189 protein-coding genes and 2 tRNA genes (1 of these 191 cut by a window edge) are annotated in these 220,145 nt (G+C 67.8%); 125 read left to right on the forward strand and 66 right to left on the reverse strand.

Annotated elements, in window-relative coordinates:
* From SBI67_RS20960 to SBI67_RS20975, 4 genes are all read left to right on the forward strand, one after another.
* Positions 1 to 1,185: the 3' portion of an ABC transporter ATP-binding protein gene (locus SBI67_RS20960; protein WP_318982596.1), read on the forward strand. It extends 537 nt beyond the left edge of the window; 1,185 of the gene's 1,722 nt are visible here — the last part of the coding sequence; its start codon lies off the left edge, out of view; the stop codon is at positions 1,183 to 1,185.
* Between the two features lie 29 nt (positions 1,186 to 1,214).
* Positions 1,215 to 3,023 (forward strand): ABC transporter ATP-binding protein, encoded by a 1,809-nt coding sequence (locus SBI67_RS20965; protein WP_318982597.1) that lies wholly within the window; start codon positions 1,215 to 1,217, stop codon positions 3,021 to 3,023.
* Positions 3,024 to 3,253: 230 nt separating this feature from the next.
* The gene (locus tag SBI67_RS20970) at positions 3,254 to 25,876 is read left to right on the forward strand and encodes a non-ribosomal peptide synthase/polyketide synthase (RefSeq protein WP_489685567.1); all 22,623 of its coding nucleotides are present in this window, start codon (positions 3,254 to 3,256) and stop codon (positions 25,874 to 25,876) included.
* A 349-nt stretch (positions 25,877 to 26,225) separates the two neighbouring features.
* The gene (locus tag SBI67_RS20975) at positions 26,226 to 28,289 is read left to right on the forward strand and encodes an acyltransferase family protein (RefSeq protein WP_318982404.1); all 2,064 of its coding nucleotides are present in this window, start codon (positions 26,226 to 26,228) and stop codon (positions 28,287 to 28,289) included.
* A 41-nt stretch (positions 28,290 to 28,330) separates the two neighbouring features.
* Here the strand turns inward: SBI67_RS20975 and SBI67_RS20980 are convergent, their stop codons facing one another.
* On the reverse strand, positions 28,331 to 29,347 hold the full coding sequence (locus SBI67_RS20980; RefSeq protein WP_318982599.1) for a sensor domain-containing diguanylate cyclase: 1,017 nt from the start codon (positions 29,345 to 29,347) through the stop codon (positions 28,331 to 28,333).
* A 178-nt stretch (positions 29,348 to 29,525) separates the two neighbouring features.
* Here SBI67_RS20980 and SBI67_RS20985 point away from each other — a divergent pair, with 178 nt between their 5' ends.
* Positions 29,526 to 30,308 carry an SDR family oxidoreductase gene (locus tag SBI67_RS20985; RefSeq protein WP_318982405.1) on the forward strand — a complete coding sequence of 261 codons (783 nt, stop codon included), beginning with the start codon at positions 29,526 to 29,528 and terminating at the stop codon, positions 30,306 to 30,308.
* A 3-nt stretch (positions 30,309 to 30,311) separates the two neighbouring features.
* Positions 30,312 to 31,118, forward strand: a complete 807-nt coding sequence (locus tag SBI67_RS20990; protein WP_318982406.1) for a hydroxypyruvate isomerase family protein — start codon at positions 30,312 to 30,314, stop codon at positions 31,116 to 31,118.
* 72 nt (positions 31,119 to 31,190) lie between these two features.
* Here the strand turns inward: SBI67_RS20990 and SBI67_RS20995 are convergent, their stop codons facing one another.
* Entirely contained in the window at positions 31,191 to 31,340 is a 150-nt protein-coding gene (locus SBI67_RS20995; protein WP_165576373.1) for a hypothetical protein, read from the reverse strand.
* Positions 31,341 to 31,524: 184 nt separating this feature from the next.
* Complete coding sequence (gene poxB / locus SBI67_RS21000) at positions 31,525 to 33,255, reverse strand: ubiquinone-dependent pyruvate dehydrogenase (RefSeq protein ID WP_318982407.1); 1,731 nt, start codon at positions 33,253 to 33,255, stop codon at positions 31,525 to 31,527.
* 153 nt (positions 33,256 to 33,408) lie between these two features.
* Here poxB and SBI67_RS21005 point away from each other — a divergent pair, with 153 nt between their 5' ends.
* Positions 33,409 to 33,672 (forward strand): hypothetical protein, encoded by a 264-nt coding sequence (locus SBI67_RS21005; RefSeq protein WP_318982408.1) that lies wholly within the window; start codon positions 33,409 to 33,411, stop codon positions 33,670 to 33,672.
* Positions 33,673 to 33,696: 24 nt separating this feature from the next.
* Positions 33,697 to 34,464 (forward strand): DUF2127 domain-containing protein, encoded by a 768-nt coding sequence (locus SBI67_RS21010; RefSeq protein WP_318982409.1) that lies wholly within the window; start codon positions 33,697 to 33,699, stop codon positions 34,462 to 34,464.
* Here SBI67_RS21010 and SBI67_RS21015 read toward each other — a convergent pair.
* From SBI67_RS21015 to SBI67_RS21025, 3 genes are read right to left on the reverse strand one after another with little or no spacing between them, the layout of a single operon-like run.
* Positions 34,461 to 35,921, reverse strand: coding sequence for an AMP-binding protein (locus SBI67_RS21015; RefSeq protein ID WP_318982410.1), 1,461 nt, complete (start codon positions 35,919 to 35,921; stop codon positions 34,461 to 34,463). The genes SBI67_RS21010 and SBI67_RS21015 overlap by 4 nt on opposite strands.
* A 44-nt stretch (positions 35,922 to 35,965) precedes the next feature.
* Positions 35,966 to 37,132 (reverse strand): acyl-CoA dehydrogenase family protein, encoded by a 1,167-nt coding sequence (locus tag SBI67_RS21020; protein ID WP_318982411.1) that lies wholly within the window; start codon positions 37,130 to 37,132, stop codon positions 35,966 to 35,968.
* The gene (locus SBI67_RS21025; protein WP_318982600.1) at positions 37,133 to 38,365 is read right to left on the reverse strand and encodes an acyl-CoA dehydrogenase family protein; all 1,233 of its coding nucleotides are present in this window, start codon (positions 38,363 to 38,365) and stop codon (positions 37,133 to 37,135) included.
* 350 nt (positions 38,366 to 38,715) lie between these two features.
* Between SBI67_RS21025 and SBI67_RS21030 the strand changes: the two genes are divergently transcribed.
* Entirely contained in the window at positions 38,716 to 39,468 is a 753-nt protein-coding gene (locus tag SBI67_RS21030) for an FAD-binding protein (protein WP_318982412.1), read from the forward strand.
* On the opposite strand, the gene SBI67_RS21035 is transcribed toward SBI67_RS21030, so the two are convergent.
* From SBI67_RS21035 to SBI67_RS21045, 3 genes are read right to left on the reverse strand one after another with little or no spacing between them, the layout of a single operon-like run.
* Positions 39,465 to 41,309 carry a bifunctional diguanylate cyclase/phosphodiesterase gene (locus tag SBI67_RS21035; RefSeq protein ID WP_318982413.1) on the reverse strand — a complete coding sequence of 615 codons (1,845 nt, stop codon included), beginning with the start codon at positions 41,307 to 41,309 and terminating at the stop codon, positions 39,465 to 39,467. The two genes, SBI67_RS21030 and SBI67_RS21035, sit on opposite strands and share 4 nt — an antisense overlap.
* A gap of 26 nt (positions 41,310 to 41,335) precedes the next feature.
* Positions 41,336 to 43,459 carry an Rv1355c family protein gene (locus SBI67_RS21040; RefSeq protein ID WP_318982414.1) on the reverse strand — a complete coding sequence of 708 codons (2,124 nt, stop codon included), beginning with the start codon at positions 43,457 to 43,459 and terminating at the stop codon, positions 41,336 to 41,338.
* A complete protein-coding gene (locus SBI67_RS21045) occupies positions 43,456 to 44,199 on the reverse strand; it encodes a hypothetical protein (RefSeq protein WP_318982415.1) in 744 nt (247 codons plus the stop codon). Before SBI67_RS21045 ends, SBI67_RS21040 begins: the two co-directional genes overlap by 4 nt.
* Before the next feature lie 408 nt (positions 44,200 to 44,607).
* On the opposite strand from SBI67_RS21045, the gene SBI67_RS21050 reads away from it, so the two are divergent.
* Complete coding sequence (locus tag SBI67_RS21050; protein WP_318982416.1) at positions 44,608 to 45,063, forward strand: MaoC family dehydratase; 456 nt, start codon at positions 44,608 to 44,610, stop codon at positions 45,061 to 45,063.
* Here SBI67_RS21050 and SBI67_RS21055 read toward each other — a convergent pair.
* Positions 45,051 to 46,226: an acyl-CoA dehydrogenase family protein gene (locus tag SBI67_RS21055; protein WP_318982417.1), complete on the reverse strand. Its 1,176-nt coding sequence runs from the start codon at positions 46,224 to 46,226 to the stop codon at positions 45,051 to 45,053. The genes SBI67_RS21050 and SBI67_RS21055 overlap by 13 nt on opposite strands.
* 103 nt (positions 46,227 to 46,329) lie before the next feature.
* Here SBI67_RS21055 and fabG point away from each other — a divergent pair, with 103 nt between their 5' ends.
* The 4 genes from fabG to SBI67_RS21075 are packed head-to-tail and all read left to right on the forward strand — an operon-like array spanning position 46,330 to position 50,186.
* Positions 46,330 to 47,070 carry a 3-oxoacyl-ACP reductase FabG gene (gene fabG, locus SBI67_RS21060; protein WP_318982418.1) on the forward strand — a complete coding sequence of 247 codons (741 nt, stop codon included), beginning with the start codon at positions 46,330 to 46,332 and terminating at the stop codon, positions 47,068 to 47,070.
* A complete protein-coding gene (locus SBI67_RS21065) occupies positions 47,070 to 48,296 on the forward strand; it encodes an acetyl-CoA C-acetyltransferase (RefSeq protein ID WP_318982419.1) in 1,227 nt (408 codons plus the stop codon). The genes fabG and SBI67_RS21065 overlap by 1 nt, the downstream gene beginning before the upstream one ends.
* Complete coding sequence (locus SBI67_RS21070; RefSeq protein WP_318982420.1) at positions 48,293 to 49,486, forward strand: acyl-CoA dehydrogenase family protein; 1,194 nt, start codon at positions 48,293 to 48,295, stop codon at positions 49,484 to 49,486. The genes SBI67_RS21065 and SBI67_RS21070 overlap by 4 nt, the downstream gene beginning before the upstream one ends.
* Positions 49,470 to 50,186: a GntR family transcriptional regulator gene (locus SBI67_RS21075; protein ID WP_318982421.1), complete on the forward strand. Its 717-nt coding sequence runs from the start codon at positions 49,470 to 49,472 to the stop codon at positions 50,184 to 50,186. The genes SBI67_RS21070 and SBI67_RS21075 overlap by 17 nt, the downstream gene beginning before the upstream one ends.
* 78 nt (positions 50,187 to 50,264) lie before the next feature.
* On the opposite strand, the gene SBI67_RS21080 is transcribed toward SBI67_RS21075, so the two are convergent.
* From SBI67_RS21080 to SBI67_RS21095, 4 genes are all read right to left on the reverse strand, one after another.
* On the reverse strand, positions 50,265 to 50,696 hold the full coding sequence (locus SBI67_RS21080) for a VOC family protein (protein WP_318982422.1): 432 nt from the start codon (positions 50,694 to 50,696) through the stop codon (positions 50,265 to 50,267).
* Between the two features lie 48 nt (positions 50,697 to 50,744).
* Positions 50,745 to 51,047 carry a PLD nuclease N-terminal domain-containing protein gene (locus SBI67_RS21085; protein WP_318982423.1) on the reverse strand — a complete coding sequence of 101 codons (303 nt, stop codon included), beginning with the start codon at positions 51,045 to 51,047 and terminating at the stop codon, positions 50,745 to 50,747.
* Positions 51,048 to 51,146: 99 nt separating this feature from the next.
* Positions 51,147 to 52,352: an HNH endonuclease signature motif containing protein gene (locus tag SBI67_RS21090; protein WP_318982424.1), complete on the reverse strand. Its 1,206-nt coding sequence runs from the start codon at positions 52,350 to 52,352 to the stop codon at positions 51,147 to 51,149.
* Positions 52,353 to 52,415: 63 nt separating this feature from the next.
* Entirely contained in the window at positions 52,416 to 53,408 is a 993-nt protein-coding gene (locus SBI67_RS21095; protein ID WP_318982425.1) for a serine hydrolase domain-containing protein, read from the reverse strand.
* Positions 53,409 to 53,434: 26 nt separating this feature from the next.
* Between SBI67_RS21095 and SBI67_RS21100 the strand changes: the two genes are divergently transcribed.
* Positions 53,435 to 54,475, forward strand: coding sequence for a TIGR03857 family LLM class F420-dependent oxidoreductase (locus SBI67_RS21100; RefSeq protein ID WP_318982426.1), 1,041 nt, complete (start codon positions 53,435 to 53,437; stop codon positions 54,473 to 54,475).
* 7 nt (positions 54,476 to 54,482) lie between these two features.
* On the opposite strand, the gene SBI67_RS21105 is transcribed toward SBI67_RS21100, so the two are convergent.
* The 3 genes from SBI67_RS21105 to SBI67_RS21115 are packed head-to-tail and all read right to left on the reverse strand — an operon-like array spanning position 54,483 to position 58,480.
* On the reverse strand, positions 54,483 to 54,674 hold the full coding sequence (locus SBI67_RS21105; RefSeq protein WP_318982427.1) for a CstA-like transporter-associated (seleno)protein: 192 nt from the start codon (positions 54,672 to 54,674) through the stop codon (positions 54,483 to 54,485).
* On the reverse strand, positions 54,620 to 56,902 hold the full coding sequence (locus SBI67_RS21110) for a carbon starvation CstA family protein (RefSeq protein ID WP_318982428.1): 2,283 nt from the start codon (positions 56,900 to 56,902) through the stop codon (positions 54,620 to 54,622). Before SBI67_RS21110 ends, SBI67_RS21105 begins: the two co-directional genes overlap by 55 nt.
* A 54-nt stretch (positions 56,903 to 56,956) precedes the next feature.
* Positions 56,957 to 58,480: an ATP-dependent DNA ligase gene (locus SBI67_RS21115; protein WP_318982429.1), complete on the reverse strand. Its 1,524-nt coding sequence runs from the start codon at positions 58,478 to 58,480 to the stop codon at positions 56,957 to 56,959.
* 82 nt (positions 58,481 to 58,562) lie between these two features.
* Here SBI67_RS21115 and SBI67_RS21120 point away from each other — a divergent pair, with 82 nt between their 5' ends.
* Entirely contained in the window at positions 58,563 to 59,015 is a 453-nt protein-coding gene (locus SBI67_RS21120) for a pyridoxamine 5'-phosphate oxidase family protein (protein WP_318982430.1), read from the forward strand.
* On the opposite strand, the gene SBI67_RS21125 is transcribed toward SBI67_RS21120, so the two are convergent.
* A complete protein-coding gene (locus tag SBI67_RS21125; RefSeq protein WP_318982431.1) occupies positions 58,998 to 59,372 on the reverse strand; it encodes a GatB/YqeY domain-containing protein in 375 nt (124 codons plus the stop codon). The genes SBI67_RS21120 and SBI67_RS21125 overlap by 18 nt on opposite strands.
* A 42-nt stretch (positions 59,373 to 59,414) precedes the next feature.
* Positions 59,415 to 60,962 (reverse strand): molybdopterin-dependent oxidoreductase, encoded by a 1,548-nt coding sequence (locus SBI67_RS21130; protein ID WP_318982432.1) that lies wholly within the window; start codon positions 60,960 to 60,962, stop codon positions 59,415 to 59,417.
* Positions 60,963 to 61,016: 54 nt separating this feature from the next.
* On the opposite strand from SBI67_RS21130, the gene SBI67_RS21135 reads away from it, so the two are divergent.
* A complete protein-coding gene (locus tag SBI67_RS21135; RefSeq protein ID WP_318982433.1) occupies positions 61,017 to 61,328 on the forward strand; it encodes a hypothetical protein in 312 nt (103 codons plus the stop codon).
* 13 nt (positions 61,329 to 61,341) lie between these two features.
* Here SBI67_RS21135 and SBI67_RS21140 read toward each other — a convergent pair whose 3' ends face one another.
* Positions 61,342 to 62,088, reverse strand: coding sequence for a sulfite exporter TauE/SafE family protein (locus tag SBI67_RS21140; protein WP_318982434.1), 747 nt, complete (start codon positions 62,086 to 62,088; stop codon positions 61,342 to 61,344).
* A 91-nt stretch (positions 62,089 to 62,179) separates the two neighbouring features.
* A complete protein-coding gene (locus SBI67_RS21145; RefSeq protein WP_318982435.1) occupies positions 62,180 to 63,715 on the reverse strand; it encodes an amino acid permease in 1,536 nt (511 codons plus the stop codon).
* A gap of 133 nt (positions 63,716 to 63,848) precedes the next feature.
* Between SBI67_RS21145 and SBI67_RS21150 the strand changes: the two genes are divergently transcribed.
* From SBI67_RS21150 to SBI67_RS21160, 3 genes are all read left to right on the forward strand, one after another.
* A complete protein-coding gene (locus SBI67_RS21150; protein WP_318982601.1) occupies positions 63,849 to 64,865 on the forward strand; it encodes a putative nucleotidyltransferase substrate binding domain-containing protein in 1,017 nt (338 codons plus the stop codon).
* Positions 64,866 to 64,879: 14 nt separating this feature from the next.
* Positions 64,880 to 65,659: a Fic/DOC family protein gene (locus SBI67_RS21155; RefSeq protein ID WP_318982436.1), complete on the forward strand. Its 780-nt coding sequence runs from the start codon at positions 64,880 to 64,882 to the stop codon at positions 65,657 to 65,659.
* A 162-nt stretch (positions 65,660 to 65,821) separates the two neighbouring features.
* Positions 65,822 to 66,235 (forward strand): homocitrate synthase, encoded by a 414-nt coding sequence (locus SBI67_RS21160; RefSeq protein WP_318982437.1) that lies wholly within the window; start codon positions 65,822 to 65,824, stop codon positions 66,233 to 66,235.
* A gap of 9 nt (positions 66,236 to 66,244) precedes the next feature.
* Here SBI67_RS21160 and SBI67_RS21165 read toward each other — a convergent pair whose 3' ends face one another.
* A complete protein-coding gene (locus tag SBI67_RS21165; RefSeq protein WP_318982438.1) occupies positions 66,245 to 67,738 on the reverse strand; it encodes a cytochrome P450 in 1,494 nt (497 codons plus the stop codon).
* Between the two features lie 130 nt (positions 67,739 to 67,868).
* Between SBI67_RS21165 and SBI67_RS21170 the strand changes: the two genes are divergently transcribed.
* Together SBI67_RS21170 and SBI67_RS21175 are read left to right on the forward strand one after the other, a co-directional pair.
* The gene (locus SBI67_RS21170; protein ID WP_318982439.1) at positions 67,869 to 68,513 is read left to right on the forward strand and encodes a TetR/AcrR family transcriptional regulator; all 645 of its coding nucleotides are present in this window, start codon (positions 67,869 to 67,871) and stop codon (positions 68,511 to 68,513) included.
* 26 nt (positions 68,514 to 68,539) lie between these two features.
* A complete protein-coding gene (locus tag SBI67_RS21175) occupies positions 68,540 to 69,397 on the forward strand; it encodes an SDR family oxidoreductase (protein ID WP_318982440.1) in 858 nt (285 codons plus the stop codon).
* On the opposite strand, the gene SBI67_RS21180 is transcribed toward SBI67_RS21175, so the two are convergent.
* The 3 genes from SBI67_RS21180 to SBI67_RS21190 are packed head-to-tail and all read right to left on the reverse strand — an operon-like array spanning position 69,394 to position 72,181.
* Entirely contained in the window at positions 69,394 to 70,548 is a 1,155-nt protein-coding gene (locus tag SBI67_RS21180; RefSeq protein ID WP_318982441.1) for an AAA family ATPase, read from the reverse strand. The genes SBI67_RS21175 and SBI67_RS21180 overlap by 4 nt on opposite strands.
* Positions 70,542 to 71,573 (reverse strand): DNA polymerase IV, encoded by a 1,032-nt coding sequence (locus SBI67_RS21185; protein WP_318982442.1) that lies wholly within the window; start codon positions 71,571 to 71,573, stop codon positions 70,542 to 70,544. The genes SBI67_RS21180 and SBI67_RS21185 overlap by 7 nt, the downstream gene beginning before the upstream one ends.
* Positions 71,570 to 72,181, reverse strand: coding sequence for a TetR/AcrR family transcriptional regulator (locus SBI67_RS21190; RefSeq protein ID WP_318982443.1), 612 nt, complete (start codon positions 72,179 to 72,181; stop codon positions 71,570 to 71,572). The genes SBI67_RS21185 and SBI67_RS21190 overlap by 4 nt, the downstream gene beginning before the upstream one ends.
* A gap of 92 nt (positions 72,182 to 72,273) precedes the next feature.
* Here SBI67_RS21190 and SBI67_RS21195 point away from each other — a divergent pair, with 92 nt between their 5' ends.
* From SBI67_RS21195 to SBI67_RS21230, 9 genes are all read left to right on the forward strand, one after another.
* Positions 72,274 to 72,813, forward strand: coding sequence for an NADPH-dependent FMN reductase (locus SBI67_RS21195; protein ID WP_318982444.1), 540 nt, complete (start codon positions 72,274 to 72,276; stop codon positions 72,811 to 72,813).
* A gap of 103 nt (positions 72,814 to 72,916) precedes the next feature.
* Entirely contained in the window at positions 72,917 to 74,155 is a 1,239-nt protein-coding gene (locus tag SBI67_RS21200) for a nucleotide disphospho-sugar-binding domain-containing protein (protein WP_318982445.1), read from the forward strand.
* 3 nt (positions 74,156 to 74,158) lie between these two features.
* Positions 74,159 to 77,314 (forward strand): AAA family ATPase, encoded by a 3,156-nt coding sequence (locus SBI67_RS21205; RefSeq protein ID WP_318982446.1) that lies wholly within the window; start codon positions 74,159 to 74,161, stop codon positions 77,312 to 77,314.
* A 372-nt stretch (positions 77,315 to 77,686) separates the two neighbouring features.
* Positions 77,687 to 77,935, forward strand: a complete 249-nt coding sequence (gene nrdH / locus SBI67_RS21210; protein ID WP_266046992.1) for a glutaredoxin-like protein NrdH — start codon at positions 77,687 to 77,689, stop codon at positions 77,933 to 77,935.
* Positions 77,936 to 77,966: 31 nt separating this feature from the next.
* Positions 77,967 to 78,410 carry a class Ib ribonucleoside-diphosphate reductase assembly flavoprotein NrdI gene (nrdI, locus tag SBI67_RS21215; protein WP_318982447.1) on the forward strand — a complete coding sequence of 148 codons (444 nt, stop codon included), beginning with the start codon at positions 77,967 to 77,969 and terminating at the stop codon, positions 78,408 to 78,410.
* A complete protein-coding gene (gene nrdE / locus SBI67_RS21220; protein WP_318982448.1) occupies positions 78,377 to 80,545 on the forward strand; it encodes a class 1b ribonucleoside-diphosphate reductase subunit alpha in 2,169 nt (722 codons plus the stop codon). The genes nrdI and nrdE overlap by 34 nt, the downstream gene beginning before the upstream one ends.
* Before the next feature lie 30 nt (positions 80,546 to 80,575).
* A complete protein-coding gene (locus SBI67_RS21225) occupies positions 80,576 to 81,382 on the forward strand; it encodes an adenylate/guanylate cyclase domain-containing protein (RefSeq protein ID WP_318982449.1) in 807 nt (268 codons plus the stop codon).
* Positions 81,383 to 81,394: 12 nt separating this feature from the next.
* Entirely contained in the window at positions 81,395 to 82,009 is a 615-nt protein-coding gene (locus tag SBI67_RS29250) for a type II CBASS E2 protein (protein ID WP_489685568.1), read from the forward strand.
* Positions 81,981 to 82,739: a Pycsar system effector family protein gene (locus SBI67_RS21230; RefSeq protein ID WP_318982450.1), complete on the forward strand. Its 759-nt coding sequence runs from the start codon at positions 81,981 to 81,983 to the stop codon at positions 82,737 to 82,739. Before SBI67_RS29250 ends, SBI67_RS21230 begins: the two co-directional genes overlap by 29 nt.
* Positions 82,740 to 82,944: 205 nt before the next feature.
* On the opposite strand, the gene SBI67_RS21235 is transcribed toward SBI67_RS21230, so the two are convergent.
* On the reverse strand, positions 82,945 to 83,325 hold the full coding sequence (locus SBI67_RS21235; RefSeq protein WP_318982451.1) for a DUF5997 family protein: 381 nt from the start codon (positions 83,323 to 83,325) through the stop codon (positions 82,945 to 82,947).
* 28 nt (positions 83,326 to 83,353) lie between these two features.
* On the opposite strand from SBI67_RS21235, the gene SBI67_RS21240 reads away from it, so the two are divergent.
* The 3 genes from SBI67_RS21240 to SBI67_RS21250 all read left to right on the forward strand — a co-directional run bounded on the left by SBI67_RS21240 (position 83,354) and on the right by SBI67_RS21250 (position 85,982).
* Positions 83,354 to 84,061 carry a LysR family transcriptional regulator substrate-binding protein gene (locus SBI67_RS21240; RefSeq protein ID WP_318982452.1) on the forward strand — a complete coding sequence of 236 codons (708 nt, stop codon included), beginning with the start codon at positions 83,354 to 83,356 and terminating at the stop codon, positions 84,059 to 84,061.
* Positions 84,062 to 84,205: 144 nt separating this feature from the next.
* Positions 84,206 to 85,093, forward strand: a complete 888-nt coding sequence (locus SBI67_RS21245; protein WP_318982453.1) for a phytanoyl-CoA dioxygenase family protein — start codon at positions 84,206 to 84,208, stop codon at positions 85,091 to 85,093.
* A 61-nt stretch (positions 85,094 to 85,154) separates the two neighbouring features.
* On the forward strand, positions 85,155 to 85,982 hold the full coding sequence (locus tag SBI67_RS21250; RefSeq protein ID WP_318982454.1) for a GNAT family N-acetyltransferase: 828 nt from the start codon (positions 85,155 to 85,157) through the stop codon (positions 85,980 to 85,982).
* Here SBI67_RS21250 and SBI67_RS21255 read toward each other — a convergent pair.
* Positions 85,979 to 87,163 (reverse strand): geranylgeranyl reductase family protein, encoded by a 1,185-nt coding sequence (locus SBI67_RS21255; RefSeq protein WP_318982455.1) that lies wholly within the window; start codon positions 87,161 to 87,163, stop codon positions 85,979 to 85,981. The two genes, SBI67_RS21250 and SBI67_RS21255, sit on opposite strands and share 4 nt — an antisense overlap.
* Before the next feature lie 127 nt (positions 87,164 to 87,290).
* On the opposite strand from SBI67_RS21255, the gene SBI67_RS21260 reads away from it, so the two are divergent.
* The 3 genes from SBI67_RS21260 (at position 87,291) to nrdF (ending at position 90,677) form a co-directional block, all read left to right on the forward strand.
* A complete protein-coding gene (locus tag SBI67_RS21260) occupies positions 87,291 to 88,046 on the forward strand; it encodes a TetR/AcrR family transcriptional regulator (RefSeq protein ID WP_266047001.1) in 756 nt (251 codons plus the stop codon).
* A gap of 80 nt (positions 88,047 to 88,126) precedes the next feature.
* Complete coding sequence (locus SBI67_RS21265) at positions 88,127 to 89,599, forward strand: flavin-containing monooxygenase (protein ID WP_318982456.1); 1,473 nt, start codon at positions 88,127 to 88,129, stop codon at positions 89,597 to 89,599.
* Between the two features lie 103 nt (positions 89,600 to 89,702).
* Positions 89,703 to 90,677 carry a class 1b ribonucleoside-diphosphate reductase subunit beta gene (gene nrdF / locus SBI67_RS21270; RefSeq protein WP_318982457.1) on the forward strand — a complete coding sequence of 325 codons (975 nt, stop codon included), beginning with the start codon at positions 89,703 to 89,705 and terminating at the stop codon, positions 90,675 to 90,677.
* 15 nt (positions 90,678 to 90,692) lie between these two features.
* Here the strand turns inward: nrdF and SBI67_RS21275 are convergent, their stop codons facing one another.
* The 4 genes from SBI67_RS21275 to SBI67_RS21290 form a co-directional block, all read right to left on the reverse strand.
* On the reverse strand, positions 90,693 to 90,989 hold the full coding sequence (locus SBI67_RS21275) for a hypothetical protein (protein ID WP_318982458.1): 297 nt from the start codon (positions 90,987 to 90,989) through the stop codon (positions 90,693 to 90,695).
* Positions 90,990 to 91,070: 81 nt separating this feature from the next.
* Positions 91,071 to 91,703 carry an SOUL family heme-binding protein gene (locus tag SBI67_RS21280; RefSeq protein ID WP_318982459.1) on the reverse strand — a complete coding sequence of 211 codons (633 nt, stop codon included), beginning with the start codon at positions 91,701 to 91,703 and terminating at the stop codon, positions 91,071 to 91,073.
* Between the two features lie 80 nt (positions 91,704 to 91,783).
* Positions 91,784 to 92,848, reverse strand: a complete 1,065-nt coding sequence (locus SBI67_RS21285; protein WP_318982460.1) for a DNA topoisomerase IB — start codon at positions 92,846 to 92,848, stop codon at positions 91,784 to 91,786.
* Positions 92,849 to 93,419: 571 nt separating this feature from the next.
* Positions 93,420 to 94,910: a GAF domain-containing sensor histidine kinase gene (locus SBI67_RS21290; RefSeq protein WP_318982461.1), complete on the reverse strand. Its 1,491-nt coding sequence runs from the start codon at positions 94,908 to 94,910 to the stop codon at positions 93,420 to 93,422.
* Positions 94,911 to 95,013: 103 nt separating this feature from the next.
* Here SBI67_RS21290 and SBI67_RS21295 point away from each other — a divergent pair, with 103 nt between their 5' ends.
* A complete protein-coding gene (locus SBI67_RS21295) occupies positions 95,014 to 95,352 on the forward strand; it encodes a response regulator (protein ID WP_318982602.1) in 339 nt (112 codons plus the stop codon).
* 2 nt (positions 95,353 to 95,354) lie between these two features.
* Here the strand turns inward: SBI67_RS21295 and SBI67_RS21300 are convergent, their stop codons facing one another.
* Entirely contained in the window at positions 95,355 to 96,005 is a 651-nt protein-coding gene (locus SBI67_RS21300; RefSeq protein WP_413232539.1) for a response regulator, read from the reverse strand.
* Between the two features lie 217 nt (positions 96,006 to 96,222).
* Here SBI67_RS21300 and SBI67_RS21305 point away from each other — a divergent pair, with 217 nt between their 5' ends.
* The 5 genes from SBI67_RS21305 (at position 96,223) to SBI67_RS21325 (ending at position 101,432) form a co-directional block, all read left to right on the forward strand.
* A complete protein-coding gene (locus SBI67_RS21305; RefSeq protein WP_318982463.1) occupies positions 96,223 to 97,272 on the forward strand; it encodes a cupin domain-containing protein in 1,050 nt (349 codons plus the stop codon).
* Positions 97,273 to 97,318: 46 nt separating this feature from the next.
* Positions 97,319 to 99,538 carry a xanthine dehydrogenase family protein molybdopterin-binding subunit gene (locus SBI67_RS21310; RefSeq protein WP_318982464.1) on the forward strand — a complete coding sequence of 740 codons (2,220 nt, stop codon included), beginning with the start codon at positions 97,319 to 97,321 and terminating at the stop codon, positions 99,536 to 99,538.
* Entirely contained in the window at positions 99,535 to 100,053 is a 519-nt protein-coding gene (locus tag SBI67_RS21315) for a (2Fe-2S)-binding protein (protein WP_318982465.1), read from the forward strand. Before SBI67_RS21310 ends, SBI67_RS21315 begins: the two co-directional genes overlap by 4 nt.
* Positions 100,050 to 101,039, forward strand: coding sequence for an FAD binding domain-containing protein (locus tag SBI67_RS21320; protein WP_318982466.1), 990 nt, complete (start codon positions 100,050 to 100,052; stop codon positions 101,037 to 101,039). Before SBI67_RS21315 ends, SBI67_RS21320 begins: the two co-directional genes overlap by 4 nt.
* 63 nt (positions 101,040 to 101,102) lie before the next feature.
* Positions 101,103 to 101,432, forward strand: coding sequence for a DUF3349 domain-containing protein (locus tag SBI67_RS21325; RefSeq protein WP_318982467.1), 330 nt, complete (start codon positions 101,103 to 101,105; stop codon positions 101,430 to 101,432).
* A 57-nt stretch (positions 101,433 to 101,489) separates the two neighbouring features.
* Here SBI67_RS21325 and SBI67_RS21330 read toward each other — a convergent pair whose 3' ends face one another.
* The 3 genes from SBI67_RS21330 to SBI67_RS21340 form a co-directional block, all read right to left on the reverse strand.
* The gene (locus SBI67_RS21330; protein ID WP_318982468.1) at positions 101,490 to 102,539 is read right to left on the reverse strand and encodes an NAD(P)-dependent alcohol dehydrogenase; all 1,050 of its coding nucleotides are present in this window, start codon (positions 102,537 to 102,539) and stop codon (positions 101,490 to 101,492) included.
* Positions 102,540 to 102,704: 165 nt separating this feature from the next.
* Complete coding sequence (locus SBI67_RS21335) at positions 102,705 to 102,977, reverse strand: YciI family protein (protein ID WP_318982469.1); 273 nt, start codon at positions 102,975 to 102,977, stop codon at positions 102,705 to 102,707.
* A 9-nt stretch (positions 102,978 to 102,986) separates the two neighbouring features.
* On the reverse strand, positions 102,987 to 103,694 hold the full coding sequence (locus SBI67_RS21340; RefSeq protein WP_318982470.1) for a TetR/AcrR family transcriptional regulator: 708 nt from the start codon (positions 103,692 to 103,694) through the stop codon (positions 102,987 to 102,989).
* Between the two features lie 187 nt (positions 103,695 to 103,881).
* Here SBI67_RS21340 and SBI67_RS21345 point away from each other — a divergent pair, with 187 nt between their 5' ends.
* The 11 genes from SBI67_RS21345 to SBI67_RS21395 are packed head-to-tail and all read left to right on the forward strand — an operon-like array spanning position 103,882 to position 115,404.
* Positions 103,882 to 105,840 carry a dipeptide ABC transporter ATP-binding protein gene (locus SBI67_RS21345; RefSeq protein ID WP_318982471.1) on the forward strand — a complete coding sequence of 653 codons (1,959 nt, stop codon included), beginning with the start codon at positions 103,882 to 103,884 and terminating at the stop codon, positions 105,838 to 105,840.
* The gene (locus SBI67_RS21350; RefSeq protein ID WP_318982472.1) at positions 105,840 to 106,718 is read left to right on the forward strand and encodes an ABC transporter permease; all 879 of its coding nucleotides are present in this window, start codon (positions 105,840 to 105,842) and stop codon (positions 106,716 to 106,718) included. Before SBI67_RS21345 ends, SBI67_RS21350 begins: the two co-directional genes overlap by 1 nt.
* Positions 106,719 to 106,720: 2 nt before the next feature.
* A complete protein-coding gene (locus SBI67_RS21355) occupies positions 106,721 to 107,725 on the forward strand; it encodes an ABC transporter permease (protein WP_318982473.1) in 1,005 nt (334 codons plus the stop codon).
* Positions 107,726 to 108,397, forward strand: a complete 672-nt coding sequence (locus tag SBI67_RS21360) for a cysteine hydrolase family protein (protein ID WP_318982474.1) — start codon at positions 107,726 to 107,728, stop codon at positions 108,395 to 108,397.
* Positions 108,394 to 109,974, forward strand: coding sequence for an ABC transporter substrate-binding protein (locus SBI67_RS21365; RefSeq protein ID WP_318982475.1), 1,581 nt, complete (start codon positions 108,394 to 108,396; stop codon positions 109,972 to 109,974). Before SBI67_RS21360 ends, SBI67_RS21365 begins: the two co-directional genes overlap by 4 nt.
* A complete protein-coding gene (locus SBI67_RS21370; RefSeq protein ID WP_318982476.1) occupies positions 109,974 to 110,810 on the forward strand; it encodes an N-acyl homoserine lactonase family protein in 837 nt (278 codons plus the stop codon). Before SBI67_RS21365 ends, SBI67_RS21370 begins: the two co-directional genes overlap by 1 nt.
* Positions 110,810 to 112,108 carry an allantoinase AllB gene (gene allB, locus SBI67_RS21375; protein WP_318982603.1) on the forward strand — a complete coding sequence of 433 codons (1,299 nt, stop codon included), beginning with the start codon at positions 110,810 to 110,812 and terminating at the stop codon, positions 112,106 to 112,108. Before SBI67_RS21370 ends, allB begins: the two co-directional genes overlap by 1 nt.
* Positions 112,105 to 112,851: an aspartate/glutamate racemase family protein gene (locus SBI67_RS21380; protein WP_318982477.1), complete on the forward strand. Its 747-nt coding sequence runs from the start codon at positions 112,105 to 112,107 to the stop codon at positions 112,849 to 112,851. The genes allB and SBI67_RS21380 overlap by 4 nt, the downstream gene beginning before the upstream one ends.
* The gene (alc, locus tag SBI67_RS21385; RefSeq protein ID WP_318982478.1) at positions 112,848 to 113,858 is read left to right on the forward strand and encodes an allantoicase; all 1,011 of its coding nucleotides are present in this window, start codon (positions 112,848 to 112,850) and stop codon (positions 113,856 to 113,858) included. Before SBI67_RS21380 ends, alc begins: the two co-directional genes overlap by 4 nt.
* On the forward strand, positions 113,855 to 114,376 hold the full coding sequence (locus tag SBI67_RS21390; RefSeq protein ID WP_318982479.1) for a hypothetical protein: 522 nt from the start codon (positions 113,855 to 113,857) through the stop codon (positions 114,374 to 114,376). The genes alc and SBI67_RS21390 overlap by 4 nt, the downstream gene beginning before the upstream one ends.
* The gene (locus SBI67_RS21395; RefSeq protein ID WP_318982480.1) at positions 114,373 to 115,404 is read left to right on the forward strand and encodes an isopenicillin N synthase family dioxygenase; all 1,032 of its coding nucleotides are present in this window, start codon (positions 114,373 to 114,375) and stop codon (positions 115,402 to 115,404) included. Before SBI67_RS21390 ends, SBI67_RS21395 begins: the two co-directional genes overlap by 4 nt.
* On the opposite strand, the gene SBI67_RS21400 is transcribed toward SBI67_RS21395, so the two are convergent.
* Positions 115,401 to 116,474, reverse strand: a complete 1,074-nt coding sequence (locus tag SBI67_RS21400) for an iron-siderophore ABC transporter substrate-binding protein (RefSeq protein WP_318982481.1) — start codon at positions 116,472 to 116,474, stop codon at positions 115,401 to 115,403. The two genes, SBI67_RS21395 and SBI67_RS21400, sit on opposite strands and share 4 nt — an antisense overlap.
* Before the next feature lie 136 nt (positions 116,475 to 116,610).
* On the opposite strand from SBI67_RS21400, the gene ctaD reads away from it, so the two are divergent.
* From ctaD to SBI67_RS21415, 3 genes are read left to right on the forward strand one after another with little or no spacing between them, the layout of a single operon-like run.
* A complete protein-coding gene (ctaD, locus tag SBI67_RS21405) occupies positions 116,611 to 118,356 on the forward strand; it encodes an aa3-type cytochrome oxidase subunit I (RefSeq protein ID WP_266047027.1) in 1,746 nt (581 codons plus the stop codon).
* Positions 118,357 to 118,361: 5 nt separating this feature from the next.
* Positions 118,362 to 119,600 (forward strand): phosphoserine phosphatase SerB, encoded by a 1,239-nt coding sequence (gene serB, locus SBI67_RS21410; RefSeq protein ID WP_413232545.1) that lies wholly within the window; start codon positions 118,362 to 118,364, stop codon positions 119,598 to 119,600.
* A 37-nt stretch (positions 119,601 to 119,637) separates the two neighbouring features.
* Entirely contained in the window at positions 119,638 to 119,949 is a 312-nt protein-coding gene (locus SBI67_RS21415; protein WP_266047029.1) for a hypothetical protein, read from the forward strand.
* Here SBI67_RS21415 and yczR read toward each other — a convergent pair.
* A complete protein-coding gene (gene yczR / locus SBI67_RS21420; protein WP_318982483.1) occupies positions 119,946 to 121,388 on the reverse strand; it encodes a MocR-like transcription factor YczR in 1,443 nt (480 codons plus the stop codon). The genes SBI67_RS21415 and yczR overlap by 4 nt on opposite strands.
* Positions 121,389 to 121,594: 206 nt before the next feature.
* Between yczR and yczE the strand changes: the two genes are divergently transcribed.
* The 7 genes from yczE to SBI67_RS21455 all read left to right on the forward strand — a co-directional run bounded on the left by yczE (position 121,595) and on the right by SBI67_RS21455 (position 127,530).
* Complete coding sequence (gene yczE / locus SBI67_RS21425) at positions 121,595 to 122,281, forward strand: membrane protein YczE (protein ID WP_318982484.1); 687 nt, start codon at positions 121,595 to 121,597, stop codon at positions 122,279 to 122,281.
* Positions 122,242 to 123,081: an ABC transporter ATP-binding protein gene (locus tag SBI67_RS21430; protein ID WP_318982485.1), complete on the forward strand. Its 840-nt coding sequence runs from the start codon at positions 122,242 to 122,244 to the stop codon at positions 123,079 to 123,081. The genes yczE and SBI67_RS21430 overlap by 40 nt, the downstream gene beginning before the upstream one ends.
* Positions 123,078 to 123,932 carry an NUDIX hydrolase gene (locus tag SBI67_RS21435; RefSeq protein WP_318982486.1) on the forward strand — a complete coding sequence of 285 codons (855 nt, stop codon included), beginning with the start codon at positions 123,078 to 123,080 and terminating at the stop codon, positions 123,930 to 123,932. The genes SBI67_RS21430 and SBI67_RS21435 overlap by 4 nt, the downstream gene beginning before the upstream one ends.
* Before the next feature lie 3 nt (positions 123,933 to 123,935).
* A complete protein-coding gene (locus tag SBI67_RS21440) occupies positions 123,936 to 124,628 on the forward strand; it encodes an enoyl-CoA hydratase (protein WP_318982487.1) in 693 nt (230 codons plus the stop codon).
* A 9-nt stretch (positions 124,629 to 124,637) separates the two neighbouring features.
* Positions 124,638 to 125,627: a class I SAM-dependent methyltransferase gene (locus tag SBI67_RS21445; RefSeq protein WP_318982488.1), complete on the forward strand. Its 990-nt coding sequence runs from the start codon at positions 124,638 to 124,640 to the stop codon at positions 125,625 to 125,627.
* Positions 125,585 to 126,781, forward strand: coding sequence for a THUMP-like domain-containing protein (locus SBI67_RS21450; RefSeq protein ID WP_413232546.1), 1,197 nt, complete (start codon positions 125,585 to 125,587; stop codon positions 126,779 to 126,781). Before SBI67_RS21445 ends, SBI67_RS21450 begins: the two co-directional genes overlap by 43 nt.
* 62 nt (positions 126,782 to 126,843) lie before the next feature.
* A complete protein-coding gene (locus SBI67_RS21455) occupies positions 126,844 to 127,530 on the forward strand; it encodes an esterase (RefSeq protein WP_318982489.1) in 687 nt (228 codons plus the stop codon).
* A 1-nt stretch (position 127,531) separates the two neighbouring features.
* Here the strand turns inward: SBI67_RS21455 and SBI67_RS21460 are convergent, their stop codons facing one another.
* Positions 127,532 to 128,857 carry a BamB-related PQQ repeat family beta-propellar protein gene (locus tag SBI67_RS21460; protein WP_318982490.1) on the reverse strand — a complete coding sequence of 442 codons (1,326 nt, stop codon included), beginning with the start codon at positions 128,855 to 128,857 and terminating at the stop codon, positions 127,532 to 127,534.
* Between the two features lie 47 nt (positions 128,858 to 128,904).
* Between SBI67_RS21460 and SBI67_RS21465 the strand changes: the two genes are divergently transcribed.
* Both SBI67_RS21465 and SBI67_RS21470 read left to right on the forward strand, forming a co-directional pair.
* Positions 128,905 to 129,642 (forward strand): acyltransferase, encoded by a 738-nt coding sequence (locus tag SBI67_RS21465; protein ID WP_036402745.1) that lies wholly within the window; start codon positions 128,905 to 128,907, stop codon positions 129,640 to 129,642.
* 177 nt (positions 129,643 to 129,819) lie between these two features.
* Positions 129,820 to 131,262, forward strand: coding sequence for an HNH endonuclease signature motif containing protein (locus SBI67_RS21470; protein WP_318982491.1), 1,443 nt, complete (start codon positions 129,820 to 129,822; stop codon positions 131,260 to 131,262).
* A gap of 2 nt (positions 131,263 to 131,264) precedes the next feature.
* Here the strand turns inward: SBI67_RS21470 and SBI67_RS21475 are convergent, their stop codons facing one another.
* Genes SBI67_RS21475 through SBI67_RS21485 form a run of 3 tightly spaced genes read right to left on the reverse strand, consistent with a single transcriptional unit; the run spans position 131,265 to position 134,849 of the window.
* Positions 131,265 to 132,506 carry a glycosyltransferase family 4 protein gene (locus SBI67_RS21475; protein WP_318982492.1) on the reverse strand — a complete coding sequence of 414 codons (1,242 nt, stop codon included), beginning with the start codon at positions 132,504 to 132,506 and terminating at the stop codon, positions 131,265 to 131,267.
* 25 nt (positions 132,507 to 132,531) lie between these two features.
* On the reverse strand, positions 132,532 to 134,073 hold the full coding sequence (locus tag SBI67_RS21480; RefSeq protein ID WP_318982493.1) for a 1,4-alpha-glucan branching protein domain-containing protein: 1,542 nt from the start codon (positions 134,071 to 134,073) through the stop codon (positions 132,532 to 132,534).
* Positions 134,070 to 134,849 (reverse strand): class I SAM-dependent methyltransferase, encoded by a 780-nt coding sequence (locus SBI67_RS21485; RefSeq protein ID WP_318982494.1) that lies wholly within the window; start codon positions 134,847 to 134,849, stop codon positions 134,070 to 134,072. Before SBI67_RS21485 ends, SBI67_RS21480 begins: the two co-directional genes overlap by 4 nt.
* A 195-nt stretch (positions 134,850 to 135,044) precedes the next feature.
* Between SBI67_RS21485 and SBI67_RS21490 the strand changes: the two genes are divergently transcribed.
* The 11 genes from SBI67_RS21490 to SBI67_RS21540 all read left to right on the forward strand — a co-directional run bounded on the left by SBI67_RS21490 (position 135,045) and on the right by SBI67_RS21540 (position 145,054).
* On the forward strand, positions 135,045 to 135,836 hold the full coding sequence (locus SBI67_RS21490; protein WP_024450491.1) for an electron transfer flavoprotein subunit beta/FixA family protein: 792 nt from the start codon (positions 135,045 to 135,047) through the stop codon (positions 135,834 to 135,836).
* 38 nt (positions 135,837 to 135,874) lie between these two features.
* Positions 135,875 to 136,831 (forward strand): electron transfer flavoprotein subunit alpha/FixB family protein, encoded by a 957-nt coding sequence (locus SBI67_RS21495; RefSeq protein WP_318982495.1) that lies wholly within the window; start codon positions 135,875 to 135,877, stop codon positions 136,829 to 136,831.
* A gap of 106 nt (positions 136,832 to 136,937) precedes the next feature.
* Positions 136,938 to 137,651, forward strand: coding sequence for an SDR family oxidoreductase (locus SBI67_RS21500; RefSeq protein WP_318982496.1), 714 nt, complete (start codon positions 136,938 to 136,940; stop codon positions 137,649 to 137,651).
* Positions 137,648 to 138,298, forward strand: a complete 651-nt coding sequence (locus tag SBI67_RS21505) for a nitroreductase (RefSeq protein WP_318982497.1) — start codon at positions 137,648 to 137,650, stop codon at positions 138,296 to 138,298. Before SBI67_RS21500 ends, SBI67_RS21505 begins: the two co-directional genes overlap by 4 nt.
* An 84-nt stretch (positions 138,299 to 138,382) precedes the next feature.
* A complete protein-coding gene (locus tag SBI67_RS21510) occupies positions 138,383 to 139,231 on the forward strand; it encodes a GNAT family N-acetyltransferase (protein WP_318982498.1) in 849 nt (282 codons plus the stop codon).
* Entirely contained in the window at positions 139,228 to 140,079 is an 852-nt protein-coding gene (locus SBI67_RS21515; RefSeq protein WP_318982499.1) for a lysophospholipid acyltransferase family protein, read from the forward strand. Before SBI67_RS21510 ends, SBI67_RS21515 begins: the two co-directional genes overlap by 4 nt.
* Before the next feature lie 47 nt (positions 140,080 to 140,126).
* Entirely contained in the window at positions 140,127 to 141,311 is a 1,185-nt protein-coding gene (locus tag SBI67_RS21520; protein ID WP_318982500.1) for a cysteine desulfurase family protein, read from the forward strand.
* Complete coding sequence (gene mnmA / locus SBI67_RS21525) at positions 141,311 to 142,378, forward strand: tRNA 2-thiouridine(34) synthase MnmA (RefSeq protein WP_318982501.1); 1,068 nt, start codon at positions 141,311 to 141,313, stop codon at positions 142,376 to 142,378. Before SBI67_RS21520 ends, mnmA begins: the two co-directional genes overlap by 1 nt.
* 25 nt (positions 142,379 to 142,403) lie before the next feature.
* Positions 142,404 to 143,417, forward strand: coding sequence for a uroporphyrinogen decarboxylase/cobalamine-independent methonine synthase family protein (locus SBI67_RS21530; protein ID WP_318982502.1), 1,014 nt, complete (start codon positions 142,404 to 142,406; stop codon positions 143,415 to 143,417).
* A 52-nt stretch (positions 143,418 to 143,469) separates the two neighbouring features.
* On the forward strand, positions 143,470 to 144,090 hold the full coding sequence (locus tag SBI67_RS21535) for a hypothetical protein (RefSeq protein ID WP_318982503.1): 621 nt from the start codon (positions 143,470 to 143,472) through the stop codon (positions 144,088 to 144,090).
* 58 nt (positions 144,091 to 144,148) lie between these two features.
* Positions 144,149 to 145,054 (forward strand): alpha/beta fold hydrolase, encoded by a 906-nt coding sequence (locus tag SBI67_RS21540; protein ID WP_318982504.1) that lies wholly within the window; start codon positions 144,149 to 144,151, stop codon positions 145,052 to 145,054.
* Position 145,055: 1 nt separating this feature from the next.
* Here the strand turns inward: SBI67_RS21540 and SBI67_RS21545 are convergent, their stop codons facing one another.
* Positions 145,056 to 145,454, reverse strand: a complete 399-nt coding sequence (locus SBI67_RS21545; protein WP_318982505.1) for an MmcQ/YjbR family DNA-binding protein — start codon at positions 145,452 to 145,454, stop codon at positions 145,056 to 145,058.
* 59 nt (positions 145,455 to 145,513) lie between these two features.
* Between SBI67_RS21545 and ligA the strand changes: the two genes are divergently transcribed.
* Both ligA and SBI67_RS21555 read left to right on the forward strand, forming a co-directional pair.
* Positions 145,514 to 147,571 carry an NAD-dependent DNA ligase LigA gene (ligA, locus tag SBI67_RS21550; RefSeq protein ID WP_318982506.1) on the forward strand — a complete coding sequence of 686 codons (2,058 nt, stop codon included), beginning with the start codon at positions 145,514 to 145,516 and terminating at the stop codon, positions 147,569 to 147,571.
* A gap of 54 nt (positions 147,572 to 147,625) precedes the next feature.
* Positions 147,626 to 147,880, forward strand: a complete 255-nt coding sequence (locus SBI67_RS21555; protein WP_266047060.1) for a metallothionein — start codon at positions 147,626 to 147,628, stop codon at positions 147,878 to 147,880.
* Between the two features lie 3 nt (positions 147,881 to 147,883).
* On the opposite strand, the gene SBI67_RS21560 is transcribed toward SBI67_RS21555, so the two are convergent.
* Positions 147,884 to 148,543 carry an ACT domain-containing protein gene (locus SBI67_RS21560; protein WP_318982507.1) on the reverse strand — a complete coding sequence of 220 codons (660 nt, stop codon included), beginning with the start codon at positions 148,541 to 148,543 and terminating at the stop codon, positions 147,884 to 147,886.
* A gap of 73 nt (positions 148,544 to 148,616) precedes the next feature.
* Here SBI67_RS21560 and gatC point away from each other — a divergent pair, with 73 nt between their 5' ends.
* From gatC to gatB, 4 genes are all read left to right on the forward strand, one after another.
* Positions 148,617 to 148,916 carry an Asp-tRNA(Asn)/Glu-tRNA(Gln) amidotransferase subunit GatC gene (gene gatC, locus SBI67_RS21565; protein ID WP_318982508.1) on the forward strand — a complete coding sequence of 100 codons (300 nt, stop codon included), beginning with the start codon at positions 148,617 to 148,619 and terminating at the stop codon, positions 148,914 to 148,916.
* Positions 148,913 to 150,397 carry an Asp-tRNA(Asn)/Glu-tRNA(Gln) amidotransferase subunit GatA gene (gene gatA / locus SBI67_RS21570; protein WP_318982509.1) on the forward strand — a complete coding sequence of 495 codons (1,485 nt, stop codon included), beginning with the start codon at positions 148,913 to 148,915 and terminating at the stop codon, positions 150,395 to 150,397. Before gatC ends, gatA begins: the two co-directional genes overlap by 4 nt.
* A 61-nt stretch (positions 150,398 to 150,458) precedes the next feature.
* Entirely contained in the window at positions 150,459 to 151,490 is a 1,032-nt protein-coding gene (locus SBI67_RS21575) for an ATP-dependent 6-phosphofructokinase (protein ID WP_266047064.1), read from the forward strand.
* A 43-nt stretch (positions 151,491 to 151,533) separates the two neighbouring features.
* On the forward strand, positions 151,534 to 153,036 hold the full coding sequence (gene gatB, locus SBI67_RS21580; protein WP_318982510.1) for an Asp-tRNA(Asn)/Glu-tRNA(Gln) amidotransferase subunit GatB: 1,503 nt from the start codon (positions 151,534 to 151,536) through the stop codon (positions 153,034 to 153,036).
* 12 nt (positions 153,037 to 153,048) lie between these two features.
* Here gatB and SBI67_RS21585 read toward each other — a convergent pair whose 3' ends face one another.
* Positions 153,049 to 154,179: a PQQ-dependent sugar dehydrogenase gene (locus SBI67_RS21585; protein WP_318982511.1), complete on the reverse strand. Its 1,131-nt coding sequence runs from the start codon at positions 154,177 to 154,179 to the stop codon at positions 153,049 to 153,051.
* Positions 154,180 to 154,339: 160 nt separating this feature from the next.
* On the opposite strand from SBI67_RS21585, the gene SBI67_RS21590 reads away from it, so the two are divergent.
* Positions 154,340 to 155,161, forward strand: coding sequence for a DoxX family protein (locus SBI67_RS21590; protein WP_318982512.1), 822 nt, complete (start codon positions 154,340 to 154,342; stop codon positions 155,159 to 155,161).
* Here the strand turns inward: SBI67_RS21590 and SBI67_RS21595 are convergent, their stop codons facing one another.
* On the reverse strand, positions 155,162 to 155,560 hold the full coding sequence (locus tag SBI67_RS21595; RefSeq protein ID WP_318982513.1) for a PH domain-containing protein: 399 nt from the start codon (positions 155,558 to 155,560) through the stop codon (positions 155,162 to 155,164).
* 275 nt (positions 155,561 to 155,835) lie between these two features.
* Between SBI67_RS21595 and SBI67_RS21600 the strand changes: the two genes are divergently transcribed.
* The 3 genes from SBI67_RS21600 to ilvC all read left to right on the forward strand — a co-directional run bounded on the left by SBI67_RS21600 (position 155,836) and on the right by ilvC (position 159,282).
* The gene (locus tag SBI67_RS21600; protein ID WP_318982514.1) at positions 155,836 to 157,692 is read left to right on the forward strand and encodes an acetolactate synthase large subunit; all 1,857 of its coding nucleotides are present in this window, start codon (positions 155,836 to 155,838) and stop codon (positions 157,690 to 157,692) included.
* On the forward strand, positions 157,689 to 158,195 hold the full coding sequence (ilvN, locus tag SBI67_RS21605; protein WP_318982515.1) for an acetolactate synthase small subunit: 507 nt from the start codon (positions 157,689 to 157,691) through the stop codon (positions 158,193 to 158,195). The genes SBI67_RS21600 and ilvN overlap by 4 nt, the downstream gene beginning before the upstream one ends.
* A gap of 73 nt (positions 158,196 to 158,268) precedes the next feature.
* Entirely contained in the window at positions 158,269 to 159,282 is a 1,014-nt protein-coding gene (gene ilvC / locus SBI67_RS21610; protein WP_318982516.1) for a ketol-acid reductoisomerase, read from the forward strand.
* A gap of 60 nt (positions 159,283 to 159,342) precedes the next feature.
* Here ilvC and SBI67_RS21615 read toward each other — a convergent pair whose 3' ends face one another.
* Genes SBI67_RS21615 through SBI67_RS21625 form a run of 3 tightly spaced genes read right to left on the reverse strand, consistent with a single transcriptional unit; the run spans position 159,343 to position 161,440 of the window.
* A complete protein-coding gene (locus SBI67_RS21615; protein WP_318982517.1) occupies positions 159,343 to 159,768 on the reverse strand; it encodes a hypothetical protein in 426 nt (141 codons plus the stop codon).
* Positions 159,765 to 159,980 (reverse strand): hypervirulence associated TUDOR domain-containing protein, encoded by a 216-nt coding sequence (locus SBI67_RS21620; protein ID WP_266047072.1) that lies wholly within the window; start codon positions 159,978 to 159,980, stop codon positions 159,765 to 159,767. The genes SBI67_RS21615 and SBI67_RS21620 overlap by 4 nt, the downstream gene beginning before the upstream one ends.
* 32 nt (positions 159,981 to 160,012) lie before the next feature.
* Entirely contained in the window at positions 160,013 to 161,440 is a 1,428-nt protein-coding gene (locus SBI67_RS21625; protein ID WP_318982518.1) for a phytoene desaturase family protein, read from the reverse strand.
* 61 nt (positions 161,441 to 161,501) lie between these two features.
* Between SBI67_RS21625 and serA the strand changes: the two genes are divergently transcribed.
* The 3 genes from serA to SBI67_RS21640 are packed head-to-tail and all read left to right on the forward strand — an operon-like array spanning position 161,502 to position 164,712.
* Positions 161,502 to 163,097, forward strand: coding sequence for a phosphoglycerate dehydrogenase (gene serA, locus SBI67_RS21630; RefSeq protein WP_318982519.1), 1,596 nt, complete (start codon positions 161,502 to 161,504; stop codon positions 163,095 to 163,097).
* Complete coding sequence (locus tag SBI67_RS21635; protein WP_318982520.1) at positions 163,094 to 164,122, forward strand: 3-isopropylmalate dehydrogenase; 1,029 nt, start codon at positions 163,094 to 163,096, stop codon at positions 164,120 to 164,122. The genes serA and SBI67_RS21635 overlap by 4 nt, the downstream gene beginning before the upstream one ends.
* A 5-nt stretch (positions 164,123 to 164,127) precedes the next feature.
* Positions 164,128 to 164,712 (forward strand): hypothetical protein, encoded by a 585-nt coding sequence (locus tag SBI67_RS21640; RefSeq protein ID WP_318982521.1) that lies wholly within the window; start codon positions 164,128 to 164,130, stop codon positions 164,710 to 164,712.
* Here SBI67_RS21640 and ahpD read toward each other — a convergent pair.
* On the reverse strand, positions 164,709 to 165,242 hold the full coding sequence (ahpD, locus tag SBI67_RS21645; protein ID WP_318982522.1) for an alkyl hydroperoxide reductase AhpD: 534 nt from the start codon (positions 165,240 to 165,242) through the stop codon (positions 164,709 to 164,711). The genes SBI67_RS21640 and ahpD overlap by 4 nt on opposite strands.
* Positions 165,242 to 165,829, reverse strand: coding sequence for a peroxiredoxin (locus tag SBI67_RS21650; RefSeq protein WP_318982523.1), 588 nt, complete (start codon positions 165,827 to 165,829; stop codon positions 165,242 to 165,244). The genes ahpD and SBI67_RS21650 overlap by 1 nt, the downstream gene beginning before the upstream one ends.
* Positions 165,830 to 166,010: 181 nt before the next feature.
* On the opposite strand from SBI67_RS21650, the gene SBI67_RS21655 reads away from it, so the two are divergent.
* The gene (locus SBI67_RS21655) at positions 166,011 to 166,616 is read left to right on the forward strand and encodes a dihydrofolate reductase family protein (protein WP_318982605.1); all 606 of its coding nucleotides are present in this window, start codon (positions 166,011 to 166,013) and stop codon (positions 166,614 to 166,616) included.
* Here the strand turns inward: SBI67_RS21655 and SBI67_RS21660 are convergent.
* Positions 166,613 to 167,800, reverse strand: coding sequence for an MFS transporter (locus SBI67_RS21660; protein WP_318982524.1), 1,188 nt, complete (start codon positions 167,798 to 167,800; stop codon positions 166,613 to 166,615). The two genes, SBI67_RS21655 and SBI67_RS21660, sit on opposite strands and share 4 nt — an antisense overlap.
* Positions 167,801 to 167,915: 115 nt before the next feature.
* On the opposite strand from SBI67_RS21660, the gene SBI67_RS21665 reads away from it, so the two are divergent.
* From SBI67_RS21665 to SBI67_RS21685, 5 genes are all read left to right on the forward strand, one after another.
* A complete protein-coding gene (locus SBI67_RS21665; RefSeq protein WP_318982606.1) occupies positions 167,916 to 169,076 on the forward strand; it encodes an alpha/beta hydrolase family protein in 1,161 nt (386 codons plus the stop codon).
* A 9-nt stretch (positions 169,077 to 169,085) separates the two neighbouring features.
* Positions 169,086 to 169,868: a fumarylacetoacetate hydrolase family protein gene (locus tag SBI67_RS21670; RefSeq protein ID WP_318982525.1), complete on the forward strand. Its 783-nt coding sequence runs from the start codon at positions 169,086 to 169,088 to the stop codon at positions 169,866 to 169,868.
* A gap of 3 nt (positions 169,869 to 169,871) precedes the next feature.
* Positions 169,872 to 171,332, forward strand: coding sequence for a glutamate--tRNA ligase (gene gltX, locus SBI67_RS21675; protein WP_318982526.1), 1,461 nt, complete (start codon positions 169,872 to 169,874; stop codon positions 171,330 to 171,332).
* 130 nt (positions 171,333 to 171,462) lie between these two features.
* Positions 171,463 to 171,537 (forward strand) — tRNA-Gln (locus SBI67_RS21680).
* A 70-nt stretch (positions 171,538 to 171,607) separates the two neighbouring features.
* Positions 171,608 to 171,680 (forward strand) — tRNA-Glu (locus tag SBI67_RS21685).
* Between the two features lie 106 nt (positions 171,681 to 171,786).
* On the opposite strand, the gene SBI67_RS21690 is transcribed toward SBI67_RS21685, so the two are convergent.
* The 3 genes from SBI67_RS21690 to SBI67_RS21700 form a co-directional block, all read right to left on the reverse strand.
* Positions 171,787 to 172,983 carry a DUF1501 domain-containing protein gene (locus tag SBI67_RS21690; RefSeq protein ID WP_318982527.1) on the reverse strand — a complete coding sequence of 399 codons (1,197 nt, stop codon included), beginning with the start codon at positions 172,981 to 172,983 and terminating at the stop codon, positions 171,787 to 171,789.
* A 12-nt stretch (positions 172,984 to 172,995) separates the two neighbouring features.
* A complete protein-coding gene (locus SBI67_RS21695) occupies positions 172,996 to 174,348 on the reverse strand; it encodes a DUF1800 domain-containing protein (RefSeq protein ID WP_318982528.1) in 1,353 nt (450 codons plus the stop codon).
* A gap of 73 nt (positions 174,349 to 174,421) precedes the next feature.
* Positions 174,422 to 175,123 (reverse strand): IclR family transcriptional regulator, encoded by a 702-nt coding sequence (locus SBI67_RS21700; protein WP_318982529.1) that lies wholly within the window; start codon positions 175,121 to 175,123, stop codon positions 174,422 to 174,424.
* A gap of 77 nt (positions 175,124 to 175,200) precedes the next feature.
* Between SBI67_RS21700 and leuC the strand changes: the two genes are divergently transcribed.
* The 3 genes from leuC to SBI67_RS21715 all read left to right on the forward strand — a co-directional run bounded on the left by leuC (position 175,201) and on the right by SBI67_RS21715 (position 178,123).
* Positions 175,201 to 176,646 carry a 3-isopropylmalate dehydratase large subunit gene (leuC, locus tag SBI67_RS21705; RefSeq protein ID WP_318982530.1) on the forward strand — a complete coding sequence of 482 codons (1,446 nt, stop codon included), beginning with the start codon at positions 175,201 to 175,203 and terminating at the stop codon, positions 176,644 to 176,646.
* 12 nt (positions 176,647 to 176,658) lie between these two features.
* Positions 176,659 to 177,252: a 3-isopropylmalate dehydratase small subunit gene (gene leuD, locus SBI67_RS21710; RefSeq protein WP_318982531.1), complete on the forward strand. Its 594-nt coding sequence runs from the start codon at positions 176,659 to 176,661 to the stop codon at positions 177,250 to 177,252.
* Between the two features lie 202 nt (positions 177,253 to 177,454).
* The gene (locus SBI67_RS21715; protein ID WP_318982532.1) at positions 177,455 to 178,123 is read left to right on the forward strand and encodes an HU family DNA-binding protein; all 669 of its coding nucleotides are present in this window, start codon (positions 177,455 to 177,457) and stop codon (positions 178,121 to 178,123) included.
* A gap of 92 nt (positions 178,124 to 178,215) precedes the next feature.
* On the opposite strand, the gene mutT1 is transcribed toward SBI67_RS21715, so the two are convergent.
* From mutT1 to cofC, 3 genes are read right to left on the reverse strand one after another with little or no spacing between them, the layout of a single operon-like run.
* The gene (gene mutT1 / locus SBI67_RS21720) at positions 178,216 to 179,154 is read right to left on the reverse strand and encodes an 8-oxo-(d)GTP phosphatase MutT1 (protein WP_318982533.1); all 939 of its coding nucleotides are present in this window, start codon (positions 179,152 to 179,154) and stop codon (positions 178,216 to 178,218) included.
* Between the two features lie 45 nt (positions 179,155 to 179,199).
* Positions 179,200 to 181,362 (reverse strand): RNA degradosome polyphosphate kinase, encoded by a 2,163-nt coding sequence (locus SBI67_RS21725; RefSeq protein WP_318982534.1) that lies wholly within the window; start codon positions 181,360 to 181,362, stop codon positions 179,200 to 179,202.
* Between the two features lie 33 nt (positions 181,363 to 181,395).
* Entirely contained in the window at positions 181,396 to 182,076 is a 681-nt protein-coding gene (cofC, locus tag SBI67_RS21730) for a 2-phospho-L-lactate guanylyltransferase (RefSeq protein WP_318982535.1), read from the reverse strand.
* Between the two features lie 43 nt (positions 182,077 to 182,119).
* On the opposite strand from cofC, the gene SBI67_RS21735 reads away from it, so the two are divergent.
* The 3 genes from SBI67_RS21735 to SBI67_RS21745 are packed head-to-tail and all read left to right on the forward strand — an operon-like array spanning position 182,120 to position 185,374.
* Complete coding sequence (locus SBI67_RS21735; RefSeq protein WP_318982536.1) at positions 182,120 to 183,118, forward strand: NAD(P)H-dependent glycerol-3-phosphate dehydrogenase; 999 nt, start codon at positions 182,120 to 182,122, stop codon at positions 183,116 to 183,118.
* Between the two features lie 8 nt (positions 183,119 to 183,126).
* Positions 183,127 to 184,230 carry a cystathionine gamma-lyase gene (locus tag SBI67_RS21740; protein WP_318982537.1) on the forward strand — a complete coding sequence of 368 codons (1,104 nt, stop codon included), beginning with the start codon at positions 183,127 to 183,129 and terminating at the stop codon, positions 184,228 to 184,230.
* Positions 184,231 to 184,270: 40 nt separating this feature from the next.
* Positions 184,271 to 185,374, forward strand: coding sequence for a D-alanine--D-alanine ligase family protein (locus SBI67_RS21745; RefSeq protein ID WP_318982538.1), 1,104 nt, complete (start codon positions 184,271 to 184,273; stop codon positions 185,372 to 185,374).
* On the opposite strand, the gene SBI67_RS21750 is transcribed toward SBI67_RS21745, so the two are convergent.
* From SBI67_RS21750 to SBI67_RS21760, 3 genes are read right to left on the reverse strand one after another with little or no spacing between them, the layout of a single operon-like run.
* Complete coding sequence (locus tag SBI67_RS21750) at positions 185,371 to 185,901, reverse strand: hypothetical protein (RefSeq protein ID WP_318982539.1); 531 nt, start codon at positions 185,899 to 185,901, stop codon at positions 185,371 to 185,373. The two genes, SBI67_RS21745 and SBI67_RS21750, sit on opposite strands and share 4 nt — an antisense overlap.
* A 45-nt stretch (positions 185,902 to 185,946) precedes the next feature.
* On the reverse strand, positions 185,947 to 186,504 hold the full coding sequence (locus tag SBI67_RS21755) for a DUF3515 domain-containing protein (RefSeq protein ID WP_318982540.1): 558 nt from the start codon (positions 186,502 to 186,504) through the stop codon (positions 185,947 to 185,949).
* Between the two features lie 10 nt (positions 186,505 to 186,514).
* Positions 186,515 to 186,757 carry an Lrp/AsnC family transcriptional regulator gene (locus SBI67_RS21760; protein WP_318982541.1) on the reverse strand — a complete coding sequence of 81 codons (243 nt, stop codon included), beginning with the start codon at positions 186,755 to 186,757 and terminating at the stop codon, positions 186,515 to 186,517.
* A gap of 93 nt (positions 186,758 to 186,850) precedes the next feature.
* Here SBI67_RS21760 and SBI67_RS21765 point away from each other — a divergent pair, with 93 nt between their 5' ends.
* The gene (locus SBI67_RS21765) at positions 186,851 to 187,801 is read left to right on the forward strand and encodes a thiamine-phosphate kinase (RefSeq protein WP_318982542.1); all 951 of its coding nucleotides are present in this window, start codon (positions 186,851 to 186,853) and stop codon (positions 187,799 to 187,801) included.
* Between the two features lie 27 nt (positions 187,802 to 187,828).
* Positions 187,829 to 188,512, forward strand: coding sequence for a uracil-DNA glycosylase (locus SBI67_RS21770; protein WP_318982543.1), 684 nt, complete (start codon positions 187,829 to 187,831; stop codon positions 188,510 to 188,512).
* A gap of 89 nt (positions 188,513 to 188,601) precedes the next feature.
* On the opposite strand, the gene rpmB is transcribed toward SBI67_RS21770, so the two are convergent.
* Positions 188,602 to 188,796 carry a 50S ribosomal protein L28 gene (gene rpmB, locus SBI67_RS21775; RefSeq protein WP_062656348.1) on the reverse strand — a complete coding sequence of 65 codons (195 nt, stop codon included), beginning with the start codon at positions 188,794 to 188,796 and terminating at the stop codon, positions 188,602 to 188,604.
* Between the two features lie 210 nt (positions 188,797 to 189,006).
* Here rpmB and SBI67_RS21780 point away from each other — a divergent pair, with 210 nt between their 5' ends.
* From SBI67_RS21780 to whiA, 6 genes are all read left to right on the forward strand, one after another.
* Positions 189,007 to 190,611 (forward strand): fatty acid kinase ATP-binding subunit FakA, encoded by a 1,605-nt coding sequence (locus tag SBI67_RS21780; protein WP_318982607.1) that lies wholly within the window; start codon positions 189,007 to 189,009, stop codon positions 190,609 to 190,611.
* 2 nt (positions 190,612 to 190,613) lie between these two features.
* On the forward strand, positions 190,614 to 192,830 hold the full coding sequence (gene recG, locus SBI67_RS21785; RefSeq protein ID WP_318982544.1) for an ATP-dependent DNA helicase RecG: 2,217 nt from the start codon (positions 190,614 to 190,616) through the stop codon (positions 192,828 to 192,830).
* Positions 192,827 to 193,522: an HNH endonuclease family protein gene (locus SBI67_RS21790; RefSeq protein WP_318982545.1), complete on the forward strand. Its 696-nt coding sequence runs from the start codon at positions 192,827 to 192,829 to the stop codon at positions 193,520 to 193,522. The genes recG and SBI67_RS21790 overlap by 4 nt, the downstream gene beginning before the upstream one ends.
* 215 nt (positions 193,523 to 193,737) lie before the next feature.
* On the forward strand, positions 193,738 to 194,289 hold the full coding sequence (locus SBI67_RS21795) for a hypothetical protein (RefSeq protein ID WP_318982546.1): 552 nt from the start codon (positions 193,738 to 193,740) through the stop codon (positions 194,287 to 194,289).
* A 212-nt stretch (positions 194,290 to 194,501) separates the two neighbouring features.
* A complete protein-coding gene (locus SBI67_RS21800) occupies positions 194,502 to 195,179 on the forward strand; it encodes a Crp/Fnr family transcriptional regulator (protein WP_318982547.1) in 678 nt (225 codons plus the stop codon).
* A 3-nt stretch (positions 195,180 to 195,182) separates the two neighbouring features.
* Complete coding sequence (gene whiA, locus SBI67_RS21805) at positions 195,183 to 196,151, forward strand: DNA-binding protein WhiA (RefSeq protein ID WP_318982548.1); 969 nt, start codon at positions 195,183 to 195,185, stop codon at positions 196,149 to 196,151.
* 22 nt (positions 196,152 to 196,173) lie between these two features.
* Here whiA and SBI67_RS21810 read toward each other — a convergent pair whose 3' ends face one another.
* A complete protein-coding gene (locus SBI67_RS21810; protein ID WP_318982549.1) occupies positions 196,174 to 196,893 on the reverse strand; it encodes a TetR/AcrR family transcriptional regulator in 720 nt (239 codons plus the stop codon).
* Positions 196,894 to 196,943: 50 nt separating this feature from the next.
* On the opposite strand from SBI67_RS21810, the gene SBI67_RS21815 reads away from it, so the two are divergent.
* The 4 genes from SBI67_RS21815 to SBI67_RS21830 all read left to right on the forward strand — a co-directional run bounded on the left by SBI67_RS21815 (position 196,944) and on the right by SBI67_RS21830 (position 201,167).
* Positions 196,944 to 197,627 carry a TetR/AcrR family transcriptional regulator gene (locus SBI67_RS21815; protein WP_318982550.1) on the forward strand — a complete coding sequence of 228 codons (684 nt, stop codon included), beginning with the start codon at positions 196,944 to 196,946 and terminating at the stop codon, positions 197,625 to 197,627.
* Positions 197,628 to 197,752: 125 nt separating this feature from the next.
* The gene (locus SBI67_RS21820) at positions 197,753 to 199,132 is read left to right on the forward strand and encodes an ABC1 kinase family protein (protein ID WP_318982551.1); all 1,380 of its coding nucleotides are present in this window, start codon (positions 197,753 to 197,755) and stop codon (positions 199,130 to 199,132) included.
* Positions 199,133 to 200,075: 943 nt separating this feature from the next.
* On the forward strand, positions 200,076 to 200,213 hold the full coding sequence (locus SBI67_RS21825; protein ID WP_318982552.1) for a hypothetical protein: 138 nt from the start codon (positions 200,076 to 200,078) through the stop codon (positions 200,211 to 200,213).
* Positions 200,214 to 200,714: 501 nt separating this feature from the next.
* Entirely contained in the window at positions 200,715 to 201,167 is a 453-nt protein-coding gene (locus SBI67_RS21830) for a transcriptional regulator (protein ID WP_318982553.1), read from the forward strand.
* Between the two features lie 57 nt (positions 201,168 to 201,224).
* Here the strand turns inward: SBI67_RS21830 and SBI67_RS21835 are convergent, their stop codons facing one another.
* Both SBI67_RS21835 and SBI67_RS21840 read right to left on the reverse strand, forming a co-directional pair.
* A complete protein-coding gene (locus SBI67_RS21835) occupies positions 201,225 to 202,916 on the reverse strand; it encodes a serine/threonine-protein kinase (RefSeq protein WP_318982554.1) in 1,692 nt (563 codons plus the stop codon).
* An 85-nt stretch (positions 202,917 to 203,001) separates the two neighbouring features.
* Entirely contained in the window at positions 203,002 to 206,169 is a 3,168-nt protein-coding gene (locus tag SBI67_RS21840; RefSeq protein WP_318982555.1) for an arabinosyltransferase domain-containing protein, read from the reverse strand.
* 38 nt (positions 206,170 to 206,207) lie between these two features.
* Between SBI67_RS21840 and SBI67_RS21845 the strand changes: the two genes are divergently transcribed.
* Positions 206,208 to 206,813, forward strand: coding sequence for a TetR/AcrR family transcriptional regulator (locus tag SBI67_RS21845; protein ID WP_318982556.1), 606 nt, complete (start codon positions 206,208 to 206,210; stop codon positions 206,811 to 206,813).
* Between the two features lie 66 nt (positions 206,814 to 206,879).
* Positions 206,880 to 208,340, forward strand: a complete 1,461-nt coding sequence (locus SBI67_RS21850) for a catalase (protein ID WP_318982557.1) — start codon at positions 206,880 to 206,882, stop codon at positions 208,338 to 208,340.
* Here the strand turns inward: SBI67_RS21850 and SBI67_RS21855 are convergent.
* Both SBI67_RS21855 and SBI67_RS21860 read right to left on the reverse strand, forming a co-directional pair.
* Positions 208,337 to 209,176, reverse strand: a complete 840-nt coding sequence (locus SBI67_RS21855) for an aldo/keto reductase (RefSeq protein WP_318982558.1) — start codon at positions 209,174 to 209,176, stop codon at positions 208,337 to 208,339. The genes SBI67_RS21850 and SBI67_RS21855 overlap by 4 nt on opposite strands.
* A 5-nt stretch (positions 209,177 to 209,181) precedes the next feature.
* Entirely contained in the window at positions 209,182 to 210,021 is an 840-nt protein-coding gene (locus tag SBI67_RS21860; RefSeq protein WP_318982559.1) for an aldo/keto reductase, read from the reverse strand.
* On the opposite strand from SBI67_RS21860, the gene SBI67_RS21865 reads away from it, so the two are divergent.
* The 9 genes from SBI67_RS21865 to SBI67_RS21905 all read left to right on the forward strand — a co-directional run.
* Positions 210,020 to 211,102, forward strand: a complete 1,083-nt coding sequence (locus tag SBI67_RS21865; RefSeq protein ID WP_413232540.1) for an alpha/beta hydrolase — start codon at positions 210,020 to 210,022, stop codon at positions 211,100 to 211,102. The two genes, SBI67_RS21860 and SBI67_RS21865, sit on opposite strands and share 2 nt — an antisense overlap.
* 9 nt (positions 211,103 to 211,111) lie before the next feature.
* Entirely contained in the window at positions 211,112 to 211,840 is a 729-nt protein-coding gene (locus SBI67_RS21870) for a DsbA family protein (protein ID WP_318982560.1), read from the forward strand.
* Positions 211,840 to 212,457 (forward strand): vitamin K epoxide reductase family protein, encoded by a 618-nt coding sequence (locus SBI67_RS21875; RefSeq protein ID WP_318982561.1) that lies wholly within the window; start codon positions 211,840 to 211,842, stop codon positions 212,455 to 212,457. Before SBI67_RS21870 ends, SBI67_RS21875 begins: the two co-directional genes overlap by 1 nt.
* Before the next feature lie 36 nt (positions 212,458 to 212,493).
* A complete protein-coding gene (locus SBI67_RS21880) occupies positions 212,494 to 215,907 on the forward strand; it encodes a pyruvate carboxylase (RefSeq protein ID WP_318982562.1) in 3,414 nt (1,137 codons plus the stop codon).
* Positions 215,904 to 216,452, forward strand: coding sequence for a 16S rRNA (guanine(966)-N(2))-methyltransferase RsmD (gene rsmD, locus SBI67_RS21885; RefSeq protein WP_318982609.1), 549 nt, complete (start codon positions 215,904 to 215,906; stop codon positions 216,450 to 216,452). Before SBI67_RS21880 ends, rsmD begins: the two co-directional genes overlap by 4 nt.
* Before the next feature lie 70 nt (positions 216,453 to 216,522).
* Positions 216,523 to 216,999, forward strand: coding sequence for a pantetheine-phosphate adenylyltransferase (coaD, locus tag SBI67_RS21890; protein ID WP_318982563.1), 477 nt, complete (start codon positions 216,523 to 216,525; stop codon positions 216,997 to 216,999).
* 85 nt (positions 217,000 to 217,084) lie between these two features.
* Positions 217,085 to 217,651 (forward strand): hemerythrin domain-containing protein, encoded by a 567-nt coding sequence (locus SBI67_RS21895; protein ID WP_318982564.1) that lies wholly within the window; start codon positions 217,085 to 217,087, stop codon positions 217,649 to 217,651.
* A 90-nt stretch (positions 217,652 to 217,741) separates the two neighbouring features.
* Positions 217,742 to 218,479 (forward strand): cell division protein SepIVA, encoded by a 738-nt coding sequence (sepIVA, locus tag SBI67_RS21900; protein WP_024450410.1) that lies wholly within the window; start codon positions 217,742 to 217,744, stop codon positions 218,477 to 218,479.
* Between the two features lie 704 nt (positions 218,480 to 219,183).
* A partial coding sequence (locus SBI67_RS21905) for a hypothetical protein (RefSeq protein WP_318982565.1) occupies positions 219,184 to 220,145 on the forward strand: 962 nt, incomplete at its 3' end.

The following is a 220,145-nucleotide window of genomic DNA, read 5'->3' on the forward strand; positions in this document are numbered from 1 at the left end:
GTGCTGCACTTCGGTGGGCCGGTCATCACCCGTCGCGTTGCCGACCAACAGGAACTGGCCGGCGAGGCGACCGCGATGTCGGCCGACCTCATTGCCGGGTTGCGGCCGTTGCGCGGCATCGGTGCGGAACGAGCCGCCGCGCGGCGCTACCGCACCGTGAGCCGCGATGCGATGGACGCCAGCATCCGCGCCGCCCGCACCCAGGGCGTCTACCTCGGTTTCTCCACCGCGCTGAGCGCCCTGCTGGCCGTCGGGATCGCCGTGTTGGCAGGCTGGTTCGCCTTGCGCGGCGATATCACCGTCGGGCAACTGATCACGGTGATCGGACTGGCGCAGTTCCTGCTCGAACCGTTCGGCACCATGGCCGAGGTGCCCAGCTGGATCGCCGAGGCGCGCGCCTCGGCCGAGCGGGTCGGTTGGATCGAGGACGCACCGCTGGCCCTCACCCCGGGTGTCGCCACCCTTGGCGCGGGCCCGCACGGCATCGACCTGGACGGGGTGCGGCACGGCAGCCTCGACGGCATCACCCTGTCGGTCGAACCGGGCCGACTGGTCGGCGTGGTCACCACCCGCGCCGGTGACGCCGACGCACTCGTCGGCGTGTTGTCCGGGCGGCTCGCGCGTGACGAGTACACCGGTGAGCTCCGGATCGGCGGCACCGTGGTGGAAGACCTCGACCTGGCCGAGGCCCGGCGGGCTTTGCTTGTCGAGCCGCACAAGGCCGATCTGTTCACCGGATCGCTGCGGACCAATCTCGCGGCAGGACAGGCGGATCCGTCCGATTTGACGGCGGCCCTGCAGGCCTCCAGCGCGGTGGACGTCATCGACGTGCACCGCGACGGGCTCGACCACAGCGTCACCGAGCGCGGCTCCAGCCTGTCCGGCGGTCAACGCCAACGGCTCACCTTGGCCCGGGCGCTACTGCACGCCGCGCCGGTGTTGGTGCTGCACGAACCCACCACGGCCGTGGACGCCGTGACCGAGAGCGCGGTGGCCGACGGAATCGCAACGCTGCGGCACGGCCCGGGGAAGAGCGCGTTCACCACCGTGATCGTCACCAGCAGCCCGGCGCTGCTCGCGGTTACCGACCGGGTGGTGCTGATCGACGGCGGCCGGGTGGTCGCCGAGGGAACCCACGAGGATCTGATGGACCGGCCCGACTACGCAGCGGCGGTGTTGCGATGAGCCGCTCGGGCGAAGAGCGGCAAGAACCGATGAGCCGCTCGGGCGAAGAGCATCAAGAACCGACCACCCCCACCATCCTGCCCGTCGCGACGGGTCGCGAGACCTGGGTTTGGTTGCGCCGCGAGTTGGGTTCGCGGCCAGGCGCATTGAGTGGGACGCTCTTGGTCGGTGTGCTGGCGGCGGCCGCCGCGGTGGCCCCGGTCTATGTGCTCGGCGTGCTCGTCGACCGGATCATCGACGGATCACCGACCTCGGTCATCGTCACGGTTGCCGCCGTCCTCGCCGCCGCGGCGGTCGTCGGCGGGATCGCCACCGGGTGGTCGAACTACCTGATCGGCCGGCTCGGTGCCGTCATGCTGGCCGATCTCCGGGAAGCCGGTGTGGATCGTGCGCTGGAGCTACCCACCACGACCGTAGAGCGCGTAGGCCGGGGGGATCTGCTGTCCCGGGTCAGCACGGATGTCTCGACGATCGCCAAAGCCGTGACCGATGTGTTCCCGACGATGTTCTCGGCGCTCATGCTCGCGGCGCTGACCATGGTCTCGATGGTCGGCCTGGATTGGCGTCTGGCGCTGGCCGGTGCGGTCGCCATCCCGTTCTATCTGCTGGCCCTGCGCTGGTACCTGCCGCGCTCAGCCCCGCGGTACGCCGAAGAGCGCCGCGTCATCGCCGAGCGATCACAGGTGCTGATGGAGAGCATGCTCGGAGCTCCCACCGTGCACGCCTACCACAGCCACGCCGTGCACGGCGATCGGATCGAGGACGCCTCGGCCCGGGTCCGCGACATCTCGATCGGCGTCTTCACCTTCTTCACCCGGTTCGTCAGCCGGATCAACCGTGCCGAATTCATCGGTCTCGCGGTCATTCTGGTGGCCGGATACTGGTTGGTGCAGCACGGTTCGGTGACCGTCGGCCAGACCACTGCGGCGGCCCTGCTGTTCCACCGGCTGTTCGGGCCGATCACCATGCTGCTGTTCACCGTCGACGAGGCGCAGGACGCGGGTGCCAGCCTGGCCCGGTTGGTCGGACTGGTGAGTATCCCGCAGCCGGCCGCCGCCGAGACCCCTGTCGCCGAACCCCGCGATGCGGGGCTGGAGCTGACCGGTCTGGAATTCAGCTACGACGGTGTACATCCGGTGCTGCACGGGGTGAGCCTGCGGGTCGAGCCGGGCCAGCGGGTCGCACTGGTCGGGTCGACCGGGGCCGGCAAATCCACCGTCGCCGGCATCGCCGCGGGTGTGCTGGAGCAACAGGGCGGTACGGTCCGGATCGGTGGTGTGCCGCTGACCGATCTGACCGCCGAGCAGCGGCGCCAGCATGTGGCGATCATCAGTCAGGACGTCCACGTGTTCGCCGGCGCCCTGGCCGATGACCTTCGGCTGGCCAAGCCCGACGCCACCGACGCCGAAGTGCTTGCAGCCCTGGACACCGTCGGGGCAGGCGAGTGGGTGGCCGCGCTGGAGGACGGTGTGCGGACGGTGGTGGGTGAGGGTGGCCACGAGTTGACCTCGGCCCAAGCTCAACAACTCGCGCTGGCCCGGCTGCTGCTGCTCGACCCCACCGTCGCGGTCCTGGACGAGGCCACAGCGGAGGCCGGCAGCCTGGGCGCCCGCGATCTGGAGCGCGCGGCGGCCGCTGTCACCGAGGGCCGCACCACGCTCGTCGTCGCCCACCGACTCACGCAGGCGGCCACCGCCGACCGGATCGTGGTCATGGCGCACGGCGACATCATCGAAGAAGGAACCCACGCCGAACTGATCTCGGCGCAGGGACGTTACGCCCAGCTCTGGCGTGCTTGGGCCGCGCATCACACGGATGCGGAGAGGACGGACGCGTGACGACAACAGGGGCGAGCGCAGCGACGGGGAATGGTACTGGGGCGAGCGCAGCGACGGGGAATGGCACTGGGGCGAGCGCAGCGACGGGGAATGGTACTGGGGCGAGCGCAGCGACGGGAAATGGCACAGCGGCGAGCGCAGCGACGGGAAATGACACAGCGGCGAGCGCAGCGACGGGAGACGGCACAGCGGCGGGCGCAGGTCTGACCCCGGACGATCGGCTGGAACTGTTGCGGCAGTGGAACGACGAGACGTGGCCGTCGGCCAGGGCCACCATTCCCGAGCTGTTCGCGCAGCAGGTTCGCCGCACACCGGACGCGCTCGCTGTGGCCGCCGGCGAGACCCGGCTGACGTACCGCGGACTCGCGGTGCGCGCATATCAACTCGCCAATCACCTTGGCCGCCTGGGTGTCGGCCACGAGCAGGTGGTCGCGATCGCGGTGCCACGCTCGACCGAGATGGTCGTCGCGGTGGTCGCCATCCTGGCCGCCGGCGGAGCGTTCGTGCCCCTGGATCCGCAGTGGCCGGCCGAACGGCGTGCCCAGGTACTTGCTGACACGCAGGCCACCGCGGTGCTCGTGGCACCCGGCGACGGCCGTCCCGGCGATCCCAACCCGATCGAACTCGATTTGGACAGCTGGGCTTTCGAAGACCAGCCAGCGGTAGCCCCTGCCGTCGAGATCGACGCCGGCCAACTGGCATACGTCATCTTCACCTCGGGATCCACCGGTAAGCCCAAGGGTGCGATGATCCGGCACGAGGCCATTTGCGAGCGTCTGAGCTGGCAGATCCGGGACATCCTCGGGTTCGGCCCCGGCGACGCGTCCCTGTTCAAAGCGCCGCTGTCCTTCGACATCTCGATCAACGAGGTGTTGCTCCCGCTGGTGTCCGGTGGCTACGTGGTGGTCGCCGACCCGGGCGGAGAACGGGACCCGCAGTACCTGCTCGACCTGATCGCCACCGAGAAGGTCACCTTCGTCTACTTGGTGTCGTCGATGCTCGACGTGCTGTTGGATCTGGCAGCCGGCACGACGCTGCTGTCCGGGCTCAAGCACGTCTGGTGCGGCGGTGAGGTACTGACCCCGGCCCTGTTCGACCGGTTCCGGGCTCAACTGTCCACCACGCTTTACCACGGCTACGGCCCGGCCGAGGCCACCATCGGTGTCTCCCATGTGATCTACCGTGACAAGGCGGAGCGTATCGAGACCTCGATCGGCAGGCCCAACCCGCACACCCAGCTCTACGTCCTCGACGGAGACCTGAACCCCGTCCCGGTCGGCGAGGGCGGCGAGCTGTACGCGGCTGGCTTCCTGCTCGGCCGCGGCTACGTCAACGCCCCCGGTCTCACCGGTGCAAGATTCATCGCAAACCCGTTCGCGCAGGACGGATCCCGCATGTACCGCACCGGAGATCTGGCCCGCTGGACCTCCGACGGTGTGCTCGAATTCTTGGGCCGCGCCGACAATCAGGTCAAGATCCGCGGAATGCGCGTCGAACTCGAGGAGATCGAGGTCGTCCTCGCCGCCCACCCGCAGGTGCGGCACGCAGCCGTCATCCTGCGTAAGACGCCGGCCGGGGGAGCGCAGCTCACCGGTTACGCCCTGTCCACCACCGGCGCCGACCCCGACGCGTTGCGCGCCTGGTGCGCCGAGAAACTACCCGAACACATGGTGCCCAGCGCCGTGCTGGTGCTCGATGAGTTCCCGGTGACGGCGAACGGCAAGATCGACCGGCGGGCACTACCCGAGCCGGTCATCCTGGCGTCCGGCTCGGGGGCCCCCGTGACCGATCCACGCGTGCAGACGATCTGCGACATCTACGCCGATCTGCTCGGGGTGGCATCCGTCGGCGCCGACACCGACTTCTTCGCGATCGGCGGCGACAGCATCGCTGCCATGGGACTGGTCAGCCGGGCCCGACGCGCCGGGCTGCGGGTGCGTCCGCGCGATGTGTTCACGCTGCGCACCCCCGCCGCCCTCGCCGCGGCCGTCACCCCGATCGAGGGCGCCCCCACCGCTACGGTGTCGGGCATCGGCGAGATCGAGACCACCCCGATCCTGGCCTGGCTGCACGAAATGGGTGACAGCACAGACCGTTTCTTCCAATCGATGGCAGTGCACACCCCGGCGGGCCTGACCCTTGACGAGCTGACCGACATGCTGGACGCCCTGCTGCAGTGTCACGACCTGCTCCGAGCCCGACTCGGCGCCGACGGCGGACTGACGGTGCCGGCGACCGCGGCGGTAACCGGCGCGGAGATCCTCACCCACCTCGACGCATCCACCGACCCGAGGGCAGCGCACGACCGGGCCGTCGCCGAACTGAACCCCGGGGCGGGCCGCATGCTCAACGCCGTGTGGTTGGACGGCGGTACCGGCCGGCCGGGCCGGCTGATTCTGGTGGTGCACCACGTCGTGATCGACGGTGTGTCCTTGCGGGTGCTCGCCGAGGATCTGCAGTCGGCGTGGGCCGATATCGCTGCCGGCCGCCCGATCGCGATGACGAAGCCGGACAACACCTTCCGCCAGTGGGCAACCGAGCTGCGCGCCGCGTGTACCCGCGGGGACTTCGACGCCGACGAGGACCATTGGCTGCGCACAGTGGCGGCCGCCGACCCGCTGATCGGTACCAGGGCACTGGATCCGGCCATCGACACCGTGGCCACCGAAGCCAGGCTCACTGTGCGGCTGGACGCGGAAAGCACCGCGCGGCTGCTCGGCCCGGTGCCCGCCGCGATCCGGGGCGGCGTGAACGACGTGCTCGTGGCCGGCCTCGCACTGGCGGTGGCGCACTGGCGCGGGGATGGCCAGGGTCTGCTTCTGGAACTGGAAGGCCACGGCCGCGAAGCCGACCATCTCGGCGCGGCGGGCGACCAGCTGGACCTGTCCCGAACCGTCGGCTGGTTCACCACACTGTTCCCCGTCCACCTCAGCCCCGCGCCGGCCGATTGGGCCGACCTGGTGGCCGGCGGTCCCGCACTCGGCGCCGCGGTCAAAGCCGTCAAGGAACAACTGCGCGCCGTCCCGCGCAACGGTCTGAGTTATGGTGCGCTGCGCTACCTTTCGGATCGCCGGCGGCCGGACCTGGCGGTCGCCCCGCAGATCCTGTTCAACTATCTCGGCCGCTTCGCCGCCACCGGCCAGACACCGTGGACGATGGTCGACGCGACGGTCGGCGAGGACCGCGACCCCCGTATGCCGCTGCCGCGCGCCCTCGAGATCAACGCCATCGCCGCCGAAACCGCCGAGGGCACCCGACTGGAGGCCACCTTCTCCTGGCCCGCAGGTGTCCTGGACACCGACCGGGTCGCCGGGCTGGCACAGGCCTGGACCGAGGCGCTGACGACCATCGCATACAGCGCCGACATCGCCGGCCCGACACCGTCGGACTTCCCGCTCGTGACGCTAACCCAGGCCGACATCGACGCCCTGCCCACCCCGGTCGTCGACGTACTGCCGTTGTCCCCGCTGCAGGCGGGTATCTACTTCCACTCCACCTATGCCGACATCGATCCGTATGTGGTGCAACAGATCGTCTCCTACGACGGACCACTGGACGCCGACCGGCTGCGCCGCGCCGCCGACACCCTGATCATTCGTCACCCACACCTTGGCGCGTCGTTCCGCGCATTGGCCGACGGCAGCCTGATCGCCCTGCTCGGCACCCCGCCTGCGGTGCGGTGGGAGCACCACGACCTCAGCGCGCAGAGCCCCGAGGAAGCTGCAGCACGCCTGGCGCAGATCGCCGAACAGCAGCGCACCGCGCCCTTCGATCTGGCCGACCCGCCGCTGATGCGCTACACCCTGGTGCGGCTCTCGGCGCACCGGCACGTCCTCATCCAAACCGTGCACCACATCATCGCCGACGGCTGGTCGGTGCCGATCGTGTTGCGCGAGTTGGCCGCCCTGCACGACGACCCCGACACCGGCCGGCTTCCGGTGCCCGCCCGCTACCGCGACCACCTGGCCTGGCTGGCCGATACATCGCAGACCGAATCGCTGGCCGCGTGGCGCGCCGAACTCGACGGTGTAGCGGAACCGACCAGGCTGGCGGACGCGTTGCCGCCGCACTCCGCGACGGATTCCGGATTCGGCAAGGTGACGGCGGACATCGATGCCGAGATCGCCGGTTGGGCCGCCGGCCACGGCGTCACCGTCAGCGCGGTTCTCGGCGCGGCGTGGGGCATCACCGTAGGCCGCCTGACCGGCCGCACCGATGTCGTCCACGGCTGCACCGTGTCCGGCCGCGGCAGCGACGTCGCGGGTATCGACGACATGGTCGGTCTGCTGATCAACACGGTGCCCGCCCGCACCCACTGGAGTCCGGCGGACACCCTTGCGGCCGTGATCACGCGGCACTCGCACGCGCAAGCCGCCGTGATCGAACACCACCACGTGGCCCTCGCCGACATCCAGCGTGCGCTGGGGATTGCGGAGCTCTTCGACACCCTGGTGGTCATCGAGAACTATCCGGCTGCCGACAACCACGACGCCACCATCCGGGTCACCGGCATGGACGTCGTCGAGGCCCCGCACTATCCGGTGACCCTGATGCTCACGCCGGGGGAGCCCTTGCGGGTCACGCTGACCCATGACCGCGCCGTACTCGATGCGGCCACCGCCGAACACGTACTGGCCGTGTACGGCCGCACCCTGGCGGCCATCGTCAGCGCCGGCGACACCGCCTGCTGCGGCGATATCGAGGTCCTCGACGCCGACCGTCGCGACCACGTGTTGCGATCCGGCACCGGCGCACCCGGCCGGACCGGCACCGTCCTCGAGCTGTTCGACAATCAGGTTCGCCGCAGCCCCGCCGCGGTAGCCCTGCAGGACGCCGCCCAACGGCTGACATACCGCGACCTCGACGACCGTGCGGCGGTCCTGGCCGGAGCCCTGGTGGCCGCGGGTGTACGCCGTGGCGACATCGTCGCGGTGGCAACCAGCCGGACCTCCGCCATGGCCACCGCGCTACTGGCCGTACTCCGCAGTGGTGCCGCCTATCTACCGATCGACCCGAGCTACCCCGACAGCCGCATCACCTACATGCTCGACGATGCGCGGCCCGCAGTGGTGCTCACCGACGGTGCGGCGCTGCCCGCCCACGACACCCCGGTGGTGCACACCGACACGCAGGGCCAGCCGTGGCGCCATGCGGCCATCGACCCGGCGGACGCTGCATCCATCGTCTACACCTCGGGCAGCACCGGCCGGCCCAAGGGCGTGATCGGCACCCATGGTGCCCTGACCAACCGGCTGTCCTGGGCGCGGGCGGCGTGGTCGCACGACCGAGACGACATCCGCATCGCCAAGAGTTCCATGAGCTTCATCGACGGCACCACCGAACTGCTCGGTGCACTGGTTGCCGGTGCGACCACCGTGATCGCCGACGACGCGACCGCCAAGGACGGCGCGGCGCTGGCCGCCCTGGTCGACGACGTAGCGGCGACCCAATTGCTGGTCGTGCCCGGCCTCGGCGCGGCGATGGCCGAGGTTGCCGGCGGCAAACTTGGTTCGCTGCGGCGCTGGATCTGCAGTGGTGAGGCCCTCGACGCCACCACCGTGGCTGCGCTGCAACAGGTCTCACCGGAGGCAGAGATCGTCAACTCCTACGGGTCCTCGGAAGTGGCAGGCGACGTTCTCGCGGGCCCGGTGGACGCGGAGGTCACGTTGGGTCACCCTGTCCCCGGGGCCCGGATCTACCTGCTCGGGCCCGACCTGTCCCCGGTGCCACCCGGTGCGGTCGGCGAGATCTACGTGGGCGGAGCGCAACTGGCCCGGGGCTATCTGGGCCGGCACGCCGACACCGCCGCCAGATTCGTGGCCGATCCGTTCGGTGCCGGCGGTGAACGGATGTACCGTACTGGTGATCTGGCCCGCTGGACCCCCGACGGTGCCGTCGCATATCTGGGCCGCGTCGACAACCAGGTGAAGATCAACGGCTTCCGCGTCGAACTCGGCGAGGTCGAGGCGGCGCTGACGGCCCTGCCCGGCATCGCCGACGCCGTCGTCACCGTCCGGCACCAACGCCTGGACAGCTACGTGGTGGGCCGTGCCGGCAGCACAATCGATCCGGCGGCTGTCCGCGCCGCAGTGGCGGACGCGCTACCGGCCCACCTGGTGCCTGCCACCGTCACCGCTCTGGGCGATATTCCGTTGCTGCCCAACGGGAAACGGGACCGCGGCGCGCTGCCCGAACCCGTACTCGCCGTGTCGCGTACCGCGCCCCGCACCGACCGGGAAGCGCAGATCTGCGCCGTCTTTGCCGCGGTGCTCGGTCTCGACCCGGCCGGTGGCGCCATCGGGATCGACGACGACTTCTTCGCGCTCGGCGGTGACAGCTTGCTGGCGCTGCGGGTGGTCAATCGGTTGGCCGGTGCCGGGATCACCCTGGCCACCAGTGAACTGTTCCGATTACGCACCGCACGCGCACTCGACGCCGCTGTCGGTAGCGACACACCCACCGTCGCCCCTGCGCCGGTGAAAACACAAGCCTGGCATGGACTCTCCGAGGACGATGTGACCAGGCTGACGGCGTCCAGTCCGGTCGAGGTGGCCGACGTCTGGCCGCTCTCGCCGCTGCAAGAGGGCGTGTACTACCAATGCACTTACACCGACGACGTCAACACCTACCTGGCGCAAAACATCTTCGACTTCGACCACCGGCTCGACATCGACGCGCTGCGGGTGGCGTTCGCGGCGATGCTGTCCCGGCACGACAACCTGCGTGCCGGATTCGCCAGTGACGACCTACCCAGGCCCGTGCAGTACATCGGACGGTTCGTACCCGCCGCGGTGGCCGAGGTCGACCTGTCGCCGCTGGGCGCCGATGCCGCCGAGGAGGAACTCGCCGAGGTGATCCGCGCAGACAGCGCTGCACCGTTCGACCTGACGATGCCCCCGCTGGTGCGCCTGACCGTCATCCGACTGCCCGACCGCGGCGACAGACTGCTGCTGACCTGCCACTTCCTGCTCTGGGACGGCTGGTCCCGCGAGCTGGTGTTGCGAGAGCTGTTCGCGCTGTACAACTCCGGTGGCTTGCGGGGTGCCCTGCCCGCCGGCACCGCCGGTTACGCCGACTATCTGCGGTGGATCGGCGCGCAGGACCAGGACGCATCCAGGGCGGCGTGGGCCGACGCGCTGAGCGGGCTCGAGGCGCCCACACTCATCGCACCGGTTGGTGCCGAACCGGTGCTGCCGGAACGCGTCTACGGCGAACTGTCCGCCGATGTCACGGCGCTGCTGAACCAGCATGCGCGGCGCGAACACACCACCGCCAACACCGTGCTCACCACCGCACTCGGCATCGTGCTGGGCTACGAGACCGGTAACACCGATGTCGTCTTCGGCACCACCGTCGCCGGCCGGCCGCCGGAGCTGCCCGGCATCGAGCATGTGATCGGCCAGTTCCTCAATACCGTCCCGGTCCGGGTGGAGATGGCGCCGACGCGGACCGTCGCCGAACTGCTGCGCGGCGTCGAGGACTTCCGCCTCGGCCTGATGGCTCACGAATACGTCGGGCTCGGCGAGATCACCCGGGCCGCAGGCCACCAGCAGCTCTTCGACAGTCTTTACGTGCTGCAGAACTTCCTCGACGACGACACGTTCACCGACTTCGAACGCGAACAGGGCATCATCGGTGTCGATTTCGTGGACACCACGCATTATCCGCTGACGTGGGTGCTCACCCCTGGCGAGCGGCTGCGGATCAAACTGGAGTACCGGCCCGATGTCATCGGCGCCGACGTGGCGGCGTCGATGGTGGCCCGGCTGTGCCACGTCGTCGAGATGGTGCTGACCCGGCCGGACGCCCAGATCGGTGCGCTCGATCTGACCCTGGACTCCGAACGCGTCGCCCTGTCGGCGCAGTGGCGCATGGCCGAACACGAGACCGGCGGTGACACCGTCGCCGACCTGCTGGCCGAACGCGCCGGCTGCTGCCCGAACGACACCGCGCTCGTCTTCGGCGAAGAGCGGCTCACCTACGCCGAACTCGACGAGCGGATCAACCGGCTGGCCCGGGTGCTGATCTCCCACGGCGCCCGGCCCGAAGAGGTGGTGGCGCTGGCGCTGCCGCGGTCGGTGGACATGGTGGTGGCCCTGTTCGCGGTGCTGCGCACCGGGGCGGCCTATCTGCCGCTGGAACGGGACTACCCGGTGGCCCGGCTCACCGGGATGCTCGACGATGCCCGGCCGGTGGTGCTGGTCTGCCCGCAGGCCAGTACCGAACTGGCGGCCCACCAGATCGGACTGGGTGCCGCCGTGCTCAGCCCGGACAGCCCGACGGTCATCGAGGAAATCGCGCACGCCTCGGGTAGGGCTTTGTCGGACAACGAGATCGGTGCCTTCGTGGGTGCCGATCGGCTCGAGCACCCGGCGTACGTGATCTTCACCTCGGGTTCCACCGGCCGCCCGAAGGGCGTCGTGACGCCGTACCGCGGCCTGACCAACATGCAACTCAACCACCGCGCCGAGATCTTCGACCCGGCGATCGCCAAGGCCGGCGGACGGCGGCTACGGGTGGCGCACACCGTGTCGTTCTCCTTCGACATGTCGTGGGAAGAACTGCTGTGGCTCGTCGAGGGGCACGAGGTACACATCTGTGACGAGGAGCTGCGCCGCGACGCCAGTGCACTGGTGAGGTACTGCCACGAGCATCGGGTCGACGTCATCAACGTCACCCCGAGCTACGCGCACCACCTTTTCGAAGAGGGCCTCCTCGACGCGGGCAGCCATGCCCCGAACCTGGTACTGCTGGGTGGGGAAGCGGTGTCCGACGAGGTGTGGGCCCGGCTACGCGACCGGCCGGACAGCACCGGCTACAACCTGTACGGCCCCACCGAGTACACCATCAACACCCTCGGTGGCGGTACCGACGACAGCCCCACCCCGACCGTCGGCCGGCCCATCTGGAACACCCGCGCCTACATCCTGGACGCCTGGCTGCGTCCGGTGCGTGACGGGGTGATCGGCGAGTTGTACATCGCCGGAGCGGGTTTGGCGCGCGGATACCTGAACCGTGCCGGACTGACCGCGCAGCGCTTCGTCGCGGACCCGAACAACCCGAGCGGGCGGATGTACCGCACCGGCGATCTGGTGGCGCGGCGCGCGGACGGCAGCGGCATCCTGGATTTCTTCGGCCGCAGCGATGATCAGGTGAAGATTCGCGGGTATCGGGTGGAACTCGGTGAGGTGGCCGCCACGCTGCAGGCGTTGCCGGGCATCCGGCAGGCAGCCGTTGTTGTGCGGTCCGGGATCGCGACGTCCGGTTCTTCCACCAAACAGCTCGTCGGGTACGTCGTGCCCGAATCACCCTGCGATCCCGTCGAACTCGCCACCGAGCTGCGCGCGGCCCTGACCCAGGTACTGCCCGACTACATGGTGCCGGCCCGGTACGGCGTCCTGGACGCCGTCCCGCTCACCGTCAACGGCAAGCTCGACACCAAGGCGCTGCCCGAACCCTTCGCGCCGGCTGCCGGATCGTCGCGTGCCCCGCGTGACCGTCGCGAAGAGCTGCTGGCGAGCATCTTCGCCGACGTGCTCGGACTGCCAGAAGTCGGGATCGACGACGATTTCTTCACCATCGGTGGGGACAGCATCTCCTCGATCGCGGTGTCGGGCAAGGCCCGCAAGGCCGGCCTCGGGCTGACCCCGCGCGACATCTTCCGGCGTCGCACGGTCTCGGCGCTGGCCGCATCGGTCACCGAGGCCACCCCGGCCACGGCAACCACCGACAGCGGCATCGGACGGATCGCCGCCACGCCGATGCTCGCCGAGACGGCGCAGTCGAACACCCCGCTGTCCAACTTCTACCAGTCGATGGTCCTGGCCACCCCGGCCGGAATCACCGGCGCACAAATGGAATTGGTGCTCGGCGCCGTTCTCGGTGCGCACGACATGCTGCGGGCCCGGCTGGACCGGACCGCGACCGGTTGGACACTCACCGTCCCCGAGGCGGTGTCACCGGTCGCGGTGACCCGGCGGAGCGGTGCTGTCACCGATGCCGCCGTCGCCGCGGCGGCGGCCGAACTCGACCCCGACAACGGTGACATGGTGCGCGCCGTCTGGTACGCGGACGCCGGTGATTCCCCCGTCGCTCCGCTCGCCCCAGGCCACCTGCTGCTCGTGATCCACCACCTGGTGATCGACGGCGTGTCTTGGCGCATCCTCACCGACGATCTGTCCCGCGCCTGGGCCGACGTGATCGCCGGCCGCACCCCGGCGGTCGAACCGGCCCCGACATCGTTTCGGACCTGGTCCGAGACCATCAGCGCGGCCGCCTTCACCGGCGAAACCGAACACTGGAACCGCGTCCTGGCGACACCCGACCCCGACCTGGGCCGGCGGCCGCTGGACGCGCGCGTGGATATCGCAGAAACCGTGGTGAGCCACAGCGTCACGCTGCCACCCGCGATCAGTGCGGCGTTGTTGTCCGCCGTGCCCGCCGCCATCTACGGCGGCGTGAACGACGTGCTGCTGACCGGTCTGAGCCTGGCACTGTCGCAGTGGCGCGCCGACCGCGGCCATTCCGACGCGCGCGCGACACTGCTCAGCCTCGAAGGCCACGGCCGCGAGAGTGATCTTCTCCCCGTCGCTTCGCTCGCCCTGGATCTCTCCCGCACCGTCGGCTGGTTCACCTCCATCTACCCGGTGGCCATCGACCCGGGCCCGGTCTCGTGGGGCGATGTGATCGCGGCCGGACCGGCTTTGGCGACGGCGGCCAAGGCCGTCAAGGAGCAACTGCGTACCGTGCCGAATCGTGGCCTCGGCTACGGCGTGCTGCGCTACCTGGACCCGTCGGCTCCGATATCTGGTGCAGCACCGCAGATCCTGTTCAACTACCTCGGCCGGTTCGCCGGCGGGGCCGGGCGGGACTGGGAGCCGGTCGCCGGGATAGGGGCGCTGCGCGAAGGCGTCGACAAGTCCAATCCCGCCATGCCGCTGGAGATCAACGCCCTTGCCGAGGACGGCGCAGACGGCACCGTCCTCACCATGACACTGTCCTGGCCGGCCGGGCTGATCGAGGCGACCGATGTGCACGAACTGGCCGGGATGTGGGCCGACGCCCTGAGCGCGTTGACCCGGTGCACGGCGCTGGCCGGACACACACCCTCGGATTTCGGCCTGATCGCGCTGCACCAAGACGATCTCGACGACTGGCAGCACCTCGGCGAGATCGAGGACGTGCTGCCCCTGCTGCCGCTGCAGGAGGGCATGTATTTCCACAGTGCCTTCCTCGAACCGGGCGACGGGGTTGTCGACACGTACCGCGTCCAACAGATCGCCGAGATCAGTGGACCGCTCGACGCGGCGCTGCTGCGCGCCAGCGTGACCGCCACCGTGCGCCGCCACCAGGCGCTGCGGGCCGGGTTCCGGGAACTGCGCGACGGGCGGGTGGCGCAGGTCATCTGGTCGGACACCGCCGTGGAATTCACCCTCGCCAAAGGTGACGTGAAAAGCATTGCCGAACAGCAGCTGTCACGGCCATTCACGTTGTCTGACGCTCCACTGGTGCGCTACACCCTGGTGTCGCTCAGCGACACCGAGCACCGATTGATCCAGACGATGCACCACATCATCGCCGACGGCTGGTCCTACCCGGTGATCTTCGGCGACATCATCGCCCACTACAACGCGGGCCTGGGCGCGGCCGCCGGTCCGGCACCGGTCGTGGCGACCCTGCGCGACCACATCGACGCGGCAATCGGCGGAGACCGCGACGCCGCTCGTGCGGCATGGTCGCAGGCGCTGGCCGGCGTGCAGCCCACCATCCTGTTCACCGCCGACAGGAAGACGATCGGTGCGCACCGCAGCGTGGTGCGCAGACTGTCACCGGAGCTGACCGCGGCATTCACCCGCACCACCCGCGAACGTGGCCTCACCCCGAGCACGGTGCTGCACGGGGCGTGGGGCCTGATGCTCGGCCGGTTGCTGGACCGCACCCGGGTGGTGTTCGGCTCCACCGTCTCCGGGCGCGGAGGCGAGCTGGCCGGCACGGAATCCCTCGTCGGACTGCTGATCAACACCCTGCCGGTGCCGATGGACTGGCAGCACGACACCCCACTGGGCACCGTCATGGCGGCGCTGCAGGATCACCAGAGCGCGCTGCTCGACGCACAGCAGTTGGGCCTGGCCGAATTGGCGAAGCTGGCCGGCGTCCGCGAATTCTTCGACACCATGGTCGTGGTCGAGAACTTCCCGGCTACTGCCACCGACACCCCGGACGATCCTCGGGCCCTGACCTTCCACCGCTTCACCGGAACCGACGCCCCGCACTACCCGTTGTCTTTCGTCGCGTACCTCGACGAACAGCTCGGCATCGAGGTCAAATATGACGCCGACATGGTGACCGCGGCGCAGGCCGAACGTTACGCCGAGCGAATCGAACTGATCCTGGCCACCTTCGCCGAGAACCCCGACTCCGCGGTCGCCGCGGTGGACCTGCGCACCGCGACCGAACGTGACCGGGTCGCAGGCGATATGACCCGTCGCGGACCGGACCGCACCCTGGTCGACGTCTTCGCCGAGGTCGTCGCGCGGACCCCGGATGCCGTCGCGGTCAGCTTCGGCTCCGAGCGGCTCACCTACGCCGAACTCGACACCCGCTCCGCAGCGGTCGCGGCAGCGCTCGCGGACCTCGGCGTCCACGCGGAATCCCTGGTGGCCGTGGCACTTCCGCGGTCGGCTGACCTGATCGTCGGTCTGCTCGCGGTGCTCAAGGCCGGCGGTACCTACGTGCCGCTGGACATCGACTCACCGGCAGCGCGACTGCAGCACATCGTCACCGACTCGGCGCCGGTGTGCGTGCTCACCGACACACCGGACCGGGTGCCCACCGGACCGGCCCAGGCTCTGCTGCTCGCCGACGCCGCCCGCCACACCGGCCCAGCCCCGCGGGTCGAGGTCGACGCCGACCATCCTGCCTACGTCATCTACACCTCCGGTTCCACCGGTCTGCCGAAGGGTGTGGCGGTCGCACACCGCCAGGTGGCTGCGCTGTTCGACGGCGCCGCAACGCTGTTCGACTTCGGTCCCACCGACGTGTGGACCATGTTCCACTCTGCGGCCTTCGACTTCTCGGTGTGGGAACTGTGGGGCGCGCTGCTGTGCGGCGGGCGACTGGTGATCGTCGAGCAGGAAGTGGCCCGGGACCCGGACCGCTTCGTCGACCTGCTCGCCGACGAAGGCGTCACGGTGCTCAACCAGACACCGTCGGCGTTCTACCCACTCATCGACGCCGACCGGCGTCGCCGACCCGCGCTGTCGCTGCGCTACATCGTGTTCGGTGGTGAGGCGCTGGACACCAGCCGTTTGTCCGGCTGGTATGAGCGGCACCGTCCGGACGCGCCGCAGCTGGTCAACATGTACGGCATCACCGAGACCTGCGTGCACGTCTCGTTCCGACCGCTCACCCTTGCCGATGCCGCAGACACCCGCAGCGTGATCGGCGGACCCCTCCCTGGCCTGCAGATCCACCTGTTGGACAGCGCACTGCAACCGGTGCCCACCGGGGTGGTCGGCGAGATGTACATCGCCGGTGGCCAACTGGCCCGTGGCTACCCGGGTCGGGCCGGCCTCACCGCGGCCCGTTTCGTGGCCAATCCGTTCGACCCGAACGGGGAGCGGCTGTACCGCAGCGGGGATACCGCGATGTGGACCGAGGACGGCGAACTCGTCTACATCGGCCGCTCCGACCAGCAGGTCAAGATCCGCGGCTACCGCATCGAACTCGGCGAGGTCGAATCGGCGCTGGCCGCGCTGCCCGGGGTCGCCAATGCCGCCGCGGCCGTGCACACCGACGCGGCGGGCCGGGCCCGGCTGGTCGGTTACCTGGTCGGTGAAACCGACACAACCGCTGCCCGAGACGAACTCGCGACGCGACTGCCGGGCTACATGGTGCCCGCGGTGCTGATCGGCCTCGACGCGCTACCGCTGACGGTCAACGGCAAATTGGACCGTGCCGCGTTGCCGGCACCCGCCGACACCGCTGCCCCGGTCGCGCCGGTCGGGACCGACCAGGGCACCGCCGAGATGCTCGCCGCGCTGTGCACCGAAGTCCTGGGCACCGCCGTCGGTGTCGACGACGACTTCTTCTCGATGGGCGGCGACAGCATCGTCGCCATCCAGTTGGTCAACCGCGCCCGTCGGCACGGTGTGCGGATCACCCCGCAGCAGGTGTTCACCGCCCGCACCCCGGCAGGTCTGGCCGAGGCGGCCGGAATGCAGGCACCCCGACCCGATACGGCCACCGACGACCCCGGGCCCGATCTCGGTGAGGTGATGCTCACCCCGATCGTGCAGCGGCTCGCCGAACTCGGCGGCACCGTGTCCCGGTTCAATCAGGCCGAGCTGTTACGCACCCCCATCGGAGCCACCCACCAGCAACTCGAAGCGGTCGTCAACGCCGTCGTCGCCAGGCACGACGCGCTGCGGCTGCGCCTGCACCGGCCCGCACCGATGTTGTGGTCGTTGGAAACGACGGCAGCCGAGCCAGTTCCGGTCCGCCACGTCGACGCTGCCGCCATGGACGACGACACACTGCGCGAACTGATCGCTGCCGAGTCCGACGCCGCCGCCGACCGACTCGACCCAGAGGCCGGCGCCGTGCTGCAGGCGGTGTGGTTCGACCTGGGTGGCGAGCGGCAAGGCCGGCTGTTGCTGGTGGCCCACCACCTCACGGTCGACTCCGTGTCCTGGCGGATCCTGATCGACGATCTCGGCGACGCTTGGCAGGGCCGTCGTCTGGCACCGGTACCGACATCGCTGCGCACCTACGCCAGGACGGTCAACGAGAACGCCCAGCAGGCAGCCAGATTGGCCGAGTTCGAGCACTGGACCGCCACGCTCGCGCCCGGCGGCGAACTCGACCCGCAGGCCGTCACGTTCGGGATGACCGTCGGGGTCACCCGGGACCACGAGATCCGGTTGACCGCGGCGGAGACGGCGCCGCTGCTGACCACGGTGCCCTCCGCCGCAAACGCCGATGTCAACGAGACGCTGTTGGCGGCCTTACACATTGCGGTACAGCGCTGGCGCATTGCTCGTGGGGGCCCCGCCGATGCATCGTTGGTCCTCGACCTGGAACGACACGGCCGCGACGGTTGGGGCGAGGACCTCGACCTGTCCCGCACCGTCGGCTGGTTCACCGCCATCGCGCCGGTCCGGCTACCGGCGAATGACAGCAACGATCACCTGGCGGTGCTCAAGGACGTCAAGGAACGGTTGCGCGCCGTCCCCGATCGCGGGCTGGGTTACGGGCAGTTGCGCTACTGCAACCCGCGGACCGCCGCCGCCCTGGGCCGGCTGACCGCACCGCAGGTGCTGTTCAACTATCTCGGCCGGTGGACGTCGGACGCCGACGGCGACTGGGATTCGGCGCCGGAGGTCGACGCCCTGCGGGTGGCGCCCGATCCCGACCTCGGCACGCCCTATCTGTTGGAGATCAACGTCATCTGCGACGAGACGCAGGACGGCCCGCGGCTGCGAGCGACGCTGACCTATCCGGATGGCGAATTCGCGGACTCCGTGCGGGAGATCTCGGAGCACTGGACGGCCGTGCTGCGGGAATTCGGTGCCCTCACCGGGGGCGGCGGTTCGCTGACCCCGTCGGATCTGCCGCTGGTGGACCTTACCCAACAGCAGCTCGACCGGATTGCCGAAAGCTCTGCAGTGCAGACGATTTGGCCGCTGTCTCCGCTCCAGGAGGGCGTCTATTTTCAGGCGCGCTATTCCGATGCCGCGGTGTACATCGTCCAGAACGTGTTCGACTTCGCCGATCGGGTCGACACGACAGCGCTCACCACGGCCTTCGCGGCGGTGATGCGCCGTAACCCGGTGCTGCGGTCCGGCTTCCGGGCCGACGATCTGCCGCACCCGGTCGCCGTCATCTTCGACAACCCCTCGTGTGAGCCGCAGGTGGTCGACCTCACCGGTATCCCGGCCGACCAGGCGAAGGCGCGGATCGGGGAGGTCACCGCGCAGGACCGGCTGCGCACCTTCGACATTGCCGCCGCGCCGTTGGCCCGGTTCACGGTCGTGCGCACCGCGGACATCGACCGGCTGATCTTCAGCTATCACTTCCTGCTGCTGGACGGCTGGTCCCGCGAACAACTGTTGCGCGAACTGTTCGCCGAATACGCAGCAGCCAAACGCGGCACACCGGCGAACCTGCCACGGCCGCACGCCGAATTCACCGACTACCTGCGCTGGCTGAGCACGCAGGACCGCGAAGAGTCCGCTCGGCAATGGGCTGAAGCCCTCGCCGGCCTGGCCGCCCCGACGCTGCTGATCCCCGAGGCGGTCGGCACCGCGCCCACCTTGGCGCTGCGGCTGGACTTCTTCCTCACCGAGGAGCAGACCAGCCGCCTCACCCAGGTCGCCAGGGACTCCGGCGTGACACTGAACGCCCTGATCAGTACCGCGCTCGCATTGGTGCTGGCCTTCGAGATGGGCACTGCGGCCGGTGCCGATGATGTGGTCTTCGGCTCCACCGTGGCCGGTCGCCCCACCGACATCGACGGGATCGACTCGGTCATCGGGCTTTTCCTCAACACGGTGCCGACCCGGGTGCGGCTGCGCCCGGAGCTGACGATCGCCGACACCATGCGCGCCGTGCAGGACGATCGCCTGCGGCTGATGGACCACGAGTACCTCGGGCTGGGTGACATCCAGCGCGCCGCCGGTGTCCAGGGCACGTTGTTCGACAGCCTGTATGTGCTACAGAACTTCCTGGACGATGACACCTTCACCGACATGGAGACCGAGTACGGGATCGTCGGCCATGACTCCATCGACGCCTCGCACTACCCGCTGACCTGGGTGGCCTCACCCGGGCGCCGGCTGTGGGTGAAGTTGGAATACCGGCCCGACGTGGTCGAGCGCGCACACGCGCAGCGGCTGCTGGACCGGCTGCGGCAGGTCCTGCTGGGTATCGGAGAGACCGGCCCGGCTTCTGCCTTGGCGGCAGTCGATTTGGTGCTCCCCGAGGAGGCCGGGGGCCAACTCGCCCGAGCCGATTCGACCCGGCACCGGCTGCCCGACGCGACCGTCGTCGACCTGCTCGCCGAGCGCAGCGCCACCGCCGCCGGTCTGACGGCGTTGGTGTGCGGCGGCGAGAGCATCGATTACCGGCAGCTCGATGCGCGCATCAACGCGCTGGCCGGACTGTTGCGGACGCGCGGCATCGGTCCGGAAACCACTGTTGCCCTGGCTATTCCGCGGTCCATTGCCGCGGTGGTGACCCTGTTCGCGGTGCTGCGTTCCGGGGCGGCCTACCTACCTCTGGAACTCGACTATCCCGACGATCGGTTGGCCGTGATGCTGGCCGACGGGGAACCGGCCGCCATTGTCACCACGGGTGCGGTAGCCCGCCGGATCGGCGCGGTTGCGCCCACATCCTGTGCGGTGCTCATCCTCGACGATCCCGAGACCGCATCCGAACTCGCTGCGGCGCCGCAAGTCTGGGATGGTCATCGGCCCGGTCTTGACGAGCCGGCCTACGTCATCTACACGTCGGGCTCCACCGGCAAACCCAAGGGTGTGCTCACCGCGCACCGCGGACTGACCAACATGCACCTCAATCATCGGGAGGCCATCTTCGCGCCGGCCATCGCGAAGGCAGGCGGGCGGCGGCTGCGCATCGCGCACACCGTGTCGTTCTCCTTCGACATGTCGTGGGAAGAACTGCTGTGGCTGATCGAAGGCCACGAGGTGCACATCTGCGACGAGGAGTTGCGTCGTGACGCCACCGCACTGGTGGCCTACTGCCACGAGCACCGGATCGACGTCATCAATGTCACGCCCACCTACGCGCAGTTGCTCTTCGAACAAGGACTGCTGGACGGGCCCGGCGGTCACGCACCGGTGCTGGTGTTGCTCGGCGGTGAGGCCGTCTCGGCCACGGTGTGGAACCGGTTGCGCGACAGCGACACCAGCTACGGCTACAACCTTTACGGCCCCACCGAATACACCATCAACACCCTCGGTGGCGGTACCGACGACAGCGCGACCCCGACCGTGGGCACGCCGATCTGGAACACCCGTGGTTACATCCTGGACGCTTGGCTGCGCCCGGTGCCCGACGGCACCCCTGGCGAGCTGTACGTCGCCGGTGCCGGGCTGGCCCGCGGCTACCTGCGTCAGCCGGCCCTGAGCGCCGGGCGGTTCGTCGCCAACCCCTTCGAGACCGGCGGAAATAACGAGGACGCCCGGATGTACCGCACCGGTGACCTGGTGGTGCGCCGGCCCGACGGAAACCTGGATTACCTGGGACGCACCGACGATCAGGTCAAGATCCGCGGCTACCGGGTGGAACTCGGTGATATCGAGAATGCGGTCGTCGCGCATCCCGATATCAGCCAGGCCGCCGTCGTCGCCCGGCCCGACCCGAACACGTCCGGTTCGCACCGGCTAATCGGCTACCTCGTCCCGACCACCTCGCGCGACGATGACACGGATCTGATCCGGCGGGTGCGCAGCCACCTCAAAACCGTGCTGCCCGCCCACATGGTGCCCTCGGCGATGGCCGTGCTCGACGCACTGCCGATGACCGACAACGGCAAGCTCGACACCCGGGCCCTGCCCGAGGTCGAGCACCAGCGCGCCGCGAGCCGCCCGCCGCAAACCCCCACCGAAGAGACGCTGTGTGCCCTGTACGCCGAGGTGCTCGGCCTGGACGATGTGGGTGCAGATGACGACTTCTTCGACCTGGGTGGGCATTCGCTGGTCAGCATCCGGTTGATCAACCGGGTGCGCGGCGCCCTCGGCGTCCAGATATCCATCCGCGACGTGTTCGACGCTCCCACAGTCGCCGAACTGGCCGCCCACCTGGACAGACAGCCACGTGTGATCCCGCGCCCCCACCTGTCGACCATGCCACGGCCCGCACGGATTCCGGCGTCGCCGGCCCAGCGGCGGCTGCTCATGTTGGACCGGATGGGGAGTCCCGGTGGACCGAGCACCGCCTACAACTACCCCCTGGTCTTCCAGGTGCAGGGGCCATTGCGGCTCGATGTGCTGGACGAGGCGCTGACCGATGTGCTGGCCCGACATGAAGCGTTGCGTACCGTGTTCGCCGAGCACGACGGCGAGTACATCCAGCAGATCCTGCCGGTGGGAACCCGGGCCCCCATCGACGTACTCGACGCCGCCGCCGATGCCGACCGGCGGGTCGCCGAAGCAGCGCAGCGACCGTTCGAACTGAGTGCGGAGATCCCGTTGCGGGTCAGCGTGATCCGGACGCGAAGCGACGAGCACACCGTGGTGGTGCTGTTGCACCACATCGCGACCGACGAGTGGTCCGACGGCCCGTTCCTCGCGGATCTCAACCAGGCGTACGCGGCCAGGCGCAGCGGTGACCCGGCTGCGCTGCCGGCGCTGGCCGTGCAGTACGCCGACTACACGCTGTGGCAGCGTGACCTGCTCGACCGTGTCGGAGACCAGCAGCGCGACTTCTGGCGGAGCACGCTGGCCGGGATTCCCGATGAGCTGACGCTGCCCACCGACCGGCCCCGACCGGCCCGGCCCAGCGGCGCCGGCGGCGTCGCCTATGTCGATGTCCCATCGGAAATCGCTGCCGCACTTCGTTATCTGGCCAACCGGGCTCAGGTCAGCCCACTCATGGTGCTGCAGGCCGGGGTGGCCGCCGTGCTGCATCGGCTCGGTGCCGGCGACGACATCGTCCTCGGCACACCGGTGGCCGGCCGCGACGAAGCCGCGCTCGACGAGGTGATCGGCTTCTTCGTCAACACGTTGGTGCTGCGGACCGACCTTTCGGGTAACCCGACGTTCGACGAACTGCTGGCCAGGGTGCGCACCGCCGACCTCGCCGCGTTCGCACACCAGGAGCTGCCGTTCGACCAACTCGTGGAGATGCTCAACCCGCCACGGGTGGCTGGACGCAACCCGCTGTTCAATGTGTTCGTCGGCTATCACCTGCGCGACGGTGGGCCGACCGAGATGTTCGGTCTGCCCACCCGGTGGAGTGAACCACCGGTCGCCGCAGCGATGTTCGATCTCGGCTTCACCTTGATCGACGACCGCGCCGACGGTGGCGCCACGATCATGGCCGAATACAGCGCCGACCTGTTCGACGCCTCGTCGGTGCGCGCCCTGGCGCGCCGACTGATCACCGCCCTGGGGCAGTTCACGCACGACACGGCCCTTCCGGTAAGCGCGGTCGACCTGCTCGACGAGACCGAACACGCCACCGCTGCCGCCCGCAACGCCACCGATCACCCGATCACCCCGAGCAGCCTGGGCGGGTTGGTATCCCGGCGGGCGGCGCTGACCCCGAACGCCGTCGCCGTGCGATTCGAAGGTGCCGAGCTGACCTACGCCGAACTCGACGCGTGGTCCGACCGGCTGGCCGCTGCCCTCGACGTGGCGGTGGGCGGCATCGTCGGGGTGTCCCTGCCGCGGTCGATCGAACTGATCGTCGCTCTGGTGGCCGTCGCGAAATCCGGTGCCGCGTACCTGGCGCTGGATCCGGACTACCCGCAGGATCGCCGCGAGTACATGCTCGCCGATTCGGGTGCGCAGGTCGTGTTGTCCGACCCGGCGATCATCCGCCTGATGCGGACCGAACCCGCCCCGCCGCCGCCGGCCGAGATCGACCCGGCGGCCTGGGCATATGTGCTGTACACCTCCGGATCCACCGGCCGGCCCAAGGGTGTGGCCGTCGCGCACGCCGGCATCGTGAACCGGATCAGCTGGCTGCAGCATGCGTACTCGTTGACGGCCGGAGACCGGATGCTGGTGAAGACACCGATCAGCTTCGACACCTCGGTGTGGGAGGTGTTCTGGCCGCTCAGCGTCGGCGCGACCCTGGTGATCGCCCGACCCGGCGGTCATCGCGACCCGGCCTATTTGGCCGAAACGATTGTGGCCGAACAGATCACGGCCGTGGACTTCGTGCCGTCGATGCTGGAACTGTTCCTCGACGAGCCGCGCTCGGCGCAGTGCCGGACGCTGACCAGGGTGACCGTCGGCGGCGAGGCCCTTACCGACGACCTGGCCGCCCGGTTCGGCTCGGTGCTCGGTGTGCCGCTGCACAACCTGTACGGACCGACCGAAGCGGCCGTCGACGTACTCGGCTGGACCGCCGACGGTGGCCCGGTGGCCCTCGGTGTGCCCGGCTGGAACGTGCGTGTGTACGTGCTCGACGGCTACCTGAACCCGGTTCCCGACGGTGCGCCGGGCGAGCTCTACTTGGCCGGAGTCCAGCTGGCCGACGGATACCTGCACCGCTGTGACCTGACCGCGCAACGTTTCGTCGCCGACCCGTTCGGGAACGGCACGCGGCTGTACCGGACCGGTGACGTGGTGCGCTGGCGTCGCGACGGTCAACTGGAGTACCTGGGCCGCAGTGACGATCAGATCAAGCTGCGCGGGGTGCGTATCGAACCCGCCGAGATCGAGACGGTGCTGGGCAGGCATCCGGCGGTGTCCTCGGCGCGGGTGGTGGTCCGCAACGACCGGCTGGTCGCGTATTACCTTCCCAGGGGCGAGCGAAGCGACGGGGAAAAGCCCAGGGGCGAGCGAAGCGACGGGGAAAAGCCCAGGGGCGAGCGAAGCGACGGGGAGACACTGCGCGAACACGCCGCGGCCGCGCTGCCGATCCACATGGTGCCCTCGGCGTACGTGCAGCTGACGGAGTTCCCGCTGACGCCCAGCGGAAAGCTGGACCGCAACGCGCTGCCGGAGCCGGAGATCACCGCGAGCGCGGGCCGGGCTCCGCAGACCGACGACGAGCGACGGATGTGTGCGTTGTTCGGCGACGTGCTCGGGATCGGGGCGAGCGAAGCGACGGGAAATACGACCGGGGCGAGCGAAGCGACGGGGAAAGGCCCGGGGGCGAGCGAAGCGACGGGAAATACGACCGCGGCGAGGGCCCAGAGCGTCGGCGTCGACGACGACTTCTTCGCTCTGGGTGGGCATTCGCTGCTGTTGGTGCGGCTGGCGTCGGCCATCCGGCGTGAGTTCGGCGTCGACATCGCGGTGGCGGACCTCATGGCGACGCCGACCGTGGCCGATATCGTGCGACGGCTGCATGGTGGCGCCGCCGACGATGCAGTGAGCCTGGCTCCTGTGCTGCCGCTGCGCGCGACCGGTGATTCAGGGGCGACCGCAGCCCCGTTGTTCTGCGTGCACCCGGCGAGCGGTCTGAGCTGGCAGTTCTCCGGGCTGAAAAGGTATGTCCCGCAAGATATCCCGATCTACGGCCTGCAGTCACCGTTGTTCGCCACCGGGCGGCTGCCGGATACCATCACCGAACTCGCGCACAACTATGCGGATTCGGTCGAGCGGGTGGCACCGACCGGTCCGGTCCGGCTGCTCGGCTGGTCCTTCGGCGGGTCGATGGCGCTGCTGATCGCCACGGAGCTGCAGCGACGCGGTCGGGAAATCGGCTTCGTCGGGATGCTCGACGCGCGGACAGATACCGCGCCCGGCGCCGACTTCGACGCCGAGTCGGTTCTGGGCAGCTTGCTGCGGGAGATGGGGTTCGACGTCCCCGTCGGAACCCGGATGACGGTGGCCGACGCCGTGACGCTGGTCCGCGACAGCGGAGATGCCATCGCCATGCTGGACGACACCCGGATCGCCCAGGTGCTGGAGAACTATGTCGCAGCGGAGCGCTTCACCGCCGGGGCCGACTACGGGCGCTATGACGGCGACGTGTTCTTCGTGGATGCTGCCGTTCTGGAGATGGATCTGCACGGGGTCGCCTCCCAGGGTTGGCAGTCCCATGTGGGCGGTCGGCTGGAGGTGGTGACCATGGCGTGCCGGCACTCCGAGTTGCTGGACACCGCCACCCTGGAACAGCTGGGCCCTCTGATCGCCGAGCGGCTGCAGGCCTGACACCACCGCCGAGCCTGCCCTGTCAAGGACACCGGCGGGCCGACTGGGCGTGATGCGCGCCAGAAGCGGCGGTGTTCGGCTCGGCAGTCGACACGTGTCGAAAGTTGCCAAAGCTTCATGAGCGTGTCGAGTTCGCGGCAATAGATGCACGAGATCCGCCTGCTGGGTGTGTCAGTCATGTCGAATGAGTCTTAACTGAAATTGCGTTTGCGGGTGTATTTGCCGGAGGTGTGCTGCGGCTCGGTGGCGTGCCGGATGTGGCCAGTTCAACGGACCATTCGTCGGTTGGCGCGGGGGTCGCCTATCCTTCGCCCGTGCTGCATTTTCCGTTGCTGAAGCGATCCCGCGCGTGACCGTGCCGCAGCTCTCGGCGCCGATGAGCGGACGATCCAAGCGCCTCGACATACAGGGCATGCGTGCCATCGCCGTGGCTCTGGTCCTGCTGTTCCATGCCGAGATCCCCGGTTTCGGTGGTGGTTACGTCGGCGTCGACGTGTTCTTCGTGATCTCAGGGTTCCTCATCAGTACCCACCTGCTGGAAAGCCTGCAGCGCAGTGGCCATATCGGGTACAGCGCCTTCTATGCACGACGGGCGCGGCGTCTGCTGCCGGCCGCATTCCTCGTCATCATGGTCACGTTGATCGCGGCGACGGTCGTGGTGTCGCCCGTGCAGTTCCGCTATGTCGTCAAAGATGCGGTGGCGGCCGCGTTGTACGTTCCCAACCTCTTGTTCGCCTATAACGCGACCGACTACCTTGCGGAGAAGACACCCTCGCTGTTCCTGCACTACTGGTCGCTCGGCGTGGAGGAGCAGTTCTATCTGGTGTGGCCCGTCCTGCTGGCGCTGGTGTTCGGGCGGTTCGCGCTGCGGTGGCGGTTCGGCTTGACGCTCGTGGCGCTGACCGGATCCTCATTCGTGCTGTGCGTTTGGCTGACCGGATTCTCCCAGGCGAATGCGTTTTTCATGCTGCCGGCGCGGATGTGGGAATTCGGGCTCGGCGCCTTGGTGGCCTTTGGTGTGCTCCAGCGGGGCCAGATTCTGCCGACTTCGATTGCCCCGCTGGCGGGTTGGCTGGGTTTGGGCGCCGTTGTCGCCGGGGGAGTGCTCTTCTCCACCGCCACCGAGTATCCCGGCTATGCGGTGGCCCTGCCCGTCGTCGGGGCGGCGCTGTTGATCGCGGCCGGGCCCGTCGCCCGCGGTCCCGCTGCCGTCTTGAGTGTTCGTCCGCTCACCTGGCTCGGTGACATCTCCTACTCGCTGTATCTGGTGCACTGGCCCGTGTTGATGCTGCCGGTCGCCGCGACCGGTTATATGCAATCCCTGCCGCTCTGGCTGCGCGCGGTCGCGGCGACTGCATGCATTCCGCTGGCCTGGCTGCTCTACCGCTATGTGGAACAGCCGGCTCAACGAGCCGCATGGCTGACCGGCGCGCGTCCACGCCGGACCTTCGCGGTGGCCGCGGCCGGGATGGCCGCCATCGTCGTGGCCGGGGCGACGGCCGTCGGGACGTTGCACCCACCCCTGAGTGCGGGCAAGCCTGTCGCCCTTACGTCGTTGAGCATCAAACCCGCGGGCACGCCGTACGTCCCGGACAATCTCAACCCGGCCCTCGACACCGCCGAGAGTGACCAGCCCGTCGTGTACACCAACGGCTGTCACCGGTCGCAGTGGTCCACCGATGCGGCGGGCTGTGTGGCCGGGACCAATCCGGCAGCGCCCCTGGTGGCATTGTTCGGCGATTCCCATGCCACCCAGTGGTATCCGGCTCTGTCGGCGCTCGCCGAGCGTGGGGTGATACGGCTCGACAGCCATACCAAGAGTGCGTGCCCGGCTGTCCCGATTCCGATCGCGCACTACGCGGCATGCGCGGCCTGGCGTAGCGCGGTGATCGACAAGCTCGCCGAATCGAAGCCCGACCTGATCTTGCTCGCCGGGTATCCGCGCAACTATCTGGGCCGCGTCGACGACCCGGTCGGCGCCTGGGGGAGCGCTTTCGCCACGCTTCTCGATCAACTCCCACCGGCGGCCCGCGTCGGAATCTTCGCGGATACGCCGTCAACCGGTGTCACACCGTCGATCTGCCTGGGGCGTTTCGTCGACGACGCGGGTCGCTGTGCGCTGCCGCGTGGCGTCGCACTCGACGAGGACATCCGGGCGACCGAGCGTCAGCTGGCAGCCGCCCACTCGGTTGGCTACCTGGACTACGCCGACTATCTCTGCAACGACGCGATGTGTCCGGCGATCATCGGGAACACGTTGGTGTATCGCGACGGTTCGCATCTCACGGCCAGGATGAGCGCCGAACTGGCGCCGCTGGTCGGTGCCGACACCATCGACCTGCTGCCGCGCCGGCAGAGCCCGACCGACGGTGGCGCCGGTCCACAGATGGTCGTTCGGCAGCCCGGTGGGTGATCGCCGACTGGCTTCGTCGAGAGCGGGACAGCCCCGTCGGATCAGTCCGCGGTCCTCGTGTCGGGGATGGTCCGCTTCTCCACGTACATCAGCTCATCGGCACGGGTCAGCAGTGCATCCAGTGAGTAGCCGCCCGTCTCGGTACTTGCCAGACCTACGCTCGCCGACATCGCGTACGGGCGAGTCGCCGACTCGTTGAAGATCCGAAACGCCTCGGACAGCCGGTCTTTGAGCCATGCCGGATCAGTGCCGGGCTCCATGATCAGCGCGCAGAACTCGTCCCCGCCGATCCGGCCGAGGATGTCGGATTCACCAAGCGTGGTCCGCAGCACCTCGGCCACATCGCTGATCAGCGAGTTCCCGGCATCATGACCCAGCACGTCGTTGACCTTTTTGAGCCCGTTGACGTCGATATAGGCAAGCAGGCACGGATGGTTGTTGCGGCGTGCGGCGCGTAGCGCAGACTCGGCCAGGAGATAGAACCCGCGCCGATTGTTGAGTCCGGTGAGATCATCGGTCGCGGAAAGCTGCCGAATCTCGTCGTTGGCTTTTTCCAGCGCGGCAGTGCGATCCCGGACCCGACGTTCGAGCTCGGCATAGAGCTGGATGTTCTCCATCGCGATCGACGTCGAATCGGCCAGGGCCTGAAGCAGCGCCACCTCACGAGCAGTGGCGCTGCGCTCGGTTGCCCAATAGGTGCCGATCGCCCCGACCGGACGCATTCGGCGAATCGGCACCATCACCAGGCTCTTCACGAACGTCGGGCGGTAGGCCGCATGCGGCACCCGGTCATCGCCATAAATATTGGGGATGACGGCCGCCGCGCCGTTGAGCATCACCCATCCGCTGACACAGGTCGCCAAGGCGAACCGGCTGCCTTTCCACAGCGGGGCGATCGCATATTCGTCGGCGTAATAGCACGTGTCGCCCTCCCTCAGCACGAAGGTGGTGCCGTCACAGCCGACCACCTCCCGCGCCGCGTGCCGAACGATGCGCTGAATCTCGGGCAGGCTGCGCGCCAAGGACAGCTCCTGCACGGCGTGCAGCAGTCGCTCCATACCGCGGAGGTAGTCATCCTCGGAGAACTCGTCATCGTCGGAGGCGAATATGTCCAGTGGTGCGTTCACCCGCACCTCCGAAGCGAGAACTGGACCACAAAAATGGGCACGGCTTGGCTGGCGTCACATTAGCAGACTTTCGCCGGCGCGCCAGGGAAGTCGTATCCGGCCACTGGCCATGCCTGAAAAGCGTTGGGGTGGTCCGGCTTCGTGTGAGAATTCCCCGGTGACCAAGGTTGTCGTCATCACCGGCGCCGGTAGCGGAATCGGCCGTGCCACGGCGAGGGTTCTGCTCGACGCGGGGCATCGTGTCGTGCTGGCCGGCCGCCGGCCCGGCCAGCTCACCGAAACCGCCGACGGCCGGCCCCATGCCCGCGTCGTGCCCACCGATGTCACCGATCCGTCGTCGGTACAGGCCCTGTTCGCCGACACGGTGTCGGCTTTCGGCCGGGTCGACGTGCTGTTCAACAACGCCGGGATCTTCGGGCCGTCCGCGTCGATCGCCGATATCGACACCGAGGCGTGGCACACCGTGTGGCGCACCAACGTCGACGGCTCGGTGTTCTGTGCCCGCGAGGCGGCCCGCGTCATGGCCGCACAGCTGCCCCGTGGTGGCCGGATCATCAACAACGGCTCGCTGTCGGCGCATCGACCGCGGCCGAAAAGCCTGGCCTACACCGTCACCAAACATGCGATCAGCGGGCTGACGGCGTCCATGTTGCTGGACCTGCGGGATCTCGACATCTGCATCACCCAGCTCGACATCGGTAATGCGGCGACCGACATGACCGCCGGATTCAGTGAGACGTTGCAGGCCAACGGAACCCTAGCCGCCGAGCCTACTTTCGACGTCGAGCATGTCGCCCGGGCGGTGGCTCATCTGGTCGATATGCCCCTTGAGGTTTCGGTGCCCGAGTTGACGGTGATGGCGCGCGCCATGCCGTACTACGGGCGGGGATGACCCGTGAGCGCCCACTACGTCGTGAACTGTTCGATCCTGTTGACCCAGCTGCCGCTGCTGCAGCGGCCGCAGGCTGCACGCGATGCGGGGTTCGAGGCAGTCGAATTCTGGTGGCCTTTCGGCGATTCGGTGCCCGGTGATGCCGAGGTCGACGGCTTCGTCCGGGCTGTCGCCGACGCGGGGGTGGCGCTGGTGGCGCTGAACTTTGCCGGTGGTGACATGGCTGCGGGGGAACGTGGCTTGCTGTCCGCCCCCGCCCGGCGGGCCGAGTTCCGGGACAACGTCGATGTCGCGATCGGTATCGCGCAACGATTGGGCACCAAGGCATTCAATGCGCTTTACGGTAACCGGATCGACGGGATGTCAGCCGAACTGCAAGACGAGGTGGCGACCGAGAACCTGGCTCATGCGGCAGCGCGGGCCGACACGATCGGCGCGGCCATCCTCGTGGAACCGCTCAGCGCGGTGCCCGGATATCCACTGCGCACGGCTGCCGACGTGGTCGCGGTACTGGACCGGGTCGGATCGCCGTCGGTGCGACTGCTGGCCGATCTCTATCACCTGACGGTCAACGGGGATGATCTCGGCGCGGCGATCGAGACTTACGCCGACCGTATCGGGCACGTTCAGATTGCCGACGCGCCGGGCCGCGGAGCGCCGGGCACCGGCACGGTCGACTTTGCCACCCACTTCGCTCACCTGAAGCGTCGTGGCTATCGGCGCCATGTCAGCCTGGAGTACGTGTCCACCGACCAGGACCCCTTCGGGTGGTTGCCGCCGGATCGGCGCAGCGCCGACCCGTGGCAGTAACCGAAGACAAATCAGAGCCGGGGCCCGCACGGGCCGCCGGCTCTGTCTGTCTGATTGTCGTCGATCAGCGGATCAGCGCACCGAATCTTCGAGTTCGTACCGCTGCGCCACGGCGATCAGTTCCTCGCGAACCGTCGAGTGGGGCATGGCGTTGATCCGCGCGTAGAGGCGCCGCCGGTTGTTGGCACGCTTCACGTCGGCGCGAAACTTCGCGAAAGACATTCTTCTCACTCCTTGAAAGTGCCCCCGGGTTACGGGGGCTTTCGTTGTCATCGTCGTCCACAGATTGGGGATCACCCGATAGGTGGAACACCTCGATGGTGCTTGTTAATTCTGTGTAAAGCAACTTTCGCGGTGTGAGATTCGATACAGCTCAACAGAATTGGCGTGTCCGCCGTCACACTCTTCAGTCGAGGATGCGGCGCGCCACGTTGGTGGTCATCAGGTCCAGCAGTTCGTCGGCGCGTCCGGCCATGATGGTGCGGATCGCGTACAGCGAGAAGCCCTTTGCCTGTTCGACGGTGATCGCCGGCGGAATCGACAACTCCTGCCGCGCGGTCACCACATCCACCAAGGCGGGTCCGTCGTGGGCCAGTGCCTCACTCAGCGCGGACTCCAGGTCGGCCGGGTTCTCCACCCGCCGCCCGAACAAGCCGAGCGATTGGGCCACGGTGGCGAAGTTCGGGTTTTGCAGGTCGGTGCCGAAGGTGACGATGCCTGCCGCCTTCATCTCCAGTTCGACGAAGTTCAGCGACGAGTTGTTGAACACGACCAGTTTGACCGGCAACCGGTTCTGGACCAGGGTGATCAGCTCGCCGAAGAGCATGGCCAGTCCACCGTCGCCGGCGAAGGCCACCACCTGCCGGTCCCGGTTGACGGTCTGCGCGCCGATCGCCAGCGGCAGCGCGCACGCCATGGTGCCGTGGTTGAACGAACCCAGCAGCCGACGCTTACCGTTCATCGTCAGGTACCGCGCTGCCCACACCACCGGTGAACCGACGTCGACGGTGAACACCGCGTTGTCGGCGGCCAGCCGATCGGCGACGGCCGCGACGTGCTCGGGGCGGATGGGGGTGCGGTCCCGGTCGTTGACGGCCAACTCGTCGAGCCGGCGCCGGGTCTTGCGGTAGTGATTCAGGGAGCGGTCGAGGTGGGTGCGGTCATGCCGGGCGGTGAGCAGCGGCGCCAGGGCGGCCAGCGTATCGGTCACGGAGCCCACCAGCCCGAGATCGATCGGGGTGCGCCGACCCAGATTGCGGCCACGGATATCCACCTGGATGACGGTGGCGTTCTCCGGATAGAACTGCCGGTAGGGGAAGTCGGTGCCCAGCATGAGCAGCACATCGGCTTCCTTGATGGCCTTGTAACCGGAGGCGAAGCCGAGCAGACCGGTCATGCCGACGTCGTACGGGTTGTCGTACTCGACGAACTCCTTACCGCGCAGGGCATGCACCACCGGAGCCTGCAGGGTCTCGGCCAGTTGCACCAGTTGGTCATGCGCGCCCTGCACGCCCGCCCCGGCCAGGATGGTGATATTGCTGGCGCCGTTGAGGATCGACGCCGCCCGCCGCAGTTCGTCGTCGGAGGGGCGGATCACGGGATGGGTGGGCAGGACCGGTGTGACGCGCACGTCGGTGATCTTGGACAGGAAGATCTCACCGGGGACCACCACGACGGCGACGCCGTTCTCCTCGACCGCCGCGCGCATCGCCATCTCCAGCACCCGGGGCGCCGACTCGGCGGTGGTGATCAGTTCGCAGTACACACTGCATTCGCGGAACAGCTCCTGCGGCCGGGTCTCCTGGAAGTACTGCGACCCGATCTCGGCTTGCGGGATGTGCGCGGCGATCGCCAGCACCGGGACCCGGCTGCGCTGCGCATCGAACAGTCCGTTGATCAGGTGCAGGTTTCCCGGTCCGCAGCTGCCCGCACACACCGCAAGCCGTCCGGTGAGGGCCGCGTCCGCGGCTGCGGCGAATCCGGCGGCTTCCTCGTGTCGCACATGCTCCCAGGTGAAACCGTCTGATCGCCGGATCGCGTCGGTCAGCCCGTTCAGGCTGTCTCCCGGTAATCCATAGATGCGCTGCACCCCGCTGGCGCGCAGGGTCGACATGACGTGATCGGCGACTGTGGTCATGTCCTCAACCCTAGGCGCCGGGCGATTCCCGCACCGGGAGTCGCGTGCCGGTGTCCGGCCGCGCGAAGTTTGGGATCGGTAGTGATCCTGGCGCCTTGTACTTGCCGTCATGACGACGCCATCGGGGCGGAGCATAGGAAAGGACACCCAGACATGAACATCGTTCCCGCTCGTATCCAAGAACAGATCAACCGCGTCGACCGATCGCGCGCCATGGTGCTCGCCATCGGCGCCGGCCTGACCGTGCTGTGGTCGGTTTACCGGCTCGTCTGGCTCGTCTACTCGGCCTCGGTGCTGGCGGGGGTGGGTTGGTCGCCGATCGCCCTGATCTTCCCGTTCGTGCTGTGGACTGCGATCGGTGTTGCCGCGGCGATCGCCGGGCTCGGCTTTCTGAACCGCTACAAGCAACCCGAGTAACGGTGCGCCGGTAAGGTCGCCGGCATGGTGAATTTCGCGCTGCGGTCGTGTGGCCTGCGCGGGCATGCCACGTTCGCGCCCGACGAGCCCGAGCTGCGTGAGCGGCTGCGCGTGGATACCCCGGTCGGCGAGGCGTGGCGTTGCCTGCGCTGCGAGACGTTCGTCGTCGGACCGCCGCGCGGCCACGGGCCTGCCGACACCGCGCCCGAGGTGCCGCGTGGCCGGCTGCTGCGGGACCGCACCTTGATGCGAATCCTGGCCGCCGAGCGGGTTATTCGCGCGCTCCTGCTGTTCCTGGCCGCCGGCGGGGTGCTCAAGGTCCGCGGTGAGCGTGAGCATCTCAAGCAGGCTTTCGAACAGGAACTGCCGTTGCTGCGCCCACTGGCCGACCAGATCGGCTGGAACCTGGACGATTCCAAGATCATCCGGCATATCGGCGAGGCGTTCTCGCTGTCGGCGACGACGCTGCTGTGGATCGCGGTCGGCCTGGCCGCCTACGCGTGCACCCAACTGGTGGAGGCGGCCGGGCTGTGGTTGATGAAGCGCTGGGGTGAGTACTTCGCGGTGGTGGCGACCAGTGCCTTCCTGCCGCTGGAGATTTACGAGCTGACCGAGAAGATCACCGTGCTGCGGGTGGCTGCGGTGGTCATCAACATCATCGCCGTGGTCTGGTTGCTGTGGAGCAAGCGGCTTTTCGGACTCAACGGGGGCGCCAAGGCGTATTGGGCCGAGCATCACACCGAGAGCCTGATGAGCGTGGAACGGGCCGGCCTGGAGCGTGCAGCGCCCTAAGTCATCCGGTCCCGGGCATACCGACGCACCGCCGCTTTCGCGATCTTGCCGTTACTGGTGAGCGGGAGCTCGTCGACGAACAGCACGTGCCGCGGCCGTTTGAAGCCGGCGAGGCTGCCGCGCACCTGGTCGACCAGCTCTTCGGCGGTCACCGATGCTCCGGGCTGCCGGACCACCACAGCGCAGATCGCCTCGCCCCAATACGGGTCCGGAACACCCACCACCGCAACCTGTTCCACGCCGGGGTGCCGGCACAGCACGTCCTCGACCTCCCGGGAGGACACGTTCTCGCCGCCGGTGATGATCACGTCCTTGAGCCGATCCGATACCACCAGCCGGCCGTCGCCGTCGAGATGACCGAGATCGCCGGTGTGCAGCCAACCGTCGACGGTGGCGGGCGTGTCGGGCCAGTAGCCGGCGGCGACCTGTGCGCCGCGGACCAGGATCTCCCCGACGGGGCCGGGACCGGCGATGCGGATCTGCACGTCGGCGTGCGGCCGCCCCGCCGTCGCCAGCACCGCAGGGTCCCCGGACCGGTGCTCTTCGGGCCCGAGAAAGGTGACATTGCCGCCCGTTTCGGTCATTCCGTAGCCCTGGTGGAAATCGACGCCCAACCGGGTGATGGCCCGCTCCAACAGATCGGCCGGGATCGCCGCCGAGCCGTACGCGATATCGCGCAGGGTGGGCAGGTCGCTGCCGGTCTCGTCCAGATGCGCGAGCAGGCTGTGCAGCATCGTCGGCGCCAGCGAGCACGCGGTGACGCCGTAGGCGTTCACGGCCGCGACGAACGTATCCGGGCGGAACGCGGGCATCGGCAGCACCGTCGCGCCGGCGCCGTGGTGCACCAGCATGTTGTAGCCGGCGATATGGCACATCGGGAACGGCAGCAGGTACGTTCCGCCGGGGCGCACCGACCGGCCGGCGATCGTTCCCCGCGCGGCGGCCAGCAGTGTCCGGTGGGTGTGGATGACACCCTTGGGCTCGCCGGTGGACCCGCTGGTGAACAACAGCCAGGCCGGATCGTCCGGCTCGGGGGACACGTCGTCACTTCCCTGGGCGGAGTCGTGCCATTCGATGTCGTCGAACGAAACCAGCGGCAGGCCGTTCCCGGACAGCGGTGTGAGATAACGCGGGTCGCCGATCACCTGTGCCGGGCGTACCGAATTGAGCTGGGCCAGATGTTCTGCGCTGCTCAATCGTTGGTTGATCAGCACCAGTGTGCGTCCGCTGCGGGGCACACCGTAGTAGAGGCGCGCATAGTCGGCGCTGTTGTCGGCAATGACCGCGATCCTGCCGCGTGGTGGGCTGTGCGCTGCGATCCATGCGGCCGTGGCGCGGATCTGATCGTCGAACTGCGCGAAGCTGGCCGATACTCCCTCCGGGCTGACGATGGCCGCCCGGTCGGGCGTCGCGACGGCGTTCGTGCTGATCAGCTCGTGCAGCAGCTGTGCGGTCATGGGCCCCGATCGTGCCATGGTCGCCGTCGAACGCGGTGTGGGCATCACGCCCTGGTGAGCGCGGCGTACCGCGCGACGTGAAAGTCGGTGGAACCGAACTCGTACTGCACCGCGGTGAGGCGCTTGAAGTAGTGCCCGATGGCGAGTTCCTCCGTCATCCCCATGCCGCCGTGCAATTGCACCGCATTCTGGCCGATGAACCGGGCGGCCCGCCCCACCGTCGCCTTGGCCGCGGACACCGCCCTGGCCCGCTGGTCGGGCTCGGCCTGAAGGTTCAACACGGCCAGATATACCGCGGCCACCGCCTGCTCGAGTTCGATGTGCATGTCCACCATTCGGTGCTGCAGCACCTGGAAACTACCGATCGGCGCGCCGAACTGCTGACGCTGCTTGCTGTATTCGATGGTGTCGGCCAACACCTTTCGCATGTTCCCGACGGCTTCGGCGCATACCGCGGCGGCGCCCTCGTCTCGCGCCTGCGCCAGCGACGGCCAGGCGGCTCCCTCCTCGCCGAGCAGAACGGCGCGGACCCCGTCGAGCAGGACGTCGGCTGCCCAGCGGTCATCGACGGTGCGGACCTTGCGCACGGTGAGTCCGGTGGTGTCACCCCCGAGGTCGACGAGGAACAACGACAAGCCGGCCGGCGTCGACGCGGTGACGATCAGGTGGGTCGCCAGGGGAGCGTTGAGCGCCATCATCTTTGCGCCGTCGAGCAGCCAGGCGTCACCGTCGCGGCGGGCGGTGGTGGCCACCTCCTGCCAGCGATCACCCGACTGCGCCTCGGCGGCAGCCAGCGCGACGATCGCCTCACCGGCGACCAACTGCTGCAGAACTTCGCTCGCCTGGGCACATTTCCCCGTCGCTTCGCTCGCCTGGGCACTTTTCCCCGTCGCTTCGCTCGCCTGGGCACGCAGCAGCAGGCCACCGGCGACCACGGCGGTATCCACATAAGGCTCGACCACCAGTGCGTAGCCCAGCGCCTCGGCGATCACCATGATTTCGACGGGGCCGCCGCCGATTCCGCCGACCCGCTCGGGAAGGGCGGCGCCGAGGATGCCGAGTTCGTCGGCGAACGCCCGCCAGATGTCTGGTTGCCAGCCGGCACCCGTCTTGGCGGCGGCCCGGCTGGACTCCAGGCGGTACCGGGTCGACAGAAACTTGGTGAGGCCGTCGCGCAGGAGTTGCTGCTCGTCGGAAAGAGTGAAGTTCATTTACAGTCCCAACTCCGCCTTGGCGAGGATATTGCGCTGAATCTCGTTGCTGCCGGCGTAGATCGACCCGGCCCGGTCGTTGAAATAGCGCAGCGGGGCGACGGCCTGCCACGGCTCCCCGCTCAGATACCCGTCGTCGGGTACGACGAAGTCGGCGATCGGCCCGCCGGGGCAGGCGGCGTGTGGCTGGTAGGCGCGGCCGCGGGGACCGGCAGCCTCCATCAGCAGTTCGGTGAGCACTTGGCTCAGTTCGGTGGAGATGATCTTGAGCATCGACGATGCCGCCCCCGGATGCCCGCCGCCGGCCAGCGCCGCCAGTACCCGGTATTCCAGGATTTCGAGCACCTCGGTGCGGATGCGGGCGTCGGCCAGCTTGCGGGCGAAAGCCGGATCGTCGATGAGTGCACCACCGGCCGGACCCGGTTGTGCCGCGGCCACCTCGGCGATCTGCTCGGCCATCACCTGAAGGGCGGGGGCGGTGGCGCCGCCGCCGCGTTCGAACTCCAGCAGATACTTCGCCACGGTCCAGCCGTCGTCGATCCGGCCGATGACGTTGGCTTTCGGCACCCGTACATCGTCGAAGAACACCTGATTCTGTACCTCTTCACCGGAGGTCATGACCAGCGGCCGGATCTGGATGCCGGGTGTGGTCATGTCGATGAGGACGAAGGTGATGCCCTGTTGCTTCTTGCCGGTCCGCGAGGTGCGCACCAGGGCGAACATCCAGTTGGCCTCGGTGGCGTGCGTGGTCCAGATCTTGCTGCCGGTACAGACCAGGTCGTCCCCGTCGGGTATTGCGGCCATGGACAGCGCGGCCAGATCCGAACCTGCCTCCGGCTCGGAATAGCCCTGGCAGAAGAACACCTCGCCGGTCAGGATGCGCGGGAGGAAGAAGTCCTTCTGTTGCTGGGTGCCGAATTTGATGATGGCGTGCGCGACCATCCGGATTCCCATCGGGGACAACGACGGTGCGCCGGCAAGCTGCGATTCCCTGCTGAAGATGTAGTGCTGGGTGAGGCTCCAATCGCAGCCCCCGTACTGCACCGGCCAGGCGGGCGCTGCCCAGCCCCGACCGTGCAAGATCTGTTGCCAGTGCATGCTGGCCTCATGATCGCTGTAGACGCTGGTCATCAGCCGCCCCGCCCGCTGTAGCTCGGGGGTGAGCTCGGCGGCGAGGAAGTCGCGCACCTCGTCGCGGAAGGCGGAGTCCGCCGCCGACCAACTCATGTCCATCCCTGCCACCTCTTCTCCGTCGGATATGTAACTATGTTATATAACTGGCCTCTCCTGACGTGGCGGATCGCCCGGATTTACCCAGGCCTGGCCGATTCTGCGGTGCTATCTTCATGGCGTTGCCGCGGTCCACGTTGGCAAACCCCCTCGATCCCCGGCGTGGACCGCGGCTCCTCGGGCTGGAATGGGTCGTCGCCCCACCGTGCCGTGCCGATCGGGTACTTTCACATGTGTTGATTACCGGAACGGCCGCGACGCTCGCGGCTGCCCGACCTCATCGCCACTGTTGCTCAAGGCCAATTGCGTACGCGGCGATCGAAATCGAGCAACTGTGAGGACGCTAACGAGAAATGTGGGACGACGAAGTTGGGGTGCTGGCCGTCGGTGCAGGCCCCGGTGGGCAGGCCTATGCGGCCGTCGCCGCGGACGCGGGGCTCGACGTCCTGATCGCCACCCCGCCGGCATCCGCTCCGGGCGCGGCGCCGGGGTCCCGCGGATGGCTGCCGTTCATCGACGACTCGCTGACCGAGGAGTACCTGTCCGAATTGACGGCAGGCGTGACGGCGCCGGGCGATCCCCCTTCGGTCGACCTGGCCGTCCGGACCGTCTACACCGCGCCCCCGCCGCGCTCCGGTAAGGCGGTAGTGCAGACCTTCGACGGGGCACAGCTGCCGGTGTGGGCCGCGACCTGCCTCGCGTCCCGATACGGTGCCGTGCTCACCACCGTCGATCATTGGCCGTCCACCCGGCGCACGTCGGACGGACGCTCGGTCGGGGTGGCCGCGCTCGGCGGCGCGGACGGCCGTGCGGTGTCGGACTGGATGGCCGACGCGGTGCGGGAGCGCGACATTCCCGTGCTCGGCGACGCGGCGTTGCGGCGGCTGGTGTTCGACGACGACGGACGACCGTCGGGGGCGGTGTTCGACACCCCCGACGGGGACTACGCGGTGCATGCCCGACACGGGCTGGCCTTGGCGCCGGCCGTCGTCGCGCCTTTGCCTGCGGTGCCGGTACCGGCCGACGGCGAGTTCGCACTCGTCGGCCTGGCCGGGAGCCGGTTCGTGCGGCTGGAACTGGTGCATACCGACGGCGTGTTCGGCTAAGGCCGCCACCCCGTCGAAAAATCGACCGAGACACCCCGTTGACGCAGTAAAGACTCCATCGCGTCGCTGGAAATCGGGCGCGACAGCAGAAAACCCTGGGCGCGGTGGCAACCGTGCCGCAGCAGTGTCAGCGCCGCCGAATCGGTCTCCACCCCTTCGGCGATCAACTCCAGCCCGAAGGCTTCGGCCAGCGCGATGATGGCCCGGACGATCGCCAGATCGCCCGGGCTGGCGCCAAGGTCCTGGACGAAACTCTTGTCGATCTTGATCGCGTCCACCGGCAGGGTCTTGAGCAGTGACAACACGCTGTATCCGGTGCCGAAGTCGTCGATGGCCACCTGCACACCCACGTCGCGCAGCCCGGCCAGGGTGATGCGGGCTGTCTCGATGTCCTGCACCACGACGCTCTCGGTGATCTCCAGGCACACCGAGCTGCGTGCCAGCCCGAACTCGTGCAAGATGCCGGCCACCGATTCCACGAAGCCGTCGCCGACCAACTGGACCGGCGACACGTTGATCCGCAGCACCGTGTCCCGACCCAGCCCCTTGGCCTGCCACCGCGCGAAGTCGGCGCACGCGGTACGCATCACCCAGCGGCCGAGTTCCCCGGCGAGGTTGATGGATTCGGCCACCCCGATGAACGAGTCCGGGGACAGCAAACCGCGCGTCGGATGCTGCCAGCGCAGCAGCGCCTCGGCGCCGAGGACCTGTCCGGTACGCATATCGATTTCGGGTAGATAGCGCAGGAACAGTGCACCGGACTCCACGACGTTCTGCAGATGCAGCTCGATATCGTTGCGGAATTCGTTCTCCAGCTCCATCGTGTCGGAGAACACCGCGACCTGGTTGCCGCCGTTGCTCTTGGCGGTCAGCACGGCCTGATCGGCTCGGCGCAGCAGGTCCGAGGTGGTGTCGCGGCCGGGGACGCCGAGCGCAACGCCGATGCTCACGGTGCGCGTGAGCATTTCACCGTCGATGGGCACTCGTTCGCGAAGCACGGCCTGCAGTCGGTAGGCCAGTTCCTCCGCTTCCGCGGCGGTCATCACAGCATCCGGGATCACCACGAATTCGTCACCGCCGAGGCGCGCGATCATGGCGGGGCCGACGGCCGTGGCCAGCCGCTCGGCCAGCACCCGGATGAACCGGTCGCCCGCGATATGCCCCAGATAATCGTTGATGGCCTTGAGCCTGTCGAGATCGAAGAACAGGGTCACCACGGGACCCGACCGGCCGGCCCGCAGTCGCTCGTCCAGATGTGCGGTCAGGGCGCGGCGGTTGTGCAGTCCGGTCAGATCGTCGTGCTCGGCCAAGAAACGCAGCCTGTCCTCGGCTTCGGTCCTGGCCTGCACCTGGGCGAACAGCGAGGCGATGGCCATCAGGGCGTTGAGTTCTTCTTCGCTCCACTCCCGGACCCCAACCTTGACGAAACCCAGCACCCCGGTTGTCACTTCGCCGGACAACAGTGGCACGCAGGCCATCGAGGTGGTGGGGATGTGCCGACCGGATTCGATGGTGCGCTGATAGTCCGACGTCTTGTTGGGGTCGAATACGGCCGGCTCTTTCAGGGTTTCGGCCAATTTGAACACCGGGTCGGCGTCGGCGAAGTAGATCAGCGCCAACGGGTCGGGGCCCTCGCCTTCGGGTCTGGGCGGCCACTCGGCAACCAGGCGGGTGGCGTGGATCACATGATCGTTGTGGCGCAGGAAGCTGAAATCGACGTCGAAATACTTGACCAGTTGGGCGAGGACCTCCCGACTCACCGGGGTGGCCGTCGCCGAGTCGACCGCGATGAGCTGCGTCGCGACCGCTGTGACGAGAAGCTCCAGGCTGGGTCGCGGCACCTCTACCTCTTGTGGTGGCGTCGCCGTCACGGCGCCGCGGTCTGGCGGGGTGGACGCTGACGGCGGCTCCGGACCGTGGGAGGCGGAGCATCGGTGATTCGGAACACCAATGCTTGTGCCTCCTGCGGCCCAGCACCGATCAGCTTCCGGAAAGTGTATTGCAGGGAACGCAGTTCATCGGTGAAGGCCGGGGCCAACGCGTCCAGTTCGCGGTCGTCGTGAGCGTAGAGGAAGGCAGGGGAGATGGGCTGCACGGCCAGGCCGTGCATTTGGGCGGTGATCCATACCGCTTCGACGGCCTGTCCGGCGAGTGCGTAATCGGAAAGAGTGTGTCCAGAGAACGAAATGGCAGCCAGCGCAGCACTCGCCATGACCCGGTCGCGGGTGTTGTCACCCAAGGCGCCGCCCGCGTTCCAACGCGCCAGCCGCGCCATCACATCCGGCCGGCGCAACACCTCGAGCACGGCCAGGTCGGAGGGCGGCAATTCCAGTCCGCGCACGTCGATTCCGAACTCTGGGCGGGGATCTCCTGGCCACCAGAGTTCGGAGAACATCTCCGCGTGCAGCTTCGGGGTGAGGTAGCGGATACGGTCCGCGGCGGCGAGCACCGCGGCCCCCGTTTCGATGTGCTCACGGTCGGTGAGCAGATGCAGGTGGGCGCCCAACCCGGCGGCGGTGCTGCGCAACAAATCCGCCACGTCGGACGAGATTTCCCGACCGGTGCCGTGATGCCGGTTGGTGGCACGTTCGTGCATCGGGCCGTACAAATCAGCCAGATTCGGCTCGGGCGTGTCTGTGAGCGTGATGACCGCCTCCAGCGGGGAGCGTTCCCCGCCGGCCCCGGTCCGCACCTCGGTGCCGCGGCCGCGCGCGGCGGCGGCGACGCGCGCGTTGAACACCGCGGCGCCCAATGCGACGGCACTCCCGCGGAATTCGACATCCATCATGGTGGTCCGCTCCGGATCGACGCGTACCGTCAGGGAGTCCGGCCCGATATCGATCTGCCAGGGTTGGGCGTTGCCTCCGGACGGCGCGCGGCTGGCGGCGACCGCCATGAGCGCGGGCACCGACGCCGGCTCGTCCGCCTCCAGGTCGTCGGCCACCTCTGCGGGGTTGCGCGGCTGTGCCGCATAGGGATCGGCGGACTCTGCCAGGTGCGCTCCGATATCGATGCGGACCCGGCCGGACGGCAGCGCCTCGCCAGAGCCGATGCGCCGCACCGCCTCGGCGATCAACGCGGCGCCGAGGGTGACCTCACCAGCCAGTTGCGGCCAGGTGGACAAGGTCTGTCCCACCTCACACAACGATGCCGCCATGCGCTCTGACAGCTGCCCGGCGTCGAGGATGCCCAACACGTAAGGCACCTTGTCGGCGCTGCTGAGGCCGGCCAGATCGGTGGTCTTCACGTTGCCGAGCAATCCGTGCAGGATGGGGCGTCCCGGGTCGAGATCGAACCGTTCGACATCGATCAGGCCGCGGTCACTGGTCGCCATCAGCACCGGGATGTGCCGGGCGCGGGCTGCCTCGCGGACAAGCACCTTGGTGTCGAGGGAGTCGCACACCTCGATGAGGATGTCCAGGCCGTCCAGGAAAGGGCCGATTGTCTCGGCCGTGATGCCCGACGTGTCGGCGTGCACAGGGAGGTAGGGATCGACCTCGGCAATTCGGCGTGCGGCCACGATGGCCTTGTTCAGGCCCTCGTCGAAAACCGTCGCGGGCACCCTGTTGAGATTGCTCAGTTCCAGATCGTCGAAGTCGGTCAGTCTCAGTTCGCCGCAGACCCCCTGGGCGGCGAGGGTATGGGCGATGACATGGCCGACGCTGAGCCCCACCACGCCGATGCGCAACTGCCCGAGGTGGTGTTGCTCGTCGAGCGTGATCAGATTGCGGTTGCGGTCCAGCCGAACCCGCCGGAAACCCCGCGGGCCGAGCATCGCCACCACGGCGCGCCGCCACGGGAAGTAGACCCACCGCGGCGACTCGCCGAGGATGTCGTCCGCCGGCACGGGGTTCAGCGCGTGCAGGACGGCACGCTGGGTCTCCCGGTTGTCGACGAACTCGATGTCCGGGCGGGCCCGCAGCTGCCGGAGCAGCTCGGCCTGGTCGGAGTGGTCTTCGGACAGAACGATCGCATTGCCCGGATCGGTCACGCTTCGCTCCCGGCTGCAGTGTCCTCGTCAAGATCGGTCATGAGGGGCAACAGAATTCGCGACTCGGCGAGAATCGTCGAAATCTGCTGGGGCTCTGCGGAGCGGGTGAACTCGGCACGGTCCCACCACATCATCTTGGTCTGGTATCTGGCATCCGGGTATGGGGTTGCGGGGATGCGGGAGGCGACGATACCGCCGGAGGACCGCCACCGGTCGAGTACGTGATCAGCGGCAGTGGCCATCGCGAATTTGGCGCCGAGGATCGCTGTCGCGTGCAGCGGCATGCGAGCCAGGGCGGCGGTCAGGAAGCGTCCGCGGTCGTGCTTGCCGGCCCAGGCTGTCTTGATCTCCACCACGCCGAACGGAATGCGGTCGGCGATCATCTTGTGCACCGCGGCAAGCCCGGGTTGGCCGGCCCATTCCACCACGGCGTGCGCTTGTCCGGCGTCGACATAGGGCCCCTGTGCGCGCACCCCTCCCACCAGGATTCCGTCGGGATCGATCGCGGCGAGGAACAGCGATGTCATCGCCGGATCGCGGAGAACACCCTCATCGACGGCGCACTCGGCACCGTGGCCTCGGTAACTGGTCATCGCCCCGTCGACGAAGTCGTCCCAGAGCTCGGGTTCGGCCGCCGGGGTGCTCATGACCAGCGTGCAGCCGGTGGCATCGTCGTGCCAGTGCGCAGTCGTGGTCGCCGCCGGTGCCGGCGCCGCCGCCTCGGCCAAGGAAGCCCTCATATGTACCCCGATCGAGTCGCCGGCACCGCCTCCGCGGTGACGTGCATTTTCATGCTTATTCAAATAGGTCAGTTAAGTATCGTCATATTTAGGGTTTATTCCAGAGGGAAGTTCTGTCCGGAAATGCCAACTATTTGCTGGTCGCATATCGGGGGTTGACCAGCAATGTGCGCGCGCGGGTCTTCTATTGTTTCGGCGTCAATTAACGTACGCGGCGTCAAGGTTACGGCAAAAATTACCGCCTGTGTCAATACTTGTCTGGTCAAACCGCTGACCGGGGCAGCAGACCCTTCGCGGGCCCGCCCGTTGTCGCCGCCGCGGCATCTGTGCGAACTTGAGGGGGACCCCGGTGATCGGTCGGCACGGTCAGCAGGCTATGCATGAACCCGTATCTCGAGAGGAGAAATTGTGAAAATCTTCGAAGACCTCGGCGAGTTGATTGCGGGCGCCGGCACCGAACTCGGTCCCACCGAATGGCTGGAGATCACCCAGGACCGGGTGAACCTGTTCGCCGACGCCACCGAAGACCATCAGTGGATCCACGTCGACCCCCAACGCGCCGCTGCCGGACCGTTCGGCGGGCCCATCGCGCACGGCCTTCTGACGCTGTCGCTGCTGCCGCATTTCTCCCACCAGCTCTACCGGGTGGAGGGCATCAAGCTTGCGGTGAACTACGGCTACAACAAGGTGCGCTTCGTGAGCCCGGTCAAGGTGGGAGCGAAGATCCGGGCCCGCGGCGTCGTCACCGATGTGGCCGCGCCCGCCGAGGGCACCGCCCAGGCCACCGTGACCATCACCGTCGAGATCGAGGGATCGGACAAACCCGCCGCGGTGGCCGAGTCGATCATCCGCTATATCGCCTGAGCCGCCTTGACGAGGGCGCCACCGATGATGAGCCGCTGGATCTCACTGGTGCCCTCGTACAGGCGGAGCAAGCGCACCTCGCGGTAGATGCGTTCCACCGCCACCTCGCGCATATACCCACTGCCGCCGTGGATTTGGACCCCCAGATCGGCGACCTTGCCGGCCATTTCGGTGCAGTAGAGCTTTGCCGCCGATGGTGCGATGCGGCGATCCGCACCCGACACCCACAGCCTGGCCGCTTCCCGGACCAGTGCCCTGCCGGCCATCACCCCGGTCTGCTGGTCGGCAAGCATCGCCTGCACCAATTGGAAGCTGCCGATCGGGGTGCCGCCCTGGGTCGCGGTGGCGGCGTAGGCCACCGACTCGTCGAGGACGCGCGCCGCGCTGCCCACCGCCAGCGCGGCGATGTGTATCCGGCCGCGGGCCAGCGTGGTCAAGGCCGCCCGATAGCCGATGTCGACACTGCCGCCCACCAGGGCGTCCTCGCCGACGCGGACCTCGTCGAAGCTGACGTCGGCGGTCCAGGCGCCCTCCTGGCCCATCTTCGCGTCTTTGCTGCCGACCGAGACACCCTGGGCATCGGCGGGCACCAGGAACACGGCGATCCCCGCGCCGTCGGCATCGGCCGGGCGGGTGCGGGCGAACACCACGAACAGATTCGCGGTCGGCGCATTGGTGATGAACCGCTTCTGGCCGCTGATCACCCAGTCGTGGCCGTCTCGCACCGCCTTTGACCGCAGGCCCGCCGGGGTCGAGCCGGCGCCCGGTTCGGTGAGTGCGAACGACGCCACCACGTCCCCGGCGGCGATGCCCGCCAGCCACCGGGACTTCTGCTCATCGGTGCCGAAGCCGACCAGGACCTGGCCCGCGATGCCGTTGTTGGTGCCGAACATCGACCGCAGCGCCAAGCTGGTGTAACCGAATTCCATCGCCAGTTCGACGTCCTGGGTCAGGTCCAACCCCAAACCGCCCCACTCCTGGGGGATGGCATAACCGAACAGCCCCAGGTGCTTGGCCTGGTCGCGAAGATCGTCGGGCACCCGGTCGGCGGTCATGATCTCCACCTCGCGGGGGATCACCTGGGTGCGGATGAACTGGCGCGTGGCGGCGAGGATGTCGGCGAAATCCTTGTCGCTGACTTCACTGCTGACCGTGGACGTCATGGGTCGGACTCCTGACTTGCTGCGCCGGGGACTCAGATTTGGTGCAAGAAATATCATATTTTATGTTGAGACCCAGTCGTGAGGTCCCGGAGGAAGGAAGTCGATGGCCCTGCTAGACGGTCGCACCGCGGTGATCACCGGTGGTGCGCAAGGAATCGGATACGCCATCGCGCAGCGATTCGTCGCCGAAGGCGCCAGGGTGGTCTTGGGCGACCTCGATCCGGAGGCGACCGAGGCCGCGGTGGCCACCCTCGGCGGCTCCACGGTCGCCCATGCCGTGCGTGCCGACGTCACCGACGCCGCAGCGGTGCAGGCCCTGGTCGACGCTGCGGTCGAGACCTTCGGCGGCTTGGACATCATGGTCAACAATGCCGGGATCACCCGCGATGCCACGATGCGCAAGATGACCGAGGAACAGTTCGACCAGGTCATCGACGTGCACCTGAAGGGGTGCTGGAACGGCACCCGGTTGGCGGCCAACATCATGCGTGAAGCGAAAAGCGGCGCCATCATCAATATCTCGTCGATCTCCGGCAAGGTCGGCCTGGTGGGGCAGACGAACTACTCGGCGGCCAAGGCCGGTATCGTCGGCCTGACCAAAGCCGCGGCCAAGGAGGTCGCCCATCTCGGCGTGCGGATCAACGCGATCCAGCCCGGGTTGATTCGTTCGGCGATGACCGAGGCCATGCCGCAACGTATTTGGGATCAGAAGCTGGCCGAGATCCCGATGGGTCGGGCCGCCGAGCCCAGTGAGGTCGCCTCGGTGGCGACGTTCTTGGCCTCCGACATGTCCTCGTATATGACCGGCTGCGTACTCGAAGTGACCGGCGGGCGGCACATCTGATGCCCGTGGCCGCGGACACGGTGGTGATCTGCGAGCCGGTTCGGACTCCCATCGGTCGGTACGGCGGGATGTTCGCCGCGCTGACTGCCGTCGAACTCGGTGTCGCGGCGCTGCGGGGACTGTTGCAGCGCACCGGTATCCCCGCCGATGCCGTGGAGGACGTCATCCTCGGACACTGCTACCCGTCTCCGGAGGCTCCCGCGATCGGCCGGGTGGTGGCCTTGGACGCCGGACTACCGGTCACCGTCCCCGGCATGCAGGTGGACCGTCGCTGTGGATCCGGTCTGCAGGCCGTCATCCAAGCCTGTTTGCAGGTCGGCAGCGGCGCCAACGGTCTGGTCGTCGCGGGCGGTGCCGAGTCGATGAGCAACGTGGCGTTCCACTCCACCGACATGCGCTGGGGTGGCGCTCGCACCGGTATCCGCGTGCACGATGGCCTGGCCCGTGGCCGCACCACGGCCGGCGGCAAGAACTATCCCGTGCCCGGCGGCATGCTGGAGACCGCGGAGAATCTTCGGCGGCAGTACGGTATCTCACGCGTCGAACAGGACGAGCTCGCCGTGCGTTCACACCAGAAAGCCGTTGCCGCCCAACGGTCCGGTGTACTTGCCGAGGAGATCGTGGCCGTCACCGTGTCGTCGAGATCCGGTGAGCAGTTGATCGACACCGACGAGCACCCCCGTGCAGACACGTCGGTGGAGGCGTTGAGCGTTCTGAAACCGGTTCTGCGGAAGCAAGATCCGCAGGCAACGGTGACCGCGGGAAACTCCAGCGGACAGAACGACGCTGCGTCGATGTGCATCGTCACCACGGCCGCGCGCGCTGCCGAACTGGGCCTACGACCCCTTGTCCGCTTGGTGTCGTGGGGGCTGGCCGGGGTGGCACCCAACATCATGGGTATCGGCCCGGTGCCGGCGACCGAGGTGGCGCTGCGTCATGCCGACCTGACGCTCTCTCAGATCGACCTCATCGAACTCAACGAGGCGTTCGCCGCGCAGGCGTTGGCGGTGCTGCGGGAATGGAAATTCACCGAGACGGACATGGAGCGCACCAACGTGCGCGGCTCCGGGATCTCGCTGGGGCACCCGGTCGGCGCCACCGGTGGCCGGATGCTGGCGACGCTGGCCCGCGAACTCGACGCCCGCGGAGCCCGGTACGGGCTGGAAACCATGTGCATCGGAGGCGGCCAGGGACTGGCCGCCGTGTTCGAACGGATCGTCGCATGACCCGCTTGGCGCAGACCCTCGGCCTGACCGAGGTGCAGGCCGAAATCGTCTCGACGGTGCGGCAATTCGTCGATCGTGAGATCATCCCGAACGCGCAGGAACTGGAACACTCGGACACCTACCCGCAGGCCATCGTCGACGGGATGCGGGAAATGGGACTGTTCGGGCTGATGATTCCCGAGCAGTACGGCGGGCTGGGGGAGTCCCTGCTGACCTACGCGCTGTGCGTGGAGGAACTGGCCCGCGGCTGGATGAGCGTCTCCGGGGTGATCAACACCCATTTCATCGTCGCCTACATGCTGCGCCAACACGGCACCGACGACCAGAAGCAGCGTTACCTGCCCCGGATGGCCACCGGTGAGGTGCGTGGCGCCTTCTCGATGTCCGAACCCGAACTGGGTTCCGACGTCGCCGCCATCCGCACCAAGGCGGTCCGCGGCGCCGACGGCAACTACACGATCAGCGGGCAGAAGATGTGGCTGACCAACGGCGGCAGCTCGACCTTGGTGGCTGCGCTGGTGAAAACCGAAGAGGGAGCGGCCAAACCGCACCGCAACCTGACGGCATTCCTGATCGAGAAGCCCGCCGGCTTCGGCGAGGTCAAGCCGGGGCTCACCATCCCGGGCAAGATCGACAAGATGGGCTACAAGGGCATCGACACCACCGAGCTGATCTTCGACGGGTACGCCGCCGCCGCCGACGACGTTCTCGGAGAGGCCCCGGGACGCGGCTTCGTCCAGATGATGGATGGTATCGAGGTGGGGCGGGTGAACGTCTCGGCGCGCGCGTGTGGTGTGGGTATCCGGGCGTTCGAGCTGGCCGCGCGTTACGCCCAGCAGCGGGCCACGTTCGGCAAGCCGATCGCCGAGCATCAGGCGATCGCCTTCCAACTCGCCGAGATGGCCACCAAGGTCGAAGCCGCACATCTGATGATGGTGAATGCGGCGCGGCTCAAGGATTCCGGTGAACGCAACGATATGGCCGCTGGCATGGCCAAATACCTTGCCAGCGAGTTCTGTTCGGAGGTCACCCAGCAGAGCTTCCGGATCCACGGTGGCTACGGCTACTCCAAGGAGTACGAGATCGAGCGGCTGATGCGTGATGCGCCCTTCCTGTTGATCGGGGAGGGCACCAGTGAAATCCAGAAGACCATCATCAGTAAGAACCTGCTCGATGAGTATCGCGTCTGAGCCGCCATCCGGGCGAGCGGAGCGACGGGGAGAACCCGAATTCGTCGACCGCCCACAGCTTTCCGACGATGTCGCGCGGGTGGTGCGGCGCCGGATCTTCCATGGCACCTATCCGGCCGGGGTGTACCTGCGGTTGGACCAACTGGCGGCCGATCTCGGCATCAGCGTGACGCCGGTGCGCGAGGCGTTGTTGAATCTGCGTGCCGAGGGCCTGCTGGTGCAGCACCCGCGCCGTGGGTTCATGGTGCTGGAGGTCACCGCCCGCGACATCGCCGACGTCGCCAACTTGCAGGCCTATATCGGCGGCGAGCTGGGGGCTCGGGCGGCCGCCACTATCACCGATGAACAGGTGGCCGAACTCACCGCCATCCAGGATGCACTGGAAAAGGCCTACGAGCACCACGATCTGGATCGCACCGTGCGGCTGAACCATGAATTCCACCGGCTGATCAACGTCATCGCCGATTCGCCGAAGCTGACCCAGATGATGTCCGTCGTCACCCGCTACGCGCCAGAGTCGGTGTTCCCCACCATGGAGGGCTGGCCGGCCCAGTCGATCCGGGACCATCGCACGGTGATCGACGCACTGCAGCGGCGTGACGGGGACATGGTGCGCGCCGCGATGGCCGAACATTTCACGATAGGGGTCCGGCCGATGACCGAGCACCTCACCCAGCGAGGCGTGATCCGGCCCGACTGAGGTGCTCGCTTGCGCGGATCGATCCGCCCCGAGCGGGGTGTCGCGGCTGAAACGGCACAAACGCCGACCCGGCGTCGGTCAGTCCAGCCGCACCGTCCCGTCCGACTCGACCCGCCACCCCGGATTGTGCGCGATTTCCCAGACCACCCCGTTGGGATCGCGGATGTGGGCGTGGAACACACCGCCGAACTGGCCGGGCTGCGGGGCCTTCAGAATCGTGCCGCCACCCTCGGCCATTACCGCGACGACGCTGATGACGTCGTCGCGGCTGTCCACGTTGTGTGCCAGCGTGATTCCCGAGAGGTCGATCGGGGCGTCGGCGGGCCGGCCCTGATCGGCGTTGAACTTCTCGGCGAGAAAGAAGGCCAGTACCTGGCCGGGGGCGGTCTGGTAGAACACGATCTCGCCCTCGACGTCCAGCAGCGCATGCCAGCCGAGTGCGCCGTAGAAGCGGCGGGTGGCGTCCAGGTCGATCGCGGCGACGGTGACGAAATTGAGCTGCTGGTCCATCACCTGACCGTAGCGGTCAGCGGTCGCCGGCTTGGGGCGCGGCGGCTGTCAGTCGGCCGAATTGTCGCGCTGGGACCGGGCCGCCCGGCGTTGTGTCTCGGCGCGCTCCCGGCACTGCCGGCGGAACTCTTCTTCGGCCGCGTCGTCGACGGTCGGCGCCGCACTGGTGACCCGATCCGGCGCCGGTCGCCCCGCGATGAGCCAGGCGAGCGCACCCGCCACCGGGGCAAGGACGACAACGAGCGTCCACTGCGTGCGGCCGAATCCGCGGATGCGCTTCTCGTCGGCGCGCGCGATATCGACGATGGCGGTCACCAATAACGCGGTGACCAGTAATCCCAGGTAGGGCACTGGTAGCGATCCTCTCGTGGCCGGCGGCCAGGGTGCGGACGACACAACGCTGGGCCGACTCACTCACCGCGAATCTAGCAAGCGCGCCCTAGTGGTCGCCTAGTTGTCCCCGGGGGGTGGTGGTTGGAATGGGTTGTACCACCACCATTGGGCGCGTTCACCGGTCGGCCCTTGATAGGGGCCGACGGTCGGTGGCGCCGTGGTGGGTGGTCGGGCTAGTGATCCGCGGTCGATGGGGTCGCCGTCGGTGTCGGTGACGACGAGGCGATCGGCGGGGCCGGTGATGGTGATCTCCCCGCGGTGATGCTGGCGGTGATGCCGCGGGCAGAGCAGCACCAGGTTGTCCAGCTCGGTGGGGCCGCCGTCCTCCCAATGCGTGAGGTGATGCGCATGCAAGCCTCGGGTGGATGCGCAGCCGGGGATGACGCAGTGCCGGTCGCGGTGTTCCAGGGCGCGGCGGAGTCGGCGGCTGATGGTGCGGGTGCTGCGCCCGGCCCCGATCGGTTGGCCGTCGCGTTGGAACCAGACTTCGCAGGTGGTGTCGCAGAGCAGTTCGCGGCGCTCGTTGTCGGTGAGGATTGGTCCGAGGTGCAGGGCGGCGGGTTGGTCGACCTCGACGTGCACGATGACGGTGGTGTGTTGGCCGTGGGGGCGGGCGGCGACGTCGGTGTCCCAGCCGGCCTTGACCAGGCTCATGAACGCGTCGACCCGGGTGGGCAATGGAGTCTGGTCGTCGGCGGGGTGTTCGGCGATGAGTCCGTCGTGGCGCGATTGGAGGGCGGCGTCGAGTGTGGCGGCTTCCAGTCGGGGCAGGGTGATGCGGTAGGTGGTGTGCTGGCCGTGTTCGGTTTTGGTGATCTGCGGTGTCGGTTCGGTTTTGCCTTTGGGCTGTGGGCGGGGCACGAAGTTGATCGCGGTGCGCAGTTGGCTGACGGTGGCCGAGAGGGCCAGTTCGCTGTAGTGGGCATCAGAGCCGTCGGCGGCGCGTTCGGCGATGACGCCGACCTGGTCCAACGAGAGTTTGCCTTCCCGCATGCCTTGCGCGCAGCGAGGAAAGTCGTCGAGGCGGTTCGCGACGGCGACTATGACCTCGGCGTTGCGTTCGGACATGCCGGTCTTCCAGGCGACCAGGGCGTTGATGGAGCGGCAGCCGGTCATGCCGGCGAGGTCGGTGCGGTCGATCTCGGCGACGATTTCGACCAGCCGGCTGTCGATGGCGTTGCGCTGGCCCATCAGTTCGGCGACCTCATCGAACAGCCCCTCCAGCCGCTCTTTGGGTTCCAAAGATGCTGCGGCGGTGGACATACCCCATTCTGACAGAGTGGTACGACAAGTCCGTTCGGCTCAGAAGTCTCCGCGCCAGTTCCGTCACGTCGTATCCACCAAAAGCCGCAACGCGATCTCGTCAACCGCGACCGCGGTATTGGCGAGGATCACGGCCGCCGCAGCGCCGGCCCGGTCCAGCGCCAGCATGCTCGAGAAGCCCCCGGTTGCGCCGTTGTGCCAGACGATGTCGACGTCCGCGACGCGATCGGTGAACCAGGCGTATCCCACCCGGCTCCCACCGTCGGCATCCCAACGGGGGTCGAGCGCGGTGCGGCCCGGCGCTGCACCGTCGAGCAACGCTCGCGCGTAGATGGCCATGTCGCCGGCAGTCGAGCGCACCCCACCGGCAGGCGCGTACGCGCCCAACGTCCACGCCTGCTCGCGGGTGCCGCGGGCGCTCCATCCCGTCGGCGCGTCGGTGGGCAGGTCGGCGCTGGACAGCGGTGTGCTCGATTGCGTCATACCGAGTCGACCGAACAGGCGGTGCTGCAGCAACTCGGGGAACCCGACCCCGGCATGCGCTGCCAGCGCCTGGCCCAGTAGGGCAAAGCCCAGATTGGAGTACGAAAACTGGCCTCTGTCAACTACTTCAGCCGCTCTGGCTTGGATAAGCAGCCGCCGAAGGTCCGCCGTGTACGGATTGCGGTGCCGCAGCACCGCGACGATCGCGTTCGCGCGATCCCGCAGGCCGGTGGCGACCCGAGGCAGCCCAGAGCGGTGACCGGCAAGCTCCTCCAGGGTGACCTCAGCCACCGAGCAGCCGTCGAGGTCCAGCAGGGTCCCGAGAGGGGTGTCGGTGCGCAGCTCTCCCGTCTCGATTGCTTCCGCGAAGAGCAGCGACGTCATCGTTTTGGTGACGGACCCGATCTCGTACACCGTGGCGGGCCCGGCTCCGAAATGAGCGTGGCGGTGCACGCCGTCCCGGATGCACACCACGCTGAGGCGGTCACCGAGACCGGCGGCTCGGGCCAGGGGTTCGACCCGCGCGATCAGATCCGGGTCGCCGGTGGCCGTTCCGAGTTGTGGTGTCGACACCTTCTCAGTAGACAACGATGATGGCCATGACAACGACACCCCTCGACGAGCTGGGCTACTACCTGCTGGCCGGCGCCGGCGGGGACGGCCCGGCGGCCCTGGTCGACGAGGCGCGCCGGGGTGAGCAACTCGGCTTCGGCACCGCGTTCATCTCGGAGCGCTGGAACGTCAAGGAGGCGTCATCGCTGACCGGTGCGGCGTGCGCGGTGACCAGCCGCATGCGGATCGCCACCGCCGCCACCAATCACAACACCCGTCATCCATTGATCACCGGGTCGTGGGCGACCACCATGCACAAACTGTCCGGTGGCAGATTCACCCTGGGTATCGGCCGTGGCATCGCCGCCATGTACCAGGCCTTCGGGGTTCCGGCCGTGACGACCGCCCAGATGGAGGACTTCGCCACGGTGATGCGCCGGCTGTGGCAGGGCGAGGTGATCCTCAACCACGACGGCCCGATGGGCAAGTATCAGATGCTGTTCCTGGACCCCGATTTCCGTGCGGACATCCGGCTGGCCATCGTGGCGTTCGGGCCGCAAACCCTCGCGCTCGGGGGCCGTGTCTTCGACGACGTCATCCTGCACACCTACTTCACCCCGGAGACGTTGCAACGTGCGGTCAAGACCGTCAAGGACGCTGCGGAACGGGCCGGCCGGGACCCGGCCGCCGTGCGCGTCTGGTCGTGTTTCGCCACCGTCGGCGACCACCTACCCGAGGAACTACGGCTCAAGAAGACGGTGGCCCGGCTGGCCACCTACCTGCAGGGCTACGGCGATTTGATGGTCAGCATCAACAACTGGGATCCGGCTGTGCTGCAACGATTTCGGAGTGACGACGTGGTTACCTCCATACCAGGGGGCATCGACCACAAGGCCACCGCCGAGCAGATCGAGCATATTGCCACTCTCATTCCCGACGAATGGCTGGAACCCTCTGCCACCGGATCGGCACAACACTGTGTGGACCGTATTCGCCAGGAGTTCGACTACGGCGCCGACGCCGTCATCCTGCACGGCGCCACGCCGGATGAACTGGAGCCGATCGTCACTGCGTACCGGGGATCTTGACCGTCGCTCAGCAGCAGCGCGCGGCCGGGTTGGCGTCCGCTGCCGCGTGGCGCTGACGCCAGTAGTCCCGTTCGGTGAGCACCGGCTCGCCGGGGTGGGTACGGCGGCGATGGTGCAGGTAGCGCTGGTAGTGGTTGTCGCCCATCAATGATGAGCAGTACCAACGGATCTGGCCGACGAGCTCGGTAAGGCGTCCCATTCTTTCTGCACCTCCTTCTCCGCGGCGGTGGGGATCAGTCCGGACGGCGCGAACAGTTTGGACGGCGCAGGGTCGTCGGCGGACAGCGGGCGTGCCGCCCCGCGCAACGCCCGCGCGGCCACCACCACACCGGCGACGAACACGATGAGTACCAGCACCGCGAAGATGACCGACAGCGTGCCCTGGATGAACGTGTTGCGGATGACGGCGTCCAGCTGGTCGGGGTTCTTGGCCGCCCCGAACGCGGTCTTGCCGGCGTCCTTGGCCGCAACGTACTGCGAATGCTGCTTCCAATAGCCGACTTTCGGATCGCCGGAGAAGATCTTCTGGAAGGACGCCGTCATCGTGACGGTCAGGTCCCACAACAACGGCACGCCCGGGATCCAGGCCCACTTCACCAGTCCACGCTTGATGATCACCACGGTGACCACCGTCAGTGCGATGGCGGCCAGCAACTGGTTGGCGATCCCGAACAACGGGAACAGGGTGTTGATCCCACCCAGCGGGTCGGTGACGCCCATCAGCAGGATGCTGCCCCACGCGGCCACCACGATGACGCTGCACACCCACGCACCGATCCGCCAGCTCGGATCGCGCAGGTTCTTCAGCGGGCCACCGAGATTGGCCAACCCGTCGGACAGCATGAACCGGGCCACCCGGGTGCCGGCGTCGACGGTGGTCAGGATGAACAGCGCCTCGAACATGATCGCGAAGTGATACCAGAACGCCTTCATGCTCGCCCCGCCGAACACCTGGTGCAGCACCTCGGACATGCCGAAGGCCAGGGTCGGTGCGCCGCCGGTGCGGGAAACGATCGACTTCTCACCGACGCTCTCGGCGGCATCGGCGATCTCCGCGCCGGTGATCGGTTGGCCGGAGAGCCCGAGCCCGTTGACGTAATCGGCCGCGGTCTGCGCCGTGGTCCCGGTGGAAGCGGTCGGCGCGTTGATGGCGAAGTACAGATGCTGGTTGAGGATGGCCGCGGTGATGAGCGCCATGATGGCCACGAACGACTCGGTGAGCATGCCGCCGTAGCCGATCAGCCGCATCTGCGATTCCTTCTCCAGCAGCTTCGGCGTGGTCCCTGACGAGATCAGCGAATGGAATCCGGACAGGGCCCCGCAGGCGATGGTGATGAACAGGAAGGGGAACAGCGCCCCGGCGAATACCGGGCCCGAGCCGCTGCTAGCGAAGTGCGAGATCGCCGGGGCCTCCATCACCGGGCGGGCCAGCACAATGCCGATGGCCAGCAAGACGATGGTGCCGACCTTCATGAACGTGGACAGGTAATCGCGGGGCGCCAGCAGCAGCCACACCGGCAGCACGGAGGCGGCCAGGCCGTAGACGATGATGCACCACGACAGCGTCACCTTCGACAAGGTGAACCAGTCGGCACCCCAGGACGTTTCGGCCACCCAGCCGCCGGCGACCACGGCCAGCAGCAACAGCACGACGCCGATGAGCGACACCTCGGACACCCGGCCCGGACGCAGGAAGCGCAGGTACAGGCCCATGAAGATCGCGATCGGAATGGTCATCGCGATGGAGAACACGCCCCACGGGCTCTCGGCCAGCGCGTTGACCACCACCAGCGCCAGCACCGCGAGCAGGATCACCATGATGACGAGTACCCCGACGATCGCGGCCACCCCGCCGATACTGCCGAGTTCGTCGCGGGCCATCTGGCCCAGCGAACGGCCGCGGCGACGCACCGAGATGGACAGCACCAGGTAGTCCTGGACGCAGCCGGCCACCAGCGCCCCGATGATGATCCAGATGGTGCCGGGCAGGTAACCCATCTGCATCGCCAGCACCGGCCCGACCAACGGCCCGGCGCCGGCGATCGCGGCGAAGTGATGGCCGAACAGGACCCGCCGGTCGGTGGGCATGTAATCGGTGCCGTTCTCGAAGATCTCGGCCGGGGTGGCGTGGTCGTCGCGCGGCTGCACGATCTTGTTCTCGATCAACCGCGCGTAGAACCGGAAGCCGATGACATAGGTGCAGATGGCGGCGATGACGAACCACACCGCGTTCACCGTCTCACCGCGCAGGAACGCGATGACTGCCCAGGCGATCGCACCGAGCAGGGCGATCACCCCGAAGATGACGCGGTGCCGCACGGTGATGGGGGAGCGATCGATGATCGCGACCGGCGGGAGGTCGGCATCGGTGCGGATATAGGTGATATCGCCCTTGCGTTCTTCCAGAGGTGTCGTCGGTGAAGCCATGGGGCGATCCTTTCATCGCGACAAACTGGGCCGGGGCCGAACCGCCGTTTAGGTTCAATCGGCGCGCTCGTAATGGGCCCGCACGGTGTCGATGGTGTCCGCCTCGTCGGCGCGTTTGTCCTCGCGGTAGCGGATCACCCGGGCGAACCGCAACGCCATCCCACCCGGGTACCGGGTGGAACCCTGCACCCCGTCGAAGGCGATTTCGACGACCTGTTCCGGTCGCACCGTGACCACGTACCCATCGGTGCCTCCGACGGCAAGCTCGGTGAAACGCCGTGTTTGCCAATCCAGCGTGGCATCGGTCATGCCCTTGAAGGTCTTGCCCAGCATCACGAATCCGCCCGTCGCCGGGTCGCGGGCGCCGAGGTGGATATTGGACAGCTTGCCGGTGCGTCGCCCCGAACCCCATTCCACCGCCAGCACCACCAGGTCGAGGGTGTGCACCGGTTTGACCTTGAGCCAGCCGGACCCGCGCCGACCGGCCTCGTACGGGGCGCTCGACGATTTGGCCATCACACCTTCGTGACCGGCGGCCAGCACGGACTGCAGGAACCGCCCCGCGGTGTCGGGATCGGCGGTGATCAGCCGGTCCACCCGCTGCCCGGCGGGCACCACCGCGTCCAGCACCGTCAACCGATCGACGGTCGGCACGTCGAGCAGATCGGTGCCATCGTGGTGCAGCATGTCGAAGAAGAACACCGACAGTGGGTGTTCCCGGACACCTGACTTGTTGCCGAACCGCGACGCGGTGACCTGGAATCGGTGTGGACGGCCGTCCGGACGGAGCGCGATGGCCTCGGCATCGGCGATGAAATCGGTGACCGGCAGCGCGAGTGCGGCATCGACCACCTCCGGCAGGCGGGCAGTGACATCGTCGAGGCTGCGGGTGTACACCGACACCGTGCCGCCGTTGCGGTGGATCTGCACCCGCGCGCCGTCCAACTTCGCCTCGAAAACGACGTCACCGCCCAGCTTTTCGAGTGCGTCACCGATATCGGTGGCGGTCTGCGCGAGCATCGGGCCGACCGGCCGACCGACGGTGAGGGCGAATCGGGCCAGACCTGCGGTGCCGTCGGACAACGCGGCAACGGCGACAGCGGGCAACTCACCGGCCAGCATTGCCGCCCTGCGGACCTGGGCTGCGGGTACCCCCGCGGCCTTGGCGACCGCATCGGACATCACCCCGGCCAGGGCGCCCTGGCGCAGCTCACCGGAGAGCAAGCGGCGCAGGAAGGCCTGTTCGCCTGCGGTGGCGGCGGTGAACAGGTCGCCCAGTAGCTGTGCGCGCTGCGCCTGCGAGCCCTTGCCGGTGGTGCTCTTGATCCGGGAAAACGCTCGATCGACGGCGGGCACCGTCAGCGTCGCAGTGTCGGCGGGCCGGGGCAGGCTGCGCAAGGCGGCCCAGCCGACCCCGATCTGGCGCTGGGGAAGCTCACCGGCCAGCCAGGACACCAGCAGGCCCACGACGGCGGGATCGGCATGTGCCAGCAGGTCGGCCACCCGAGCGGTCTTGGCCAGCCGCGACGAGGACGCCGCCACATCGACCGACGCTTCCGCCACCGCGCTGAGCAACATGGTTCCACCGTGCCACGGACGGCCGACAAGTCGGGACTTTCGGCCCTGTGCCCGACCCGCATCCGGGCGGACAGTGAGAACCATGCCGAACACACACGACCTCGACGTCCTCAACCGTAGGCAGTGCCTGGACCGGTTGCAGACCACCCGCGTCGGCCGGCTCATCTTCACCCAGAGCGCACTGCCCGCCGTCCAGCCGGTGAACTTCCGGCTGTGGCGCGATGATGTGGTCATCCGGGTCGCCGGTGGCGGCAAGCTGGCCGCGGCCGCCGACCGCCAGGTGGTGGCCTTCGAAGCCGACGAACTGGACCAGGATCTGCGCTCCGGGTGGAGCGTGACGGTCGTCGGTCATGCCGAGCCGGTCACCGACGTCGAAGACCTGGTCGAGGTCGCCGGAACGTTCGTCACACCATGGGTCAGTGGTCGCCGCGACCATTTCGTCAGGATCAGGACCGAACAGATGACCGGCCGGGAGTTCCGTGACCCGACCAGCCCGCACTACCCGGCGGCGGCCGCGTCACGACCCGGTCACTAACCCTTCGAGCACCGCGGCTTCGGCGCGCAATTGGGCCGCCCGGTCGTCGTGTCCGGCGGCGCTGAACTGTGTTGCGGCGCTGATCCGTTCGTCGACCTCGGCGTGCAGCAGGGCCAAGATCTCGGCCTCGGTGAGTTCCCGGCGGGCGACCTCGGCCGCGCCGAGACCGGCGACGCTGTGCGCGATCGGGCCGTCGAGCAGGGGGTGCGTCGGCGCGGTGGCCGGTGTCTCGGCGTTGTCGATCGCGCTGAGCGCACTGCGGATCGCCGGCACCCGCACGGTGTCGCGCTGTTTGCGGGCGTGCAGCAGCGCCGAGCGCAGCGTGGCACGCCAGCGTTGAGCGGGCGTCGAGGTCATGGCGAACAACGTAGCCCGGTCCGGGTGGACCACGAAACCGAATTAGGTGACGGTGAAGTCCACACTGTGATAGCCGGTCGCGCCGTCGGGCACCACATCGGCGAGGTCGGCTGTCTGCACCGCCCCGGTGTTGTCGGTCGCGCGCACGGTGATGGTATGTAGGCCAGGCTGATCGGTCTGCCAGTCGAAACTCCACAGTCGCCACGTGTCGTTGGAGTACGCCGCGCCCAGCGTGGCGGGCTGCCAGGTGCCCTCGTGGCCCGGGGAGTCGATGCGCACCTCCACCGCCCGCACGCCGCGGTTCTGTGCCCAGGCCACTCCACCGAACCGCGCTGATCCCCGGGGGATATCGGCGCCCGACCGCGGCACGTCGATGCGGGACTGGGTCTTGATCGGTCCCTGCGGGGCCCAGCCCAGCTTCGTCCAATAGGCCTCGGCGCGATCGAATCTGGTGAGTTCCAGGTCGACGACCCATTTGGTTGCCGAGACATAACCGTAGAGTCCGGGCACCACCAGCCGGGCCGGATAACCGTGCTCGACGGGCAGCGGCTGACCGTTCATGGTGATGGCCAGCAACGCGTCGCGATCATCGGTGAGCGCCTGCACCGGGGAACCGGCGGTGAACCCGTCGCTGGACGTGGACAGCACCATATCGGCGTCGGCATGCACGCCGGCGGCGGCCAGCAGATCACGCACCCGGTAGCCGGTCCACACCGCGTTGCCGATGAGGTCACCCCCGACCGGGTTCGACACGCACGTCAGGGTGACCATCTTCTCGATGAGCTCGAAACCGGCCAAATCATCGAAACGGTAAGTCTTCTCGTGATCGACCATGCCGTGGATGCGCAGTTTCCAGTCGGCCCGGGACAACTGCGGCACGGCGAGTGCGGTGTCGATCCGGTAGAAGTCGGCGTTGCCGGTCACGAAGCTCGGCAGTTCCACACCGGCCGGCTGCACCCCGGCCGGCACCGGTGCAGCGGGTTTGGCCAGCGGCGGCGGGGTGAACGAATTCCGGTCGCCGGAAACGGAATTGACCCGGCCGCCATAGATCGTGCCCAGCGCGCCGGTCAGGGTGCCCACCCCGAGAAACCCGAGAGCGGCCAGCGAGAGCCGGCGGCCGGGATCGGTCTCGGCGGCGCTGTTGGCCGAATCGTCGCGCAGCCGTCCCGACGTCAGGAAACGCAGGGTCGCGATTCCGGCCAGCGTGCCCACCACCGTCGGAACGGCGTCGAGCGGGCCGGCGCCGGTGCGGGTCAGCACCGCCGCACACCCGAGCACCCCCGCGGCGGCGAACATGACACTGCCGATCGGCACGCGGCGACGTTCCAGCAGGCCCGCCAGCGCTGCCAGGATGGCAATCACCAGCAGCACGGCTACCGTCAGGAACAGCTTGTCGGAGGTGCCGAAGGTTTGGATCGCCCATTCCTTGACCGGCCCCGGGGTGTGGTCGATGATGCTCGACCCCACGGCGGTGCGGGCGTCGCCCGATGCGCCCAGCGGGATGGCGGCCAATGCGCTGACGCCGAGGGTGATCGCCGCGGAGGCGACACCGCAGAGCAATCGGGTACCGGGGGCGATGGGCGCACTCACGATCCCACGCTAGCCCAGGGAGGTTCCCGAAAGCCTTACCGAACAATGACGGGTGTGCCCGGCCCCAGCTGGGCCGGGCCGGACGGCACGCCGGCGGCCGCGGATCAGCGATTGCCTGAAGTCGCCTTCGGCGACCGCGGATACGGTAAACAAACTGCTCATCGGATTCCAAGCCAATTCCAAGCCGGCGCATTACTGTTTGCCCATGCGCAAGCGAATCGCTGCGGCGTGTGCCCGATCAAGGCACTGCTGGTCTTCCGGGGCGCCGACGATGCCGACCGGCAGGGCGCCGGCTTCGACCGGGTGCGGGCATTCCGTGAGGGCGTCATCAACGGCGCCGAGGCGTGCGTGGGGTACGAGCACTGACGGCCCACGCGCTTTAGTAGGTGTCCAGCCCGAGCTTGACTGCCAGCCCCAACCCCGCGACGGCGATGAGCAGTCGCAGAGGGGTGGCCGGAGCGTGGCGCACCACCACCGGCCCCAGCCGCGCCCCCAACAGGCAGCCGAGACCCAACGGCACGACGGCGGCCCAGTGCACCGGCGCGAAGACGATGAATCCGATCGCGGCTACGCCGTTGGCCACCCCCAGCACCACGTTCTTGGTGGCGTTGGCGTCGGCCAGCGTGGCGCTGCCGGTGCGCAGGAACAAGGCCAACAGCAGCACGCCGGCCGCCGCCCCGAAGAATCCGCCGTAGACACAGATCGCCAGCACTGAAAGGGTTTGCAGGACACGGTGTCTGGTGCTGTGAACGCGCCCGGGATCGTTGCGGACGGGAAGCGCGATGGCCACCGATGACACCGCCAGCAGCACCGGCACCACGTTCTCGAATCCCTCGGCCGGGATCGACAGCAGCAACACCGCTCCGGCTGCGCCGCCGAGCACGGCCGCAGGCAGCATCCGCCGCAGCTTGGGTCCTTGGCCCTGCAGTTCGGGCAGCGACCCCCAGACCGAGCCGACGCCGTTGCCCACCAGCGCGACGGTGTTGGTGACGTTGGCGGCCACCGGCGGCAAGCCGACGAGCAGCAGGGCCGGGTAGGTGGATACCGAGGCCAGCCCGGCGATGCTGCCCGTCAATCCGCCGCCGATTCCGGCGATTGCCAGGAACAGCACCTCCCACCACGTCACCGGCCCATCCTGGCGCAGGTCCCGAGCAGACCCAGAATCGGTGTCTCACGGCCGTGAGACACCGATTCCGGGTTGGGTCGCGGGACGTGGATCAGTGTTTTTTGCGAGCGACCAGCGCGTCGGCAGGGTCAGGTGCGCCGTCGCGGTCTTTGACCACGCGGTAGGCGGCGTACCCGGCGACCAGGGTCAGTGCGACGAAGATCACCGCGAAGTACTGCAGGAACCATGAATCGCCTGCCGGGTTGTAGACATCCTGCCGGGGCCAGCCGATATTGATCACGAGCAGGGCGCCCATCACCACGGCGACAAGATTGATCGGGATGCCCCAGCGGCCCAGGTCCATCACCGGCTTGCCGTGCGAGAGGCTGGTGCCGCGCAGGCGGTGGATCAACGCCGGGACCGTCACCATCAGGTAGGCCAGGTAGACGATGACCACCGACACCGAGGCGATGGCGGCGAACACGCTGGACTGTCCCAGGTTGACCAACAGCACCGCGATGGCCAGCAGGCTGACCGCGACGCCGGTGATGACCGGGGTGCCGGTCCGCTTGTTGACCCTGGCCAGCAGTTTCCCGAACGGGAGCCGGTTGTCGCGCGCCATCGAGAACATCACCCGCGACGCCGACGCCTGGATGGCCAGAGTGGCCGAGAAGATCGCCACCGCGACCAGGCCCAGCAGGGTCTTGCCCAGCCACGTGTCGAGCTGGCTCTCGATGACCCACGCCATGCCGCCGTGGGCCAGGTCGTCACCCAGTTCGGGGGCGGACATGAGGGCGGCCAGGATCATCAGCCCGCCACCGACGAACGACACCAACAGGGCGGTCACGATCGCCTTGGGTGCGGTGCGGCGTGGGTCCTTGGTCTCCTCGGAAAGTTCTGCGGCGCTGTCGAATCCGTACATCACGTAGGCGGCCATCAGCATCGACGCCAGGAACGCGGGCAGGTAGTGCACACCCGAGCCGTGCCCGCCGGTGTCGGTGATCGCTTGCCCGGGACTGCGCTCGGCGGTGAAGAACATCGCCCCGACGATGAGGAGCACACCGATGATCTCCAGGGTGACGCCGGTGACGGTGATCCGGGCCATGAACCGCACGCCGGCGGCGCTGATGACGGTGCACGCCACGATGGTGATGGCACCCAGGATGATGCCGTTGGTGGCGCCGTCGACCGACAGCGGATCCATGTCGGTGCCGACGAGCTGGAAGCCGCTCCAGATCGGCGGCAAGACGGTCTGCATGGCGATCGCCAGCGCGGCAATGGACACGATGTAGCCGATCAGCATGAACCAGCCGGCGAACCAGCCGACGGCGTTACCGGCCAACCGGCGCGACCACTGGTAGATGGCGCCGGCGACGGGGAACTTGCCGGACAGTTCGGCGAACACCAGGCAGACACAGAACTGGCAGATGAACACGATGGGCCAGGTGAAGAAGAACGCCGGCCCGCCGAGTGCGAAACCCAAAGGGAAGAACGCGAATACGGTGGTGAGGATCGACACGAAGGAGAAGCCGGCGGCGAAAGCGGCGTAACCGCCGATGCCGCGGTGCAACTCCTGCGTATAGCCGAGTTCCTCCAAGGTGGCGGCGTCCTCCTGGGAGGAGATCGCCGGATCGAAGGTGGCGGTCATGACGTGTGCTCCTGGATGGTGGTGAATAACTGTCGTGCGATAGAAATTAGGGTGTGTTTTTGATCCGCACATTTCGGCGATGTGACATCTGTGTGACCAGCGTCAGGGGAGCAGCCGAGTGACAATCGATGCCATGCTCTCCGGTGCGGTGCATGCCATGGATGCTGCCAGCGACGAAGCCGGCCTTCGTGCAGCGATGGAGCAAGCCCGGCTGGCCCTGATCGACGAGCTGGCCGCGCAGACCCCAGCGGCCGACCTTGCCGCCGGCTGGTCGACGGTGCTGCGTCACGGCGTCACCGCTGCCGTCCGGCTGGTCTCCGGCGCCGGCGAACCGCAGTGGAGCTGGTTCGTCTCCGGTAGTGCGGCGCGCGGCGAGGCGGCCCCGGGTTCGGATGTCGAGACGATGATCGCGGTGGCCGACGCCGTCTCCGACGAGCAGAAGGCGGCGCTGTTGGCCCGGGCTGCCGACGTGCACGCGCTGCTGGAGCGGTGCGGGGTGCAGGGCGACGGCAACGGGGTGCTGGCCAGCCGGCCGCGATTCTGCCGCCGGGCATCGAACTGGCTCGACGGCATCGAACACTGGGCGGCCGAGCCGCGCACCGACCGGGGTGTCGTCATGACCGGACTGATGGCCGATGCCGTCGAGGTGGGCCCGGGGACGGGGGACATGCTGCGGGTTCGCGCCGTCGACGCGGCGCGCCGGCATTACCCGGTCCGCCAGGCGATGCTGGACGACGCCACCACCGTGCGCGCGGGCTTTCCGTCGCGGCTGCGCATCGTGTCCAGGCATGCCGATACCGTGGACCTGAAACTGGCGATGGTCGACCCGGTGGTCAAGATCGCCCGCTGGGCCGGCCTGTCGGCCGGTTCGACGGCGGTGTCCACCCTGGCTCGACTCGACGCCGCGGGCGCGGCAGGCATCCTCGACGCCGACGACGTGTCGACCCTGCACGAGTGCTTTGTCTGGCTGACCCGGTTCCGTTGGCGGCTGCGTGCCGGTCCGTGGTTGCGGGGCGCGCCGGTCGGTGACCTGGTCGGGCTGGCCGAGATCGCCCCGCACGAGCGGGCGGTGCTGCGCGGCGTGCACCGCGAAGTGGCCGGTGTTAGCCGCAAACTCGCCTTCCTGGCCTCGACTTCGGCGTTCCGGTAGTGGAGTGCGGTGCGGTGCGCCGCGCGCTGGACCAGACCGTCGCCGCGCAGCGCCTGGAGGGTTGGCAACCCACCGGCCCGCAGTTGGCCGACCTGGCCCGCCTGGCCGCTGCCGAGCTCAGCTTCGGGGAGTATCTGGCCGGCCATCGGGACAGGTACCCGCCGGCGCAACCGCCACCGCGTCGGTGGGTGCTGCGGCGGCGAATTCCGTATGTCATTCCGGGAACGGCGGTGTTGCGCAACAACTTCGGACTCGGTGACGCGGTGGCGCTGACCGAGCTGGAGTGCATCGCCACCGCCGGCCGCATGCTGGCCTGGCACTTGCGGATCGCGGCGGGGCGCACCGGGCCCGCCGACCTCGACGCCCGGGTGATCCACCAGCAGCTGTTCGCCGATGTGTACGCCTGGGCGGGCCGTTACCGGGTGACCGAATTGCGGCGCGGGGAAACGGCTTTCGGATGGCAGGCCGATATCGCTGCGCGGATGGCCGAGGTCACCGACCGGGCCCGCGGGTTGGTGACCACGCCGCCCGGCGACGGACCCGCGCTGGTCTACCAGCTGTCCCGGCTGTACGCCGACTACAACCAGGTGCACCCCTTTCGGGAGGGGAACGGGCGCACCGGAACACTGTTGCTGCACACCGTCTCGGCGCTGTGCGGGTATCGGCTCGACCTGTCCGGCATCAGCCGCGCCGACTGGTACGCGGCGTCGGCGGACAGCATGCCGTTCCGTCGTGACGGCCGCGCGAACCACCGGCCCTTCATCCCGCTGCTGATGCGCGCGGTCGGCCGATAAACGGGTTGCACGGCCGCGGCCGCAGCCGCTACCCTCGCTGACGTGCATCGCATTCTCGTAGTAGCCAGCACCCGCAGCGGGGTCTGATCCAGACCGACCCCCCGCTGTGGGTCGGAAGCTACTACCCGTCGGTCGCTCCCTCAGAGCCGAAAGACCGACGCCATGACGATCACCAAGACCATCGCCACCACCGGTACTCTGGCCGGCCCCCGCTTCGCCGACTTCTTCGACACCCCGTTGCCGCGCGGTGTGCGCGAACTCGCCGGCGACATGTCCTGGGACGACGTCGCGACGACGTTCGGTTCGGGTCCCGGCCCGGCGACGCTGAGCGCCCCCGCGCTCGCGGCGCTGGCCGCCGAGCCCGCACCGATCGCCGCCGTCACCGCCATGCTCTACGACGCAGGCATCGCCGTCGAGCTGCTCAACTTCCACCAGCTGCGCGCCGGCGGCCAGACCGCGACCTTCATCCGCGGCACCGACGGGGCGCGCACGCAGTGGGCGATCGGATGGTCTGAGTCGGCGACCGAATCGGCGCTGCGAGCGTTCATCGCCTGCGCCAACCGCCTGGTGGCGTGACGCCCGAACTCAGCGAATCGGGCGCAGCACGATCGGCATGCCGTCGACCGGTACCGGCATGCCGCCGTAGTCGTAGTGCGGCTGATAGCCCGGATGCGTCAACTCGAGGCGGTAGCGCCGCAGCAGCCGGTGCATGACGGTCTTGATCTCCAACTGGCCGAACACCATGCCGATGCACTTGTGCGCCCCGCCGCCGAACGGCGCGAACGCATACCGATGCTGTTTGTGCTCGTTGCGCGGCTCGGCGAAGCGGGACGGATCGAAGGTGTCCGGATTGGTCCACAGTTCCTCGAGCCGGTGGTTCATCGACGGCCACGTCATCACATTGGTGCCCGCCGGCAGGTAGTAGCCCAGCAGTTCGGTGTCGCGCACGGTCTGCCGGAAGTTGAACGGCAGCGGCGTCTGCATCCGCAGCGCCTCGTTGATCACCAGATCGTAGGTTTCCAGCTTTTCCAGGGCCTCGATGTCCAGCGGGCCGTCCCCGATGCGGTCGGACTCTTCGCGGCAGCGATCCTGCCACTCCTGATTGGCGGCCAGGTGATACGCCATCGTGGTCAGCGTCGAGGTGGAGGTGTCGTGCGCGGCCATCATCAGGAAGATCATGTGGCTGACGATGTCCTCGTCGGTGAACCGCTGGCCGTCCTCGTCCTCGGCGTGACACAAGACGCTGAACATGTCGGTGTCACCCGATGCGCGCTTCTCGGCCAGTCGGCTGTTGAAGTAGTTCTCCAGCGTCTCGCGGGCCTTGATGCCGCGCCACCAGCTCAGCGGCGGTACCGGCTTGCGCACGATCGCATTGCCGGCACGCGTGGTGGTGGTGAAGGCGTGATTGATGGTGGTGACGAGTTCGGTGTCGGTGCCGGCCTCGTGGCCCATGAACACCACCGAGGCGATGTCCAGGGTCAGTTCCTTGATGGCGGGGAAGAAGAGGAACCGCTTGTCGTTGGCCACCCAATCATTGGCTATCACCTGGCTGGCGACACTGTCGATGTGCTCGACGTACCCGGTGAGCCGGCTGCGGGTGAACGCCTCCTGCATGATCCGGCGGTGGAACATGTGGTCGTCGAAGTCGCGCAGCATCAAGCCGCCCTCGAAGAACGGGCCGATCACCGGATCCCAGGCCCGCTGCGAGTAGTCCTTGTTCCGGTTGGAGAACACCGCCTGCGTCGCATCGGGCCCCAGCGCCAGCACGGCGGGCAGCACCGGCGAGAACATGTAGTGCACCGGTCCGTACTTGCGGTAGAGGTGCAGCAGGAAATCGGGGCCGCCGCGGAACATCTCGATCATGTGCCCGAACACCGGCAAGCCGCTGTCACCCATCACCGTCTTGAGGCCGCTGCCCGCCGGAGCGGGCGCCAGGGGGAACTCGTCCCACTCGCGTTCCAGCAGCTTCTTCTCGATCACGCCCATGCCCGGGATGGTCACCGGGGTGGGGGTCAACCTTCGTTTGACCTGGTCGAGCAGGTAGGCCGGAGTGCTGATGGTGGGCTTGGTCGTGACCACTGCTTCTACTCCTGGAAGATTGTCGGGCTGACAGACCTGTGGTCGATGTCACTCGTGCAGCCATCCTGTCTGGCAGACTTGACGCATGTCAAGTTTTGATCTGGCGCGTCGCGATGCGAAGGTCTAAACCATGAGCGCACAGCCGGAATCGGGACCGGAGTCGCCGGTCCGCCGCAGCAGAGGGGACCGGCAGCGCGAGGCCATCGTGACGGCCGTTCGCGAACTGCTGGAGGAAAAGCCGTTCGCCGACCTGTCGGTGAGCATGATCAGTGAGCGTGCGGGCGTGGCACGGTCCGGGTTCTACTTCTACTTCGACACCAAATACGCCGTGTTGGCTCAGATTCTGGCCGAGGCGACGCGCGAACTCGAGGAGCTCACCCAGCATTTCGCACCCCGCGGTCCGGACGAGACCCCGGCCGCCTTCGCCAAGCGGATGGTCGGCAGTGCGGCGTTGACGTTCGCGCACAACGATCCGGTGATGTCGGCGTGTTACGCCGCCCGGGCCACCGACGCCGAGATCCGCCGGATCCAGGACGAGCAGATGCTCGCGGTGGTCGACCAGATCATCGCGGTGGTCCAAGGCGAGATCGCGGCGGGCACCGCGCACCCGATTTCCGACGATATCCCCACCCTCATCCGCACCCTGGGTGCCACCACCGTGATGGCGTTCTCGGGCGACCTGCCGTCCGTGGGGAACGCAACCGACCGGGACCGCATCGTCGGCGTGCTGGAGAAGTTGTGGCTGCATGCGCTGTGGGGCGGTAACACGATCTGACCGGTACCGCCGGTAGCATCTGGGCCATGCCGGAAACGTTCGCGGGCAAACGGTGTCTTTTGACCGGCGCGGCGAGTGGCATCGGCCGCGCCACCGCCCTGCGGTTGGCGGCCGACGGCGCCGAAATGTTCCTCACCGACCGCGACGCCGACGGACTGGCGCGCACCGTCGCCGATGCCGAGGCGCTCGGCGGCCGGGTGAGCGTTCACCGGGCCCTGGACATCACCGACTTCGATGCGGTCACGGCCTTTGCGGCCGACATCCATGCCGCGCACGGCTCGATGGATCTGGTCTGCAACATCGCGGGCATCTCCGCTTGGGGGACCGTCTCCACGCTCACCCACCAGCACTGGAAGTCGATGATCGACGTCAACCTGATGGGGCCCATCCACGTCATCGAGTCGTTCCTGCCCCCGATGGTCGCCGCCCGGCGTGGCGGCCATCTGGTCAACGTGTCCTCGGCGGCCGGCATCGTGGCGCTGCCGTGGCATGCCGCCTACAGTGCCAGCAAGTTCGGGCTGCTCGGGCTGAGTGAGGTGCTGCGCTTCGATCTGGCCCGGCACCGGATCGGGGTGTCGGTGGTGGTACCGGGGGCGGTGAAAACTCCTCTGGTGCAAACGGTTCAGATCGTCGGTGTGGACCGGGAGGACCCGCGGGTGGCGAAATGGGTGGACCGGTTCGCCGGGCACGCGGTATCTCCCGAGCACGCCGCCGCCAAGCTTCTCGACGGCGTGGCCCGCAACCGGTTCCTGATCTACACCTCGACCGATATCCGGGCGCTGCACCTGTTCAAGCGCTTGGCCTGGTGGCCGTACAGCGTGGCGATGACCCGGGTGAACGTGCTGTTCACCCGGGCGCTGCGGCCCAAGGCGCGCCGGGTTTAGCGCTTACCCCAGTCCCACCGCGGCGCGGTGAGCATGGTCTGCCCGTCGACGCGGGTCTCGCCCCACTCCTTGTACAGTTCGATCTCGGAATCGGTGGCGAGCTGCCGCACCAGCTCGGCGGCATGGGTGATGACGAGCACCTGCGTACGGGTCGCTGCGGACCGGATCATCGTGGCCAGCGGTGCGACCAGGTCGGGGTGCAGTGAGGTCTCCGGCTCGTTGAGCACCATCAGCGACGGGGGTCGCGGGGAGCACAGCGCGGCACCCCATAGCAGGAAACGCAGTGTGCCGTCGGATAATTCGGCCGCCCGCAGCGGGCGGAGCATCCCTGGCTGGTGCAGTTGTAGGTCGAAGAGGCCGTCGTGCACCGCGACCGAGAGGCGGGCGCCGTCGAAAGCGTCGGCCACCGCCCGGGCCAGGTCGTCGTGGCCGACCTCCAGGATGGTTTGCACCGCCGCGGCCAGGTCGGCACCGTCGTCGGAGAGTACCGGGGTGCGCGTCCCGATCTGGGGCAGGCGGGCCGGGGCGCCGGCATCCACCCGGAACCCGTCGTAGAACCGCCAGCCGCGTAACCGTTCTCGCACCGCTGCCAGCTCCGGGTGCGCTCCGGGATGGGCGAATTCGGAGAGCACGCTGTGATAGGTCGGCAACCCACTGGTCAGCGGGTCGAAGCCGCGGCCGCTGGCTGCACTCACTTCGGCGTACTGTCCGGCGCGTCGCACCAGGATGGCGCTGGTCCGCGCGACCGGGCCGGCGAAGACCACCTCCCGCTTGATCTCCGGATCGCGGGCGAACGCCGAATTCGGTCCGGCGTACTGCGGCAGGCCGAGGTCGATGAGATAGCCGAAATCGTCTGATGCGAAACCCAACTCGAGCGAAACCGGGCGGGTGCGGGTAGTGCCGGTGCTTTCACCGGTGCGCCGGGCACCTGAGGTCTGCTCCGGACCGGCCCACAGCACCGACTCCAACCCGCCCTCGCGGGCCAGCGAGCCGATCACCGCGCCGCCCGCGCAGTCGGCCAGCAGGCGCAGCGCCCGGTACACCGACGATTTCCCGGTGCCGTTGGCCCCGGTGATCACCGTCAGCTCACCCAGCGGTAACGCGATATCACGCAGCGACCGGTAGCCGCGAACCGCGATGGTGCTCAGCACGGCATCGCCAGTTCCAGTCGCACACCCAGGAGCCGGATGGGACGGTCCAGGTCGAACTCGCCCAGCAGGTCCAACGCGGTGTTCACAATCGGTTCGGGATCGTTGCCGGCGACGGCCAGCTTGCGAATCTTGGTGCGGGTGAAAAACGTCTTGGTGCGTACCGTCACCGCGACGCGCGTGACGGTCCGGTCCGCTTCGATGATCTCGGCGAGGGTGCGCCGGGCCAGGTCGCTGACCGCGGCTTCCATCTCGGCGCGGTCGACGAGATCGTGCGGGAAGGTCACCACGTGGCTGCGTGACCGCGGCACCCATGCCTCGGTGCTCACCGTGTCGTCGCCACCACCCTTGGCCAGCAACAGAATCCACAGCCCCGTGCTGGGGCCGAAGGCGGCGGTCAGGGTGGTCGCGTCGGTGCCGGCCAGATCGGCGACGGTGGTGATGCCCAGGGTGGCCAGCTTTTTGGAGGTCTTGGGCCCGATGCCCCAGAGTGCGTCGACCGGCCGGTCACCCATCACGGCCATCCAGTTCGCGTCGGTGAGTCGGTACACCCCGTCTGGTTTACCGAACCCGGTCGCCACCTTGGCCCGCTGCTTGTTGTCGCTGATGCCGACCGAACACGACAGCCCGGTCTCGGCGGCGATGACGGTGCGGATCCGCTCCGCGAGTTCGAACGGATCATCAACGGCCGCACCGATATACGCTTCATCCCACCCCCACACTTCCAGCGGATGGCCGAGATCGCGGAGCAGGCCCATCACCTGATCGGAAGCGGCGTCATAGGCGGCCGGGTCCGAGGGCAGGAACGTGGCGGCCGGACATTTGCGGGCAGCGGTGCGCAGCGGCATGCCGGCATGCACGCCGAACTCCCGCGCTTCGTAGGAGGCGCAGGTCACCACCTTGCGCGGCTCGTTCGGGTCACCGGAGCCGCCGACGATCACCGGCAGTCCGGCGAGCTCGGGATGACGGCGAAGCTCGACCGAGGCCAGGAATTGGTCCAGGTCGACGTGCAGAATCCAGGTTGTCACGTGCCGCAGAGTTTGCGTGCGACCTGTTCCCATGCGTCACCGAGGCGCTCGAGGTCCTGTCCGCGGTCGTCGAGTTGGTGCACGACGTAGTCCGCGTCCAGCAGGGCCAGCAGCGCTTCGGTCTGCGCGTCGAGATCGCCGGTGGTTCCCGCGGACTCCAGCAGCATCCGCACATGTGCGCGGTGCAACGTGGCGGGGGAGTTGAACCGCATCTGTGGGTCGCGGTTGGCGTCGGAGAGCAGCGCATGGTGGGTACGGACGAAGCAGAGCCGCTCACGGCCGTAGGCCAGGAGGCGCTCCAGCGGCGGGGCGCCGGGGCCCAGTGGCGGCGGCCCGAACATGAATGCGTGTTGTTCGGCCTTCTCGTCCTCGTCGAGCAGCACGATCATCAGCCCGGCGCGGCTGCCGAAGCGCCGGAACAGGGTGCCCTTGCCGACCCCGGCCGCGGCGGCGACGTCGTCCATCGAGACGGCCTCGGCGCCGCGCTCGGCGATCAGCCGTCGCGCCGCGTCCAACAACAGGGCACGATTGCGTGCGGCGTCACCGCGCTCCTGCGGGGCGGCGCCGTTCGTCAGCGGCAACGCTGTCAGCGGATCGGGGGCGCCCATGCCTGCACTTTAACTCAGCCGGAATTATTCGGACTATGGTCCGGTTAGACTGTGTGACGATCGCAATGACCCAACAGACTCAGGGAGTGAACATGTCGGATACCAAGATCCTCGTACTGCTGGGCAGCCTGCGGGCCGCGTCGGTGAACCGCCAACTGGCCGAGCTGGCCATCGAGTCCGCCCCGGACGGCGTGGAACTGCGGCTTTACGAGGGGCTCGGTGACCTGCCGCACTACAACGAGGACCTCGACACCGCGGACGCGCCGGCCGAGGTGGTGGCCCTGCGCGAGGCGGCCGCGAGCGCCGACGCCGCGCTGGTGGTCACGCCCGAGTACAACGGCAGCATCCCGGGCGTGCTGAAGAACGCCATCGACTGGCTTTCCCGTCCGTACGGCAATGGCGCGCTCAAGGACAAGCCGGTGGCCGTCATCGGGTCCGCGCTGGGACAGTACGGCGGCGTGTGGGCGCACGACGAAACCCGCAAGTCTTTCGGCATCGCCGGTCCGCGCGTCATCGAGGAGAAGTTGTCGATTCCGTCGGCCACCTTCGACGGCAAGCACCCGCGGGAGACCGCCGATGTGGTGGCCAAGGTGCGCGACGTGGTCGGCAAGCTCGCCGCTGAGGTCGGCTGAGATCGCCATCCCGGCCCCGGCCCCTCGATGACGCAATAGACTCGCGTCTCGAGGGGCCGGCGCATCGGTTCGGCTCCCACGTTTGGGATGTTGACGTGCGACGATGGCCACGATCCTGGCGTATACCTCGCCGGCGCTGGGCAATCTGTTCCCGATTGCCGCGCTGCTGAGCGAACTGCGCCGACGCGGGCATCACGTCGTACTGCGCACGCTGTCGTCGGCCGTGCCGATCGGGGCGCGCGCCGGGTTCGACACGACGGCCGTCGACCCGCAGATCGAAGCGGTGGCGATGACCGACTGGACCGCGCGCACCGGTTTGGGGGCACTGCTCCGGGGATTCGAAGTCTTCGCCCGCCGCGCCGAACTCGAGGTCGCCGATGTCCGGGCCGCCATCGACGCAGTCGACCCGGACGTGTTGGTACTCGACCCCAACTGCTGGGGCGCCCCGGCTGTGGCCGAGGCCGCCGGCCGACCGTGGGCGACGTTGTGGCCGTATCCGCCCTACCTGCGGTCCGCGGGAGTTCCGCCGTTCGGCCTGGGACTGGCGCCTGCCGGGGGAGCCGCCGGGCGGCTGCGTGACGCCGCTGTCGGGGCGCTGATGCGCCCCCTGCTCGACCGGGCGATGGTGGACCCGCTGAACAGCATCCACCGGGCGGTGGGCGTCGAGCCGCTGGGCTGTGCCGACGACTTCGTGTTGCGGGCGCCTCTTGCCCTGGTGGGCACCGCCGAACCCTTCGAATACCCGCACTCGGATTGGGACGAGCGTGTGGTGATGATCGGTCCATGCGAGTTCGCCGCGGGTGACGGGTTCGAACGCGTCGAAGAACTCTCCGGCCCGACGGTTCTGGTGACCACGTCGTCGGAACGACAGAATGACGATGCGCTGCCGATCACCACGCTCACCGCACTGGCCGACCTGCCGGTGCACGTCGTTGCGACCTTTCCCTGCGGTGTGCCCGAGGGTCTGCAGATTCCCGCAAACGCCACGGTGCGTCGTTTCGTCGATCATGCGGCGGTACTTGAGCATGCGGTATGCGCCGTCACGCACGGGGGGATGGGCGTCACTCAGAAGGCGCTGGCGCGTGCCGTCCCGGTCTGCGTGGTGCCGCACGGCCGGGATCAGTTCGAGGTTGCGCGCCGGGTAGTGGTATCTGGTTGCGGGACAAAGGTTTCGGCGGGCCGGCTCAATCCGACCCGATTGCGATCGGCAATCATCAAGGCGATGGGGATGACGGACGGCGCGGCCCGGGTGGCGGCCGGTTTCGTCGCGGCGGGCGGCGTCACGCGAGGTGCCGATCTGCTGGAGAGCCGGCTGCTGCGCATTCCCGCCGCGAAGGGTTGACCGATGTCGATCGCCTGTGCGCAGTGCGGGACGCAGCCGCGAGCGGGCGCGAAATTCTGTGACGAATGCGGTACAGCCGTCGCACCGGGCGCCCACCACTCGGAGTTCAAGCAGGTGACGGTGTTGTTCGCCGACGTGGTGCGGTCGATGGACCTGGCCGCGACACTGGGCACCGAACGATTGCGCGAGGTGATGGGTGAGTTGTTCCTTCGGTCCCGAGAAGTTGTACGGCGCTACGGCGGATCGGTCCACTTCACCGGTGACGGCATCATGGCCACTTTCGGCGCGCCGGTGGCACTGGAGGATCACGCCATCCGGGCCTGCTTGGCCGCGCTCGACCTGCAAGCCGAGGCGCGGGCACTCGATGCCGATGTTCGTCGGCGTGACGACGCCGGCTTCCAGCTCCGGGTCGGTCTCAACTCGGGGCAGGTCATCACGGGGGAAATCGGCTCGGTCCCAGGTAATTACACCGTCATCGGCGCGCATGTCGGGATGGCTCAGCGGATGGAGGCGGCGGGGCCGCCCGGTGGTGTGCTGCTCAGCGCATCGACGGCACACCTCGTCGAGGGCGCCATGCAGATGGGTCCTGCGGAGTGGTTGAGCATCAAGAACTCTGATGTTCCGGTACTGGGCCGCCAGCTCGTGGGTGCGGCGGTCGGCGTCGCGGGGTCGGAGCGGTCGCGGTCCGTGCTGGTGGGTCGCGATGCGGAAGTGCGCGCGCTGCGCGCCCGTGTCGAGGCGGCGCGTACTGGCGTGCGTACCGTCGTCGGCGTGGTGGGACCACCCGGTATCGGGAAAAGCCGGTTGGTTGCCGAAGTGCTGGACATCGCTGCCACACAGGGTTTCGGCATCGTGTCCACCGTCTGTGAATCCCACGCCCGCGATATCCCGTTCCACGCCGCGGCCCGGCTGTTCCGCGATCTGACCGGGGTGGGAAGCCTGCACGGGCAGGCCGCCCGAACCTGTGTACGCGAGCATCTGTCAGCCGCCGATCCGGCCGATCTGCTGCTGCTCGACGACCTGCTGGGCATTGCCGAACCAGACGCGGCCAGGCCGCCCATCGACCCGGACGCGCGCCGGCGCCGGCTATCGGCACTGCTCGCGTCGGCATCGCGCGCACGCAGCTCACCCGATATCTACGTCGTCGAGGACGCACACTGGATGGACGAAGCCAGCGAGTCCACCATCGCAGAGTTTCTCGGGGCCGTCACCCCGCCCCTTGCCGTGATCACCTACCGGCCGGAGTACCACGGCAGGCTCGCCGCGCTCCCCGCCCTCGCCACCATCACCCTGGTGCCGCTCGATGACGTGCACACCGCAGCGCTGATCGCAGGATTGGTCGGCACCGACCCGACAGTGGCGTCCGTGGCGGCTGAGATTGCCGCCCACGCGGCGGGCAACCCGTTCTTCGCCGAGGAAATTGTGCGCGATCTCGCTGAACGTGATGTGCTGCAAGGTACTCCGGGATCGTATGTGGCGTGTTCGGGTGCCAGCGTCACCGGAGTGCCGCCGACGTTGCAGTCGACGATCGCCGCCCGGATCGACAGGCTGGGCGACGCACCCAAGAACGCGCTGAACGCCGCGGCGGTCATCGGGACGCGGTTCGCCGTAAACCGGCTCGGCGACCTGGTGGACGAGCTCTGTGTCGTCGAACTGCTCGAAGCCGACATGATCGAGAAGTGCGACGGTGACGGTGGCGTCGAGTACGCCTTTCGCCACCCCCTCATCCGCACCGTCGCCTACGAATCGCAGCTGCGCTCCGACCGCGCGCGGTTGCACAGCCGGCTGGCGGCGGCGATCGAACACGACGGGCCGGGCACCCCCGATGAGAACGCCGCCCTCATCGCCACCCACCATGAGGGTGCCGGTGCCTTCGCCACCGCGTTCGCCTGGTACATGCGGGCCGGAAACCACCTGGCGTTGCGCAACATCGCCGCCGCGCGGGTCAGTTGGCGACGGGCCGTCGCCGTGGCCGAACGGCAACCACCGGGTGCGCGTGACCGGCTCACGATGCAGATCGAGGCGGCGGCGGCCCTGTGCGGGAGCGCTTGGCGGATCGGGCTTTCCGAGGCCGAGGCGAACTTCGGGGAGCTGCGCCGGTTGTGCGAACGCTGCGACGACCGGCGTTCCCTGGCGGTGGGGATGTCGGGCTACATGATGGCACTGGCGCTGCACAATCACCCGCGGGCCGCTTCCGAGCTGGCCTCCGAACTGTTGCGGCTGCTGGCGGACATCGGTGACGAGGATCTGGCGGTCACGGTCTCGTTCGGCATTCTGGCAGCGAAGTGGGAAACCGCCGAAGTCCATGAATTGTTCGTGTTCGCGGATCGTGTGGTGCGGCATGCGTTCGGGAAGGGCACGGCCGTCGAGCCCGTGTTCGTCGGTTCGCCGTCGACGTTGGCGCTGTCGATCCGCGGCGTGGCCGGCATGTCCGTAGGCCGGCCCGGCTGGAAGGACGACCTGGACGCAGGCCTGGCAGCCGGGCGGCGGCTGGACCCGTTGATCTTCGTCGTGACCACCTTGCACAAGTACGCACAGATCGGGCTCGGTGCGTTGTGTGCGGACGACGACGCGTTGCGCGACACTGCGGCCGCGGTCGTGGTGGCTGAGCAATCCGGTGACGATTTCACCGTGGTCCATGCGTACCTGGCCCGGGGTATCGCGTTGGTCGCCCGCGACGACGAGGCCGAGCGTGCAGCCGGATACCAGCACCTGAGCCACGCCCGCCGGGCCGCTCAGCAGGGTTTCGGCAATTCGTCGATCGTGTTGATCGCCGACATCCACCTCGCCGGCAGGCACCGCGCCCTCGGCAACTTCGACGACGCCGTGGCGTTGGCCCGGGGCGCCGTGGATGCCCTGTTCGACCTCGGGGCCGTCGTGTGGCGTGGTCCCGCGACCATCGCCCTCGTGGAGGCGCTGCTCGGCCGTGCGGCCGCGGGCGACATCGCCGCGGCCTGCGCGGCCGTCGAGCGGCTGGCCGCCGATCCGGTCGACGCCGGCTTCTTGTTGCACGAGGTGGCCGTGTTGCGACTGCGGGCGTTGGTGGCCCGGGCTACCGGCGACGAGGACGGCTTCCGGCACTGGGTGCGGCAGTACCTGTCGCTGGCCACCTCGGCCGCTTTTGCCGGGCACGTGGCCGCGGCGTCGGCGATGGTGTGACGGTTTTGCTCGTGGCGATCGACGGTCCGGAGCTTGTCGGTGCCCGGTGGTAGACCCCTAGATATGGCGACACACCCTCGATGTGACGTGCGACACGCCGGGGCGTGTCGTGCTCGAAGGGCTTACGACCAGGGAATTTCATGAATGTGGTTCAGAACATCTTGTATGCCTTCGGTTTGTCGGACACTAGGTGTAGTGTTTGGCGAACCGACGGACCCCAAGCAGTACGGGTCGGTGGGGGCCCGGAATTCAGCCGGTCGGCAGCACGCCGGCGGCTGCATCTCGGCCCCGGCCGGCAGGAATCTCGGGCCCCGCAGGAACGCTGTACCAGATAAGTTGCCAGTCCCATCCGCAAGAGGAGCCGTACCGCCGATGACTCAGCCGTTGATCACCGTGTACACCAAGCCCGCGTGCGTGCAGTGCAACGCCACCTACAAGGCCCTCGACAAGGCGGGTATCGCCTACGACATCGTCGACATCAGCGTCGACATGGAGGCCCGCGACTACGTGATGGCCCTCGGCTATCTGCAGGCTCCGGTCGTGGTGGCCGGCAACGAGCACTGGTCGGGATTCCGGCCGGACCGCATCAAGGCGCTCGCGGCGGCGGCGGTCAGCGCTTAGTCAGACACGTCACGGACGAAGGGGTGGGCGGATGACCAACCTGGTGTACTTCTCCAGCGTCTCCGAGAACACCCACCGCTTCGTCCAGAAGCTGGGTATCCCGGCGACCAGGATCCCGCTGCACGGCCGTATCGAGGTCGACGAGCCCTATGTGCTCGTCCTGCCGACCTACGGTGGCGGCAAGGCCACACCCGATATCAACAACGGGGGATACGTCCCCAAACAGGTCATCGCCTTTTTGAACAACGCGCACAACCGGTCGTTGATCCGCGGCGTCATCGCCGCGGGCAACAACAACTTCGGCGCCGAATTCGCCTACGCGGGCAACGTGGTGTCCCGCAAGTGCGGCGTGCCGTACCTGTATCGCTTCGAACTCATGGGCACCCCCGACGACGTGGAAGCCGTCCGCGCGGGATTGCAAGACTTTTGGAAGGAACAGACGTGCCACCAACCGTCACAGCTGCAGAGCCGGTAACCACCGGGACTCATGCGCTCCCCGGGGAGACCGACTACCACGCGCTCAACGCGATGCTCAACCTGTACGACAAAGACGGCAAGATCCAGTTCGACAAGGACGTCCAGGCCGCGCGGGAGTACTTCCTGCAGCACGTCAACCAGAACACAGTGTTCTTCCACAGTCAGGACGAGAAGCTCGACTACCTGATCGAGAAGGAGTACTACGAGCGTGAGGTGCTCGACCAGTACTCGCGCAATTTCATCAAGTCGCTGCTGGATCGCGCGTACGCCAAGAAGTTCCGGTTCCCGACCTTCCTCGGCGCCTTCAAGTACTACACCTCGTACACACTGAAGACCTTCGACGGGAAGCGTTACCTGGAGCGCTTCGAGGACCGCGTGGTGATGGTGGCGCTGACCCTGGCCGCCGGTGACACCGACCTGGCCGAGAAACTCGTCGACGAGATCATCGACGGCCGGTTCCAGCCGGCCACCCCGACCTTCCTCAACTCGGGCAAGAAGCAGCGCGGCGAGCCGGTGTCCTGCTTCCTGCTGCGCATCGAGGACAACATGGAGTCCATCGGGCGCTCCATCAACTCCGCGCTGCAGCTGTCCAAGCGCGGCGGCGGTGTTGCCCTGCTGCTCACCAACATTCGTGAGCACGGCGCGCCGATCAAGAACATCGAGAACCAGTCCTCGGGCGTCATCCCGATCATGAAGCTGCTGGAGGACTCGTTCTCCTACGCCAACCAGCTCGGTGCCCGCCAGGGTGCCGGTGCGGTGTACCTGCACGCCCACCACCCGGATATCTACCGGTTCCTGGACACCAAGCGGGAGAACGCCGACGAGAAGATCCGGATCAAGACGCTCTCGCTGGGCGTGGTGATCCCGGACATCACCTTCGAGCTGGCGAAGAAGAACGAGGATATGTACCTGTTCTCGCCGTACGACGTCGAGAAGGTCTACGGCGTTCCGTTCGCCGATATCTCGGTCACCGAGAAGTACTACGAGATGGTCGACGACGCCCGGATCCGCAAGACCAAGATCAAGGCGCGCGAGTTCTTCCAGACGTTGGCCGAGCTGCAGTTCGAGTCGGGCTACCCGTACATCATGTACGAAGACACCGTCAATCGGGCCAATCCCATCGCAGGCAAGATCACGCACTCCAACCTGTGCTCGGAGATCCTGCAGGTCTCCACGCCGTCGGTGTTCAATGAGGATCTGTCGTATGCCAAGGTGGGCAAGGACATCTCGTGCAACCTCGGCTCGCTGAACATCGCGAAGGCGATGGACTCGCCGGACTTCGCCCAGACCATCGAGGTGGCCATCCGGGCGTTGACCGCGGTGAGCGATCAGACCCACATCTGGTCGGTGCCGTCGATCGAGCAGGGCAACAACAGCTCGCACGCCATCGGCCTTGGCCAGATGAACCTGCACGGATACCTGGCGCGCGAGCGGATCTACTACGGCTCCGAAGAGGGCGTCGACTTCACCAATATCTACTTCTACACGGTGCTGTACCACGCGCTGCGGGCCAGCAATCGCATTGCGATCGAACGGGATACCCGCTTCGGGGGGTTCGAGCAGTCCAAGTACGCCTCGGGCGAGTTCTTCGACAAGTACACCGAGCAGGTGTGGGAGCCGAAGACCGAGCGGGTGCGGCAGCTGTTCGCCGACGCCGACATCCACATCCCGACGCAGGATGACTGGCGCCAGCTCAAGGAGTCGGTGCAGACGCACGGTATCTACAACCAGAACCTGCAGGCCGTCCCGCCGACGGGCTCGATCAGCTACATCAACCACTCGACCAGCTCGATCCACCCGGTGGCGTCCAAGATCGAGATCCGCAAGGAAGGCAAGATCGGTCGCGTCTACTATCCGGCGCCGTACCTGACCAACGACAACCTGGACTACTACCAGGATGCGTACGAGATCGGGTACGAGAAGATCATCGACACCTACGCCGCGGCCACCCAGCATGTGGATCAAGGGCTTTCGTTGACGCTGTTCTTCAAGGACACCGCCAACACCCGTGACGTCAACAAGGCGCAGATCTACGCCTGGCGCAAGGGCATCAAGACGCTGTACTACATCCGACTGCGGCAGATGGCCCTGGAAGGCACCGAGGTGGAAGGTTGCGTCAGCTGCATGTTGTAGCCTGCCGCAGCCCTGGATAGGGCATGAGAAATGATCGAGTACGACACCAAGCAGTTCGGCGACACTGTCATGCGCGACTTCGGCAATCGACAGTTGTATGGGAAGTCCATAGTCGCTTCTGCCGGAACTGCGCTGGAAACACGATCAAAGGCGTTGGGCCATCCCGATTTCGAGGAATTAGCCATTGGCGAAAGCCGGACTGTCTCTTTAGCTGCTGTCTTTCTCGATTTGACCGACTTCACTGGCCGAACCTTCTGGGACGACCCGTCAGAAGTCGTCAATTTGGCACACGCCGTGCTCACGGGATTTGTTGAAGCGGTCAGCGCTTGGGGCGGTTACCCACTCGGTCTGCGTGGAGATGGACTCTTCGCAGGATTCGGTCCAGGCGATGCCCGTGTCGATTCTGTGTTAGCCCTGGCTGCAAGCGCATTTGTGCTCGATGCTGTTGAAAATCAGCTGAATCCTCGACTTCGTGCCGCGGGCGTACACCCGGTCAAGGCGCGTGCAGGGCTTGATTACGGCCCGATAAGCTTTGTCCGCAGTGGAATTCCAGAGCGCAGTGAGATTAATCCAATCGGCTTTGCGGCCAACTTTGCTGCAAAATGTGAGAAGAAGGCGAAGTCTTGGGAGATTGTAATCGGCGAAGGTATCGCTGAACAGCTGCCGGACGCGACGTCGTTCAACGAACATAATGACTCCCCGAAGGAATACGACCGCGATTACGAGCGTAAGTATTACCGCTTCTATAACTACCACTGGCGGAGAACTCTCGCGTTTATCCCGGGGGCAGTCCAGCAGATCAATGGCAATCCGACTACCAGTATTGCAATCAATTAGGCGGCAACAACTATGACTATCCCAGAACTTCTACATCACCACGGTGTCCACGTACCGCGATACGTTACTGTCAACGGGCGCATCATCTTTGACGGGGTCACAAGTACGGCAACGGGTTTCGAGCACTCGACATTCGGTCGTGTCACCCCGATTTCCAATCATTCTTTCCACGGCGGCACTGCTGAAGAGGTAGACGAGCCGGGCCGGCCGAAGAGGTGGTGGTCAGATGCCGCGAACGTCGATCGCCACTTGCGGGCGGTTGGAGAGGCGTTCCCCAATTTCGTCTACCTGCCGGCGGAGGGCGACCTGGGTCCCTGTTGGGGAGGCGTTATCGACACAGGTAGAGGAAAATTCAATACGTTGGTGATGACTCGACGAGACCAGGGATTGCCTCGGGTAGTAGTTCCGAGCCCGAAGTTGGGGGTCAATGCGGGTAAGCGGTGGATTCCGTCGCCCCACCTGTACCTCAACGGAAATCTGTGCGTCGCATCCGAAAGCGATTGGCAATCAGAGCAACACACGGCCGCTACCGCTATAGGGTGGGCCGCTCATTGGCTAGGTGCCTACACGGAGTGGCGGTTTACCAGACAATGGCCGGTTGCTGGAGTTCGAACCGTTGCGGCGTAGCCGCTGGCGCTGGAAGCCCGGTCCAAACGAGCTGCTGTGCCAGACCGCGTCGGAATCCCTCGCCGATGCGAAGTTTGCGATTCAGGAGTCTGGCAATTGGATCAAGAACGCCGACACCAAGAGCACCGTTGTAGCTGCTGCGACCGGTGTCGTAGCCAGCGCTTCAGCTTCAAACGCAGATGCAGTTCATCGCGCCTTTGAGAGCGGCAAGCTCGGTAGCGCAACTGCACTTTTGGTGATGCTGATTATTACCTACGTTGTCAGCCTGTTCGTCACCGTAACTCACCTCTACCTCGCCCTCTCGCCCCGCACTGAGGCGACTGGTGGTTCGAATCGATTCGCATGGACCAGTGTTGCCTCCGGTGCGGTGCCCGAGATTCCTGAAAGTTCCTGGTCGTCCGTCCAATCCGAAGCCTGGCAGCAGAATCTGATGCTGTGTCGTATCGCCGATAGGAAGTTCCGGGCCTTTAAAAAGGCTTTAAAATGGTTCGGCGCTAGCCTATTTGCGGCAATCTTTATTACTTGTGTTTCAACCTGGGCCACCGCAGAAACCACCGTGTCAGCGCCCGGCTCAACGTCTCCACCTCAGCCACTAACGTCGGTGGCGACCCCCACGTCGGTGGCGACCCCCACGTCGGTGGCGACCCCCACGTCGGTGGCGACCCCCACGTCGGCGCCAACGTTCACGGCAATTCCTGGGCCAGCTGGCAATGGGTCGAGAGCTCCCTGACGACACCGGATCTAGGAGCAAACGAGTGCGGCCCAATCACGGTTGTTCAACGGCTGGATTGTGGTCTCGATCTGGGAGACCGAATCGCGACGACCCGCCAGGGTCGGTTGGATTGCAGCTGCCTTACTCGATCAACGTCTGCGACGACTCGTCGATTCAGACGTGAGAGCGTTGGTTTCGCGAATTCTTCGCTCTCAGTTCTGGATCAACGGGATTTGTGAGCGCGCGCGGCCTTGACGCGCCGCTCCTCGGCCAGCACGTTCTGGTAGCTCTCCCGCTCGGCGACCAGCCAGTCGGGCATCTCCTCGAGTAGCGCATCGATCTGCTCGGTGGTCAGCGCGTCGGTGACGCCGCCGCGCGCCAGGCCGGCGATCGAGACGCCCAGCTTGGCGGCGACGAGGTTCTTGGGGTGCGGCCCGTCCTTGCGCAAGTCCTTGAGCCACTGCGGCGGATCCTCCTGCAGCGCGGCCAGTTCGGCGCGGGTGATCGCGTTCTGCTGGAACTCCGCCGGCGTCGCGGGCAAGTACACGTCCAGCTTCTTCGCCGCGGTGGCCGGTTTCATCGACTGCGCGTTGGGCCTGCTCATGGGAGAAGCCTATCGGTAGCCTGATCGCGTGACCCAGACCTCGCTCACCCTCGGGTACGTCCCCGGGGCGACGCCGGCGAAATGGGCCAGGAACTGGGCGCAGCGCCACCCCGAGACGCCGCTGAACCTGCAAGTGGTCGCGGCGGCGGAAGCGGCCGACGCGGTGCGGGCCGGGGCCGTCGACGTGGCGGTGCTCCGGTTGCCTGCCGACACGTCGGGGCTGGCGGTCATCTCGCTCTACGAGGAGACCACGGTGGCGGTGGTGCCGACCGATCATCTGCTCAGTGCCGCCGACGAGATCACCGCCACCGACCTCGACGGCGAGCCGGTGCTGGTGCCGCTCGACGACGTCCTCGCCTGGGCCGACGCGCCGGGCGTCGCGGTCGAGTACCGGCCCGAAACCACCGAGGCCGCAATCGAACTGGTTGCCGCCGGGATGGGCGCGCTCATCGTCCCGCAGTCGCTGGCGCGCCTGCATCACCGTAAGGACCTGACCTACCGGCCGATCGCCGGAGCGCCGCCCTGTCCGGTGGTGCTCACGGTGCCGGAAGGCCCGCAGGCGCCACTGGTCGAGGAGTTCGTCGGCGTCGTGCGGGGCCGCAAGCCGGGATCCTCACGCGGGCAGGCTGAGCCGGCCCCCAAGCGCACCGCCAGGGAGAAGACCTTGGCCAAGCAGGCGGCGCGCGCCGCGGCGGGCAAGGTCGCCGGTAAGCCGACCAAGCGTGGCCGGCGCTGACCCTTCTCGAGTGTGGGGGCTGTGTACGCAGTGCCGCGGATTCGCGTGCACAGGGCCCACACTGGCGCGCCGGCCGGGCAGCCGTAACGGATGCGTGACGCCGTTTTACCTGGTCAACACACATGCTCCGCGATACTCGACAGCATGACCGCGCTCAACCACGTTCCGGCCACCACCTCGGCGGCCGAACTCGCCGACCATCTCCGCGGGGACGGCTATGTAATCGTCGACGAGTTGGTGCCGAACTCGTTGATGGACACCATCACCGTCGAGCTGGCGCCGTACCTGGACGCGACACCGATGGGCTACAACGCGATGATCGGCCGCAAGACCCGGCGCACGGGTGCGCTCGTCGCCCGGTCCCCGGCCTGCCGCGAGCTGATCCAGCACCCGTCGATCCTCGGCGTCTGCAAGGACTTCCTCGGCCACGCCAGCGCCTTCCAGCTGATGCTGACCCAGGTCATCTCCATCGAGCCCGGCGAATCGGATCAGGCGCTGCATCGTGACCAGAACGCTTTCGACTTCTACCCGTTCCCCGACGACTACCACGTGCAGTGCAACACGCTGTGGGCGATGACCGACTACACCGCCGAGATGGGCGCCACCCGGGTGGTGCCGGGAAGCCAAGTCGGTGACAAGAAGCCCACCGACTATGCCGACGACGAGTGCCTGCAGGCCGAGATGGCGCGCGGTTCGGTGCTGCTCTACTCCGGCAAGATCGTGCACAGCGGTGCCGCCAATCGCAGCGACAAGGTGCGCCGCGCCATCAACGTCAACTACTGCGTCGGGTGGGTCCGCCAGGAGGAGAACCAATTCCTTTCCGTACCACCAGAAGTCGCGCGTACCCTCGACGACGACCTGCTCAAGCTCATCGGCTACCAGGAAGGCGCGTGGGCGATGGGTTACTTCCGGGATTTCGAGGATCCGCTGCGCGCGGTCCGTGGCGACGCGGTCGGATACGGTTTCGACGCCGCCAAACTCACCGGTAGCGCCGGCGCTGCCTATACAGACCAATTGACGCACAGCGAGTGACGCCGCCGGCGCCGGCGAAATTCGGTGGCGCCGCACGACGAATCCGTCCACCCTGGGAAGCATGGACGTGACCCTGCACCGCACCCGGGACGAGTTCGCCCCGGTCGCCCGGTCGGTCTATCTACCGGACCCGGTGACCTTCACGGTGGAACTGACGACCCTGCGCATGCCGGTATCCGATGACGGCCAGCTCATGGTGTCGGTCACCGATGGCCTCACGGTCGGCGCCGCCGTTCAGCTCGGCGACGGGGCCCTGCTGACCAGCGGCCTGCCGCCGACCTGCGTGGCGGACGTGGCCGGCGCGCTCACGGGGGTCGAGTCGGGGTTGCCGAGCGTGCGTGGAACACGGGACAGCACAACGCCATTCGCGGCGGCATGGAGTGACGTCGCCGGCATGAACGCCGAGCTGACCGATGTGGAGCCGCTGTACCGGCTGTCGGCGTTGGCGGCGCCGGTCGGTGTACCCGGAGAGAGCCGGCTGGCCGTCGGACGTGAGGTGGATCTGCTCGTCGAGTGGCTGGACGCCTTCTTCGTCGAGGCCTTCGGCGCACCGTCGGACCACGACGCCAGACGGGCCTACTTGCACCAGATCGCCGCCGTCGACAGCGACATCGTGCTGTGGACCGTCGGCGGCACACCGGTGAGCATGGTGCGGGTGCATGCGCCGCTGGCCGGTGTGTCGCGGATCGGCCCGGTCTTCACCCCGGCCGGGCACCGCGGGCACGGATACGCGGCGGCGGCGACGGCGGCCGGTGCCAGGCACGCGCACGCGCGCGGCGCCGACGAGGTCGTGCTGTTCGCCGACGCGACCAACCAGGGTGCCAACAGGATCTACCAGCGCATCGGGTTCGTCGCCGTCGGCGAACACGTGCACTACGCGTTCAGCTAGACCTTGTGGTGCGCGGGCCCCTGCGCCTTCCTGTACAGCGTCTTGAGCAGCCGGTCCCGGAACGCCGCGTTGTCGATCAGCTTGATACCGGCCTCGGCGATCTTCGGGTTCCCGATCAGCTTGTGCATGTAGCGCCCGCGCCGGTACTCCCTGCCCCACGCGGCTTCCATCCGCTGCGCATAGTTGGTGAAGTCGTCGGGACCACCGTTCTGCAACGCCGCGATGGCGCATTCGCCTGCAGCCAAACCGGATTCGAGGGCCTTGGAGATACCGGCACCGGACGCCGGCTTACCGGCACCCAGTGAATCACCGGTGAACAGCACACCGGGACGCCACGGCGGCCAGGCGGTGAAGCCCATCGGCAATCGCCAAGCCCGCACGCTCTTGTTCTTCTTCAACTCCTCGATCGGCGGCAGTTCCCAATCGTGTGGCAGTGACCGCAGGAACTCGCCGAGGAACTGGGTGGCGTTGATCGACTGCCAGTTCTTGTAGCTGTTGACGTAGCCCAATCCGATGTTGAAGACACCGTTGCCCATCGGGAACACCCACCCGTAGCCGGGTAGCTGATCGCCCTGGAACAGCAGCTTCAAGTAGATGTCCATGCTGTCGCCGTCGGGACGGTTGGCGGGCATCTCCGAGCGGATCGCGATCGCCGAGTAGCCGTTGTACTCGGAATCCAGTTTCAGCGCCCGCTTGATGGGGGAGTAGGCCCCGTCGGCCGCGATGACGGCATCCCCGAGCACTTTTTCACCGCTCTTGAGCACCACACCCACCACCCGGCCGTCGGCGTCGAATTCCGGGCCGGCGACCTCGGCGCCCTGACGGACCTCGGCGCCCGCAGATTCGGCGTGCTTGAGCAGCTTCAGGTCCAGGTCGGTGCGGCTGGCGGTGTGCCCGTGATCGGGCATACCGGGGCGGCGGGGGAACGACAGCTCCCACGCGCTCGGGCTGTACACCGTGACCCGGTTGATCCGGTGGTACTTGGCCACCTCGTCGGCCAGGCCCATCTTCTGCAGGTAACTGACCGCGCGCGCGGTCAGGCCGTCGCCACAGGGTTTGTCCCGGGGAAAGTCCGCCTTGTCCAGGACGATCACCCGTGCCCCCGTCTGGGCGGCCTGCCAGGCAGCCGCTGATCCAGACGGGCCTCCGCCCGCGATGACCAGGTCGTATCGGGCCGTCATTCTCCGCCTCGTTGAAAGGGATGGTGTTCGGTTGATGGTACCCAAGACATTCGTAGCCGGTGTGGCGGTGGATGACGCACCGAGCGGTCATGGCAGGTCAGGGGCGGCGAGCCGGTACAGTATGTGAGTGCGCAGACCATCTCTTCCCTCCATACCGCTGCCCGGTGGGCAACCGGGCGTGAAGGTCGATGCGCGCAGCGAGCGGTGGCGTGAGCATCGCAAGAAGGTGCGCGCGGAGATCATCGACGCGGCCTTCCGCGCAATCGACCGGCTCGGCCCCAACGTCAGCGTTCGCGAGATCGCCGAGGAAGCCGGCACCGCCAAGCCGAAGATCTACCGGCACTTCACCGACAAATCCGACATGTTCGCCCAGATCGGCGAGCGGATGCGCGACATGCTGTGGGCAGCGGTCATCCCGTCGATCAATATCGAGACCGACACCGCCCGGCAGATCATCGGCCGGGCCGTGGAGCACTACGTGGAGCTGGTGGACCAGCACCCGAACGTGGTGCGGTTCCTGCTGCAGGGCCGCTTCGCCGACCAGTCAGCGGCGGCGATGACGACGGTCAACCGCGGGCGGGACATCACCCTGGCGATCGCCGAGATGGTCAGCGGCGAGCTCAAGGACATGGACCTGGACCCAGCGGTCTTCGAATTGGCCGCATTCGCCCTGTTCGGGACCGCCGCTTCGGCCACAGACTGGTGGCTGGGCGGCAGCGAGGACGGTGCCCGCCGGATGCCGATGGACCAGTTCGTCGCCCATATGACCACGATCATGATGGGTGCGGTGAACGGCACCGGCGAGTTGATGGGTGTGGCGATCGACCCGGACCAGCCGGTCAGTAAGGCCGTCAAGCGCCAACAGGCGGACCTGGGCGCCTGAGCTGCGGCTGTTGCCTTCGGGGGCGCACAGTCTGGATACTGGATATCCGGTACCGCCGTTCCCGGGAAAGGCCGTGAGCTATGTCCGCCGTCGTCACCCGCGCGTTGATCATCGGGTCCGGGTTCTCCGGTCTCGGGATGGGCATCGCGCTCAAGAAGCAGGGTTTCACGGACCGGGATTTCCTGATCCTGGAGAAGGCCGACGAGATCGGCGGCACCTGGCGGGACAACACCTACCCGGGCTGCGCGTGCGATATCCCGTCGCACATGTACTCGTTCTCCTTCGAACCGAAGCCGGACTGGAGCCACATGTGGTCGTTCCAGCCGGAGATCTTCGACTACCTCAAGCACGTCACCGACAAGTACGGCCTGCGCCGCAACATCCGGTTCAACACCCATGTCGACCGCGCGCACTGGGATGAACAGGATTCCCGCTGGCACGTCTTCGACAAGTCCGGGCAGGAGTTCGTCGCGCAGTTCCTGATCTCCGGGGCCGGCGGCCTGCACATCCCGTCGATCCCCGAGATCGAGGGCGCCGACACATTCGCGGGGGCGATGTTCCACTCGGCTCAGTGGGACCACGACGTGGACATCACCGGCAAACGGGTGGCCGTGATCGGCACCGGCGCCAGCGCCATCCAGATCGTCCCGGCGATCATCGACCAGGTGTCCGGGCTCGATTTGTACCAGCGCACCCCGGCCTGGGTGATGCCGCGGCCGAATAACGCCTTCCCGCAATGGATGCGGCGGATGTTCACCTATGTTCCGGGCGCCCGGGCGCTGATGCGGGCGGCCATCTACTGGATCCACGAGGGGGTCGGGTTCGCCATGACGCGGCAGCCGCGGCTGCTCAAGATCGGTGAGCTGCTGGGCCGCTGGAACATCAACCGCAGCATCAAAGATCCCGACCTGCGCCGCAAGCTCACCCCGAGTTACACCGCGGGATGCAAACGAATCCTGAACTCCGACACCTACTATCGCGCCATCGCGAACCCCAAGACACAGGTGATCACGGACGGGATCGCCAGGCTCACCCCGACCGGGATCGTCACCGGCGACGGCGCCGAGCACCCGGTCGACGTGATCGTGTGGGCCACCGGCTTCCATGTCACCGACTCCTACACCTACGTCGACATCAAGGGCGCCGGTGGTGAAGACCTGGTGGACCGGTGGAATGCCGAGGGCATCCAAGCCCACCGCGGCATCGCCGTGGCCGGTATGCCGAACCTGTTCTTCCTGCTCGGCCCGAACACCGCGCTGGGACACAACTCGGTGGTCTTCATGATCGAATCGCAGATCCGCTACGTCGCGCAGGCGATCGCGGCCGCCGACGCCGCGGGCGCCAAGGCGCTGGCCCCGACGCGGCGGGCCCAGGACGACTTCAACGCGCAGCTGCAGCACGATCTGGCCGGCACGGTGTTCAGCACCGGAGGTTGCCACAGCTGGTACATGGACGCCCATGGGGTGAATCGCACCTTGTGGAGCGGCATGACCTGGCAGTACTGGCTGTCCACCCGGCAGTTCCACCCGGCCGAGTACGAGTTCACGGCCTGACCGACGCGACACGAAAACACAATCTGTGGGGCTCCGGCGTGTTGTCGGCCCCCAGTTGTAGTGTCGTGACAGCCACACACCACGCACCGAATTGGGGTCTGAGATGTCCGACGGAATAAAGCTGATCGACCGTGTCTCGGCCATCAACTGGAACCGCGTCCAGGATGAGAAGGACGCCGAGGTGTGGGACCGGTTGACCGGCAACTTCTGGTTGCCGGAGAAGGTCCCGGTGTCCAACGACATCCCGTCCTGGGGCACCCTGACCGACGCCGAGAAACAGCTCACCATGCGGGTGTTCACCGGGCTGACCCTGCTGGACACCATCCAGGGCACCGTCGGCGCGGTCAGCCTTATCCCCGATGCGCTGACCCCGCACGAGGAAGCCGTCTACACCAACATCGCCTTCATGGAGTCGGTGCACGCCAAGAGCTACAGCAACATCTTCTCCACGCTGTGCTCCACCGCCGAGATCGACGAGGCGTTCCGCTGGTCGGAGGAGAACCCGAACCTGCAGCGCAAGGCGCAGATCGTGATGGACTTCTACCGCGGCGACGACCCGCTCAAGCGCAAGGTGGCCTCGACGCTGCTGGAGAGCTTCCTGTTCTACTCCGGTTTCTACCTGCCGATGTACTGGTCCAGCCGGGCCAAGCTGACCAACACCGCCGACATGATCCGGCTGATCATCCGCGACGAAGCCGTGCACGGCTACTACATCGGCTACAAGTACCAGCGCGGGCTGGCCCTGGTGGACGAGGCCGAGCGCCAAGAGCTCAAGGATTACACCTATGAGCTGCTCTTTGAGCTCTACGACAACGAGACCGAGTACACCCAGGATCTCTACGATTCCGTCGGCCTGACCGAGGACGTCAAGAAGTTCCTGCGCTACAACGCCAACAAGGCCCTGATGAACCTGGGTTATGAGGCGCTGTTCCCCAAGGACGAAACCGACGTGAACCCGGCGATCCTGTCGGCGTTGAGCCCCAACGCCGACGAGAACCACGACTTCTTCTCCGGCTCGGGCTCGTCGTATGTGATCGGGAAGGCCGTGGTCACCGAGGACGAGGACTGGGACTTCTGAGCCCGGCCTGACGGGCTAGATGCACCACTGGCCCAGGCAGACGGCGCCCGGGGGCTGCCAGCCGCCGTTCCAGCCGGCAGGCCCCCACGGGCCCTCGTTCGGGTTCCAACCGCGCGGCGGCCCCCAGCCGGGCCGGCCCCAACCGTGATCGTGATCGCCCCAGCCCGGTCCGGGTGGGGGCGGACCCCAGGCCGGGACCGGACCGGTTGTCGCGGCAGGTGCGGCCGCGGCCGTCCCCGCCCCGATGCCCACCGCTGCTGCTGTCAATCCACCGGCGATCGCGACTCCGGCGATCAGTTTGTGTGCGTTCATATCTGAAACGATAGTTAGCGAATATAATTATCAGCTATGTGTCGGCTCTGAATCGGCACAGCCGGGTTGACGCAGCGGCTCTCACGCCACGGGGATGGCCACCTCGTTACGACGGCGGAAGGGCAGCGTCCACGGCGGGTCGAAGAACCACGCGATGGGTTCGCCGGCGGCCTCGAACCCGTTTTCCCGCAGAATCTCCCGCAATCTGGCCGTCTGTTCGGCCACTCGGCGGGCGTCGTAGCCGCCGCTGAACCGCAGGACGGCGTACTTCTGCGGCGGGACCGTCACCAGCTCGACGCGCGGGTCGTCGGGCTTGGGCAGCGTGTCCATGGTCCATTCGGCGGGCATGAAGAAGCGGATCACCCACTCGTCGTCATCGCCCTGCTGAGCAACCGGGGCCGTCATGGCGATCTTCGTGCCGCGAGACCGTCCCGTCTGCACCGCAACGGGCGCGGTCATCGCGATGCTGCGCCCGCCGTCGTTGGCCCCGAAGATATAGGCGGCCACCCGCCGAAAGCCGGTCGACCGGGCCCGGTCCTCCGATTCGCCCGACACCTTGGTCTGCGCCGCGATGCGCTCCCCGTAGTGGCGTATCTGCACTCCTCGTGCCAACTCCACCGCGTTGAACTTCGGCTCTTCCAGTCCGATTCTGATCCCGGCCACGGATCCCACCGTCTCCACCACCTGCTTGGCGATGGTCTGCACACCCGGCATACCTTGTCCTCTCCCCGGTGCGACGGTCGTCGCTCGCGTCGTAAGGCATTCGGAGCGCACGGCGCGTCGGATGGCGACGCTCATGCCGCCGTCGGCATCGGCGCACCTTGGGGCCGTCGTGACGCGGCATTGCCCTTGTCCACCTTGAGGATGAGGTTACGCGTGGCCTTCTCCAGAACCGCTTGTGCACCAACGGAATCGTCGATCCGCGCAGCGCGGCGCACTCCCGCGCCGATGGTCAAGCCCTGCTCGTAGCCGGCGATCACCCGAGGGTCGACATAGGAACCGCGCGCCACGGCAGGCGTATTGCCCAACGACTCGGCAACCTCCTTCATCACGGCCGCCTCGACGCGTTTGACCACCCGCTTGGAGACCGGCGGATCGGCGTCGGCGAAAGCGACCGCGGCCAGCACCGTGCCGTGCCAGGTGCGCAGGTCCTTCACACTGAACTCCGAACCGACGAGTTCCTTGAACCGCGCGTTGAGATCATCGGATCGAATATCGGCCCAGCCGGAAGCGGCCCGGCACACCAGCAGTCGCTCGCTCCGGTAGCCACGGCGCAACAACGCCTTGACGGCCCGCGCCACCTCCGGATCGGCCAACTCCAGTCGCCGCTGGACACCGCTCTTGGCCGGGTAGTCGAAGGACACCGCGTCGCCACGAACACTGACGTGCTCGCACAACAACGTTGCCAGGCCGTACGATTCGTTCTCCTCGGCGTACTGCTCGCCACCCGCGCGGAAATACCCCTGGTCCAGTAGATGCAGCGCCAGGGCCAGCACGCGGTCGCGGCCCAGGCCCTTGCCGCCGAGATCGGCGGCGACCTTGGCGCGCCAGTCCGGCAACTGGGTGGACATCTCCAGCACCCGGTCGAACTTCTCCTCGGCTCGCTCTTGCTGCCATTGCGGGTGATACAGGTATTGTCGCCGGCCCGCCGCATCGGTGCCGACGGCCTGAACATGGCCGTTCGGGAACGGGCAGATCCACACCTTCTTCCAGGCCGGCGGAATCACCAAGGCCTTGATCCGCTCGATCGTGGCGTCGTCATTCAGCAACGAACCATCCGGGCCGTAGTAGGCGAATCCCTTTCCCCGCCGATTCCGGCTGATCCCGGGAGCCGAGAGTGCACTCCGCCGCAGTCGCATGACCTCTTCCTCACCCGGTGTGTTGTGTTGCCGGATTACCCCGGCGGTGCGGGCCTTACACCTGGCGGCAAAGCGGTTTGCGCACCGAGCGAACGGGGCATTCTGACGCAGGTCAGGGCGAGGAGGGACGGTCATGACAGCACCTGTGTCGGGCGCCGTAGCGGGCACCGTGAAGAGCAATGTCGTCGACCTTGCGTCCCGACGGGCGCGGCACCATCTGCGCTCAATCGTGGTGGCCTCCCGGCGGCACGCGGCGCAGAATCCGGAGCGACCCTGCCTGGTGCTGCCGTTCCGACCCCGTCCCGCGCTTTCTCAGCAACTTCACGGCATTCGTTGAAGATCCTCCTCCATTGGGCGAGCAACCTCAATGGTGACGGATGCACGACCCGTACAGGAGGACACCATGGCAGCGACCGCGATTTCCGAGACCAACATCGTCGAACTCGCACCGCGACGCGCCCGGCAGAACATGCGCGCGCTCGTCGAGGCCAAGCGCAGGCACCCGTCCTACATCGGTGCGGCCCCGGCCCGGCAACCTCAGGAAGTGTGCCGAGTGCTGCCGTTCAGGCGTTCAGGCGTTCAGCGGGATAGCCGCGGTGACGGTGGTCCCGGCGCCCACGGCGCTGGACACTCCAAACTCGCCCGATAGCGCCTCCACCCGGTCACGCAGACCGACCAGACCCGATCCGCCGCCTGCCACCGCGCCACCGACACCGTCGTCGGTCACCCTCAGCCGCAACCCGGCCTGATCGGCGACCGCCGTAACCGTAATCACCTCCGCTTTGGCGTATTTGGCTGCGTTGGTGAGTGATTCGGCGACCACGTAGTAAGCCGCCACCTCCACCGACTCCGGCAACCGCTCATCGACGTGCACGTCGAGTTCGACCGGAACCGGTGACCGGCGAGCGAGCGTGCGGATCGCCGGCGCCAGCCCGCCTTTCGACAGGATCGCCGGGTGCAGACCGCGGGACAATTCCTGCAGGTCGGCGTACAAGCCGGCCAGACCCTCGACGATGCCGGACAACTGGGTGCGCAGGGCGCCCTCGGCGGCCGCCTCGGCCGCCCGCAACTGCAGACTCAGCGCCACGATGCGCTGCTGAGCACCATCGTGCAGATCGCGTTCGAAGCCGCGCCGGGCCTGATCGGCGGCAGCGACGATGCGGGCCCGCGACGCGGTCAGCTCTGCGCGTGTCTCCGCGTTGGCGATCGAGGTCGACACCAGGTCGGCGAAATCACAGATATGGGCCTCGGCGTGCTCGGCAGCGCCGCGCGGCTGTGGCCAGGCCACCACCAGCGCGCCGCGCGTCTGACCGTCGACGACGATCGGTGCGCCGGCGCCCGACCGGATGCCCAACCCGGTCAGCATCGTCGCGACCTCGCCGGTGGCGGCGCCGTAATCGTCGATGCGGGCCGGGCCGGCCGTGGCCATGATCCGGCTGCCGACATTGTCACCGGCCAACGAAAACCGTTGGCCCACCGCGAAAGCCCGCGGGTCGTTGGTCGCGAGCGCCACCGCGTGCCCATCGGACTCGTAGCGCAACAACGTGACGTGCTGCGCGCGCAGGCTGTGCGCCAACTCCGAGACCGCGACGTCGTACACCTCCGAGGTGGGGGCCCCGCGGGCCACCAGGGTGGCCACCCGCCGCAGCGCGGCCTGCTGATCGGCCAGGCTGGTCGCTTCGCGACGCCGCTGCTCGGCCTCGGCGGTGCGCAACCGGGCCTGCCCGACCAGCACATTGGTCACCAGTGCCAACGTGAGGAAGACACCGACGGCGGGCGCCAGGGTATCGCGGCCGTCCAGGTGGAAGTAGGTGTAGACCAGCGCGCTGGCCACCGAGGTCGCCACCGAGAGCCCGAACCCCCAACCGGCCGAGATCACCAGCACCCCGAGCAGGAAGACCGCTCCGAACGCGTCATCGGGAGCCACCCGCTTGAGCGCCAGCACCACCAGCGTCTCGGCGACGATGAAGCCGGCCGCCACCACCACACCCCACCCGAGGGGGCGGGCGGTGGGCCGAACGATGAGGGCCAGGGTCCGACCCGACCACGACTGCCAGTTCACCCCGCAGATGTTATTGCGGAAGTTGACAGCGAACTTTCCGGCTAGCGGTAATGCTTCCGCTGCGGGGGGCTGTCAAGCTCGGAGTATGTCTGGTTCACCGGTTATGCGGGCGCTGATCGTCGACGACAGTGCTGCCTTCCGGGATGCCGCGACGATGATGCTGGCACACGGCGGGATCACCGTCGTCGGCACCGCCACCGACGGCGCCGGCGCGGTGGACGCCAGCCGGTCGCTGCAACCCGATGTCGCGCTCGTCGACGTCGACCTCGGCGCCGACAACGGTTTCGACGTTGCCGAGCAGCTCACCGACGTGCCGGTGATCCTGATCTCCACCCACGACGAACATGACTTCGCCGACCTGATCGCCGAGAGCCCGGCCCTCGGGTTTCTACCCAAGTTCGCGTTGTCGCCGGAGGCGATCCGGGGCCTGCTGCACCGCTGAGATCAGTGCGAATCCAGGAACAGGATCACCGCGCGCACGCGCCGGTGGTCATCGCCGGTCTCGGGTAGATCCAGTTTGGTCAGGATGCTGCGCACGTGCTTTTCCACCGTGCCCTCCGTCACCCAGAGCCGCCTGCCGATCCCCGCGTTGGACAATCCCTCGGCCATCAGCGCCAGCACCTCGCGTTCCCGGGAACTCAGCGCGGCCAGCGGATCGTTGCGCCGCCGCGCCGACACCAGCTCGGTGACCAATGCGGGGTCGATGACCGAGGCGCCGGCGGCGACCCGGTTGAGGGTGTCGACGAAATCCTCGACATCGGTGACGCGGGTCTTGAGCAGATACCCGATCCCATGCCCGCCGGCGAGTAGCTCGGTGGCGTGCTCGACGTCGATATGCGCCGAGAGCACCACGATGCCGGTGTCCGGCAGCTCGGCGCGGATGGTGCGGGCGGCGTCCAACCCTTCGGCGCTGTGGCTGGGGGGCATGCGGATATCGGTCAGCACCAGCTCGGGTCGGTGCGCCCGGACCACCTCCAGCAGCGTCGGCGCGTCGCCGGCCTGCCCGACCACGTCGAAACCCGACCGTTGCAGCAGGCTCGCCACGCCCTCCCGCAACAGCACGTCATCTTCGGCGATGACAACTCGTATAGCCACCCGTATGCCCTTTCCGCCCAACCCCAGCCGCCCGTGCAGCCGCGACATTCTCGCATCCCATCGTCGCGTCGGCCCGGCATCGCGTCGATATGGGGGCTAGCCCTACCCGGCCGGTACCGTCAGCGTTCCTGCGGGATTGGCAGCCAGCAGCGCAGACATCGACCCCGCGGTGGAGCAAGGTGGACACGTCGAACCAGTCCGATCAGAGGAGATCACCATGACCGCAGCAGTCACCCGCAGCACCCACACGCTGTCCCTGCTCGACGGCGAGATCGTCGAGGAGAACGACTTCGGGTCGATGCGCCGTGTCACCGCCGACAACCTGCCCATCCTGAACCGGTTGTCCATCAAGCGTGTGCTCCTGAACCCCGGCGCGATGCGCACCCCGCACTGGCACGCCAACGCCAATGAGCTGACCTACTGTGTGTCCGGTACCGCGCTGGTCTCGGTGTTGGACAACCACAGCAAGTTCTCCAACTTCATCGTCACGGCCGGCCAGATGTTCCACATCGACTCCGGGGCGCTGCATCACATCGAGAACATCGGCAGCGACGTGGCCGAGTTCATCATCGCCTTCCGCAACGAACGTCCCGAGGACTTCGGGTTCGGCGCGACGTTCGGCGCCTTCACCGATGCGGTGCTGGGCAATACCTACGATTTGCCGGCCTCCGACCTCGCCAAGATCCGGCGCGACAATCCGCCCACCGATCACAAGCTGGCCGCGCGCGTCGGTGACCCCGAGATCCCCGCGTCGGCGTACTTCGGCGACCCGCACAAGTTCGACATCGAAGCCCAGGCGCCCGGATTGAACTACGCCAGCGGCAACGCCAGGTTCGCCCGAGACCAGTTCTGGCCGGCGCTCAAGGACATCTCGATGTATTCGCTGCGGGTCGCCGAGGACGGGATGCGCGAACCGCACTGGCATCCGGTCACCGCCGAGATGGGTTATGTCCAGCACGGGGACGCCCGGATGACTATCATGAATCCCGATGGCTCCCTTGATACCTGGACCATGACCACGGGTGACATGTACTTCATCCCGCGCGCCTACCCGCACCACATCGAGAACATCGGCACCGACGACTGGCACTTCCTGATCTTCTTCGACCAGCCGTTCCCCGCCGATATCGGCTACCGCGCCTCGGCGAGTGCCTACTCCCGCGAGGTGCTGGCCGCGGCCTTCAACACCCATATCGACGATCTGCCGAATTTCCCGTTCACCCCTGCCGATCCGCTGATCGTCGACCGGCGCAACCCGCTCGACTGAAACCTGTTAACCCGCACGACGATTGACCAGAAGGGGCCGGGGCCATATGGGTGAGGTGACCGTCGGCAGACCCGTCGATCGGGTCGAGGGACGCGCGAAGGTCACCGGGGCCACCCGGTACACCGCGGACACCCCGGTCGCGGGCGTGGCCTACGCGGCACTGGTGCAGTCCGAGATACCCCACGGTGAGGTGACCGCGGAATCCGTGGTGGCCGCAGCGGCGGCCGCCACGGCGGCGCCCGGTGTGTTGTACGTCCTGACCCCGCTGAACTGTCCGCCGCTGCAGGTGCTTCCCGAAGACCTGACCTGGGATCTGCCGCTGGAGCGCCGTCCACCGCTGTCGGACCTGACCGTGCAGTATGTGGGCCAGCACCTGGCGTTGGTGGTCGCGGATTCACCGGAGAACGCGGCGCAGGCGGCGGCGCTGATGCGGTTCGACTATCGCAGTGCTCCAGCCCAATTGACGGCCACCCAGGTGCTCACCGAACCGGTCCCCGCCGACGAGCGGGGCGGTCTCATCCGGCACGGGGTCTACCAGCCAGACCATTTCGTCAAACTGGACGACGAGAAGCTGCAAGACCGCCGCGGACCGGATGCCGAACCCGACGGGGTGCGGATCGCGACCCGGTACACCACCGCGCGCAACACCCACTATCCGATCGAACTGTCGGCCACCATCGCCGAGTGGACCGGCGACACCCTGACGGTGCACGACAGCACCCGGTGGATCACCGGTGAACGGCGCGCGCTGGCCGGCTATCTCGGGATCCCCGAACAGCGCGTGCGCATCGTCTCCGAGTTCGTCGGCGGTGCCTTCGGGTCCAAGAGCTTCCTGTGGATGCACGTGGTGTTGTGTGCCGTCGCGGCACGCGAGGTGGGACGCCCGGTCAAGCTGGTGCTGACCCGCAATCAGATGTTCACCTCGACCGGGCACCGGCCGCATACCGAACAACGGCTGGCGTTGGTCGCCGACGCCGACGGTGCCCTGCTCAGCACCGAGCAGCACACTCTCACCGAGACCTCCACGGTCGCCCACTTCTGCGAACCGGTGGGGCTGTCCGCGCGCTTCCTCTACCAGTCACCGCGGTTGTCGGTCTCGCATACCGTGGCCAGAATCAACGCTCCCACACCGTGTTTCATGCGCGGCCCCGGTGAGGCGCCCGGGCTTTTCGCGCTCGAAGTGGCCATGGACGAGCTGGCCGAGCGGCTGCAGATCGACCCGGTGGCGCTGCGGCTGGCCAACGACCCGCAGCTCGACCAGCCCAGCGGGCGCCCGTATTCGGGTAAACACCTGGCCGAGTGTTACGAGCAAGGCGCGCGACGGTTCGGCTGGGCGGACCGCTCGTCGGTACCCCGCGCGATGCGTCGTGACGGTGTGCAGGTGGGTTGGGGCGTGGCCACCGCCACCTACCCTGGCCGCCGAATGCCGGCCGGTTGCCGGGTGGACACCGACGCCGCCGGCCGGGTCCGGTTCGCCTCGGCCACCCACGAGATCGGTACCGGGGTGCGCACCGTGATGACGCAGCTCGCCGCCGACGGTTGCGGATTACCGCTCGAACAGGTCAGTTTCAGCTCCGGTGACTCCACGTTCCCCGACGCCCCCTACAGCGGCGCCTCGCAGACCACCGCGACGGTCGGCTCGGCCGTGCACCAGGCGGCGCGAGAATGGCGGCGCCGGCTGGTCGCGCACTGCCCCGACTATGACGGGGACCCGGCCACACTCGCCGACCTGCTGCGGCGCGACGGCAATGACCTGCGGGCGGCACTCAGCTTCACCGTGTCGGCCGGGGGAGCCGCCGAGAGCGGCCCACTGTCGCAATCCTTCGGTGCGCACTTCTGCGAGGTGGAGGTCGACGAAGAGATCGGTCGGGCCACCGTGACGCGGTGGACGGCGGTCATGGACTGCGGACGGGTGCTCAATCCGAAGCTGGCCACCAACCAGGTGATGGGCGGTATCACCTTCGGGATCGGGATGGCGCTGCTGGAGCAGGTGGCCAGGGACCCGCGGACCGGCCAACTGATCGGGGAGTACTACGTCCCCACCCACGCCGACCGACCGGAGTTCGACATCAGCTTCGTCGACGTCGCCGATTTCGGGCTGGACCCGATCGGTGTGCGCGGTATCGGCGAGATCGGCACCTGCGGGGTGCCGGCGGCCATCGCCAACGCGATTTATCACGCCACCGGAAAGCGGTTGCGGGACTTGCCGATAACCCTGGAGAGCCTGATGAACCCCTTCTCACCCTGCCACGAGGAGCCGAGATGAAACTGACCGTCAACGGCACCGAGACCGAGATCGACACCGATGTGCGCGCCACCCTGCTCGACGTGCTGCGCGAACGGCTGGGACTCACCGGCACCAAGAAGGGGTGCGACCACGGCCTGTGTGGGGCCTGCACGGTGCATGTCGACGGCGAGCGGGTGCTCAGCTGTCTGACGCTGGCCGTGTCGATCGATGGAGCCGTGGTCACCACGGTGGAAGGGTTGGCCGACGGTGACACCCTGACCCCGTTACAACAGGCGTTCGTCGACCACGACGGATTCCAGTGCGGCTACTGCACCCCAGGGCAGTTGTCCTCGGCGCACGCCCTGCTGCGTGAGCACGCCAGGGGTGACCTGTGCGCCAGCACCTTCGACGGGCCGCGCGCCGATGTGGCGAACGGACCACAGTGCCTGTCCGGCAACGAGATTCGGGAACGCATGGCCGGAAACATCTGCCGCTGCGGCGCCTACGCCAACATCGTCGCCGCGATCGCCGCCGTCGCCGGGGATCCATCGTGAAGACGTTCGCATTCCGGCACGCGCTCAGTGTTCCCGACGCGATCGACGAAGCCGCCGCGGGCGCACGGTATTTCGCCGGCGGCACCAACCTGCTGGATCTGATGAAGACCGGGGTGGAGGCTCCGGACGCGCTCATCGACATCCGCCGGATCGGGCTGGACACCATCACGGCCACACCCGATGGTGGCGTGCGCATCGGAGCCGGGGCGACCAACAGTGCGGTGGCCAACCACCGGCTGATCCGGACCCGCTATCCGGTGCTGTCTCAGGCCATCCTGTCCGGTGCCACCACACAGATCCGCAATATGGCCACCGCGGGCGGCAATCTGGTGCAACGCACCCGATGCCCGTACTTCATGGATCCGGCCTTCGCACAGTGCAACAAACGCACACCCGGGTCCGGCTGCGCGGCGGCCGACGGCTTCAACCGGGAGCACGCACTGTTCGGCGCCAGCGCGCACTGCGTGGCCGTACACCCCTCCGATATGGCCGTGGCCCTGGCGATCCTGGATGCCGCCGTGCGGCTGCGTGGCCCGGCGGGAGAGCGCTCCGTTGCGCTCGCGGAGTTCTTCGCGTTGCCGGGGGACCGCCCGGACCGGGACAACACGATGGCACCGGGTGAGCTCATCACCGCCATCGAGCTGCCGCCGACGCCGTACGCGGACGCCAGCTGGTACCTCAAGGTGCGGGATCGGCACAGCTACGCGTTCGCGCTGGTGTCGGTGGCTGCCGGCGTCCAGCTGAACGACGGGGTCATCGCGTCGGCGGCCATCGCGCTCGGCGGCGTCGCGGCCAGGCCCTGGCGGGTGCCGGCGGCGGAGGCGGCGCTGCACGGTCAACGGCCGGACACCGCGGTCTTCAGGCGTGCCGCCGAACTGCTGATGGCCGGCGCGGAGCCGTTGACCCAGAACGCGTTCAAGGTCGACCTCGGCAAGCACAGTGTGGTGCGTGCCCTGCAACGTGCCTGCGGCGTGAACGACGAGTGAATGACGGGCGAACTGTCTGACCCGGCAGTGGCGCCCATTGACGGAACCCGAGAAACTTGTCGCGTGACCACGTCGACCTCGCTCGTCGCCCGAATCCTGGACTGGCTGCGCGCCGGCTACCCCGAGGGCGTGCCCGGTGCCGACCGGGTGCCGCTGCTGGCCCTGCTGCGCAACACCCCACTGACCGAGGAGCAGGTCAAGGAGGTCGTCGCGAATATCACCGCAACCGGTTCGCCGGCGCTGGCCGACGGTGCGATCGGTCACGACGAGATCGAGGCGTTCATCGCCGAGGTCACCCACCACGACGCCGGTCCGGAGAACGTTCGCCGGGTGGCGGCCAGGCTGGCCGCGGCCGGCTGGCCGCTGTCCGGGGTGGAGCCGCTCGACAACTGACGTAGAGCGCCGCCCGTGCCGCCCGGGGAAGAGGAGGCCCGGGCGGCAGGGACGGCGTCAGATCGTGGAGGCGTCGATGACGAAGCGGTAGCGCACGTCCGAGGACAGCACCCTGTCGTAAGCCTCGTTGACGTAGGACGCCTCGATGACCTCGATCTCGGGGGTGACATCGTGCTCGGCGCAGAAGTCGAGCATCTCCTGGGTTTCCGGAATACCACCGATCATCGAGCCCGAGATGCTGCGGCGCCCGGCGGCCAGCGCGAACGTCGGCACCTCCAGCGGATGTTCCGGGATGCCCAGCTCGACCAGGGTGCCGTCGACCTTGAGCAGGTTCAGGTAGGCGCCCATGCTCAGGTTGGCCGACACCGTGTTGAGGATCAGGTCGAACTTGCCGGCCAGTTTGGTGAAGGTGTCGGGGTCGGAGGTGGCGTAGTACTCGTCGGCGCCGAGCCGCAGACCGTCTTCCATCTTCTTCAGCGACTGGCTCAGCACGGTGACATGCGCGCCCATCGCGTGCGCGAGCTTGACACCCATGTGGCCCAGCCCGCCGAGGCCGATGACGGCGACCTGCTTGCCGGGGCCCGCATTCCAATGCTTCAGCGGGGAGAATAGCGTGATACCGGCGCACAGCAGGGGAGCGGCCTTGTCCAGCGGGATCGAGTCCGGGATGCGCAGCACGTAGTTCTCGTCGACGACGATCGCCGTGCTGTAGCCGCCGTAGGTCGGGCTGCCGTCGCGCTCGGTGGAGTTGTAGGTGCCGTGCATGCCGTACTCACCGATGCAGTACTGCTCCTGACCGGCCTTGCAGTTCTCGCACTCGCGGCAGGAATCGATGAAACAGCCGACGCCGACGTGATCGCCGACCTTGTACTTGGTGACCTCGGAGCCGACCTCGGTGACCACACCGGCGATCTCGTGGCCCGGGACCACCGGGTAGTTGGGTTGGCCCCATTCGGCCTTCACGGTGTGGATATCGCTGTGACAGATACCCGCGAACTTGATGTCGAAGGCGACGTCGTGCGGGCCGACGGCGCGGCGCTCGACGGTCGTCTTGGTCAGCGGGCTGGTCGCCGAGGTGGCGGCGTAGGCGGAAACGGTGGTCGTCATGTTCTCGTTCGGTCCTCTTCGTCGACTTCGTCTTCTGAGCGGGCAACACGCGCCTTCGCCAAAACGTTAGCGAAGGTAACTGTAATCAGGGCGCGACGCTGCACCATCGCGTAACTTCAACAGATACCGTGACCCATCTAGTCCCGGCTACCCGTGTGAGCCAAGTTATAGACCTGGGGCGCGGAATCCGGCCGTGAAGCTCACCCGGTCATAGCGCGCCACCCCCGCTCGGGTGTACGGATCGCCGGCGATGACGGCGTCGGCCTCTGCGGCGGACATATCGGCGACCACCAGTACGGCGCCGCGCGCCTCGGTGCGCCCGGCCAACAGCACCCGCCCCGCGGCGACCTCCTCGGCCAGCCAGTCCAGGTGGGCGGGCCGGGTCCGGTCGACGACGTCGTCGGGCTGCAGGTAGGTCAGCGTCAGCACGTGGAACACCGCCAGAGATTATCGGGGCGCCAGTCCCGGGGCGGCGGCGCCCACGCGCTCACGGTGCCGCTCGATCACCGCCGCGCTGCGCTCCCGCAATTCCGGGGTCGCCGCGTCCGCGCCGCCCAGCACACGCAGGCACGCGTCGGCGACGTGCACCGGCAGTTCGGCCCGTTGCGGGCCGTGCGGTTCCGACCACATGTTGACCAGCGATTCGACCAGCCGGAATGGCAGGTCGGCCGCCGCCGGATGCACCCCGGTGCGCTCCAGTACCGCGTGGCTCGACTCCAGATAGTGCAGCCGCAGCCGCTCCCGGTCGGACCAGAACGGTTCCAGCCGGGCGTCCCGCAGTTCGGGCAGCAGATAGAGGGCGCCCAGGTTCCAGCGCCCGTTGAGCAATTGGTCACCGTCGAAGCTGGCCAGTGCGTGCAGGTGCTCGGTGGCCGTCAACGCGGGGGAGGTTTCCAGCAGCGCCGGGATGAAGGCCAGCGTCGGGGTGACGGTCTGGCTGAGCAGGGCGCACAGGATGTCGTCCTTGGTGTCGAAGTAGTGATACAGCGATGCCTGCCGGATGCCGACCGATTCGGCGATGCTGCGGGTGGACGTGCCCGCGTAACCCAGCGTGGTGAACAATTCCCCTGCCGCATCCAGGATTTCGTCACGGGCCGTCATGCCGGGGCGTCGCTGCGTCTGCAGTCTGGGACGGCCGGCGCGGGTGAGCGACATGGCTTCATCGTGGCCCATCGGGCGCGGGAAAAGTATGCCGCCCCGTTTCTGTCACATGATAGAAACGCGCGATACGCTTCGGTTACCTGCGACGCGGAATTGGTTACGCCAGCGACACCCATCGGGTACGCCGGCCGTGAAAACTGTCAACTGACAGGCCAGGCCGCGACAGATCGGGAGAATGCACATGGGCATCGTCGTTTCCGACGCCGTGCAGGTGCGCCCCCCGGAACCGCCCGAAGTCGGCATCGTCGCCGACGTCGACGATCTGCACGTCACATTCCGTCGCGGCGGCCGCGATGTGCACGCGCTGCGCGGTGTCACCCTGACCATCGCCCCCGGCGAGATCCTGGGCTTGGTGGGCGAATCCGGCTCGGGCAAGAGCGTATTGGGCTTCGGCATGCTCGGGCTGCTACCCAGCGCGGCCCGCATCGACGGCGCCATCAGGGTGGCCGGCTCGGACATGGTGCACGGTGACGCCAAGACTCTGCGCAAGGTGCGCCGCCTCGATCTGGGGGCGGTGTTCCAGGACCCGATGACCTCACTGAACCCCACCATGCGCATCGGCAAACAGGTCGCCGAGGCGGCGGGCAGCGCCGAGGAAGCGCTGAGACTGCTCACCGCGGTGGGCATTCCGGATCCGGCGCGTCGCATGCGGGCCTATCCACATGAACTGTCCGGCGGGCTGCGGCAGCGGGTGATGATCGCCATCGCCATCGCCGGCGACCCCGAACTCATCATCGCCGACGAACCCACCACCGCACTCGACGTCACCGTGCAGGCGCAGGTGCTGACCTTGTTGCGCGGACTGCGCGACGAGATCGGTTGCAGCATCGTCTTCATCACCCATGACCTCGGGGTGGCCGCGCAAATCTCGGATCGTATCGCGGTGCTCTACGCGGGCCGGATCGCCGAGATCGGGCCCACCGCCGAGGTGCTCCAGACCCCAGCCCACCCCTACACGCGTGGGCTGCTGCGGTCCCGGCTGACCTTGCACACGCAGCGCGGCCGGCCGCTCGCCGCGCTGCCGGGCTCGGTGCCCAGCCCCCTGACACCGTTACCGGGATGCGCGTTCGTGCCTCGCTGCGACCTGGCCACCGAGGACTGTACGAAGACACCGCCGGACCCGATTCAGGTGGCGCCGGGCCGGGTCAGCGCCTGCTTGCTGCCACCCGGCGCGGCCCCGGACGATGCTCAGCCGGCGCCCGTCACCGAGTCGACCACCCAGACCGTCGCCGATACCGCGCCGTCGATCGAATTGGCCGATGTCACCAAGACTTTCGCGGTGGCTCGACGCGGGAAGCTGCAGGCGCTGCGCGGGGTGACGCTGCGCGTCGGCCACGGCGAATCGGTGGCCTTGGTGGGCGAGAGCGGTTCGGGCAAGTCGACATTGCTGCGCGTCATCGCCGGACTGGAGAAGCAGACCTCGGGCACGGTCGCGCTGGCCGGTACGCAGCGGCCGCAGATGGTGTTCCAGGACGCCGGTGCCTCACTGACGCCGTGGCTGTCGGTCGGTGAGCTGATCGCCGAGCGGCTGCACGGCACCAAGATGTCCCGGGCGCAACGCCGTGACGCGGTCATCGAGGTGCTGGACCGGGTCGGCCTACCCGCCGAGGTGGCCAAGTCCCGCGCCGGGCAGCTCTCCGGTGGTCAGCGGCAACGGGTTTCGCTGGCCAGGGCCACCGTGGTGCCCCCACCGGTGCTGCTGTGTGACGAGCCGACCAGCGCGCTGGACGTGTCGCTGGCCGCGTCGGTGCTCAACCTGATCGGTGACCTGCGCCGCAGTCTGGACATGTCGGTGGTGTTCGTGACGCACGATCTGTCGGTGGCCCGGGTGGTCGCCGACCGCATCGCGGTGATGTATCTGGGTCGCATCGTGGAGGTCGGTCCTGCCGAACAGGTCATCGGCGACCCCGTACACCCGTACACCCGTGCGCTGGTCGACTCCATCCCCGACTTGGGTCGCGAATCACGCATCCTGCCAGGCGAACCCGCCAGCCCGCTGTCCCCGCCGCCGGGTTGCGCGTTCCATCCGCGTTGCCCGATCGCCGTCGACGCCTGCGCCGGTGCCGAACTCGACGTGCGCCTGGAAGGTTCGCCCGGCAACCCCCACCAGGTCGCCTGCATCGAACGGAAGGTGCGTTGATGGTCAGCTCGACGGTGGACGCGATACCCGCACCCGTCCTGGTCCGGAGCCAGAAGTGGCGGCTGACGTTGCCACAGTCCCGCTCCGTGATCGTGAACTGGGCCGGCTTCGCCCTGGTGATCCTGGTGACGTTGATCGTGATCGCCGTGCCGGTGCTGGCCCCGCACGACCCGCTCACGCCGGTCGGGATGCCGCTGCAACCGCCGGGCACCACGGGATTCCTGCTCGGCACCGACAGCGTGGGCCGTGACATCCTGTCCCGCGTGCTCTACGGAGCTCGGTCCAGCTGGTTCGCCGCACTGGCGGTGGTGGCACTGGGTCTGCTGATCGGTGGGCTGGTCGGGTTGATCGCCGGTGCCACCGGCGGGTGGATCGATGCCACGCTGATGCGGATCACCGACGGCTTCCTGTCCTTGCCCGCGCCGGTGCTCGCCATCGCGGTGGTGGCCGCTCTGGGGCCCGGCTTCCTGCACACGCTGATCGCGGTGTCCATCGTCTGGTGGCCGTTCTACGCGCGGCTGGTGCGCGGCGAGGTGGCCCGGCTGGCCGCGCGGCCGCACGTCGAAGCGGCGAAACTGGCCGGGGTCAGTTGGTTCCGGCTCGCCGGGCGCCACTTGCTGCCCGGCGCGGTGCCCAATGCGCTCGTGGCCGCCAGCCTGGACATCGGCACGCTGATCCTCACCCTGGCCGCGTTGTCGTTCCTCGGGCTCGGGCAGGCCGCGCCGGCACCGGAGTTGGGCGCCGACTCCGCGCGCAACCTCAGCTACTTCCTGCAGCAGTGGTGGCTGCCGGTGATGCCGGGCCTCGGCGTGCTGGTCTTGGCCCTGATCGCCAACATCGCCGGTGACTGCCTTCGCAACCTGATGAAGACGAGATAGCCATGAAAACCTTCATAGCCTCCCGGCTGGGAGCAATGGTCGCCATCCTGGTGGCGTTGACCGCGGTGTTGTTCGTCCTGCAGAACATCTCACCGCTGGACCCGGTCAAGGCGCAGTTGGGCGCTCAGGCCTCGGCTCAGGCCGTCGCCGCCCGCCGTGAAGCACTCGGTCTGAACGACCCTGTGCTGGTGCAGTTCTGGCATTACCTGACCGGGGCGGTCACCGGCGATCTGGGCACCTCCTACCGGACCCGGCATGCGGTGCTGTCCGATCTGTCTTCGTTCTTCCCGGCCACGCTGGAATTGGCACTGTGCGGGCTGCTGATCGCGATCGTGCTCGCTGTGCTGCTGGCTTTCAGCACCACGCTGAACTGGCGCGGCGCGGGGGTGTTGCGGGCCGTGTTGTTCACCGGGTCGTCGGCGCCGATGTTCTTGCTGGGCATCGTGGGGCTGATCGTCTTCTATCAGACCCTGGGCTGGGTGCCGGCCAACGGCCGCCTGGCCGTGGCGAATCCGCCCGACGGGCCCACCGGCCTGCTTACCGTCGACGGACTGCTGCACGCCCGCTTCGACGTGGTGGCCGACGCCGTGCACCATCTGATCCTGCCCGCGTTGGTGATCGCGATCGGCCCGGCCGTCGCGATCGGGCGGGTGCTGCGCAGCAGCCTGCTGGCCGATATCGACAGCGACTACGCCCGCACCGCCCGGGCCAAGGGGCTGTCCGAGACCCGCATCATGGCCCGACACGTGCTGCGGAACTCCGTCGGCGCGGCTCTGTCGATGACGGGACTGCAAGTGGGGCTGATGTTCTCGGGCGTCCTCGTGGTCGAGCAGGTGTTCGGCTGGCCCGGGATCGGGCAGTACATCGCTCAGAGCATCCCCGTCGCGGACTTCCCGGCCATCGCCGGCGTCACGCTGATGCTCGGGGCCCTCTACGTCGTCATCAACACGGCCGTGGACCTACTCCAGGCCGCCGCAGATCCCCGTATCGCCGTAACAGGAGGTTAGGTGCCGAAACAGCCGCTCATCGTGGGCAATCCCGTGCTTGTCGTGGTCGACATGCAGGAGTCCGGCGACATGCCGGTCGAAGAAGTGGGCATTCCGCACATGGCCGGATACGCCGACCGGATCGCCAACGCACGCCAACTGATCGCCGCCGCCCGGGCCGCGACCATCCCGATCGTGTTCTTCCAGGAAGTGCACCGCGCCAGCGGCGTCGACTTCGGCCGGGAACTCGACGGAGTCGAGGGGCCGCACTGCATCGAGGGCCGGCCCGGTACGCCGCTGCACCCGGAGTTGCTGCCCGACTTCGACGGACCCAGTCCCGAATTCCACATCGTCAAGCGGCGCTACTCCGGTTTCATCGGAACCGAATTCGAGATCGTGCTGTCGGGGTTGAAGGCCGACACACTGATCCTGATCGGCGGACTCACCGACGTCTGCGTGCACTACACGTTCGCCGACGCCCACCAGCGCGATTTCTACGTCCGCGTCGTCACCGACTGCGTCGGCGGGTCCTCGCAGTACCGCCACGACGCAGCGCTGGACGCCATGGAATACCTGCAGACCGGCGCCATGCGCACCACCGAGGAGATCCTCGACGCGTTCTCCGGACGTCGCCGCCAGAGCGGCTCCGACGCCTCCCTGACCACCCCCGCCCTCGAAGGAGCCGCCCGATGAAGAAACTCAGCATGCTTGTCGCGATCGGCGCGACGGCGGCCCTGACCCTGACCGCCTGCGGCGGGTCGAATTCCGGTGGCAGCAGCACACCCAACGCCGCCCCCACCGACAAGGTGCTGCACCTGTCGTTCCTGCAGGACCCGGGCCAGCCGCCGGACCCCGACATCTACTACGCCGGCCAAGGCCTGCTGCTGACCACCAACACCTATGAGGGTCTGCTGCAGTACAAGGGCGGCACCGACAAGGCCGAACTGCAACCGCTGCTGGCCACCGAGTGGACGGCCTCACCGGACAACAAGGTCTTCACCTTCAAGCTGCGCCAGGGTGTGAAGTTCCACGACGGAACGCCGTTCACGTCGGCTGCGGTCAAGGCCTCCTTCGACCGGCGGGCGGCGGTCAACCAGGGGCCTGCCTACATGGTCTCCGATATCGATTCGGTGACCACGCAAGGCGATTACGGCGTCACCGTCACGCTCAAGGCACCCAACTCGGCGTTCTTGGACTACCTGGCCTGCCCGTACGGGCCGCGGATGCTCAGCCCCGAGGGGCTGAAGAAGAACGGCGGCACCGACAACGCCCAGGGCTACCTCACCAATCACGACCTGGGTACCGGCCCGTACACGTTGACGGCCGCGGAGGTCGGCTCGAAATACGAGCTGACCGCCTTCGGCGACTACTGGGGCGCGAAGCCGTACTTCGAGAAGGTCGAACTGCCGGTGATCACCGACGTATCGGCCCAGCAACTGCAGTTCAACAACGGGCAGTTGGCGGCGATCCTGCACGACCTGCCGTCCTCGGCGGTGCAGTCGTACCTGGACAACAAGTCGTTCGCGAATTACTCGCTGCCGACGATGATGTCGAACTTCGTCTACATCAATCCCAAGAAGGGCATGATGACCGACGTCAAGAATCGCAACGCGGTGATGCAGGCCATCGATGTCGACGAACTGGTGAAGCAGACCTACTTCGGCCGCGGCAAGAAGGCCGAGCAGATCTACCCGGCGAACATGATGGCCCCCGAGTTCGGTAAGCAGTCGGTGACCCATGATCCGTCCGTGCTGACCGGTATCGCCGGCAGTCTCGCCGCCGACCAGAAGTCGGTCACCATCGGCTACGACTCGTCCAACCCGGACAACCAGCTGATCAGCAACCTGATCCAGACCCAGTTGGCCGCAGCAGGTTTGAATGCCAAGGTGCAGGCCTACCCCACGTCGGAGATCTACGGCTGGATCGGTAGCGACGCACAGGCGGCACCGGAGATCATGACCTACCTCGGCTGGCCGGACGCCCCGTCGCCCTACACCTGGGGCCATATTTCCTGGGACGCCGACGGCGGACTGAACTTCTTCGGATGCTCGTCGCCGGCGATCAAGGATGCGCTGGCCAAGGGGCTGCCGAACGGCTCGGAGGCAGACTTCTCCACAGCCGGTGAGGAAGCCGTCAAGACCGGTTGCTGGCTGAACGTCGCGAACGTCAACGACTTCATGGTGGCGCAGCCGTGGCTCAAGGGCGTCGAGCAGGCGCACGTGGTGACCGATCCCAACACGCTGCGGCTGGCCGCACTGTCGGTGGGCTGATGGCGACGCTGGTCCGCAAGAGCGGGGTGCGCCGGATCATCCTGCTGACCCTGGGCTGGGAGGAATTGCCGAAATCGGTATCGGTGTACGGCGCACCACCCGAGGAGCGGATGCGTGAACCCGTTCCCGGTGTGCTGCTGCAGACCGACGGCGGCTGGGTGCTGCTGGACACCGGATTCAACACCGCCCTGGTGCGGGACCCGGCGCTGTACCGGCGGTTCTTCCCGACCGTCGAGTACCGCCCGGTGCTGCCCGGCCCCGGCGAGCCGATCGAGCAGCGGCTCGCCGAGGTCGGGGTGGATTTCGATGCCATCCACACCGTCGCCGTCAGCCACCTGCACCATGACCACGCCGGCGGACTCAAACTGTTCGCCGGCAAGGTCCCGGTACACGCCCAGCGTCGCGAACTCGAGTACGGCCTGTCGAATCACCCTGAGCCCGAACGCAATGCGATTGTGCGGGTGGACTTCGACGACCCCAACATCGAGTGGCGCCTGGCCGACGGGGAAGCCGAGATCGCGCCGGGGATCAGCGCGGTGCCCACCTACGGGCACACGCCGGGGCATCAGAGTTTCGTGGTGGAGCTCGACGAATCGGTGGGTGGCGATGGATTCGTCTTCGCCTTCGATGCCGCCGACCTCACCGAGAACATCGAGCACGAGCTGCCCATCGGCGGGTTCATCGACGTCGACCCGCAGGACACCGTCGAACCCATCCGCAGACTCAAACGCCTGGCCGCGGAGAAGGGGTACCAGCTGATACCCGGGCACGATCCGCATGTCTGGCCGGAGCTGACCCAGCATTTCCACGACAGGTTCGGGCCGGTCGAATCGTGATGGATTGTGTCCTGCGTGCCGATCGGGTGCTCGTCGACGGACACCTGATCCCGGCGTCGGTCGGGATCACCGGCGGTGTGATCACCTCCGTCGGCCCCGTCGACGCGAGTCACCCGACGGCACAGGACATCCGGTTGTCCGAGCGGGCGGTCGTCTTACCCGGATTCGTGGACACCCACGTCCACGTCGACGATCCCGGCACCGACTGGGAGGGGTTCGACACTGCCACCGCGGCCGCTGCCGCGGCCGGCATCACCACGCTGGTCGACATGCCGCTGGACTGTCGGCCCGTGACCACCAGCGTGGCAGCGTTAGAGGTGAAAAGAACTGCGGCAGAGGGCCGCTGTCACGTCGATGTCGGCTACTGGGGTGGTGTGGTCCCTGGTAATCTCGACGAGTTGGCCGCACTGGCCCAGGCCGGAGTCCGCGGCTTCAAATGCTTCCTGGCCGATTCGGGCAACCCGGACTTTCCGCGCCTGACCCCCGCCGAATTCCGGGACGCCATGGGCCGCATCGCCGAACTGGATTCGGTGCTGCTGGTACACGCCGAAAGTCATGCCGTCGTGGACGTCAGTCCCCGCCCGAACGGACGTGACTACCGGTCGTTTCTGGCCTCGCGCCCCGACGCCGCCGAACAGGACGCGGTGAGCCTGGTGGTCGACACCGCGCGGGCGACCGGAGCCCGGGCACACATCGTGCACGTCTCCAGTGCCACCGCGGTGCCCGTGCTGGCTGCGGCCAAGGCCGAAGGTCTGGCCGTCACCGCCGAAACCTGCCCGCATTACCTGACGTTCGGCGCCGAAGCCATTCCCGACGGTGGCACCGAGTTCGCCGTGTGCCCACCCATCCGGGACGGCGCCAACCGCGAAGCACTGTGGGCGGCACTGGCCGACGGCACATTGGACTCGGTGGTGTCCGATCATTCGCCCTGCACCCCGCGGGACAAGGCCGCCGGAGACTTCGGACGGGCATTCGGCGGCATCAGCTCGTTGCAGCTCGGCCCCCGGGCGGTGTGGACACAGGCCGGCCGGCGCGGATTCGGTCTGCCCGAGCTGTGCCAGTGGATGTCCGAAGGTCCGGCCGCACTGGCCGGATACGCCGACCGCGGCCGGATCGCGGTGGGGTTGCGCGCCGACTTGTGCGCCTTCGACCCCGACGCGCAGGAGACGGTGCGCGCCGCCGAACTGTGGCACCGGCACCCGGTGAGCCCGTATGACGGGATGAGCCTGCGCGGCGCGGTGTTACAGACCTGGGTGGCCGGTGTGCCGGCCCTGTCCAGGATAGGGGAGCCGGTATGAGAATCCTGGTGCTCAACCCGAACACCTCGGCGGCCATGACCGCCGAGATCGCGGCGGCCGCGCGCGCCGCCGCCCGTCCCGATGTCGACATCGTCTGCCGGTCACCCTATTTCGGTGCCGAGGCCATCGATTCCGCTGCCGAGAGCTACCTGTCCGCAGTCGGGGTGATGGATGTCGTCGCCCGGCTGGCGCAGGCGGACGCCTTCGACTTCGATGCCGTCGTGCTGGCCGGGTTCGGCGAGCATGGCCGCGACGCGCTGGCCGAGATGCTGAGCGTCCCGGTCTTCGACATCGCCGAATGCGCCGCGCATGTGGCGCACCTGATCGGCCGACGATTCTCGGTGATCACCACCCTGGCCCGGTCCATCGCGCCGATCCAGGACAGACTGCTGTTGGCCGGCCTGAACGCCCACTGCGCCTCGGTGCGCTCCTGCGGGTTGGGCACCGCCGAGGTGGACGCCGACCCGGCGGGCGCCGTGCAGGCCATCGTCGCCGAGGCGGCCCGTGCGATCAGCGAGGACGGCGCCGACGTGATCTGCCTGGGCTGTGCCGGCATGGCCGGGGTGACCGCGGCCATCTCGGCGAAACTCGGAGTGCCCGCCGTCGACGGTGTGGCGGCTGCGGTGGCCCTGGCGCAGGCCGTCGTCGGGCTGGGGCTGTCCACCAGTAAGGCCGGGGTGTACGCGCCCGGACCGGATAACCCGCGCAGCCACTGGCCGCTCTCTCAAAGCCTGGGCCTATGACCGACGTCGATCTCGCCTCCCGCACCGTCGGCGGCGCCGTGGTGGCCGCCAGTGACGAATCCTTCGGCTTCAAGGAACGGCTCGTCGACCCGTCCGAGCCGGCATTCGTGCCCGGCACCTACGATCTGCGCGGCGAGGTGGTCGACGGCTGGGAGACCCGGCGGCACGCCGGCCCGGACGGCGACTGGGCCATCATCCGGCTGGGTGCACCCGGCCGGTTGCGCACCGTCGACGTGGACACGCGGTTCTTCTCCGGTAACCACCCCACCGCCTGTGCCGTCGACGCCTGCACACTGGACCGCACCCAGGACCCCACCGCATCCGCTATCACCTGGACGACGGTGGTGCAAACCACTGTGTTGAAAGCGGATTCGCACAATCTGCTGGGCGTGCAGGACCACCGGCGCTGGACCCACCTGCGGTTGCGGCTGCAGTCCGACGGCGGCGTCGCCCGGCTGAGGGCTTACGGCGAGGTGATCCCGGACCCGGCGCTGTGGGCCGATGTCACCGTCGAGGTGTCCGGGCTGGAACAGGGCGGTCGGATGGAATGGTGCAGCGACAGCTTCTATTCGAGCGCGGCCGCACTCGTCGCGCCGAACCGGCCGCATAATATGGGCGACGGTTGGGAGACCCGCCGGCGCCGCGATATCGGGCCCGACACCCACGATGCGGTGATCATCTCGTTCGCCGTACCCGCCGACCTGCGTCGCCTCGAGATCGACACCTCCTATTTCGTGTTCAACGCCAGCACCGAAGTGTCGGTGCTCGGTAGCCGTAGTCGGCCGGACCGCGAACATGGCTGGGGGCTGGTCGCTTTCGATATTCCGGTGTTGCCGCGCACCCCGCTGATCCCCGACGCGCGCCAGGTGTTCACCGTCGACGCGCGGGCGGTGGCGGCCCTGCGCGTGCAGGCCTACCCGGACGGCGGTATCGCCAGGGTGCGTGCCCTCGGTGTGCCGACCGAGGAGGGCCTGCGGACACTACGCCACCGATGGGAGCGATCATGACCGCGGTCGCCATGACCGACTGCGCCGGCCTGTGGCGACGAACCCTGCTGATCGAGGCTGACGGCACCCGCGACGTAACTCCCGGTGTGCTCTGGCTGCAGGGCCCGACCGCCTATGTCGACTCCCGCGGCTTCGCCGGGCGGCTGGACCAGGACGGTGACGTGTTCGCCTGGCATCGCGCCGTGGACCTGCAGCCCCCTGGACCGTTCCCGGACGCCGGCCGGATGCACTGGGACGGTGAGGTGCTCGTCGAGACCGGGGTGCACGAGAACTACGTCGAGCACTGGGTGCGCGATCCGGTGGACCCTGCCCCGACCGGGGCGCTGTTCCTGTCCGGTCCGGACGGCGCCCCCGCGCTGTTGGTGCGCGCGGGTGCGCTGTTCGGCTGGGCTGACGGCACCAGGGTGGTCACCGGCGTCGAACGCCGGGAGCTCGCAATCAGCTTGTTCGGAAACGAAATCCAGGCCAACGGTGTGCGCTGGACGGTAACGGGATCGGAAGGGAACGTGGATCTATGAGTGGCGTCACGTCATTCACGTCGGTGCCCGTCATCGACATCAGTGGACTGTACTCACCCGAGCGGGCCGAGCAGGACCGGGTGGCCGGCGAGATCGGCAGGGCGGCAGCAGAAGTCGGGTTCTTCTACATCAGCGGCACCGGCATCGACGAGTCGTTGTTCGACGACATGCTGGCCGCGGTCGAGGAGTTCTTCGCCCTGCCGGTGGACGAGAAGATGCGCAGTTATATCGGCCTGTCCCGGTGTCACCGCGGTTATGTCCCGGTCGGTGAGGAAGGGCTGGAGGGCACCGTCCCGGATCTGAAGGAGGCGTTCGACACCGCCCTGGACCTACCCGCCGACGACCCGGACTACCTGGCCGGCAACCCGATGCTGGGGCCCAACACCTGGCCGGATCTGCCCGGCTTCGCCGACGCGGTGACCGCCTACTATCAGGCGCTGCTGGCGGTGGGGCAGCGGTTGCTGTGGGCATTCGCCGTCGCGCTCGGTGAGGATCCGGAGGTGTTCGCCCGGCATGCCACCAAGACGCCCAGCCAGCTGCGGCTGATCCACTATCCCTACAACCCGGATGCCAAGGACAGCATCGGCATCGGTGCCCACACCGACTACGAGTGCTTCACCCTGCTCAAGCCGACGGCGCCAGGGTTGGAGGTGCTCAACGGGGCAGGTGAGTGGATCGACGTCCCGCCGGTGCCGGGCGCCTTCGTCGTCAACATCGGTGATCTGCTGGAACTGTGGACCAACGGCGCCTTCGTCGCCACCAGCCATCGGGTGCGCAAGGTCGCCGAGGAGCGGTACTCGTTCCCGCTGTTCTTCAACGTCGACTACCACACGGAGGTCAAACCACTCCCGCAGTTCGACTCGCCGGGAGCCCAGAGTCGGCCCACCTTGCGGGCCGGGGAACACCTCTTCGCGCAGACCGCGCAGACGTTCGCCTACCTGCGCCGGCGCATCGAGTCGGGCGAACTGCAGCTGCCGGACGGCTCGCTGGAGCTGGGCCAGTTCGGCCGAAAGCCCTTGCCCGCCTAGTTGATCGGGGCGTTCAACCAACGCAGGTCGTCGAGGATGCCGCGGGCGGCCACCACACCACCGCCGGTCTGCCACACCTCGTTGTTGACGATGAACACCCGGTTGTCCCGGTTGGCCGACAACTTGCGCCAGGCCGGGCTGTCCAGCACGGCCGCGGCCCGGTCCTTGGCGGCCGGCGAGTCGAAGGACAGGTAGACGATATCGCCGTCGGCGGCGGACAGGTCGCCGTCGGGGGCCAGCTCGAGGTAGGGCTTGTCGGTGAAGCGTTGGGCCGCAGGGCGATCCACCCCAACCGCACGCAGCACGCTGGCCGGGAAGTTGTCGGCGCCATAGACGCGCACGGTGTTCGGCGTGAACTGCACCACCGATGCCTGGAAATGCGTGGCGTCATTCTGCTGGCCGGTCTTGCGGGCGTCCTGGGCGAACCCGTCGAGTAGCCCGTCCGCCGCCTCCTGGCGCCCGACCGCCGCGGCGACCGTGCGCAGGGTGTCCTGCCAGCCCGCTCCCGGTGCCCCGGTGAACACCGTCGGGGCGGTCCGGGCCAGCGCGCCGAACTCCGACGGGGTCAGCGCCGCCGAGCCGAGGATGAGATCGGGCGCGGCGCGCCCGATGGCGTCGAGGTCCGGTGCGGCCGCATCGCCGACGCCGGGAGCGCCGTGGACGACACCGCCCAGATACGACGGTGCCGGCTGGCTGGTCCCGACGATCCGACCCTGCAGGCCCAGCGCGCACAACGCGTCGAGCTGGTCGCCGGAGAGCGCCACGATCCGCTGCGGATCGCCGCTCACCTCGGTGCTCGCCGGCACCCCCGGGGCGGGCGCGTTGCGCACGACCCGCGCGGCCGGATCGGCCGGTGCCGGGGCAGGGGCGCAGGACTCGTCGGGCCGGCGTTGGTTGCCAAGCACACCCGCGCTGGCGATACGGGTGGTGCTGGTGATGGGCGCGCCGGGCGCCGTGTTGGGGGTGGCGCCCTGCTCGGTGCCGCATCCGGTCAGCACAGTCAGGGTGAGCGCCGTGACAGCCGCGCCGCTCGCGGCGACCTGGGCGATGCGGGCACAGGAAAACAGCACGTCGCCGACGGTAACATCAGTTCGTCGCGGTCGAATACGACAGTTTGTAGGACCCACGCCGCCGCGGGCGGCGATGGGGGATAAGATCACGAATGAACAGTGCCGGGATGACCCGTCGATTTTTATGGAGGATCTGTTGGTAGCCGAAGCGCCCCCAATCGGAGAACTCGAGGCACGGCGTCCGTTCCCGCAGCGAATGGGCCCTAAAGGCAACCTGATCTACAAGCTGATCACGACGACCGATCACAAGTTGATCGGCATCATGTACTGCGTCGTCTGCTTCATCTTCTTCTTCGTCGGCGGCCTGATGGCCCTGCTGATGCGCACCGAGCTGGCGTTGCCCGGGCTGCAGTTCCTGTCCAACGAGCAGTTCAACCAGCTGTTCACCATGCACGGCACGGTGATGCTGCTGTTCTACGCCACCCCGATCGTGTTCGGCTTCGCCAACCTGGTGCTGCCGCTGCAGATCGGTGCCCCCGACGTCGCGTTCCCGCGGCTGAACGCCTTCTCGTTCTGGTTGTTCCTGTTCGGCGCGCTGATCGCCATCGCCGGGTTCATCACCCCCGGTGGTGCCGCCGACTTCGGCTGGACCGCGTACTCGCCGCTGACGGACGCCATCCACTCGCCCGGCGCCGGTGGTGACCTGTGGATCATGGGTCTGGCCGTCGGTGGTCTCGGCACCATCCTCGGGGGCGTGAACATGATCACCACCGTGGTCTGCATGCGTGCCCCCGGTATGACGATGTTCCGGATGCCGATTTTCACCTGGAACATCCTGGTGACCTCGATCCTGGTGCTGCTGGCCTTCCCGCTGCTGACCGCGGCGCTGTTCGGCCTGGCCGCCGACCGGCATCTGGGCGCGCACGTCTATGACCCCGCCAACGGCGGTGTGCTGTTGTGGCAGCACCTGTTCTGGTTCTTCGGTCACCCCGAGGTGTACATCATCGCGCTGCCGTTCTTCGGCATCGTGTCCGAGATCTTCCCGGTGTTCAGCCGCAAGCCCATCTTCGGTTACACCACCCTGATCTACGCGACGCTCGGTATCGCCGCCCTGTCGGTGGCGGTGTGGGCGCACCACATGTACGCGACGGGAGCCGTTCTCCTGCCGTTCTTCTCGTTCATGACGTTCCTGATCGCCGTCCCGACGGGTATCAAGTTCTTCAACTGGATCGGCACCATGTGGAAGGGGCAGTTGACCTTCGAGTCGCCCATGCTGTTCTCGGTCGGCTTCCTGATCACCTTCCTGCTCGGCGGTCTGTCGGGTGTGCTGCTGGCCAGCCCGCCGCTGGACTTCCACGTGACGGATTCCTACTTCGTCATCGCGCACTTCCACTACGTGCTCTTCGGCACCATCGTGTTCGCCACCTACGCGGGCATCTACTTCTGGTTCCCGAAGATGACCGGCCGCCTGCTCGACGAGCGCCTGGCCAAGCTGCACTTCTGGTTGACCTTCATCGGTTTCCACACCACCTTCCTGGTGCAGCACTGGCTCGGCGACGAGGGCATGCCCCGCCGCTACGCGGACTACCTGCCCACCGACGGGTTCACCACGCTGAACGTCATCTCGACGATCGGTGCGTTCATCCTGGGCATCTCGACGCTGCCGTTCGTGTGGAACGTGTTCAAGAGCTGGCGCTACGGCGAACCGGTCGTGGTGGACGATCCGTGGGGTTACGGCAACTCGCTGGAGTGGGCCACCTCGTGCCCGCCGCCGCGGCACAACTTCACCGAGCTGCCCCGGATCCGTTCCGAGCGGCCGGCGTTCGAGCTGCACTACCCGCACATGGTCGAGCGGATGCGCGCCGAGGCGCACATCGGTCGCGCACACGGACCGAGTGACGGCGACGTGACGCGCCTCGACGACGAGCACGTCCGCACCTGACCCTGATCGGCGTGCCTACGTCAAAGGTGTCGGTACTCATCACCGTCACCGGACTTGACCAGCCTGGCGTCACATCGGCGCTCTTCGAGGTGCTCTCCCGGCACAACGTCGAGCTGCTCAACGTCGAACAGGTGGTGGTCCGGGGTCGGCTCACCCTCGGGGTGCTGATCTCGGCGTCGCCCGAGGTGGCCGATGGTGTCGCGTTCGGTGACGACGTCCGGGCGGCCATCCACGGGGTGGGCCTGGACGTGACCATCGAACGCAGCGCCGACCTGCCGGTGATGCGCGAGCCGTCCACCCACACCATCGTCGTGCTGGGCCGGCCCGTCACCGCCGAGGCGTTCGGGGTGGTGGCCAGGGAAGCCGCCGCACTCGGGGTGAACATCGACACCATCCGCGGGGTGTCCGATTACCCGGTGACCGGGCTTGAGCTGCGCGTCTCGGTGCCACCCGGTGGCGTCTACGGTCAGTTGCAGGCGGCGATGGCCCGGGTGGCCGTCGAGCTGGGCATCGATATCGCGCTGGAGGACTACAGCCTGTCCCGGCGGGCCAAGCGGCTCATCGTGTTCGACGTCGACTCGACCCTGATCCAGGGCGAGGTCATCGAGATGTTGGCCGCGCGGGCCGGCGCCGAGGACAAGGTCGCCGCCATCACCGAGGCCGCGATGCGCGGCGAGCTGGATTTCGAGGAATCGCTGCGTGAGCGGGTCGCCACGCTGGCCGGGTTGCCCGCTGACGTGGTCGACGAGGTGGCCGAGGAGCTGGAGCTGACGCCGGGGGCCCGCACAACCATCCGCACGCTGCGCCGGCTGGGCTACCACTGCGGTGTGGTGTCCGGTGGCTTCCGCAAGGTCATCGAGCCGCTGGCGCACGAGCTGATGCTGGACTACGTCGCCGCCAACGACCTGGAGATCGTCGACGGCAAGCTGACCGGCCGGGTGATCGGCCCGATCGTCGACCGGCCGGGCAAGGCCAAGGCGCTGCGCGACTTCGCGCAGCAGGCCGGTGTGCCGATGGAGCAGACGGTCGCCGTCGGGGACGGCGCGAACGATATCGACATGCTCACCGCGGCCGGACTGGGTGTCGCGTTCAACGCCAAGCCGGCGCTGCGGGAGGTCGCCGACGCGTCATTGAGCCACCCGTACCTGGACACCGTGTTGTTCATTCTCGGGGTGACCCGCGGTGAGATCGAGGCCGCCGACGCCGTGGACGGCACCGTGCGCCGGGTCGATATCCCCGACTAACAGCGCCCCGCACAGGTCGGGCCTCTACAGTGGAGCCATGGTGTTGGTGAGACGGACGGTTCTGGTGGGTGCGTGCGCGGCTGCGATCGCCGGCGGCGCGGTCGTGCTCGCCGCCCCGGCCTCGGCGGACTGCCCGTGGGGTACCCGACCCAGTCATTTCCCCGGCGTCTGCGTGGCCGGAGCCGGCCAAGGCAGCAGCACCGGCGGTAACGCCGTCGTGCCACCGCCCAACGCCGCGCCGCCACTGGTGCAGAACACGCCCGGCGGATTGTCGTCGGTCGCGGGCATCCCGTGCACCCCGGAGAACGTGGGTAAGTGCATCGCCCTGCAGCAGAGCCAAGGCGGCTAAACCACCACCGCGTGGGATTCCGGTTCGGGTGCACCGGTGATGGCCGCCCAGGCCCGTGCCATCAGATCGACCGCTTCGTCGAGTTGCGGCTCGGGCAGCGCATAGGGCACCCGCACGAAGCGTTCCAGGGTGCCGTCCACCCCGAACCGCGGACCGGCCGGCAGGTCCAGGCCCAATCGTGAGGCCGAAGCCGACAACGCCGTGCTCATCGGGGCCGGCAACTTGACCCACAGCGACATCCCGTTGGGGCCCGAGCCGGGGCGCCAGTCGGGTAGCCGGCGCTCCAGCAGGTTCAGCAGGTAGGCCCGGCGACTGCGCAGCAGGGCCCGGCGTTCGGCCAGGACGGCCTCCCGTTCCTCGATAAGCCTTGCCGCCGTCAGCTGTTCGAGGATCGGGGTGCCCAGATCCACCGACGGCCGGATCGCCGCGATGGTGGCCAGGGTGTTGCGTTCGGCCCGGATCCAGCCGACCCGCAGGCCGCCCCAGAACGATTTGGACATCGACCCGATCGTGAGCACCAGGTCGTGCCGCGGCACGCTGGTGGCCAGCGGCGCCGGCGGCGCCTGGTCGATCCACATGTCCATGATCGACTCGTCGACGATCGTGCGGGTCCGGGTTTCGGAGATGATGTTCCCCAACCGGTTTCGATCATCCGGTGCCATGGTGAATCCGGTCGGATTGTGGTTGTCCGGGATCAGGTAGGCCAGGCTGGGGGACAGCTGCCGCAGCGCCGCGTGCACCGCATCGAGCTCCCAGCCGTCGTCGGTGAGCGGAACCGGCACCGCACGGGTACCCGCCGTCGAAATGGCCGCCAGCGCTCCGTGATACGTCGGCTGCTCGACGAGCACGCGGTCGCCCGGCTCGGTGAACGCGGCCAGGATCAGCCCGATGGCGTGCTGGGCGCCGCTGGTGATCATGATCTGGCCGGGGTCGGTGGGCAGTCCGCGGTCGCAGTACCGCTGGGCCACCGCGGTGCGCAGGGCGCACACACCGGTCAGGTCGTGGCCGGGCTCGCTGAGATACGGGGCGATATCGCGGGTGGCCGCGGCGAAGGCCTCCAGGACCGGAGCGCTCGGCGCCGACAGTGCGGCGGCGGCAAGGCTGACGGTGGCGCCGGTGCTCGGTTCGGCGGCCATCTCGGGGCGGGGCGGCAACGCCGCGGTGGACCGCGCCCCGCGGCGGGCCTGCAGGTAACCGTCTTCGCGGAGCTGGGTGAAGGCCGCGGTCACCGTGGTCCGCGATACCCGCAGGGCATCGGCCAGGGCGCGTTCGCTGGGCAGCCGGGCGCCGACCGGCACCCGGCCGTCCACGATGAGCAGCCGGATGGCGTCGGCCAGGCCCGCGTAGGCGGGGCCGGTGGCACTGGAGGTACGCCAGTTACCCAACTCGCGGGCCAAAAGGTCCTCATCGAGTGATCTGGCGGCCATTTCGATCGACATTTGATGCCAGTATGGCCGAACTGGCTATTGATGAGCAAGCCAATCTGGTTCGAAACTGGACAGGTGACGAAGAACTGGCTATCCCGACTGGCGTCGAAGTACCACCGCAGTGGCCCGTCGAACCGCGTGCGACACGGCGGTGACCCCGATGCCCGGCGCGTTCGCAACGAATTGGATGCCATCCGAGCTCGCTTCCCGGACCACGCATGAGAAGCCTCAACAGGGCGGCGCTGCTGCTGTTCGGGCTCGTCGGGTACGGCCTGTCGATGGCCATGATGGTGCGCGCCGGCCTCGGACTGGACCCGTGGGACGTGTTCCATCAGGGCTTGACGCGGCACACCCCGATGACGATCGGGACCGCCACGGCCGTGGTCGGCGTCATCGTGCTGCTGGCCTGGATCCCACTGCGCAACAAGCCCGGCATCGGCACGGTCGCCAACGTCATCGTCATCGCGGTGACCGTCGATGCCGGGCTGGCCCTGCTCACCGCACCGGAGGCACTGCCGGCCCGTATCGCCCTGATGCTGGGCGCGGTCCTGCTCAACGCCGTCAGCACCGTGCTCTACATCGGCGCCGGGCTCGGTCCCGGCCCGCGGGACGGGCTGATGACCGGCCTGGTGGCGCGCACCGGCCTCTCGGTCCGGCTGGTCCGCACCGCCATCGAGGCCACCGTGCTGGCGGCCGGCTGGCTGCTGGGCGGCACCGTCGGTGTCGGCACGGTGGTCTATGCCTTCGGGATCGGCCCACTGGTCCAGCTGATCCTGCGGATCATGCCCCGCCGGCTGCTGTTCCACGACTTCGGCGCCGCGGGGCGCTCCCGGGCCGGCGAGGAGCCCGACACTACGATGGGCGAGTGCCAGACACCGAGCGTGAATCCGATCCAGACCTGCTGATCGATTTCGCCAGAGTCAGCCTGCGCCGCGGCGGCAAAACCCTGGTCGGGCCCCTCGATTGGGCCGTCGAACTCGACGAACGCTGGGTGGTGATCGGACCCAACGGGGCCGGTAAGACCTCGCTGTTGCGGATCGCCGCCGCCGTCGACCATCCGTCGTCGGGCACCGCGTTCGTGTTGGGGGAGCGACTCGGCCGCACCGACATGGCCGAGCTGCGCAGCCGGGTCGGGCTGTCCAGTTCGGCATTGAGCCAACGGGTGCCCGACGACGAGGTGGTACGCGATCTGGTGGTCTCGGCCGGGTACGCGGTACTGGGCCGGTGGCGTGAGAAGTACGACGACGTCGACTACGAGCAGGCCGTCGACATGCTGGAGAGCGTCGGCGCCGAGCATCTGGCCGAGCGCACCTACGGAACGCTGTCCGAAGGTGAGCGCAAGCGTGTGCTCATCGCGCGGTCGTTGATGACCGACCCGGAACTGTTGCTGCTCGACGAGCCCGCCGCCGGTTTGGATCTGGGTGGCCGTGAGGAACTGGTGGCCCGGCTGGCCGATCTGGCCGCCGACCCGGACGCGCCGGCCATCGTGCTGGTCACCCACCATGTCGAGGAGATCCCGCCCGGCTTCAGCCACTGCCTGCTGTTGTCCGAGGGGGCGGTGGTGGCCTCCGGGTTGCTCGCCGACGTGTTGACATCGGAGAACTTGTCGACCGCGTTCGGGCAGTCGATCGCCCTCGAAATGGTCGAGGGACGCTACTTCGCGCGGCGGGTGCGCAGCCGCGCGGCACACAGGAGGCGCGCATGAGCGAAGCGTTGATTCCCCGGCCGGCCTCGACGGTGATGCTGCTGCGTGACCAGGGCACCCCGGAGTCGCTGGAGATCTTCCTGATGCGCAGGCACTCGGCGATGGACTTCGTCGCGGGCGTGATGGTGTTCCCCGGCGGTGGTGTCGACGACCGCGACTACAAAAACCCCCCGAGTCGCTCCGCTCCTGCCCCCGGGGACGGCAAGGACATCGCCTGGTACGGCCCCGACCCGACGTGGTGGGCCGGGCGCCTCAACGTCGACGTCGACCTTGCCGAGGCGTTGGTGTGCGCCGCCGCCCGCGAGACGTTCGAGGAGTCCGGGGTGCTGTTCGCCGGGGCGGCCGACGACTCGGACGTCCTCGTCGACGACGCGTCGGTGTACCGGGAGCAGCGGGCGGCGCTGGCCAACAATTCGCTGTCCTTCGCGGACTTCCTACGCACCGAGAAGCTGGTGCTGCGGGCCGACCTGCTGCGGCCCTGGGCCAACTGGGTCACCCCGAAAGAGGAGCGCACCCGCCGCTACGACACCTACTTCTTCGTCGGTGCGCTGCCGGCCGGCCAGCGTGCTGACGGCGAGAACACCGAGAGCGACCGCGCGTTCTGGTCCACCCCGCAGGCGGCCCTCGACGAGTTCGCCGAGGGCCGGTCGTTCCTGCTGCCGCCGACCTGGTCGCAACTGGATTCGCTGACCGGGCGGACCGTGGCCGAGGTGCTGGCCACCGAGCGCAAGATCGTCGCGATGGAGCCCAGGCTGTCCGCGGACAAGGGGACCGGCGAGTGGGACATCGAGTTCTTCGACGGGGCCCGATACAACGCCGCGCGTAACCGGCGCGCACCCGAAGGACACTGACCCGTGCGTGAGTTCGTCACCCTGGTCGTCGACGACGGCATCGGCACGCTGGTGCTGTCCCGCCCGCCGGGCAACGCGCTGACCCGGCAGATGTGTCGTGAGGTCGGCGAAGCGGCAGCGGAACTGGCCGGCGACCCGGTCGTCGGCGCGGTGATCCTCTACGGCGGCCACGAGGTGTTCTGTGCCGGTGACGACGTGCCCGAACTGCGCCGGCTACACGTCGGCGACGCCGAGAGCGTCACCCGGACGTGCCGGGCCGCCGTCGACGCCGTCGCCGGAATCCCGAAACCCACCATCGCCGCGGTGACCGGGTACGCGCTGGGGTCCGGGTTGGCGTTGGCGTTGGCCGCCGACTGGCGGGTGTCCGGTGACAACGTCAAGTTCGGGGCCACCGAGGTGCTGGCCGGCCTGCTACCCGCGGCGGGGACGGCCGGCCTGGTTCGCGCGATCGGCGCCAGCCGGGCCAAGGACCTGGTGTTCAGCGGCCGGTTCGTGGGCGCCGAGGAGGCCTTGGACATCGGCCTGATCGACGAGATGGTGGCCCCGGACGGCGTGTACGACGTGGCACTGGCCCGGGCCCGGCGCTTCCTTGAGGCGCCCGCGCACGTGCTGGCCGGGGCCAAGGGAATGATCGACGGCGCTGGTGACGGGGTGCGCCACTACGTCGAGGTCTTCGGGAAGGCGACCGGGAGTTAGGCTGCCCATATGACGAGCACGGACCACACCCAGGGCATCGACGCGCCTGTACCCAACCCGCACGCCACGGCCGAACAGGTCGAGGCCGCGTTGAAGGACACCAAGCTGGCCCAGGTGCTCTACCACGACTGGGAAGCCGAGACCTACGACGACAAGTGGTCCATCTCGTACGACCAGCGCTGTATCGACTATGCCCGCGGCCGGTTCGACGCCATCGTGCCCGACGAGGTGCAACGCGAACTGCCCTACGACCGGGCCCTGGAGCTGGGCTGCGGCACCGGTTTTTTCCTGCTCAACCTGATCCAGGCCGGGGTGGCCCGGCGCGGTTCGGTCACCGACCTGTCACCGGGCATGGTGAAGGTGGCCACCCGCAACGGACAGGGCCTGGGGCTGGACGTCGACGGTCGGGTCGCCGACGCCGAGGGCATCCCGTACGAGGACAACACCTTCGACCTGGTGGTCGGGCACGCGGTCTTGCATCACATCCCCGATGTGGAGCTGTCCCTGCGTGAGGTGGTGCGCGTGCTCAAGCCGGGCGGGCGCTTCGTGTTCGCCGGCGAGCCGACCAGTAAGGGCAACGTGTACGCCCGCAACCTGTCGACGCTGACGTGGCATCTGTCCACCAACATCACCAAGCTGCCCGGCCTGGAAGGCTGGCGCAGGCCGCAGGCCGAACTCGACGAGTCCTCCCGCGCCGCCGCACTGGAGGCCGTGGTGGATCTGCATACGTTCGAGCCGTCGGATCTGGAGCGGATGGCCACCAATGCCGGCGCGGTCGAGGTCGCCACCGCCAGTGAGGAATTCACCGCCGCCATGCTGGGCTGGCCGATCCGCACCTTCGAGGCGTCGGTGCCCCCCGGCAAATTGGGTTGGGGCTGGGCCAAATTCGCGTTCAACAGCTGGACGTCGCTGTCCTGGGTGGACTCCAACGTCTGGCGCCGGGTGGTGCCCAAGGGCTGGTTCTACAACGTGATGGTCACCGGGGTCAAGCCGTCCTAGCTTTCGGCCTCGACGACGTCGAGTATCTGCGCAGCGACCGAGGCCGGGCCGCGCTGGCCGAAGTCGATGGGTACCGGCTGACCGAGGCCAGTCGGGTGGCCGATATCGCTTCGGCGCGAACGTCTTTCGGTGACCACGCCGCCGTGCTGGTGGAGACGGTGCTGTTGCGGCGTAAGGCCGCTGCCAAGTTCGCCGACCCGTCGGGCTGGCTGTTCACCGACGAGGCGTTGCAGCAGTGCACCGCTGAGCCGGTGGCCCGGCACCGGGCCACGCGGCTGGCCGGCAGGCCCGTGCATGACGTGACGTGTTCGGTCGGTGCGGAGTTGGCCGCCCTGCGGGGCACCGCCGAGGTGCTACTGGGTAGCGACCTGGACCCGGTGCGACTTGCCATGGCCCGCAACAACGTCGCGGGGGTGCAGCTGTGCCGCGCCGACGCGTTGGTGCCGGTCACCCGCGACACCGTCGTGGTGGCCGACCCGGCCCGGCGCAGTGCGGGGCGGCGGCGGTTCGACCCGCGCGATTACACCCCGGCGCTGGACCTGCTGCTGGAGGTCTACCGCGGGCGTGACCTGGTGGTGAAATGCGCCCCCGGAATTAATTTCGGCCAGCTCGGTGAGCTCGGTTTCCGCGGTGAGATCGAGGTGTGTTCGTTGGGCGGCAGTGTGCGTGAGGCGTGCCTGTGGTCGGCCGGGCTGGCCACGGCCGGGCGCCGGGCCACCCTGCTGGATCGTGGCGAGCAGATCACCGACACCGATCCCGACGACTGCCCGGTGGCGCCGGCAGGACGCTGGATCGTCGACCCCGACGGCGCCGTGGTGCGGGCCGGATTGGTACGCCAGTACGGGACCAGGTACGGGCTATGGCAACTGGATCCCGATATCGCCTATCTGTCCGGTGACCAATTGCCAGAGGGAGTCCGGGGTTTCGAGGTGCTCGCCGAGATCGGATTCGACGAGAAGCGGTTGCGCCGGGAATTGAGCGCGCGTGACGTAGGGGCGGTCGAGATTCTGGTGCGCGGGGTGGACGTGGACCCGGACGCGTTGCGGCGACGCCTCAAACCGCGGGGCAGCGAGCGGCTCAGCGTGGTGATCACCCGGATCGGCACCGGCGCGGCAAGCCGCGCGGTGGCGTTCATTTGTCGGCCGTCGCGATGACGCCCCAGGTAATCTGGCGGCGACGGCGCCCGTGCCGTCCCGGACCCGGAGGATGTCACCCGATGCGAGTTGTTTCGCTGGTCGTGTCTGTTGTGCTGCTGGGGTCCGCCGGCACGGCACTGGCCTCGGCCGCCCCGCCGAAATGTTCCGACGTGGGCGGTAACCCGGGGCCGGACTCGACCTGCGTGGTGCAGGCCACGGAACCGGCCTACACGCTCAACATCACGTTCCCGACCGATTTCCCGGACCAGAATGCCGTCTTCGACTACGTCAAGCAGACCCGCGACGGGTTCCTGAACGTCGCACGGACGCCGGACTCGCGCGGTATGCCCTACGAGTTGGACACCACCACAACGAAGTACGACTCGTCGGTGCCGCCCCGGAACACGCAGTCGGTGGTCTTCACCACCTACCAGAACGTCGGCGGCGCGCACCCACAGACCTTCTACAAGGCCTTCAACTGGGATCAGGCGCTCCGCAAGCCGATCACGTTCGAAAACCTGTTCCGCGCAGGCACCGACCCGTTGCCCGCGATCTTCCCCGTGGTGCAGGCCGAACTGGCCAAGCAGTCGGGTCTGTTCAATCCGGTGGCGCCGGCGGCGGGCCTGGACCCGGCGAACTACCAGAACTTCGCGATCACCAACGACGCCATCATCTTCTTCTTCAGCCAGGGTGAGCTGTTACCGGAAGCCGCCGGGGCCGTGCAGGTGTCCGTGCCGCGCGGGCCGATCGACCCGATGATCGCCTGAGTCAGGCCGGGGCGAAACCGTAGACCTGGCCGTCGCTGGTCGCGGCGATAACGCGGCGATCATGGCCGACCGACACACCGACCGGCCATCCCGTGGCCTCCGGGAGCGCGTAGTGGTTCAGCGGATGGCCGTCGGTCGGGTCGAAGGCCAACAGCGCCAAGCCGTTCGCACCGTCGCGGGTCACCGTGTACGCCACCCGTGCGCCGGCCTGACTCGACGTCGACAGCGGCTCGGTGTCGGCACGGGTCCAGGCGATCTTGCCGTCGGGGCTGATGCCCACCAGTTTGGCGCCCGGTCCGCCGCCGGCGACGATCACGCCCTGCGGTGACACCGACGGTGGCGTCTGGGGCTGGAAGTCCAGTGCCACCGACCATTTCGGTGTGCCGTTGGCGGTGTCGACGGCCCACAGCTTGCCGTCGCGGCCGTTGACGTAGGCGGTGCGGCCGTCGGCCGAGAGCACCGGAGCGGCGAGCGGGCCGCCGCCCACTGCGGTGCTGGTCCATTCGCGGGTCAGCATCGGTGTCTGGTTCGGCTTGTAGCGCAGGCCGATCAGTTCCGGGGCAGGTGCCTGGGGTTCCCACAGGGTGGCCACCACGATGCCGGTGTCCGCGGAGAAGGCGGGGGCTGTCGCCACCGGGCACCCCCGCCGGGCCGGCGGGCAATCCTGCAGGCCGCGTTGCGCATCCGTCGGGTCGACCCCCGCCACCAAGTCCAGCGGGGTGCCGATCACGGTGCCGCGGTGGGCGTCGAACACCAGCACCTGGCCAAGATGAGTGACCACCAGCAGCTGGCCGGGGTTCAGCAGTCGTGGCGTGGTGGGCATCCCGATGACGGGTTCGCGCCAGCGGATCCACTGGGTCGGTGGGAACGACATCACCGCGCCCGGTTGGCCGACATACAGGTTGTCGAAGCCATCGATGAGCGGGCTCGACATGCCACCGCCCTGCCACAGCCGGGTGCACCAGCGCTGTCTGCCGTTGTTGTCGCTCTCCCACAACATCAGCGAGCAGCCATCGGGGGTCTGGGCGTTGGCGGCCAGGTAGCCACCGGCGCCCAGGGCGACCTGCGCGCCGAGCTCGCCCTTGACCGACCGGCTCCACTCCAGCTTCAGGGTGTTCGCCCCGTCGACCGGGCTGTAACTGCTGTTGGCGGCATCGGCGTACTGGGCCGACCAGCCCTGCGCGGGATGCGCCTGGACCCAGGAGTCGGTGTTCCCGCAGGAAGTCACGGTCAGCGCCGCGACAGCCAGCACGGCAGCGAACCGGCGTATCGCCGTGGTGGGAGCAGGCAACGTCGTGGAAGCAGGCAACGTCGTGGAAGCAGGCATCGAGTCCCGAGACTATCGGGTGTCGCCCTCGCGTAGGCTGACCGGCCATGACGACGATGTGGGGCGCGCCCCTTCACAAGAGGTGGCGCGGTTCTCGACTGCGTGATCCGCGTCAGGCGCGATTCTTGACCGCCGACTCGTTGCGCTGGGTGCTGGCCAACAAGGCGTACACGCCGTGGTACCTCGTGCGGTACTGGCGGCTGCTGAAATTCAAGCTGGCCAACCCGCACATCATCACCCGCGGCATGGTGTTCCTGGGCAAAGGTGTGGAGATCCAGGCCACCCCGGAGCTGTCCACCATGGAGATCGGGCGGTGGGTGCACATCGGGGACAAGAACACCATCCGGTGTCACGAGGGGTCGCTGCGCATCGGCGACAAGGTGGTGCTGGGCCGCGACAACGTGATCAACACCTATCTGGACATCGAGCTGGGTGACTCTGTGCTGATGGCCGACTGGTGCTACGTCTGCGACTTCGACCACAAGATGGACAGCCTGGAGTTGCCGATCAAGGACCAGGGCATCGTCAAGAGCCCGCTGCGGATCGGGCCGGACACCTGGGTCGCGGCGAAGGTGACCATTCTGCGCGGGACGTCGATCGGTCGCGGTTGTGTGCTGGGCGCGCACGCCGTGGTCAAGGGCGAGATCCCGGACTACTCCATCGCCGTCGGCGCCCCGGCCAAGGTGGTCAAGAACCGCAAGGTGGCGTGGGACGCGTCGGCCGCCGACCGGGCCGAACTGGCGGCGGCGCTGGCCGATATCGAGCGGAAGAAAGCCGCGCGTTAGGCCCCTTATGTGAGCGCGGACGCCAGCGCGCCGCGATGATTCGGTGTTCGAGCATCCTCGTCGCTTAGGTGACCTAGGCATCTCGGCGAATTGGCTAGCTTAGCTAAGCGACGAGCCTCCGTGGCGGCGGAATTTTTGATGCGTGGCGCGTCGGTGGGGCCGATTAAAATCGAACACATGTTCGATGGAGTTGTTAGCGCGGAACGTCGGCAAGCCGCCGCGGCGCTGGAGTCGATGGCTGCCGCCAGCCGTCGGGAGAACGCCGCTGGAGCCGCCCGGCTGTCGGCAATCGCCGATCTCTATCAGATCCGCTCGCCCGAGGGCGACGTGGAGAAAGTCAACTGGGTGATCGACGGGTACAGCGGCCTGGCAGCGGAGGTCGCCGCTGCGCAGGGCGTTTCGCAGCGGCGCGCCAAGGCGCAGGTGGAGTTGGCCATCGCATTGCGTGAGCGACTGCCCGCGGTGGCCGCCGTGTATGCCACCGGTGCAGTCGACCGGCGACTCATCGCGACCGTGGTGGCGCGCACCGATCTGGTCGAGGATCCCGCGATGTTGACCGCCATCGATGCCAAGATCGCCGCCAAAGTCGCCGGCTGGGCCCGCTATTCGGGCCCGCAGCAACAGAAACGCGTCGACGAGATCATTGCCCGCAACGATCCGGCCGGTGTGCGTGCTCCGCGTCCGGCGGTCGAAAAACGGCGCGTCGACATCGATCCCGGACCACCCGGTGTGACCGATATCTGGGCGCGCGCACGCGCCGCCGATGCCGCCGCCTTCGACGCCGCGCTGAACATGCTCGCCGACGGGGTGTGTTCTAGAGATCCGCGAACCAAGGCGCAGCGTCGCGCCGACGCCATCGGAGCGCTGGCGATGGGCCGCCCGTTGGCTTGTCAGTGCGGTCAGGACAATTGCCCCGCCATCGAAGTCGCCGCGGCGCCAGTCAACGGCAGGTTCGTGATCCACCTGATCACCGATGAAGCCGGGCTCACCGGTGATCCGCGTGCACTGGCGTTGCTGTCCGACCACGGACTGATCCCCGCCGAACAGATCACCCAGCTGGTCACCGACGGAGCCACGGTGAAACGGGTGAAAATCCCGTCGGCGCAGGCCGAACCCGGGTATCGGCCGAGTACCGCACTCGCCGAATTCGTTCGCTGTCGCGACTTGACGTGTCGATTCCCCGGCTGCGGTGTTCCCGCGGTCGACTGCGATATCGACCACACGGTCCCATGGCCGGCCGGGCCGACGCATCCGTCAAACCTCAAGTTGCTGTGTCGATTTCACCATCTGCTCAAGACGTTCCACACCGGCTGGAGCGACTTTCAACTACCCGACGGGGCCGTTGTCTGGGCGACGCCGACCGGCAACACGTACATCACCACGCCAGATGGCGCGCACTGGTTCCCGGCGCTGGGAACCCCCACGGGAACACCGACGCTCGGCCGTGCGGATCCGGCTGCCCGGCGCGAACTCAAGATGCCAACCCGTCCACGCACCCGCGCCCAGGAGCGCACCCAGCGGATCAAGGCCGAACGTGCAGCTAATCAAGCGCACATCGACGAACGCAAAGAGCGGCTACGTCGAGAACAAGCCGAAAAGCAAGGAGTGCCGCCGTTTTGACCTCAGCGGTCGGGCAGGGCGTGCTCGACGATCGGCCGGCGCGGCAGCGGGTTGCGCTCACCGCGTTTGGCGGCCAGGTACACCTGGGCCGTCTCGGCGGCCACGGTGTGCCAGTCGAAATCGTGGTTGAGGCGCTCACGGGCGGCGATGGCGCGGCGCTGCGCGGCGGCCGGGTCGTCCAGCACGGCGCGCACAGCGGCGGCCAGCTTCGCGACGTCGTGCGGCGGGAAGGACACGCCCGTCTCGCCGTTGATGACGGCTTCGCCAAGGCCGCCGGCGGTCGAGGTGACCAGGGGAGTGCCGGTGGCCGCAGCCTCCAGCGCGACGATGCCGAACGGTTCGTAGTGGCTGGGCAGGACGGCGGCATCGACGGTGTGCAGCATCTGTACCAGCCCGGCATGGTCGAGGCGGCCGACGAACTCGATCGCCTTGACCACCTTGTGTTTGCGGGCCTGCTCGGCCAGCCAGTCCCGCTGCGTGCCGTCACCGGCGATGGTCAGCGTGGTGCCGGGATGGGTGCGCCGGATGCGGGGCAGCGCGGCGATGGCGTCCTGGATGCCCTTCTCGTACTCCAACCGACCCAGATACAGCAGCCGGGGCGGTCCACCGTGCGCGACGCGCTTGGCGAACGGCCATGCCGCCGCGTCGATTCCATTGCGGATCACCCGGGTCTCGGCCAGTCCGGGCCCGAACAGTTCGGTGATCTCCTCGGCCATAGATGCCGAACAGGTGATCAGGAAGTCGGATTCGCGCACCAGCCAGGACTCCACCGCGTGGACCTGCCGGCTGATCGAGCCCGACACCCAACCGGAATGCCTGCCCGCCTCGGTCGCGTGGATGGTGGAAACCAATGGGGCGTCGAAGAATTCGGCCAGTGCGATGGCGGGATGGGCCACCAGCCAGTCGTGCGCGTGCACGATATCCGGGCGCCAGGCCCGCCCGCCGCGGGTGCGGATGCCCAGCCCGGCGCGGGTCATGGCATGCCCCATCGCCAGCACCCAGGCCATCATGTCGGTGCCGAAATCGAACTCGTGCGGATCCTCGGCGGCGGCGACGACACGCACGCCCTCGCTCACCTCGTCGGTGGACGGGTGGGTGCTCGGGTCGGTGCCCGTGGGCTGTCGGGACAGCACCACGACCTCGTGGCCGGCCTCGGCCAACGCGGTGGCCAGGTGATGCACGTGCCGGCCCAGGCCGCCCACCACCACCGGGGGGTACTCCCACGACACCATCAGGATCTTCATGCGGGCGCACCTTCGGCCAACGGGGTCATCGCGGCAACCGCCTCGCGTCCAGCGCGCCGAACAGCCCGTCGGCGCGGTTCCAGTCCTCCGCCAGGCGCTGCGCATGATCACGGCGCCCGGCGGCCAGCGCGGCCGCGATCTCGCGCGTGGCATGCGCATGCAGATGCGCGCGGTAGCGGGCGTACTCGGCCGCCGAGTCCTTACTCACCATGAAGGGCCAGTCGCTGGAAACGGTCAGCAGGGTCTCCCGCAGGATCTGGTCGGCCACCCGGTCGCGGGCGTGTGGCGCGTCGGTGGCATCCAGCGCCTTGTCCACCGCCGCCAGCGCGGTGTCCACCACCTCGGCATTGAGCTGCACGATATCGGCCACCTTCTCGCCGTTCCACACCTGCCAGTCCTTGCCGGAACCCCAAGAACTGGGCGGCAATTCGACGGAACTGCCGACGAAACCGGCCTCGATGGCATCCGACAGCGTGCCGACCCGGATACCGGCCGCCGGCAGCGCCCGCAGCAGCCGCTCCAACCACAGCGGGCCCTCGTGCCACCAGTGGCCGAACAGCTCGGTGTCGAACGCCGCCACCACATGCGCCGGGCGCCCGGTCCGCTCGCCCTCCTCGACCAGGCGGCGGCGCACCACCTCGACGAAATCGGCCACATGGGCGTCCACCGCGCGGTCGGCCCGCTGCGGGTCATACGGGGCCTTCTCCGCCGAGGGCACGTTCCGGCCGGTGACCCGGGCCGGTTTGAGCCCCGTCACGTGGTCGTGGGTGTGGAAGTCGCGGTAGGCGGCGTGGCCGGGATAGCCGGATTTCGGCGACCACACCCGATAACTGACCTGCAGATCGCGGCCGAAGGCGATGACGTTCGATTCGCCGACCGGGCGCCCGACGGCGGTGTCGCCGTGCAGCGAGGGTCCGTCGACCATGAAATGGCTGACACCGGCTGCGGCATAACCGGTTTCCATGCCCGGCGCGTACGCGCACTCCGGTGCCCAGATGCCCTTCGGGGTGTGGGCGAACCGGTGCGCCGCGTCGGCGAGGCCCTCGCGCAGCGCGAATTCCCGCAACCGCGGGTGCAGCAGCGGCTGGAACGGATGGGCCAACGGCCCGCCGAGCAGTTCGATGGTGCCACCGTCGATGAGCCCGCGCAGCAGCGGGCTGGCGCCGTGGCACCACAGCGAGCCGAACTCGTCGAGTGCCCGCTCGGCGGCGTCGAACTCGTGAATCCCAAACGCGCGCATGGCTTCTGGCGCCGCGAACGCGGTGCCGGAGCGGACCGTGGTGGCCTCCAGCGCGCGCAGCTGCCAGTTCGACAGCCAGTGCCGCATGCCGTCCAGGCAGTACGGGTCATCGAGCTGAGCGGTCACCACCGGCGTCATGCCCAGAGTGACCAGGTGCCCGCGACCCTCGGCCGCCAGCGTGCGCAGCACCCGAAGCAGCGGCAGATAGGACGCCGCCCAGGACTGGTAGAGCCATTCCTCGCCGACCGGCCAGCGGCCGTGGTGGGCCAGCCACGGCAGGTGGGTGTGCAGGACCAGGGTGAACAGGCCCGGGACCGGCTCGCTCATGGCCGGATCGCGATCGCCACCAGGTCCAGGCTGTCGTCGATGTCTCGGGCATCGGTCAGGTCGAAGTCGTCGGTGCTGACCGCGGCCACATCGGCCAGCAGCTCCTGCGACCACGGCGCATCGGCGACCGCACGGGCGATCTGGGCGTCGATGAGGGAACCGCCGTGCCGGGCGTCCATCGCGGCCAGGCCGGCACCGTGATACACGCCGAGCATCGCCTCCATCGCGAAGCCACCCTGGGTCAACAGTTCGGTCAGCTCGGCGGCGTTCAGTTCCCGGGTGTGGAACGGGTTGAGCGGGGTGTCCCGGCCGGGGGAGAAGGTGATCCGGTTCGGGGTGGACATCATCAACAGCCCGCCGGGGCGAAGCACCCGGAAACACTCGCCGACGAACTGGGCCTGGTCCCACAGGTGCTCGATGACCTGGAAGTTCACCACGACGTCCACCGACGCGTCGGCAATGGGGAGGTCGGCCAAGTTCCCCAAGTGCATCTGCACCCGCGGGTAGCGCGCCCGGATATGGGCCACCGCGGACTCGTCGTAATCCACGCCGACGACGCGGCGAGCCACACCGGCGATCAGGTCGGCGCCATAACCCTCGCCCGGCCCGGCCTCCAGAACGTCGCGGCCGGCGCAGCGCTCGACCAGCCGCTGGTAGACCACCTCGTGCCGGCGGAACCAGTAGTTCTCCTCGGCGAGGCCGGGAATGGTGCGTTCACCGGTCAGCGGCAGCGAAGGCTGCGCGCCCGGGTTGTCGACCGAACCGAATGTGCTCATTGGAAGGCAGGCTAACCCGTGATGAGGTGTTCGCGAACGGTGCCCGGCGACCGTGAGGTCTTGATAAGCCGATTGAGCAGTTATGGTGTCCTTGCGTGCCGCAAAAGTTACCGACGGGTAACCTGGTGGCCGTTGCGTAATTCGTGATATGCCCAGGCCGGCTGACGGCCTCATCGAGGAGGACGAACCACAGTCATGACGAACATCGTGGTCCTGATCAAGCAGGTCCCTGACACCTGGTCGGAGCGCAAGCTCACCGACGGCGACTTCACTCTCGACCGGGAAGCGGCCGACGCCGTTCTCGACGAGATCAACGAGCGCGCGGTCGAGGAAGCGCTGCTGATCAAGGAGCGCGAGGGCGGCGACAGCACCGTGACCGTGCTGACCGCTGGTCCCGAGCGCGCCACCGAAGCCATCCGCAAGGCACTGTCCATGGGTGCCGACAAGGCGGTCCACCTCAAGGACGACGGCCTGCACGGTTCCGATGTCATCCAGACCGGCTGGGCCCTGGCCCGCGCGCTGGGCACCATCGAGGGCACCGAGCTGGTCATCGCCGGTAACGAGGCCACCGACGGTGTCGGCGGCGCCGTTCCGGCGGTCATCGCCGAGTACCTGGGTCTGCCGCAGCTGACCCACGTGCGCAAGCTGAACGTCGAGGGCGGCAAGGTCACCGCCGAGCGGGAGACCGACGAGGGCGTGTTCGGCCTGGAGGCGACCCTGCCCGCCGTGGTCAGCGTCAACGAGAAGATCAACGAGCCGCGCTTCCCGTCCTTCAAGGGCATCATGGCCGCCAAGAAGAAGGAAGTCACCGTCCTGACCCTGGCCGAGATCGGTGTCGAGGCCGACGAGGTGGGCGTGGCCAACGCCGGCACCAAGGTGCTGTCGTCCACCCCGAAGCCGCCGAAGACTGCCGGCGAGAAGATCACCGACGAAGGTGAAGGCGGCACCAAGGTCGCCGAGTACCTGGTCGCCCAGAAGCTGATCTAGTCGCCCGATCCCTCAGACACACACTTAAGGACATACTCATGGCTGAAGTACTTGTGCTCGTCGAGCACGCCGATGGTGCACTGAAGAAGGTCACCACCGAGCTCATCACCGCCGCCCGGGTGCTGGGTGAGCCGTCCGCCGTCGTGGTGGCCGGCCCCGGCACCGCCGCCGGCCTGACCGACGGTCTGAAGGCCGCCGGCGCCGCCAAGATCTACGTCGCCGAGTCGGCTGACGTGGACAACTTCCTGGTCACCCCGAAGGTCGACGTGCTCGCCGCGCTGGCCGAGTCGGCCGCTCCGGCCGGTGTGGTCATCGCCGCCAACGCCGAGGGCAAAGAGGTCGCCGGCCGGTTGGCCGCGCGTCTGGGCTCCGGCCTGCTCGTCGACATCGTCGAGCTCAAGGAGGGCGCCATCGGCGTCCACAGCATCTTCGGTGGCGCCTACACCGTGGAGGCGCAGCCCACCGGTGAGCTGCCCGTCATCACCATCCGCCCGGGTGCCGTCGAGGCTGCCCCGGCCGACGGTGCCGGCGAGGTCGTCAACGTCGAGGTCCCGGCCCAGGCCGAGAATGCGACCAAGATCACCTCCCGCGAGCCGGTCGTCGCCGGTGACCGTCCGGAGCTCACCGAGGCCAGTGTCGTGGTCGCCGGTGGCCGCGGGGTGGGCAGCGCGGACAGCTTCACGGTGGTCGAGGATCTGGCCGACGCGCTCGGTGGCGCCGTCGGTGCCTCCCGCGCCGCGGTGGACTCGGGCTACTACCCGGGCCAGTTCCAGGTCGGCCAGACCGGTAAGACCGTGTCGCCGCAGCTCTACATCGCCCTCGGCATCTCCGGCGCCATCCAGCACCGGGCCGGTATGCAGACGTCCAAGACCATCATCGCGGTCAACAAGGACGAAGAGGCGCCGATCTTCGAGATCGCCGACCTCGGCATCGTGGGCGACCTGTTCAAGGTGACCCCGCAGCTCACCGACGCCGTCAAGGCCCGCAAGGGCTGATCGCTTCGCGAAGGGCCCCCGGACGCACGTCCGGGGGCTTTTTCGTGCGCGGGACTACGGGTTTTCAAGGGCTCCATTGCCAGGCCGCACGCGGCAGTCTGGAGCCATGAGAATTTCCGTTATCGGGGCCACCGGCCTGATCGGCGCCAAGGTGGTCGACCTGCTCACCGGCGATGGACACGATGTGGTCGCCGCGTCCCGCGCATCGGGTGTCGACGTGCTGACCGGAGATGGGCTCGCCGAAGCACTGGCGGGTGCCGACGTGCTGGTCGACGTCGTCAATTCACCGTCCCCCGAGGAGGGCCCGGCGACGGACTTCTTCACCCGCTCCTCGGCCAACCTGGTGGCCGCGGCCAAGGCGGCCGGCGTCCGCCACTACGTCGTGCTGTCCATCGTCGGCGCGGACACGTTGCCGGAAAGCGGATATATGCGGGCCAAGGTGACCCAGGAGCACACCATCGCCGCATCGGGCCTGCCGTACACGATCGTGCGGGCCACCCAGTTCCAGGAGCTCACCGAGGCCATCGTCGCCTGGCTCGACGCCGGTGACGTGGTCCGCGCACCGGACGCGCTCATCCAGCCCGTCGCATCCGACGATGTCGCGGCCGCCGTAGCCCACGCCGCCACCGCGCCACCGCGCGACGGCCTGGTCGAGATCGGTGGGCCAGAGCAGATCACCTTCGCCGACCTGGCCCGCCGTGTGCTGGCCGCTCAGGGGAGCGGCAAGGCCGTCGTCGTCGACGCCGACGCCACCTACTTCGGCGTCCCGTTGCAGCGCGGCAGCCTGGTCATCGGCGGTTCGCGCGTGCCACGGCCATGACCGACTTCGAGGAGCTCGTCCGGACGCGCCACTCCACCCGGTTGTTCCTGCGGGACAAGCCCGTTGCCCGCGAACTGCTCGACGAAGCGCTCGCCCTCGCCATGCGTGCCCCGTCGAACTCGAACGTCCAGCCGTGGCGGCTGTTCCTCGCGTCGGGGCCGCGACGGGACCGCTTGGTGGAGGCGCTGCTGGCGCAGGCCTCCGTCGAACTGCCGGTGACCACCGGGATCCCGGAGACGTATCTGCCGCTGCGACAGGAACTCGGCGGCCTGGTCTACGGCTCGATGGGCATCGCCCGCCACGACAAGGACGGCCGGCGGCTGGCCCAGTTGCGCAACTGGGAGTTCTTCCGGGCCCCGATCGGCGCGGTGGTGTGCATGCACCGCGATCTGGGCGTGGTCGACGCCCTCGGGGTCGGCATGTTCCTGCAGACGCTGCTGCTCGCGCTCGCCGAGCGTGGCCTGGGTAGCTGTGTGCAGGTGTCCATCGCGGCATATCCGGAGATCCTGCGGGCCCACTTGGGTATCCCGGACGAGCTCACGGTGCTGTGCGGGCTGGCGATCGGCTATCCGGACCCGGCGTTCCCGGCCAACAACCTGACCACACCGCGCAACCCGGTGGCCGACAACGTGGTGTTCGTCGAGTAGCGGCCACATTTCGTCACTGAGCGTGCACGGACACGTCACGCGCTCGATGCCATCCGGAGACCCGGGTGGGCGACCGTGCTGGGTATGAGCACCGCATCCGTACTCATACCGGCTGATGACACCGACCACGCGGCACCCGCGGTCGCCGGCCCGCGCTACACCCTGCTGCTGTCCACCGACGCCGGCGACATCGACGCCGCGCAGCGTCTGCGCCACCACGTGTTCACCTCCGAACCCGGATTCACCCTGACCTGCACCAGCCCCGGCTTCGAGGCCGGCCTGGACGCCGACCGCTTCGACCAGTTCTGCGATCACCTGCTGGTGCGCGAGGACACCACCGGCGAACTGGTGGGCTGCTATCGCATGTTGCCGCCGCCGGGCGCCATCGCGGCCGGAAGCCTGTACACCGCAACCGAATTCGACGTCCGGGCGCTGGACACGCTGCGCCCGTCGCTGGTCGAGATGGGCCGTGCCGTGGTGCGCGCCGATCACCGCAACGGTGCGGTGGTGCTGCTCATGTGGGCCGGGATCCTGGCCTACCTGGACCGCTGCGGCTACGACTACGTCACCGGCTGCGTGTCGGTGCCGACGCACCCGGACGGGGAAGAACCCGGCAGCGGGTTGCGCGGCGTGCGCGACTTCGTGCTCCGCAGGCACGGCGCACCGGCCGAGTACACCGTGCGGCCGTATCGGCCGGTGGTGATCGACGGCCGCACCCTCGACGAGATCGATCCGCCGGCGCGGGTCAGCGTCCCCGCGCTGATGCGCGGTTACCTTCGCCTGGGTGCCGAGGTGTGCGGTGAGCCCGCGCACGACCCGGACTTCGGCGTCGGCGATTTCCCGGCCCTGCTGGATAAACGCAAAGCCGACGTGCGCTACCTGAAACGGCTGCGATCGGTCTCCCAGGCCGGCGAGATGGCGGCCGGCGCATGAGCACCCAGCATTCCTGGTTGCCGCAGGCCTCCTGCGATGCCAGCTGCATGCACGCCGGCGCCGCGCCGCTGGGTTCCCGCCCGGCGATCTGGACCCGGACCACGCTGCGCGTCATCGGTGCGGCGCTGCTGATCACCGCGGTTCCGCTGCTGGCGGTGCCGTTGCCCGGCCGCTCGCATCTGCAACGCGGCTACTGCCGACTGATGCTGCGGTGTATCGGCGTACGAATCACGGTGTCGGGCGGACCGATTCGAAACCTGCGCGGGGTGCTGGTGGTCAGCGGGCACGTGTCCTGGCTGGACGTCTTCGCGATCGGTGCGGTCATGCCGGGCTCGTTCGTGGCGCGCGCCGACCTCATCGACTGGCCGGCCCTCGGCGTGGTCGCCCGGCTGATGAAGGTCATCCCGATCGACCGGGGCAATCTGCGCCGGCTGCCCGGCGTGGTCAACGCCGTGGCCGCCCGGCTGCGCGCCGGTCACACCGTGGTCGCCTTCCCGGAGGGCACCACCTGGTGCGGGCTGGGGTATGGCCCGTTCCGGCCGGCCATGTTCCAGGCCGCGGTCGACGCGGGACGCCCCGTGCAGCCGCTGCGGCTGACCTATCACCACCGCGACGGCCGCCCGTCCACGGTGCCCGCCTATATCGGTGAGGACACCCTGCTGGCCTCGATCCGGCGCCTGGTCACCGCACGGCGCACCATCGTGCATGTCCAGGTGCAGTCGCTGCAGTTGCCCGGTACCTCCCGCCGCGACCTGAAGGCCCGGTGCGAGGCCGCCGTGCGCGGTGACGTGGTCCGGCGCGGGCACGGGCATGCGAGCGTAGCGACGGGGACGATGACCGCGGCCTGACCTGCGGGTCGGGCCGATGGGCGGGCGGCGGCTATTCTGGAAAGGTTATGACCGCCGTCTATCTGGACCATGCCGCCACCACTCCGATGCACCCGGCTGCTATCGAGGCGATGACGGCTGTGCTGGGGACGGTCGGTAACGCATCCTCACTGCACACGTCGGGGCGTGCGGCGCGGCGGCGGATGGAGGAGGCGCGGGAGGCGCTGGCCGGTCTGCTGGACGCCCGCCCGTCCGAGATCATCTTCACCGCGGGCGGCACCGAGAGCGACAACCTCGCCATCAAGGGCATCTACCGGGCCCGGCGGGACGCGTCTCCGCAGCTGCGCCGCATCGTCACCACGCCGATCGAACACCACGCCGTGCTGGACGCCGTCGAATGGTTGCAGCAGCACGAGGGCGCCGAAGTCACCTGGCTGCCCGTCGCGGCGGACGGGTCGGTATCGCCCGAGGCCTTGCGTGCCGTCGTCGCCGAGCATGACGATATCGCGTTGATCTCGGTGATGTGGGCCAACAACGAGGTGGGAACCATCCTGCCTATCGCTGAACTTGCTTCTATCGCAGCCGAATTCGATATCCCGATGCATAGTGACGCGATCCAGGCGGTGGGGCACGTCCCGGTCGGTTTCGCGGCGAGCGGGCTGGCCGCCATGTCGGTGGCCGCGCACAAGTTCGGCGGCCCGATGGGCGTCGGCGCACTGTTGCTGCGCCGCGACACCGCCTGTGTGCCGTTGCTGCACGGCGGCGGTCAGGAACGCGACGTCCGTTCGGGCACACCGGATGTCGCCGGTGTGGTGGCCATGGCCGCGGCCGCCCGGGTGGCGGTCGAAGGGCTGGAGGCCACCGGTGCGCGGCTGCGCGCGTTGTGTGACCGCCTGATCGGCGGGGTGCGGGAGACCATCGAGGATGTGGACGTCAACGGCGCGCTCGGCGATGGGCGGCTGCCGGGTAACACCCACTTCACCTTTCGCGGTTGTGAGGGCGATTCGTTGTTGATGTTGTTGGATGCCAAGGGAATCGAGTGTTCCACCGGTTCGGCCTGCACTGCCGGCGTGGCGCAGCCCTCGCATGTGCTGTTGGCGATGGGTGCCGATCCGGTCATCGCGCGCGGTTCGCTGCGGCTGTCGCTGGGGCACACCAGCACCGATGCCGACGTGGACGCCGCGCTGGCGGCGCTGCCCGCTGCGGTGCAGCGGGCCAGGGCGGCGGCTCTGGCCAGCGCGGGGGTGCTGTGATGCGGGTCTTGGTCGCGATGAGCGGCGGCGTCGACTCTTCGGTTGCGGCCGCCCGGATGGTGGACGCCGGCCACGATGTCGTCGGTGTCCATCTGGCACTGTCCAGCGCGCCCGGCACCCTGCGCACCGGATCGCGCGGCTGCTGCTCGAAGGAGGACGCCGGCGATGCGCGCCGGGTCGCCGACATCCTCGATATCCCGTTCTATGTCTGGGATTTCGCCGACCGCTTCAAAGAAGACGTGATCGACGATTTCGTCGAGTCCTACGCTCGCGGCGAGACCCCGAACCCGTGCGTGCGCTGCAACGAGAAGATCAAGTTCTCCGCGCTGTCGGCGCGAGCCCTGGCACTGGGCTTCGACGCGGTGGCCACCGGCCATTACGCCCGGCTGGACGGCGGCCGACTGCGCCGCGCCGTGGATGCGGACAAGGACCAGTCGTATGTGCTGGGCGTGCTGACCGCCCATCAGCTGCAGCATGCGCTGTTCCCGATCGGCGACACCCCCAAGCCGCAGATCCGCGAGGAGGCCGCCCGGCGCGGGCTCGCCGTGGCCGACAAGCCCGACAGCCACGACATCTGCTTCATCCCGTCCGGCGATACCCGCGCCTTCCTGGGTGCTCGGATCGGAATCCGGCCCGGCGCGGTCGTCGACACCGGTGGCACCATCCTCGCCGAGCATGACGGCGTGCACGGTTTCACCATCGGCCAGCGCAAGGGCCTCGGCATCGCCGGGCCGGGCCCGGACGGGGCGCCTCGCTACGTCACCGGGATCGACGCGGACACCGGCACGGTGCGCGTCGGGCCCGCCGCCGAGCTGGACATCACGACGCTGCGCGGGGAGAAGCCCGTGTTCACCTCCGGCAGCGCCCCCACCGGTCCGGTGGAGTGCGTGGTACAGGTCCGCGCCCACGGCGGTGTGGTGGACGCCGTCGTCGAGCTGCGCGACGGGCAGCTGCACGCCGCGCTGCGCACCCCGCTGCGGGGCGTGGCACCCGGCCAGACGATGGTGCTCTACCGGCCGGACCCGGCCGGTGACGAGGTGCTCGGCAGCGCCACCATCGTGCGCTGAATGGCGATCGAATAGTGTTGCCCGCGTGAGTGTTTTCGCCACCGCGACCGGTATCGGATCCTGGCCGGGCACGTCGGCGCGCCAGGCCGCCGAGGTGATCGTCGGTGAACTGCACGCGCTGCCGCACCTGGCCGAGCTGCCGGCCCGCGGGATCGGCGCGGATCTGATCGGCCGCGCCGGTGCGCTGCTGGTGGACATCGGCATCGACACCGTGCCCCGTGGTTATCGCATCAGCCCCGGTCGCAGCGCCGTGCTGCGCCGCGCGGTCAGTCTGCTCGACGAGGATCTCGACGCCTTGGAGGAGGCCTGGGAGAAGGCCGGCCTGCGCGGCAGCCAGGGCCGCACCGTCAAGGTGCAGGTGCCCGGCCCGATCACGCTGGCCGCCCAGTTGGAGTTGTCCAACGGGCACCGCGCCATCACCGACGCGGGCGCCCTGCGTGACCTGGCGGCCTCGCTGGCCGAGGGCGTCGCCGCGCACCGGGCCGAGGTGGCCCGCCGCATCGGTGCCGACGTGGTGGTGCAGTTCGACGAGCCGTCGCTGCCGGCGGCATTGGCCGGCCGGCTGACCGGGGTGACCAGCATGTCGGCGGTGCATCCGGTCGATGCCCCGGTAGCCGGCTCGTTGCTCGACGGGTGCGCCCAGCGGGTCGGCGGTGCGGTGCTGGTGCACTGTTGTGCCCCCGATGTGCCGTGGAAGCTGTTGCGGGGCAGTGATATTCAAGCCATCGCCGTGGATGCTTCGACGCTGGACGCCGCCGACCTGGACGGCATCGGGGAATTCGTGGAGTCCGGGCGCACCGTCGTGCTCGGGGTGGTGGCGGGGACCGCGCCGTCCCGGCGTCCCGCCCCTGACCAGCTGGCCGGCGCGGCGGCGGCGATCACCGACCGGCTGGGTTTTGCCCGTGCCGTGCTGCGCGACCGGATCGGTATCAGCCCGGCGTGCGGGCTGGCCGGCGCCACCGCGGACTGGGCTCGGACCGCACTGAGCCTGCTCCAACGAGCCGCCGACGGGCTGCATCAGGATCCGGACGCGGTCTAGCCCGCAAACATCGGTTCGCAGTATGGTGAGGACCGGACGGCGGGGGAGCCCTGTGGATCGAGCGAAGCGGACGATGGCGGCGGGTGCCGTCGCGCTCTCGATGTTCCTGCTGGCAGGCGGCACGTCCACGGCCTTCGCCGGTGCCCAGCCGCGAGATCCGGGCGGGCATGCCGGACAGGGCCGCGATGGCCATCGCGGTGATCGAGCCGACCGCGTCGGCAATGGCGGCACCGGCCGCACCCACACCGCTACCGCGAGCCGGGCCCCGCAGACCGTCCCGAAGCCGCCGGCATTCGGTTCCTCCGGGTCGCGCTCGCCGGCCATCGTGCCGGTCTTCGTCGCTCCGAAGGTGACGTTCGGCAACGGCCGCCACCCCGAGCCGGGGCGGGGAGTGCCTCCTGCAGTGACGGCGCCGCAGCCCGGCCTGCCGGTCCCGGCGCCGGTGGCCGTGGTGCCCCAGCCGGCCCCCCTGGGTATGGCGCCGCCGGCGCCGCACCCCGCGGCACCACTGGACCTGTCCGCGCGACACGCGTGGGACAGTGCCCGGCCCGGGCAGCCGTGGACGTCCTGGTTCGGGCTGGCCGGGCTGCTGCTCATTCCGCTGGCCGGCGCGGCGTTGGGGTACCGGCAGGCGCGTGCCGCCAAGCTGGCCGCCGGCCTGGTCGTGCGCTGACCCACTGATTTGTTACCGGTGGTACCGGATACCGAAGGTTATGACGTAGGTTGGCTGTATGGACAACCCGCCCGACCTCCCCGGCGTGCAGCACCGCTATCTCGACCTCGGCTCCGGTGTGACGATCCACGTCGCCGACGCCGGCCCCACCGACGGACCGCCGGTGATGCTGGTGCACGGTTTCCCGCAGAACTGGTGGGAGTGGCGCCGCCATATCGAACCGCTGGCCGCCGACGGGTACCGGGTGCTGTGCCCGGATCTGCGCGGTGCCGGGTGGAGCTCCACCCCGCCGGGCGACCGCTACTTCAAGAACGACCTGGCCGACGACCTGGCCGGTGTGGTGGACGCCCTCGGCGTCGGTCCGGTGCGCCTCGTCGCCCATGACTGGGGTGGTCCGGTCGCGACCATCTTCATGCTGCGCCACCCCGAGAAGGTGGCGTCGTTCATGGGCATCAACACCGCCGTGCCGTGGCTCAAACGCGATCTCACCGCCTTGGCCAACATCTGGCGGATGTGGTACCAGATCCCGATGCTGTTGCCCGTCATCGGCCCCAAGGTGATCGCCGACCCGAAGATGCGTTTCTTCCGGTTGCTGGGCTCCTGGGTCGGCGGTGATTACGTCACCCCTGACGAGGACATGGACTTCTACCGGGCGTGCATGGCGCGGCCGGCCTATGCCGTCGCCGGGTCCAAGTGGTACCGCACCTTCCAGACCCGCGAGGCGTCACGCTGGATGCGCGGCGAGTACGACCAGCATCACGTCACGGTTCCGGTGCGCTGGCTGCACGGCACCGACGATTCGGTGCTGACTCCCGAACTGCTGCGGGTGCTGCCCGAGCGCTGCGCGGATTTCGACCTCGAACTGGTGCCCGGCGCCGGGCACTGGATCATCGAACAGTGCCCGGAGTTGGTGCTCGACCGGTTGCGTACGTTCCTGACGGTGGGTGCCGCAAAACCGGTGTGAATCAGGGCTTTTCGTCGAGTGCTCGGATCAGCTTCGTGCTGGCGACCAGCCGGAACGACGCGTCGACCAGTTCGCGCACCTCGCCCCAGTCCACCGCGCCCGCGGTCAGGTCCAACCCGAGCCAGCCGAACGGCCCCATGTAGGCCGGGAAGAAGAACCGGCGATCCTGCTCCAATGCCCGGCGGTCGGACTCGTCGACCTTGACCAGCAGTGCCGACGGGTAGGCGAGCATCCCGCGCTCGGTTTTCACGTTGCCGCCGAACATGGCGAACATCTTCGGCGCGCAGAACGCCGGCCGGCCCCAGGACACCTTCTCGAAGGCCTCCGGGAACCCCAACGCGATGGCGCGGACCTCGGCCAACCCGAAGTCGTCGTCGCCGAACATCACCGGATGCGGCACGGAACGCAGTCTATCCAGCGCCGCGAGAGCTGTCGGCGGCCTCGACTAGCCTCACACGGGTGAGCTCATCGGACTCTGAGGTGCGCGGCCGCTGGCAGGAACTGGCCGAGGAAGTGCGCGGTCACCAGTTCCGCTACTACGTCAAGGACGCGCCCGTCATCTCCGATGCCGAGTTCGACGCGCTGTTGCGTGAACTGCAGGCGTTGGAGGAGGCGCACCCGGAGCTGCGCACCCCCGACTCGCCGACACAGCTGGTCGGCGGCGCGGGCTTTGCCACCGACTTCGCCTCGGCCGACCATCTGGAGCGGATGTTGTCCCTGGACAACGTCTTCGACAGTGACGAGCTGTCGGCCTGGGCCGCCCGGATCAGCGCCGAAACCGGCGAGAACACCGAGTACCTGTGCGAACTTAAGATCGACGGTGTCGCGCTGGCGCTGGTCTACCGCGACGGCAGGCTGGTGCGCGCGGCCACCCGCGGCGACGGGCGCACCGGTGAGGACGTCACCCTCAACGCCCGCACCATCGACGACATCCCCGAGCGCCTGACCTCCTCTGACGAATTCCCGCTGCCTGCCGTCCTGGAGGTGCGCGGCGAGGTGTTCTTCCGGCTCGCCGATTTCGAGGACCTCAACGCCGGCCTGGTCGCCGAGGGGAAGGCGCCGTTCGCCAACCCGCGCAACAGCGCGGCGGGGTCGCTGCGGCAGAAGAACCCGGCCGTCACCGCACGACGCCGGCTGCGGATGATCTGCCACGGCCTCGGTCACGTCGAGGGGGCGACGTTCCCGTCACTGCACGACGCCTACCGCGCCCTGGGCGCGTGGGGCCTGCCGGTGTCCACCCACACCACCCGCGTGCAGGGCATCGCCGAGGTGGCCGAGCGGATCGGCTACTGGGGTGAGCACCGCCACGACGTCGAACACGAAATCGACGGGGTGGTGGTCAAAGTCGACGAGGTGGCGCTACAACGCCGGCTGGGCTCCACCTCCCGGGCGCCGCGCTGGGCGGTGGCCTACAAGTACCCACCCGAGGAGGTCACCACCAAGCTGCTCGACATCCGGGTCAATGTCGGCCGTACCGGCCGGGTCACGCCGTTCGCCTATATGGAGCCGGTGAAGGTCGCCGGGTCGACGGTGGGGCTGGCCACCCTGCACAACGCCTCGGAGGTGAAACGCAAGGGTGTGCTGATCGGTGACACCGTGGTGCTGCGCAAGGCCGGTGACGTGATCCCCGAGGTGCTGGCGCCGGTGGTCGACCTGCGTGACGGTACCGAGCGCGAATTCGTCATGCCCACAACATGTCCCGAATGCGGCACCCCGCTGGCACCGGCCAAGGAGGGCGACGCCGACATCCGCTGCCCGAACACCCGCAGCTGCCCGGCGCAGCTGCGGGAGCGGGTGTTCCACGTCGCAGGCCGGGGCGCCTTCGACATCGAGGGCCTGGGCTACGAGGCGGCCACCGCACTGCTGCAGGCCGGGGTGATCGCCGACGAGGGCGACCTGTTCACCCTCACCGCCGACGACTTGTTGCGCACCGACCTGTTCACCACCAAGGCCGGTGAACTGTCGGCCAACGGCAAGCGGTTGCTGGCCAACCTCGGCAAGGCGAAATCCCAGCCGCTGTGGCGGGTGCTGGTCGCGCTGTCCATCCGCCATGTCGGGCCGACCGCTGCGCGCGCCCTGGCCGGCGAGTTCGGTGACCTGGACTCCATCGTGTCGGCCTCCGAGGAACGGCTGGCCGCCGTCGAAGGTGTCGGCCCCACCATCGCCGCCGCGGTCAAGGAATGGTTCACCGTCGACTGGCACCTGGACATCGTGGAGAAATGGCGCGCCGCCGGCGTGCGGATGGCCGACGAACGCGATGCCGGTATCGAGCGGACGCTGGAGGGGCTGTCGATCGTCGTGACCGGGTCGTTGACCGGTTTCTCGCGGGACGAGGCCAAGGAGGCCATCCTGGTCCGCGGCGGCAAGGCGGCCGGCTCGGTGTCGAAGAAGACGGCATACGTGGTCGCCGGTGACGCTCCGGGCTCCAAGTACGACAAGGCCGTCGAACTGGGCGTGCCGATCCTCGACGAGGACGGCTTCCGCGCGCTGCTGGAAAACGGTCCCGACGCCGGCTAGTTTGCCGCCGCCGCGCACCGGTTACCCCTCGACGACGACGAGAGGGGACCGAGCATGGCGATCTGCGCTACCTGTGGCAACGACTACGACAAGGCCTTCACGGTCAGCTGGGGTGACGACAACAGCGCCACCTTCGACAGCATCGAATGCGCGGCGGCCAAGGTGGCGCCGGAATGCGCACACTGCGGCTGCCGCATCCTGGGGCACGGCATCGAGACGCCCGAGGCGATCTTCTGTTGCGCTCACTGCGCTCGTAAGGACAGCAACGCCGACGTCAACGACCGCTATCCGGTACCCGCCGGGGCCTGAGCCTCAGCGCAGGATGGTGGCCACGATGCCGGCGAGATAACCCAGCCGGGCCACCTCCGACGGCCGGAAGGCCGGTCCGCCGGGACGGCCGAGCAGCACCGCGGTGTGCTGGTCGCCCAGCGGCGCGGCCGCCAGCGTGGTGTCGATATCCCGCCACACCTGCGGTACCCACTCCGCGGTGCCGTCCAGCACCGCGGCGTGCTCGATCGGCAGCCAGGGCGCGGATTCGGCCAGGGTCTCGGGCGCGCCGGGGCTGCCGACGACGGTCTGCAACCGGGCCTCGGTGTGGCGCAGCACCGAACACCAGCCCACCCGAAGCACTTTCGGGGCTTCGTCGGCCAGCGCGCGCAGCTTGTCGGCGCGGTCGCCGGCGGCGGCGATGTGGTCGACCAACTCGAGTTCGCGATGCGCTTCCAACAGCCCGGTGTGCGGCCGGATGCTGTCGACGTACACGCCTTGGATGTGTTCGGCCGCGGTGATCAGCGCATCGGGCATGGAGCCCACGGGCAGGTCGACCACCAGGTCGTCGATCGCGTAACCGGCGCCGCGCTCGACGACGTCGAGGGACAGGATGTCGGCGCCCACCGAGCCGAGCGCGACGGCCAGCGAGCCGAGGCTGCCCGGTCGGTCCTCCAGCTGGACCCGCAGCAGATATGACGGCACGGCCAACACCTTGTCACAGCGGCCGGGGAGCGGCGAATCTGGAGCGCGGCGGCAGCGACTAGGCTGCGTTGTCGTGTCACAGATCTCCCGGGACGAGGTAGCCCACCTGGCGCGGCTGGCCCGTCTAGCCCTGACCGACGGCGAGTTGGACAGCTTCGCCGGCCAGCTCGACGCCATCCTGGCGCATGTCGGCCGGATCCAGTCCGTCGACGTCACCGGCGTCGAAGCCACCGACAACCCGCTCAAGAGCGTCAACGTCACCCGCCCCGACGAACTGGTGCCCAGCTTGGACCAAGACCAGGCCCTGGCCGCCGCGCCGCGCGCCGAGGACGGTCGCTTCGCGGTGCCCCGCATCCTGGGAGAGCCCGAATGACCACCGAACTCATCAGGCAGGACGCTGCCACCCTCGGCGCCCGCATCGCCGCGAAAGAGGTCTCCTCGACCGAGGTGACCCAGGCGCATCTGGACCAGATCGCCGCCACCGACGAGCGCTACCACGCGTTCCTGCACGTCGGGGCCGAGCAGGCGCTGGCCGCGGCGGCCGAGGTCGACCGCCAGGTGGCCGCCGGGGAGGCGCTGCCCTCGCCGCTGGCCGGGGTGCCGCTGGCCCTCAAGGACGTCTTCACCACCACCGATGCGCCGACCACCGCGGGGTCCAAGATCCTGGAAGGGTGGCGTTCGCCGTACGACGCGACGGTCACCGCGAAGCTGCGCGCCGCAGGCATCCCGATCCTGGGCAAGACCAACATGGACGAGTTCGCGATGGGGTCGTCCACCGAGAACTCGGCGTACGGTCCCACCCGCAACCCGTGGGACACCGAACGGGTGCCCGGCGGCTCCGGCGGCGGCAGCGCCGCGGCGCTCGCGGCGTTCCAGGCCCCGCTGGCGATCGGCACCGACACCGGTGGCTCCATCCGGCAGCCGGCGGCGCTGACCGCGACGGTCGGCGTCAAACCCACCTACGGCACCGTCAGCCGCTACGGCCTGATCGCGTGCGCGTCGTCGCTGGACCAGGGTGGCCCGTGCGCGCGCACCGTGCTGGACACCGCGCTGCTGCACCAGGTGATCGCCGGGCACGACCCGCGTGACTCCACCTCGCTCGATGCCCCGGTGCCCGATGTGGTGGCCGCGGCCAAGGCCGGTGCCACCGGCGACCTGACCGGCGTGCGCGTCGGCGTCGTCAAGCAGCTGCGCGGGGAGGGCTACCAGCCCGGCGTGCTCGCCTCGTTCAATGCCGCGGTCGACCAGTTGACCGCGCTGGGCGCCGAGGTCGTCGAGGTGAACTGCCCCAACTTCGACCACGCGCTGGCGGCCTACTACTTGATCCTGCCCTCGGAGGTGTCGAGCAACCTGGCCCGCTTCGACGCCATGCGGTACGGGCTGCGGGTGGGCGATGACGGCACGCGCAGCGCCGAAGAGGTGATGGCGCTGACCCGGGCCGCCGGATTCGGGCCGGAGGTCAAGCGCCGCATCATGATCGGCACGTACGCGCTGTCGGCGGGCTACTACGACGCGTACTACAACCAGGCGCAGAAGGTGCGCACGCTGATCGCGCGTGACTTGGACCGCGCCTACCAGAGCGTCGACGTGCTGGCCACCCCGGCAACGCCGTCCACCGCTTTCCGGCTGGGGGAGAAGGTCGACGATCCGCTGGCCATGTACCTGTTCGACCTGTGCACCCTGCCGCTGAACCTGGCCGGGCACTGCGGCATGTCGGTGCCGTCGGGACTGTCGGCCGACGACGGCCTGCCGGTCGGCCTGCAGATCATGGCGCCCGCGCTGGCCGACGACCGGTTGTACCGGGTGGGGGCGGCGTACGAGGCCGCCCGCGGCGCGCTGCCGACCGCACTGTAACCGGCTGCCCACGGCCCGCGCCGGTGCGCCCCGACGGGGCGGAACTGGCAGGATCTAGATCATGCGTATTGGCGTGCTGACTGGTGGTGGTGACTGTCCCGGGCTGAATGCGGTGATCAGGGCGGTGGTGCGGACGTGTGACCAGCGCTACGGGTCGTCCGTGGTCGGCTTCCTGGACGGGTGGCGCGGTCTGCTGGAGGACCGCCGGATACAGCTGGCCAACGACGACCGTAACGACCGGCTGCTGGCCAAGGGCGGTACCATGCTGGGCACCGCGCGGGTCAATCCCGACGCTCTGCGTGCCGGCCTGGACCAGATCAAGCAGACGTTGGAGGACAACGGGATCGACGTGCTCATCCCGATCGGTGGCGAGGGCACGCTGACCGCGGCGCACTGGCTGTCCGAGGAGAACGTCCCGGTGGTCGGGGTGCCCAAGACGATCGACAACGACATCGACTGCACCGACGTGACCTTCGGGCATGACACCGCGCTGCAGGTGGCCACCGAGGCCATCGACCGCTTGCACAGCACCGCCGAATCGCATCAGCGGGTCATGCTCGTCGAGGTGATGGGCCGGCACGCCGGCTGGATCGCGCTGAACGCGGGCATCGCCAGCGGCGCGCATATGACGTTGATCCCCGAGCAGCCGTTCGACGTCGAGGAGGTGTGCCGTCTGGTCAAGAAGCGTTTCCAGCACGGCTCTTCGCATTTCATCTGCGTCGTCGCCGAGGGTGCCAAGCCGGCGGAGGGCACCATGTCCCTGCGTCAGGGCGGGTTGGACGAGTTCGGCCACGAGAAGTTCACCGGGGTGGCCCAGCAGCTGGCGCTCGAGGTGGAGAAGCGCATCAAGAAGGACGTGCGGGTGACGGTCCTGGGCCACGTGCAGCGCGGTGGCACCCCCACCGCCTATGACCGGGTGCTGGCCACCCGCTTCGGGGTGAACGCCGCCGACGCCGCACACGCCGGCGAGTTCGGGATGATGGTGTCGTTGCGCGGTCAGGACATCGGTACGGTTCCGCTGGCCGACGCGGTGCGCCAGCTCAAGCTGGTGCCGCAGTCCCGCTACGACGACGCCGCCGAGTTCTTCGGCTGACGGGGCGTTTTTCGGCCGACCGGCCCCCACTAGGATCGACGCCATGTCTGTCGATACCGCCGAGCTCCTGGACTACGACGAGGTCATCGCCGCCTTCGACCCCGTCATGGGTATGGAGGTGCACGTCGAGCTGTCGACCGCCACCAAGATGTTCTGCGGCTGCGCCAACGAGTTCGGCGCCGAGCCCAACACCCAGGTGTGCCCGGTCTGCCTGGGGCTGCCCGGCTCCCTGCCGGTGCTCAACGAGGCCGCCGTCGAATCGGCGATCCGGATCGGGCTGGCGCTCAACTGCTCCATCGCGCCGTGGGGGCGGTTTGCCAGGAAGAACTACTTCTACCCGGACCAGCCGAAGAACTACCAGATCAGCCAGTACGACGAGCCGATTGCGGTCAACGGCTACCTCGACGTCCCGCTGGACGACGGCACCACCTTCCGTGTCGAGATCGAGCGCGCGCACATGGAGGAAGACACCGGCAAGCTGACCCACCTGGGCAGCGACACCGGCCGGATCGCGGGGGCCACCACCTCACTGGCCGATTTCAACCGGGCCGGCGTGCCGCTGATCGAGATCGTCACCAAGCCCATCGAAGGCACCGGCGAACGGGCGCCCGAGATCGCACGCGCCTACGTCACCGCGCTGCGCGATCTGCTGCGCGCCCTGGCCGTCTCCGACGTCCGGATGGATCAGGGGTCGATGCGCTGCGACTCGAACGTATCGCTGAAACCCAAGGGCGCCAGCGAGTTCGGTACCCGCACCGAGACGAAGAACGTCAACTCGCTCAAAAGCGTCGAGGTGGCCGTGCGTTACGAGATGCGCAGGCAGGCAGCGGTGCTGACCTCGGGCGGCACCGTCACCCAGGAGACCCGCCACTTCCACGAGGCCGGCTACACCACGGCCGGGCGCAGCAAGGAGACCGCGCAGGATTACCGGTACTTCCCGGAGCCCGACCTGGAGCCGGTGGCCCCCAGCTCCGAGCTGGTGGAGCGGTTGCGCACCACCATCCCCGAGCTTCCGTGGTTGGCGCGTAAGCGGATTCAGCTGGAGTGGGGCATCTCCGACGAGGTGATGCGCGACCTGGTGAACAACGGCGCCATCGACCTGGTGGCGGCCACCGTCGCCGAGGGCGCCGCCAGCGAGGCGGCGCGCGCGTGGTGGGGCAACTTCCTGGTGCAGAAGGCCAACGAGAGCGGCGTGGAACTGGACGCGCTGCCCATCACACCCCGGCAGGTGGCCGCGGTGGTCAAACTGGTCGACGACGGAAAGCTGTCGAACAAGCTGGCCCGCCAGGTGGTCGAGGGGGTGCTGGCCGGCGAGGGCGAGCCCGAGCAGGTGATGAACGACCGCGGACTCGTTGTGGTGCGCGATGACTCGCTGATCCAGGCCGCCATCGACGAAGCTCTCGCGGCGCAACCCGATATCGCGGAGAAGATCCGCGGGGGCAAGGTGCAGGCCGCCGGCGCCATCGTCGGCGCGGTGATGAAGGCCACCAAGGGCCAGGCCGACGCCGCGCGGGTGCGCGAACTGGTGATCAGTGCTTGTAGCTAGTTGCGCCTGCGCTTAGGTCTTGTCCGCGTTGCTGCGCGGGAAGCCACCACCGGACGGGAACAGCGGGAAGACCACGTCATCCAGCTTCTCGGCGTCACCGGAGGTCTTGTTGATGGTGCCGCCCCAGACGTTTCCGTCCGGGGACACGGCCAGCGCCCAGGCGTGACCGTGCTGGTCCTGGCGCACCACCTCGGGCTCGCCGGTCACCGCGCCGGTGTCCGGGGCCATCCGCACCGCGACCGTCTGCTTGGTGTTCACCAGGTTGACCAGCACGGCACCGTCGAGCGCGGCGCAGCCGGCCACCCCGGGCTTGTCCGGCCAGCTCCACACGGTGGACACCTTGGAGTCCTTGCTGATCTTCTGCAGCCGGTCGGCGGTCGGGGTCCGGTCGGTGACGTAGAGCGAACCGTCGGCCGGGTCCATGCACATCGAGCCCGCCGCGCCCATCCCGGACAGTGCGGTGGTCGGCGGGGCCTGGTCGATGGTGGTCGGCTGCTCGATGCGCAGCACCTTGCCCGCCAGCGAGGCCGGGTCGTTGGCCAGGGCAGGGTTGCCCGCGTCCCCGGTCTGCACCACCAGTGTGGTCGGGCTGGTGAAGATCAGCGACCCGGCATTGCCGGTCGCACCTTTCGGGATGCCGGTCAGCAGCGGCTTGGGCACGTCATCGTCGGCGATGCGGATCACCCGATTGTCGGTGGGGGTGCTGATGTAGGCGTACATCAGCCGGTCCTGCGAGTAGGTGGGGGACAGCGCGATGTCCAGCAGGCCGCCGTCGCCGGACGGGTCGACCGGGATGACCACCTTCACGGTCGGCTCGGCCTTGGTCGAGACGTTCTTCACCGCGCCCGTCGTGCGCTCGGCGACCAGCGCGGACTGGCTGTCCGGGAGCATGATCAAGCCGCTGGTGCTCTCCAGGCAGCCTTGCATGACACCGGGGGCCGGGCATGCCTTGGGGAAAGGCGTGCCGGGCAGCGGCGGGGGCGGCGGCGGTGACGACGAGGGCGGGGCCTCCATCTGCGGTTCGGTGGTGAACGGCTGCGACTGGGCGTCGTCGAATCGGGCGCAACCGGCGCCCGCCACCATCACCGCGCACAGCACCGCAGCGCTGCGAAGCGCCGTCAGCGTCGGCCCGCCCTCTCTCATGCAGGCCAGACTACGGATGGTTTCGTCGGGCGCGCCATGAAGGTGCCCACCCCCGGCCCGGCGCGGCGCTGTGTCACGAGTGTGCATCGGTGTGGATACGTGGGCATTTGTACCGCGCCAATCCCGAGTCTGGGCGTGTCTTGCACTTACCCTGGCAATCGTGACCGCTGAACCTCATGACGTGACCGATTGGCAACGGCCGGCGTCGGCGCGGCTGGTCGACCCAGAAGACGACCTGCCCTCGTCGACGTACGGGGGCGATTTCGAGACGACGGCGATCCCGCGGTACGACACCAGCGGGACCGGCAAACCCGACCAGCCGAGCTATCAGCTGCTCGGCGAGCCGGAGCCGCTGCCCTATGCGGCACCCAACCCCTATGCGGCGGCGCCGGTCGCCCCGGCGGTTCCCACCGAGATCGAACCGCTGGACGCCGATCAGCGCATCCGCGCGGCCGGTCGACGCGGTACGGCCGACCTGGGCCTGTTGCTGCTGCGCGCCGGGCTGGGTGCGCTGCTGGTGGTGCATGGCCTGCAGAAGGCCTTCGGCTGGTGGGGCGGCTCGGGCCTGGGCGGATTCCAGGGATCGTTGACCGAACTGGGCTACCAGCATGCCGGTCTGATCACCTACGTCGCGGCCGGCGCCCAGATCGGTGCGGGCGTGCTGTTGGTGCTCGGGTTGTTCACCCCGCTGGCCGCGGCCGCGGCGCTCGCCTATTTGATCAACGCCCTGCTGGCGTCGATCGCCGCGAGCCCCGATCACAGTTTCGTCAGCTTCGTCGTGCCGTCCGGGCACGAACATCAGGTCACCCTGGTGCTGGTGGCCGCGGCGCTGATCCTGACCGGCCCGGGACGCTACGGGCTGGACGCGGGTCGGGGCTGGGCCCGTCGCCCGTTCGTCGGATCGTTCCTGGCGCTGTTGCTGGGTGTCGGGGTCGGCGTCGGGTTCTGGGTGCTGCTCAACGGCGCCAATCCGATCGGTTAGTCACTCGTACGGGTTGGGCACCCGACCACCGCTGGCTGCGGTCAGCAACGGCAACGTCGAGAAGGTGACCGCGGGCAGCACCAGTTCGCTGCCGTCGGTGAGCCGAGCCCGCGCCCACGAACTCTTGGTGAAGCGCAACCCGTCGATCTGGGACCAGTCCACCGTGCGGCTGTGCAGCAGTGTGCGGGCGGTGACGTGCTCGCGTTCGGCCACCGTGCGGTACCGAATGATGGTCGCCGACAACAGGATCGGTAGGACCAGCAGCACCGCGGTATAGCTGGGCCAGGCGAAGATCAGGGCCAGCAGACCCAGGGTGAAAAAGACCACCCCGAAATGGGCCATCGGGGAGATGCGGATGACGACATCGGTCTTCGCGCGCGCAGAACTCACGTCCACCATCTTCGCATCGTGTTCTCCGGCCACCGCCGCCCGTCGGTGTTCGGCTGGGGCAATTTGACCTTTGACCAGTACGCGGGCTACCGTCGGTTGTTATGCAGACCCCCGAGATTCTCGTAGTACTTGGTTGGCGCGTTGATGCCGCGCTAGCCCTTACTCGGGCATAGCACACAGCATCGACGCGCCAACCCTCGTACAGCGGCTCCCGCTGACGGGGGTTTTTTCTTGCCCAAGTGCCAAACATTCATGAATCCCACCCCCGAGACGAAGAGGACACCGTGAGCGCTCCCACCACGCGGCCCCCCGAATCCGCCCAGCGCGCGAACACCCATGTGGCGCCCGCCAAGACGGCGCCGCAGGCCAAACATGTTGCGCCCGTTGAACTTACCGGCGCCCAGTCGGTTGTTCGCTCCCTGGAGGAGATCGGCGTCGAGGTGATCTTCGGGATCCCCGGCGGGGCGGTGCTGCCGGTCTACGACCCGCTCTACGACTCGCAGAAGCTGCGCCACGTCCTGGTCCGGCACGAGCAAGGGGCCGGGCACGCCGCCAGTGGATACGCCCATGCAACCGGCAAAGTCGGTGTGATGATGGCCACCTCCGGTCCGGGTGCCACCAACCTGGTCACCCCGCTGGCCGATGCGCAGATGGACTCCATCCCGGTCGTCGCCATCACCGGGCAGGTCGGGCGCGGCCTGATCGGCACCGACGCCTTTCAGGAAGCCGACATCACCGGCATGACCATGCCGATCACCAAGCACAACTTCTTGGTGCGCGACGGCGACGACATCCCGCGGGTGATCGCCGAGGCGTTCCACATCGCCCAGTCCGGCCGGCCCGGCGCGGTGCTCGTCGACATCCCCAAGGACATCCTGCAGGGCCAGTGCACCTTCTCCTGGCCGCCGGTGATGGACCTGCCCGGCTACAAACCGAACACCAAGCCGCACAGCCGGCAGATCCGCGAGGCCGCCAAGCTGATCGCCGAAGCGCGCAAGCCGGTGCTCTATGTCGGTGGCGGCGTGATCCGGGGCGATGCGACCGCCGAGCTGATGGACCTGGCCGAACTGACGGGCATCCCGGTGGTCACCACCCTGATGGCGCGCGGCGCGTTCCCGGACAGCCACCCGCAGCACATGGGCATGCCGGGCATGCACGGGTCGGTCTCTGCGGTGGCCGCACTGCAGAAGAGCGATCTGCTGATCGCCCTTGGCACCCGCTTCGACGACCGTGTCACCGGCAAGCTGGAATCGTTCGCGCCCGACGCCAAGGTCATCCACGCCGATATCGACCCGGCCGAGATCGGCAAGAACCGGCACGCCGACGTGCCGATCGTCGGTGACGTCCGCAACGTCATCAGCGACCTGTTGGAGGTGCTGCGCCGCGAGGGCACCACCGCCGCGTCACTGAAGCTGGACAACTGGTGGGAGTACCTGTCCAGCATCAAGGCGACCTACCCGCTGAGCTACGGCCCGCAGAGTGACGGCAGCCTGAGCCCCGAGTTCGTCATCGAGAAGCTGGGCCAGATCGCCGGGCCCGAGGCGCTCTACGTCGCGGGCGTGGGCCAGCACCAGATGTGGGCCGCCCAGTTCGTCAAGTACGAGAACCCCAAGACGTGGCTGAACTCCGGTGGTCTGGGCACCATGGGCTTCGCCATCCCGGCGGCCATGGGCGCCAAGTTCGCCAGGCCCGAGGCCGAGGTGTGGGCGATCGACGGTGACGGCTGCTTCCAGATGACCAATCAGGAATTGGCCACCTGCGCCATCGAGGGGGCGCCGATCAAGGTGGCGCTGATCAACAACGGCAACCTCGGCATGGTGCGGCAGTGGCAGACGCTGTTCTACGAGGAGCGCTACAGCCAGACCAATCTGTCGACGCACAGCCACCGCATCCCGGATTTCGTGAAGCTGGCCGAGGCGCTGGGTTGTGTCGGATTGCGTTGTGAGCGCGCAGAAGACGTCGAAGACGTGATCAACCAGGCGCGGGCCATCAACGATCGCCCGGTGGTCATCGACTTCATCGTCGGCGCCGACGCGCAGGTGTGGCCGATGGTTGCCGCCGGCACCAGCAACGACGAGATCCAGGCCGCACGGGGCATCCGGCCGCTGTTCGACGACGAAGGAAACGAGGGACACGCGTGAGCGCAACGACCCACACCCTGAGCGTCCTCGTCGAGGACAAACCCGGTGTCCTGGCCCGGGTCGCATCGCTGTTCTCGCGGCGCGGCTTCAACATCCAGAGTCTGGCCGTCGGTGCCACCGAGCAGAAGCACCTGTCCCGGATGACCATCGTGGTCCAGGTCGAGGACTTCCCGCTGGAGCAGGTGACCAAGCAGCTCAACAAGCTCATCAACGTCATCAAGATCGTCGAGCAGGACGAGGAGCAGTCGGTCTCCCGTGAGCTCGCGCTGATCAAGGTGCGCACCGATGCGGCCACCCGCAGCCAGGTGATCGAGGCGGTGAACCTGTTCCGTGCCAAGGTGGTGGACGTGTCCACCGAGTCCCTGACGATCGAGGCCACCGGCACCCCTGCCAAACTGGAGGCGTTTTTGCGGGTGCTGGAGCCGTACGGGATCCGTGAGATCGTGCAGTCCGGCATTGTGTCGCTGGCGCGCGGTCCGCGCGCGATCGGCGCGGCCAAGTAACTTGAGTCCGCGCGCGATCGGCGCGGCCAAATAGCTTCACAACGAACGAAGAGACAAAGGTAAGGAAAAGTCAGTGGCAATCGAACTGTTCTACGACGACGACGCGGATCTGTCGATCATCCAGGGCCGCAAGGTCGCGGTGATCGGCTACGGCAGCCAGGGCCATGCCCATTCGCTGTCACTGCGTGACTCGGGTGTGCAGGTCAAGGTGGGCCTGAAAGAGGGCTCGAAGTCCCGCGTCAAGGTCGAGGAGCAGGGTTTGGAGGTCGGCACCCCGGCCGAGGTGGCCAAGTGGGCCGACGTGATCATGCTGCTGGCGCCCGACACCGCGCAGGCCGAGATCTTCCGCAATGACATCGAGCCCAACCTGGAGGACGGCAATGCGCTGTTCTTCGGACACGGCCTGAACATCCACTTCGGCCTGATCAAGCCCCCGGCCAACGTCACCGTCGGCATGGTTGCCCCGAAGGGCCCCGGCCACCTGGTGCGCCGTCAGTTCGTCGACGGCAAGGGTGTGCCGTGCCTGATCGCGATCGACCAGGACCCCAAGGGTGAGGGCCAGGCGCTGGCGTTGTCGTACGCGTCGGCGATCGGCGGCGGGCGTGCCGGCGTCATCAAGACCACCTTCAAGGAAGAGACCGAGACCGACCTGTTCGGTGAGCAGGCCGTGCTCTGCGGTGGCACCGAGGAGCTCATCAAGACCGGGTTCGAGGTCATGGTCGAGGCCGGTTACGCCCCCGAGATGGCCTACTTCGAGGTGCTGCACGAGCTCAAGCTCATCGTCGACCTGATCTACGAGGGCGGCATCGCCCGGATGAACTACTCGGTGTCCGACACCGCGGAGTTCGGCGGCTACATCTCCGGCCCGCGGGTCATCGACGCCGGCACCAAGGAGCGGATGCGCGCCATCCTCAAGGACATCCAGGACGGCACCTTCGTCAAGCGCCTGGTCGCCAACGTCGAGGGCGGCAATAAGGAGCTCGAGGGTCTGCGCAAGGCCAACGCCGAGCACCCGATCGAGGTCACCGGCAAGAAGCTGCGCGACCTGATGAGCTGGGTCGACCGCCCGATCACCGAAACCGCCTAGTTTTTCCCGCGATTTGTGGAGTCTTACCCGTAACCATTACGGGTAAGACTCCACAAATCGCTAGGGGGTGGCCTCGTGCCCGTCGCGGCCCGTGGTGCGACGGGCTGCTTTCATCTCGGCCTCGAACACGTGTCGACGGCCGTCCATCAGCTCGTCGCGGACCCGCTTCTCGTGGTCGCGCAACCGCTGCCAGTAGTCGTCGTCGAATTCCTCGACCACTTGGAACGTCCAGCGGCCGCGGATGACGTTGCGGCCGACCATATCCGTGCTCAGCCGTTCGGCGACCTCGGGGTGCCCGGCGGCGCGCAGGGCGTCGGCGGCCTCGCCGAGCAGCAGGTCGGCATGGCCCATCAGCTGGTGAAACGAATACAGGTGTCCTCGTGCCCGCTCGACGTACTCCAGGGCCTCGGACACCTTGCCGACGGCTTCGACGGTCTCGTCGCTGACGCCGGTCGGGCGGGCGTGCGCGTCGTCCAGCTTCGTCATGACGTCCGCTTCTTCAGCGCATCAGGTTTGTGCACGGCCTCGCGACCGGACTTGTCACTGCGCACCAGGTACTGCGGATCGTCGGAGTCGGCCCTGACCTGACGCCCGGCCGCCTCGGTGTCGGAGGTGATCTTCTTCTGTACCGTGCCGGGCACCGTGGTCCCGTGGCTGCGCCACGACACCTTGTCGCCCTTGTGCAAGTCATCACTCATACCGGCCGATATACCCACAAAGCCGGTCGGACTCACGGGGCCAGGGCCGGCAGCCGCCGGATCCCGAATTCCCTTCTGAGTACGGTGCGCGCGGCGTAGTACCCGGCCATCCCGTGCACGCCGCCGCCAGGCGGGGTGGCCGACGAACACAGATACGCCTTGGGGATCGGCGTGCTCCACGGATCCAGCCGCGGAGTGGGGCCGGCCAGCGCGCTGACCATGTTGTTGCCGCCCACCCCGATATCACCGCCGACCAGATTGGCGTTATGGTCGGCCAACCGCGATGCCGGCACGCTGCGCGCCGCGACGACGATATCGCGGAAACCGGGGGCGAACCGTTCGAAGATCGCGGTCACCGTCTCGGCCATATCCCGCGAAGAGCCGTGCGGCACATGCGCATACGTCCACAGCGGGCGCCGGCCGCCGCTGTCCACCCGGCTCGGGTCGGCCACATGTGGCAGCGCGGCGAGCACCATCGGCCATTCGGCGTGCCGACCGGCGGCGATCTCCGCCTCGGCCAGCGCCATCGCGTCCCGATCACCGCCCAGATGCAACGTCGGCGCGAGCGCCAACCGGGGATCGGTCCAGGGGATCTCATCGGCCAACACGAAATCGACCTTGGCCACCCCCGGGCCGTAGCGGTAACGGCGCAGGGCGCGGGCGTACGCAGGCGGCAGCGCGGCACCGTAGATGGACAGCAGGGCGGTGGGCGCGGTGTCGTAGAGCACCACCCCGGCCGGCGGTGCTGTCACCTCGGTGCCGAGCACCAGTTCGCCACCGTGGTCGAGCAGGTCGGCCAGCAGCACGTCGACAACGGCCTGTGATCCGCCGACCGGGATCGGCCAGCCCACTGCGTGTCCGAGGGTGGCCAGCATCAGGCCGGCGCCGCTGGACACCAGCGACGGCATCTGTGAAATGGTATGTGCCGCAACACCACTGAATAACGCCCTGGCGTCATCGCCACGCAGGGCGCCCCACAGCGGGCTGCCCTGCACCAGCAGGCGCGGGCCGACCTTGAGCGCGGCCGACACCGGTGGGACCGACCGCTTGTCGCCGAGGATGAGCCGCACCACGGCGTCGGCATCCTCGACCAGCGGTCCGAGCAGACGCCGCCAGGAGTTGCCGTCGTCGAGTTCGGCGCAGGTGCGGGCGATATCGCGATACCCGACGGCGGCGGGCCGCCCGGGCAGTGGGTTGGCATAGGAGATGTCCGGTACGGCCAGCCGCACCCCGCGTGCGGTCAGGTCGTAGTCGGCGAAGAACGGTGATGCCAGCGCCAACGGATGCACGGCCGAGCAAATGTCGTGGCGGATGTCGGGGTACTCGGGGTCGGGCAGGGTGCGCGCGCCGCCGCCAGGAGTGGGTTGGGCCTCGATGACCCGCACCGCCAGTCCGGCGCGGGCCAGGATCACGGCGGCGGTCAGTCCGTTGGGTCCGCTTCCGACGACGGTGACATCCATGACCTCATCCTGGGGGAACGCCCGGTGTTTCGTCGAGATTGCCGCCCACTATCCTGACCGCGTGAGTCTTCCCGTTGTACTGATCGCCGACAAGCTCGCCGAATCGACCGTCGCCGCTCTCGGCGACCAGGTCGAGGTCCGCTGGGTGGACGGTCCGGACCGCCCGAAGCTGCTGGAAGCGGTCGCCGACGCCGACGCGCTGCTGGTCCGTTCGGCCACCACCGTCGACGCCGAGGTGCTGGCCGCGGCGCCCAAGCTCAAGATCGTCGCCCGCGCCGGCGTGGGCCTGGACAACGTCGACGTGGACGCCGCCACCGCCCGCGGTGTGCTCGTCGTCAACGCGCCGACCTCCAATATCCACAGCGCCGCCGAGCACGCGCTGGCGCTGCTGCTGTCGGCGGCGCGACAGATCCCGGCCGCCGACGCCACTCTCCGCGAGCACACGTGGAAGCGGTCGTCGTTCTCAGGCACCGAGATCTTCGACAAGACCGTCGGTGTGGTCGGGCTCGGCCGGATCGGCCAGCTGGTCGCGGCGCGGCTGGCGGCGTTCGGCGCCCACATCGTCGCTTATGACCCCTACGTCTCCCAGGCTCGCGCCGCCCAGCTGGGCATCGAGCTGCTGAGCCTCGACGAGCTGCTGGGCCGCGCCGATTTCATCTCGGTGCACCTGCCCAAGACCAAGGAGACGGCCGGGCTGATCGGCAAGGAGAACCTGGCCAAGACCAAACCCGGCGTGATCATCGTCAACGCGGCCCGCGGCGGCCTGATCGACGAGCAGGCGCTGGCCGACGCGATCACCAGCGGCCACGTGCGGGCCGCCGGCCTGGACGTGTTCGCCACCGAGCCGTGCACCGACAGCCCGCTGTTCGAGTTGCCCCAGGTCGTCGTCACCCCGCACCTGGGTGCGTCCACCGCCGAGGCGCAGGACCGCGCCGGCACCGATGTGGCCGCCAGCGTGAAGTTGGCGCTGGCCGGTGAGTTCGTGCCCGACGCCGTCAACGTCGGCGGGGGAGCCGTTGGCGAGGAGGTGGCGCCCTGGCTGGATCTGGTGCGCAAGCTCGGCCTGCTGGTCGGCTCGCTGGCCGATGCCGCCCCGGTGTCGCTGACCGTCCAGGTGCGCGGCGAGCTGGCAGCTGGTGGCACAGAAGATGTTGGCATTCTCAAACTCTCGGCGTTGCGAGGTCTGTTCTCGGCCGTGGTCGACGAGCAGGTGACCTTCGTCAACGCCCCGGCGCTGGCCAAGGATCGCGGTGTCACCGCGGAACTCACCACCGCCAGTGAGAGCCCCAACCACCGCAGCGTGGTCGACGTGCGTGCGGTGTACGCCGACGGCGGGTCGCTGAACGTCGCCGGCACGCTGTCGGGGCCGCAGCTGGTGCAGAAGATCGTCCAGATCAACGGCCGCAACCTGGATCTGCGCGCCGAGGGCTACAACCTGGTGGTCAACTACACCGACCAGCCCGGCGCGCTCGGCAAGATCGGCACCCTGCTCGGCGGTGCCGACGTGAACATCCTGGCCGCCCAGATGAGCCAGGACGCCGGTGGTGACAGCGCCACCGTCATGCTGCGCCTGGACACCGACGTCCCCGAAAACGTGCGCGCCGCGATCGCCGCTGCGGTCGGCGCCACCACATTGGAAGTGGTTGACCTGTCGTGACTTCGACTCCACTGAACAAACTGGCCGTCATCGCCGGCGACGGCATCGGCCCCGAGGTCATCACCGAGGCGCTGCGGGTGCTCGACACGGTGCTGCCCGGCGTCGATCGCACCGAGTACGACCTGGGTGCCCGCCGCTACCACGCCACCGGTGAACTGTTGAGCGAGCAGACCATCGAGGAACTGCGCGGTTATGACGCCATCCTGCTCGGTGCCATCGGCGATCCGTCGGTGCCCAGCGGCGTGCTGGAGCGCGGGCTGCTGCTGAAACTGCGCTTCGCCCTTGATCATCACGTCAACCTGCGGCCCGGTCGGCTGTATCCGGGTGTCACCAGCCCGCTGTCGGGGGTGACCGGCATCGACTTCGTCGTCGTGCGTGAAGGCACGGAGGGGCCCTACACCGGCAACGGCGGGGCGCTGCGCGTCGGCACCCCGCATGAGGTGGCCACCGAGGTCAGTGTGAACACCGCGTTCGGGGTGGAGCGGGTGGTGCGGGATGCGTTCGCGCGCGCCCAGTCCCGGCGTAAGCACCTGACGCTGGTGCACAAGACCAACGTGCTGACCTTCGCCGGCAGCCTGTGGTCGCGCGTCGTCGCCGAGGTCGGCACGGAGTACCCCGACGTCGAGGTCGCCTATCAGCACATCGACGCGGCCACCATTCACATGGTCACCGACCCCGGCCGGTTCGACGTCATCGTCACCGACAACCTGTTCGGCGATATCATCACCGACCTGTCGGCTGCGGTGTGCGGTGGGATCGGATTGGCCGCCAGCGGCAATATCGACGCGACGCGCACCAACCCGTCGATGTTCGAGCCGGTGCACGGTAGTGCGCCCGATATCGCCGGGCAGGGGATCGCCGATCCGACCGCCGCGGTGATGAGTGTGGCCCTGCTGCTGGCCCATCTGGGCGAGGACGAGGCGGCTGCCCGGGTGGACAAGGCGGTCGCCGAGCACCTGGCCACCCGCGGCAATGCCACGCTGTCGACCAGTGCGGTCGGCAACCGGATCCTCGCGCTGCTGTAGCGGCGATGGGCGCCGTCGCGACGCTGCGCCGGCAATGCTGGCTGTTCGCGGTCGGGTCGGCTTTTTTCGCCACGGCCACCGTCCCGGGATTTTCCGCGCTGGCCGGTTCCGGAGCGGCGAACGCGTTGTGCTTCGTCGGATCCTGGTTCTTCACATCCGCGGCCTGGATGCAGCTACGGCTGTCCGATGACGGTGTGCCGTGGTGGTCCTCGGCCGTGCAGTTCACCGGTACCGTGCTGTTCAACGTCAGCACCGGTGCGGCGGTGTGGGCGCACACCGTGCTCGGTGAGCGCCGTTATGTGTGGGCCCCGGATGCCACCGGGGCGGTGGCTTTCCTGGTGTCGGGGGTGCTCGGCGTCGTGGTTGTCGGCTGGTGGGCACCCAAATCGGTTGACTGGCAAGCCGAATGGATCAATCTGGTGGGCTGCGTCGCGTTCGGGGTGTCGGCCTTGGCGGCGTTCGTCACCAAGGCCGGTGCGACGGTTGACGCTGCGGTGGCCAACCTCGGCACGTTCGTCGGGGCGCTGTGCTTCCTGGTGGCGGCGCTGCTGATCCTGCCGGGTAAGCAGGATCAGCAGCGCGCGACTTAGACCGCCGCGAGCGCGTCGGCCGTCGCCAACGCCTGCGCCACTCCCGAGATGATGGCGGCCAGCCGGATCGCCTCGAAGATGACGGTTCGGTCGACCCCGGCATCGCGCAGCACGGTCTCGTGCGCGGCCAGGCAATGCCCGCAGCCGTTGATCGCCGAGACGGCCAGCGACCACAGCTCGAAATCTTCTTTGGCGACACCGGGATTGGCGATGATGTTCATCCGCAATCCGGCCCGCAGGTCGTCGTAGCGCCCGTCGAGCTGCCCCTTGGTGCGGTAGAACACGTTGTTCATGCCCATGATCGCCGCGGCGCCCAGTGCAGCGTGGTAGGCCTCTTCGGACAGCACGTCGAGTGCGTCCTCGGAGATCTCGCGGAGCAGCCGCTGCGATTTCGTCGCGGCGGCCGTCGCGACGAAGGCCCCCCACAGCTGCTGTTCGGACAGCTCGGTACTGCGGGCGATGCTGCCGAGGTTGAGCTTGAGATCCTTGGCGTACTCGGGCAGTGCGTCTTTGATGTTGTCGAGGGACATCAGACCGCCTCGGCCAGCAGCTCGCCGGCGTTGATGGTGGGATCGCCCTTGCGCCAGTTGCACGCGCACAGTTCGTCGGACTGCAGGGCGTCGAGCACCCGCAGCACCTCGTCCACGTTGCGGCCGACCGACCCGGCCGTCACGGAGACGAACTGGACCTCGTTGTTGGGGTCGACGATGAAGGTGGCCCGGTCGGCGACGCCCTCGGAGTTCAGTACGCCTGTTGCCGTGGACAGTTCGCGCTTGAGGTCCGACAGCATGGGGAAGGGCAGTTTCTTGAGGTCTTCGTGCTGGGCCCGCCACTGGAAGTGCACGAACTCGTTGTCCACCGACACCCCGAGTACCTGGGCGTCCCGATCGGCGAATTCGTCGTTCAACTTGCCGAAGGCCGCGATCTCGGTGGGGCAGACGAAGGTGAAGTCCTTGGGCCAGAAGAACACGATCCGCCATTTACCGGCGTGGTCGGTGCTGGTGACCTTGGTGAAGTAGTCGTCGGGTTGCTTGGCATCGACCTTGGAAAGGTCGCCGCCGATGACGGCAGTCAGATCGTACGCGGGGAATTGGTCACCGATGGTGAGCAACGGCATCTCGAACGCCTTTCCAAACTGGAACAGTTCCAATGTTTACTACTTTGATTCTGCGCGTCCGGCGAATGCGCGACAACACCTCCCGCCGTGATTGTGGACACATACACAGCGTGAAACCGGATGTGCAATAGCCTCTTTGGTGTTCGCGATGAGTTCCTCTCGCGGTCTGGGTCTGATCACCATGGGAATCATTCAGATCGCTTTGTTCGCCACTGTCGATCTCGTCGGGCAGGCGCCGGGTGGCCCCGACGAGGACCCCGACGGGTTCGCCTTCGGCGGCTGGCAGGCGCCATTGGTGGACGATGTCACCGGGGCGCAGATCGCCGCGGCCTACGAGGGCGTCGATGCGCTGTTGCTCGGCCGGCGCACCTACGACATCTTCGCGGCGTATTGGCCGCACCAGGACGACGCCTTCGGCGCGCTGTTCAACCGCATCCCCAAATACGTGGCGTCGCGCGGCACGCCCGAGTTGTCCTGGATGGGGTCCGCGCAGCTGGGCCCGGATCTGGCCGGTGCGGTCCGCGACATCCGGGACCGGCATGAGCGGGTGTGCGTCGTGGGCAGCCTCAATCTGGTGCAGACCCTGCTGCGCGAGAAGCTCTTCGATCGGCTGGACCTCTGGGTGCACCCGATTGTGCTGGGTGCCGGCAAGAAGGTGTTCGACGGTGGCGCGGTGCCCGCGAACCTCACCCTGCTGCAACCGCCGGCCGCCAGTCCGAAGGGCACCGTGCACCTGCGCTACGCGTTGGCCGACGGTATCCCCGAGACCGGGGATATGAGCGCCTAACTCGCGCCGTGCGGATCGGTGGGCACCACCGGGATGGCGACCACCGGGAACAACGCGCACACCGCAAACGCCGCCGGATACCCGAACACTCCGATCAGCGCCCCGAACAACGGCGCGGCGGCGGCGGACGCCAAGTGCTGGCTGGTGTTCTGGGTGCCCAGCGCGCGCCCACTCCAGAACGGACCCGCGATCTCGGCGATGGCGGTGAACGCCAATCCGTTGTCCGACACCGTGATCACCGAGGCGATCACCACCAGGGCGACGCTGATGGGGGAGTGCAGCCAGTCGGTGAGCGCCAGCAATGCCATCGACGCCGCGGCGCCCACGGCGATCGTGCGGATCGGCCTCAGCCGTGACCCCGTCACGTCCGACCAACGCCCGGCCGCGATCCGTCCTGCCGCCCCGAGGATCTGGGCAACCGTCACCAACAGCCCTGCCGAAGCGGCCGACCATCCGCGGGTGGTCATCAACCACACCAGGGTGAACGTCCACACCACCGATTGCGGCACCACCAGCAGCACCGAGACGGCGTGGATGCGCCACAGCACCGACGAGCCACGGTAGGGGTTGGCCAGGTGCTCGTCGGGGGCCTCGGCGCGCGGCGGTCGCGGCGGGTCGATCACCCCCACCAGGCACATGACCGCGGCCAGTGCGCACACGATCGCCGGGAACAGCAATGCCGTTGCGACACCGTGAGATTCGGCAAGTCGGGGAATGATCAGCGCGCCCAGTCCCACGCCCAGTGGCGTCGCGGTCTGGCGGATGCCCATCACCAGGCCACGTTGTTCGGGCGGGAACCAGCCCACCACCAGCCGCCCGCTCGCGGAATTGCTGCTGGCTGCGGCCATTCCGCCGATCAACAGGAAGGCCCCGACCCCAACCAGGGACTGCACCGAAGCCGCGGCGAAGGCGGCCGCGGCGGTGAGTGCCGAGCCCAACGTCAGTACCAGGCGTTCGCCGAACCGGTCGACGACATAGCCCCACAGGATCAGCGTCGTCACCATGCCCAGGCTCGGCATCGCCGACAAGGTGCCCGCCCGCGCCAGATCGAGCCCGCGTTCGGTGTGCAGCGTCGGGATCAGGAATGCGGCCCCGTTGATGAAGACGTTGGCGCAGGTGGTCGCGGTGAGCGCGATGACCAGCATGGACCAGCGACGGGCGGTGCCGATAGTCGTGGTGGGCATACCGCCATGGTGTCACGTTCTTCCCAATATATTGAACGAGTATCTCAATATATGAGATGCCCGAGAACTGTCATAGCCTGGGCCGGTGAACCTGCGCAGACTGGCCGGCACTGTGCTGGCATTCGGGGTGGTGGCCGCAACGGCGACCGCAACGCCAACCGCGGCGGCTGTCGCACCCGAGTGGTCCGGCTTGGATGCCCGCCACTTCGCTGCCCCGATCCCGGCGCCTGGCAAGCTGATCGAGTCGGTGGAGCTGAATCCCGCGCTGAGTGTTCCGGGGGCCGCCCGGGCCTTCCGGATCTTGTATTCGACGGTAAACCAACACGATTCACCCGCGGTCAGCACCGCGGCGGTGTTCGTGCCCGCCGGTCGGGCGCCTGAGGGTGGCTGGCCGGTGATCGCCTGGGCGCACGGCACCGTCGGGCTGGGGGATGACTGCGCGCCCTCGGCGCTGCCGCGCAGCCAGCGTGACAACGAGTACCTGTCGCACTGGCTGGATCAGGGGTACGTGGTGGTGGGGTCCGACTACGCGGGGCTCGGCACACCCGGCCTGATGAGCTATCTCAACGGTGTTTCCACTGCGCACAGCGTCGTCGAATCGGTGATGGCCGCGCATCAGTTGGACCTGCCGCTGTCGCCGAAGTGGGCGCTGGTCGGTCAATCGCAGGGTGGTGGCGCCGCCGTCAACAGCGCGCGCTGGGCCACCGAGTTCAGCCGCGGTGCCGGCCTGGACTACCGCGGGGTGGTGGCCACCGGCACCCCGTTCAATGTGGAATCGATTGTGAAACAGGCCGGGCCTGATATGACCCTGCCGCCCAATGTCGGCCCGGCCGCCAACAGTTACACCGCCTACATTCTGGCCGGGCTGCGGGATGCGTGGCCCGATCTCGGCATTGACGGCGTGCTGACCCCAGCCGGACGCAGCGCCGTGCAGCAAGCCGAGACGCTGTGCAAACCGGCGCTGGACAAGGCATTGGCCGCCATGACGCCGAGCGGCTTCTTCCGGGCGCCGCTGGCATCGCTGCCCGGGCTCGCCGACGCGCTGGACGCCTATCTGGGCACGCCCACCGACGGGTACGACCGGCCGATCTTCCTCGGGGTCGGGCTGCGCGACCGCGACGTCCCACCGGGCATGTCCATGGCGCTCGACGAACGGCTACGGGCCAGCGGTCAGGACGTGACGCTGAAGGTCTACCCCGACCAGGACCACTCCGGGACGGTGCTCGCGTCGATGATCGACTCCACCCCTTTTTTGGCGGCGCAGTTCGCTCACTAGGCTGGGCCAATGCGTCTTGGTCGAATCGCCAGTCCCGACGGCGTCGCCTTCGTAGTCATCGAAGGCGACCCGAACTCCGATGCGGTGTGCCGCGAGATCGCCGAGCAGTATCTGTCGCGCAACCCCACGTTCACCGGCCGCAGCTGGCCGTTGGCCGATGTGCGGCTGCTCGCGCCGATCCTGGCCAGCAAGGTGGTCTGCATGGGCAAGAACTACGCCGCGCATGCCCGTGAGATGGGTGGCGAACCGCCCGAGGATCCGGTGATCTTCCTCAAGCCCAATACCGCCATCATCGGGCCCAACGTGCCCATCCAGTTGCCGGCCGACGCACACCCGGTGCACCACGAGGGCGAGCTGGTGGCCGTCATCGAACGGCCTTGTAAGGACGTGCCGGCGGCGAAGGCCGCCGATTACATCCTCGGCTACACCATCGCCAACGACGTCTCGGCGCGCGATCAGCAGAAGAAGGACGGCCAGTGGATGCGGGCCAAGGGGCACGACACCTTCTGCCCGGTGGGCCCCTGGATCGAGACGGCGGTGGACCCGTCCGGGCTGGACCTGCGCACCGAGGTCAACGGACAGGTGCGTCAGGACAGCAACACCGCGCTGTTGCTGCATGACGTCGGGGCGATCGTGGAGTGGGTGTCGGCCGTGATGACGCTGCTGCCCGGCGACCTGATCCTCACCGGCACCCCCGAAGGGGTCGGCCCCATCGAGGACGGTGACACGGTGAGCATCACCATCGAGGGCATCGGAACCCTCACCAATCCCGTTGTGCGTAAAGGAAAATAGACGATGGCTGTGCGCGTACGTTTCTGTCCGTCGCCGACCGGCACCCCGCACGTCGGCCTGGTGCGCACCGCGCTGTTCAACTGGGCCTACGCCCGGCACACCGGCGGCACCTTCGTGTTCCGCATCGAGGACACCGACGCCGCCCGCGACAGCCAGGAAAGCTACGACGCGATCCTGGACGCGCTGCGCTGGCTCGGGCTGAACTGGGACGAGGGCGTGGAGGTGGGCGGGCCGCACGAGCCGTACCGCCAATCGCAGCGCGCCGATATCTACCGCGACGTGATCGCCCAACTGCTGGCCGCCGGAGAGGTGTACGAGGCGTACTCCACCCCGGAAGAGGTGGAGGCCCGGCATATCGCGGCGGGCCGCAACCCGAAACTGGGCTACGACAACTTCGACCGCGACCTGACCGAGGAGCAGCGGGCGGAGTTCGCGGCCCAGGGGCGTAAACCCGTGCTGCGGTTGCGGATGCCCGATGAGGACCTGTCCTGGAATGACCTGGTCCGTGGACCGGTGAGCTTTCCGGCAGGCTCCGTGCCGGATTTTGCGATCACCAGGGCAAGCGGAGATCCGCTGTACACCTTGGTCAATCCTGTGGACGACGCGTTGATGAGGATCACCCACGTGTTGCGCGGTGAGGACATCATGCCGTCCACTCCGCGCCAGATCGCGCTCTACCGCGCGCTGATGCGGATCGGGATCGCCGAGTGGGTGCCCGAATTCGCCCATCTGCCAAGCGTTCTGGGTGACGGCAACAAGAAGTTGTCCAAGCGTGACCCGCAGTCCAACCTTTTCCTGCACCGTGATCGTGGGTTCCTCCCGGAGGGGCTGCTCAACTATCTGGCCCTGCTCGGCTGGGGTATCGCCGACGATCACGATGTCTTCGGTCTCGACGAGATGGTGGCCGCCTTCGATGTGGTCGACGTCAACTCCAATCCGGCGCGTTTCGACCAGAAGAAGGCCGACGCCATCAACGCCGAGCACATCCGCGCGCTCACGCCGCAGGACTTCACCGCGCGCCTCGATGCCTATCTGGGCGCGCACGGGCACGACACCACCCTGGACGACGCCGCGTTCGCCGAGGCGGCCGCGCTGATCCAGACCCGCATCGTGGTGCTCGGCGACGCATGGGAGCTGTTGAAGTTCTTCAACGACGACGCCTATGTACTCGACGATAAAGCGGCGGCCAAGGAACTGGGTCCCGACTCCGTGCCCGTCCTGGACGCCGCCCTGACGGCCCTGGGCGATCTGGCCGAGTGGACCACCCCGACCATCGAGACGGCGCTGAAGGCGGCTCTGCTGGACGGTCTTGAGCTCAAGCCCAGGAAGGCGTTCGGCCCCATCCGCGTCGCCGTCACCGGTGCGACGGTGAGCCCACCGCTGTTCGAATCGATGGAACTGCTCGGCGCCGAACGCAGTCTGGCCAGGTTACGGGCGGCGCGGGGTGGGATAGCCGGGCTCTAGACGGGCCGGTGTGAAAAGCACTCCGAAATCTTTGGTAGTCTGCTCGTCGGCCCGGAAAGCGCGGGTGGGCGGACCCCCACCACGTGATCCGGATCGAAAATGCCTGTGACCTGCGGTGATAGGCAGCCCTTGGGGTATGGTGTAATTGGCAACACAGCTGATTCTGGTTCAGCCATTCTAGGTTCGAGTCCTGGTACCCCAGCCAATGCAGTACGGTCCGGCGATTAGGTCAGCACCAGCTCGTCAGCTATGCTTTCCCTCCGGATCACGTTCTAGCCCCCGTCGTCTAGCGGCCTAGGACGCCGCCCTCTCACGGCGGTAGCGTGGGTTCGAATCCCATCGGGGGTACAACGGGAAAGTCCCGGGACTGCAAAGTCCCGGGACTTTCGTCGTAGGGAGGGTCTTCGTCGTAGGGAGGGTCTTCGTCGTATCGAGGGTCTTCGTCGTATCGGGGTCAGAGGAATCCGACGGGCTTGCGGCCGGCCCCGACCGACGGCTCGGGATCCGAATTCAGTGTCCCGCTCAACAGCTCGTAATAGATGTCACGAAAATCGGTCGTGGTCTTCAGGTCACCGTCGTCGAGGTCGGTGAGGCTGGGCTCGTCCCCGTAGAAGCCGCCCTTGACCCGCGGGCCGGCGACGAAGACCGGACCCGAGGTGCCATGGTCGGTGCCTTGCGAGGCATTGGCTCCCACCCGGCGACCGAACTCGGAGTACACCATCACCACCACGTTGCGGCCATGGGCGCTGCGTCCCATCTGCCGCAGGAACGGCGCCAGCGCGTCGTCGAGAGCCTTGAGCAGCCGTTGATGCTCACCCCGCTCGTCGGCGTGCGTATCGAAGCCGCCGAGGGTCACCATGTACACCCGGGTCGGGACACCGGCCTTCACGCACTGGGCCACCAGGTCCAGGTCGTCGGCCAGCTGCTGGCCCGCGGTGACGGTCGGATCGGGCAGCGGCTTGTCGGTGAACGCACTGAACGCCGAATCGGTTGTCTTGTAGGCCTGGTAATTGCTGCGCACCGCCGCCATGGCCGGTGAATCCCGGGGATCGGGTGTGCTGAGCGCGTCCAGGGTGTCGGCCACATCGTCGGGGATCTGCGGGATGCTTACGGAAAGGCCTGCGGCGACGTGCTTCTCGCCGACGGCCAGCGGAGGTAGCACCGACCCCACGTTGACCGCGCGCAGCGGGTCGTCGCCCGTGCTGTCCAGCCAGCGTCCGATCCAGCCCGATGACGCGGGCGCGGTCGGCGAGGCGGTCTGCCAGATGTCCATCGAACGGAAGTGGCTGCGGTCCTGTTTCGGGTAGCCCACGCCGCGCACGATCGCCAGCTGGTTGTCCGACCAGATGTCCTTGAGCCCGGTCAGGGCGGGGTTCAGTCCGAGCCGGCCGTCGAGGTCGAGAACCTCGTGCGGTGCGAACGCCAGATCACGGCGCGCATCGTGATAAGCGTTGTCGGTGACCGGGATCACGGTGTTGATGCCGTCGTTGCCGCCGTAGAGGGTGAGGATCACCAGGATGCCGGCATCGGTGGCCAGCGGGCGCTGCTGCCCGTGGTGCAGCAGTTGGGGCAGCGTGACGGCTGCGCCCGACAGCAGACCCGCGGCCCCCACACTGGCGATCAGGAAATTGCGTCGGTTCATCTGGGGCATCGGCGTATCTCGCTAGGACGTCAGGTATTCGGGGGTGTTGATAGCCGCGATGACCAGCCGGACGGGATTACCGGCCAGCGGGCGGAGGGCGGTGGCCGTGCTGTCCGACCATGCGCCGATCCCGAGGAGATACCCGGCGGCATCGACGCGATCGCCGGCACCGGCATCCTGCACGATCGAGATGTCGCCCATCGGGACGAATTTGTTGGCCGCCCATACCCGGGCGGCCGTGCTGGTGGTGGACAGCCAGGCCTGGCCGCGGGGCCAGCCGCCGACATCGTAGGGATAGAACGGCCGCTGTCCCATCACGGTGAGCACGGCACTGCAGCCGGCGATGGTGTCGGGACTGTCCAGCGGCACCGCGAGTGCGCGGATGACTCCGAGCAACCACTCCACCGGTGGAGTCACCATGCTGCCCGCGGCGGCGGTGAACGCCGGGTCGAGGAAGACGGCTTTTGTCAGTGCCTTCAGGTTCCGGTCCGGTCCGTACGCCGCGACCAGCCGGGCCCGGGTGTCCGGCGCGGCCGGGGCGTCCGAGGCCAACAGCCGCCACAGCTTTCCGGCGATGAAGTCCGCCGAACCGGGCTGGCCGAGCACGATATCGCAGAATGCCTTGTCGTCGTGATTGCCGGTGACACCGAGCACGGTCTTGGGTGAGGTGTCGTGATTCTCCGGCGAGACGATCGTCGTGGCGCCCGGTGCCACATAGCGTCCGGTCAGTGCCCTGGCGCCTTCGCGGACATCGGCTTCGGTGTAGCCGTTGTTGTGCCCCAACGTGAACAGCTCCATGAATTCGCGGGAGAGGTTCTCGTTCGGGGCCGCCTTGGTGTTGCGCACGGCGTCCAGCCACTGCGCCATCGCGGCGTCCGTCAGCATCGCGTAGGCGAGCACCCGGAAATCGCCGAGGGCCAGGGTGCGCAGTTTCTGGTTCTGGGCGGCCATCAGTTCGGCCGCCACCACCTTCTCCGCCGACGTGGCGAAGTGGTTGTGCCACACCAAGGTCAGTTTCTCGTGGATGGGCTGCTGCACGGCGGCCATCCGGCGTAACCACCAGGCCGAGAGTTCCTGCATTTGCCCGTACAGGCCGCTGATGAACTGCGTGCGGACTTGTTGGTTGGCGTTGTCCGGCGGCAGCGGGGGTGTGCTGGGGGTCGGCATCGGCGTGGCGACGGCCCCTGGGTCGGCGTCCGGGTTCATGTTCAGCGCCGTGTCCAGATACACCGACCAGTCCTGGCTTACCGCCGCATCCACCTGGCGGCCGGACGCGCCGAAGCCTGCCCTCCGCAACATCCGTGCGGTGGCCAGCCACTGGGGGGACTGCGTCGCCGTGGTTCCTCCTCCGAGCCGAGGTGTGGGCCGGTTCACATGAAGGATAGAGCCATTTGCGGTGTTTGCTACACGCAGATGCAGAAGTGGTGGAATCTGCGCGGGATGCGGCTCACAGTCTGCGCGTCATTGCCTCGGATGCGGCGAGCAGATCGGCGGCCCATCGGGCTCCGGGGCGGCGCCCCATCCGATCGATGGGGCCGGATACCGACACCGCGGCGATCACCGTGCCGCGGGCGTCGCGCACCGGTGCAGACACACTGGCCACGCCGGGTTCGCGTTCGGCGGCACTCTGCGCCCATCCGCGTTTGCGTACCTCGGCCAGGGTGCGCTCGGTGAATTTCGCCGACGGCAGCACCGCCTGTTGGGTGGCCGCATCGCTGAACGCCAGCAGAACTTTGGCTCCGGATCCGGCGGTCATCGGCAACCGGGTGCCGACCGGCACGGTGTCGCGCAGACCCGCGGGCGGTTCCAGCGCGGCCACACACACCCGGGCGGTGCCCTCCCGCCGGTACAGCTGCACACTCTCGCCGGTGATTTCGCGCAGCCGGGGCAGTATTGCCGCGCCGGCGGCCACCAGGGGATCGTTGACGTGGCCGGCGAGTTCGGTCAGTGCAGGGCCCAGGCGCCAGCGGCCCTCCGGGTCGCGGGCGAGCAGCCGGTGCACTTCCAGTCCGGCGGCGAGGCGGTGTGCGGTGGCGCGGGGGAGGCCGGTGCGCTCGCACAGTTCGGCCAGACCGCAGGGCGATTCGGCGATCGTGTGCAGTACGCCCACCGCTTTGTCGAGGACGCCGATGCCGCTATCCTGTCTCATAGGGAGATACTAGCGTTCCATATCGTGAGATTGCCAGCCCGTCACGTCCGGACGCCCCGACACGAATCGAGACAGTCATGGAGCAAAGTCAGAAGCCGAAGACCCTGGCCGAAAAGGTTTGGGACGACCACGTTGTGGTGCGTGGCGGGGGTGCCGGCTCCACCAAGGAGCCCGATCTGATCTACATCGATCTGCATCTGGTGCACGAGGTCACCAGCCCGCAGGCGTTCGACGGTCTGCGGATCGCCGGACGGCCGGTGCGCCGGCCCGATCTGACGATCGCCACCGAGGACCACAACGTGCCGACTGTCGATATCGACAAGCCGATCGCCGACCCGGTGTCGCGTACCCAGGTGGAGACGCTGCGGCGCAACTGCGAGGAATTCGGGATCCGGTTGTATCCGATGGGCGATGCCGAGCAGGGCATCGTGCACATCATCGGTCCGCAGCTGGGTCTGACCCAGCCGGGCATGACGGTGGTGTGCGGGGACAGTCACACCTCCACTCACGGTGCATTCGGGGCCATCGCGATGGGTATCGGGACCTCCGAGGTCGAACATGTGCTGGCCACCCAGACACTTCCGCTCAAGCCGTTCAAGACCATGGCGGTCAATGTCGACGGTGTGCTGCCCCCGGGGGTGAGTGCCAAGGACATCATCCTGGCGGTCATCGCCAAGATCGGGACCGGTGGCGGGCAGGGTCACGTCATCGAATACCGGGGCAGTGCCATCGAATCGCTGTCGATGGAGGGCCGCATGACGATCTGCAATATGAGCATCGAGGCCGGTGCCCGGGCGGGGATGGTGGCGCCCGACGAGACCACCTATGAATACCTCAAGGGCCGACCGCACGCGCCAACCGGTGCCGACTGGGACGCGGCGGTCGCAGCCTGGAGCCGGTTACGCACCGACGAGGGAGCGGAATTCGACACCGAGGTGTACATCGACGCCGCCACCCTGAGCCCCTTCGTCACCTGGGGCACCAACCCCGGCCAGGGTGTGCCGTTGTCGGAGAATGTGCCCGACCCGGAATTCATGGCGGGTGACGACGAGCGCCAAGCCGCGGAAAAGGCATTGGCATACATGGACCTTCGAGCGGGTACCCCCATGCGGGATATTGCCGTGGACGCGGTGTTCGTCGGGTCGTGCACCAACGGGCGCATCGAGGATCTGCGCGTGGTAGCCGACATATTGGACGGCCGGAAAGTCGCCGACGGCGTCCGGATGCTCGTCGTCCCCGGTTCGATGCGGGTGCGCGCGCAGGCCGAATCGGAAGGCTTGGGGGAGATTTTCACCGCCGCCGGGGCCGAGTGGCGGCAGGCCGGTTGCTCGATGTGTCTGGGGATGAATCCGGATCAGCTGGCGCCGGGAGAACGCTGCGCCTCCACCTCCAACCGGAATTTCGAAGGCCGTCAGGGTAAGGGCGGTCGTACCCATCTGGTGTCGCCGGCCGTCGCCGCCGCCACCGCGGTGCGCGGCACGCTGTCCTCGCCCGCCGATCTGACCCCCGCGCCGACCCGCTAGAAGGAGACTCTGATGCAAGCTTTCACCACTCACACCGGAATCGGAGTTCCGCTGCGGCGGTCCAATGTGGACACCGATCAGATCATTCCTGCGGTGTATTTGAAGCGGGTCACCCGAACCGGTTTCGAGGACGGATTATTCGCCGCCTGGCGGAACGATCCGGCTTTCATCCTCAATTTGGCGCCGTTCGACAAGGGGTCGGTATTGGTCGCCGGCCCCGATTTCGGCACCGGATCCTCCCGCGAACACGCCGTCTGGGCTCTCATGGATTACGGCTTCCGGGTCGTCATCTCGCCCCGATTCGCCGATATCTTCCGGGGCAATGCGGGTAAGGCGGGGCTGTTGGCGGCAGAAGTCACACATGACGATGTGGAACTGCTGTGGAAGGTGATCGAGCAGAATCCGGGTCTGGAAATCACTGTGAATCTTCAAGATCGGAATATCATCGCTGGAACGGTCATGGTGCCGTTCACGATTGACGACTACACGGCCTGGCGACTGCTCGAAGGACTCGACGATATAGGCCTTACGCTGCGGAAACAGGATGAGATCACGGCCTTCGAGCAGCGTCGTCCGAGCTTCAAGCCGACCACTCTGCCGGCCTGATTTCGGGCCTTTCGGGGGCCCAAATCCCGCCCGGCAACCACATTCTCGGACGGCCGTACCACCGACCAAGTGGGGCAACCGAATCCAAAAAAGTTCCTCAGCTATGCCTGAAACTGCGCGTGGCTCTTGGAAATCTGCAGCACATGGGTTTACCGTGTCCTCTAGTCGGTCCAAAGTGGACCACTGACTTCGGAGGGTTTGGATGAACAAAGCAGAGCTCATCGACGCACTCACAGCCAAGTTGGACACCGATCGTCGACAGGCTACTGCGGCGGTTGAGAACATCGTCGACACGATTGTGCGGGCTGTGCACAAGGGCGAGAGCGTCACCATCACCGGCTTCGGTGTCTTCGAGCAGCGCCGTCGCGCCGCTCGCGTTGCGCGCAACCCGCGCACCGGTGAGACCGTCAAGGTGAAGCCGACCTCGGTGCCGGCATTCCGTCCCGGTGCTCAGTTCAAGGCCGTTGTCTCTGGCGCACAGAAGCTCCCGGCCGACGGTCCGGCCGTGAAGCGTGGTGTGGCTGCCGCCCCGGCAAAGCGCACCGCCGCCAAGAAGGCTGCCCCGGCCAAGAAGGCTCCGGCCAAGAAGGCTCCGGCCACCAAGGCCGCCGTCAAGAAGGCTCCGGCCACCAAGGCTCCCGCCAAGAAGGCTGCGCCGGCCAAGAAGACCACTGCTACCAAGGCCGCACCGGCGAAGAAGGCTCCGGCCAAGAAGGCTCCGGCCACCAAGGCTCCGGCCAAGAAGGTTGTCGCCAAGGCTCCGGCCAAGAAGGTCGCCGCGAAGGCTCCGGCCAAGAAGGCTGCCACCAAGGCTCCCGCCAAGAAGGCTCCTGCCAAGAAGGCAGCACCCGTCAAGCGCGGCCGCAAGTAGGACAACCCCATATCGACACGAATACGCCGTGGATCAGCAAGATCCACGGCGTATTCGTGTGTGATCAACCTTGTGGGCGCACTGCGGCGGGTTTACTCCGTGACGGCCAGCGGGCTGCCGATGTGATCGGCGGCCACCAGACGCTCGCCGGCCAGTGACAGCACCCAGGTGCTGCCCTTGCGGTTGCGCGACTTATCCGGTTTGACCCCGTCGCGTTCGCACCACCACGCGATGAGATCCGGAATGACCTTGCCCTGCGTGCAGATCACCGGCGTACCCGCGGCATGGACTGCTTCACCCGCGATTTCGAGCACACGCGAGCGGCCTCGGCCGCGGTGGTCGGTATAGGCCTCCTCGGTCAGCGCCGGTTCGTCGATGATCGGCATGCCGAGCTCCTCGGCCAGCGGCTGCAGCGTCTGGTGACAGCGGGCCCGGGGCGCCGCGTACAGTCGGTCGGCGCCGAACGCGAGCAACTGCCCGACAAGTGATTCGGCCTGCGCCCGACCCCGCTTGTCCAGTGGGCGGTTCCGGTCGTCGCCCTTGTACCGGGACCGCCTGCCGGCCAGTCCGTGCCGGACGATCAGCACCGTGCTGGTATGCGCCGGTGCTTTGGTGAAGCGTCGCAGCACCTTCCGGTCTTGGGGGTATTGCAGGTGGTCCAGCGCCTGCGCGGGTGGTAGCCAGAGTAGTTGGTCCACCTCGGCATTGGGGACGAACTCGCCGTCGATGGTGCGTGCCGCCCAGTAGCGCACCTTCTTGATGTCGGCCTCGACGGGGTAGCTGACCGCCGGGAGGCGGCGACCCAGCTGACAGGCATACCCGGTCTCCTCGAGGATCTCACGCACGGCCGTGACCGGTTCCGTCTCGCCGGGATCCACCTTGCCCTTGGGCAGCGACCAATCGTCATACCGGGGACGGTGCACGACGGCGACCTCGATAGGACTGTCGCCGCCGGCGACGGAACCGTTCTCCCGCCATAGCACTGCGCCCGCCGCGTGGATGGTCTTGGGGCGGGTCACCGTGTTCGGCACATCAACTCCTATGCGGTCGCGTGGCGGCAGCGGCGCGTGCAGCCGTCACGGGTGCCGATGGCGTTCCATCATCGACACCTGGTGATCGCGTACCGTCTGGCCCTCGAGTGGCAAAGCTGTCCAGTGACCGTCGGCCCGCAGTTCCCAGCACCGGGTGGCCGGATCCATTGCGGACTCGAAGATGTCATCGAGCTGGGCTGTCAGCCGGGAATCCTTGACCTGGGCCATGACTTCGACGCGGCGGTCGAGATTACGATGCATCATGTCGGCGCTGCCGATCCAGAACTCGTTGATGGCCTTGAAGTGAATAATTCGCGAGTGCTCCAGGAACCGGCCGAGGATCGAGCGGACGACGATGTTCTCGGAGAACCCGGGCACTCCCGGCTTGAGCGCACAGATCCCGCGGACCACCACCTCGACCCGCACCCCGGCCTGGGAGGCGCGGTAGAGCGCGTCGATCACCTGTTCGTCGACGAGCGCGTTGGCCTTCAGTCGGATTCGCCCGTCCGCACCGTCCCGGGTCGCGGCGATCTCGCGCTCGATCCGTTCGATGATGCCTCGGCGCACTCCGTACGGTGCGACCAACAGGTTGCGGTAGGACTCCTTGCGCGAGTAGCCGGTGAGCGAGTTGAACAAGTCGGTGAGATCGGCACCGACCTCCGGTGAGGCGGTCAGCAGGCCGACATCCTCATACAGGCGGGCAGTTTTCGGGTTGTAGTTGCCGGTGCCGATATGGCAATACCGTCGTATGGTGGATCCCTCGCGCCGCACCACCAATGCGGTCTTGCAGTGTGTCTTCAGCCCGATCAACCCGTACACCACATGAACACCGGCCTGTTCCAGCGTCCTGGCCCACTTGATATTGGCCTGTTCGTCGAAGCGGGCCTTGATCTCCACCAGCGCCACCACCTGCTTGCCGGCCTCGGCAGCGTCGATCAGGGCGTTGACGATCGGCGAGTCACCGGAGGTGCGGTAGAGCGTCTGCTTGATGGCCAGCACGTTCGGATCCGCGGCGGCCTGCTCGATGAACCGCTGCACGGTGGTCGAGAACGAGTCATAGGGGTGATGCACCAGAACGTCACCGTCGCGCAGCGTCGAGAAGATACTCTTCGGCGTTTCCCGTTCGCCGAAAGCCGGTGGGGTGGCGGGCACGAACGGACGATCCTTGAGATCGGGCCGATCGACCCCGTAGATCTGCCACAGAGAAGACAGATCCAACAGACCCGGCACCTCGATGACGTCACCGGGATGCACGTCGAGTTCGCGCAACAGCAGCTCGAGCATGTTCTCGGTCATGTCACCGGCGACCTCGAGGCGCACCGGTGAGCCGAACCGGCGCCGCGCCAGCTCGCGCTCCAGGGCCTGCAGCAGGTCCTCGTCGCGATCCTCGGCCACCTCGAAGTCGGCGTTGCGGGTGATCCGGAAAGCGTGCTGCTCGACGATTTCCAAGCCGGGGAACAGGACCGGCAGGAACACCGCGATGAGCGTCTCCAGCGGCAGGAACCGGATAGGTCCGGCCGTACCGTCCTCGGATTGCCTGGGCGGTAGTTCGACGAACCGGTCGACGTTGTCCGGCACCTTGATTCGGGCGAAGTGCTGGGTGCCGTCGTCGGGCTGGCGGACGGTGATCGCGAGATTGAGGCTCAGCCCGCTCACGAAGGGGAACGGGTGGGCCGGGTCCACCGCCAGCGGGGTGAGCACCGGGAACACCTGCTCGTGGAAATACGTCGACAGCCGTTCGCGCTCGCGCTCGTCGAGATCGTTCCACGTGACGATGACGATGCCGCGCTCGGCCAGGGCCGGCCGCACCGATTCCAGGAATACCTGGGCGTGCCTGCTCGCCAACTGTTGGGTGCGCTCACCGATGCGCCGCAGTTGTTCGCGTGGGGACAGCCCGTCGGCTGAGCGCACCGACAACCCCATCTCGTCGCGCCGCTTCAATCCGGCGACCCGAACCATATAGAACTCATCGAGATTCGAGGAGAAGATGGCGAGGAATTTCGCGCGTTCCAGTAGCGGCAGCGACGGGTCGGCGGCCAGTGCCAGCACCCGGGCGTTGAAGTCCAGCCAGCTCAGCTCGCGATTGAGGTAGCGGTCCTCTGGCAGCGCGTCCACCGGAGACGCCGAGGTCGCGGCCGGGGGTGCGTCGGGAGTGCTTTCGGGTGACGTCCACTCGGCGTCGGTAGGTCGCGTCTCGGCTTCGGTCATGCACCGATCATTGCGCATCGCGGTGGGACGGGTCTACCCGTCACACCCGGTGCACGTCAGATTGCCGACCACTCGACTGGTCGCTGGGCCGACGCCGAGGCGCAGTGCCGCCGCCAGATCGTCGGGCGTGTCGATATCGCAGCGCAGGCCGGGCCAGGCGCCGGTCAGCTCGACCGCGCCCGAATCAGCATGGCGGCGTGCAGAATCGGCGCCGAACAACGGGTCCAACGGCGAGTCGAACGCGAACAGGGCCGAGGTGCCGGTGCCATGCCGGTCCCCGACGAAACTCCGTCGGTGGTGGGCGGCGGTGGCAATGGCGTCGGAGAGCTCGGCGGCGCGCAACGCGGGCAGGTCGCCTTGAAGCACGACGATGTCCGTTGCGTCATGCGATCTTTCGGCTTCCATCAGGGCGTTGTTCAGTGGGTTGGGGTGGCCGTCGGGCGTCGGGTCGGTCAGCGCCCTGGCTCCGAGGTCGACCGCCGCCGCGGCGGCGGCGGGGTCCGGCGTGACCACGGTGATCGAACTCACCGCGGGGGCGGCGGCCGCGGCGGCGATGGTGTCGGTCAGCATGGCGAGCACCAGGCGCTCGCGGGTGGACGCGGACAGCACCGGCGCGAGCCGGGTCTTGGCTGCGTTGAGCCGCTTGACCGCGATCACCAGTCCCACCTGTGGCAGCCCGCTGGCTGCGCCCGTCGCCGACTGCTCCTGCGTCACAGGTGCCATCCTGCCAGCACCGCCGGGCGCGTTAGGGTGAAGCGTGGTCGAAGCCGCGGTGATGGGTGCCGGTGCCTGGGGCACGGCGCTGGCGAAGGTGCTTGCCGATGCCGGAAACGGCGTCACGTTGTGGACGCGGCGGGCCGAGCTCGCCGAAGAGATCAACGCGACGCACCGCAATCCGTTCTACCTCGAAGACACCGTGCTGCCCGAGCGCATCAGGGCGACCAGCGATCCGGCGGAGGCGCTCGACGGCGCCTGCACCGTGTTGCTCGGAGTGCCGTCGCAGACCATGCGCGCCAATCTCGAGCACTGGAAGCACCTGATCGGTGCCGACGCCACGCTGGTGAGTCTGGCCAAGGGGATCGAGCTGGACACCTTGATGCGGATGAGCCAGGTGGTGGTGCAGGTAACCGGTGCCGACCCGGCGCGGGTGGCGGTGGTGTCCGGGCCCAACCTGGCCAAGGAGGTCGCCGACGAACAGCCGGCGGCCACCGTCGTCGCGTGCACCGATTCCGGCCGTGCGGTGGCGCTGCAGCGGGCGTTCTCCACGCCGTACTTCCGGCCGTACACCAACGCCGACGTGGTCGGCGCCGAGATCGGGGGCGCCTGCAAGAACGTCATCGCGCTGGCCTGCGGAATGGCCGCCGGCGTCGGGCTGGGGGAGAACACCTCGGCCGCCATCATCACCCGCGGCCTGGCCGAGATCATGCGGCTGGGAATCGCGTTGGGCGCCAAGGGGGCCACCCTGGCCGGGCTGGCCGGGGTCGGCGATCTGGTCGCGACGTGTACCTCACCGCATTCGCGTAACCGGTCGTTCGGGGAACGCCTCGGTCTGGGCGGCTCCATGGAATCGGCCCTGCAGGCCGCCGAGGGGCACGTCGCCGAAGGTGTCACCTCGTGCCGATCGGTGCTGGCACTGGCGTCCAGTTATGACGTCGAGATGCCGCTCACCGATGCCGTGCACCAGGTGTGCCACCGCGGGTTGTCGGTCAAGGAAGCCGTCATGCTGCTGTTGGGGCGCAGCACCAAACCGGAATAGGAGCCATTGTGAGCGCCGGTTACGGAGACTCCACGCGAAGTGTGAATGCCGTTGGTGCACATGCTGTTCCGGGTGACCCCGTGGCTCCCGCACCAGTGCCTGCGTCGGCCTATCATCTGTCCGCCGACGAATCCGCGGCGTTGGACACCTACGGTCGGGCGTCGAATCCGACCTGGCGTCAACTGGAGTCGGCGCTGGCCGAGCTGGAGGGCGCGTCCGCCGCGTTGACCTACGGTTCGGGAATGGCGGCCATCACCTCGGTGCTGCGCGTCCTGACCCGGCCGCACACCACCCTGGTGGTGCCGGCCGACGGTTATTACCAGGTGCGCAGATATGCCGTGGAATACCTTGCACCGCATGGTATTACCGTCGTAGAAGCGACCGCCGAGCAGATGTGCGACGCTGCCGCCGGGGCCGATGTGGTGCTGGCGGAGACACCGGTGAACCCGACACTGGACGTGGTCGACCTGCACCGGCTGGCCACCATCTGCCGGTCCAAGGGCGCCACCCTGGTGGTGGACAACACCGCCGCCACCCCGCTGGCGCTGCAACCGCTGTCCCTGGGGGCGGACCTGGTGGTCGCCAGCGCCACCAAGGCCCTGTCCGGGCACAGCGACCTGCTGGCGGGATACGTCGCCGGCTGCAACGAGGACCTGATGGCGCGTGTGGAGCGCGACCGACTGCTGGCCGGGCCGATCCTGGGTACCTTCGAAGCGTGGCTGGTGTTGCGCAGCCTGGGCACCGCGGGGTTGCGCATCGAACGGCAATGCCGCAATGCCGCCGCGGTGGCGCTGATGCTGCGTGACCACCCGGCCGTGCGGTCGGTGCGCTATCCCGGCCTGCCCGAGGATCCGTCCTATCCGCTCGCGGCCGAGCAGATGAAACGCTTCGGCGGTCTGGTGGCCGTCGAGTTGGCCGACGCCGCGGCCGTGCACGCCTTGATCGAGCGCAGTTCGCTACTGGTCTCCGCGACCAGCTTCGGCGGTCTGCACACCTGCGTCGACCGCCGGGCCCGGTGGGGTGACCCCGTCGGCGACGGGTTCGCGCGGCTGTCGCTGGGCATCGAGGACACCGACGACATCGTCGCCGATATCGAGGGTGCACTGGCCTGAACCACCCCGCTCCGCCGGCAGCCGGTAACGTCTCCTGATTGTGAGTGCCCGTATCCGCGTCGCCGTCGTCTATGGCGGACGCAGCTCTGAGCACGCGATTTCGTGTGTTTCGGCAGGCAGTATCCTGCGCAATCTCGATCCGGAGCGGTTCGAGGTGGTCGCCGTGGGCATCACACCCGGAGGATCCTGGGTGCTCACCGACGGGCGCCCGGACACGCTGGCCATCACCGACGGCCGGCTGCCCGAGGTGACCGGTGCCTCCGGGACGGCGCTGGCCTTGCCCGCCGATCCGCACCGCAGCGGTCAGCTGCTCTCGCTCGGCGAGGCCGCCGGGGACATGCTGGCCACCGTCGACGTGGTGTTCCCGGTGCTGCACGGGCCGTACGGGGAGGACGGCACCATCCAAGGCCTGCTCGAGCTGGCCGGCGTGCCCTATGTCGGCGCCGGGGTGTTGGCCAGCGCTGCGGGCATGGACAAGGAGTTCACCAAGAAGCTGCTCGCCGCCGAGGGACTGCCGATCGGAGACCAGGTGGTGTTACGCGCGCACCACACGACGGTGCAGCTGGAGGACCGGGAGCGCCTTGGCCTGCCGGTCTTCGTCAAACCGGCCCGCGGGGGATCGTCGATCGGCGTCAGCCGGGTGACGGCATGGGATCAGTTGCCGGCGGCCATCGAGCAGGCTCGCAAGCACGACCCCAAGGTGATCGTCGAAGCGGCGGTGCAGGGCCGCGAGCTGGAATGCGGGGTCTTGGAGTTTCCCGACGGCCGCGTCGAGGCCAGCACGGTCGGCGAGATCCGGGTCGCCGGTGTGCGGGGCCGTGACGACGGCTTCTACGATTTCGCGACCAAGTACCTGGAGGACGCCGCCGAGCTGGACGTGCCCGCCAAGGTCGACGACGCCGTCGCCGAGGAGATTCGGCGGCTCTCGGTCCGGGCGTTCCGGGCCATCGATTGCCAAGGTCTGGCCCGGGTGGACTTCTTCCTCACCGACGACGGTCCGGTGATCAACGAGATCAACACCATGCCGGGATTCACCACCATCTCGATGTACCCGAGGATGTGGGCGGCCAGCGGCGTGGACTACCCCACCTTGCTGGCGACGATGGTGGACACGGCCGTGGCCCGCGGAACCGGCCTGCGCTAGTTCTTCGGGCTGGCCGCGGCAAGCGCGGCCTGGGCGGTGCGGATATCGCCCATCCCGGACTGGATGGCGGATACCAGGGTATTCAACGTGCCGCGATCCCCGTCCGGGGTGATGTCGTCGCAGTGCGTTCCGACCTCGATGAAACTGGCGGCCGCCGAACTCATCGGCGCCGTCACATCCTCCACCGGTGCCGGCAACGTCTTCTCGATCGAGTGCCCGACACTGCCGATCCGGCCACACGCGTCACGCATATTCGGGACGTTCTGGGCGTCCATCGCGGTCTGGAAGTCGGCCAACGCGATGTTCAGCCGCTTCAGCGCGCTCTGGGTGGTGCTCTGCCAGCGGGCGGCCGCGGCGCCTTTGGCAGCGACCACACCGGGCGACGGCGCGGTGGGCGTGCCCGACATCAACACCACCGCGTCGGTGGCGTGGGGCAGCTGGCCGTCGCCGGTGAACGGTTGCATCAAGACGGCGGCGGCGACGGCGGCGGTTCCCGCAGCGGCGGCCGTGAGTTTGCTGAGTCGCATCCCTCCTATAGTGCCTCAGGAAGGCGGGCTGGGTACAGCCACCGCTCAGGAAGGCTGGCCGGGCGAGAGCGGTTGGGCCGGCATCACCTGCGCGATCGTGCGCGACATCACTTGAATCGGGCTGGGGCCCGACCCTTGCGGCAGCGTGAGGGCCACGTAGATGCCTCGGTCGACGGCGAACCAGGTGCTCGCGCCGTCGCCTTTGACCTCGAACCAACTCACCTCGTCGACCACCTGCAGGGGTGCCCCGACCACGAAACCGCCGGGCCGGTCCAACCCGCAGCGCAGGATTACCGGATCGGCGGTCGGATCGCTGGGCTGCCACGCCGCGGCACCGGCAGGCACCGGCTCGGCAGCCACCGCGCGACGGTAGTCACCGAGCTGGTCGGGCAGGCTGGCCAGCAGCGCCGCGCACTGCGGGCTGTCCGCGGCCGGCGCGGGGGCCCCGGCGATGGCGACCGGGCGCGGCGCCGGATCCTTCTGCCGGATCGCCGCCAGGGTCAGCAATACGATCACCGCGGCCAGCGCAACACCGGCCGCCGCGATGATCAGGCCCCGTGGTGGGCCGTCGTGAACATCGGCGTGGATATCGGGCTCGGGCACCTGCGCAACTCTATGGGGCGGTCCCGTCGGCGATCGGACAGGTCAGCGTGCGGGTGATCCCGGGGACCTGCTGGACGCCGGCGGCGATGGTGTCGTGCAGCTCGGTCAGGGAGTCCGCGCCGATCCGGGCGACCACGTCGTACGGACCGGTCACGTATTCGGCCGAGCGCACCCCTGGCAGCCCGGCCAGTTGTTTGGCGACGACCTCGGCGCGGCCCACCTCGGTTTGAATCAGCATGAAAGCCTCCACCACCGGGTGTGCCCTCCGTTCCACTACATAGACTCGGCGCCGCAGGGCCCAAACGTACCGCAGGTCGCGCGACTGTTCGAGGTGGAGGCAGGTGAGATGACGGACAGTGAGCCCACGCTCGCTCAGCTCGGTGAATTCACCGTCATCGACCGGATCACCGCGGGGCGGGTGCAACCACCCGCTGTCGTGCTCGGTCCCGGTGACGACGCCGCCGTCGTACGCGCCCCGGACGGGCGGACGGCGGTGTCCAGCGACATGCTGGTGCAGGATCGACATTTTCGGCTGGACTGGTCCAGTCCGCACGACATCGGCCGCAAGGCAATCGCGCAGAACGCCGCCGATATCGAGGCGATGGGTGCGACGGCGACGGCGTTCGTGGTGGCTTTCGGGGCGCCCAAGGACACGCCGACGGCCGCCGCGATCGCGCTGAGCGACGGGATGTGGACGGAGGCGGCACTATTCGGCGCCGGGATCGTCGGTGGCGATCTGGTCAGCGCGCCGCTGTGGGTGATCTCGGTGACCGTGCTCGGTGACCTCGGCGGCCGAGAACCCGTCCGCCGGGATACCGCACGCGCCGGCGACATCGTGGCCGTGGCTGGCGAGCTGGGTCGCTCAGCGGCTGGATATGCCCTGTTGCTCAACGGAATTCGTGATCACGACGACCTTCGGCGGCGGCACCTGGTGCCCACCCCGCCGTACGGGCAGGGCCCCGTCGCGGCCCGCGCCGGCGCCAGTTCGATGACCGACGTGTCCGACGGCTTGGCGGCCGACCTCGGTCATATCGCCGCGGCGTCCGGGGTGCTGATCGACCTGTCGGCGGAGTTGCTGCGCCCCGACCATGACGTGCTGGCGCCGGTGGCCGCCACCGCACGTGCCGATGCCTGGGAGTGGGTCTTGGGCGGTGGTGAGGACCACGCCCTGGTGGCGACCTTCGCCGGATCGCCACCGCCGGGCTGGCGCACCATCGGGCGGGTGCTCGACGGGCCGGCCGGTGTGCTTCTGGACGGTCGGCCGTGGCAGGGAAGCGCGGGCTGGCAGTCGTTCTGAGCGCCGGACACGCTAGTTTTGGCGCTCGTGACACCACGCTCTCTGACTGAACTCGTCGAGCCGGGCTGGGCGCGTGCGCTCGAGCCGGTGGCCCCCCAGGTCGCGCAGTTGGGGGAGTTCCTACGCGAGGAGCTGGCGGCCGGGCACCGTTACCTGCCGGCCGGCGAGAACGTGTTGCGGGCCTTCACGTTCCCGTTCGAGGAGGTGCGGGTCCTGATCGTGGGCCAGGACCCCTACCCGACGCCGGGGCATGCCGTCGGGTTGAGCTTTTCGGTGGCGCCCGATGTCCGGCCGGTGCCGCGCAGCCTGGGCAACATCTTCAACGAGTACAGCACCGATCTGGGTTACCCCGTGCCGGCGACCGGTGACCTGACGCCGTGGGCGCAGCGGGGGGTAATGCTGCTGAACAGGGTGCTGACGGTGCGCCCGGGCAGCCCGGCCTCACACCGCGGCAAGGGCTGGGAGGCCGTCACCGAGCGGGCGATCCGGGCGTTGGTGGCCCGACCGCAGCCGTTGGTGGCGGTGTTGTGGGGTCGCGATGCGGCCACCCTCAAGCCGATGCTGGCCGAGGGTGGCTGCGCGGTGATCGAGTCGGTGCACCCGTCCCCGTTGTCGGCGTCGCGCGGATTCTTCGGGTCGCGGCCGTTCAGCCGGACCAACGAACTCTTGGCGAAGATGGGCGCCGAGCCGATCGACTGGCGGCTGCCCTGACTTCTGCGATCAGCTATCTGGACGATCAGACGCAGATAGGCCGGGGGACCGAAGTCCACCGGCCTATCGGCACGACGTGTGGGCTGAGATCAGCCGCGGGTGACCTTGCCCGCCTTGAGGCAGGAGGTGCAGACGTTGAGGCGCTGCTTGTTGCCGCCGGGGCGAGCAACGGCACGCACGGTCTGGATGTTCGGATCCCAGCGACGGTTGGTCCGGCGGTGAGAGTGCGACACCGACTTGCCGAAGCCGGGGCCCTTTGCGCAGATATCGCACACGGCAGCCATACCTAGAACTCCTCGTATCAGTACTTGGGGGCCTGGATGCTGCGCCGCAAATGGCGTCGCGAGCTGACCCGACAACCTGACCAGGATACCGGCCGGGTCGGTGGATCACCAAAACGGTCCACAACCTGTGCAGCAGCACACCGCATTGTCGGGCGCGGTGGCTAGGCTGGCGCGGTCCGATGCGGTCAGGTGAGGAGTGATGTGTCCGAGATTTCGGGGGCTCGGCTCGACGCTCCCGGCCTGCGCGGCTGGGCGCACGATGCTGTCGGGCACCTGATCACCCACACCGACGAGATCAACCGTCTGAACGTCTTCCCGGTCGCGGATTCCGATACCGGCACCAACATGCTCTTCACCATGCGTTCGGCCGTGGTGTGGGCCGACGACCGGGCCGGTGACGACGCCGCCGCAGGCGTTGCCGGGGTGGCGGCCGCGCTGGCCGAAGGCGCCCTGCACGGTGCCCGCGGCAATTCCGGGGTGATCCTGTCCCAGATCCTGCGGGCGCTGGCCGAGGTCACCGCCGCGCGCGGCGTGACCGAGATCGACGGGCCGGTGCTGGCCGAGGCCCTGCGCCGCGCCGAGGGGCTGGTGGTGGCGTCCATGGGTGAAGCGGTGCCCGGAACCATCGTGTCGGTGCTGCAGGCCGCGGCCGGCGCCGCCGAACAGCAGGCCGGTGCGGGCGCCGATGTGGTGACGGTGGTCGGCGCGGGCGCCGAGGCGGCCGCGGCGGCGCTGGCGCGGACCACCGATCAACTCGATGTGCTCGCCGAGGCGGGCGTGGTGGATGCCGGTGGGCGCGGGCTGCTGGTGCTGCTCGATGCCATGACGGTGACCTTGACCGGCGCCGCGCCGCGGCGGCCGAGCTACCAACCGGCCGTCGCTCACGCCGAGACGGTGACCACCGCCGCCGCGCCACAGTTCGAGGTGATGTATCTGCTCAGCGACTGCCGCCAGGATGGCGCCGCGCGCTTGCGCGGGTTGCTGGACGGCCTCGGTAATTCGGTGGCCATCGGCGATGCCGGCGCGGGGCGGTTCTCGGTGCACGTGCACACCGACGACGCGGGCGGTGCGGTCGAGGCGGGGTTGTCGGTCGGGTCGCTGAGCCGGATCCAGATCACCGCGCTGTCCGGAGCGCACCCGAACACGCACCGCACCAGGGACCGTGCGGTGCTCGCGGTCGTCGACGGCGACGGCGCGGCGGAGTTGTTCGCCGGCGAGGGCGCCCGTGTGCTGCGGGCCGGCGCCACCCCGATCACTGCCCAGCAATTGCTGCGGGCGCTGGTCGAGGCCGATGCCGCGCAGGTGATGCTGTTGCCCAACGGCTATATCGCCGCCGAGGAATTGGTGGCCGGCTGCACTGCGGCGACCGGCTGGGGTATCGACGTGGTCCCCGTGCCTGCGGCGTCGATGGTGCAGGGGCTGGCCGCCCTGGCAATGCACGACCCCGGCCGCCAGACCGTCGACGACGGCTACACCATGGCGCGGGCCGCCGCTGCCACCCGGCACGGGTCGGTGCGGGTGGCCGCCGAGTCGGCATTGACGTGGGCGGGAGCGTGCAAGGCCGGCGACGGGCTGGGTATCACCGGTGACGAGGTGCTCATCGTCGCGCACGATATCGCCACTGCCGCATCGGGTTTGGTTGATCTGCTGCTGGCATCCGGTGGTGAGCTGGTGACGGTCCTGATGGCCGCGGGAGTCGACGACACGGTCGGCGACCAACTGCGCAAACATGTGCACCAGCAGCATCTGGGTATCGAGGTGACGTGTTATCGCACCGGCCATGACGGGGACGCACTGCTGATCGGAGTGGAATAGGCGTGGTCGCGCTCGGAGATCGTTTGGTCAACGTACTGGGGGCGAAGGCGGCCGCCAAGTTGGAGGAGGCGTTCGGTCTGCAGACCGTCAACGACCTGCTGCGGCACTTCCCGCGCAAGTACAGCGATGGCATCTCCGTCAGCGGTGAGGGCGAGGATCTCGAGCTCACGGAGGGTGATCACGTCACCCTGGTCGACGTCATCACCGACACGGTGGCCAAACCGATGCGGCGCCAACCCGGTAAGCGGCAGCGGATGTACCTACGGGTGACCCTCGGCAACCGCAGGCCCGAGGTGACGGCCACGTTCTTCAACGCCGACTATCTGATGAAAGATCTGGTCAAGGGCACCCGGCTGATGATGTCCGGCGAGGTCAAGTTCTTCCGGCAGACCGTGCAACTGGACCATCCGGCCTTTCTGGTGCTCGAATCCCCGAGCGGCCGCACCATCGGTACCAAATCACTGAAGACCATCGCCGAGTCCGCCGGCACCGAGGATCTGCTGGCGGCCTTCGACCGCGAGTTCTTCCCGATCTATCCGGCGACGGCCAAGGTGCAGAGCTGGGACGTGTACGGGTGTGTGCGACAGGTGCTCGCGGTGCTCGACCCGGTTCCCGAAGTGCTTCCGGAAGACATTGTGCGGCAATGGGATCTGATCTCAGAGGACCAGGCGTTGCGTGCCATCCACCTGGCTCAGAACTCGATGGAGCGGGCACGGGCGCAGGAGCGGCTGGCTGTCGACGAAGCCGTCGGCCTGCAGTGGGCGCTGGTGTCCCGGCGCTACAGCGAGTTGGGGGAGACCGGCCCGGCTGCCCCGCGACGTGACGACGGCCTGGCCGCGGCCCTGTTGCGGCAGCTACCGTTCGAGCTGACCGCCGGGCAGCGGGAGGTGCTCGACGTCATCTCCGCCGACCTGGCGGCAACCCGGCCGATGAACCGGATGCTGCAAGGTGAGGTCGGTTCCGGCAAGACCATCGTCTCGGTGCTGGCCATGATGCAGATGGTGGATGCCGGTTTCCAATGCGCGCTGTTGGCGCCCACCGAGGTGCTGGCCGCCCAGCACGCCAGGTCGGTGCGCTCGGTGCTCGGCCCGCTGGGCACCGCGGGCGAACTCGGCGCACCCGACGGAGCGACGCGGGTGGCACTATTGACCGGATCGATGTCACCGCAACAGAAACGGCAGGTGCGTGACGAGATCGCCACCGGCGCAGCGGGTATCGTCATCGGCACGCACGCACTCATCCAGGAGTCGGTGGAGTTCCGCCAGCTCGGTATGGTGGTCGTCGACGAGCAGCACCGATTCGGGGTGGAGCAGCGGGATAGGTTGCGGGCCAAGGCTGCTGGCGGTATCACGCCGCATCTTCTGGTCATGACGGCCACTCCGATTCCGCGGACCATCGCGTTGACGGTGTTCGGTGACCTGGAGACCTCGACGCTGCGGGAGCTGCCGCGGGGCCGTCAGCCCATCGTCACCAATGCCGTGTTCACCAAGGACAAACCGGCCTGGCTGGACCGGGTGTGGGCCCGGATCCGCGAAGAGGTGGCCGCCGGTCGCCAGGCGTATGTGGTGGCCTCCCGCATCGACGAAACCGACAAATCGGCCAACGAACAGGGCCCGCCGCCCATCACGGTGCTCCAGCTGCTCGACTTCCTGCGTAGCGGTCCGCTGTCGGATCTGCGGCTCGGTCTGATGCACGGCCGGTTGCCCGCCGAGGAGAAGGACGCCGTGATGAGCGCCTTCCGGGCCGGCGAGATCGACGTGCTGGTGTGCACTACCGTCATCGAGGTCGGGGTCGACGTACCCAACTCCACCGTCATGGTGGTGATGGACGCCGAGCGGTTCGGGATCAGCCAGCTGCACCAGTTACGTGGGCGGATCGGCCGCGGTGAGCATCCCAGCTTGTGCCTTCTGGTGTCGCGGACCCACGAGTCGAGTAAGGCCGGTGAGCGGTTGCGGGCCGTCGCCGGCACCTTGGACGGTTTCGCGCTGGCCGACCTCGATATGCAGGAACGCAGGGAGGGAGATGTGTTGGGCTACAGCCAATCCGGCCGCCGGATGACCCTGCATTTCCTGTCGCTGGCCGATCACCGGCCCCTCATCGAAGAGGCTCGCGAGTTCTGTCAGGCCGCTTATGAGGCCAATCCACGCCGGCCGGGGCTCGACGTGCTGGCCGCGCAGTTCACCGACACCGAACGCGTGCAGTACCTGGACATGTCGTGAAGCGGTGGGGTCCGCTGGCCGCGGGGGTGGTGCTGGCGGTCATCGTCGCCGTGCAGGTGCTCACCCAGTCCGACGGCGAACGCGTCGCGCGGGCCGACATCCCCACGGTGGCCCCGGGTGTCGACGTGCTGGCCGGGATCCCGGAGATCCCGGCCCGGCTGCGTGGGCACGACTACCGCCGGGCCGCCTTCGGCGACGCATGGGACGACGACAACGACGCCCCCGGTGGCCGTAACGGCTGCGATACCCGCAATGACATCCTCGACCGTGACCTGGTCGACAAGACCTACGTAGCCATCACGCGCTGTCCGACGGCGGTGGCCACCGGAGTGCTGCACGACCCGTACACCGATGCCACCGTCGCGTTCATGCGCGGCAACCAGGTCGGCGCTGCGGTGCAGATCGACCACATCGTCCCGCTGGCCTTGGCCTGGGACCTGGGCGCGCGGGACTGGCCGCAGGCGCAGCGGCTGCGCTTCGCCAACGACCCGGCCAACCTGATCGCGGTTGCAGGACAAGCGAATCAGGACAAGGGTGACGCCGAGCCGGCCCGCTGGATGCCGCCCAACCACGCGTTCTGGTGCCAGTACGCGGTGCAGTTCGCGGCGGTGCTGCGCGGCTACCGGCTGCCGGTGGACGCGCCCTCGGCGACCGTGCTTCGCGATGCGGCCGGCACCTGCCCTACGGGCTGAGGGATCTTCCGTTCTGCCTCCAGACCTCGGCAAAGATCTGTGAATTACGGTTTGACGCGTCAGTCCGCATATGCGATGGTTCATATCACGCTGCGCGTCAGCGTGAAGTACCGGGGGGTGCAGCCGCACGATGGCTGAACACAGGGTCGGGGGGTCTGTCCATGATGACTAATTCGGTTCTCTGTGATGCGCAGGTGACGCCGGACGGTGCAGTCGTGGTGATCGAGGATGTCGGCGCCCGTGGGGTGCCGGGTGTCTATGCACAGGAGAGCATCGACTGGGGGTTCACTGCGTCACGGCCTGTGCACGCCATCTGGGTGCGGACGATGAGCATGTTCGACGGTGAACTTCTCGGCCGTCAGGTTCGGGTGCGGGTGATGACTGGCTCCGACGCCCGAGGGCTTGGTGTGCCGGTGTACCGCGGTGAGTTGACGGTCGCGAGTGGGGTTTTGGCGATCGGCGAAGCGCGAAACCCGGATCGCCAGCTGTTATTCGGCACTCCGGCGACGTTACGAGTCACTGTGCTGGTGGACACCGCAGACGAGGTGATCCACTTCAGTGATCCGCCGGCCGACTATCCGGTCTCCGGCCCCACCGACGTCACAGTGCTCATTGCGGACAATCCCGGCTTTACCCATGCGGTGAGCAACACCGTCATGCGCCGGCAGTGGTGGCTTCGATGGCCGGCTATCCGCTTCAAGGTCCACCGGAGTTCCTGGCCACGGGTATCCCCTTGGGGAAGCGGCCGCACCGCGGCAACCCGATGAGCGCCCTTGTGTGGCGCATTGTCGTTCTTCTTGCCTGGGCAGCAGCGCTCATCGCGTTTGCCGCCGCTGCCTTGAGCACTCACGAGAGCGCGGCCGCTCTGGGTGGTCAGTCGGAGCGGTCAGTGGCGATAGCGAAAAGCGTTGGTACGGCGACCCGTTGGGCTTCCGAGATATTCGTGGTCAAGGGATGACGACGATGCGCGGGGTAGCCGGTGGATAGCATGGTGCGACGGGCAGCAATTTTTCATGGTGTGGGAACCGAGGCGGTCGACGCACTCGCCGATCGGCTCGTGCCCGTCGACTTTTCGCAGGGCACCGTGATCTTCGCCAAAGGCGATAGCGGGGACCGGCTCTACATCGTCGGCTCGGGCACAGTGAAGATCAGCGACGCCAATGGCCGTGATCGAGAGAGCATCATCGCGGTCATGGGACCCTCGGACATGTTCGGTGAACTCGCGCTCTTCGATCCGGGCCCACGCACCTCCACGGCTACCGCGATCACCGACGTCCGCACGGTGTCGATGGACCGGGCGGTCCTGCGCAGCTGGATCAGCGGTCGGCCCGAGATCTCGGAGCAACTGCTGCGCATCCTGGCCCGTCGGCTTCGCCGCACCAATGACGCCGTCATGGACCAGATTTTCACCGACGTCCCAGGTCGTGTCGCCAAACAGCTGCTGCACCTGGCCCGGCAGTTCGGCACACAACACGGCTCGGCGCTGCGGGTCCATCACGGCCTGCGGCAAAGCGACCTGGCCCAGCTCGTCGGCGCGTCCAGGGAAACCGTCAACAAAACCTTGGCCGACTTCGCTGACCGCGGCTGGATCCGACTGGCCTCCGGCAGCCTGACCATCCTCGACACCCAGCGACTTGTGGCCCGAGCCGCGAAGTAGCCCATGGCAAGGCAACCGGAAAATCAGGTCAAGGACGAACTCAGCTGTCTCGTTGTGGGAACAGCGCAGGCTCGCAGAGCTGAAGTCGCGGCGATGCTGCGACTGGGCGGTGGGCTCGCCATCATGGGCAATACGGTCGTCGTCGATGCCGAACTGGATCACCTCCGGAGCGCTCAACGCCTGGCTAGCGCCGTCTATACCCTGTACGGCGCCACGCCGGTTCTGCACGCCATGCGAAACAGCACACGGGGCGGCGAGCGCTACATACTGCGCGTCACCACCGCCGAGCGCCTCGCGCGGCAGACAGGGCTGATCGACCACCGAGGCCGACCCATCAATGGCTTACCTCCCTGGATCATTCGGGGCAGCCGCGACGAGATCGAAGGGGCTTGGCGCGGCGCGGTTCTGGCCACCGGCCGTCTGGCGTTGACCGGCCAGCGCCAAGGGCTCACCGTGTACAGCCCGAGCCCGGAAGCGGCGCTGGCACTGGTCGGCTTGGCCCGCCGCCTCGGGGTCAGTGCGCAGCGACGGGAAGACCACGGTCGCGACTGGGTCGTCGTGCGCGGCGACGCGCCCGTGACCACACTGTTGACCCACATCGGAGCCGCCCAGACCAGCACTCAATGGTCCAATCGACGCGACCAGCGGCTCGCATCCCAGACGGGAACCGCCCGAAGTCCCACCTTCGAATCGGCCAACACCAGACGAGCGGCCGCGGCGGCAGCCGAGTCCACGGCACGGGTCCAGCGAGCGATGCAGATTCTCGGTGACACCGCACCCGAGCACCTCGCGTCCGCAGCAGCGCTTCGTCTGGCCAATCCCGGCCTGGCATTGAGCGATTTAGGCGGCCGTGCTGATCCACCGATGACCAAAGACGCTGTAGCAGGCCGTATTCGACGACTGCTGGACCTGGCTGATCGAACCGCCCAGAAGGCTGGGATCGCCGATACCACCGATTCGGTTGCCGGCTAGTGCGGTGCGGCGTCGTCCGGTATCAGGCGTCGCGCATACCGCTGAGCAAATAGGTGGCCACGACCTTCGACGCCAGATCGATATCGACCTTCTGGTGGTCGCCGAGCAGCATGGGCGACACGGAGACAATGACGCACGACATCGCAGCCTGGCCGGCGACGGTGAGATTGATGTCGTCGCGGACCCAGCCGCGGTCGCGGCCACGCTCGAAGAACGCCCGGAACTTGCTGCTGAACAGGGTGTAGGCGTCAACGGCGGAGGCGTAGGCCGCCTGGTCTATGCCGGGCGCGGTGAGGCAGAGAAACGATGTCACCGGCGCATTTTCGGCGATCCGAGACAACAAGCGACGGATCATGTCCTCGAACGAGACTGCATAGCTGCTGCGGTCGACGACGGTGGCCTTCTCGTCCACAAGGTCGATCTCTGCGGCGTACAGGTCGACGTAGGTGCGCAGGATGTCGTCGAGGAGAGCCCTTTTGTTGGAGTAGTAGTTGTAGAACGTTCCACTACTGACGCCCGCGTGCTCGGCGATATCGGCAACATCGACTTCGTGATAGCCGTGTTCGGCGAAGAGCTCGCACGCCGCGTCGAAGAGTTGCCGGGCACGGTCGGGTGCAGTTCGACGTCCCGGCGACATGCAGACAGTGTAGGGGTTAGCTTGCTCACAGAGTCCTGCGGTAGCCGGCGTGTACAGCGTGCTTGCTGAAGCGACTAAGATCACTGCACGCCCGAAGGAGATCACATGACGTGTAAGGCGACTTACGTTGCAGGCATCGATTCGTCGACGACCTCGTGAGCCCCGCCCGTCGCGGTCGTCCCGTCAATCCCGCCCTTCGGAAGGGACGGCGCGAACAGTTGGTGGCCTCCGCCTACGCCGTCGTCACCGACATCGGTTACGAAAACATGTCCATGTCCCATGTTGCCAAACACGCTGGGGTGGGGCAGGGCACGGTGTACCGATACTTTGCCAGCAAGCGTGAACTGGTCGACGCGGTCTTCGATTACGCATTGGGCAGGATCGTCGAGGCCCTGGAGTTGGACTCGATTTCAGAGGCGGACGTGGCCGACTTCGACCGTGCGGTCGCCTTGATCACGGTCTTTGGCAGGCGCATGTTCACCCTGGTCGATGCCGATCCGAACATCGTGCGCCTGGCCACCGTGGATAGCAGCGCCATCGACACCGAACTGCGGTACCGAGTATTGGGAATGCTGGGCACGGTCGACGCGGGCATCGGCGCCATCGTCGAGCGCGCCAATCCTGAATGGTCGGCCACCGTCGATCCGGCTGTCCAACGACTCTATGGCCGGATGATGTTTGCGATGAGCGGACCCGGCTTGTACCTATCCTTGATGGGTGTGACCACACCCGAGCAACGGGAAAACGTCCTGGCAACGATGACCAAGATCGCCAACGCGGGGATTCTGAGGCCCGCAGACGAGAACGATACGCCGCCCGCAGCTGCCCGCCCCGAGTAGTCGCATACTTGTCGTCTAGTGGCCAGGCTGAAAGCCGTTGCCGCACCGTAGTGCTCGCGGTCTGATGTAGGCTTGAAGCCCAGATGGACAGGGCGGCAATGCCTTCGGGGGCGAGGGGTGGAAAAATGGTCGATGAGCAGGGGGAGGACCGCGCCGTCAGCAGGCGCGCGCGCACGGCCAAGATCGCGCAGGTAGCCGCGCGGCACACGGTGCGCGAAGCTGCCGGCGCGGTGCGGCGGCCCTTCCTCGACGATGACGAGCGTCGCCGTGCCCGTGATGAGCGGGTGCTGCGTTTAGCCGACGATTTGGTCGAGACGTTGGGGTCGATGAAGGGCGCGGCGATGAAGCTGGGCCAGATCGTCTCACTGCTGAACTTCGGCATCAGTTCGGCAGCAGCGCGCGACGAATTCTCACGTCGTCTGCAGCCGTTGTTCAGTCAAGCGCGGCCCGTCTCGACCAGCGCGATGCTCAAGGTCATGGACCAGGAATGGGGCGCCGCGCGGGGCATGGTTGGGCACGTCGACTCCGAACCGATGGCCGTCGCGTCTCTCGGACAGGTGTATCGGGGCGTCCTCGATGATGGTCGTGAGGTCGCGATCAAGGTGCAATATCCGTGGATCAAACCGGCTGTGCGCGCCGATCTGAAGAATTTGCGGCTGATCGTGAAACTTCGTTCGCGCGTCTACCCCGTGCAAGGCCTGGAGTTCGTCGTCGACGAGGTGTGCCGCCAGATCGAATTGGAGCTCGACTACCGTCAAGAACTCGTCAATCATGTGGAAGTCCATCGCAGCAACCGGGGTCACCCGGTCTTCCACATCCCCGAGCCCGTTGTCGAACTCTGTACCGACAAGATCCTGGTCACCGAGTTGGTACACGGCACCGCCCTTGACGCGATCGGCCAGCTTGCGACTCCCGACCGTGATCGGATCGGTGAGGCCATCTATCGCTTTTACTGTGGAAGCCTGTATCGCTCAGGTCATTTCTGCGCCGATCCACATCCGGGGAACATTGTCATCGAAGATGACGGGCGGGTGGCCTTCCTGGACTTCGGTATGTTCGTGCGAATGACCGCCGCCGAGATCGATGTCGAACGTCGCGCTGTGCGGGCGGCCATGGACGGTGATGCGCACGCCACCCACCGTTACGGTCGGGAAGCAGGCTTCATCATTGACGACAACGCGCTACCGCCCGAAGAGGCTTTGGCGTATGTGCGCGCGGCCGCGGGATGGTATCTGCTCCCGGGACGCACGACGATCACTAGAAAGACCGTCCACCGATCACTACAGGAAGCGATGATGCCCCAATCATCCTTTCAGGACGGCATTTTCGCTCAACAGATGCCGAGGAACCATGCATTTTCCCGGCGGACCGAGATGAGCGTGGCCGCGCTGCTGGGGACGCTGGAGGCCACCGCTTCCTGGCACGGCATCGCCCGCGAATGGATCTTCGGAGACGCGCCCTCCACCGACATGGGTCGCACCATCGCGCTCTGGCAACCTGCCTAGTCCTTCAGTACCGGCTGGAGTGCCCGCGGCCATCGCCGTCGTGTCCGCATTCATGAGTGTTTTGACGGTCTGCTGCTGGCCGGTACGGCAGCGAATATCGCGCAGGTACGCGATGGCCACATTGGCCGAGTGTCTACCGCCTGGTCCGTGCCGTGGGGTCCCAAATCACCAGCGCAAACATTACTGATTGACAGGCCAGTCCGATATATGGCAATCTTTTCTCGCGGGCGGCAGGCAAAGTGCATAGATGTTGCCAGCCGCAGTCGTAACTGATTGTTTGTCGGGGGCGGGGTGTCATTTTGAGTGAACGATCTCTCCATGTGCGAGAGCCCTGAGGGGTCGTGTCGATGCGGACTTGCCGTGCAGGTCCGCATCGACACGCGGGACTCTGCAGCTCTTGTCTCTCTGCAATCGGACCTAGGCCCGCGAACGGTGGACCTGCGTACGGGGGCAACGGGTTTCGCTTCGGTCACCGCGAGAATCTGGCTGCGTCCATGGTTGGCGTCATGTACGTGCGGGTGGAGTGATCGGTGGCATTGGTTGCGTGCCGCGGCCGTCGTGGAGGCGCTCGCGCATTGCGCTGCCCGTGGATGCGCGCCCGCGGAGCCATTGATCGATCTTTCGCCGGAGCCCCATCGTCCCACCAAAGAAGCTGTGAAACAGTGGGTTTGGTCGTGATCATCAAGGAACTCGTGTCGTGACGTCGACCAATATCGCTCGTAGTGACCCCCTTCCCGGGTTCTTCAACCAGCCAACCCGTGCTGTTCGGACGGCGTACTGGTCGGTGCGCGACCTCAGCGACCAGGGTTGGGTGGTACATGTGGTTGGGGAACCGGTTGCTCGTGGCGGTCTCATCGCCGAAACGCCCGGCGGGGCACTGGTGGTCCATCACCGGTGGACTGGTGGCAGTGGGTGCGAGCTTGCAGATCGCGTGGTGAGTCACGTGGGGCAACTGAGCCATGACGAACGCGATTACCTTCGCCGGCTTCTCGCCGAACACGCGCTCATCGACCGGCTGCCGCAGCGCCGTCAGCGGTTGACCGGACCGATGCCCGCCGCAGAGGAAGTCAGCGGCGCGTGACGTATTCGTGTGGGGCGGAGCGAAACGCACTACGCGGGAAGGGCGTTCGCCGGCTGCTGGGCCGATTCTTCTAGACGATCAGGGAACATGTTGAGATTATGGAAATCCGGCCCACACGACGACGGCCCAGGCGACGAACAACTCTTCGCCTGGGCGGTCCTCGCCCCGGTGTTACAACGCCACTACTCCGTCGTGAGTGATCCGAAGCAGGACATCGTCGTATGCGCGTGCTCGCCTGAGCGTCGACGGACGTTGCTGGACTGGGCCCGTCACGTCAGCGACCAAGTCGCCCGCAAGCTCGGTTGATGTTGCGCTCAGGGGCGTCAACCTCATGTGGGGACCGTGGCGGCGGGTGCTGCCGAACGCCCGGCAGCTGTGCAGTAGTCAACGATACAAGCGTCACTGAGGAGTTCGCTCATGTCCCAATCGCTACGTGCCCCGCGACGGCGACGCGGTACGTCCTCGGACGGATGGCCGCCTGCGCGACGGGCAGTCCAGCTGGTGGAGTCCGATAACTTCGCCGCACGACTGAACCGACTATTTGAGACTATCTACCCTCCTGGGCGTGGTCCGTTCACCAGTACCGAACTGGTTCGTGAACTCGGCTACCAGGGCTCAACACTGTCAGCCCCCTATCTGTCGCAGCTGCGGACGGGGCAACGCGTGCAACCATCCCGACACACCCTGGAGCTCATCGCTGGATTCTTCGGTATCAGAAGCGACTACTTCACCGGAGAAGACGATGCTTACCTGCGCCAGCTGGAGGACGATCTGCACTGGTGGCAACTGGCCCGCGACCCTGCTGTGCGGCAGCTCACCACGGCCTTGCTCGAATTAACGCCTGAGGATTGCGAATTGGCTTTGTCCAGCGTGGAACGCACGACCAGCGGCCGAGGTGCCGGTGTACCGCGGCAATGTGGCGTCTGTGCTTCGCCAATGGCGCAGCCAACCTGATTGCTTTTTGCGGGATGCTGTGCGATGGGGCGGGCAACTGCTCCGCGGGATGAGGGATTACGGCGGAAAGACCTTCTTGATACTGCCGTCAGGATTGACCTGCATGAAGCCGGTCCCCGGTGCGGTGGAGTGCACGGCCAGTTCCAGCTCGCCGGTGCCTCCCCCCGTCGCTTCGCTCGCCCCGGTGCCTTCCCCCGTCGCTTCGCTCGCCCCGGTGCCTTCCACGATCAGATACACCCCGCTGCCGTCCGGCGCGCCCAGTTTCTGTGGCGCATCGGCCAGCGTGGCGGCCACCCCCGGCACGTCGATGGCACCCAGATCTGCCAGCACGTCGAACGAACTGGTGTCGGTCGGCGGGCCCCATTCCTGCCAGCTGTCGCCGCGGTAGGTGTAACTGTGCTCGATGTGCGAGTTGGTCGGATCGACTCGGTCCAGAACCGCGTAGGTGGGGTAGACCACCAACTGAAAGCCCATGGTATCGGCGAACTTTGCGCGGATGGTATCCAGCAGCGCGGCTAGCCCGTCGGCGGTCTGCAGCTGCGACGGCTTCTCGCCGGCTTGAGTCGCCGTGGGGGCGGGGGACGAATACGTCGGGGCGGCACTGGGTTTGGAGCTCGCCGTGGTCGAGGTGCGCGACCCGGTCGTCGGCACTGCCACCTGCTGGCCGGAGTCCTCGGACCGCGCGTTGAGCACGAGCACGACGGCGACCGCGGCGACGCCGAGCATGCCGAGCAGTCCGATGGGGATGAGGATCGCGGGACCGCGCCACCACGGCTGCGGCGCGGTCGGCGCGGGGTGCCAGGCCGGAGCGGGCAGGGCGGGCCACTGCTGATGTGACATCGGCGGGGTGGCGGGATAGGGGACCGGAGCCTGGGTAGGCGGCGGTGGCGGCCAACTGCCGGCGGCCGTGGGCTGATCGTGGACAGCGGGCATCCCCGGCGCGGTCAGCGCGGCGCGGGCGGCCGCGGCCAGATCCCTGGTGGTGGCGTAGCGGTTGTCCGGGTTCTTGGCCATGCCGGTGGCGACGACCTGATCCATTCCGGGTGGCACCCCGGGCCGCAGCGTCGACGGGCGCGGCGGCGGCAGGCTCAGATGGCCGGCGACCTGGCGTTCCATGCTGTCACCGGGGAACGGCTGCGCGCCGGTGAGGCACTCGTGCAGTACACAGGTCAGGGCGTAGATGTCGGCGCGGGAATCGGAGCTGTCGGTGGACAGCCGCTCGGGCGCCATATAGGCCAGCGTGCCGATGGTCGAGCCGGTGCTGGTGAGTTTGGTGGCGCCGGCCGTGCGCGCGATACCGAAATCGATCAGGTAGGCGAAGTCCTCGTCGGTCACCAGGATGTTCGACGGTTTGACGTCGCCGTGTACCAACCCGACTCGGTGGGCGGCGTTGAGCGCCGCGGCGATCTGCTCGACGATGACCACGGCGCGCTGGGGCGAGAGGGGACCGTCTTCCAGCAGTTCGTGCACGGTCTTACCCTCGATCAACCGCATGGTGACGTACAGCCGGCCGTCGATCTCGCCGAAGTCGTGGATCGGCACGATATGTGGCTCGTCCAGGCCGGCCGCCATCTGCGCCTCGCGGCGGAAGCGCCGCTGGTAGGTGTCGTCGTCCGCCAGGTTGGCGGGCAGCACCTTAAGCGCGACGACCCGGTTCATGGTGGTGTCGTAGGCCTGCCACACCTCACCCATGCCGCCCCGGCCGAGCACCCTGACCAGGCGGTACCGGCCGAACGGCGTTCCTTCCACGGGCTAACCATAGGAGGCAATCGGCCCGGCTGCCAGCAACCCCCCGGCGACGCATCGGCCGAGTCCATGGTCTACCCGGAGTCGGTCACGGCCCGATCCGGATGGGCCCTGGGCTCCACAGGCCGCTGCGCACCTGAGACCCGAGGGTGATATCGGCCTCGCCGGCATCGACCACCGGATCGAGGCGGCGCAACGAGCCCCAGTCACGGCCCCAGTCGCGGGACAGGTAGGTGGGCATCACGTGCGCCCGCAACAACAGATCGGTGATGCCGAGCAGTCCGCCGTTGTCCCCGGACTGCCAGGTATCGGGCATCTCGACCTTCGCCGGATAGTCCGGCGAGATGCGGTACCGCGGCACCTGGGTGACGCCGTTCGCGTGCAGCATGGGCTGCTGGCACGGGAAGACCAGGCCGACGGCCCAGTCCAGCAGGATCGGTTGGCTGCTGCCCAGAAACTCTTGGGCGGATCGGAGCTCCGGAATGCGCGGCGGTGTCACCGCCACCCAATCACCCCGGTCGAGCGAGCGATCGTCGGCGACGATGCGGACGTAGCGGGTGTCGGCGGGTATCGCGGCACGGGGGAATCGCAGGTTCCGCCAGGATGGTTGCGGGCCGATGTCGAACGGTTCCAGCCGCCCGGTCGGCTCCGGATGGCCCGACGGGCCGGCGACGCCGAGTTCGAGTGTCACCGATTGCCCGGCGGTGTGGTCACTGCGCACACTGTTGCCGGTGATGGTGCCCGCGGCGGTGACCACCACGAGGGGGTGCGCGGGGTCGGCGGCCGGGAGCGCATACCAGGCCGATGTCAGCGCCGCGGGCTGCGTTGGCCCGGCGGTGAAGCTGCCGGCCACGGAAACTCTCGCCGGGTCGAGGCCGTACGGCAACGGGACCGACGAACCATTGACGCCGGGCGTGGTCAGCGCGGTGGGGGATTCCCAATCGGCGTCGGTGCCGTCGAGTCGTTGGCTCTGCCACACCGCCTCGGCAAGGGTGTGCGGTGGAACTCCGTTGGCGCTGAACCCGATTGGGCGCTCGCCGCCGAGCGCTCCCAATGGACCGTCGCCGCCCGACACCGGGGTGAGAAAACCTGTGTTGGCGTCCGGTTCGACCAGCACGTCATCGGCGAGGCCGCATCCGCCGGCCAACTCGCGGATGTTGGCCCAGCCGTTCGAGTAGGTTGGATACTGCGTGATGACTCCGGACAACATCGATCCGACACAGACGATGACCATCATGGCAGCGGCCACCGGCACGGGCGCCGTGCTCAACAGCCGGACCGGCCGCGGCTCGCGATAGCCCCGCAGGTGGAACAGGCCGGCGCACGCAGAAATGATCAAGCAGAGCCCGAAGAGGACAGTGCTGACAGCCACCGGCCCGAGGTGGGGAACGCTGTCGTTGAAGGGCACGCCGTAACTCGACACGTACCACCAGCCGTTGGTCGAGGCGAAACACAATGCCAGTACCAGCAATACCGTCGCGAGGAACGCCAGCCGGTTGCGCGGCGAACGCAGTACGGCGGGCCCCAGAGTGGTGGTGGCCAGGGCTGCCATCGCCGCGCCGACGGCGGCGAAGAGGCCGAAGTGGTGGATCCATTTGGTCGGGGTGAAGGTGAGGAGGAACAGCGTTCCGAAGATGATGCCCATCAGCCGCCACGCCGGACCGCCGGCGATACCGGGAATCCGCCTGCGCCGCAGAAAGATCAGCGTCGACGCGAACAGGCATGCCATCGTGATGAGGATCCCGAAACGGCGGGCGATGGCCGCATCGGTGGTCGGCAGGATCAGGTAGAAGTACCGCAGGTTCTCGGTGTACCAGGGCTGGCTGGGTCCGATGGCCGTGCGCACTCGGGTGGCTTCGGCCACCGTGGCAATCGTCTGATCGGCGAACACCACCGTGAGCACTACCAGACCGGCGGCCGCCAGCGGCAACAGCAGCGGCCAGACGCCCACCGCGCGCGCTCGTCTGGTGATGATCCGCAGGATCGGTCTGCCGCCCGCGAGTAAGGCGGCTACCGCGATCAGCCCGGTGGGCTGGATGCCGAGGGTGAACGCGGCGACCACGACTGCCAGGGCCACGGGTGTGAGCCGACCCGAGATGATGGCGCGTTCGATGAGAACGTACGTGATCAATGCGCCGGTGGCGATCTGGCCTTCGGGGCGCAGCCCGTTGTTGAAGGGCATCCATGCGGCCAACAAGACCAGCGCCGCCGCCCACAGCGCGGTGCGGTTCGCGCGGACCGCCGGACCGAGGCGCGGAATCACTTCGCGAGACAACAGCAACCAGCACAGCAGAGCGCAGAGCAGATCCGGCAACCGCAACCACATGCTGGCGTGGCTGGCGTGGGTCAGGTAGGCGATCAGGTCGTAATACCAGCCGAACGGGTCTTCCGGACTGCCGAACCACCGGAAGTAGTTCGACATGTAGCCGGCATGCCCTGCCACGTTGGACATACCGAATTGATAGCCGTCGTCGGAGGAGCCTGCCCCGGCGATGAACCAGAACACCGAGACCGCGATCACGGTCGCATCCACCGCCGTGAATCCGTGCCAACGCTGGGGGAGCAGGCGCCGCATCCGCCGGCCGTCCAGCCTGTCCAGGCGCCACAATGCCAGTAACGCAACCGTTGTCGCGGCGATGCCGATCACGATGGCGGCGAGCTTGGCCGGCGCCGGTGAACTGGTATACCGCGTGTCGATGGTTGCCGCGAAGGACAATCCGGCCGGTGCGGGGCCGCGCAGATCGGTGAACACCCCTACGATCTGCGGACGCAGATTCGGGTCGGCGAAGCCGCTGCGCCACGGCCCACCGCTGATCGGATCGGTCAGTCCCACGATGGCGGCGAAGGTGCCTTGCACCGACGAGGTGATCTCGATGTGGCGACATGCCGGATCGGCCATCGACTTCCGGGGCGCGCTGATCACCACGACGTTGCGGACCACCACGTCGACGCGGTCACCGGCCACGGTGACGAACATGCCGTTGAGACCGGCTCGTCTGCCCTCGGGCGGCGCCGTGCCCAATACCAGGCCACCGGTCACCGGCATCTCGCGGATCACCGCACACGGCACAGTGGCCGTCAGCGCTATTGGGGTGAGTGTGATCAGCGGTGCCGTCACATTCGAAAGACGTTCGTGCTGAGGCCAGTTCACTACCGCCGTTGTCTGCCGGACGGGCAGCATGGGTACCAGTGCGCTTGCGAGCGCGCCTACCAACCCCGCCACAACCGCCACCCACCGAATTGCCCGCCCACCCATCGTCCAACGTTTAGTTGAAGCAAGTGTTACAGTCAAGGGTGTCGCGGGCACCCGACCACGAGAAACGCGAGGCATTGCTTGCCGCCGCAGGTGCGGTTCTCGCGCGCATCGGGGTGCTCGACACGAGCCTGCGGGCGCTGGCCGCCGAGATGGGTACCAGCGCACGAATGTTGGTGTACTACTTCGGAACCAAGGAGCAGTTGATCCTCGAAGTGCTCACCCGTCAACAGCGCGCCGCCATTCCGGAGACCGACGAGCTGGAGCTGCCCGCATCGATCGAGGCGCACCGGCAATGGTGCTTCGAGGACTGGTATGCCTGCACTCGCGGCGAGCGCCGAGACACGCTGCGCGTGGTCGAGCAGGTGTTCGGTGCGGCCTGCGGGCTCGACAGCCCGTATCGCTCCTACACCTGGGAAACGCTGTCGCTGTTGACGCGCAACTCACAGGCCCGGCTGGAAGCGCTTGGTATGCCCACGCATGTGGCCGAAACCCGATCACGCATCGCGCTGGCGGCATTCCAAGGATTCATCATCGAGTTCTTCACCGCCGACGACCCGTCCGTGGTGGACGAGACGTTCACCCGCTTCGTCGACGAGTTCTTGCTCGCACCCTTCGACTCGGCGAATCCGCCCCGTAGGGCATAGCGCCGGCCGATCCGGGGTACCCGCGGGAAGCGTAGTTGGCTGCCGCTTGAGATAGGGAAAGAACTGATGACCGATAAGACCGATAAGTACGCGACCACCGACGCCGGCGCGCCGGTTCCGAGCTTCGAACACTCCCTGACCGTCGGACCAGACGGGCCCATCCTGCTGCAGGACCACTACCTCATCGAGCAGATGGCCAACTTCAATCGGGAGCGCATCGCAGAACGCCAACCGCACGCCAAAGGGGGTGGCGCGTTCGGCACGTTCGAGGTGACGCACGACGTCAGCGCGTTCACCCGGGCGGCGTTTCTGCAGCCCGGCACCAAGACCGACATGGTGGCCCGGTTCTCCACCGTCGCCGGTGAGCGCGGCAGCCCGGACACCTGGCGTGATCCGCGCGGCTTCGCGCTGAAGTTCTACACCTCCGAGGGCAACTTCGACATGGTCGGCAACAACACCCCGGTGTTCTTCGTCCGGGACCCGATGAAATTCCAGAACTTCATCCGGTCACAGAAACGCCTGCAGTCGAGCAACCTTCGTGACCACCACATGCAGTGGGACTTCTGGACCTTGTCCCCGGAGTCGGCGCATCAGGTCACCTGGTTGATGGGGGACCGCGGCATCCCCAAGACGTGGCGGCACATGAACGGCTACTCCAGCCACACCTACAGTTGGCTCAACGCGGCCGGTGAGCTGTTCTGGGTCAAATACCATTTCAAGACCGACCAGGGCATCGAGTTCCTCACCCAAGAGGAGGGCGACGAGATGGCGGGCATCGATGGCGATGCCCATCAGCGTGATCTCTTCGAGTCCATCGAGGGCGGCGCTTTCCCGACCTGGACCCTGCATGTCCAGATCATGCCGTTCGAGGAAGCCAAGACCTACCGGTTCAATCCCTTCGACTTGACCAAGGTGTGGCCGCACTCCGACTACCCGCTCCACGAAGTGGGCCGAATGACGTTGAACCGCAATGTCACCGACTACCACGCCGAAATCGAGCAGGCCGCCTTCGAGCCGAACAACCTGGTTCCCGGCACCGGCCTGAGCCCGGACAAGATGCTGTTGGCCCGTGGCTTCTCCTACAGCGACGCACACCGGCACCGGCTCGGGGTGAACTACAAGCAGATCCCGGTCAACACCCCGAAGGTCGAGGTGCACAGCTACTCCAAGGACGGAGCGATGCGCATCCGCAACGTCACCGACCCGGTCTACGCGCCGAACTCGATGGGCGGTCCGGTAGCCGACCCGGCCCGAGCCGCCGAGGTGCACTGGGCCTCCGACGGCGACATGGTCCGGACCGCCTATGCCCTGCGTGAGGATGACGACGACTGGGGTCAGGCCGGCACGCTGGTGCGCGAGGTGCTCGACGACGATGCGCGGGAGCGCTTGGCGCACAACATCGTCGGGCACGTCTCCAAGGGCGTCAAGGAGCCGGTGCTGTCACGGGTATTCGAGTACTGGCGCAACGTCGACCCCGACCTCGGTAAGAAGGTCGAGGAAGGCGTGCGCGGCGGCGGAACCGGTTAGCTGCCGGTGTAGGTGGCCGGGTCGGGCCGGTACCGGGTGCCGTCATCGAGGGCGCTCAGGGCGTCCATGTGCGCGGCGGTCAGCTCGAAGTCGAACACGTCGACGTTCTGGGCGATGCGCTCCGCCGACGAGGAGCGGGGGATCACCACGTTCCCCAACTGCAGGCTCCACCGGATGAGCACCTGCGCCGGGGTCTTGCCGTATTCGGCGGCGATGGCCGTGACGGCCGGATGCTCCACCAGCTTGCCGACCCCGAGCGGGCTGTAGGCCTCGGTGACGATGTTGTGCTCGGCGTTGACGGCCCGCAACGCCGCCTGGTTCAGCAGGGGATGGAGCTCGATCTGGTTGATCACCGGGCTGACGTAGGTCAGGTCGATGATGGTGGACAGCTCCTCGGCGCCGAAGTTGCACACCCCGATGGATTTGGTGAACTTCTCGCCCTGCAGCCGCATCAGGCCGCCCCAACTGTCGACGTACTTGCTGGTGTCCCCGCCGGGCCAGTGGATCAGATACAGGTCCAGATACTCCAGCCCGAGGCGCTCCAGGCTGGCCTTGGCGGCGTCCTGGCTGGACTGGAATCCCTGGTCGGCGGTGGCCAGCTTGGTGGTGACGAAGATCTCGGCACGCGGGACACCCGATGCCGCGATGGCCCGCCCGACACCCGCCTCGTTGCCGTACGACGCGGCGGTATCGATAAGGCGGACACCGATTTCCAGCGCAGCGGATACTGCACGCTCGGCATCGGTGTCGGAGAGTTCTCCGACACCGATGCCCAGCGCCGGAATCGTGTTTGCATCGCTGAGCCCGATATTGGGCACGGCAGCGGCCGAGGTCATGTCACCTACCCTGTGAAATTGAACGTGCGTGGATCGGGTCCCAGCCGCGTCCCGTTGTCGAGCGTGGCGATGGAGGCGATGTCCTGGTCTCCGAGTTCGAAATCGAACACGTCGAAATTACTCGCGATCCGGTCCGGGTTCACCGACTTCGGGATGACGATATTACCCAGCTGGATGTGCCACCTGACCAGTACCTGGGCCGGTGTCTTACCGTGCGCTTCGGCGATCGCGGTGACCACGGGATCTGCCAGCAGGCTGCCCTGGCCCAGCGGGCTCCACGCCTCGGTGGCGATGCCCAGTTCGGCGTGCAGGTCGCGCAGTTCCTGCTGGGGCAGCAACGGGTGCAGTTCGATCTGGTTGACCGCCGGAACGATCCCGGTGGCGTCGATGAGGGTGCGCAGATGCTCGGTCGCGAAGTTGCTCACGCCGATGGACCGGGCCCGGCCCTGCTCGCGCAGCTGGGCCAGCGCCTTGAAGGAGTCCACGAACAGGTTCGCCTCCGGCACCGGCCAATGGATGAGATAGAGGTCGACGTAGTCCACCCCGAGCCGTTCGGCGCTGGTGTCGAACGCCGCCAAGGCCTTGTCGTACCCCTGGTCGGCGTTCCACAGCTTGGTGACCACGAACACCTCGTCGCGCGGCACGCCGGACGCTTTCAGCGCGTGGCCCACCTCGGCCTCGTTGCCGTACACGGCCGCGGTGTCGATGTGGCGGTAGCCCGTCGCGAGCGCCGCTTCGACGGCGCGCTGCGTCTCCTCCGGGGGCGTCTGCCAGACTCCCAGACCGACAGTGGGAATCGAGTTGCCGTCGTTGAGCGCAATCGTGGATTGGTTAGGGGAAGTCATGACACAAAGTCTGCCAGCACGTCGCGATCCGGGACGGCTCAGGCTGATCACCGCCGGCGCCATGGGTCGCGTCGGGATACCGGTGATGGCTAAGCTTCCCGATCCCCTCAAACGGCTGCTGCTCGGGCGCCGCACCGTCACCGTCGACGGCAACACCCTCGACACGTCGCTGCAGCTGATGCTCACCGCGCAGCGACTGTCCAAGGTCGCCGGGCTGGTCGCCAGTTCCGACGTGGCCGTCTCGCGCGCCCAATTGAAACGGGCCGGCAAAGCATTTCGGTCACCGATCGTGGTCGCGGCCCGCGATTTCACCATCCCCGGCCCGGCCGGGGCGATCCCCGTGCGCCATTACCGGGCCGGCGCCGGCGCCCCGCTGCTGGTCTTCTATCACGGCGGCGGCTTCGTCGTCGGCGATCTGGACAGCCATGACGCACTGTGCCGGCGGATCAGCCGCGACGCGGGCGTGCACGTGCTGAGCGTCGACTACCGACTGGCGCCCGAACACAAGGCGCCCGCCGCCGCCGAGGATGCCGACGCGGCGTACCGCTGGGCGCTGGAGCACGCGGCCGACCTCGGAGCCGATCCGGACAAGGTCGCCGTCGGCGGCGACAGCGCCGGCGGCAACCTGGCCGCGGTGGTCACCCAGTCCGCCCGGGCCGGCGGGGTGCGGGTGCCGGCCCTGCAGTTCCTGCTCTATCCGGTCACCGATTTCGGCGCCACGACGGTGTCCAAGACGCTGTTCGCCGAGGGATATTTCCTGACCAGGGCCGATATGGAGTGGTTCCACGGCCACTACCTGCACGGCGCGGCCGTCGAGGGCACCGACCCACGGGTGGCGCCCCTGCTGGCCGGCGACTTGTCCGGGCTGTCGCCGGCGCTGGTGGCCACCGGCGGTTTCGACCCGCTGCGCGACGAGGGCCGGGCGTACGCGCAGGCGCTGGCGGCGGCCGGGGTGCCCGTCGACTGGCGCGAGTACGGCTCGCTGGTGCACGCCTTCGCGAATTTCTTCCCGCTCGGAGGCGGTAGTGAGGCGGCAATCGCCGATCTGACCTCGGCGCTGCGGGCCCATTTGAGCCGGTAGGCTGCACCCGTGGCGAACAAACCGAAGAAGCAGGCCAGTTACGACCTCAAGGCCGCCGACCGCAAGCGCAATCTGCTCATCCAGATCGGATTGACCTCCGTGGTCGTCGTGTTCGCCGTGGCGCTGGTCCTCTACATCGTCATGTCCGGCGACAAGAAGCCGCCGGCCGGTGAGGCCAAGTCCATCCGGGTGACATCGAGCAAGCTCATCACCAAGGAGGGTACGTCCGAGCCCAAGGCCGTGCTGTCCATGTACGAGGACTTCCTCTGCCCGCACTGCGGCGCGTTCGAGAAGCAGTTCGGCCCCACGGTGAACAAGCTCATCGACACCGGTGCGGTGGCCGCCGACTACTACATGGTCGCGATCCTGGACGCGCCGAGCAACCAGAACTACCCGTCTCGCGCCGGCGGCGCCGCCTACTGCGTCGCCGACGAATCGATCGACGCGTTCCGCCGCTTCCATGCCGCGATGTACGCCCAGCAGCCGAACGAGACGGCGTCGACCTTCCCGACCAACGAGCAGATCATCGAGACCGCGCGCCAGGCGGGGGCCGCCGGCAAGGTGCCCGACTGCGTCAACAAGGGCAAGTACGTCGACCTGGTGCAGGGCTTGGCGCAGGCCACCAAGATCAACTCCACCCCGACCGTCCGGATCAACGGTGAGGACTACCAGTTCAGTACGCCGGACGCGCTGGTCGCCAAGGTCAAGGAGATCGTCGGCAATGTGCCGGGGCTCTGATGACCGCCGCAGCCGCCACTGACGAGCCCGACGTCGAGGCGCCCGACACCGGGGTGCGCCCCGCGAGCGCCTGGTGGGTCCTCATCGCCGGCGTCGTCGGTTTGGCGGCGGCGCTGACGCTGACCATCGAGAAGATCGAAATCCTGATCAACCCGGCGTACGTGCCGTCCTGCAGCATCAACCCGGTGCTGTCCTGCGGGTCCGTGATGATCACGAAGCAGGCGTCGGTGTTCGGCTTCCCGAACCCGCTCATCGGCATCGGTGCATTCAGCGTCGTGGTGGTCACCGGGGTGCTCGCGGTCGCCAAGGTCCGCCTACCGCGGTGGTACTGGGTCGGGTTGACGATCGGCAGCGCGCTGGGCGTGGTGTTCGTGCACTGGCTGATCTTCCAGAGCCTGTACCGGATCGGCGCGTTGTGCCCGTACTGCATGGTCGTCTGGTCGGTGACCATCCCGCTGTTCGTGGTGGCGGCTTCCATCGCCGGCCGCGGGGAGACCGCCGAGGGGCCGGCCCGCCTGCTCTACCAGTGGCGGTGGTCGCTGGTGGCGCTCTGGTTCACCTCACTGGTGTTGATGATCCTGGTGAGGTTCTGGAATTATTGGTCAACCCTTCTGTAACACCGGGGTTACGGCGGGAAAGTTAGGGTTCACCTCGTGATTTCCAAACTCTTGGTAGCAAACCGCGGTGAGATCGCGATCCGGGCGTTTCGTGCCGCCACCGAACTGGGCATCGCCACCGTCGCGGTGTACCCCTTCGAGGACCGTAATTCGCTGCACCGCCTCAAGGCCGACGAGTCGTACCAGATCGGGGTGGAGGGACATCCGGTCCGGGCCTACCTGTCGGTGGACGAGATCATCCGGGTGGCCAAGCACGCCGGCGCCGACGCGGTGTACCCCGGCTACGGCTTCCTGTCGGAGAACCCCGAGCTGGCCTCGGCCTGTGCGCGGGAGGGAATCACGTTCGTCGGCCCCAGCTCCGAGGTGTTGGAGCTGACCGGCAACAAGGCGCGTGCGATCGCGGCGGCCAAGGCAGCCGGACTGCCGGTGCTGGCATCGTCGGAGCCGTCGTCGTCGGTGGCCGAGCTGGTGGCCGCGACAGAAGGCCCCGGCGCGATGGAGTTCCCGCTCTTCGTCAAGGCGGTCTCCGGTGGCGGTGGCCGCGGCATGCGGCGGGTGGCCGAGGCCAGTGCGCTGGCCGAGGCCGTCGAGGCCGCGTCGCGGGAGGCCGAGTCGGCATTCGGCGACGGCCGCGTCTACCTCGAGCAGGCGGTGATCAATCCTCGCCATATCGAGGTGCAGATCCTGGCCGACGGTGCCGGCAACGTCATGCACCTGTTCGAGCGCGATTGCAGTGTGCAGCGCCGCCATCAGAAGGTCATCGAGTTGGCCCCGGCGCCGAATCTGGATCCCGCGGTGCGGGCGAAGATCTGCGCCGACGCGGTCGCGTTCGCCCGACAGATCGACTACAGCTGCGCGGGCACCGTCGAATTCCTGCTCGACGAGCGGGGCCGGCACGTGTTCATCGAATGCAATCCCCGAATCCAGGTGGAGCACACCGTCACCGAGGAGATCACCGACGTCGACCTGGTGTCCTCGCAGCTGCGCATCGCGGCGGGCCAGACGCTCGACGAGCTCGGCCTGAGTCAGGACAGCATCGCGATCCGCGGTGCGGCCATGCAATGCCGCATCACCACCGAGGACCCGGCCAACGGTTTCCGCCCCGACACCGGCCGCATCACCGCCTACCGATCCCCGGGCGGCGCCGGCATCCGGCTCGACGGTGGCACCCACACCGGCGCCGAGATTTCCGCGCATTTCGATTCAATGCTGGTCAAATTGACCTGTCGCGGAAGAGATTTCGACATCGCGGTGGCTCGGGCCCGGCGTGCGCTCGCCGAGTTCCGGATCCGCGGCGTCTCGACGAACATCCCGTTCCTGCAGGCGGTGCTCGATGATCCGGATTTCCGGGCCGGCCGGGTGACGACGTCGTTCATCGACGACCGCCCGCAGCTGCTGACCGCGCACACGCCGGCCGACCGCGGCACGAAGATCCTGAACTACCTGGCCGATGTCACGGTCAACAAACCGCACGGCGAGCGCCGATCGACGGTGTATCCGCAGGACAAGCTGCCCGATATCGATCTGTCGGTGCGCCCGCCCGACGGCTCCAAGCAGAAGCTGATCGAACTCGGTCCTGCGGGCTTCGCCGCGTGGTTGCGCGACAGCCCCGCCGTCGGTGTCACCGACACGACCTTCCGGGATGCCCACCAGTCGCTGCTGGCTACCCGGGTGCGTTCGTCCGGGTTGCTGCGGGTGGCGCCGTATGTGGCGCGGATGACCCCGCAGTTGCTGTCGGTGGAGTGCTGGGGTGGCGCGACATACGATGTGGCGCTTCGCTTTCTGAAAGAGGATCCGTGGGAGCGGCTGGCCGCGCTGCGCGAGGCGATGCCCAACATCTGTCTGCAGATGCTGCTGCGCGGCCGCAACACCGTCGGCTACACCCCGTACCCGGAACTGGTCACCACGGCGTTCGTCGAAGAGGCGACCACGACCGGAATCGACATCTTCCGGATCTTCGATGCACTCAACAACGTCGACTCGATGCGCCCGGCCATCGACGCGGTGCGCGCCACCGGCTCTGCCGTCGCCGAGGTCGCGATGTCCTACACCGGGGACCTCTCGGACCCGGGCGAGGACCTGTACACCCTCGACTACTACCTGCGGCTGGCCGAACAGATCGTCGAGGCCGGGGCGCACGTGCTGGCCATCAAGGACATGGCCGGATTGCTGCGCCCGCAGGCCGCCGCCAAACTGGTGAGCGCGTTGCGCGCCCGGTTCGACCTGCCGGTACATGTGCACACCCATGACACCCCCGGCGGGCAGTTGGCCACCTATCTGGCCGCGTGGACTGCGGGCGCGTCGGCGGTGGACGGGGCGGCCGCGCCGTTGGCGGGCACCACCAGCCAACCGGCCTTGTCCGCCATCGTGGCCGCCACCGCGCACACCGAGTTCGACACCGGCCTGGATCTCGGTGCGGTGTGTGAGCTGGAGCCGTACTGGGAGGCGCTGCGGAAGGTGTACGCGCCGTTCGAGTCTGGGCTACCAGGGCCGACAGGGCGGGTATATCACCACGAGATCCCGGGCGGACAGCTGAGCAATCTGCGTCAGCAGGCCATTGCGCTGGGGTTGGGTGACCGGTTCGAAGAGATCGAGAACGCCTACGCCGGCGCCGATCGGGTGCTGGGCCGGCTGGTGAAAGTCACCCCATCGTCGAAGGTGGTCGGCGATCTGGCGCTGTCGTTGGTCGGTGCGGGTGCCACCGCCGCCGAGTTCGCCGCCGACCCGGATCGCTTCGACATCCCTGAGAGTGTGATCGGATTTCTGCGCGGGGAGCTCGGCGACCCACCGGGGGGCTGGCCGGAACCTTTGCGGTCCAAGGCATTACAGGGTCGCGGCGAAGCCAGGGCCGAGACACCGCTGGCACCGGAGGACGAGGCGCTGCTGGCCGCGCCCGGCCCGAAACGCCAGGCCACCCTCAACCGGTTGCTGTTCCCGGGCCCCACCAGGGAATTCGAGGCGCATCGCGAGGAGTACGGCGACACGTCCTCGCTGAGTGCCAATCAGTTCTTCTACGGGCTGCGCCAGGGCGAGGAACACCGCGTCGAGTTGGAACGTGGTGTGCAGCTACTGATCGGATTGGAGGCCATCTCCGAGGCCGACGAACGCGGTATGCGCACGGTGCTGTGCATCCTCAACGGCCAGTTGCGCCCGGTGCTGGTGCGCGACCGCAACATCGCCACCGAGATGCCCGCAGCGGAGAAGGCCGACAAGGCCAACCCGGATCACGTGGCGGCGCCGTTCGCCGGCGTCGTCGCCGTCGGGGTGAGTGCCGGCGACGCCGTCGAGGCGGGCCAGACCATCGCGACCATCGAGGCCATGAAGATGGAGGCTGCGATCACCGCGCCCAAGGCCGGCACCGTTGCCCGCGTCGCCGTCAAAGACACCGCGCAGGTCGAGGGCGGCGATCTGCTGGTGGTGTTGGGCCCCTCAAGCGGGGGTTCAGCCTGACCCGGATCGTCGCGGGGCGCTACGGTGGGCGCCGAATCGCGGTGCCCGTCAAGGGCACCCGGCCGACCACCGACCGGGTCCGTGAATCGCTGTTCAACGTGCTCGCCGCGCGAATGGATTTCGATGGCGCCGTGGTGCTCGACCTGTACGCGGGGTCGGGTGCGCTCGGATTGGAGGCGCTGTCCCGTGGTGCGGCGCACGCGATGTTCGTCGAATCCGATCGCAAAGCGGCCGCCGTGATCTCGGCCAACATCGCCGCGTTGCAGGCCCCCGGCACCGTGCGCTGCGCGCCGGTAGCCAAGGTGCTCGCCGGCGCGCCCGCCCGACGGGCGGATCTGGTGTTCGCCGATCCTCCCTACGAGGTGCCCGCCGCCGAGGTCGAGGCGCAGCTGGCCGCGTTGCTCGGCAACGGCTGGGTGGCACCGGGAGCACTCGCCGTCGTCGAACGGGCCGCGGGCGGCCCGGCGCTGCGCTGGCCCGACGGGTGGGAACGCGTCGACGAGCGGCGCTATGGCGACACCCGGCTGGAGTTCGGCATCGCGTAACGTCAGGCCGCGTGAGCGAAGCTTGCGAGCGAACCCTCGATGTGGAATGTGGCGGCCGAGAGGCGGCCACATGAGTGGCGCTGTCTGCCCCGGATCCTTCGACCCGGTCACCCTGGGCCATATCGACGTCTTCGAACGGGCCGCGGCTCAGTTCGACGAGGTGGTGGTGGCGGTGCTGGTGAACCCCAACAAAAAGGGCATGTTCAACGCCGAGGAACGTATCGAGCTGATCCGTGAATCCACCACCCACCTGCCCAACCTGCGGGTGGAATCCGGCACCGGTTTGGTGGTCGACTTCGTCAAGCAGCGGGGCCTCACCGCCATCGTCAAGGGGCTGCGCACCGGCACCGATTTCGAGTACGAGCTGCAGATGGCCCAGATGAACAAGCATGTCGCCGGCGTGGACACTTTCTTCGTGGCGACCACGCCGCGCTACTCCTTCGTGTCGTCGTCGCTGGCCAAGGAGGTCGCCGGGCTCGGCGGTGACGTGAGCGATCTGCTGCCGGAGCCGGTCAACGTGCGGTTGCGGGCCAAGCTGCACGGTTAGCCCCCGGCCGCGGCGGGTACGCCGGGGATGACGCACAGCCCACCGCGTCCCCACCCGAGCCTGACCGTGTACGGAGGTAACACCCGTGGTCGAAACATTTGTCCAGTCGACCGACGACGTCGTGCGGTTCCTTAAGGACCAGCACAACTTGATCAAGGATCTGTTCGAGGAGGTGCTCTCCGCCTCCGCGCCCGAGGCCAGGGAGCGCGCCTTCACCGACCTGCGCCAACTGCTGGCCGTGCACGAGACCGCCGAGGAGATGGTGGTTCATCCGCGGGCGCGCCGCGAGGTCACCGGTGGCGACGCGATCGTCGACGCCCGGCTCGAGGAGGAGCACGACGCGAAGGAGCAGCTGTCCAAGCTGGAAGGCATGGATATGGCTTCCGACGAGTTCCTGGAGGAGCTGACCCTGTTCCGTGCCGACGTGATCAAGCACGCCGAGCGCGAGGAGACCGAGGAGTTCAGCCGGCTGCAGCGCCAGCTGAGCGCCGAGGATCTGGGCCGGATGGTCAAGGCGGTGCAGGCAGCCCAAGCCATCGCGCCCACTCGGCCCCATCCCGGCGTCGAGTCGCCGGTGCTGAACTACGTCGTGGGCCCGTTCGCCTCGATGCTGGACCGCGCCAGGGACGCCATCGCCGCAGCGCTGCGCTAGTGGCGGCGCGACACACCGCAACAAAACTCCAGTCACAGGCGTAACACCAGGCACACTGGTCACTAACAACTACGCCTGGAGGGTGTTGCCGTGTACCGAGTGTTTGAGGCGCTTGACGAACTCAGTGCGATCGTGGAGGAAGCACGCGGCGTGCCGATGACGGCCGGCTGCATGGTCCCCCGAGGCGACGTCCTGGAACTGCTCGACGACATCAAGGACGCCATTCCCGGCGAGCTCGATGATGCCCAGGACGTGCTCGACGCCAGGGACGCCATGCTCAACGAGGCCCGTGAGCATGCCGATTCCACGGTGGCCTCCGCCAACGCCGAGGCCGACTCGCTGCTCAACCACGCCCGCAGTGAGGCCGACCGGATGATGGCCGAGGCCAAGTCCCAGGCCGACCGGATGGTCGCCGAGGCGCGCGCCCACGCCGACCGGATGGTCACCGAGGCTCGCGACGAGGCGGCCCGTATCGCCGCCGCGGCCAAGCGCGAATACGAGGCCAGCACCAGCCGCGCCAAGACCGAGGCCGACCGGCTCATCGAGAACGGCAATATCTCCTACGAGAAGGCGGTGCAGGAGGGCATCAAGGAGCAGCAGCGCCTGGTGTCGCAGACCGAGATCGTGCAGACCGCCACCGCCGAGGCCACCCGGCTGGTGGACTCCGCGCACGCCGAGGCCGACCGGTTGCGCGGTGAATGCGATATCTACGTCGACAGCAAGCTCGCCGAGTTCGAGGACTACCTCAACGGCACGCTGCGCTCGGTGAGCCGCGGCCGCCACCAGCTGCGGACCGCTGCGGGCACCCACGACTACGCGACGCGGTAAGCCCCAATCTGCGTGGATCGTGCTTTGCGGGTATCTTCTGTCGCGATTAACCGCTCCGGCGAGTGACCTGGCAAGTGTGATCACTGCCCTTAGTGGGCAGTATCGCGGGACGCCGGCAGTCAGTTAACACTGCCAGAATCAACCGTATGTTGCTGTAGAACCCTTGGCAACGAAGACGGGCATCTAAGCTTCGCAAGACGGCCGCTCGACTACGGGAAGTCGACCCCCGCGGCCCCGGAAGTTGGATGCTTGCCATCCGCGGGAGCCGGTGCAAGTAGCGATTTCAGCGGTCTTGACCCCCGTGTGATGGACACGCTCAGTCCCCGGAATTTGCTGGGTAAAGCGAGATGTCTTACCGAAGGATTCATCCCTTCGAGTTCAAGCGCGAAGGCGGTGGCGCGGGCCCGAGACACCGAGGGTGCGACGATATGGCGATCTCCGCGGAACTCTCCGTGTCTGGTCGCCGGGTGTGCAAGCGAATAGGTTACGTCGCATAGTTGTTGGCAATGTCAATCGGCGTCGTGGGATCGATACTTGCTTTTTCAAATTCCGCCCACATTAAATGTGGCTCATTGGTTGCGCGCCTACGCTGTCTAGCCTCTAGTATCTGTACCCGCACGGCTCGTCGCTTGGGCAGCGAAGTTATACGGGTTAAGGAGTAGATCCTGAATTGGCTCGCAGTTAAACGCGTCGCAATCGTCGTAGTGCTCTCTGTTGCGCTTACTGGTATTTGGCTATGGGGCGGTAGCGAAGGGCGAAATCAGGCGATATCAGCACTCGTTGGTTTCTTGGTGGCTATTCTCTTTCCGCAATTGATAACTTTGTTCCGCGGAGGGGCCGCAACTTCCCAGTCTTCGGGCGATCATCCCTGGCGGCATATAGTGATGATGACCTTGCCGGCTTGCGTCGTGACGTGGATACTTGTGGCCAGCCTTCAGGCCTATCAACCTGCTGCGGTGGATAAGGTAGATAGCGTTTCCCTTTCGCAACCGTACCCGTCGGGGCAGTCAATGATGGCCAGTGTCGTGCGTAGTGGCGATGCATATTATGCAGTCGGATGGTTTGCCGGAGATACGGCGGATGCTATCCGCGTTGTGGCTGACGGCAAACGTGGATCAACGGCAGCAATCTGGCGATCCACCGATGGTCAGAATTGGCAGCCAGTCGATCTGGAAAAGTCAGTTATCGGTCAAGTTTCGCTAGCGAATGGTATGTATGCGGAAAGTGATATTGCCGCTGTCCGCCGAGCTGATGACGGAATTCTTCTTTTTGGTCAAGAGCAGCAAATTGATGGTAGCTGCACCGGCATGGTTTGGCGCCTTCGCACTGGCAAGGATTTCATCGAGCGTGCTGCAGATATTTTGACGAAGCTACCGCCGGCCACAAAATACTTCTCTTACGATCACGATGACTCAACTCAAGTTGTAGCCGGAACCAGCAATAGCGGAGACACCAGCATATGGGTCCGACGGGCCGGCGGAACGTGGTCAGAGAAATCCCTCGGGCCAGGTTCCATAGTGCAGGTGGAGAGCGTAAGGCACATTAACGGGCAGTGGATTGCTGTTGGTTTCGGTCAAGTCCTCAGACGTGGTGTACGAGGTCGTCGTGTGATTCTTCGATGTGATGGTTCAGGCGGTCAGTGCTGCGGGGGTGGCCTCCTGTTCGA

It is taken from the genome of Mycolicibacterium chengduense (genome assembly GCF_033741155.1).
Taxonomy (GTDB): domain Bacteria; phylum Actinomycetota; class Actinomycetes; order Mycobacteriales; family Mycobacteriaceae; genus Mycobacterium.

Excerpts from the sequence above, each read along its gene's own strand:
- SBI67_RS21850 (WP_318982557.1), top strand. The coding sequence starts at position 206,880 with ATGACCGATAAGACCGATAAGTACGCGACCACCGACGCCGGCGCGCCG.
- SBI67_RS21315 (WP_318982465.1), top strand. The coding sequence starts at position 99,535 with ATGAAACTGACCGTCAACGGCACCGAGACCGAGATCGACACCGATGTG.
- SBI67_RS29250 (WP_489685568.1), top strand. The coding sequence starts at position 81,395 with ATGACTATCCCAGAACTTCTACATCACCACGGTGTCCACGTACCGCGA.
- leuC (WP_318982530.1), top strand. The coding sequence starts at position 175,201 with ATGGAGCAAAGTCAGAAGCCGAAGACCCTGGCCGAAAAGGTTTGGGAC.
- SBI67_RS20985 (WP_318982405.1), top strand. The coding sequence starts at position 29,526 with ATGCCTGAAAAGCGTTGGGGTGGTCCGGCTTCGTGTGAGAATTCCCCG.
- SBI67_RS21540 (WP_318982504.1), top strand. The coding sequence starts at position 144,149 with ATGGACAACCCGCCCGACCTCCCCGGCGTGCAGCACCGCTATCTCGAC.
- SBI67_RS21030 (WP_318982412.1), top strand. The coding sequence starts at position 38,716 with ATGTGGGACGACGAAGTTGGGGTGCTGGCCGTCGGTGCAGGCCCCGGT.
- SBI67_RS21475 (WP_318982492.1), bottom strand. The coding sequence starts at position 132,506 with ATGAAGATCCTGATGGTGTCGTGGGAGTACCCCCCGGTGGTGGTGGGC.
- SBI67_RS21520 (WP_318982500.1), top strand. The coding sequence starts at position 140,127 with ATGACCGCCGTCTATCTGGACCATGCCGCCACCACTCCGATGCACCCG.
- SBI67_RS21020 (WP_318982411.1), bottom strand. The coding sequence starts at position 37,132 with ATGAACTTCACTCTTTCCGACGAGCAGCAACTCCTGCGCGACGGCCTC.
- SBI67_RS21250 (WP_318982454.1), top strand. The coding sequence starts at position 85,155 with ATGGACGTGACCCTGCACCGCACCCGGGACGAGTTCGCCCCGGTCGCC.
- SBI67_RS21295 (WP_318982602.1), top strand. The coding sequence starts at position 95,014 with ATGCGGGCGCTGATCGTCGACGACAGTGCTGCCTTCCGGGATGCCGCG.
- SBI67_RS21245 (WP_318982453.1), top strand. The coding sequence starts at position 84,206 with ATGACCGCGCTCAACCACGTTCCGGCCACCACCTCGGCGGCCGAACTC.
- leuD (WP_318982531.1), top strand. The coding sequence starts at position 176,659 with ATGCAAGCTTTCACCACTCACACCGGAATCGGAGTTCCGCTGCGGCGG.
- SBI67_RS21670 (WP_318982525.1), top strand. The coding sequence starts at position 169,086 with ATGCGTCTTGGTCGAATCGCCAGTCCCGACGGCGTCGCCTTCGTAGTC.
- SBI67_RS21865 (WP_413232540.1), top strand. The coding sequence starts at position 210,020 with ATGACACAAAGTCTGCCAGCACGTCGCGATCCGGGACGGCTCAGGCTG.
- gatB (WP_318982510.1), top strand. The coding sequence starts at position 151,534 with ATGTCTGTCGATACCGCCGAGCTCCTGGACTACGACGAGGTCATCGCC.
- SBI67_RS20995 (WP_165576373.1), bottom strand. The coding sequence starts at position 31,340 with ATGTCTTTCGCGAAGTTTCGCGCCGACGTGAAGCGTGCCAACAACCGG.
- SBI67_RS21380 (WP_318982477.1), top strand. The coding sequence starts at position 112,105 with ATGAGAATCCTGGTGCTCAACCCGAACACCTCGGCGGCCATGACCGCC.
- SBI67_RS21110 (WP_318982428.1), bottom strand. The coding sequence starts at position 56,902 with ATGGCTTCACCGACGACACCTCTGGAAGAACGCAAGGGCGATATCACC.
- nrdI (WP_318982447.1), top strand. The coding sequence starts at position 77,967 with ATGACCAACCTGGTGTACTTCTCCAGCGTCTCCGAGAACACCCACCGC.
- SBI67_RS21765 (WP_318982542.1), top strand. The coding sequence starts at position 186,851 with ATGACGGACAGTGAGCCCACGCTCGCTCAGCTCGGTGAATTCACCGTC.
- SBI67_RS21280 (WP_318982459.1), bottom strand. The coding sequence starts at position 91,703 with ATGCCGGGTGTGCAGACCATCGCCAAGCAGGTGGTGGAGACGGTGGGA.
- ahpD (WP_318982522.1), bottom strand. The coding sequence starts at position 165,242 with ATGTCCCTCGACAACATCAAAGACGCACTGCCCGAGTACGCCAAGGAT.
- SBI67_RS21620 (WP_266047072.1), bottom strand. The coding sequence starts at position 159,980 with ATGAGTGATGACTTGCACAAGGGCGACAAGGTGTCGTGGCGCAGCCAC.
- yczR (WP_318982483.1), bottom strand. The coding sequence starts at position 121,388 with ATGTCGATCGAAATGGCCGCCAGATCACTCGATGAGGACCTTTTGGCC.
- SBI67_RS21390 (WP_318982479.1), top strand. The coding sequence starts at position 113,855 with ATGACCGCGGTCGCCATGACCGACTGCGCCGGCCTGTGGCGACGAACC.
- SBI67_RS21100 (WP_318982426.1), top strand. The coding sequence starts at position 53,435 with ATGACAACGACACCCCTCGACGAGCTGGGCTACTACCTGCTGGCCGGC.
- SBI67_RS21125 (WP_318982431.1), bottom strand. The coding sequence starts at position 59,372 with ATGACCTCGACGCCCGCTCAACGCTGGCGTGCCACGCTGCGCTCGGCG.
- SBI67_RS21225 (WP_318982449.1), top strand. The coding sequence starts at position 80,576 with ATGATCGAGTACGACACCAAGCAGTTCGGCGACACTGTCATGCGCGAC.
- SBI67_RS21715 (WP_318982532.1), top strand. The coding sequence starts at position 177,455 with ATGAACAAAGCAGAGCTCATCGACGCACTCACAGCCAAGTTGGACACC.
- SBI67_RS21345 (WP_318982471.1), top strand. The coding sequence starts at position 103,882 with ATGGGCATCGTCGTTTCCGACGCCGTGCAGGTGCGCCCCCCGGAACCG.
- SBI67_RS21660 (WP_318982524.1), bottom strand. The coding sequence starts at position 167,800 with ATGCCCACCACGACTATCGGCACCGCCCGTCGCTGGTCCATGCTGGTC.
- SBI67_RS21055 (WP_318982417.1), bottom strand. The coding sequence starts at position 46,226 with ATGACGTCCACGGTCAGCAGTGAAGTCAGCGACAAGGATTTCGCCGAC.
- SBI67_RS21350 (WP_318982472.1), top strand. The coding sequence starts at position 105,840 with ATGGTCAGCTCGACGGTGGACGCGATACCCGCACCCGTCCTGGTCCGG.
- SBI67_RS21495 (WP_318982495.1), top strand. The coding sequence starts at position 135,875 with ATGGCTGAAGTACTTGTGCTCGTCGAGCACGCCGATGGTGCACTGAAG.
- SBI67_RS21235 (WP_318982451.1), bottom strand. The coding sequence starts at position 83,325 with ATGAGCAGGCCCAACGCGCAGTCGATGAAACCGGCCACCGCGGCGAAG.
- SBI67_RS21585 (WP_318982511.1), bottom strand. The coding sequence starts at position 154,179 with ATGAGAGAGGGCGGGCCGACGCTGACGGCGCTTCGCAGCGCTGCGGTG.
- SBI67_RS21505 (WP_318982497.1), top strand. The coding sequence starts at position 137,648 with ATGACCGACTTCGAGGAGCTCGTCCGGACGCGCCACTCCACCCGGTTG.
- SBI67_RS21340 (WP_318982470.1), bottom strand. The coding sequence starts at position 103,694 with ATGTCGCTCACCCGCGCCGGCCGTCCCAGACTGCAGACGCAGCGACGC.
- SBI67_RS21105 (WP_318982427.1), bottom strand. The coding sequence starts at position 54,674 with ATGGGACGCCTTACCGAGCTCGTCGGCCAGATCCGTTGGTACTGCTCA.
- SBI67_RS21025 (WP_318982600.1), bottom strand. The coding sequence starts at position 38,365 with ATGGACATGAGTTGGTCGGCGGCGGACTCCGCCTTCCGCGACGAGGTG.
- SBI67_RS21160 (WP_318982437.1), top strand. The coding sequence starts at position 65,822 with ATGACGATCACCAAGACCATCGCCACCACCGGTACTCTGGCCGGCCCC.
- SBI67_RS21490 (WP_024450491.1), top strand. The coding sequence starts at position 135,045 with ATGACGAACATCGTGGTCCTGATCAAGCAGGTCCCTGACACCTGGTCG.
- SBI67_RS21655 (WP_318982605.1), top strand. The coding sequence starts at position 166,011 with ATGGGAATCATTCAGATCGCTTTGTTCGCCACTGTCGATCTCGTCGGG.
- SBI67_RS21700 (WP_318982529.1), bottom strand. The coding sequence starts at position 175,123 with ATGAGACAGGATAGCGGCATCGGCGTCCTCGACAAAGCGGTGGGCGTA.
- SBI67_RS21625 (WP_318982518.1), bottom strand. The coding sequence starts at position 161,440 with ATGGATGTCACCGTCGTCGGAAGCGGACCCAACGGACTGACCGCCGCC.
- SBI67_RS21170 (WP_318982439.1), top strand. The coding sequence starts at position 67,869 with ATGAGCGCACAGCCGGAATCGGGACCGGAGTCGCCGGTCCGCCGCAGC.
- SBI67_RS21150 (WP_318982601.1), top strand. The coding sequence starts at position 63,849 with ATGCTCTCCGGTGCGGTGCATGCCATGGATGCTGCCAGCGACGAAGCC.
- SBI67_RS21075 (WP_318982421.1), top strand. The coding sequence starts at position 49,470 with ATGAGTATCGCGTCTGAGCCGCCATCCGGGCGAGCGGAGCGACGGGGA.
- yczE (WP_318982484.1), top strand. The coding sequence starts at position 121,595 with ATGAGAAGCCTCAACAGGGCGGCGCTGCTGCTGTTCGGGCTCGTCGGG.
- nrdH (WP_266046992.1), top strand. The coding sequence starts at position 77,687 with ATGACTCAGCCGTTGATCACCGTGTACACCAAGCCCGCGTGCGTGCAG.
- SBI67_RS21005 (WP_318982408.1), top strand. The coding sequence starts at position 33,409 with ATGAACATCGTTCCCGCTCGTATCCAAGAACAGATCAACCGCGTCGAC.
- SBI67_RS21860 (WP_318982559.1), bottom strand. The coding sequence starts at position 210,021 with ATGACTTCCCCTAACCAATCCACGATTGCGCTCAACGACGGCAACTCG.
- SBI67_RS21065 (WP_318982419.1), top strand. The coding sequence starts at position 47,070 with ATGCCCGTGGCCGCGGACACGGTGGTGATCTGCGAGCCGGTTCGGACT.
- SBI67_RS21445 (WP_318982488.1), top strand. The coding sequence starts at position 124,638 with ATGACGAGCACGGACCACACCCAGGGCATCGACGCGCCTGTACCCAAC.
- SBI67_RS21275 (WP_318982458.1), bottom strand. The coding sequence starts at position 90,989 with ATGAACGCACACAAACTGATCGCCGGAGTCGCGATCGCCGGTGGATTG.
- SBI67_RS21145 (WP_318982435.1), bottom strand. The coding sequence starts at position 63,715 with ATGACCGCCACCTTCGATCCGGCGATCTCCTCCCAGGAGGACGCCGCC.
- coaD (WP_318982563.1), top strand. The coding sequence starts at position 216,523 with ATGAGTGGCGCTGTCTGCCCCGGATCCTTCGACCCGGTCACCCTGGGC.
- SBI67_RS21650 (WP_318982523.1), bottom strand. The coding sequence starts at position 165,829 with ATGCCGTTGCTCACCATCGGTGACCAATTCCCCGCGTACGATCTGACT.
- SBI67_RS21200 (WP_318982445.1), top strand. The coding sequence starts at position 72,917 with ATGGCCACGATCCTGGCGTATACCTCGCCGGCGCTGGGCAATCTGTTC.
- SBI67_RS21575 (WP_266047064.1), top strand. The coding sequence starts at position 150,459 with ATGCGTATTGGCGTGCTGACTGGTGGTGGTGACTGTCCCGGGCTGAAT.
- SBI67_RS21485 (WP_318982494.1), bottom strand. The coding sequence starts at position 134,849 with ATGAGCACATTCGGTTCGGTCGACAACCCGGGCGCGCAGCCTTCGCTG.
- allB (WP_318982603.1), top strand. The coding sequence starts at position 110,810 with ATGGATTGTGTCCTGCGTGCCGATCGGGTGCTCGTCGACGGACACCTG.
- SBI67_RS21285 (WP_318982460.1), bottom strand. The coding sequence starts at position 92,848 with ATGCGACTGCGGCGGAGTGCACTCTCGGCTCCCGGGATCAGCCGGAAT.
- SBI67_RS21330 (WP_318982468.1), bottom strand. The coding sequence starts at position 102,539 with ATGACGACCACCGTTTCCGCCTACGCCGCCACCTCGGCGACCAGCCCG.
- SBI67_RS21500 (WP_318982496.1), top strand. The coding sequence starts at position 136,938 with ATGAGAATTTCCGTTATCGGGGCCACCGGCCTGATCGGCGCCAAGGTG.
- SBI67_RS21615 (WP_318982517.1), bottom strand. The coding sequence starts at position 159,768 with ATGACGAAGCTGGACGACGCGCACGCCCGCCCGACCGGCGTCAGCGAC.
- SBI67_RS21190 (WP_318982443.1), bottom strand. The coding sequence starts at position 72,181 with ATGGGCGCCCCCGATCCGCTGACAGCGTTGCCGCTGACGAACGGCGCC.
- fabG (WP_318982418.1), top strand. The coding sequence starts at position 46,330 with ATGGCCCTGCTAGACGGTCGCACCGCGGTGATCACCGGTGGTGCGCAA.
- SBI67_RS20980 (WP_318982599.1), bottom strand. The coding sequence starts at position 29,347 with ATGGAGCGACTGCTGCACGCCGTGCAGGAGCTGTCCTTGGCGCGCAGC.
- SBI67_RS21750 (WP_318982539.1), bottom strand. The coding sequence starts at position 185,901 with ATGCGACTCAGCAAACTCACGGCCGCCGCTGCGGGAACCGCCGCCGTC.
- SBI67_RS21690 (WP_318982527.1), bottom strand. The coding sequence starts at position 172,983 with ATGCCCCAGATGAACCGACGCAATTTCCTGATCGCCAGTGTGGGGGCC.
- SBI67_RS21595 (WP_318982513.1), bottom strand. The coding sequence starts at position 155,560 with ATGGTGGACGTGAGTTCTGCGCGCGCGAAGACCGATGTCGTCATCCGC.
- gatA (WP_318982509.1), top strand. The coding sequence starts at position 148,913 with ATGACCACCGAACTCATCAGGCAGGACGCTGCCACCCTCGGCGCCCGC.
- SBI67_RS21395 (WP_318982480.1), top strand. The coding sequence starts at position 114,373 with ATGAGTGGCGTCACGTCATTCACGTCGGTGCCCGTCATCGACATCAGT.
- SBI67_RS21820 (WP_318982551.1), top strand. The coding sequence starts at position 197,753 with ATGGTCGATGAGCAGGGGGAGGACCGCGCCGTCAGCAGGCGCGCGCGC.
- SBI67_RS21640 (WP_318982521.1), top strand. The coding sequence starts at position 164,128 with ATGGGCGCCGTCGCGACGCTGCGCCGGCAATGCTGGCTGTTCGCGGTC.
- poxB (WP_318982407.1), bottom strand. The coding sequence starts at position 33,255 with ATGACCACAGTCGCCGATCACGTCATGTCGACCCTGCGCGCCAGCGGG.
- alc (WP_318982478.1), top strand. The coding sequence starts at position 112,848 with ATGACCGACGTCGATCTCGCCTCCCGCACCGTCGGCGGCGCCGTGGTG.
- SBI67_RS21010 (WP_318982409.1), top strand. The coding sequence starts at position 33,697 with ATGGTGAATTTCGCGCTGCGGTCGTGTGGCCTGCGCGGGCATGCCACG.
- SBI67_RS21435 (WP_318982486.1), top strand. The coding sequence starts at position 123,078 with ATGAGCGAAGCGTTGATTCCCCGGCCGGCCTCGACGGTGATGCTGCTG.
- SBI67_RS21365 (WP_318982475.1), top strand. The coding sequence starts at position 108,394 with ATGAAGAAACTCAGCATGCTTGTCGCGATCGGCGCGACGGCGGCCCTG.
- SBI67_RS21120 (WP_318982430.1), top strand. The coding sequence starts at position 58,563 with ATGCCGAACACACACGACCTCGACGTCCTCAACCGTAGGCAGTGCCTG.
- SBI67_RS21015 (WP_318982410.1), bottom strand. The coding sequence starts at position 35,921 with ATGACCGCACAGCTGCTGCACGAGCTGATCAGCACGAACGCCGTCGCG.
- SBI67_RS21480 (WP_318982493.1), bottom strand. The coding sequence starts at position 134,073 with ATGAGCGAGCCGGTCCCGGGCCTGTTCACCCTGGTCCTGCACACCCAC.
- SBI67_RS21195 (WP_318982444.1), top strand. The coding sequence starts at position 72,274 with ATGTCGGATACCAAGATCCTCGTACTGCTGGGCAGCCTGCGGGCCGCG.
- SBI67_RS21510 (WP_318982498.1), top strand. The coding sequence starts at position 138,383 with ATGAGCACCGCATCCGTACTCATACCGGCTGATGACACCGACCACGCG.
- SBI67_RS21070 (WP_318982420.1), top strand. The coding sequence starts at position 48,293 with ATGACCCGCTTGGCGCAGACCCTCGGCCTGACCGAGGTGCAGGCCGAA.
- SBI67_RS21045 (WP_318982415.1), bottom strand. The coding sequence starts at position 44,199 with ATGAGGGCTTCCTTGGCCGAGGCGGCGGCGCCGGCACCGGCGGCGACC.
- SBI67_RS21305 (WP_318982463.1), top strand. The coding sequence starts at position 96,223 with ATGACCGCAGCAGTCACCCGCAGCACCCACACGCTGTCCCTGCTCGAC.
- SBI67_RS21455 (WP_318982489.1), top strand. The coding sequence starts at position 126,844 with ATGCGAGTTGTTTCGCTGGTCGTGTCTGTTGTGCTGCTGGGGTCCGCC.
- SBI67_RS21080 (WP_318982422.1), bottom strand. The coding sequence starts at position 50,696 with ATGGACCAGCAGCTCAATTTCGTCACCGTCGCCGCGATCGACCTGGAC.
- SBI67_RS21875 (WP_318982561.1), top strand. The coding sequence starts at position 211,840 with ATGACCGCCGCAGCCGCCACTGACGAGCCCGACGTCGAGGCGCCCGAC.
- SBI67_RS21310 (WP_318982464.1), top strand. The coding sequence starts at position 97,319 with ATGGGTGAGGTGACCGTCGGCAGACCCGTCGATCGGGTCGAGGGACGC.
- SBI67_RS21255 (WP_318982455.1), bottom strand. The coding sequence starts at position 87,163 with ATGACGGCCCGATACGACCTGGTCATCGCGGGCGGAGGCCCGTCTGGA.
- SBI67_RS21470 (WP_318982491.1), top strand. The coding sequence starts at position 129,820 with ATGTTCGATGGAGTTGTTAGCGCGGAACGTCGGCAAGCCGCCGCGGCG.
- SBI67_RS21115 (WP_318982429.1), bottom strand. The coding sequence starts at position 58,480 with ATGTTGCTCAGCGCGGTGGCGGAAGCGTCGGTCGATGTGGCGGCGTCC.
- SBI67_RS21205 (WP_318982446.1), top strand. The coding sequence starts at position 74,159 with ATGTCGATCGCCTGTGCGCAGTGCGGGACGCAGCCGCGAGCGGGCGCG.
- SBI67_RS21090 (WP_318982424.1), bottom strand. The coding sequence starts at position 52,352 with ATGTCCACCGCCGCAGCATCTTTGGAACCCAAAGAGCGGCTGGAGGGG.
- SBI67_RS21555 (WP_266047060.1), top strand. The coding sequence starts at position 147,626 with ATGGCGATCTGCGCTACCTGTGGCAACGACTACGACAAGGCCTTCACG.
- mnmA (WP_318982501.1), top strand. The coding sequence starts at position 141,311 with ATGCGGGTCTTGGTCGCGATGAGCGGCGGCGTCGACTCTTCGGTTGCG.
- SBI67_RS21265 (WP_318982456.1), top strand. The coding sequence starts at position 88,127 with ATGTCCGCCGTCGTCACCCGCGCGTTGATCATCGGGTCCGGGTTCTCC.
- SBI67_RS21460 (WP_318982490.1), bottom strand. The coding sequence starts at position 128,857 with ATGCCTGCTTCCACGACGTTGCCTGCTTCCACGACGTTGCCTGCTCCC.
- nrdF (WP_318982457.1), top strand. The coding sequence starts at position 89,703 with ATGTCCGACGGAATAAAGCTGATCGACCGTGTCTCGGCCATCAACTGG.
- SBI67_RS21725 (WP_318982534.1), bottom strand. The coding sequence starts at position 181,362 with ATGACCGAAGCCGAGACGCGACCTACCGACGCCGAGTGGACGTCACCC.
- SBI67_RS21840 (WP_318982555.1), bottom strand. The coding sequence starts at position 206,169 with ATGGGTGGGCGGGCAATTCGGTGGGTGGCGGTTGTGGCGGGGTTGGTA.
- SBI67_RS21415 (WP_266047029.1), top strand. The coding sequence starts at position 119,638 with ATGGTGTTGGTGAGACGGACGGTTCTGGTGGGTGCGTGCGCGGCTGCG.
- SBI67_RS20965 (WP_318982597.1), top strand. The coding sequence starts at position 1,215 with ATGAGCCGCTCGGGCGAAGAGCATCAAGAACCGACCACCCCCACCATC.
- SBI67_RS21370 (WP_318982476.1), top strand. The coding sequence starts at position 109,974 with ATGGCGACGCTGGTCCGCAAGAGCGGGGTGCGCCGGATCATCCTGCTG.
- SBI67_RS21355 (WP_318982473.1), top strand. The coding sequence starts at position 106,721 with ATGAAAACCTTCATAGCCTCCCGGCTGGGAGCAATGGTCGCCATCCTG.
- rpmB (WP_062656348.1), bottom strand. The coding sequence starts at position 188,796 with ATGGCTGCCGTGTGCGATATCTGCGCAAAGGGCCCCGGCTTCGGCAAG.
- SBI67_RS21175 (WP_318982440.1), top strand. The coding sequence starts at position 68,540 with ATGCCGGAAACGTTCGCGGGCAAACGGTGTCTTTTGACCGGCGCGGCG.
- SBI67_RS21855 (WP_318982558.1), bottom strand. The coding sequence starts at position 209,176 with ATGACCTCGGCCGCTGCCGTGCCCAATATCGGGCTCAGCGATGCAAAC.
- whiA (WP_318982548.1), top strand. The coding sequence starts at position 195,183 with ATGGCAAGGCAACCGGAAAATCAGGTCAAGGACGAACTCAGCTGTCTC.
- SBI67_RS21515 (WP_318982499.1), top strand. The coding sequence starts at position 139,228 with ATGAGCACCCAGCATTCCTGGTTGCCGCAGGCCTCCTGCGATGCCAGC.
- gltX (WP_318982526.1), top strand. The coding sequence starts at position 169,872 with ATGGCTGTGCGCGTACGTTTCTGTCCGTCGCCGACCGGCACCCCGCAC.
- SBI67_RS21465 (WP_036402745.1), top strand. The coding sequence starts at position 128,905 with ATGACGACGATGTGGGGCGCGCCCCTTCACAAGAGGTGGCGCGGTTCT.